The organism is Pseudarthrobacter sp. KH_020_B (genome assembly GCF_057840185.1).
Window position 1 is genome coordinate 3,885,970 of record NZ_CM174506.1, and the last position, 224,960, is coordinate 4,110,929.

General features: G+C 66.3%; 218 protein-coding genes, 1 tRNA gene and 3 pseudogenes (1 of these 222 running past the window's edge). 106 read left to right on the plus strand and 116 right to left on the minus strand.

What is annotated here, in order from left to right; genetic code table 11:
• Positions 1–303: 303 nt before the first annotated feature.
• Both AC3IT0_RS18070 and AC3IT0_RS18075 read left to right on the plus strand, forming a co-directional pair.
• Positions 304–708 (plus strand): YidH family protein, encoded by a 405-nt coding sequence (locus AC3IT0_RS18070; RefSeq protein ID WP_489321043.1) that lies wholly within the window; start codon positions 304–306, stop codon positions 706–708.
• Positions 709–781: 73 nt separating this feature from the next.
• Complete coding sequence (locus AC3IT0_RS18075) at positions 782–1,054, plus strand: DUF202 domain-containing protein (protein ID WP_489321044.1); 273 nt, start codon at positions 782–784, stop codon at positions 1,052–1,054.
• Between the two features lie 196 nt (positions 1,055–1,250).
• Here the strand turns inward: AC3IT0_RS18075 and AC3IT0_RS18080 are convergent, their stop codons facing one another.
• From AC3IT0_RS18080 to AC3IT0_RS18100, 5 genes are read right to left on the minus strand one after another with little or no spacing between them, the layout of a single operon-like run.
• Positions 1,251–2,702 (minus strand): aldehyde dehydrogenase (NADP(+)), encoded by a 1,452-nt coding sequence (locus AC3IT0_RS18080; protein ID WP_489321045.1) that lies wholly within the window; start codon positions 2,700–2,702, stop codon positions 1,251–1,253.
• A gap of 57 nt (positions 2,703–2,759) precedes the next feature.
• Positions 2,760–3,869, minus strand: a complete 1,110-nt coding sequence (locus AC3IT0_RS18085) for a mandelate racemase/muconate lactonizing enzyme family protein (protein ID WP_489321046.1) — start codon at positions 3,867–3,869, stop codon at positions 2,760–2,762.
• Entirely contained in the window at positions 3,869–4,774 is a 906-nt protein-coding gene (locus tag AC3IT0_RS18090) for a 5-dehydro-4-deoxyglucarate dehydratase (RefSeq protein ID WP_489321047.1), read from the minus strand. Before AC3IT0_RS18090 ends, AC3IT0_RS18085 begins: the two co-directional genes overlap by 1 nt.
• On the minus strand, positions 4,771–5,739 hold the full coding sequence (locus AC3IT0_RS18095; RefSeq protein ID WP_489321048.1) for an NAD-dependent epimerase/dehydratase family protein: 969 nt from the start codon (positions 5,737–5,739) through the stop codon (positions 4,771–4,773). Before AC3IT0_RS18095 ends, AC3IT0_RS18090 begins: the two co-directional genes overlap by 4 nt.
• A 30-nt stretch (positions 5,740–5,769) precedes the next feature.
• Entirely contained in the window at positions 5,770–7,194 is a 1,425-nt protein-coding gene (locus AC3IT0_RS18100) for a Gfo/Idh/MocA family protein (protein WP_489321049.1), read from the minus strand.
• 305 nt (positions 7,195–7,499) lie between these two features.
• Between AC3IT0_RS18100 and AC3IT0_RS18105 the strand changes: the two genes are divergently transcribed.
• Positions 7,500–8,534: a LacI family DNA-binding transcriptional regulator gene (locus AC3IT0_RS18105; protein ID WP_489321050.1), complete on the plus strand. Its 1,035-nt coding sequence runs from the start codon at positions 7,500–7,502 to the stop codon at positions 8,532–8,534.
• Positions 8,535–8,614: 80 nt separating this feature from the next.
• Here AC3IT0_RS18105 and AC3IT0_RS18110 read toward each other — a convergent pair whose 3' ends face one another.
• On the minus strand, positions 8,615–9,334 hold the full coding sequence (locus AC3IT0_RS18110; protein WP_489321051.1) for a FadR/GntR family transcriptional regulator: 720 nt from the start codon (positions 9,332–9,334) through the stop codon (positions 8,615–8,617).
• A gap of 97 nt (positions 9,335–9,431) precedes the next feature.
• Between AC3IT0_RS18110 and AC3IT0_RS18115 the strand changes: the two genes are divergently transcribed.
• Positions 9,432–10,769: an alpha-hydroxy acid oxidase gene (locus AC3IT0_RS18115; RefSeq protein ID WP_489321052.1), complete on the plus strand. Its 1,338-nt coding sequence runs from the start codon at positions 9,432–9,434 to the stop codon at positions 10,767–10,769.
• Positions 10,770–10,868: 99 nt separating this feature from the next.
• Here AC3IT0_RS18115 and AC3IT0_RS18120 read toward each other — a convergent pair whose 3' ends face one another.
• Positions 10,869–11,411 carry an ArsR/SmtB family transcription factor gene (locus AC3IT0_RS18120; RefSeq protein ID WP_489321053.1) on the minus strand — a complete coding sequence of 181 codons (543 nt, stop codon included), beginning with the start codon at positions 11,409–11,411 and terminating at the stop codon, positions 10,869–10,871.
• A gap of 89 nt (positions 11,412–11,500) precedes the next feature.
• The gene (locus tag AC3IT0_RS18125; protein ID WP_489321054.1) at positions 11,501–12,712 is read right to left on the minus strand and encodes an acetoin utilization protein AcuC; all 1,212 of its coding nucleotides are present in this window, start codon (positions 12,710–12,712) and stop codon (positions 11,501–11,503) included.
• 104 nt (positions 12,713–12,816) lie between these two features.
• Between AC3IT0_RS18125 and AC3IT0_RS18130 the strand changes: the two genes are divergently transcribed.
• Both AC3IT0_RS18130 and AC3IT0_RS18135 read left to right on the plus strand, forming a co-directional pair.
• Entirely contained in the window at positions 12,817–14,247 is a 1,431-nt protein-coding gene (locus tag AC3IT0_RS18130; RefSeq protein WP_489321055.1) for a TrkH family potassium uptake protein, read from the plus strand.
• 40 nt (positions 14,248–14,287) lie between these two features.
• A complete protein-coding gene (locus AC3IT0_RS18135; protein ID WP_489323839.1) occupies positions 14,288–14,926 on the plus strand; it encodes a potassium channel family protein in 639 nt (212 codons plus the stop codon).
• Positions 14,927–15,044: 118 nt separating this feature from the next.
• On the opposite strand, the gene proC is transcribed toward AC3IT0_RS18135, so the two are convergent.
• The 6 genes from proC to AC3IT0_RS18165 form a co-directional block, all read right to left on the minus strand.
• On the minus strand, positions 15,045–15,878 hold the full coding sequence (gene proC, locus AC3IT0_RS18140; protein WP_489321056.1) for a pyrroline-5-carboxylate reductase: 834 nt from the start codon (positions 15,876–15,878) through the stop codon (positions 15,045–15,047).
• A 315-nt stretch (positions 15,879–16,193) separates the two neighbouring features.
• On the minus strand, positions 16,194–17,174 hold the full coding sequence (locus AC3IT0_RS18145; RefSeq protein WP_489321057.1) for a Ppx/GppA phosphatase family protein: 981 nt from the start codon (positions 17,172–17,174) through the stop codon (positions 16,194–16,196).
• Between the two features lie 51 nt (positions 17,175–17,225).
• Positions 17,226–17,678, minus strand: a complete 453-nt coding sequence (locus tag AC3IT0_RS18150; RefSeq protein WP_489321058.1) for an SseB family protein — start codon at positions 17,676–17,678, stop codon at positions 17,226–17,228.
• 139 nt (positions 17,679–17,817) lie between these two features.
• Positions 17,818–20,547 carry a type I DNA topoisomerase gene (topA, locus tag AC3IT0_RS18155; protein WP_489321059.1) on the minus strand — a complete coding sequence of 910 codons (2,730 nt, stop codon included), beginning with the start codon at positions 20,545–20,547 and terminating at the stop codon, positions 17,818–17,820.
• 156 nt (positions 20,548–20,703) lie between these two features.
• Complete coding sequence (locus tag AC3IT0_RS18160; protein ID WP_489321060.1) at positions 20,704–22,389, minus strand: DUF7059 domain-containing protein; 1,686 nt, start codon at positions 22,387–22,389, stop codon at positions 20,704–20,706.
• A gap of 39 nt (positions 22,390–22,428) precedes the next feature.
• Positions 22,429–23,211, minus strand: coding sequence for a MerR family transcriptional regulator (locus tag AC3IT0_RS18165; protein WP_489321061.1), 783 nt, complete (start codon positions 23,209–23,211; stop codon positions 22,429–22,431).
• 103 nt (positions 23,212–23,314) lie between these two features.
• Here AC3IT0_RS18165 and AC3IT0_RS18170 point away from each other — a divergent pair, with 103 nt between their 5' ends.
• Both AC3IT0_RS18170 and AC3IT0_RS18175 read left to right on the plus strand, forming a co-directional pair.
• A complete protein-coding gene (locus AC3IT0_RS18170; protein WP_489321062.1) occupies positions 23,315–23,755 on the plus strand; it encodes a DUF6023 family protein in 441 nt (146 codons plus the stop codon).
• Positions 23,756–23,833: 78 nt separating this feature from the next.
• Entirely contained in the window at positions 23,834–24,430 is a 597-nt protein-coding gene (locus AC3IT0_RS18175; protein ID WP_489321063.1) for a DUF6023 family protein, read from the plus strand.
• A 37-nt stretch (positions 24,431–24,467) separates the two neighbouring features.
• On the opposite strand, the gene trhO is transcribed toward AC3IT0_RS18175, so the two are convergent.
• Entirely contained in the window at positions 24,468–25,361 is an 894-nt protein-coding gene (gene trhO, locus AC3IT0_RS18180; RefSeq protein WP_489321064.1) for an oxygen-dependent tRNA uridine(34) hydroxylase TrhO, read from the minus strand.
• A 378-nt stretch (positions 25,362–25,739) separates the two neighbouring features.
• On the opposite strand from trhO, the gene AC3IT0_RS18185 reads away from it, so the two are divergent.
• Positions 25,740–26,432: a GNAT family N-acetyltransferase gene (locus AC3IT0_RS18185; protein WP_489321065.1), complete on the plus strand. Its 693-nt coding sequence runs from the start codon at positions 25,740–25,742 to the stop codon at positions 26,430–26,432.
• A 27-nt stretch (positions 26,433–26,459) separates the two neighbouring features.
• Entirely contained in the window at positions 26,460–28,889 is a 2,430-nt protein-coding gene (locus AC3IT0_RS18190) for a DEAD/DEAH box helicase (RefSeq protein ID WP_489321066.1), read from the plus strand.
• On the opposite strand, the gene AC3IT0_RS18195 is transcribed toward AC3IT0_RS18190, so the two are convergent.
• The 8 genes from AC3IT0_RS18195 to AC3IT0_RS18230 form a co-directional block, all read right to left on the minus strand.
• The gene (locus AC3IT0_RS18195) at positions 28,862–29,221 is read right to left on the minus strand and encodes an Rv3654c family TadE-like protein (RefSeq protein WP_489321067.1); all 360 of its coding nucleotides are present in this window, start codon (positions 29,219–29,221) and stop codon (positions 28,862–28,864) included. The genes AC3IT0_RS18190 and AC3IT0_RS18195 overlap by 28 nt on opposite strands.
• Positions 29,218–29,733 carry a TadE family type IV pilus minor pilin gene (locus AC3IT0_RS18200; protein ID WP_489321068.1) on the minus strand — a complete coding sequence of 172 codons (516 nt, stop codon included), beginning with the start codon at positions 29,731–29,733 and terminating at the stop codon, positions 29,218–29,220. The genes AC3IT0_RS18195 and AC3IT0_RS18200 overlap by 4 nt, the downstream gene beginning before the upstream one ends.
• Positions 29,730–30,092 carry a DUF4244 domain-containing protein gene (locus tag AC3IT0_RS18205; RefSeq protein ID WP_489321069.1) on the minus strand — a complete coding sequence of 121 codons (363 nt, stop codon included), beginning with the start codon at positions 30,090–30,092 and terminating at the stop codon, positions 29,730–29,732. The genes AC3IT0_RS18200 and AC3IT0_RS18205 overlap by 4 nt, the downstream gene beginning before the upstream one ends.
• A 195-nt stretch (positions 30,093–30,287) precedes the next feature.
• A complete protein-coding gene (locus AC3IT0_RS18210; protein WP_489321070.1) occupies positions 30,288–30,896 on the minus strand; it encodes a type II secretion system F family protein in 609 nt (202 codons plus the stop codon).
• On the minus strand, positions 30,893–31,789 hold the full coding sequence (locus AC3IT0_RS18215; RefSeq protein ID WP_489321071.1) for a type II secretion system F family protein: 897 nt from the start codon (positions 31,787–31,789) through the stop codon (positions 30,893–30,895). The genes AC3IT0_RS18210 and AC3IT0_RS18215 overlap by 4 nt, the downstream gene beginning before the upstream one ends.
• Positions 31,786–33,039 carry a TadA family conjugal transfer-associated ATPase gene (locus AC3IT0_RS18220; protein ID WP_489321072.1) on the minus strand — a complete coding sequence of 418 codons (1,254 nt, stop codon included), beginning with the start codon at positions 33,037–33,039 and terminating at the stop codon, positions 31,786–31,788. Before AC3IT0_RS18220 ends, AC3IT0_RS18215 begins: the two co-directional genes overlap by 4 nt.
• Positions 33,036–34,103: a septum site-determining protein Ssd gene (gene ssd / locus AC3IT0_RS18225; RefSeq protein ID WP_489321073.1), complete on the minus strand. Its 1,068-nt coding sequence runs from the start codon at positions 34,101–34,103 to the stop codon at positions 33,036–33,038. The genes AC3IT0_RS18220 and ssd overlap by 4 nt, the downstream gene beginning before the upstream one ends.
• Before the next feature lie 290 nt (positions 34,104–34,393).
• The gene (locus AC3IT0_RS18230) at positions 34,394–34,609 is read right to left on the minus strand and encodes an AsnC family protein (RefSeq protein WP_141141581.1); all 216 of its coding nucleotides are present in this window, start codon (positions 34,607–34,609) and stop codon (positions 34,394–34,396) included.
• Between the two features lie 97 nt (positions 34,610–34,706).
• Here AC3IT0_RS18230 and AC3IT0_RS18235 point away from each other — a divergent pair, with 97 nt between their 5' ends.
• Positions 34,707–36,419: a bifunctional 3'-5' exonuclease/DNA polymerase gene (locus AC3IT0_RS18235; protein ID WP_489321074.1), complete on the plus strand. Its 1,713-nt coding sequence runs from the start codon at positions 34,707–34,709 to the stop codon at positions 36,417–36,419.
• 213 nt (positions 36,420–36,632) lie between these two features.
• Positions 36,633–36,752 carry a hypothetical protein gene (locus tag AC3IT0_RS18240; RefSeq protein ID WP_489321075.1) on the plus strand — a complete coding sequence of 40 codons (120 nt, stop codon included), beginning with the start codon at positions 36,633–36,635 and terminating at the stop codon, positions 36,750–36,752.
• A gap of 92 nt (positions 36,753–36,844) precedes the next feature.
• Here AC3IT0_RS18240 and AC3IT0_RS18245 read toward each other — a convergent pair whose 3' ends face one another.
• From AC3IT0_RS18245 to AC3IT0_RS18255, 3 genes are read right to left on the minus strand one after another with little or no spacing between them, the layout of a single operon-like run.
• Positions 36,845–37,522: an NUDIX hydrolase gene (locus tag AC3IT0_RS18245; protein ID WP_489321076.1), complete on the minus strand. Its 678-nt coding sequence runs from the start codon at positions 37,520–37,522 to the stop codon at positions 36,845–36,847.
• Positions 37,519–38,343 (minus strand): endonuclease III, encoded by an 825-nt coding sequence (gene nth, locus AC3IT0_RS18250; RefSeq protein WP_489321077.1) that lies wholly within the window; start codon positions 38,341–38,343, stop codon positions 37,519–37,521. The genes AC3IT0_RS18245 and nth overlap by 4 nt, the downstream gene beginning before the upstream one ends.
• 8 nt (positions 38,344–38,351) lie before the next feature.
• The gene (locus tag AC3IT0_RS18255) at positions 38,352–39,635 is read right to left on the minus strand and encodes a hypothetical protein (RefSeq protein WP_489321078.1); all 1,284 of its coding nucleotides are present in this window, start codon (positions 39,633–39,635) and stop codon (positions 38,352–38,354) included.
• 407 nt (positions 39,636–40,042) lie between these two features.
• On the opposite strand from AC3IT0_RS18255, the gene acs reads away from it, so the two are divergent.
• Positions 40,043–42,070, plus strand: coding sequence for an acetate--CoA ligase (gene acs, locus AC3IT0_RS18260; RefSeq protein ID WP_489321079.1), 2,028 nt, complete (start codon positions 40,043–40,045; stop codon positions 42,068–42,070).
• A 145-nt stretch (positions 42,071–42,215) separates the two neighbouring features.
• Positions 42,216–43,001 carry a DeoR/GlpR family DNA-binding transcription regulator gene (locus AC3IT0_RS18265; RefSeq protein WP_489321080.1) on the plus strand — a complete coding sequence of 262 codons (786 nt, stop codon included), beginning with the start codon at positions 42,216–42,218 and terminating at the stop codon, positions 42,999–43,001.
• 19 nt (positions 43,002–43,020) lie between these two features.
• On the opposite strand, the gene AC3IT0_RS18270 is transcribed toward AC3IT0_RS18265, so the two are convergent.
• Positions 43,021–44,040 (minus strand): LacI family DNA-binding transcriptional regulator, encoded by a 1,020-nt coding sequence (locus AC3IT0_RS18270; RefSeq protein ID WP_489321081.1) that lies wholly within the window; start codon positions 44,038–44,040, stop codon positions 43,021–43,023.
• 17 nt (positions 44,041–44,057) lie between these two features.
• Positions 44,058–45,257, minus strand: coding sequence for a Gfo/Idh/MocA family protein (locus AC3IT0_RS18275; protein ID WP_489321082.1), 1,200 nt, complete (start codon positions 45,255–45,257; stop codon positions 44,058–44,060).
• A 213-nt stretch (positions 45,258–45,470) separates the two neighbouring features.
• Here AC3IT0_RS18275 and AC3IT0_RS18280 point away from each other — a divergent pair, with 213 nt between their 5' ends.
• The 5 genes from AC3IT0_RS18280 (at position 45,471) to aroQ (ending at position 51,634) form a co-directional block, all read left to right on the plus strand.
• Positions 45,471–46,412, plus strand: a complete 942-nt coding sequence (locus AC3IT0_RS18280) for a carbohydrate ABC transporter permease (protein ID WP_489321083.1) — start codon at positions 45,471–45,473, stop codon at positions 46,410–46,412.
• 10 nt (positions 46,413–46,422) lie between these two features.
• Positions 46,423–47,349, plus strand: a complete 927-nt coding sequence (locus AC3IT0_RS18285) for a carbohydrate ABC transporter permease (RefSeq protein ID WP_489321084.1) — start codon at positions 46,423–46,425, stop codon at positions 47,347–47,349.
• A gap of 45 nt (positions 47,350–47,394) precedes the next feature.
• The gene (locus AC3IT0_RS18290) at positions 47,395–48,735 is read left to right on the plus strand and encodes an ABC transporter substrate-binding protein (protein ID WP_489321085.1); all 1,341 of its coding nucleotides are present in this window, start codon (positions 47,395–47,397) and stop codon (positions 48,733–48,735) included.
• 103 nt (positions 48,736–48,838) lie between these two features.
• The gene (locus AC3IT0_RS18295; RefSeq protein ID WP_489321086.1) at positions 48,839–51,037 is read left to right on the plus strand and encodes an alpha-galactosidase; all 2,199 of its coding nucleotides are present in this window, start codon (positions 48,839–48,841) and stop codon (positions 51,035–51,037) included.
• A gap of 117 nt (positions 51,038–51,154) precedes the next feature.
• The gene (gene aroQ / locus AC3IT0_RS18300) at positions 51,155–51,634 is read left to right on the plus strand and encodes a type II 3-dehydroquinate dehydratase (protein ID WP_489321087.1); all 480 of its coding nucleotides are present in this window, start codon (positions 51,155–51,157) and stop codon (positions 51,632–51,634) included.
• A gap of 42 nt (positions 51,635–51,676) precedes the next feature.
• Here the strand turns inward: aroQ and AC3IT0_RS18305 are convergent, their stop codons facing one another.
• On the minus strand, positions 51,677–52,861 hold the full coding sequence (locus AC3IT0_RS18305; RefSeq protein WP_489321088.1) for a MarP family serine protease: 1,185 nt from the start codon (positions 52,859–52,861) through the stop codon (positions 51,677–51,679).
• 264 nt (positions 52,862–53,125) lie between these two features.
• Between AC3IT0_RS18305 and AC3IT0_RS18310 the strand changes: the two genes are divergently transcribed.
• On the plus strand, positions 53,126–53,803 hold the full coding sequence (locus tag AC3IT0_RS18310; RefSeq protein ID WP_011693220.1) for a Crp/Fnr family transcriptional regulator: 678 nt from the start codon (positions 53,126–53,128) through the stop codon (positions 53,801–53,803).
• A gap of 544 nt (positions 53,804–54,347) precedes the next feature.
• Here AC3IT0_RS18310 and AC3IT0_RS18315 read toward each other — a convergent pair.
• The 3 genes from AC3IT0_RS18315 to sp36 are packed head-to-tail and all read right to left on the minus strand — an operon-like array spanning position 54,348 to position 55,992.
• A complete protein-coding gene (locus AC3IT0_RS18315) occupies positions 54,348–55,259 on the minus strand; it encodes an NUDIX hydrolase (RefSeq protein ID WP_489321089.1) in 912 nt (303 codons plus the stop codon).
• Between the two features lie 17 nt (positions 55,260–55,276).
• Positions 55,277–55,834, minus strand: a complete 558-nt coding sequence (locus tag AC3IT0_RS18320) for a RidA family protein (RefSeq protein ID WP_489321090.1) — start codon at positions 55,832–55,834, stop codon at positions 55,277–55,279.
• Between the two features lie 2 nt (positions 55,835–55,836).
• Entirely contained in the window at positions 55,837–55,992 is a 156-nt protein-coding gene (gene sp36 / locus AC3IT0_RS18325) for a Sp36 family protein (protein ID WP_099093395.1), read from the minus strand.
• Positions 55,993–56,029: 37 nt separating this feature from the next.
• On the opposite strand from sp36, the gene AC3IT0_RS18330 reads away from it, so the two are divergent.
• The 5 genes from AC3IT0_RS18330 (at position 56,030) to AC3IT0_RS18350 (ending at position 63,157) form a co-directional block, all read left to right on the plus strand.
• Positions 56,030–58,276 (plus strand): transglycosylase domain-containing protein, encoded by a 2,247-nt coding sequence (locus tag AC3IT0_RS18330; RefSeq protein WP_489321091.1) that lies wholly within the window; start codon positions 56,030–56,032, stop codon positions 58,274–58,276.
• Between the two features lie 5 nt (positions 58,277–58,281).
• A complete protein-coding gene (locus AC3IT0_RS18335; protein WP_489321092.1) occupies positions 58,282–59,229 on the plus strand; it encodes a metallophosphoesterase in 948 nt (315 codons plus the stop codon).
• 82 nt (positions 59,230–59,311) lie between these two features.
• Positions 59,312–61,120, plus strand: coding sequence for an ABC transporter ATP-binding protein (locus tag AC3IT0_RS18340; RefSeq protein WP_489321093.1), 1,809 nt, complete (start codon positions 59,312–59,314; stop codon positions 61,118–61,120).
• Positions 61,117–63,012, plus strand: a complete 1,896-nt coding sequence (locus tag AC3IT0_RS18345; protein ID WP_489321094.1) for an ABC transporter ATP-binding protein — start codon at positions 61,117–61,119, stop codon at positions 63,010–63,012. Before AC3IT0_RS18340 ends, AC3IT0_RS18345 begins: the two co-directional genes overlap by 4 nt.
• A 68-nt stretch (positions 63,013–63,080) precedes the next feature.
• Positions 63,081–63,157: transfer RNA gene (locus AC3IT0_RS18350), tRNA-Pro, on the plus strand.
• 162 nt (positions 63,158–63,319) lie between these two features.
• Here the strand turns inward: AC3IT0_RS18350 and AC3IT0_RS18355 are convergent.
• Entirely contained in the window at positions 63,320–63,529 is a 210-nt protein-coding gene (locus AC3IT0_RS18355) for a hypothetical protein (protein ID WP_489321095.1), read from the minus strand.
• A gap of 132 nt (positions 63,530–63,661) precedes the next feature.
• On the opposite strand from AC3IT0_RS18355, the gene AC3IT0_RS18360 reads away from it, so the two are divergent.
• Complete coding sequence (locus AC3IT0_RS18360) at positions 63,662–64,936, plus strand: helix-turn-helix domain-containing protein (protein WP_489321096.1); 1,275 nt, start codon at positions 63,662–63,664, stop codon at positions 64,934–64,936.
• Between the two features lie 42 nt (positions 64,937–64,978).
• On the opposite strand, the gene AC3IT0_RS18365 is transcribed toward AC3IT0_RS18360, so the two are convergent.
• Positions 64,979–65,932, minus strand: a complete 954-nt coding sequence (locus AC3IT0_RS18365) for a phosphoribosylaminoimidazolesuccinocarboxamide synthase (protein ID WP_489321097.1) — start codon at positions 65,930–65,932, stop codon at positions 64,979–64,981.
• 1 nt (position 65,933) lies between these two features.
• Complete coding sequence (gene purD, locus AC3IT0_RS18370) at positions 65,934–67,250, minus strand: phosphoribosylamine--glycine ligase (RefSeq protein ID WP_489323840.1); 1,317 nt, start codon at positions 67,248–67,250, stop codon at positions 65,934–65,936.
• 104 nt (positions 67,251–67,354) lie between these two features.
• On the opposite strand from purD, the gene AC3IT0_RS18375 reads away from it, so the two are divergent.
• From AC3IT0_RS18375 to AC3IT0_RS18385, 3 genes are read left to right on the plus strand one after another with little or no spacing between them, the layout of a single operon-like run.
• Positions 67,355–68,932 (plus strand): molybdopterin-dependent oxidoreductase, encoded by a 1,578-nt coding sequence (locus AC3IT0_RS18375; protein ID WP_489321098.1) that lies wholly within the window; start codon positions 67,355–67,357, stop codon positions 68,930–68,932.
• A 36-nt stretch (positions 68,933–68,968) separates the two neighbouring features.
• Positions 68,969–69,985 (plus strand): asparaginase, encoded by a 1,017-nt coding sequence (locus AC3IT0_RS18380; RefSeq protein ID WP_489321099.1) that lies wholly within the window; start codon positions 68,969–68,971, stop codon positions 69,983–69,985.
• A 1-nt stretch (position 69,986) separates the two neighbouring features.
• Complete coding sequence (locus tag AC3IT0_RS18385; protein ID WP_489321100.1) at positions 69,987–70,364, plus strand: sterol carrier family protein; 378 nt, start codon at positions 69,987–69,989, stop codon at positions 70,362–70,364.
• A gap of 172 nt (positions 70,365–70,536) precedes the next feature.
• Here the strand turns inward: AC3IT0_RS18385 and AC3IT0_RS18390 are convergent, their stop codons facing one another.
• From AC3IT0_RS18390 to AC3IT0_RS18400, 3 genes are all read right to left on the minus strand, one after another.
• A complete protein-coding gene (locus AC3IT0_RS18390) occupies positions 70,537–71,265 on the minus strand; it encodes an HAD family hydrolase (protein ID WP_489321101.1) in 729 nt (242 codons plus the stop codon).
• Positions 71,262–71,555, minus strand: a complete 294-nt coding sequence (locus AC3IT0_RS18395; protein WP_489321102.1) for a YegP family protein — start codon at positions 71,553–71,555, stop codon at positions 71,262–71,264. The genes AC3IT0_RS18390 and AC3IT0_RS18395 overlap by 4 nt, the downstream gene beginning before the upstream one ends.
• A 112-nt stretch (positions 71,556–71,667) precedes the next feature.
• Positions 71,668–73,479, minus strand: coding sequence for a glycoside hydrolase family 15 protein (locus AC3IT0_RS18400; protein WP_489321103.1), 1,812 nt, complete (start codon positions 73,477–73,479; stop codon positions 71,668–71,670).
• A 136-nt stretch (positions 73,480–73,615) separates the two neighbouring features.
• Here AC3IT0_RS18400 and AC3IT0_RS18405 point away from each other — a divergent pair, with 136 nt between their 5' ends.
• Positions 73,616–74,698: an App1 family protein phosphatidate phosphatase gene (locus AC3IT0_RS18405; protein ID WP_489321104.1), complete on the plus strand. Its 1,083-nt coding sequence runs from the start codon at positions 73,616–73,618 to the stop codon at positions 74,696–74,698.
• A gap of 39 nt (positions 74,699–74,737) precedes the next feature.
• Positions 74,738–75,589 carry a formate/nitrite transporter family protein gene (locus AC3IT0_RS18410; RefSeq protein WP_489321105.1) on the plus strand — a complete coding sequence of 284 codons (852 nt, stop codon included), beginning with the start codon at positions 74,738–74,740 and terminating at the stop codon, positions 75,587–75,589.
• On the opposite strand, the gene AC3IT0_RS18415 is transcribed toward AC3IT0_RS18410, so the two are convergent.
• Positions 75,586–77,127, minus strand: a complete 1,542-nt coding sequence (locus tag AC3IT0_RS18415) for a GH1 family beta-glucosidase (protein ID WP_489321106.1) — start codon at positions 77,125–77,127, stop codon at positions 75,586–75,588. The genes AC3IT0_RS18410 and AC3IT0_RS18415 overlap by 4 nt on opposite strands.
• A gap of 96 nt (positions 77,128–77,223) precedes the next feature.
• Here AC3IT0_RS18415 and AC3IT0_RS18420 point away from each other — a divergent pair, with 96 nt between their 5' ends.
• The gene (locus AC3IT0_RS18420; RefSeq protein ID WP_489321107.1) at positions 77,224–78,639 is read left to right on the plus strand and encodes an ATP-binding protein; all 1,416 of its coding nucleotides are present in this window, start codon (positions 77,224–77,226) and stop codon (positions 78,637–78,639) included.
• Here the strand turns inward: AC3IT0_RS18420 and AC3IT0_RS18425 are convergent.
• Together AC3IT0_RS18425 and AC3IT0_RS18430 are read right to left on the minus strand one after the other, a co-directional pair.
• Entirely contained in the window at positions 78,609–78,917 is a 309-nt protein-coding gene (locus AC3IT0_RS18425) for an MmcQ/YjbR family DNA-binding protein (protein WP_489321108.1), read from the minus strand. The two genes, AC3IT0_RS18420 and AC3IT0_RS18425, sit on opposite strands and share 31 nt — an antisense overlap.
• A 5-nt stretch (positions 78,918–78,922) precedes the next feature.
• The gene (locus AC3IT0_RS18430) at positions 78,923–79,702 is read right to left on the minus strand and encodes a phosphatase PAP2 family protein (RefSeq protein WP_489321109.1); all 780 of its coding nucleotides are present in this window, start codon (positions 79,700–79,702) and stop codon (positions 78,923–78,925) included.
• 132 nt (positions 79,703–79,834) lie between these two features.
• On the opposite strand from AC3IT0_RS18430, the gene AC3IT0_RS18435 reads away from it, so the two are divergent.
• The gene (locus tag AC3IT0_RS18435; RefSeq protein WP_489321110.1) at positions 79,835–80,956 is read left to right on the plus strand and encodes a DNA alkylation repair protein; all 1,122 of its coding nucleotides are present in this window, start codon (positions 79,835–79,837) and stop codon (positions 80,954–80,956) included.
• A 20-nt stretch (positions 80,957–80,976) separates the two neighbouring features.
• Here the strand turns inward: AC3IT0_RS18435 and AC3IT0_RS18440 are convergent, their stop codons facing one another.
• Together AC3IT0_RS18440 and AC3IT0_RS18445 are read right to left on the minus strand one after the other, a co-directional pair.
• Positions 80,977–81,135: a hypothetical protein gene (locus AC3IT0_RS18440; protein WP_489321111.1), complete on the minus strand. Its 159-nt coding sequence runs from the start codon at positions 81,133–81,135 to the stop codon at positions 80,977–80,979.
• The gene (locus AC3IT0_RS18445; RefSeq protein WP_489321112.1) at positions 81,132–81,842 is read right to left on the minus strand and encodes an NYN domain-containing protein; all 711 of its coding nucleotides are present in this window, start codon (positions 81,840–81,842) and stop codon (positions 81,132–81,134) included. Before AC3IT0_RS18445 ends, AC3IT0_RS18440 begins: the two co-directional genes overlap by 4 nt.
• A gap of 196 nt (positions 81,843–82,038) precedes the next feature.
• On the opposite strand from AC3IT0_RS18445, the gene AC3IT0_RS18450 reads away from it, so the two are divergent.
• Together AC3IT0_RS18450 and AC3IT0_RS18455 are read left to right on the plus strand one after the other, a co-directional pair.
• Positions 82,039–83,076, plus strand: a complete 1,038-nt coding sequence (locus tag AC3IT0_RS18450) for a zinc-dependent alcohol dehydrogenase family protein (RefSeq protein WP_489321113.1) — start codon at positions 82,039–82,041, stop codon at positions 83,074–83,076.
• Positions 83,077–83,100: 24 nt separating this feature from the next.
• On the plus strand, positions 83,101–83,718 hold the full coding sequence (locus tag AC3IT0_RS18455; protein WP_489321114.1) for an SDR family NAD(P)-dependent oxidoreductase: 618 nt from the start codon (positions 83,101–83,103) through the stop codon (positions 83,716–83,718).
• Here AC3IT0_RS18455 and AC3IT0_RS18460 read toward each other — a convergent pair.
• The 8 genes from AC3IT0_RS18460 to AC3IT0_RS18495 all read right to left on the minus strand — a co-directional run bounded on the left by AC3IT0_RS18460 (position 83,715) and on the right by AC3IT0_RS18495 (position 91,563).
• Complete coding sequence (locus AC3IT0_RS18460; RefSeq protein ID WP_489321115.1) at positions 83,715–84,446, minus strand: hypothetical protein; 732 nt, start codon at positions 84,444–84,446, stop codon at positions 83,715–83,717. The genes AC3IT0_RS18455 and AC3IT0_RS18460 overlap by 4 nt on opposite strands.
• A 14-nt stretch (positions 84,447–84,460) precedes the next feature.
• Complete coding sequence (locus tag AC3IT0_RS18465; RefSeq protein ID WP_489321116.1) at positions 84,461–85,351, minus strand: helix-turn-helix transcriptional regulator; 891 nt, start codon at positions 85,349–85,351, stop codon at positions 84,461–84,463.
• A 105-nt stretch (positions 85,352–85,456) separates the two neighbouring features.
• Positions 85,457–86,440 (minus strand): sugar kinase, encoded by a 984-nt coding sequence (locus AC3IT0_RS18470; protein WP_489321117.1) that lies wholly within the window; start codon positions 86,438–86,440, stop codon positions 85,457–85,459.
• Entirely contained in the window at positions 86,437–87,159 is a 723-nt protein-coding gene (locus AC3IT0_RS18475; RefSeq protein ID WP_489321118.1) for a bifunctional 4-hydroxy-2-oxoglutarate aldolase/2-dehydro-3-deoxy-phosphogluconate aldolase, read from the minus strand. The genes AC3IT0_RS18470 and AC3IT0_RS18475 overlap by 4 nt, the downstream gene beginning before the upstream one ends.
• Positions 87,160–87,164: 5 nt before the next feature.
• Positions 87,165–88,313, minus strand: coding sequence for a galactonate dehydratase (dgoD, locus tag AC3IT0_RS18480; protein WP_489321119.1), 1,149 nt, complete (start codon positions 88,311–88,313; stop codon positions 87,165–87,167).
• Between the two features lie 7 nt (positions 88,314–88,320).
• The gene (locus AC3IT0_RS18485; RefSeq protein ID WP_489321120.1) at positions 88,321–89,202 is read right to left on the minus strand and encodes a carbohydrate ABC transporter permease; all 882 of its coding nucleotides are present in this window, start codon (positions 89,200–89,202) and stop codon (positions 88,321–88,323) included.
• Positions 89,199–90,140 (minus strand): carbohydrate ABC transporter permease, encoded by a 942-nt coding sequence (locus AC3IT0_RS18490; RefSeq protein ID WP_489321121.1) that lies wholly within the window; start codon positions 90,138–90,140, stop codon positions 89,199–89,201. Before AC3IT0_RS18490 ends, AC3IT0_RS18485 begins: the two co-directional genes overlap by 4 nt.
• A 130-nt stretch (positions 90,141–90,270) precedes the next feature.
• The gene (locus AC3IT0_RS18495) at positions 90,271–91,563 is read right to left on the minus strand and encodes an ABC transporter substrate-binding protein (RefSeq protein WP_489321122.1); all 1,293 of its coding nucleotides are present in this window, start codon (positions 91,561–91,563) and stop codon (positions 90,271–90,273) included.
• 135 nt (positions 91,564–91,698) lie between these two features.
• Here AC3IT0_RS18495 and AC3IT0_RS18500 point away from each other — a divergent pair, with 135 nt between their 5' ends.
• Positions 91,699–92,517 carry a FadR/GntR family transcriptional regulator gene (locus AC3IT0_RS18500; protein ID WP_489321123.1) on the plus strand — a complete coding sequence of 273 codons (819 nt, stop codon included), beginning with the start codon at positions 91,699–91,701 and terminating at the stop codon, positions 92,515–92,517.
• Here AC3IT0_RS18500 and AC3IT0_RS18505 read toward each other — a convergent pair.
• From AC3IT0_RS18505 to AC3IT0_RS18515, 3 genes are all read right to left on the minus strand, one after another.
• On the minus strand, positions 92,514–94,358 hold the full coding sequence (locus AC3IT0_RS18505; RefSeq protein WP_489321124.1) for a S8 family serine peptidase: 1,845 nt from the start codon (positions 94,356–94,358) through the stop codon (positions 92,514–92,516). The two genes, AC3IT0_RS18500 and AC3IT0_RS18505, sit on opposite strands and share 4 nt — an antisense overlap.
• Positions 94,359–94,543: 185 nt before the next feature.
• Positions 94,544–95,416 (minus strand): NAD-dependent epimerase/dehydratase family protein, encoded by an 873-nt coding sequence (locus AC3IT0_RS18510; RefSeq protein ID WP_489321125.1) that lies wholly within the window; start codon positions 95,414–95,416, stop codon positions 94,544–94,546.
• Positions 95,413–96,003, minus strand: a complete 591-nt coding sequence (locus tag AC3IT0_RS18515; RefSeq protein ID WP_489321126.1) for an adenylate kinase — start codon at positions 96,001–96,003, stop codon at positions 95,413–95,415. The genes AC3IT0_RS18510 and AC3IT0_RS18515 overlap by 4 nt, the downstream gene beginning before the upstream one ends.
• A gap of 340 nt (positions 96,004–96,343) precedes the next feature.
• Here AC3IT0_RS18515 and AC3IT0_RS18520 point away from each other — a divergent pair, with 340 nt between their 5' ends.
• Positions 96,344–97,087 (plus strand): ANTAR domain-containing protein, encoded by a 744-nt coding sequence (locus AC3IT0_RS18520; RefSeq protein WP_489323841.1) that lies wholly within the window; start codon positions 96,344–96,346, stop codon positions 97,085–97,087.
• Between the two features lie 58 nt (positions 97,088–97,145).
• Positions 97,146–97,553 carry a response regulator transcription factor gene (locus AC3IT0_RS18525; RefSeq protein WP_489321127.1) on the plus strand — a complete coding sequence of 136 codons (408 nt, stop codon included), beginning with the start codon at positions 97,146–97,148 and terminating at the stop codon, positions 97,551–97,553.
• A gap of 80 nt (positions 97,554–97,633) precedes the next feature.
• On the opposite strand, the gene AC3IT0_RS18530 is transcribed toward AC3IT0_RS18525, so the two are convergent.
• From AC3IT0_RS18530 to AC3IT0_RS18540, 3 genes are read right to left on the minus strand one after another with little or no spacing between them, the layout of a single operon-like run.
• Positions 97,634–98,269 carry a LutC/YkgG family protein gene (locus tag AC3IT0_RS18530; protein ID WP_489321128.1) on the minus strand — a complete coding sequence of 212 codons (636 nt, stop codon included), beginning with the start codon at positions 98,267–98,269 and terminating at the stop codon, positions 97,634–97,636.
• Positions 98,266–99,792 (minus strand): LutB/LldF family L-lactate oxidation iron-sulfur protein, encoded by a 1,527-nt coding sequence (locus tag AC3IT0_RS18535; protein WP_489321129.1) that lies wholly within the window; start codon positions 99,790–99,792, stop codon positions 98,266–98,268. The genes AC3IT0_RS18530 and AC3IT0_RS18535 overlap by 4 nt, the downstream gene beginning before the upstream one ends.
• Positions 99,789–100,592 carry a (Fe-S)-binding protein gene (locus AC3IT0_RS18540; RefSeq protein ID WP_489321130.1) on the minus strand — a complete coding sequence of 268 codons (804 nt, stop codon included), beginning with the start codon at positions 100,590–100,592 and terminating at the stop codon, positions 99,789–99,791. The genes AC3IT0_RS18535 and AC3IT0_RS18540 overlap by 4 nt, the downstream gene beginning before the upstream one ends.
• A gap of 176 nt (positions 100,593–100,768) precedes the next feature.
• On the opposite strand from AC3IT0_RS18540, the gene AC3IT0_RS18545 reads away from it, so the two are divergent.
• The 5 genes and pseudogenes from AC3IT0_RS18545 to AC3IT0_RS18565 all read left to right on the plus strand — a co-directional run bounded on the left by AC3IT0_RS18545 (position 100,769) and on the right by AC3IT0_RS18565 (position 105,059).
• Positions 100,769–102,508 carry an L-lactate permease gene (locus AC3IT0_RS18545; RefSeq protein WP_489321131.1) on the plus strand — a complete coding sequence of 580 codons (1,740 nt, stop codon included), beginning with the start codon at positions 100,769–100,771 and terminating at the stop codon, positions 102,506–102,508.
• Between the two features lie 67 nt (positions 102,509–102,575).
• Positions 102,576–103,322 carry a FadR/GntR family transcriptional regulator gene (locus tag AC3IT0_RS18550; RefSeq protein WP_489321132.1) on the plus strand — a complete coding sequence of 249 codons (747 nt, stop codon included), beginning with the start codon at positions 102,576–102,578 and terminating at the stop codon, positions 103,320–103,322.
• A 67-nt stretch (positions 103,323–103,389) separates the two neighbouring features.
• A pseudogene (locus AC3IT0_RS18555) lies at positions 103,390–104,130 on the plus strand (phosphodiester glycosidase family protein); the annotation flags it as partial.
• A gap of 8 nt (positions 104,131–104,138) precedes the next feature.
• On the plus strand, positions 104,139–104,681 hold the full coding sequence (locus tag AC3IT0_RS18560) for a glycosyltransferase family 2 protein (RefSeq protein ID WP_489321133.1): 543 nt from the start codon (positions 104,139–104,141) through the stop codon (positions 104,679–104,681).
• A gap of 6 nt (positions 104,682–104,687) precedes the next feature.
• The gene (locus AC3IT0_RS18565; protein ID WP_489321134.1) at positions 104,688–105,059 is read left to right on the plus strand and encodes a GtrA family protein; all 372 of its coding nucleotides are present in this window, start codon (positions 104,688–104,690) and stop codon (positions 105,057–105,059) included.
• On the opposite strand, the gene AC3IT0_RS18570 is transcribed toward AC3IT0_RS18565, so the two are convergent.
• Positions 105,008–105,508, minus strand: coding sequence for a methyltransferase family protein (locus tag AC3IT0_RS18570; RefSeq protein ID WP_489321135.1), 501 nt, complete (start codon positions 105,506–105,508; stop codon positions 105,008–105,010). The genes AC3IT0_RS18565 and AC3IT0_RS18570 overlap by 52 nt on opposite strands.
• 50 nt (positions 105,509–105,558) lie before the next feature.
• Positions 105,559–106,311, minus strand: coding sequence for a lytic transglycosylase domain-containing protein (locus AC3IT0_RS18575; RefSeq protein ID WP_489321136.1), 753 nt, complete (start codon positions 106,309–106,311; stop codon positions 105,559–105,561).
• A gap of 765 nt (positions 106,312–107,076) precedes the next feature.
• Here AC3IT0_RS18575 and AC3IT0_RS18580 point away from each other — a divergent pair.
• The 4 genes from AC3IT0_RS18580 to AC3IT0_RS18595 are packed head-to-tail and all read left to right on the plus strand — an operon-like array spanning position 107,077 to position 109,328.
• Complete coding sequence (locus AC3IT0_RS18580) at positions 107,077–107,340, plus strand: hypothetical protein (RefSeq protein ID WP_489321137.1); 264 nt, start codon at positions 107,077–107,079, stop codon at positions 107,338–107,340.
• Complete coding sequence (locus tag AC3IT0_RS18585) at positions 107,289–107,777, plus strand: DUF4956 domain-containing protein (RefSeq protein WP_489323842.1); 489 nt, start codon at positions 107,289–107,291, stop codon at positions 107,775–107,777. Before AC3IT0_RS18580 ends, AC3IT0_RS18585 begins: the two co-directional genes overlap by 52 nt.
• Positions 107,774–108,562 carry a polyphosphate polymerase domain-containing protein gene (locus AC3IT0_RS18590; protein WP_489321138.1) on the plus strand — a complete coding sequence of 263 codons (789 nt, stop codon included), beginning with the start codon at positions 107,774–107,776 and terminating at the stop codon, positions 108,560–108,562. Before AC3IT0_RS18585 ends, AC3IT0_RS18590 begins: the two co-directional genes overlap by 4 nt.
• A 34-nt stretch (positions 108,563–108,596) precedes the next feature.
• A complete protein-coding gene (locus AC3IT0_RS18595; RefSeq protein ID WP_489321139.1) occupies positions 108,597–109,328 on the plus strand; it encodes a carbohydrate-binding domain-containing protein in 732 nt (243 codons plus the stop codon).
• Between the two features lie 117 nt (positions 109,329–109,445).
• Here the strand turns inward: AC3IT0_RS18595 and AC3IT0_RS18600 are convergent, their stop codons facing one another.
• From AC3IT0_RS18600 to AC3IT0_RS18615, 4 genes and pseudogenes are all read right to left on the minus strand, one after another.
• The gene (locus tag AC3IT0_RS18600) at positions 109,446–110,846 is read right to left on the minus strand and encodes an MBL fold metallo-hydrolase (protein WP_489321140.1); all 1,401 of its coding nucleotides are present in this window, start codon (positions 110,844–110,846) and stop codon (positions 109,446–109,448) included.
• A gap of 144 nt (positions 110,847–110,990) precedes the next feature.
• Positions 110,991–111,332, minus strand: a pseudogene (locus tag AC3IT0_RS18605) (rhodanese-like domain-containing protein).
• 29 nt (positions 111,333–111,361) lie between these two features.
• Positions 111,362–112,261, minus strand: coding sequence for a sulfite exporter TauE/SafE family protein (locus AC3IT0_RS18610; protein ID WP_489321141.1), 900 nt, complete (start codon positions 112,259–112,261; stop codon positions 111,362–111,364).
• Positions 112,258–112,890 carry a rhodanese-like domain-containing protein gene (locus AC3IT0_RS18615; protein ID WP_489321142.1) on the minus strand — a complete coding sequence of 211 codons (633 nt, stop codon included), beginning with the start codon at positions 112,888–112,890 and terminating at the stop codon, positions 112,258–112,260. The genes AC3IT0_RS18610 and AC3IT0_RS18615 overlap by 4 nt, the downstream gene beginning before the upstream one ends.
• A gap of 119 nt (positions 112,891–113,009) precedes the next feature.
• Here AC3IT0_RS18615 and AC3IT0_RS18620 point away from each other — a divergent pair, with 119 nt between their 5' ends.
• The 3 genes from AC3IT0_RS18620 to AC3IT0_RS18630 all read left to right on the plus strand — a co-directional run bounded on the left by AC3IT0_RS18620 (position 113,010) and on the right by AC3IT0_RS18630 (position 114,656).
• Positions 113,010–113,267 carry a metal-sensitive transcriptional regulator gene (locus AC3IT0_RS18620; RefSeq protein ID WP_017200146.1) on the plus strand — a complete coding sequence of 86 codons (258 nt, stop codon included), beginning with the start codon at positions 113,010–113,012 and terminating at the stop codon, positions 113,265–113,267.
• Between the two features lie 239 nt (positions 113,268–113,506).
• Positions 113,507–113,704 (plus strand): hypothetical protein, encoded by a 198-nt coding sequence (locus AC3IT0_RS18625; protein ID WP_489321143.1) that lies wholly within the window; start codon positions 113,507–113,509, stop codon positions 113,702–113,704.
• A 106-nt stretch (positions 113,705–113,810) separates the two neighbouring features.
• The gene (locus AC3IT0_RS18630) at positions 113,811–114,656 is read left to right on the plus strand and encodes an alpha/beta fold hydrolase (RefSeq protein WP_489321144.1); all 846 of its coding nucleotides are present in this window, start codon (positions 113,811–113,813) and stop codon (positions 114,654–114,656) included.
• A gap of 63 nt (positions 114,657–114,719) precedes the next feature.
• Here AC3IT0_RS18630 and AC3IT0_RS18635 read toward each other — a convergent pair whose 3' ends face one another.
• The 4 genes from AC3IT0_RS18635 to AC3IT0_RS18650 form a co-directional block, all read right to left on the minus strand.
• A complete protein-coding gene (locus tag AC3IT0_RS18635; protein ID WP_489321145.1) occupies positions 114,720–115,907 on the minus strand; it encodes a fatty acid desaturase family protein in 1,188 nt (395 codons plus the stop codon).
• 13 nt (positions 115,908–115,920) lie between these two features.
• On the minus strand, positions 115,921–117,018 hold the full coding sequence (locus AC3IT0_RS18640; RefSeq protein WP_489321146.1) for a ferredoxin reductase: 1,098 nt from the start codon (positions 117,016–117,018) through the stop codon (positions 115,921–115,923).
• Positions 117,019–117,162: 144 nt separating this feature from the next.
• Complete coding sequence (locus AC3IT0_RS18645; RefSeq protein ID WP_489321147.1) at positions 117,163–117,366, minus strand: hypothetical protein; 204 nt, start codon at positions 117,364–117,366, stop codon at positions 117,163–117,165.
• Between the two features lie 103 nt (positions 117,367–117,469).
• The gene (locus AC3IT0_RS18650; RefSeq protein ID WP_489323843.1) at positions 117,470–118,504 is read right to left on the minus strand and encodes an LLM class flavin-dependent oxidoreductase; all 1,035 of its coding nucleotides are present in this window, start codon (positions 118,502–118,504) and stop codon (positions 117,470–117,472) included.
• A 75-nt stretch (positions 118,505–118,579) separates the two neighbouring features.
• Here AC3IT0_RS18650 and AC3IT0_RS18655 point away from each other — a divergent pair, with 75 nt between their 5' ends.
• Positions 118,580–118,918 (plus strand): YnfA family protein, encoded by a 339-nt coding sequence (locus AC3IT0_RS18655; RefSeq protein WP_489323844.1) that lies wholly within the window; start codon positions 118,580–118,582, stop codon positions 118,916–118,918.
• Positions 118,919–119,025: 107 nt separating this feature from the next.
• A complete protein-coding gene (locus tag AC3IT0_RS18660; RefSeq protein ID WP_489321148.1) occupies positions 119,026–119,919 on the plus strand; it encodes a hypothetical protein in 894 nt (297 codons plus the stop codon).
• Between the two features lie 15 nt (positions 119,920–119,934).
• On the opposite strand, the gene AC3IT0_RS18665 is transcribed toward AC3IT0_RS18660, so the two are convergent.
• Positions 119,935–120,333 carry a hypothetical protein gene (locus AC3IT0_RS18665; RefSeq protein WP_489321149.1) on the minus strand — a complete coding sequence of 133 codons (399 nt, stop codon included), beginning with the start codon at positions 120,331–120,333 and terminating at the stop codon, positions 119,935–119,937.
• 52 nt (positions 120,334–120,385) lie between these two features.
• Complete coding sequence (locus AC3IT0_RS18670; RefSeq protein WP_489321150.1) at positions 120,386–121,072, minus strand: DUF2848 domain-containing protein; 687 nt, start codon at positions 121,070–121,072, stop codon at positions 120,386–120,388.
• Positions 121,073–121,221: 149 nt separating this feature from the next.
• Between AC3IT0_RS18670 and AC3IT0_RS18675 the strand changes: the two genes are divergently transcribed.
• Positions 121,222–122,613, plus strand: coding sequence for an MFS transporter (locus tag AC3IT0_RS18675; RefSeq protein ID WP_489323845.1), 1,392 nt, complete (start codon positions 121,222–121,224; stop codon positions 122,611–122,613).
• Between the two features lie 12 nt (positions 122,614–122,625).
• On the opposite strand, the gene AC3IT0_RS18680 is transcribed toward AC3IT0_RS18675, so the two are convergent.
• Positions 122,626–123,282, minus strand: a complete 657-nt coding sequence (locus tag AC3IT0_RS18680; protein ID WP_489321151.1) for a GntR family transcriptional regulator — start codon at positions 123,280–123,282, stop codon at positions 122,626–122,628.
• A gap of 32 nt (positions 123,283–123,314) precedes the next feature.
• On the opposite strand from AC3IT0_RS18680, the gene AC3IT0_RS18685 reads away from it, so the two are divergent.
• Complete coding sequence (locus AC3IT0_RS18685; protein WP_489321152.1) at positions 123,315–124,109, plus strand: carbon-nitrogen hydrolase family protein; 795 nt, start codon at positions 123,315–123,317, stop codon at positions 124,107–124,109.
• A 370-nt stretch (positions 124,110–124,479) separates the two neighbouring features.
• Positions 124,480–125,793 (plus strand): ammonium transporter, encoded by a 1,314-nt coding sequence (locus tag AC3IT0_RS18690; protein ID WP_489321153.1) that lies wholly within the window; start codon positions 124,480–124,482, stop codon positions 125,791–125,793.
• A gap of 6 nt (positions 125,794–125,799) precedes the next feature.
• Here AC3IT0_RS18690 and AC3IT0_RS18695 read toward each other — a convergent pair whose 3' ends face one another.
• The 5 genes from AC3IT0_RS18695 to AC3IT0_RS18715 form a co-directional block, all read right to left on the minus strand.
• Positions 125,800–126,414: a TetR/AcrR family transcriptional regulator gene (locus tag AC3IT0_RS18695; protein ID WP_489321154.1), complete on the minus strand. Its 615-nt coding sequence runs from the start codon at positions 126,412–126,414 to the stop codon at positions 125,800–125,802.
• Positions 126,415–126,517: 103 nt separating this feature from the next.
• On the minus strand, positions 126,518–127,729 hold the full coding sequence (locus tag AC3IT0_RS18700) for an NAD(P)/FAD-dependent oxidoreductase (RefSeq protein ID WP_489321155.1): 1,212 nt from the start codon (positions 127,727–127,729) through the stop codon (positions 126,518–126,520).
• Positions 127,726–127,920: a ferredoxin gene (locus AC3IT0_RS18705; protein ID WP_489321156.1), complete on the minus strand. Its 195-nt coding sequence runs from the start codon at positions 127,918–127,920 to the stop codon at positions 127,726–127,728. Before AC3IT0_RS18705 ends, AC3IT0_RS18700 begins: the two co-directional genes overlap by 4 nt.
• A complete protein-coding gene (locus AC3IT0_RS18710) occupies positions 127,917–129,089 on the minus strand; it encodes a cytochrome P450 (protein ID WP_489321157.1) in 1,173 nt (390 codons plus the stop codon). The genes AC3IT0_RS18705 and AC3IT0_RS18710 overlap by 4 nt, the downstream gene beginning before the upstream one ends.
• A 60-nt stretch (positions 129,090–129,149) precedes the next feature.
• Entirely contained in the window at positions 129,150–130,871 is a 1,722-nt protein-coding gene (locus tag AC3IT0_RS18715; protein WP_489321158.1) for an MFS transporter, read from the minus strand.
• 254 nt (positions 130,872–131,125) lie between these two features.
• Between AC3IT0_RS18715 and AC3IT0_RS18720 the strand changes: the two genes are divergently transcribed.
• The 6 genes from AC3IT0_RS18720 (at position 131,126) to AC3IT0_RS18745 (ending at position 137,949) form a co-directional block, all read left to right on the plus strand.
• The gene (locus AC3IT0_RS18720; RefSeq protein WP_489321159.1) at positions 131,126–132,136 is read left to right on the plus strand and encodes a phosphotriesterase family protein; all 1,011 of its coding nucleotides are present in this window, start codon (positions 131,126–131,128) and stop codon (positions 132,134–132,136) included.
• Between the two features lie 51 nt (positions 132,137–132,187).
• Positions 132,188–133,141 (plus strand): phosphotriesterase family protein, encoded by a 954-nt coding sequence (locus tag AC3IT0_RS18725; protein WP_489321160.1) that lies wholly within the window; start codon positions 132,188–132,190, stop codon positions 133,139–133,141.
• Between the two features lie 69 nt (positions 133,142–133,210).
• Positions 133,211–134,323 (plus strand): FAD-dependent monooxygenase, encoded by a 1,113-nt coding sequence (locus tag AC3IT0_RS18730; RefSeq protein WP_489321161.1) that lies wholly within the window; start codon positions 133,211–133,213, stop codon positions 134,321–134,323.
• A gap of 5 nt (positions 134,324–134,328) precedes the next feature.
• On the plus strand, positions 134,329–135,261 hold the full coding sequence (locus AC3IT0_RS18735) for an alpha/beta hydrolase (RefSeq protein WP_489321162.1): 933 nt from the start codon (positions 134,329–134,331) through the stop codon (positions 135,259–135,261).
• Positions 135,258–136,226: an MBL fold metallo-hydrolase gene (locus AC3IT0_RS18740; protein ID WP_489321163.1), complete on the plus strand. Its 969-nt coding sequence runs from the start codon at positions 135,258–135,260 to the stop codon at positions 136,224–136,226. Before AC3IT0_RS18735 ends, AC3IT0_RS18740 begins: the two co-directional genes overlap by 4 nt.
• Positions 136,219–137,949: a CocE/NonD family hydrolase gene (locus AC3IT0_RS18745; protein ID WP_489321164.1), complete on the plus strand. Its 1,731-nt coding sequence runs from the start codon at positions 136,219–136,221 to the stop codon at positions 137,947–137,949. The genes AC3IT0_RS18740 and AC3IT0_RS18745 overlap by 8 nt, the downstream gene beginning before the upstream one ends.
• 47 nt (positions 137,950–137,996) lie before the next feature.
• On the opposite strand, the gene AC3IT0_RS18750 is transcribed toward AC3IT0_RS18745, so the two are convergent.
• Positions 137,997–138,650, minus strand: coding sequence for a PadR family transcriptional regulator (locus AC3IT0_RS18750; protein WP_489321165.1), 654 nt, complete (start codon positions 138,648–138,650; stop codon positions 137,997–137,999).
• Positions 138,651–138,877: 227 nt separating this feature from the next.
• On the opposite strand from AC3IT0_RS18750, the gene AC3IT0_RS18755 reads away from it, so the two are divergent.
• Positions 138,878–141,223, plus strand: coding sequence for a transglycosylase domain-containing protein (locus tag AC3IT0_RS18755; RefSeq protein ID WP_489321166.1), 2,346 nt, complete (start codon positions 138,878–138,880; stop codon positions 141,221–141,223).
• Positions 141,224–141,276: 53 nt separating this feature from the next.
• Here AC3IT0_RS18755 and AC3IT0_RS18760 read toward each other — a convergent pair whose 3' ends face one another.
• Together AC3IT0_RS18760 and AC3IT0_RS18765 are read right to left on the minus strand one after the other, a co-directional pair.
• Entirely contained in the window at positions 141,277–141,873 is a 597-nt protein-coding gene (locus AC3IT0_RS18760; RefSeq protein WP_489321167.1) for a DnaJ family domain-containing protein, read from the minus strand.
• Positions 141,870–142,904: an Lrp/AsnC family transcriptional regulator gene (locus tag AC3IT0_RS18765; protein ID WP_489321168.1), complete on the minus strand. Its 1,035-nt coding sequence runs from the start codon at positions 142,902–142,904 to the stop codon at positions 141,870–141,872. The genes AC3IT0_RS18760 and AC3IT0_RS18765 overlap by 4 nt, the downstream gene beginning before the upstream one ends.
• Before the next feature lie 147 nt (positions 142,905–143,051).
• Here AC3IT0_RS18765 and AC3IT0_RS18770 point away from each other — a divergent pair, with 147 nt between their 5' ends.
• Both AC3IT0_RS18770 and AC3IT0_RS18775 read left to right on the plus strand, forming a co-directional pair.
• Positions 143,052–144,272 (plus strand): M20 metallopeptidase family protein, encoded by a 1,221-nt coding sequence (locus AC3IT0_RS18770; protein ID WP_489321169.1) that lies wholly within the window; start codon positions 143,052–143,054, stop codon positions 144,270–144,272.
• A gap of 26 nt (positions 144,273–144,298) precedes the next feature.
• Positions 144,299–145,591, plus strand: a complete 1,293-nt coding sequence (locus tag AC3IT0_RS18775) for an MFS transporter (RefSeq protein WP_489321170.1) — start codon at positions 144,299–144,301, stop codon at positions 145,589–145,591.
• An 84-nt stretch (positions 145,592–145,675) separates the two neighbouring features.
• On the opposite strand, the gene AC3IT0_RS18780 is transcribed toward AC3IT0_RS18775, so the two are convergent.
• Positions 145,676–146,530 carry a hypothetical protein gene (locus AC3IT0_RS18780; protein ID WP_489321171.1) on the minus strand — a complete coding sequence of 285 codons (855 nt, stop codon included), beginning with the start codon at positions 146,528–146,530 and terminating at the stop codon, positions 145,676–145,678.
• A gap of 138 nt (positions 146,531–146,668) precedes the next feature.
• Entirely contained in the window at positions 146,669–147,253 is a 585-nt protein-coding gene (locus AC3IT0_RS18785) for a TetR/AcrR family transcriptional regulator (RefSeq protein WP_489321172.1), read from the minus strand.
• Positions 147,254–147,408: 155 nt separating this feature from the next.
• Here AC3IT0_RS18785 and AC3IT0_RS18790 point away from each other — a divergent pair, with 155 nt between their 5' ends.
• Together AC3IT0_RS18790 and AC3IT0_RS18795 are read left to right on the plus strand one after the other, a co-directional pair.
• On the plus strand, positions 147,409–148,869 hold the full coding sequence (locus tag AC3IT0_RS18790) for an MDR family MFS transporter (protein WP_489321173.1): 1,461 nt from the start codon (positions 147,409–147,411) through the stop codon (positions 148,867–148,869).
• A gap of 221 nt (positions 148,870–149,090) precedes the next feature.
• Positions 149,091–149,801 carry a molybdate ABC transporter substrate-binding protein gene (locus AC3IT0_RS18795; protein WP_489321174.1) on the plus strand — a complete coding sequence of 237 codons (711 nt, stop codon included), beginning with the start codon at positions 149,091–149,093 and terminating at the stop codon, positions 149,799–149,801.
• Between the two features lie 88 nt (positions 149,802–149,889).
• Here the strand turns inward: AC3IT0_RS18795 and AC3IT0_RS18800 are convergent, their stop codons facing one another.
• The 3 genes from AC3IT0_RS18800 to AC3IT0_RS18810 form a co-directional block, all read right to left on the minus strand.
• Entirely contained in the window at positions 149,890–150,387 is a 498-nt protein-coding gene (locus tag AC3IT0_RS18800) for an SRPBCC family protein (RefSeq protein WP_489321175.1), read from the minus strand.
• Between the two features lie 13 nt (positions 150,388–150,400).
• Complete coding sequence (locus AC3IT0_RS18805) at positions 150,401–150,733, minus strand: ArsR/SmtB family transcription factor (RefSeq protein WP_489321176.1); 333 nt, start codon at positions 150,731–150,733, stop codon at positions 150,401–150,403.
• A 131-nt stretch (positions 150,734–150,864) separates the two neighbouring features.
• Positions 150,865–151,125, minus strand: coding sequence for a hypothetical protein (locus AC3IT0_RS18810; protein WP_489321177.1), 261 nt, complete (start codon positions 151,123–151,125; stop codon positions 150,865–150,867).
• A 431-nt stretch (positions 151,126–151,556) separates the two neighbouring features.
• On the opposite strand from AC3IT0_RS18810, the gene AC3IT0_RS18815 reads away from it, so the two are divergent.
• On the plus strand, positions 151,557–151,754 hold the full coding sequence (locus AC3IT0_RS18815; protein ID WP_489321178.1) for a hypothetical protein: 198 nt from the start codon (positions 151,557–151,559) through the stop codon (positions 151,752–151,754).
• Positions 151,755–151,839: 85 nt separating this feature from the next.
• Here AC3IT0_RS18815 and AC3IT0_RS18820 read toward each other — a convergent pair whose 3' ends face one another.
• The 11 genes from AC3IT0_RS18820 to AC3IT0_RS18870 all read right to left on the minus strand — a co-directional run bounded on the left by AC3IT0_RS18820 (position 151,840) and on the right by AC3IT0_RS18870 (position 161,735).
• Positions 151,840–152,523: a DNA alkylation repair protein gene (locus AC3IT0_RS18820; protein ID WP_489321179.1), complete on the minus strand. Its 684-nt coding sequence runs from the start codon at positions 152,521–152,523 to the stop codon at positions 151,840–151,842.
• 64 nt (positions 152,524–152,587) lie between these two features.
• Complete coding sequence (locus AC3IT0_RS18825) at positions 152,588–153,157, minus strand: GNAT family N-acetyltransferase (protein WP_489321180.1); 570 nt, start codon at positions 153,155–153,157, stop codon at positions 152,588–152,590.
• 62 nt (positions 153,158–153,219) lie between these two features.
• Positions 153,220–153,399 (minus strand): hypothetical protein, encoded by a 180-nt coding sequence (locus AC3IT0_RS18830; RefSeq protein ID WP_489321181.1) that lies wholly within the window; start codon positions 153,397–153,399, stop codon positions 153,220–153,222.
• 12 nt (positions 153,400–153,411) lie between these two features.
• Positions 153,412–154,446, minus strand: coding sequence for an LLM class flavin-dependent oxidoreductase (locus tag AC3IT0_RS18835; RefSeq protein WP_489321182.1), 1,035 nt, complete (start codon positions 154,444–154,446; stop codon positions 153,412–153,414).
• Positions 154,447–154,536: 90 nt separating this feature from the next.
• Positions 154,537–155,241: a hypothetical protein gene (locus AC3IT0_RS18840; protein ID WP_489321183.1), complete on the minus strand. Its 705-nt coding sequence runs from the start codon at positions 155,239–155,241 to the stop codon at positions 154,537–154,539.
• 285 nt (positions 155,242–155,526) lie between these two features.
• On the minus strand, positions 155,527–156,300 hold the full coding sequence (locus AC3IT0_RS18845) for an oxygenase MpaB family protein (RefSeq protein WP_489321184.1): 774 nt from the start codon (positions 156,298–156,300) through the stop codon (positions 155,527–155,529).
• Between the two features lie 119 nt (positions 156,301–156,419).
• Complete coding sequence (locus tag AC3IT0_RS18850) at positions 156,420–157,361, minus strand: carbohydrate kinase family protein (RefSeq protein ID WP_489323846.1); 942 nt, start codon at positions 157,359–157,361, stop codon at positions 156,420–156,422.
• 2 nt (positions 157,362–157,363) lie between these two features.
• Positions 157,364–158,425: an NAD(P)-dependent alcohol dehydrogenase gene (locus AC3IT0_RS18855; protein ID WP_489321185.1), complete on the minus strand. Its 1,062-nt coding sequence runs from the start codon at positions 158,423–158,425 to the stop codon at positions 157,364–157,366.
• A 54-nt stretch (positions 158,426–158,479) separates the two neighbouring features.
• Positions 158,480–159,397, minus strand: coding sequence for a carbohydrate ABC transporter permease (locus AC3IT0_RS18860; RefSeq protein ID WP_489321186.1), 918 nt, complete (start codon positions 159,395–159,397; stop codon positions 158,480–158,482).
• Positions 159,394–160,362, minus strand: a complete 969-nt coding sequence (locus tag AC3IT0_RS18865; protein ID WP_489321187.1) for a carbohydrate ABC transporter permease — start codon at positions 160,360–160,362, stop codon at positions 159,394–159,396. The genes AC3IT0_RS18860 and AC3IT0_RS18865 overlap by 4 nt, the downstream gene beginning before the upstream one ends.
• A 26-nt stretch (positions 160,363–160,388) precedes the next feature.
• On the minus strand, positions 160,389–161,735 hold the full coding sequence (locus tag AC3IT0_RS18870) for an ABC transporter substrate-binding protein (protein ID WP_489321188.1): 1,347 nt from the start codon (positions 161,733–161,735) through the stop codon (positions 160,389–160,391).
• A gap of 272 nt (positions 161,736–162,007) precedes the next feature.
• Here AC3IT0_RS18870 and AC3IT0_RS18875 point away from each other — a divergent pair, with 272 nt between their 5' ends.
• The 12 genes from AC3IT0_RS18875 (at position 162,008) to AC3IT0_RS18930 (ending at position 173,978) form a co-directional block, all read left to right on the plus strand.
• On the plus strand, positions 162,008–162,931 hold the full coding sequence (locus tag AC3IT0_RS18875) for an AraC family transcriptional regulator (protein WP_489321189.1): 924 nt from the start codon (positions 162,008–162,010) through the stop codon (positions 162,929–162,931).
• Between the two features lie 87 nt (positions 162,932–163,018).
• On the plus strand, positions 163,019–163,345 hold the full coding sequence (locus tag AC3IT0_RS18880; RefSeq protein ID WP_489321190.1) for a hypothetical protein: 327 nt from the start codon (positions 163,019–163,021) through the stop codon (positions 163,343–163,345).
• Positions 163,346–163,456: 111 nt separating this feature from the next.
• The gene (uraD, locus tag AC3IT0_RS18885) at positions 163,457–163,954 is read left to right on the plus strand and encodes a 2-oxo-4-hydroxy-4-carboxy-5-ureidoimidazoline decarboxylase (RefSeq protein WP_489321191.1); all 498 of its coding nucleotides are present in this window, start codon (positions 163,457–163,459) and stop codon (positions 163,952–163,954) included.
• The gene (uraH, locus tag AC3IT0_RS18890; RefSeq protein WP_489321192.1) at positions 163,951–164,292 is read left to right on the plus strand and encodes a hydroxyisourate hydrolase; all 342 of its coding nucleotides are present in this window, start codon (positions 163,951–163,953) and stop codon (positions 164,290–164,292) included. The genes uraD and uraH overlap by 4 nt, the downstream gene beginning before the upstream one ends.
• 339 nt (positions 164,293–164,631) lie before the next feature.
• Positions 164,632–165,972: an MFS transporter gene (locus AC3IT0_RS18895; RefSeq protein WP_489321193.1), complete on the plus strand. Its 1,341-nt coding sequence runs from the start codon at positions 164,632–164,634 to the stop codon at positions 165,970–165,972.
• A 103-nt stretch (positions 165,973–166,075) separates the two neighbouring features.
• Entirely contained in the window at positions 166,076–166,759 is a 684-nt protein-coding gene (locus tag AC3IT0_RS18900; protein WP_104060664.1) for a GntR family transcriptional regulator, read from the plus strand.
• A complete protein-coding gene (locus AC3IT0_RS18905; RefSeq protein ID WP_489321194.1) occupies positions 166,756–167,562 on the plus strand; it encodes an aspartate/glutamate racemase family protein in 807 nt (268 codons plus the stop codon). The genes AC3IT0_RS18900 and AC3IT0_RS18905 overlap by 4 nt, the downstream gene beginning before the upstream one ends.
• A gap of 10 nt (positions 167,563–167,572) precedes the next feature.
• Positions 167,573–169,015 carry an amidohydrolase family protein gene (locus AC3IT0_RS18910; protein WP_489321195.1) on the plus strand — a complete coding sequence of 481 codons (1,443 nt, stop codon included), beginning with the start codon at positions 167,573–167,575 and terminating at the stop codon, positions 169,013–169,015.
• 7 nt (positions 169,016–169,022) lie between these two features.
• A complete protein-coding gene (locus AC3IT0_RS18915) occupies positions 169,023–169,754 on the plus strand; it encodes a maleate cis-trans isomerase family protein (RefSeq protein WP_489321196.1) in 732 nt (243 codons plus the stop codon).
• A gap of 115 nt (positions 169,755–169,869) precedes the next feature.
• Positions 169,870–172,611, plus strand: a complete 2,742-nt coding sequence (gene aceE, locus AC3IT0_RS18920; protein ID WP_489321197.1) for a pyruvate dehydrogenase (acetyl-transferring), homodimeric type — start codon at positions 169,870–169,872, stop codon at positions 172,609–172,611.
• 83 nt (positions 172,612–172,694) lie between these two features.
• Positions 172,695–173,303, plus strand: a complete 609-nt coding sequence (gene nboR, locus AC3IT0_RS18925) for a nicotine blue oxidoreductase (RefSeq protein ID WP_489321198.1) — start codon at positions 172,695–172,697, stop codon at positions 173,301–173,303.
• Positions 173,304–173,474: 171 nt separating this feature from the next.
• On the plus strand, positions 173,475–173,978 hold the full coding sequence (locus tag AC3IT0_RS18930; protein ID WP_489321199.1) for an SRPBCC family protein: 504 nt from the start codon (positions 173,475–173,477) through the stop codon (positions 173,976–173,978).
• Between the two features lie 8 nt (positions 173,979–173,986).
• Here the strand turns inward: AC3IT0_RS18930 and AC3IT0_RS18935 are convergent, their stop codons facing one another.
• The 10 genes from AC3IT0_RS18935 to AC3IT0_RS18980 form a co-directional block, all read right to left on the minus strand.
• Positions 173,987–174,610 carry a Pr6Pr family membrane protein gene (locus tag AC3IT0_RS18935; RefSeq protein ID WP_489321200.1) on the minus strand — a complete coding sequence of 208 codons (624 nt, stop codon included), beginning with the start codon at positions 174,608–174,610 and terminating at the stop codon, positions 173,987–173,989.
• A 170-nt stretch (positions 174,611–174,780) separates the two neighbouring features.
• The gene (locus AC3IT0_RS18940) at positions 174,781–176,283 is read right to left on the minus strand and encodes a cation:dicarboxylate symporter family transporter (RefSeq protein ID WP_489323847.1); all 1,503 of its coding nucleotides are present in this window, start codon (positions 176,281–176,283) and stop codon (positions 174,781–174,783) included.
• A 225-nt stretch (positions 176,284–176,508) separates the two neighbouring features.
• A complete protein-coding gene (locus tag AC3IT0_RS18945; protein WP_489321201.1) occupies positions 176,509–177,288 on the minus strand; it encodes an SDR family oxidoreductase in 780 nt (259 codons plus the stop codon).
• Between the two features lie 28 nt (positions 177,289–177,316).
• Positions 177,317–178,060, minus strand: a complete 744-nt coding sequence (locus AC3IT0_RS18950) for an aspartate/glutamate racemase family protein (protein ID WP_489321202.1) — start codon at positions 178,058–178,060, stop codon at positions 177,317–177,319.
• A 40-nt stretch (positions 178,061–178,100) separates the two neighbouring features.
• Complete coding sequence (locus tag AC3IT0_RS18955) at positions 178,101–179,669, minus strand: NCS1 family nucleobase:cation symporter-1 (RefSeq protein WP_489321203.1); 1,569 nt, start codon at positions 179,667–179,669, stop codon at positions 178,101–178,103.
• Positions 179,670–179,866: 197 nt separating this feature from the next.
• Entirely contained in the window at positions 179,867–182,722 is a 2,856-nt protein-coding gene (locus tag AC3IT0_RS18960) for a molybdopterin-dependent oxidoreductase (protein ID WP_489321204.1), read from the minus strand.
• A 2-nt stretch (positions 182,723–182,724) separates the two neighbouring features.
• Positions 182,725–183,660 carry an FAD binding domain-containing protein gene (locus AC3IT0_RS18965; protein WP_489321205.1) on the minus strand — a complete coding sequence of 312 codons (936 nt, stop codon included), beginning with the start codon at positions 183,658–183,660 and terminating at the stop codon, positions 182,725–182,727.
• Positions 183,651–184,919, minus strand: coding sequence for an XdhC family protein (locus AC3IT0_RS18970; RefSeq protein WP_489321206.1), 1,269 nt, complete (start codon positions 184,917–184,919; stop codon positions 183,651–183,653). Before AC3IT0_RS18970 ends, AC3IT0_RS18965 begins: the two co-directional genes overlap by 10 nt.
• Before the next feature lie 223 nt (positions 184,920–185,142).
• On the minus strand, positions 185,143–186,669 hold the full coding sequence (locus tag AC3IT0_RS18975; protein WP_489323848.1) for an NCS2 family permease: 1,527 nt from the start codon (positions 186,667–186,669) through the stop codon (positions 185,143–185,145).
• Positions 186,670–186,684: 15 nt separating this feature from the next.
• Positions 186,685–187,179 carry a nucleoside deaminase gene (locus AC3IT0_RS18980; protein ID WP_489321207.1) on the minus strand — a complete coding sequence of 165 codons (495 nt, stop codon included), beginning with the start codon at positions 187,177–187,179 and terminating at the stop codon, positions 186,685–186,687.
• 362 nt (positions 187,180–187,541) lie between these two features.
• Here AC3IT0_RS18980 and AC3IT0_RS18985 point away from each other — a divergent pair, with 362 nt between their 5' ends.
• Positions 187,542–188,918 carry an 8-oxoguanine deaminase gene (locus tag AC3IT0_RS18985; RefSeq protein WP_489321208.1) on the plus strand — a complete coding sequence of 459 codons (1,377 nt, stop codon included), beginning with the start codon at positions 187,542–187,544 and terminating at the stop codon, positions 188,916–188,918.
• 126 nt (positions 188,919–189,044) lie between these two features.
• Here AC3IT0_RS18985 and AC3IT0_RS18990 read toward each other — a convergent pair whose 3' ends face one another.
• Positions 189,045–189,998, minus strand: a complete 954-nt coding sequence (locus AC3IT0_RS18990) for a type IV toxin-antitoxin system AbiEi family antitoxin domain-containing protein (protein ID WP_489321209.1) — start codon at positions 189,996–189,998, stop codon at positions 189,045–189,047.
• A gap of 192 nt (positions 189,999–190,190) precedes the next feature.
• Entirely contained in the window at positions 190,191–190,364 is a 174-nt protein-coding gene (locus tag AC3IT0_RS18995) for a hypothetical protein (protein WP_489321210.1), read from the minus strand.
• A gap of 372 nt (positions 190,365–190,736) precedes the next feature.
• Between AC3IT0_RS18995 and pucL the strand changes: the two genes are divergently transcribed.
• A complete protein-coding gene (pucL, locus tag AC3IT0_RS19000; RefSeq protein WP_489321211.1) occupies positions 190,737–191,651 on the plus strand; it encodes a factor-independent urate hydroxylase in 915 nt (304 codons plus the stop codon).
• A gap of 163 nt (positions 191,652–191,814) precedes the next feature.
• Positions 191,815–193,308 (plus strand): nucleobase:cation symporter-2 family protein, encoded by a 1,494-nt coding sequence (locus AC3IT0_RS19005; protein ID WP_489321212.1) that lies wholly within the window; start codon positions 191,815–191,817, stop codon positions 193,306–193,308.
• Between the two features lie 121 nt (positions 193,309–193,429).
• Here AC3IT0_RS19005 and AC3IT0_RS19010 read toward each other — a convergent pair whose 3' ends face one another.
• On the minus strand, positions 193,430–194,185 hold the full coding sequence (locus AC3IT0_RS19010; protein WP_489321213.1) for an IclR family transcriptional regulator: 756 nt from the start codon (positions 194,183–194,185) through the stop codon (positions 193,430–193,432).
• 221 nt (positions 194,186–194,406) lie between these two features.
• Between AC3IT0_RS19010 and AC3IT0_RS19015 the strand changes: the two genes are divergently transcribed.
• From AC3IT0_RS19015 to AC3IT0_RS19035, 5 genes are all read left to right on the plus strand, one after another.
• The gene (locus AC3IT0_RS19015) at positions 194,407–195,801 is read left to right on the plus strand and encodes an NAD-dependent malic enzyme (protein ID WP_489321214.1); all 1,395 of its coding nucleotides are present in this window, start codon (positions 194,407–194,409) and stop codon (positions 195,799–195,801) included.
• Positions 195,802–195,817: 16 nt separating this feature from the next.
• Positions 195,818–197,416, plus strand: coding sequence for a malate synthase A (gene aceB, locus AC3IT0_RS19020; protein ID WP_489321215.1), 1,599 nt, complete (start codon positions 195,818–195,820; stop codon positions 197,414–197,416).
• 3 nt (positions 197,417–197,419) lie between these two features.
• On the plus strand, positions 197,420–198,697 hold the full coding sequence (locus AC3IT0_RS19025) for a DUF6986 family protein (RefSeq protein WP_489321216.1): 1,278 nt from the start codon (positions 197,420–197,422) through the stop codon (positions 198,695–198,697).
• A gap of 10 nt (positions 198,698–198,707) precedes the next feature.
• Complete coding sequence (locus AC3IT0_RS19030) at positions 198,708–199,520, plus strand: bifunctional allantoicase/(S)-ureidoglycine aminohydrolase (protein ID WP_489321217.1); 813 nt, start codon at positions 198,708–198,710, stop codon at positions 199,518–199,520.
• Positions 199,521–199,799: 279 nt separating this feature from the next.
• Positions 199,800–201,803, plus strand: a complete 2,004-nt coding sequence (locus tag AC3IT0_RS19035) for an AfsR/SARP family transcriptional regulator (RefSeq protein WP_489321218.1) — start codon at positions 199,800–199,802, stop codon at positions 201,801–201,803.
• Between the two features lie 8 nt (positions 201,804–201,811).
• Here AC3IT0_RS19035 and AC3IT0_RS19040 read toward each other — a convergent pair whose 3' ends face one another.
• Positions 201,812–202,111 carry an antibiotic biosynthesis monooxygenase family protein gene (locus AC3IT0_RS19040; protein ID WP_058931198.1) on the minus strand — a complete coding sequence of 100 codons (300 nt, stop codon included), beginning with the start codon at positions 202,109–202,111 and terminating at the stop codon, positions 201,812–201,814.
• 101 nt (positions 202,112–202,212) lie between these two features.
• On the opposite strand from AC3IT0_RS19040, the pseudogene AC3IT0_RS19045 reads away from it, so the two are divergent.
• A pseudogene (locus AC3IT0_RS19045) lies at positions 202,213–202,434 on the plus strand (hypothetical protein); the annotation flags it as partial.
• A gap of 94 nt (positions 202,435–202,528) precedes the next feature.
• Positions 202,529–202,882 carry a hypothetical protein gene (locus AC3IT0_RS19050; RefSeq protein WP_489323899.1) on the plus strand — a complete coding sequence of 118 codons (354 nt, stop codon included), beginning with the start codon at positions 202,529–202,531 and terminating at the stop codon, positions 202,880–202,882.
• Between the two features lie 201 nt (positions 202,883–203,083).
• Here AC3IT0_RS19050 and AC3IT0_RS19055 read toward each other — a convergent pair whose 3' ends face one another.
• Genes AC3IT0_RS19055 through AC3IT0_RS19065 form a run of 3 tightly spaced genes read right to left on the minus strand, consistent with a single transcriptional unit; the run spans position 203,084 to position 205,763 of the window.
• Complete coding sequence (locus AC3IT0_RS19055; RefSeq protein ID WP_489321219.1) at positions 203,084–203,869, minus strand: amino acid ABC transporter ATP-binding protein; 786 nt, start codon at positions 203,867–203,869, stop codon at positions 203,084–203,086.
• Entirely contained in the window at positions 203,866–204,840 is a 975-nt protein-coding gene (locus tag AC3IT0_RS19060; RefSeq protein WP_489321220.1) for an amino acid ABC transporter permease, read from the minus strand. Before AC3IT0_RS19060 ends, AC3IT0_RS19055 begins: the two co-directional genes overlap by 4 nt.
• Complete coding sequence (locus AC3IT0_RS19065) at positions 204,837–205,763, minus strand: ABC transporter substrate-binding protein (protein ID WP_489321221.1); 927 nt, start codon at positions 205,761–205,763, stop codon at positions 204,837–204,839. The genes AC3IT0_RS19060 and AC3IT0_RS19065 overlap by 4 nt, the downstream gene beginning before the upstream one ends.
• Before the next feature lie 100 nt (positions 205,764–205,863).
• Between AC3IT0_RS19065 and AC3IT0_RS19070 the strand changes: the two genes are divergently transcribed.
• The 7 genes from AC3IT0_RS19070 to AC3IT0_RS19100 all read left to right on the plus strand — a co-directional run bounded on the left by AC3IT0_RS19070 (position 205,864) and on the right by AC3IT0_RS19100 (position 211,584).
• On the plus strand, positions 205,864–206,049 hold the full coding sequence (locus AC3IT0_RS19070) for a hypothetical protein (RefSeq protein ID WP_489321222.1): 186 nt from the start codon (positions 205,864–205,866) through the stop codon (positions 206,047–206,049).
• Positions 206,027–206,458, plus strand: a complete 432-nt coding sequence (locus tag AC3IT0_RS19075) for an Lrp/AsnC family transcriptional regulator (protein ID WP_489321223.1) — start codon at positions 206,027–206,029, stop codon at positions 206,456–206,458. The genes AC3IT0_RS19070 and AC3IT0_RS19075 overlap by 23 nt, the downstream gene beginning before the upstream one ends.
• Before the next feature lie 238 nt (positions 206,459–206,696).
• Positions 206,697–207,728: an ornithine cyclodeaminase gene (ocd, locus tag AC3IT0_RS19080; RefSeq protein WP_489321224.1), complete on the plus strand. Its 1,032-nt coding sequence runs from the start codon at positions 206,697–206,699 to the stop codon at positions 207,726–207,728.
• 8 nt (positions 207,729–207,736) lie between these two features.
• Positions 207,737–208,681, plus strand: coding sequence for a citrulline utilization hydrolase CtlX (ctlX, locus tag AC3IT0_RS19085; protein WP_489321225.1), 945 nt, complete (start codon positions 207,737–207,739; stop codon positions 208,679–208,681).
• Positions 208,682–208,921: 240 nt separating this feature from the next.
• Positions 208,922–209,677, plus strand: coding sequence for an IclR family transcriptional regulator (locus AC3IT0_RS19090; protein ID WP_489321226.1), 756 nt, complete (start codon positions 208,922–208,924; stop codon positions 209,675–209,677).
• The gene (gene hutG / locus AC3IT0_RS19095; RefSeq protein ID WP_489321227.1) at positions 209,674–210,624 is read left to right on the plus strand and encodes a formimidoylglutamase; all 951 of its coding nucleotides are present in this window, start codon (positions 209,674–209,676) and stop codon (positions 210,622–210,624) included. The genes AC3IT0_RS19090 and hutG overlap by 4 nt, the downstream gene beginning before the upstream one ends.
• Positions 210,625–210,774: 150 nt before the next feature.
• Positions 210,775–211,584, plus strand: coding sequence for a carbonic anhydrase (locus tag AC3IT0_RS19100; RefSeq protein ID WP_489321228.1), 810 nt, complete (start codon positions 210,775–210,777; stop codon positions 211,582–211,584).
• A gap of 109 nt (positions 211,585–211,693) precedes the next feature.
• Here the strand turns inward: AC3IT0_RS19100 and AC3IT0_RS19105 are convergent, their stop codons facing one another.
• Both AC3IT0_RS19105 and AC3IT0_RS19110 read right to left on the minus strand, forming a co-directional pair.
• The gene (locus AC3IT0_RS19105) at positions 211,694–212,626 is read right to left on the minus strand and encodes a threonine/serine dehydratase (protein ID WP_489321229.1); all 933 of its coding nucleotides are present in this window, start codon (positions 212,624–212,626) and stop codon (positions 211,694–211,696) included.
• A gap of 148 nt (positions 212,627–212,774) precedes the next feature.
• Positions 212,775–213,080, minus strand: a complete 306-nt coding sequence (locus tag AC3IT0_RS19110; protein ID WP_489321230.1) for a DUF1905 domain-containing protein — start codon at positions 213,078–213,080, stop codon at positions 212,775–212,777.
• 65 nt (positions 213,081–213,145) lie between these two features.
• On the opposite strand from AC3IT0_RS19110, the gene AC3IT0_RS19115 reads away from it, so the two are divergent.
• From AC3IT0_RS19115 to bcp, 10 genes are all read left to right on the plus strand, one after another.
• The gene (locus tag AC3IT0_RS19115) at positions 213,146–213,787 is read left to right on the plus strand and encodes an NADPH-dependent F420 reductase (protein ID WP_489321231.1); all 642 of its coding nucleotides are present in this window, start codon (positions 213,146–213,148) and stop codon (positions 213,785–213,787) included.
• A 119-nt stretch (positions 213,788–213,906) separates the two neighbouring features.
• Positions 213,907–214,851, plus strand: coding sequence for a hypothetical protein (locus tag AC3IT0_RS19120; RefSeq protein WP_489321232.1), 945 nt, complete (start codon positions 213,907–213,909; stop codon positions 214,849–214,851).
• Positions 214,852–215,017: 166 nt separating this feature from the next.
• Positions 215,018–215,194 (plus strand): CsbD family protein, encoded by a 177-nt coding sequence (locus AC3IT0_RS19125; RefSeq protein ID WP_056340807.1) that lies wholly within the window; start codon positions 215,018–215,020, stop codon positions 215,192–215,194.
• Between the two features lie 227 nt (positions 215,195–215,421).
• Positions 215,422–216,222: a hydroxypyruvate isomerase family protein gene (locus tag AC3IT0_RS19130; protein WP_489321233.1), complete on the plus strand. Its 801-nt coding sequence runs from the start codon at positions 215,422–215,424 to the stop codon at positions 216,220–216,222.
• 93 nt (positions 216,223–216,315) lie between these two features.
• Complete coding sequence (locus AC3IT0_RS19135) at positions 216,316–217,194, plus strand: 2-hydroxy-3-oxopropionate reductase (RefSeq protein ID WP_489321234.1); 879 nt, start codon at positions 216,316–216,318, stop codon at positions 217,192–217,194.
• A 183-nt stretch (positions 217,195–217,377) separates the two neighbouring features.
• Positions 217,378–219,156: a glyoxylate carboligase gene (gcl, locus tag AC3IT0_RS19140; protein ID WP_489321235.1), complete on the plus strand. Its 1,779-nt coding sequence runs from the start codon at positions 217,378–217,380 to the stop codon at positions 219,154–219,156.
• Positions 219,157–219,181: 25 nt separating this feature from the next.
• A complete protein-coding gene (locus tag AC3IT0_RS19145) occupies positions 219,182–220,369 on the plus strand; it encodes a glycerate kinase (protein WP_489321236.1) in 1,188 nt (395 codons plus the stop codon).
• Entirely contained in the window at positions 220,362–221,723 is a 1,362-nt protein-coding gene (allB, locus tag AC3IT0_RS19150) for an allantoinase AllB (RefSeq protein ID WP_489321237.1), read from the plus strand. The genes AC3IT0_RS19145 and allB overlap by 8 nt, the downstream gene beginning before the upstream one ends.
• An 11-nt stretch (positions 221,724–221,734) precedes the next feature.
• Positions 221,735–222,337, plus strand: coding sequence for a winged helix-turn-helix domain-containing protein (locus tag AC3IT0_RS19155; RefSeq protein WP_489321238.1), 603 nt, complete (start codon positions 221,735–221,737; stop codon positions 222,335–222,337).
• Between the two features lie 67 nt (positions 222,338–222,404).
• Entirely contained in the window at positions 222,405–222,872 is a 468-nt protein-coding gene (gene bcp / locus AC3IT0_RS19160; RefSeq protein ID WP_489321239.1) for a thioredoxin-dependent thiol peroxidase, read from the plus strand.
• Between the two features lie 90 nt (positions 222,873–222,962).
• Here the strand turns inward: bcp and AC3IT0_RS19165 are convergent, their stop codons facing one another.
• The 3 genes from AC3IT0_RS19165 to AC3IT0_RS19175 all read right to left on the minus strand — a co-directional run.
• Positions 222,963–224,060, minus strand: coding sequence for a D-TA family PLP-dependent enzyme (locus tag AC3IT0_RS19165; RefSeq protein ID WP_489321240.1), 1,098 nt, complete (start codon positions 224,058–224,060; stop codon positions 222,963–222,965).
• Positions 224,061–224,194: 134 nt separating this feature from the next.
• A complete protein-coding gene (locus AC3IT0_RS19170; RefSeq protein ID WP_489321241.1) occupies positions 224,195–224,695 on the minus strand; it encodes a hypothetical protein in 501 nt (166 codons plus the stop codon).
• A 123-nt stretch (positions 224,696–224,818) separates the two neighbouring features.
• Positions 224,819–224,960 carry the 3' portion of a hypothetical protein gene (locus AC3IT0_RS19175; protein WP_489321242.1) on the minus strand. 125 nt of this gene lie beyond the right edge of the window, so 142 of the gene's 267 nt are visible here — the last part of the coding sequence; its start codon lies off the right edge, out of view; the stop codon is at positions 224,819–224,821.

Sequence of the window (224,960 nt, forward strand, 5' to 3'; positions counted from 1 at the left end):
CCAGCCGAGAATCAAGCCGTTGCCTGGCGGCCAACCCGGCCCTCATGAAAAATTCGGGCTAAGAAATAGTGGCGTGGAATGCAAGCCAGATGAGCATAAACCTAGGGGTATTCTGGCTCAACTTCGCTACGCCTCACTCCGGTCCGGGGACTCGTGGCGGTACTTCACAGGAAGGAACGTTTGAGAATGGACATTGGCATGCCTACGCGCCACAAAAGTGGCACTTGAAAGGTCTGCCAGACCGCAAGAGTCCAAAGACCACCAGAGGACGGTCAGCCTCAGGGCCAACGGTAAACTTTTCCCGTGGTAAGCAATCGAAATCCTCCGAGCGAGCCCGGGCCACCGTCACGCGGGAAAATCGCCAAACGGCTATTGCCCGGCGGAACGGAGCCCGACCCGCGATTCACCCTGGCTAATGAACGTACCTTTCTAGCTTGGATCAGGACTTCCTTGGCGCTCCTGGCAGGCGGTATTGCCATCGAGGCGTTTACCTCCGACCTGTTCCCAGAACCGGTCCGTAAGAGCCTCGCGGCATTGCTCCTTCTCCTGGGTATGCTGCTAAGCGCGGGCGCTGCGGTGCGCTGGATCCGCGTCGAACGGAGCATGCGCAACAAAACTCCGCTCCCACTGCCGCTCATCGTGCCACTGCTGGCGGGCGCAGGGGCACTGGCGGCCGTGGCCGTCCTCGTCCTTATCCTCTGGCGTTAGTGTCGTGGTCCGCATAAAAGTGCCGTCCCCCGCACCGCACGGGGATTCCGGCCTTCAGCCCGAAAGGACCACGTTGGCTTGGGGGCGGACCATGATGGCGCTGGTGACGGTCAGTGCTATTTTCCTGCGCTGGCTGCCCCGCCACGGCTTGCCCATCTTGCTGCTGTTTGCGGTGTCCACTTTCGCCGCAGCGGCAATCTATTTCACCCAGCGCCGCCGTTACAGTACCAGTTCACACGGGATCACCCAGGAAACTCTCGACGCCGATACCTCCGGTGTGCTCTGGACCGCCTTCGCAGGGATTTCCTTGGGCGGCCTCGGAATCGTAGTGGTCCTGGCAAGCTGAAACCACCTAAAAATGAGTTGCTCACCCTGCCCGTCGTTCTTTTGGCAGCTTGGTGGTTTCTGTCGCAAAAGTCGACTTCGGTCTACTTTCCGCCGCTGCAGACGATGATTGATGCCTTGGTCGCTTGGATACCCGAGGGACTGACCCGCGATGTTGTGCCCAGTTGAGCTGCACCCCTATAGTGGCCCGCGAACAGTTACGGAAGAACCATCTCACCGTCCACGCGGCGCGGGATGCCCAGCGGGTTACTTTCGCGCAGTGCCGGGTGCAGGACCGTTTCGGGAGCATCCTGGTAGGCGACCGGGCGCTGGAAGCGGCGGACCGCCGTCGCGCCCACCGAGGTGAACAGGGACGTGGTGGCCGGGTACGGGCCGCCGTGCTGCTGCGCCCAGTTCACTGCGACGCCGGTGGGCCAGCCGTCGAACAGTACCCGCCCGGCAAGGCCGGATAGCTGCTCCACGAGGTCCCCGATGTCCTCGCCCGGCTGGGCGTGGACCGTGGCGGTCAGGCTGCCGGGGACCTTGGCCAGGACCGCTGAGAGCTCTTCCTGGTCCGAGTATTCGATCAGCATGGTGGTGGGGCCGAAGCACTCCTCCAGCAGCTCGTCCGGCCGCTCCAGGACATTGGCGGCGGAGGTGGCGAACACCACGGGCGCGGCACCGTCGAGCGTTGCGTCCTGGTCCGCCGTACCGCTGACGATGGTCATGTCGGGCAGCGAGGCCACGCTGCGCAGGCCCTCAGGGTATGCGTCCGAGATCCGGGAGGTGAGCATGGCCGCCGTCGGCTTGTCCTTGCTGGCGTCAGCCAACTGCGCGGCAAATCCAGTGCCCGCCGGGATGAAGACCAGGCCGGGCTTGGTGCAGAACTGGCCGGCGCCCATGGTGAATGATGCTGCAAGTCCCGCCGCGAGCTGGCCGGAACGCTCGGCCAGCGCGGCCGCGGTGATGACCACCGGGTTGAGGCTGCCCAGCTCGCCGTAGAACGGGATGGGATCGGGCCGCGAAACCGCGAGGTCAAACAGCGCCCGGCCGCCGGGGATGGACCCGGTGAAGCCCACGGCCTTGATGGCGGGATCCTGCACCAGCGCGGTGCCTACTTCGCGGCCTGCCACGAGCGCGAACAGTCCCTCCGGCGCTCCCGCCGAACGCAGGGCTTCAGTGACAACTTCGGCCGTCCGCTCGGACAGCTTCAGGTGGCCCGAGTGGGCCTTGACGATCACCGAGGAGCCCACAGCCAGGGCCGACGCGGTGTCGCCGCCGGCCACCGAAAACGCGAATGGGAAGTTGGAGGCCGAGAAGACGGCCACCGGGCCGATGGGCCGCAGCAGGCGGCGCAGGTCCGGCTTCGGCGGGGTGGCCGAAGGCTCCGCGTGGTCGATGATCGCTTCGAGGTAGGAACCCTCGGTGACCACCCGGGCGAACAGGCGAAGCTGCCCTGAGGTACGCGCCACCTCGCCGGTCAGCCGGACGGTGCCGAGGCTGGTCTCCGAGTCGGCGATCTCCACCAGTTCGGCCACGTTGGCGTCCAACGCGTCGGCGACGGCGTTGAGCCAGCCTGCGCGTTCGGCGTCCGACGCGGCCGCGGCGATGGAGGCCGCCCTAGTGGCGGCAGCCGTGAGCTCGGAAAGTGAAAGGGTTGCAGTTGTCACTGGGGCACCTGTATTTCGTCGGGAGTTGTCGTGTCTGCGGTCATCACGCTGTGCAGGTCAGCCCTGCGGGCTGTCCGTGAACCGGAAACCCAGTCCCGGCTGGTCCGTGAGCGTCACGCGGCTGTTGCTGAAGCGGACCGGCGACGGCCCCGCCAGGATGCCCAGCTGTTCGAAGGACGCGTCCTCCACGTCCTCCACCAGGGTGGGCTCCGCCAGGGTAAGGGCCAGCTGCCCGGACAGTTCCGGCAGCAGGTGCGGCATCACGCGGATGCTGTTGGTCCGGGCCAGCTCCACGATCCGCCGGAACGGCGTGATGCCGCCTACCCGGATGATGTTCGGCTGGATGATGTCCACCGCCTCCGCCTCAATAAAATCGCGGAAACGGTAGATCGTGTGCAGGTTTTCGCCCAGGGCGATGGGCACGGGCGAATGCTTCCGCAGCCTGCGGTAGGCCCAGAGGTCGTCCGCCCGGATGGGCTCCTCGAGCCATTCCAGGCCGTATTCCGCGAGGACGTCCAAGGCTTTGAAGGTGGTGGGCAGGTCCCACCGCTGGTTGGCGTCGATCATCAGCTTGCGGTCCGGGCCGAGGACGGACCGGACCGCCGCCACGCGCTCGGCGTCCTCGCGGATATCGGGCTTGCCCACCTTGATCTTGACCGCCCGGTGACCCGCGGCAATCCAGCGCTCGGCCTGGGCCACCAGCTCCTCCAGCGTGTAGTGGAGGTTCACCCCGGAGCCGTACACTTCGGCAGACTGCTGCCGCTGGCCCAGCAGGCCCGTCACTGAACTATCGGCGCGGCGTGCCTGGAGGTCCCAGAGGGCAAGGTCGACGCCGGCCATCGCGATGGTGGTCAGTCCCCCGCCGCCGGCCTCATGCAGCCGCTTCCACAACGCGTCCCAGACCGTCTCGGGATGGGCGGGCAGCCCTGTCACGAAGGGGGCGATGTCGTGGTCGAGGAGCGCTTTGACGGCCTGCGGGCCGATGGTGGGTGTCCACGAAAAACCGTGCCCCGCGCCGCCGTCGTCCGTCTGGATCTCCGTGACGATCACGTGGTTTTCCGGGGCTTCCACTCCCCAGCTGCGACGCAGCGGGACGGTTAGGAGCCGGGTGGACAGACCGGTGATAAGCGGTACGGTCCGGACGGAATCGAGCGCGGGCGCACTCATCAGCGGCCAGCCAGCTCGTAGCCCTTGGCCAGGATGGACTTCAGCTGGACGAGCTGGTCCTCGGTGGGGTCCACCAGCGGCGGCCGGACCGGACCAACAGGAAGTCCGCCCAGCCGCAGGCCTGCCTTGACCAGCGAGACACCGAAGCCGCGGGTCTGGTCCCGGAGCCGCACCAGCGGAGCGTAGAAACCCTCCAGCAGGGCGTTGCGGCGGTCCTCGTCACCGGAAATGTACGCGTCGTAGTACGCCGTGGCGATCTCCGGTGCCATGGCGAACGCCGCCGAAGAGTACAGCGGAATACCCAGGCCCCGGTAGGCGCCCTGGGTCAGTTCGGCGGTCAGGAGCCCGTTGAAGAACGCGAAGTCCGTCCGTCCCGTGGCGCGGACCGCGGACACAATCTCCTGGGCCAGGCCAACATCGCCCAGGCCGTCCTTGAAGCCGATCACCTTGGGGTTGGCGGCAAGCCTGACCATGGAGGCGGCAGTGAACCTGGCGTTGCCGCGGTGGTACACGATCACCGGGAGGCTGCTGGCGTCCGCCACTGCCTCGATATACGCCACCAGGCCGTCGGTGGGTCCGGTGACCAGGTACGGCGGGAGGACCAGCAGCGCATCGGCGCCGGCTTCCTCGGCAGCCCGAGCGGCAGCAAGGGCGTGCCCCAGCGGCCCGCCGGCTCCGGCGACCACCGGCACCTTGCCGACTACAACCTCGACGGCGGCGGTCACCACGGTGCGCACCTCGTCGATGCTCAGGGCATGGAACTCACCGGTGCCGCAGGCGGGAAACACGCCGCCGGGTCCGAACGGAAGCCGCGAGCCGATGTGCTCCTTGAGGAGCTCCACATCAACGGTGCCTTCCGGCGTGAACGGGGTGACGGGAAAGAACAGAACGCCGTCGAATTTCATGAGGTCTCCTTGGATCCGGCTCCGGCTGTGACCAGCGCGGCGGATGTCTCGTCGATGAGGTTGGGGTTTGTCTTCAGTTCGGTCCGCCAGCTGCGCTTGGGTTCCCAGCCCAGCAGTTCACGGGCCTTGTCGATGGAGAACGTGGGGCTGGTCCCGGTGAGGCCGGCGGCCAGGGCCTCGCTTCCGGGCAGGAAGCGGGGCATCAGCTCAGCCACGGGAGCGATGGCCAGGGCATCCGCCGCCCCCACAAAGAAGGTTTCCCCGTTCGGGATGGTGTCCATCTTCTGCAGGAGCACCTCCAGGAAGTCGGCCACATCGCGGGCGTCCACGTAGTTGAACAGCGCCGGCGCGGACAGGGCGGGATCGGCCAGCCGTTCGGCCAGGGTGTGGCCCTGCTGCGTGGGCGCGCCTTCCCATTCCTCCGGTGAGATGACGTAGCACGGGCGGAAGGCGGCGTACCGGATCTTCGGACCCTGCGCCGCGGCGAACATCTGGACGGTCTGCTCGGCAATCAGCTTGGACAGCGCGTAGGCGTTCCAGGGCTTCGGTGTGGTGCGCTCATCCAGCGGGAAGCTGTCCGGCAGCCAACCGGCCGGCGACCCGTAGCCCAGCACCGTGGGGCTGCTCGCGGTGACGATCTTGCCGATCCCCAGCTCCGTGGCCGTGCTGATGACAGCGTAGGCAAGGCGGGTGTTGGTGGCGAAGATGACGTCCTCCGGCGCGCTGAACGGAACGGCGATCGCGGCGAGGTGGATGACGGCGTCGGGCCTGGTTTCCCGGAGGAGGCGCAACGCCTCGCCCGGGGCCAGAAGGTCGCCGGTTACCTGCACAACACCGGCCGGCAGCTGGTCCGCCGGGATGGCGTCGCGGTCCACGGAGATGACCTCGTGGCCCGCTTCCGCGAGCCCCGCCACCACGCTGCGTCCCAGCCGGCCGGAGCCGCCGGTGACAAAGATCCTGCTCATGTTGGTTCCTTTGGGAATTCGGGCGGCGGACTAGGCGCCGCGGCGAAGGTCTACGCCGAGGTGGAGATCCTCGATGCGGACGGGAAGGGAGGACTCCAGCGACAGGTTGCCGGCGATGCCCACGGACACGGAGCGGAGGCCGTCGAGGTAGCCGGACGGCCGGCCCAGCGGATCCTCGCCGGGACCGTTGAAGAGGTCGGAGAGGAGCAGGTCGTCGCCACCTCCGTGGCCTCCCGCGCCGTTGACGATGGGAACCTCGTAGGCTGCTTCCCAGTGGCGCTGGACAACGAGGCGTTCGCCGTTGCGGCGGACGCCGTCCTCCTCCTCGATGGGGGTGGCACTGGGGTCCACCACGGTCTTTTTGTCCGTGCTGTTGAGGACGGCGGCGCGTTCCACCACTTCGAGTTCGGCCCGGCCCTCGGTGCCGTTGACGGCCACGCGGTAGCCCTCCCACGGGCTGTGGGCGTTCAGGGAGTAGCTCAGGCGCGGGCCGCCCTGGTACTCCACCACGAGTGCCAGGTTGTCCTCGATGGTGATGCCGCCGGTGAAGACGTCCTGGTCGCGGCGGTAGCCGTCGTAGTGCTCGTTGTCCAGGAACAGGGCCTTCAGGCGCTCATCCTCCCGCAGGTCCAGCGCGAACGGATCCTTTTCGACGGCGGCGGGAGTGCCGGCGTCGGGCGTTCCACGTTCCGGGCGGGGACCCAGGCCGCGCTCGGCGGCGTTCTCGTCGCCGTAGAACTTGAGGCCGCCGGAGGCGAACACGCGCTCCGGGACGTCGTTGATCCACCAGTTGACCAGGTCGAAGTGGTGGGATGCCTTGTGGATCAGCAGGCCGCCGGAGTTCTTCTTTTCGCGGTGCCAGCGGCGGAAGTAGTCGGCGCCGTGGACGGTGTCCAGGACCCAGCTGAAGTCGATGGAGGTGACCTTGCCAATCACGCCGCTCTGGATGATTTCCTTCAGGGCGCTGTTGCGCGGCGAGTAGCGGTAGTTGAAGGTGACCACCACGTTGCGGCCGGTTTCTGCCACGGCCTTGGTGATGCGGCGGCAGCCTTCGGCGTCGATGGTGAGGGGTTTTTCGACGACGACGTCGGCCCCCGCCTCGAGTGCCTCCACGATGTAGTCCGCGTGGGTGTAGTCCGGCGTGGTCACCACAACGCGGTCGATGTTATTGGCCTGGATGAAGGCGGTGAGGCCGGCGGGGACAAAGGACGCGACGGGTCCGGGCGCACCGAGTTCCTGGATGAGCTTCTGGTAGAACTCCACACGGCCGGGGTTGACGTCGGAGAAAGCCACCAGCTCCGCAGTATCAGCGTGCTTGCCGAAGATGGCCCGGATGTACATCTCGGAGCGGCCACCGGTGCCGATGAGGGCGATGCGGGCCTTGGTACGCGTGCCTGGCTCCGGTGCTGAAGTGGAGGCAGCGGTAGCAGAACTCGATTCGGCTGTGTTGACCATGAGGGTCCCTTTCGAAGGCTTCAATACTCGGCCGTGCTGCGGCCGCTGGTGGTGCGCTGGGCGGTGGTGCCGGCAAGCGAGAAAGCGTTTTCTCAGTGCCGCTACATGATTTCTATCAATAGACGCGCGGTCCCGTCAACCCTTATCCTCTCTAAGAGAAAGCGTTTTCTGGCTGAGGGGTTCGTTTCGGCGGCGGCACAGCCGTCATCCGGCGCGCCGAACAGATGGAAACCGGTTTCCGAGAGCGTTATATGCTGTCCCACGGGCGCCGGTAACGGGGACCGGGACTTTAGAAAGGCAGGGCCATGGCCAGGAAATCGGCAACCGGCAGGATCGGCATTGCGGACGTTGCCGTGAAGGCAGGGGTTTCGCACGCCACTGTTTCGCGCGTCATGAACGGCAACTTCACCGTGGACCCGGACATCGCGGCACGGGTGCGGGCGGCCGCCGTCGAGCTTAAATACCAGCCCAATCCCGTGGGGCGCAGCCTCGCGCTGGGCAAGACGGACACCATCGGCATTGTGGTGCCGGACCTCGCCAACCCCACGTTCCAGGCGATCCTGCGCGGCCTGAGCCGGGCCGCTGCGGAGGACGGCTACCGCGTCCTGATCGCCGATTCCTTCGAAGTCTCCAGCGAGGAAGCCATCCTGGCCGGCGAGGCACGCCGGCGTTGCGACGGCCTGGTGCTCTGCGCCCCGCGCATGAGCGATGCCGAGCTCGAGGAAATCGCGCCGTCGCTGCACCCGCTGGTCCTGATCAACCGGACGACGGCGGCTGCCGGGATTCCCAGCCTCGTGGTGGACTACGGGCAGGGGGTCCAGGACCTCGCCGAGCACCTGGTGGGCCTCGGCCATACGCGCCTGGCCTTCCTGTCCGGTCCGGCCGGCAGCGCCTCCAACGGCCTCCGGCTCGAGGGCCTGGAGGCGTTCAAGGCCCGGCACCCCCAGGTGAACGTCACCATGCTCGACGGCGGCTCGGACTTCGACACCGGCCACGGGGCAGTGGACTCGGTCCTGGCCTGCGGCGCCACCGGCATCCTGGCCTTCAACGACCTCGTGGCCATGGGCCTGATGAGCGGACTGCACGAACGCGGCGTGGACGTTCCGGGCGACATTTCCGTCACCGGCTTCGACGACATCCCGTTCGCCCGCTACACCACACCCACCCTGACCACCGCGGCGGTCCCCATTACCGAACTCGGCGGCCAGGCCTGGCGCGAACTGCGGGCACTCATCCGCAAGGAAGACCACGACGCCCCGGGCAGCCGGTACCAGCCGCGCCTGGAAATCAGGGCCAGCAGCGGCCCCGCCAAGGCGCCGCGTACTGCGGCCCACGGCTGAGCCGCCCCATCCCCCGAGTTTTTGTCCAGATAATGCGACTTAATCGCCCTCCAACTCACGATATCTGGACAAAAACTCGTCTACTGGGGCCCGGCCTCGGCGGCCGGGCGCCCAACCCCGGCTTCGCGGTAGTACCCCTCGATGTGGGCAGTCACCAGCATGGCCGCGCGCGCGCCGTCGTCGTTCCTGATTGCGGCCAGAATGTCACGGTGCTCCGCCTGCAGGCGCCACGCCGTGGCCTCCCAGTCCGGGAGATTGGCCGTAAACCGGGCGGTGTACCCCTGGATTGATTCGCGCAGCGAGCCCATCATGGCGCTGACCACGGCATTGCCGGCAGCGTCCGCGAGGGCAAGATGGAAGCGGATGTCGAGCGCCAGGAAGTCGTCCGCCGTCCGGGCAACGCGCTCGACGGCGTCCATCTCGCCCAGGAGCGTGGCGGCCAGGTCCAGCTCCGGAGCGTCAGGCCTTGCCCGGGCAGCCGCCCAGGTCTCCAGCAGGATGCGCGTTTCCACGATGTCGGACACGGGCAGATGCTGCGTGGCCACGTGGAGCCGCAGCGCCGAGCCGAGCGCGGCCGTCGGGTCCGAAATCACCACCGTCCCCGCTTCCGGGCCGGAACCCACGCCGGCCCGGACCACCCCCATAGCCTCCAGGATCCGGATGGCTTCACGCACCGAGGTTCGTGACACGCTTAGCTGCTCGGCGAGTGTCCGCTCCGCGGGCAGGCGTCCGCCCACGCTGAGCTGTCCGTCGGAGAGCTGCTTTTCGATCCACGTCAGGACAAGTTGGTGCGTACGCATATCGCCATGGTAGTTGATGTGGTTGGACCACATGGCCTAGAGTGTGGTTAGACCACAGCCCGAACCCCCTGTGCCAGGCCAACCAACGGAGGCAGCCATGACCCACACCATCCAGTCGAACAACCCCGAGGTCACCCCGGCCGCGGACGCCATGGAGATCCCGGTCCCTACCGCCACGGCGCCGAGGCCGGCCGCTTCAGCGGTGCCGGCCGCTCTCAAGCGCCGCATCCCCAAGTACTCGGACCTGGCCCCGCTGATGCAGTTCAAGAAGCCCGAGTTCAGCAAGGAAGCCCGGCTGAAGCGTGCCAGCACCATCTGGGACCTGCGGGACATGGCAAAGCGACGGACCCCGCAGGCCCCGTTCGACTACACCGACGGCGCCGCCGAGGGCGAGATCACCCTGCGCCGCGCCCGCGAAGCCTTCCTGGACATCGAGTTCCGGCCCGGCATCTTGCGCAACGTCTCCAGCATCGACCTCAGCACCGACATCCTGGGCAAGCCATCCCGGCTTCCCGTGGGCATCGCCCCCACCGGCTTCACCCGCATGATGCAGTCCGAGGGCGAATACGCCGGCTCGCAGGCAGCCGAAGCCGCCGGCATTCCGTACACCCTTTCCACCATGGGCACCGCCTCCATCGAGGATGTGGCCGCCGCCGCCCCGAACGGCCGCAACTGGTTCCAGCTGTACCTGTGGACGGACCGCGACCGCTCGCTGGAACTCATCGAGCGCGCCGCCAAGGCCGGCAACGATACCCTGATGGTCACGGTGGACACCGCCGTCGCCGGCGCCCGCCTCCGCGACGTCCGCAACGGCATGACCATCCCGCCGGCACTGACGGTCAAGACCGTCCTGGACGCGTCCTACCGCCCGGCGTGGTGGTTCAACTTCCTCACGCACGAGCCGCTGACCTTCGCCTCGCTCTCCCGCTACACCGGCACGGTGGCCGACCTCATCAACTCGATGTTCGACCCCTCCCTGACGTTCGAGGACCTGGACTGGCTGCGCGAGACCTGGAAGGGCAAGCTCGTGGTCAAGGGCATCCAGACCGTGGAGGACGCCCGCAAGGTGGTGGACCATGGCGCCGACGGCGTGGTGCTCTCCAACCACGGCGGCCGCCAGCTGGACCGCGCTCCCATCCCGTTCCACCTGCTGCCGGGCGTCAAGGAAGCCTTCACCAAGGACAACTCGGACGCGGCCATCATGCTGGACACCGGCATCATGAGCGGCGCGGACATCATCGCGGCCCTGGCACTGGGCGCCGACTTCACGCTGATCGGCCGCGCGTACCTGTACGGCCTGATGGCCGGCGGCCGGGCGGGCGTGGACCGAACGCTACAGATCCTCGAAAAGGACATGGCCCGCACCATGGCGCTGCTGGGCGTCAGCAAGATCTCCGAACTGACCCCGGACCACGTGCGCCTGCTGAACAAGTAGCCCCCGCCCGACTTCCACCCCACCAACCCAACTGACTCGCATTTAACGCACCCAAAACGCGTTTTCGCAGCGTTAACTGCGAGTCAGTTGGGTTAAGGGCTACTTCTTGCGGCCGAACTTGGGGAGGTTTGGGAGGTTGGCCAGCAGGTCCGCGGCCTTCGTGGCGGCGCGGCCCACGGTGCGGCCGATCTGCTGCGGCACGGTGCCGTCGCTGAGCGGGGCTACGGTGCCGCCGGGAATCACGACGGCGGGGCTCAGTTCGGCGCCCGGGCGCTCGAGGACGGCGGCGACAGCTTCGTTGTCCGGCAGCGGGGTAGCCACGGCTCCCTCGGGGTCAGCCTCCCCGGCAGCGCGAGGTGAATTGGCAGCGGCGGCTGCCGGGCCGACGTCGAACGTCTCCAGCCAGCTGACGATCCCCTCAAGCGGTTTGGGGTTCAGCGCGTAGTAGCGCTTCTGGCCCTGCGCCCGCATGCTGACCAGCTGCGCCTCGCGGAGGACTTTCAGGTGCTTGGAAATGGTGGGCTGGCTCGCGGAGAGTTCCTCCACCAGCTCGCCCACTGCCTTGTCCCCGGCGCGCAGGGATACCAAAATGTCGCGCCGGGTTGCTTCCGCAATGACGGCAAATACGTCGTCTGTCACCATGCCTCCCACCCTAGCGACATATACGCCGCCAGGCATCAACTATTTCGCCCACTGACCGCCCCGCGTCTTCCGCGCCGGACGGCCCGGGATCAGTCGAACCAGGGATCAAGGCCGTGCAGCGGGAAAACGGCTTTCCGGGTGGCCATAACGGTGCGGTCCACGGCGTCGTTGGGGTCGAACCCCACTTCCCAGGACCGCCACCAGAGCTCCACGTCGTCGCCCATCAGGCCCGGGGCGTCCATCCCGAACTTGTCCGCAACGTATGTGCGCCAATCCTCCGGCACCGCGGTCCGGAGCGGAACGGGGCGCCCGGCGGCGATGGCGATCAGGTGGCTCCAGGAGCGCGGCACAACGTCGGTGACGCTGTACCCCCCGCCGCCAGTGGCGATCCAGCGCCCCTCGCAGTGCCGGGCCGCGAGATTCCCGACGGCGGTGGACGCCTCACGCTGGCCGTCCACACTGATGTTCAGATGGGCCAGCGGATCACGGCGGTGCGAGTCGCAGCCGTGCTGGCTGACGATGACTTCGGGCTGGAACGCGCCCACGAGCTGCGGTACCACTGCGTGGAAGGCACGCAGCCAGCCGGCATCGCCGGTGCCCGAAGGCAGGGCAACATTGACCGCAGTTCCCTCAGCCTGCGGACCGCCGATCTCGTTCGCGAAGCCGGTCCCGGGGAAAAGCGTGAGTCCGCTTTCATGGAGGGAAATGGTCAGGACCCGGGGGTCGTCCCAGAAGATACTTTCCGTCCCGTCGCCGTGGTGCGCGTCGACGTCGATGTACGCCACACGGCGGATGCCGCCGTCGAGCAGTCTCTGGACCGCCAGCGCGGAGTCGTTGTAGATGCAGAAGCCGCTGGCGCGGTCGCGGGCCGCGTGGTGCAGGCCGCCGCCGAAGTTCACGGCGTGCAGCGCGGATCCGTCCAGGATGGCGGACGCGGCGACCAGCGATCCGCCCGCCAGCCTCGCGGCGGCCTCGTGCATACCGGCGAAGGCCGGATCGTCGTCGGTGCCCAGTCCGCGGGCTTCATCCGGGCAGGTGGGGTCGTCGCTGACCCGGCGTACCGCAGCCACAAACTCAGGCGAGTGCACGGTTTCCAGCTCGGCATCGGAGGCAACCTCGGGAGCCTCCACGGACACATGCGCAAGGTCCAGCAGGCCGAGGCTGCGGGAAAGCCGGGCCGTCAGGTCCAGCCGTGCCGGAGCCATGGGGTGGCCCGGGCCAAAATTGTAGGCTGTCATGGCCGAATTCCACACCACCATCGTTGGCGGCGCGGGCTGGCTGAGACCGGGCAGGAATGTCATCAATGACAGGCTACCGGAGGGCGCCACTGCGCCAGCCCGGTCATTACGGGCGCAATAATGGTTTACTACTGGAGGAAACAGTTTCTACCGAGGAAAAGCCACCCATGACGGAACGCCAGTCGAGGCCCCGGATCCCGGCCAGCTGGCACCCCGCCGCACCGGAGCGCGAAGGGCTCTGGATTTTCACCAGGCTGCGCGACTTTATTGACGACATCGCCAATACTTCGCCTGCCCGGCTTGCCCTGACGGCGTTCGGCGCGGTCTGCCTGGTGTTCACTTTCCTCCTCTCGCTCCCCGTTTCCTCCGCCACGGGCGCAACCACGCCGCTGCACCAGGCAATGTTCACCGCAGTTTCCGCCGTGTGTGTCACGGGCCTGACAGTGGTTTCGACGGCGGTGCACTGGTCCTTCTTCGGCCAGCTGGTCATCCTGGTTGGTGTCTTTGTGGGCGGCTTGGGAACCCTGACGCTCGCGTCGCTGCTGGCCCTCATGGTGAGCAAGAAGCTCGGTGTGCGCGGCAAGCTGATCGCCCAGGAAGCCATGAACGCTGGCCGGCTGGGTGAAGTGGGTACGCTGCTGCGGATCGTCATCACCACTTCCGTGGTGATCGAGGCCGTCCTGGCGCTGGCGCTGATTCCCCGCTTTATGACGCTGGGCGAAGGCTTCTGGCAGTCGGTATGGCACGGCATCTTTTACTCGATCTCGGCCTTCAACAATGCCGGCTTCACGCCGCATTCGGACGGCATTGTGCCCTACGAGACGGACCTGTGGATCCTGGTTCCCCTGATGCTGGGCGTGTTCCTGGGCAGCCTGGGTTTTCCCGTGGTGATGGTCCTGCAGCAGAACGGGCTCAACTGGAAGAAGTGGAACCTCCACACCAAGCTGACCATCCAGGTGTCCTTCATCCTGTTGGCGGCTGGGACGGTGCTGTGGGCGCTGATGGAGTGGGACAACGCCCGGACCATTGGGCCCATGGATCTTGGCGACAAGATCACCCATTCCCTGTTTGCCTCCGTCATGACCAGGTCCGGCGGCTTCAACCTTGTGGACCAGAACCATATGGAATCCACCACCATGCTGCTGACGGACGCCCTCATGTTCGCGGGCGGCGGCTCGGCGTCGACGGCGGGCGGCATCAAGGTCACCACCATCGCCGTGATGTTCCTGGCCATCGTGGCGGAAGCCCGGGGCGACACCGACGTCAAGGTCTACGGCCGGACCATCCCGGAGGGCACCATGCGGGTGGCCATCTCCGTGATTGTCGCAGGTGCCACGCTTGTCTCCGTCTGCGCCTTCGTGCTCCTGCAGATCAGCGGCGCTTCCCTGGACCGCGTACTGTTCGAGACCATTTCAGCCTTTGCCACCGTCGGACTGAGCACAAACCTCAGCGCTGAACTGCCGCCGTCGGGCGTTTATGTCCTCACAGCCCTGATGTTCGCGGGCCGCGTCGGCACCGTCACCCTTGCTGCTGCACTGGCACTGCGCCAACGCAGCCAGCTGTTCCACTACCCGGAAGAGAGGCCCATCATTGGCTAATTCCTCAGGCGCCCCCAACCGCCCCGCCCACAACGCCCCGGTGCTGGTGATCGGGCTGGGCCGCTTCGGCTCGTCCACCGCCGAGCAGCTCGTGAAACAGGGCCGCGAGGTGCTGGCGATCGAGCGCGACCGGTCCCTGGTCCAGAAGTGGGCGCCGCTCCTCACCCACGTCGTGGAGGCGGACGCCACCAACATTGATGCGCTGCGCCAGCTCGGCGCCCAAGAGTTCAGCTCCGCCGTTTGTGGCGTGGGCACCTCGATCGAGTCCTCCGTGCTGATCACCGTGAACCTGGTGGACCTCGGCATCGAGCACCTCTGGGTCAAGGCCATCACGCCCTCCCACGGCAAGATCCTCACCCGGATCGGCGCCAACCACGTGATCTACCCTGAGGCCGACGCCGGCGTCCGCGCCGCGCACCTGGTTTCCGGCCGCATGCTGGACTTCATCGAGTTCGACGACGACTTCGCCATCGTGAAAATGTATCCGCCGCGCGAGACGGTGGGCTTCACACTGGATGAGTCCAAGGTGCGTTCCAAGTACGGCGTGACGATCGTGGGCGTGAAGTCGCCCGGCGAGGACTTCACCTACGCCCGCCCGGAAACCAAGGTGTCCGCCCGCGACATGCTGATCGTGTCCGGGCACGTGGACCTGCTGGAACGCTTCGCCGCCCGGCCATAGCGTTCCGGTGGTTGAGCTTGGGGCCACGACCGCAGGGTTCCCTGGCCGAGCTTGCGAGGCTAGGGTGCGGGTGGGGACGAAACCCCGGCGGGCCCTGGATCTCGCTCCACCAGAAGTTCTAGCCCAGTTGCCTCGTGATCTCCGCCGAGCGGTCTGCTGCTGCACGGGCGCCGGCGGCGATGATGGCCGGAATGCCACGGTCGTCGAAGGTGGCGATGGCCCGTTCGGTGGTGCCGTTGGGGCTGGTCACTCCCTTGCGCAGGGCCGAGGGATCGGCGCCCGGCTCGGCGAGCATAAAGCCCGCGCCCGCGACTGTCTCCCGGGCCAGGAGCAGCGACAGTTCGGGAGCCAGGCCCAGCTCGACGCCGGCAGCTGCCATGGCCTCGGCCAGATAGAACGCGTAGGCGGGACCCGAGCCGCTGATGGCCGACAACGCATCCACCTGATCCTCGCGCACCTCCACCACGGTGCCAGTGGCCCGAAGGATGTCCTTGACGGTCTGGAGCTGTTCCGGCGTGCAGTTGGTTCCGGGTGAGACGGACACGACGCCGCGCCCCAGCTTGGCAGGGGTGTTCGGCATGGCGCGGATCACCGGCTGTCCGGGAGGCAGCGCAGCTTCCAGTTGCGCCAGCGATACGGCTGCCGCCACGCTGACAACGATGGAATTCGGGGACAGGGAGCCGCTGATCTCCCGCGCCAGGTCGGTGATGCCCACCGGTTTCACGCCAAGAATCACGACGGCGGACCCCTTGGCCGCCTGCCTGTTGTTGTCCGGTTCCTCGTCGCCTGCGATGGCAGTGATGCCGTGGTGGCGCAGAGCCAGCTCCTCGGCGCGTTCCGCACGCCTGACTGTGGCTATGACGTCGGCGGGGTCGGTCCCGGCGGACAGAAGGCCGGAGAGGATGGCTTCGTTCATGGATCCACAGCCCAGGAAGGCGATTCGGTTGCTCATGGTTCCATCATTGCAGTTCGGGTGGGCGGCTGCAGAAATGGAACGAATCGGAAAAAGCGGGAACCCGCCGAAACCGATTCACAGCGGACTCCCATGTTGGCTGCAGCTTGCACACAACTTCGCCGCCTAACGTAGTTATTACCTCATTGAGGGTGCGAGTGATGCGGCAAGCATGGGGATGTTTGCCCGAGGCGCCGGTGGTCTGCAGCAGGTTTTCCCCCATTTTCCTGCTGCGGACGCCGGCGCTTTCGCGTTAACGCTTCTTTCAGGCGGGTCTCAGGCGGGTGGGCCTCAGGCGGGCGACGCCTCGATCGCCTACCGTGCGGGGGCGGGCTCCACGATATGCGGTGCCGGATCCAGCGGACCTGCGAAGACCAGCTGATCGAGCCGGCGCAGGATGAGTCCTTCACGCAACGCCCACGGGCAGATCCTGATCTTCTTGAACTTGAACATTTCCAGGGCGGCCTCGGCCACCAGCGCCCCGGCCAGGAGCTGGTGTGCGCGGGCCTCGGACACGCCCGGCAGAAAGAGCCGGTCCTCGGACTTCATGGCTGAAATGCGCTGCGCCCACACGCCCAGGTCCGTGGCGTTAAGTGTGCGCTTCACGTAGGGGCCTGCTGCGCTTGGGGCTGCCCCGGCCACCCTGGCCAGCGACCGGAAGGTCTTGGAGGTTCCGGCCACAACGTTGGCGCGGCCCAGGCCGTCGAACTGCCTCACCGCGGGGGTCAGCGTGGCCCGGATGTACCGGCGCAGTTCCTTGACGCTCTTGGCGGAGGGCGGGTCCTCAGCCATCCAGTCGCGGGTCAGGCGGCTGGCGCCCAGGGGCACCGACGTGGCCACTTCGGGCAGTTCGTCCTGGCCGAAGGCCATTTCGAAGGAGCCGCCGCCGATGTCCAGGTTCAGGACGGGTCCCGCACCCCAGCCGTACCAGCGGCGGACGGCGAAGAAGGTCATGGAAGCTTCTTCGCTGCCGGTCAGTTCCTGCAGGGTGACAGTGGTTTCGTGCTTGACCCTGGCCAGCACGGCAGGGCCGTTGGTGGCTTCGCGGATGGCCGACGTACAGAAAGCCAGCAGGTCGTCCGCCTTGTGCCTGGCCGCAAACTCCCAGGCTTCAAGGACGAACTCGGTCAGCTCGTGCTGCCCTTCGCCCGTGATGTTGCCGTCGGCATCCAGGTATTGGACCAGGGATAAGGGCCGTTTGTGCGACGCGAAAGGCACCGGACGCGCGCCAGGGTGGGCATCCACCAGGAGAAGGTGGACAGTGTTTGACCCGATATCGAGGACGCCTAGCCGCATCCTGCCATTATTCCCCCGCCCGGGCCCTCATTCACAACCTGCACAAAGAAGTCAGTTTGCGGAAGGGTCCTCGGGTGCGCCGTCCGGAAGCTCATCCGCGCGCTTGAAGTCACGCTTGATGTTGGCGACGCCCTCCGGGTTGATCTCGAAACCGTAGGCGGCTCCGGGGTTGATCACCATGCCCAATTCCCCGCCAATGTTGGCGATGATGGCTGCACCCTGGGTCCCCAGGACGTTCGGGGCCGCCTCGAGGTACTGCTCGTCAACGCGGCTGGGGTGCGAAAACACCGCAAGGACGGGCTCGCCGTCGGCGTTCGCCAATACCAGCGGCTCCACCTGGGAATCTTCCCCTTCGATGCCGTCGGTGCTGATGACGTAGACCTCGCTGTTGAGGAAGGACAGGATGACGTCCACCGGGCTGCCCTCGGGCTGGCCGCCCAGGGCGAGCTTCTCTTCGAGTTCGTTGAGCGGCGTGAGATCGGCTGTGCCGGGCTGTTCAGTCATGTATCTACTCGACCACGTTTGTGCCCAGCACCGCAATTCCGAGGATGACATGCGGACCGGGATGGGAGGAATCCGGCAGCGTGCGTCTAAGCGAGGAACGAGCGAGCACGCCGAGGATTTCTGCCATCCCGGTCCTGTGTTACTTCTTGGCCGGGGCCTTCTTTTTGGCCGGGGCCTTGCGGGCCGTTGTGGTGCGCTTAACAGGACCCTTGGCCCGTTTCTCGGCGAGGAGTTCAACGGCCTGCTCCCGGGTCAGTTCCTCCAGGGACGTGGACCGCGGGACGGTGATGTTGGTGATGCCGTCGGTGATGTACGGGCCGAAGCGGCCTTCCTTGACCACGATGTTCTTCTCGGAAACGGGGTCCGGTCCGAACTCGGCCAGGGGTGCCACCGCGGCACGGGCGCCGCGCTGCTTTGGCTGGGAGTATATCTCCAGCGCCTGCTCCAGCGTGATGGTGAAGATTTCCTCTTCGGTGCCGATGGAGCGCGAGTCCGTACCCTTCTTCAGGTACGGGCCGAAGCGGCCGTTCTGCACGGTGATGAGGTTGCCTTCGGCGTCCTCGCCCAGGGCGCGGGGCAGGCTCATGAGCTGCAGCGCTTCGTCCAGGGTGACGGATTCCACGGTCATGGACGCGAACAGCGAACCGGTGCGCGGCTTGGCCTTGACGGGCTTTTTCGGCGGCTTCGGCTTGCCGTTCTTGTAGTACTCAACGGGCTGGTTGGCCAGCTGTTCCTCGGTCATCTCGGGGATGACTTCGGTGACGTAGGCGCCGTAGCGGCCGTTCTTGGCGACGACGCTGTGCCCGGTGTGCGGGTCGTCGCCCAGGACGCGTTCTTCCGGCGCAGCGGTTTCCATGAGCTCGATGGCCTTCGCGGCCGTCAGCTCATCCGGGGCCAGGTCCTCGGGAACGTTGGCGCGCGAGTTCTCCACGATTTCGCCGGTTTTCGGATCAACCGTGGCCGCGGAACTTTCCAGGTACGGGCCGAACTTACCCACACGCAGGGTGATCTCATCCGTGATGGGAATGGAGTTGATTTCCCGGGCATCGATCTCCCCGAGGTTGTTCACGATGCTGAGCAGTCCGGGGTCGGCGTCCTCACCGAAATAGAAATGGCGCAGCCAGGCGGAACCCACGGCCTGGCCGTTGGCGATCTTGTCCAGGTCGCCTTCCATGTCTGCCGTGAACTCGTAGTCCACGTAGTCCGTGAAGTGCTGCTCGAGCAGGCGGATCACGGAGAAGGCGATCCAGCTCGGCACCAGCGCGGAACCCTGCTTCCGCACGTAGCCGCGGTCCTGGATGGTGGAAATGGTGGAGGCGTAGGTGGACGGGCGGCCGATGCCCTTCTTCTCCAGCTCAGCCGTCAGCGATGCTTCGGTGAAGCGCGGCGGCGGCGAGGTCTCGTGGCCGACGGCCACAATGTCCGACGCCGTGAGGGCATCGTCCTTGGCCACGTTCGGCAGCCGCCGGGCTTCGTCGGAGTCGTCGTCCCCGCGGCTTTCGTCCTTGCCTTCTTCATAGGCGGCGAGGAAGCCGGGGAAGGTGATGACGGTACCGGAGGCGGAGAATTCGGCGTCCCGTCCATCGGTAGCAACGGCACCCAGGCGGATGGTCGCCGTCGAACCCTTGGCGTCGCCCATCTGGGAGGCGACGGTGCGCTTCCAGATCAGCTCGTACAGGCGGAATTCATCACCGGAAAGCAGCTTGGCCACCTGCGCCGGCGTGCGGAAGGAGTCACCGGCGGGGCGGATGGCCTCGTGGGCTTCCTGCGCGTTTGCGGCCTTGCTGGTGTAGACGCGGGGGGATGCGGGGATGTACTCCGGGCCGTACAGCTCGGAGGCCTGGCGGCGGGCGGCCGTGACGGCTTCGTCGCTCAGCGCCGAGGAGTCGGTACGCATATAGGTGATGTAACCGTTTTCGTACAGCCGCTGGGCCACCTGCATGGTGCTCTTGGAGGAGAAGCGGAGCTTGCGGCCGGCCTCCTGCTGCAGCGTGGATGTGGTGAACGGCGCTGCGGGACGCCGGGTGTACGGCTTGGTGTCCACGGAGCGGACGCGGAAGTCCGCATCCTGGAGGCCTGCGGCCAGCGACGTGGCGAGTTCCTCGTTGAGGTGCGCGGCATTGCGCGAGGTGAGGACGCCGTCGTCGTTGAAGTCCCGGCCCGAAGCGACCTTCAGCCCGTCAACCGCGGCGAGCTTCGCCTTGAACGAACCTGCACCGGCGCCGAACTGGCCCGTGAGGTCCCAGTACGAGGCGGCCTTGAAGGCCATCCGTTCGCGTTCACGGTCCACCACCATGCGCGTGACCACCGACTGGACGCGGCCGGCGGACAGGCCGCGGGCCACCTTGCGCCACAGCACCGGGGAAATCTCGTAGCCGTAAAGGCGGTCCAGGACGCGGCGGGTTTCCTGGGCGTCCACCAGGGCCGTATCAACATCGCGCAGGTTGTCCATGGCGCGGTGGATGGCTTCCTTGGTGATTTCGCCGAACGTCATCCGGTACACCGGGACCTTGGGCTTGAGCACTTCCAGCAGGTGCCACGCGATGGCCTCGCCCTCGCGGTCCCCATCGGTTGCGAGATAGAGAGCGTCGGCATCCTTGAGCGCGGCCTTCAGCTCGGTGACCTTTTTCCGCTTGTCCGCGGACACCACGTAATAGGGTTTGAAGTCGTTGTCGATGTCGACGGCGAACTTGCCCACCGAGGTTTTCTTCAGTTCTGCGGGGAGCTCAGACGGCTGCGGCAGGTCGCGGATGTGACCGATGGAGGCCTCTACGATGAAGCCCTCGCCGAGGTACTTGGCGATGGTCTTGCTCTTGGCCGGAGACTCCACAATCACGAGTTTCTTGCCTGTTTTGGCCTTGCTTGGCACGGTGCTCCTACAGAAAAAGGTTGCGTGGGCAGATGAGCCCATATTGGCCTAGTTCACCATATTTTGGACAATCGTGCGCATTCATGTGGAAAACCCGCTCGTTCATCAGGCACGTCCGGGGCCCCTTGTTGGGGTGTTCCGGAGCCCGCCAAACGGCTATTCAGCAGGCTCGGAAGGCACCAGGAAACCGTCGCTGACCAGGTTCGCGACGTCGTCGAGCAGTCCGTTCCGGAAGGCGTCGCCGTCGAACCCGTCCTCCCCCGCGAGGCTCCCGCCGAGCAGCGCCGCGAGGGCGCCGATGATCTGGCCGACGGAGAGGTCGCCGTCGCAGGCGGAGACAAATCCGGCGAGTTCGGTGCTGAGCAGATTGGTCCGGCGCAGGCCCGCTCCCTGGCGCAGCAGGATCACGCCGGGGTGCTCGGCACCGGGGCGCTGGTGGCGTTCCTCGGTGACGTCGTCCGCCACAAGCAGGTGCGCGTCCGCCAGGCTGTTGGCGGCCAGCCAGTCGGAACGCTCGACGGCGGCGCCCAGGTGGGGCCCGATGGGCTGCTCAATGGGGTACGTGATTTCCTCGAAACGGCTGATGGTGGCGGCGGCGGATTCCGCTGGCGGCCGGCGCAGCCAGATCATCCCGAAACCGATCCCCGCCACATTCCGGGACGCGAAGTCCGCCAGGTAGGCGGCGTAGGCGTCCCGGTAATGCTTCCGGTCGCGGGATTCGGACGCGTCCTGCAGCCAGGTTTCGGCGTACTGCTCCGGGCCCACCTGCTCGCGCTGGATGAACCAGGCATCCATGTCCGGACTAGCCCAGCTATGCGGCCGTTCGGCCCAAGCCGTGCCCGCCGCGACCTCCCAGTTGCCCAATAACTGGGCTGTTCCGGCTGGAGCCAGCACCGAGGGAAGGTCCCGGATGAGCGAGGACACAATGTCATCGCCGGGCAGCCCGCCGTCGCGGTACGTGAACTGCCCGGACGCATGCTCGCCCGACGTGCGCGGTGTGATGACAAACGGCGGGTTGGACACCACCAGCTCGAATTCCTCCCCGGTCACCGGCTCCAGGAGCGACCCCAGCCGCAGGCTCACCCGGTCTTCCAGGTGCCCCGGGTCCAGGTGCAGGGCCTCGGCATTAAGGAGAAGGTTAAACCGGGTGAAGGCCAGAGCCCGCTCCGAGATGTCCGTTGCCGTCACGTGCTCGGCATGGTGCAGGAGATGGAACGACTGGATACCGCAGCCCGTGCCAAGGTCCAGGGCTTTGGCGACGTGGCGGCGGATGGTGGTCTGCACTAGCGTGGTGGACGCCTGCCCGATCCCCAGGACGTGATCGTGCCGCAGCATGCCGGCCTGCTGGTGCGCGGCGAGGTCGCTGGCCACCCAGAGCTCGGCGCCGCCGCTGCCGTCCTCATTGGAGTCCCAGCCGTACGGCCGCAGGTCCGCCTTGGCCTGCAGCAGGTCCTGCCCCGCCTGATCAGCGCCGGGCACGGGCTCGAGCAGCCCCAGCTCCACCAGGCCGTCCGCCCGGATTCCCGGCAGGGCGGCGTCGAGCGTTTCCCGCGTTAGCGGTTCCGCCAGGAGCCAGAGACGTACGACGGCGGCGAGCGCCGCCGTCGTATCCTCACCGTTCGCTGTGTCAGCCGCTGTGGCGCTTTCGGTGGCGAGCAGTGCCGGGATGATCTGGTCCCGGTTCAGCGCCCGGAAGGCTGACTCGCCCAAGAGCCCGGCCACGCCGTCGAGCGTGTAATCCACCCGGCGCAGGTCCGCGGCGAGCGCCGTCAGCAGCCCGGGGAGGTCGCTGCGCGGGGCATCGGGGGTGTTGCCGGCCAGGAAAAGCGTGGAATCAGTCACCGCCCAAGTCTATTGGCGGGCAGGCTTCCTCCTGACGGGCTAGAGGTTCTCCGCCGCGTAGATCTTCAGGGCATCCCGGACGAAGGCGGCTCCCTCCACGCCACCGTAGTTCTTGGCGAACCGGGGGTCGGCAACGTACATTTCACCGAGGCCGGTGACGTATCCCTTGACGTCACCGTTGACTTTTCCGTCACCCTTGCCGCGGGCGTCCGACGCCGGTGTGCCCGGGATGCCGGTCAGCCAGGCGACGTGCCGCCTGGCGATGTCCTGGGCCGCCGCGCTGTCCGGTGCGATACCTGCTGTGGCGGCGGCGATCCAGTCCTCGCCCAGCTGCTGCGAGCGCTGCTTCCAGGCGGCCTTCTCGTCGGCGCTCATGCCACGCCACCACGAATCCCCCTTCGCATAGGCATCCTTGCCCCAGCGTTCCTCCACCTCGTCCTTGTACTGCGTGTGGTCGAAACCGTTGAACATGTCTTCTGCCATGATTTCGCCACCTCCTTTCACTGCTTCGATGGTTTGTGTGACCGACGCGATCTGCCGCGCCAGCCTGTCCTGTTCCTGCTTGAGCCATTCGAGATGCCCGGTAAGTGCCTTGGCGGCGTCCGTTTCGTCGTCAAGCACCTGGCTGATCACCGGCAGGCCCAGCCCCAGCCCGCGCAGGAGCAGGATGCGCTGGAGCTGCACCAGCGCCGCCTGGTTGTAGTAGCGGTACCCGTTGTGGCCAGTGCGGCTGGGCTTGAGCAGGCCGATCTCGTCGTAGTGCCGCAGCGTCCTGCTGGTGGTGCCGGCGATCCGGGCGATGTCCTGGATGGACCAGTCCATGTACTCCTCCTTCCTGCTGATGCTTCAACGATAAATGTTGACGTAACGTCAAGGTCAAGGGCATGAATCACGGAGGGCAGATGGGGCCGGGTAAGTTGGAAGCATGGTTCTATTCCCTTCCTCCATGCCGCGCGCCCTCGCCGCCGCGGCAGCAGCAGCTGTCCTCCTGGGCGCCTCCGGCTGCGCGCAGCAGCTTTCGGTGGAGAACGCCGATGTGCCAGCCTGGAAAGCCACGGCCATGCCGTCGGCCAGCGGCATTGTTGCCGAGGACGCGGGCAAGATTCTCAACGCCCAGCCCATCGACCACACGGAGACCGTCCCGGCAGGCAAGTACACGCTGACACTCGTCTGCGAAGGCGGCGGCAAGGCCTTCCTCGCGGTGCGGTCCGGCGGCCAGGAAATCGCCGACCTCGGGGCGGCCTGCCACGGCGCGCGGGAATCCATCAAGATCACGCTCCCGGAATCCGGACCGCTGGAGCTCAGCGCCTCCAGCGTCGACGCGCCGCTGATCTACGCCTACCAGCTGGCAAGCAGCAGCCCCTAACCCCCTCCCCCAGACCAGCGTTCCCCTCACTTCCTCGACGCTCTGGATTGGGGTCCGTACCGAGCATAGAGTCGGAGTATGCCCGCAACGCAGGAGGCGCCGCCGCCCCGCAGGGCGGTACCTCGTCCGGGCACTTACCCGTCCCGGTCAGTCTCCGTGCCCACCCGGGTGAGGGCCGCCGTCGTACTCTGGACAGCGGGCGCCGTGGTGGCCGGAACTGCGCTCGCCGGATGTGAATACACGTACGAGGAAGGGTGGCGGCCCGCCGAGAACGCCCCGGCCGTGCCGGAAGTGACCGACCCGGGGCCGCGCGCTGAGCTGTGGCGGAACGATCCCGTCAGCGAGGCCGAAATGGAGGCCTGGCTGACGGAGTCCCAAGTGGGGCCCGGCCTGCAGGTGGCGCACAGGACCTTCGGTCTGTTGCGCGCGGAGGAAAACCGTCCGGACGCCACAGAGCCCCTCCCCGCCGGAACCTACGTTCTGGTGCTGGTGTGCCGGAGCCAGCGGCGCGTCGACTTCAAAGTCCGCAATGACGAATTCACCATGGTGGACCTCAGCCTGCGCTGCGGATCGCGGCGCGAAAGCGTGATCTACCTGTCCAAGGAAACGGTGCTGCATTTCGAGGTTGAAGCGCCGTCCCCCGCCAATTTCGCTTACCGGCTGGCCCGGCTCTGAGCTGTTGTGCCTGCCGGCTTTGATCCGGCCGCACCGTTCAGGCCGCGCAGCCTTCCGGGCAGCGCAGCGTCTCCGGGCTGCTGGCACACTCGGCGCAGTACAAGGTCAGCGTGCGGCAACTCAGGTTGGAGCAATTCTCGAACTTGCTCGTGGGCGCGGCGCAGCGGACACACTCACCGATGGTCTTGGCGTCCTCGCTGAACTCCAGGTGCATGCGTTTGTCGAAAACGTAGAGCGAGCCTTCCCAGAGGCCCTTGTCCTTGAACGTTTCGCCGTAGCGGACGATGCCGCCGTCGAGCTGGTACACCTGCTTGAACCCGCGGTTCACCATCAGGCTGGAGAGCACCTCGCAGCGGATGCCGCCGGTGCAGTAGGTGACCACCGGTTTGTCCTTGAGTGCGTCGTACTTGCCGGAGTCGAGCTCCTTGATGAAGTCGTGGGTGGTGGCCACGTCGGGGACGATCGCGTCCTTGAACTTTCCGATCTGGGCTTCGAAGGCGTTGCGGCCATCGAAGAACACCACGTCCGCGCCGGCCTGTTTTGTGGCCTCCACGAGTTCGTGCAGTTCTTCGGGCTTGAGATGAGTTCCGCCGCCCACGACGCCGCGCTCATCCACCTTGAGTTCGCCGGGCGCGCCGAAGGAAACGATCTCGTCCCGGACCTTAACACTCAGCCGCGGGAAGTCCTCCGCGCCGCCGTCGGACCATTTCACGTCGATGCCCTGGAAGCCCTTGTATTCGCGCGTGGTCTTCACGTATTGCTTGACCGCGCCGATCTCGCCGCCCACCGTGGCGTTGATGCCGTCCTTGGAAATGAGGATGCGTCCGGTCAGCCCGAGTTTTTCGCACAGCGCACGCTGCCAGAGCCGCACCGCGTCGGGATCAGCGATGGGGGTAAAGCCGTAAAAGAGCACAATTCGGTTCAAAGCCACGTATTTAAGGGTACTGGGTCGCCGGGCACCGGGCCCGCCGGCAGCCCAGGCCTAGGGTTGCCGCGCGGCGGTTGCGGCGTCGCGCCTGTTCAGGGCGGTTTCCGCCGCCCGGTACCCCAGGACGACGACGGCGAAGGGCACCACGGTTGCCGTCACGGCGGCCGCCCACACCCGTGGCCGTCTCCCAATACCTGGCGCCACCCACCATGGCCACCATTGAAGCGAGACAGACCAGCAGTGGCAGCGGAAAGGTGTTCTTGGACGGATCCTTCGTGGCGGGCATGCCGCCAGTCTTGGCTGGTCACGATTGCATAATCAAGTCACATCGGGGGCAGCCTACCCCTGTTGCTTGTGTCGGGGCTGGAATACCCTCATGACATGAGTCCGGACGCCTTGGTTGAAGACATCACACACCTTCTTGAAGTCTGGGTAGCTGGCTGGGCCGGCTGCCGCGGTTACCAGACATCAGTTGAGGGCCGCTTCCCCGCTGCACTGCGGGCCGACACTACCGGGGAGTGGGAGTATTTCGCCCACGACCCCTCGGATAGCGAGTTCGCCGCCCTGGCTGCGAAGACCGCCGAGGCTCCGGCCAGGGTCCTGACTATCCTCACCAACAACGTCGCCCGTTTCACGGCGCTGGCCCAACAGCACGGACTGAACGTTACGTCCGCATCGCAGGCCATGATGATTGTGGACATGACCACCCAGGACACGGAGGATCCGTGGCTCTCCGACGACGACCTGAACGTGGTCACCTCCGAACTCGACCGCGTCCACCACGCGGTGGTCCGCGCGGGAGACACGGTGGCGGCGAGCGGCAGGGTCTTTGTGGTGGGCGAGACAGCCGTATTCGACAAGATTATCGTCCAACCCGCGTTCCAGCGCCGCGGCCTGGGCAGCTTCATCATGAAGGCCCTTGCGGCGCAGGCGATCGGGCCGGACGTGGAGAACGGCCTGCTGCTGGCCTCCATCGACGGCCAGAAGCTGTATTCGCACCTGGGCTGGTCCACTGTTTGCCGCGTGCTGATGTTGTCCACCTCCGATGAGGGTGCCGACCTTTCCGTGGGGTGATTTTTCCCCGGGTGAAAGAATGTTGGGGTGAACCCCCATGACTCCCTGATTCCTTTGCTGGGCCGAGGCCCGGACCCGGAACAGCTGCGTCATGTCCGCACCATCCCTGCCCGGCAGGCGGTCCACGAACCGTGGCCGGCGTGGGCGCATCCGGATCTCGTGACCGCTTATGGCTCCCTGGGCATCCACGAGCCCTACCGGCACCAGATCCATGCTGCCAACCTTGCCCACGGCGGCGAGCATGTGGTCATCGCCACCGGCACCGCCTCCGGAAAGTCCCTGGCCTACCAACTGCCGGCGCTGGACGCCGTCCACCGCTCCGAGCTACGCGTCCTGTCCGAACCGGGAAAGATCCACGACGACGGCGCCGTGACGCTTTATCTCTCCCCCACGAAAGCACTCGCTGCCGACCAGCTCACGGCCATCCGTTCCCTGAAGCTGCCCACCGTGCGGGCCGAGACGTACGACGGCGATACCGACCCCGCGTCCCGCCGGTGGATCCGGGACCACGCCAATTTCATCCTCGCCAATCCGGACATGCTCCACTTCGGCATCCTTCCCAATCACGCCTGGTGGGCCAGCTTCTTCCGGCGGCTGCGGTACGTGATCGTGGATGAGGCGCACAGCTACCGCGGGGTGTTCGGCTCGCACGTGGCCAACCTGATGCGCCGGCTGCGCCGCATCTGCGCGTACTACGGTGCCGGGACCACCCACCCCGGTCCGGTGTTCATCGCCGCCTCTGCCACCGCATCGGAACCAGGCACATCGTTCGGCCGCCTGATCGGGGCGCCGGTCCGGGCCGTTGCAGAAGACTGCTCGCCGCACGGTTCCACCACCGTTGCTTTCTGGGAACCTGCATTGACCGAGCTCAAGGGCGAGAACGGCGCAAGGGAACGCCGCACCGCCGTCGCTGAAACGGCCGATCTGCTGGCGAACCTGGTCTCGTCCCGGATCCGGACCATCGCTTTCATCAAGTCCCGCCGCGGTGCGGAGACGATCGCTTCGATCACCAGGCGCCTTCTGGACGAAGTGGATCCCAGTCTTCCCCAACGCGTGGCCGCCTACCGCTCCGGGTACCTGCCGGAAGAACGGCGGGCCCTGGAAAAGGCCCTCCGCTCCGGCGAGCTGCTGGGTGTCTCCAGCACGTCCGCCCTTGAACTGGGGATCGACATTTCGGGGCTGGATGCCGTCCTGGTGGCGGGCTGGCCAGGCACCCGGGCGTCGCTGTTCCAGCAGATCGGCCGGGCGGGGCGCGCGGGCCAGGATGCCATTGCCGCGTTTGTGGCCGGCGATGATCCGCTCGACACCTACCTGGTGAACCATCCCGAGGCGATTTTCGATGTGTCGGTGGAGGCCACCGTCTTTGATCCCTCCAATCCGTACGTACTGGGGCCGCATCTGTGTGCCGCCGCCGCGGAACTTCCGCTGGGCGTGGGTGAGCTGGGCCTGTTCGGCGGCACGGCAGAGAAGCTGCTGGGCCAACTCGTGGCGCAGGGCTATCTGCGCCGCCGGCCGGCGGGCTGGTTCTGGACGCACTCCCAGAGCGCCGCGGCCATGGTGAACCTTCGCGCCGACGGAGGCGGGCCGGTGAGCATCGTCGACGCCGACACCGGCTCCCTCCTTGGGACGATGGACTCGCCCCAGACGCACTACCAGGCGCACACGGGGGCCATCTACGTGCACCAGGGCGACAGCTATGTGGTGGAGGACCTGAACGAAGACGACCACTGTGTGGTGGTGCGGCGTGCCAACCCCGACTACTACACAACGGCCCGGGACGTGACCCAGATCGAAGTGCTCGAGACACTCCGGACTGAGCACTGGGGCGATATCGCCGTGCACTTCGGTGACGTGAAAGTGACAACACAGGTGGTTTCCTTTCAACGCAAGGCCTTGATTTCAAATGAAATCCTGGGTGAGGAGCCGCTGGAACTTGGCTCCCGGGATCTGTTCACGAAGGCCGTCTGGTTTGTCGTCGAGAACCGTTCGCTGACGGGCGCCGGCCTCATCGAGGCGCAGTTCCCGGGGGCCCTGCACGCCGCCGAGCACGCAGCGATCGGCCTGCTGCCGCTCGTCGCCTCCAGCGACCGTTGGGACATCGGCGGCGTGTCCACGGCCATCCACGCCGACACCGGCGTGCCCACCATCTTTGTGTATGACGGGCACCCCGGCGGTGCCGGCTTTGCCGAACGCGGCTTCGACAAGGCAAAGGTGTGGCTCTCCGCGACGCGCGACGCCATCAAGGCGTGTGAATGCGAGTCGGGCTGCCCGTCCTGCGTCCAGTCCCCCAAATGCGGGAACAAGAACAATCCGCTGGACAAGGCTGCCGCCGTCACTCTCATCGACGTCCTCCTCAAAGACGCCCGTGAAATGCCTCCCCGCAGTGCGGAATTCCTGGCCAGCACGGAGCCGTTCAGCACCACGGCCGCTCAGGGCGGCGGTCCGGCCCGCGCCTGACCGGTGGCGGCGCCAACCAGTGTCCGTGCATTCAGCTCGGTTCGGACCATCACGGTCTGGCCGGCCCCTTCGGTACAGCTGACGAGGGCTGCAGCGTGGCGGGCAGCCACCTCGGCGGCCACCGTGCAGGGGTCCCCGGACGTGATCCCACGCAGGGCATCGGCTGCGGCAAGGGCTGCGAGGTCCGCCGCGGCCGCCGCCCTGCTGGCCATCACCGCGGACTGCGCGAACAACAGCATCAGGGCCATCGCCATGATGACAACCATGGCCAGTCCTGCAGCCAGGACTGTTCCCGAACCGCGCTCCGTGTTGTCCTCGGGTTGCCTGTTCACGACGTCGCCTCTGCCGCGGCGCGGACCGGCTCGAACCGCCGAGTGTGTGCGGACGGCGTTTCGCTCCGCGTGGTGGCCTTGGCGGTGAGCGTCCAGGGCACAGTTGCCCCCAGCGGCCCGCCCACACCGTCAGCCACCGTTACGCTGAGCCACTCGCCCTCGGCCGCAACGGACGCCGTTGCCGACGTCCCCGCCAAGGTCCTGACGATCCCCTGCACCGCGGCCGGGTCCTCGCCGCGGGCCAGCGCCCTGGCGCCGGCGAGCGCCGCCTCCTCGAGCCTCAGTTGGGTGACGCCCGCTGAGGCTCCCGCCAAGAGCAGTGCGAGAAGCAACAGGACTACCGGCAGCGCTACCGCGAACTCCGCCGTCACGGCGCCGTGGGCATTCCCCGGCCCACGGCGCCAGCGACTGAACGAGACCGCCGGACCCGGCACCCAGCGGCTGTTCCCGCCTTGGTCCCGGCCGCTGCAACGGTCATTGGCCCGTTGCAGCGCTGCCGGCGGCAGACTCATGGCAAGGCCAGCGCCGTGCGGATGAGGGTCAACAGGAATCCGCGTACTTCGTCGCTGCGGAGAATGAAGACAAGGAGTCCGGCGAACCCCACGGCGGCCAGGGTGGCAATGGCATATTCGGCCGTTGCCATTCCAGCTTCGGAAGCAGTACCCCGGGCCCGGCGCTTCTTCGCCTCGCTGGCACCGGGGTACAGGTCCACAACGTTGCCTGCGAGCTCTGGGGACTCCTGCCGTTGGCAGGTGCACGCGCCCAATCCTGCATTGGAGCGTGTTCCCAAGTCCCGTGGCCTGGCGCCCTTTGCCGCGCTGCTGGGCTCCGGCGCAGGGGCGGCGGAAAGGCTGTTTTGGAAGATGGTCATGGTGACGGTTTCCCTTCTGTGCTCCGGCCCAGTTGCCGGCTGATTCGACTCTTCCCGGCTCCGCATATCTCGGTAAGGGCCAACATCCCGTAAGTGGATAAGCTCGGCTTTGAGCAGGTGTGGAGGACAGGACGGCGTGTGGAGGAAGGGACGGCGTGTGGAGGACTGGCCGGGGTGTGGAGGGCGGGACGGGAGTCAGGACCCGGACGGCACCAGTGCCAGCAGGACCGGGACAACGCCCAGGCAGATAAAGGCCGGGAGCGAGCACAGGCCCAGCGGAATGACCAGCTTCACCCCGAGCGAGGCCGCCCGTTTCTCCGCGGCGCGGAATCTTTCCCGGCGCAGCCTGGCTGCCTGCGCGTAAAGGATGGCCGACGACGGCGCTCCGGTCAGGGCGGCGAATCCCAGTGCGTCACGCAATTCCAGGATCTCTGGAAGCCGGACTTCGGAACTGCGCCAAGCTGTCTCCCAGTCGGCTCCGATGGCGAGCGCAGACACCACCGGACGCAGCGCCCTGCCGTAGTCCGTGGAGGCCGAGGCCGCCACAAGGTCGAGGGACCGTCCAATCCCTGAGCCTGCGTCAAGCATCGCGGCCACGAGCTCAAGCATCATGGCCGTGTCACGCAATCCGTGCAGACGGCCGCCTTCAGTGAGTGCTTCATCGGCCCCTCGCGACCGTGCACCTACGTCCCAGTGCAGTCTCCGCAGACGCTTTCGGACCCGGCTTGGATACGAAAAGGCAAGGCAGGCGGCAGCAGCCAGAACAACAGCCAAGGCAAGCCCCGGCACAAGGATGTCCGTCATGGCGCCCCGGCTCCGGCGGCAGCACCGACCAGGCGGGCGGACCAGATTCTTCCGGCGATGGTGAGGCCAACTCCCGCCGCGAGCGCCGCCATTCCCAGCGGGGTCCCGATCAGGATTGCCAGGGGATCCACGCCCAGCGCTATTCCCAGGCCCAGTCCCATCAGCGGGAGCCATGTCAGCAGACTGACCGTGGCCTTGGGTCCGGCGAGGGCTGTCTGCCGTGCGGCCTCAGCATCATCTTCCACCTCCAGTTGTGCCGCAAACCGCGCCAGGACATCAGCCAGCGGACAGCCGCTGGCTTCGGCAATGTCAAAGCACGCGGCCAACTCACACCAGATCCGTAACTCCCTGCTGTCGGCGCGCGAAGCCTCCGCTTGCACAGCCTTCCGGATCGCTTCAGACACCGGTGCGCCCCGGAACGCTGCCGCCCGGACAGCGCCAAGCATTACCAGGGAACGTGCGCTGAGGCTCGGACCGGTGCGCCCGGCCGCTGACCCACGGGACGGTCCAGCCCTGCCGGCAAGGTCCTGCGACGCGCGTGAACCTGCGTCCGTATTTGCGGAACCTGGCTCCGGGCGGCCACCGTGGACCAGCCACAGTTCATCCCACAGCCGTGCGGGAGTGCGGCCGCCCTTCAGAAGCGCAGCAAGCTGCTGCACCACAAGGGTCAGGGACAGGTCACTCCGTTCCGGTCCGGCACGGAGCACCTTGCGCCACGAGCCGCCCGTTCTGGTGCCGCCGGACCTGGCGCCGCTAAGTCCGACGCCAACGCGGCCGGCGAGGCCAGGTTCTGCCCTCCCCACGGCCCGCCGGAAACGGCCTGTGGCACCGCCGGGCGGGCTGAAGAGCAGCGCGACCGCCAGCCCGAGGACCACGGCAAGAACAAGTGTCATGCGGCGGCACCAGGCTCGAGGGACAGCCCCAGCCGCGAGCTCAGCGCCTCCCATGCCGGACCGGTGCAGGCCTGGCCTCGCCTGGTCTCCAACGCCGGAATCACGGTAAGCCCACCGGGACCGTCCTGCACCACGCCCACGCAGGCAACATGCCGGCCGTGGCTGGACCGCTCAACGTGGACCACCACGTCCAAGGCGCTGGCTGCCTGCAGCCGGACCGCGTCCTGGTCCATGCCTGCCAGTGCGCCCAAGGCTGTGAGGCGGGCCGGGACAGCGGTGGCAGCGTTTGCATGGATGGTCCCTCCCCCGCCGGTGTGGCCGGTGTTCATGGCAGTCAGGAGTTCCCGGACCTCGGCACCACGGCATTCGCCCACTACCAGGCGATCCGGCCGCATCCGAAGTGCCTGCCGGACGAGTTCGCCGAGGTCCACTTCGCCGCCGCCTTCGAGGTTTCCGTGGCGGGACTCGAGCGACACAATGTGCGGATGGACCGGGTTCAGTTCGGACGCGTCCTCGATCAGGACCAGCCGTTCTGCCGGGGAGCACAGCCCCAGCAGGGTGGAGAGCAGGGTGGTCTTCCCGGAACCCGTGGCCCCGCTGATCAGGAAACTCAGCCGCTGCTCAACAACGCGTTCAAGGACATCGTGGACCACACTGCCGAACATGCCGCCGGCACGGAGTTCGTCCATGGAGAAAACGTGCTCCCGCCTGATCCGGACGCTCAGCAGGGTGCCGGCTGTCGAAATGGGCGGCAGGACGGCGTGGACGCGGTAGCCGCCGTCGAGCCTGACATCAACGCACGGGGACCCGTCGTCCAGCCGCCTGCCGCCGGCAGCCACAAGCCGCGATGCCAGAGCCCGAACCTGCGCCTCGCCGGAAAACGAAACGCCTGCCGGTTCGATGCCCTGGCCCCGGTCGATCCACACCGAGTCCGGGGCGTTGACGAAGATATCGGTAACGTGGATGTCCCTGGTCAGTTCCTGGAGCGGGCCAAGCCCGTTCAGCTCGGCGCTGATCCGTTCAACGGCGGCGAGGGAGCCGGCCGTCCCCAGCAGCCGCCCCGTGGCCTGGACCGCGGCGGCAACCCGGGACGGGGTGACAGGTCCGGCGTCGGCCATGACTGATTCACGGACCGTTTCCAACAGCGCCGAATCCACGAGACGCGGATCCAGGACGCGGGCCTGCCGACGGCGTGCCCCGGTCCGCTGGTCCGGGGGCGACGGCGGCGGGACCGGCTGCCGCGCGCTCACGGCAGGTCTCCGACGGGGATGTCGCCGTCCAGCAGATCGAGCACCGAGGCGGCGAAATGCCTGACGCTCCGCCGTTTGCCCACGTCAAGGAGCCGTCCGTTTTCCCCGGCAGCAGCAACACCGCGCAGTTCCGGAAGCCTGCCCTGGACCGGCAGCCCGACGGCGTCCGCAATCAATCCGGCATCCAGCGCGGCACCGGCCTTGCCCCGGACCAGGAGGGCCGCCTCAACCGGCGGAAGCTCGTGAAGCAGCCGGGCCGTGGCCACCGCCGCCTTCAGTTGCGTCGGCACCACCACCAGGATGCGGTCACAGTCCCAGGCAAACATGCGCACGGGGTCGGCGCCCCGGCCGATGTCCACCACCACCAGTTCATAGCCCCGCCGGGCCGCATCCAGCACACCACCGGTGGTGGCGGCATCCACCGGTGCCTGACGGTCGCGGCTGCCGGGCCAGGACAGGAAGGAAAACCCGCCGGCGACCGGCAGTGAATCGGCCAGCTGCTCGGGATCGATGCTCCCGCTCGCGTCGGACAGGTCAGGCCAGCGCAGCCCCGGCGTCTCCTCAGCCGCCAGCGCCAGTTCCAGGCCACCACCCCAGGGGTCCCCGTCAACAAGCAACACGCGAACACCCAGCCCGGCGGCCGCCTGGGCGACCCAGATTGCGGCGGTGGTGGCACCGGCACCGCCGCAGCCGCCTGTTATCCCGAGGACCAGCCCTCCCGCTTCGGGCGACCGCGACCGGCTCAGGTACTCTGCCAGCCAGGCCGCGGCATCCGGAAGCACCGCCACCCGCTCCGCTCCGAGGGCTGTGGCCAGGTGCCAGAGGCTGTCCCCCTCCCCGTTCAGGCCCACCAGCACGGCAGGGCCGCGTCGTCGCGGCGGCAGCTCACGGACATCGCTCCCCACCAATACTGCGGCCGCGGCGTCCCAGTACTTGGCGGCATCTGCCACGTCCGCCACCACACGCAGCTGGCCGCCGGCGGCAGCCACAATCCGTTCCACTTCGCCCTGCAGAAAGTCGTAGCCGGTGACCAGGAGGACCTCGGCACCAGTGGGGTCCGGCAACCAAGCTCCTGCCGCTTGTCCCGAGGCAGACGCACGGGCCTGGGAAACACGGGACGCGGAACCACGGGCCTGGGAACCACCGGATTCAGATCCTTGGAGAGGGGAGGGCCGGGCACGGGACAGCTGGGCGGAAGGCCGCTCGGAAGGGGGTGGCGATAGCTGGTGCCTGCTCATGCAGCAACTCTCCACCGAACTCAAGGGGAGAAACAGGGCCATACCACCGTATGTGGACAACTCCCCCACGCGGCCGAAAGGCCGGACAGAAAGACGGGCCGAACGGCCCGCCCGGTTTACTGCTTCCCGTATTTGCGGTGGACGGCCTGCTTGCTGACCCCAAGGCAGAGGGCAATGGCCTCCCAAGACAGACCGGCCTGGCGCGCCTTGCGGACCAGGGCTGCTTCGGCGCGGCCGACCTCCTTCTGCAGTTCCGCCACCGCGTACAGCGCTTCAGCGGGGCCTTTCCCGTCCATTGATGCGACCAGCGTTTTCATCCGCTCTACCTCCATTCGTCAACTTTAGTTGACGAATGGAGGACCGTCAACACATGTTGACGGCGCGGGATTTGGGGCTTGAATGTCCCCGCCACAGGGCAGAATTGGACCTATGTATCTGCTGCTCGCCGCCCACGCCCACGGCGCAGCCCTCCAGCAGGTCACCCAGGCCGGCGATCCGCACCCCGACCGCCCCGAACCGCGCCTCATCAGCGCAGGCGAGCTGGCCGGCGTCGTACGCCAGCTGGAAAACCGGCCCCGCGAGGCGCCGCCCCGCTGGATCTGGCACCGGACCCAGGACTGGTACCCCGAGTTGCTTGCGGCGGGCGTGGAAGTGGACCGCTGCTATGACCTCAGCCTGTGCGGAAATATCCTGGCGTATTCGCAGTTCACCGCTCACACGGAGTACGCCAAGAACGCCGACAAGGAATCGCTGGACGATCCGCAGGAGCTGCCCCGTACCCTCCAGCCGCCGCCCCCGCCGGCGGACCAGGGCGCGCTCTTTGACGACGTTCGCCAGAGAACACCGCGTCACACCCTGGCGGAGCTCCGCGCAGAATATGCCGGGCAGCAGGCAGCCCTGGCCTCGGCAGCTCCGGAGGAAAACAAGCGGAAGCGGCTCCAGCTGCTGCTGGCCGCCGAATCCGCCGGCGCCATGATCGCCGCGGAGATGCAGCACACCGGCGTCCCTTGGCGCGAGGACCTGCATGAGCAGATCCTGGCCGACCACCTCGGGCCCCGCCCGCCGTCAGGTCACCGCCCCGCGAAGCTGGAGGCCCTGAACACTGAACTGCGGGGGCTGCTCAGCTCGCCCGGACTGAACCCGGACTCGCCGCAGGAACTGATGCGGGCCCTGCACCGGAACGGCATCGAGGTGAAAAGCACGCGGCAGTGGGAGCTGATGGAGTCCAGTCACCCCGCCATCGAACCGCTCCTCGCCTACAAGAAACTGTCCCGCCTGCACACCGCCAATGGCTGGGCCTGGCTGGACGCATGGGTAGCCAACGGCCGTTTCCAGCCCGAATATGTGGTGGGCGGTGTGGTGTCCGGCCGCTGGGCCTCACGGGGCGGCGGGGCCCTGCAGATCCCGCGCCAGATCCGCGGCGCCGTCCATGCGGATCCCGGCCACAAGCTCATCGTCGCGGACGCCTCCCAGCTGGAACCCCGGGTGCTGGTGGCGCTGGCGCAGGACTCCAAAATGGCTGAAGCCGCGCGCGACAAGGACCTGTACGCCGGCATCGCCGCCCAGGGTTTCGGCGGCGACCGCGCCAAGGCGAAGATCGCCCTCCTGGGCGCCATCTATGGCGCCACCACGGGCGAATCCGGGCGCCTGATGCCGCAGCTGGCACGGACCTACCCGCGCGCCGTCGGCTTTGTGGAGCAGGCGGCGCGCGACGGCGAGGCCGGCGGCACCGTGACCACCCGGCTTGGCCGGAGCAGCCCGCCGCCGTCCCAAGGGTGGTACCGGAGCCAGCAGTCGGCCACCGCAGAGGAGCAGCGCCGCGCAGAATCCATTGCCCGTTCCCGCGGCCGCTTCACCCGCAACTTTGTGGTGCAGGGATCCGCCGCTGACTGGGCAGCGTGCTGGCTGGCGGAATTACGACGGCGGCTGCGGGCCCTACGTGCCGACGGTACCGTTCAGGCGGAGCTGGCGTTCTTCCTGCACGACGAGGTGATGGTCCACGCCCCCGAGGCCGGCGTCCAGGCCTGCATCCGGGCCATCGAGGAGGCTGCCGCGGCCGCGAAGGAACTGCTTTTTGGCCCCATCCCGGTGGAATTCCCCGTCAGCGTGGCCGTGGTGGACTCCTACGACCACGCAAAATAGCAAATTCGGTTAGCCGGAAGAAACCTACCCGGGAGTAGCTGGCCGAACCGCTGTGACCATGGTTACATCGGAGCAGGACTGAAGCAGACGGTTCAGCTATTAGTGCAAAGACGCATATCAGGGGAGGTCCGGCATATGGCTGGCAGGTTTGAAATACATCGTGTAAGTGACGAGTGCTATCGGCTGAGGCTCACCGACTCAAACGGGAATATCGTGGCGGTTTCGCCCGACTTCAAGCATCTCGGTGCGTTGAAGGACGGCATCAATGCGCTGCGTGAAAACGCGGCCACCGGCGTTGTAGTTGACCTCCGGAAGCAGCCGGTCGCCAGCTAGTTCACGCCAGCTAAAGCCGGCGCACTCACATGGTGCACGCCCGGCGGGTCCAGTCCCGCCGGGCCACACCGGCGTCAGCAGACCCCGGTGCTTTAGAAGACCACCTCGTGCAGCCGGCTCCGGTCCCACGGCACGGCCCAGCCCAGCTGCTCAAAGAGTCCATCCAGAATGATCCCGGTGAAGCCCCAGACCAGCACGCCACTGACGGTAAAAGCGGGGCTGCTGAAGGTCCTGCCATCGCGGCTGACCGTGGCGGTCACCCTGTTGGCCGGGTCCAGCAGGTCCCGGACCGGGATCCGGAAAACCTGGGCGGATTCGGCGTAGTCCACCACGTGCACGGGCGACGGCGACGCCCACCACCCGAGCACCGGCGTCACCAGGAAGTTGCTGCGGGCCAGCCCAAGCTCCTGCAGCGAGCCGAGGACCTCCACACCGGCGGAGTCCAGCCCGGTCTCCTCTTCGGCTTCGCGCAGGGCGGCGGCAACCGGGGTTTCGTCCGCGTCGATGGAACCGCCCGGAAAGGCGACCTGGCCGGGATGGGAATCCAGGGTGTGCGCGCGTTCCAGCAGCAGGACGTCAAGATCCGCCGCAGCCAAGGGTTTGTCGGAGGCAGCCGGAACGTCGTCCAGCACACCAAAAAGCATAAGAACTGCGGCCTTGCGGGCTATGGTTTCGTCCACGGTCAGGGCCGCCCAGGCAGTGTTCGGAGCGGTCACGTCGCCGCTGTCCGATCTGCGCACCAGGTCGATCAGGTCCTGGCGTGCGCTCACGGGAGCCGCCTCTGGGATTCCATCCGGATTTCGGCGGCACGGTGCGTCTCGGCGAGCAACCGCTCCAACAAAGCCTCGCTCCCGGGTGCCAGCTCGTATTTGAGGAGCTTGGCGGCCTTGACGGGATCGGTCTCGCCCAACCCATAGCTGGGGCACCAGTTGGCTACCGGACACGCACCGCAGGCAGGCTTCCGTGAGTGGCACACCCGCCGCCCATGGAACACCACCCGGTGCGAGAGCATGGTCCAGTCCTTGGGCTCAAACAGCTCGGCGACGTCGAATTCGATCTGCACCGGGTCCTCGGACGCGGTCCAGCCGAAGCGCTGTGCGAGCCGGCCGAAGTGCGTATCCACAGTGATCCCGGGGACGCCGAAGGCATTGCCCAGCACCACGTTGGCGGTTTTGCGCCCCACTCCCGGCAGCGTCACCAGGTCTTCCAGCCGGCCGGGGACCACGCCGTCGTACTCGTCCACCAGGCGGGTGCTCAGTGCCAGCACGTTCTTCGTTTTGGCCCGGAAAAACCCGGTGGGCTGCAGGATCGCTTCCAGCTCGGCGGGATCGGCTTCGGACATGGCGCGGGCGTCCGGGTACCGCGCGAACAGGATTTTGGTGACCTGGTTGACCAGCACATCGGTGGTCTGGGCCGACAGGACCGTGGCCACGACCAGCTCGAACGGGTTCCGGAAATCCAGCTCCGCATGGGCGTACGGGTACTTCTCCGCCAGCGCCCTGTTGATCCGCCGCGCCCGGCGCTTCAATGCCAGCAAAGACTCCGGGGCTGTTGTGGCCGGGCCGGATCCGGGTCTACGGGACGGGGCCACGGGGCCGGCTAGCCGCGCTCGATGTTGCTGAGGTCGCGCAGCACGCCCACCCGCCCGTCGGTGTGCTGGACCAGGAATTCGTGGCCCCGGTCCTCCAGGGCCAGCACCCAGCCGCCCGGTTCAATCACAAAGGCGGGGGCACCGGTCTGGGGGTCCACCGCGGTCCGGTGCTGGGCCACGGCAAACCAGAACGCCTCATGCGCCGGCTCTTCGTACGATTCTTCCGGCCTGGATGCCGGATCCACGGTGGCGCCGATGGGCTCCGCGCTGCGCACCTGCTGGTGTACGGCCGTGGCCGCAGGTTCCTGGGCAGACTGGCGAGCCGAGGCAGCCACGCCCGTGCCGGCGTCGTGGTTTGTGGCTTCAGGAGCAGCGGCGGACGCCGCAGCGGCCGGCGCAGGGGCAGCCGCAGCCGCCGTCGGGGTGTCACCCGTCGTAGTCTCCGCAACGGCGGGAGTCGCGGAGGCGCCCGTCACCGAAGGGGAAGGCACGACGTCGGCCGCCTGGGTTGCGGGACTCGTGTCACCGGCAGGTGCCCACTCGCTGACCTCCGGGGCGGAGGAGACGGCTGCTGACGGAGCTGAGGCAGAGGCAGCCGGGGCGGGAAAGGCCCCAGCCGAAGCAGCGGGGGCGGCAGCATGCGCAGACGTGGCTGCAGGCGCGGAAGCTGCGGGGACGGCCGCAGGCTTGGGTTCCTTGGGCGTGTGCGGCTTGGGCAGCGGAACAGCCGAGTCGCGCGCCATTATGTGGGCCGGGGATTCGTCGCGCCCCAGGAAGTCGCCGGCGAAGTACGGGATGAACCGGCTCAGCACGGTCCCCGCGAACAGCACTACGGAACCCACCAGGCCCACCAACAGGCTGGGCACATAGCCCGCGGCCGTGGAAACGAAGAAGAACGCCAGTGCAAAGGAAGCCACGACAGACGCAAACTGGTCAACGGACAGCGAGCCGATGCGGACCTTCGTGGCGGGAGCGAGCCGGCGGGCAACAAAGAGTGCCGTGACAATCAGCGGCAACACAATGCCGAGGCCCAGGAAGAACAGGCTGCCGGCATTCCAGAGATTAAACCGGCCGAAGAACATCGGCAGCAGCGAGGCCACCAGCAGAATGAGGGTGGCGGCGAAAACCGTCAGATCCCGCAGTGTGAACGGACCCAGCACGGCCTGATTGGTGGTGCCGAGCTTGGCGCCGGCCGGCTTCTGTACGCCCTTCGCCGAGCCGCCCCCCGGGGTGGTGCCAGGCCCTGCCTCGGTTGCGCGGCCAAATTTCTGGCCGAAGCTTTGCTGGTTCATTCTGTACTCCTTAGCGTGGCGGCACCGGGACGGTTCCGTCCCAAAACTGTGCCGTCCGAAACGGCGGCAACGGCCAGGCCCGGCAGTGATACACCGGATCCGACAGCTCCGTAGAAAGTCACAATTCAATCTCAGCCTAGTCAACCGCATGGCCGATCACTAGCTGATCCGCAGCGGCAGGACGCCAGCGAGGAGGGTCCTTTAACCATTCACCGCTAAATAAATGCCGTTCGCGGGCGCCTTTGTGACAGCGAACACATCGCGGCCCCGGCACGTATTAGGCTTGATTCCGGAACAGCTCTTTGCGGAATGTCCGTGATCGGCCGCTGCCCAATGCCGCGCAAAGCGGCGGAGGACGGCCGGGCGACGGCAGCCGCTGAAAAGACCGATGAATGATGAGGTTCACCATGTCTCAGGACACTCCCGGCTCCACGGCCACCGCCCCCGCAGCTTCCGTGCAAAACAACCCGCAGGGTGACCAGCAGGGCGACGCCTTTGAAAACCTGCTGCACGAAAACCGTGCTTTTGCCCCCAGCTCAGAATTCATTGCCGACGCCGTGGTTACCGCCGCTGACTATGCAGAGGCCGACGCCGACCGCCCGGCTTTCTGGGCGAAGCAGGCGCGCGAGCTGCTCACGTGGAGCAAGGACTTCGACCAGGCGCTGGACTGGTCCAACCCGCCGTTCGCCAAGTGGTTCGTGGGCGGGGAAGTCAATGCCGCGTACAACGCACTGGACCGCCACGTGGAGAACGGGCTCGGGGACCGGGTGGCCATCTACTTCGAGGGCGAACCCGGTGACACCCGCACGTACACGTATGCCCAGCTCACCGAAGAGGTCAAGAAGGCAGCAAACGCCTTCGAATCCCTCGGCCTGGCCAAGGGTGACCGAGTAGCGGTCTACCTGCCCATGATCCCGGAAGCCGTCATCACGCTGCTGGCCTGCGCCCGGATCGGCGCCGTGCACTCGGTGGTGTTCGGTGGCTTCTCCGCGGACGCGCTCCGGTCCCGGATCGACGACGCCGAGGCCAAGCTCGTGGTCACCGCCGACGGCACGTACCGCCGGGGCAAGCCCAGCGCGCTGAAGGCCGCCGTGGACGATGCCCTGTCCCGCGAGGGCGACGCGCACACAGTACAGAACGTTGTGGTGGTCAAGCGCAACGGCCAGGACGTGGACTGGCACGAGGGCCGGGACCACTGGTGGGCGGACACCGTCGGGGTGGCCTCCGCAGACCACAAGGCCGTGGGGCACGACTCCGAGCACCCGCTGTTCATCCTGTACACCTCCGGCACCACGGGCAAGCCCAAGGGTATCCTGCACACCACCGGCGGCTACCTCACCCAGGGCGCCTACACCCACAAGGCCGTGTTCGATCTGCACCCCGCAACGGATGTGTACTGGTGCACGGCCGACGTCGGCTGGGTCACCGGCCACTCCTACGTCGCCTACGCCCCGCTCATCAACGGCGCCACCCAGGTCATGTACGAGGGCACCCCGGATTCCCCGCACCAGGGCCGGTGGTGGGAGATCATCGAGAAGTACAAGGTCTCCATCCTGTACACCGCCCCGACCGCCATCCGCACGTTCATGAAGTGGGGCCGGGACATCCCGGACAAGTACGATCTGACCTCCCTGCGGGTCCTCGGGTCCGTGGGCGAATCCATCAACCCCGAGGCCTGGATGTGGTACCGGGACGTCATCGGCGGCAACAAAACACCCATCGTGGACACTTGGTGGCAGACCGAAACCGGCGCCCAGATGATCGCCCCGCTGCCCGGCGTGACCGCCACGAAGCCCGGCTCGGCCCAGGTCCCGCTGCCCGGCATCGCCGTGGACGTCGTGGACGAGAACGGCGAATCCGTACCCGACGGCCATGGCGGCTTCCTGGTGATCCGGGAGCCCTGGCCCGCCATGCTCCGCGGTATCTGGGGCGACCCCGAGCGGTTCAAGGAGACGTACTGGTCCCGTTTCAATGGCATGTACTTCGCCGGCGACGGTGCCAAAAAGGACGAGGACGGCGACGTGTGGCTCCTGGGCCGCGTGGATGACGTTATGAACGTCTCCGGGCACCGGCTGTCCACCACCGAAATTGAATCCGCGCTGGTCTCCCACCCGTCCGTGGCCGAAGCCGCCGTAGTAGGCGCCGCGGACGAGACCACCGGCCAGGCCGTCGTCGCGTTCGTGATCCTGCGCGGCGACGCCGTCAACAATGGCGACGCCACCATCGCCGAACTCCGCAACCACGTGGGCAAGGAAATCGGGCCCATCGCCAAGCCAAAAACCATCCTCGTGGTCCCGGAACTGCCCAAAACGCGCTCCGGCAAGATCATGCGCCGCCTCCTCAAGGACGTCGCCGAAGGCCGCGAAGTCGGGGACGCCACCACCCTGGCCGACAACACCGTCATGGCCCAGATCGCGGCGTCCCTCCGGAAGTAGGTCTGTGGGTGGTGGGGACTGTCACTCATCCTCTGCGCGCTGCTCGTTCCTCGCTCTGACGCGCGCTGCCGGATAACTGCCAGTCCCCACCACAGGGCACCCTAGACTTGGGAGCAGCCCGTCAACTGACTAAAAGGATCCCCCGATGCTCCCCGCTGCACGACACCAAGCCATTGTGGATGCTGTCCAGCGGGAGCGGGTTGTTCGCGTGTCCGACTTGGCGCAGCAGTTGGGTGTTTCGCTGATGACGGTGCGCAGGGACATCGAACTGCTGGAGGAGGGCGGCCGGCTGGAGCGCATCCATGGCGGCGCCAAGGTTCCGGGTGATGTCAGCACGCACGAGCCTGGCTTCGAGCTCAAGTCCACCCAGCTGACGGCGGAGAAACGGGCCATTGCGCTGGAGGCCGCCGGCCTGGTGCATGAGGGCATGGCCGTGGGTCTCAGCGCCGGGACCACAACCTGGGCCCTCGCCAAGGAGCTCGTGAACGGCCCGCAGATCACTGTGGTCACCAATTCCGTGCGCATCGCGGATCTCTTCCACCACGCCGCGTCCGGCGGCTCGGCCCGCTTCGCGTCAACCGTGATCCTGATCGGCGGCGAGCGCACGCCGTCGGACGCTTTGGTGGGACCCATCGCAACGGCGGCACTCAAGCAGCTGCACCTGGACGTGCTGTTCCTGGGTGTGCACGGCATGGACGCGGACGCCGGCTTCACCACCCCCAACCTGTTGGAGGCCGAGACGGACCGGGCGTTCGTTGCCGCCGCCCGGAAAACTGTGGTCCTGGCCGACCACACCAAGTGGGGGCTGCTGGGCATCAGCACCATCGCCCCCTTGGACGCGGCCGATGAGGTCATCAGCGACGCCGGGCTGGGCCCCGAAGCCCAGCGCATCCTCGGCGAGCGCGTGGGCAAGATCAGGATCGCGGGCTAGGGACCCAACAGCTCTTGGTTCACGGGCAGCCGCAGGACTGGCGGATGTGGAGCTTCGTGGGGAACATCAGCTGCTGCGGTGCGGCCTTGCGCCGCGCACCCAGGATGCCTTCGACGGCGGCCTCGGCCATCTCCCGGACCGGCTGTTCCACGGTGGTCAACCCCGGCCACGTGTACTCCGCCTCGGCGGAGCCGTCGAAGGAGGTCAGCGCGATGTCTCCGGGCACGGCAACTCCCGCCTCATGGAGCGCGCGGAGGATGCCGACTGCCTGCATGTCCGAGCTCGCGAAGATCGCCGTGGGCCGATTGGCTGAGGCCAGGAGCCGTTTCCCTGCTTCGTAGCCGCCGGGCCGGGTGAAGTCGCTGCGGGCAATCGGCCCTTCGGGGAGCCCTGCCTCCTTCAGCGCTTTCAGCCAGCCCAGTTCACGGCCGTCGACGTCGTTGCCGACGTTGGTGCCCATGGCCAGGCCAATGTTGGTGTGCCCGTGCCCCAGGAGGTGCTCCACTGCGATCTGTGCCCCGGCTTCGAGGTCAACCCCGATGCTGTTGACGCCCGCCACCTCGCGGTCATGGTTAAGCAGCACCCAGGGGATGTCGGCCTTCTCCAGCTCCTCCAGGTCCGGCTGGAACAGGACGCTGGCCAGCACCACTCCGTCCACCTGCCGCGCCGCCAGGTTGCGGACGTTACGGCGCTCCTTGGCGAGGTTTCCGTCGGAGTTCGTCAGTACGAGCGCGTAGCCCCGCTCAGCGGCGGCGTCCTCCACGGCATGTGCCAGCATTGAGAAATACGGGTTTGAGTTGTCCGGCACAATGAGCCCCAGCGTCTCGCTGGATCCGAGTTTGAGGGCCCTCGCCGCCGCGTTGGGGCGATAGCCCAGGACGCGGATGGCGTCCTGGACCTTCGCTTCGGTGGCGGGAGCCACTTTCTTGGGCCCACCGTTGACCACATAGCTGACGACGGCGGTGCTGACGCCCGCGTACCGGGCAACGTCCTTGCGGGTTACCGGGCCGCGCGGGGCCTGCACTACGGGAGTCGTCATGGTGTACATGCTAGCTATCAGATCCCCGGGGCGTCGCCGAAGTCATGGATGGGCAGCCGCTCGCCGCCGCGGAGGGCGGACTGGTGCGCCACGATGCCGGGCAGCGTGAACCGGGCGGCAACCCAGGCGTTGACCGGCGGCAGTGTGCCGGTGTTGACCGCCGTCACGAAGTCATCCACCAGGAAGTGATGGCTTCCCTCGTGGCCGTTCGGTGCGCCGCGGAACTCCTCCGGAAGCCGGTCGGCATCATGGACCGGCGAGAGTCCGGAGACGAAGGCGTCCCTCAGTTCCGGTGCAACCTTGGCCAGCGACGGGTCATCCAGGGACATGCTGGGCCGGGTTTCGAACTGCCCGGAAATGTCGTGGACGTTTTCCTTGTCCTGCCAGACCGTGACATTTGCGAGTTGTTCAAAGCTGGCCTCCGTCCCGAAGAAGCGGAACCGGGACTCCCTGATGTGTGAGGGGTAGCCCACGCGGCGCATCTCATTGGTGCGCATCACGCCGCCGTCGTTGAGTTCAAAAAGGGCCGTGGCGTTGGAGAAGTCGTTGCCAAACATGCTGACTTCCTTGTCGAAGACGCCGTCGTTGCGGTCATCCTTGACGCCGACGCAGCTGACGCTGACGGCGTGGGCGGGGACGGCGCCGAGGACTCCACCCACCGCGTGGGTCGGGTACAGCATGGGCGGGTAGCTGGCGGTTTCCTTCCAGCGGTCACCGCCGCTGTACTGGTAGGCGTCGTAGAAGCCCAGGTCCATGTCGTGGACGTAGTCGCCCTCAGTGTAGAAGATCCGCCCGAAGCGACCGGCCGCATGCTGCTTGCGGGCATAGATGGTGGCCGGGTTGTAGTAGCTGGTCTCCCCCATCATGTAGACGAGGCCGGTTTCGCGGACAGCGCCGATGATCCTGGCGATTTCCTCCTCGGAAATGGCCATGGGGACAGCGGAATAGACGTGCTTGCCGGCGCGGAGCGCCTGCTCCACCAGCGGACCGTGCGTCCAGCGCTGCGTAAAGATGGCCACGGCGTCGACGTCGGAGGCAAGGAGGTCCTCGAAGCTCGCCTCCGACCCCGCCAGGTCGTACCGGTCCACCGCCTCGGCCGACCGCTCCGGCAGCTCATCCACCACATGGACGGCGCTGACGCCGGGGTGGAGATTGAAGAGGTGCGCGAACTGGCCGCCGAACTGGCCAACTCCTACTACGCCGATTGAAAACGTCATTGGTTGCCTTCCCTGGATGCGTTGGTGGCGCGCCGGGCAAGCGCTGTCCATCAGGATTCCCAGTGTTTCACTCCAATCTACTCGAGTCAATGCCCCAGTCACTGGATGAATCCCTGTGAATACAGCGAGAAAATTGGCGCTTGCCACCCCTGATCTACTCGTGTAGATTTCTCACCAGTTGTTATCCACATCACAGTCAGGAAAGGGTCGACGATGACCACCCTTGCCAAACCCGAGAGATCCGCCCCGCCCCAGCCGGGAACCCCCAAGCCGCGCGGCGGTTACCGCCGGCTCGGCGACCTCAAGATCGCCCTGTTCTTCATCGCCCCGGCCATGATCGGGTTCATCTTCTTCTACGTTGTCCCAACCATCCGCGGCGTGTACTTGAGCTTCACGGAGTACAACATCCTCGGAGACCCGACCTGGGTGGGGATGGACAACTACACGGCGATCGCCAAGGACCCTCTGTTCTGGAATTCTCTGGCCGTCACCGGCCAGTACGTCTTCCTCAATATCGTCCTCCAGACAGCCCTGGCAGTTGGCCTGGCCCTCCTGATGCACCAGGTCGCGAAGTCCACACTCATCCGCGGCGCCCTGCTCCTGCCCTACCTGATGTCCAACGTCATCGCTGCGCTGCTCTGGTTCTGGATGCTCGACTATCAGATCGGCGTGGTCAACCAGTTCATCGAATGGGCCGGACTCTCCCGTGTGGCGTTCTTCGGCAGCGAAGAGTGGGCCATCCCCACCCAGGCAGTCATCAACACCTGGCGCCACATGGGCTACACCGCCCTGCTGATCTTCGCCGGCCTGCAGGCCATCCCCGGCAACATCTATGAGGTCGCAAAACTCGACGGCGCCTCAGCGTTCCAGACCTTCCGCAAGATCACCATTCCGCTGCTCCGCCCGGTCCTGGTACTGGTCCTCGTGGTCACCGTGATCGGGTCCTTCCAGGTCTTCGACACCGTGGCCGTCACCACCCAGGGCGGACCGGTCAACGCCACCCGCGTGATCCAGTACTACATCTACCAGCGGGCATTCACCGAGTCGGACTTCGGCTACGGATCCGCCATCGCCGTCATTCTCTTCCTCATCCTCGCCCTGGTGGCCTTCATCCAGATGAAGTTCCTCAAGGGCAACGAGTCGGACCTGGACTAAGGAGTCCCCCATGACATCCACCACCAGCCGCGCACCGCTGCAGGCCCCGGCCCGCCGCCGTCGTCCGTTCAACACCCGCCGCGCCGGCGCCTGGGCCCTCCTGGTCCTGGCCATCGCAGTCTCCGTCCTCCCGTTCCTCTGGGTGCTGCGGACGGCACTGTCCACAAATTCGGCACTGGCCGCCCAGTCAGCCAGCCTGCTTCCCGCCGAGTTCACGTGGGGCGCCTTCATGCGGGTGTTCGGGCTGCAGAGCCCGGCGGACGCCATCGCCGAAGGGGGTTCCGGTGCCACCATCGATTTCTGGCTGTACCTGAAGAACTCCATCATCTTCTCGTCCATCACCACTGCCGGAGCCGTATTCTTCAGCGCCATGGCCGCCTACGCCTTTGCCCGGCTGCGCTGGCGGGGCCGGAACGCGGTGTTCAGCCTGTTCCTGGGCACCATGCTGGTCCCGCCGATCTTCACGGCCCTGCCCAACTTCCTGCTGATCAAGAACCTGGACCTGCTCAACACGATGCTCGGCATGGTCCTGCCCTACGTCTTTATGACTCCGTTCGCCATCTTCTTCCTCCGCCAGTTCTTCCTGAACATGTCCCGCGAGGTCGAGGAAGCAGCAATGCTCGACGGCGCCAAGCACCTGCGCATCTTCTTCCAGATCGTGCTCCCCAACGCCGCAGCACCCATCGCCACCCTGGCGCTGCTGACCTTCATCGGCCAGTGGAACGAATACTTCTGGCCGCTGCTCGTCGGCTCCCAGGACGACGTGCGCGTCCTGCAAGTGGGCCTCGGCGTCTTCAAATCACAGTCACCGCAGGGCTCCCCGGACTGGTCCGGCCTGATGGCCGCGACCCTGGTTTCGGCCCTGCCTGTCCTGATCCTCTTCGCCGCTTTCGGCAAGAAGATCGTCAACTCCATCGGCTTCTCCGGCATCAAGTAGTCCCCCCAAACCCCACTCCCCAACTCCCCAACGGAAAGTAGAACCATGAAGAAATCCCTCGGCGCCGTCGCCGTCGCCGCTGTTGTGGCGCTGTCCCTGTCCGCCTGTGGCGGCTCCTCCTCCTCGGCAGAGTCAGCCAAGGGCGAGATCAACTACTGGCTCTGGGACGCCAACCAGCTGCCCGCCTACCAGCAGTGCGCCGATGACTTCACGAAGGCCAACCCGGACATCTCGGTCAAGATCACCCAACGCGGGTGGGACGACTACTGGAGCACCCTGACCAACGGATTTGTGGGCGGCACCGCCCCGGACGTCTTCACCAACCACCTCGGACGCTACGGCGAGCTCGCCGAAAACAAGCAGCTGCTGGCCATCGACGACGCCGTCGAGAAGGACAACATCGATCTCTCCAAGTACAACGAGGGCCTCGCGGACCTCTGGGTTGGCCAGGACGGCAAGCGCTACGGCCTGCCCAAGGACTGGGACACCATCGGCCTGTTCTACAACGAGGCCATGCTCGCCAGCGGCGGCGTCACCGAAGACCAGATGAAGAACCTCACCTGGAACCCCCAGGACGGCGGCACGTACGAGCAGGTCATCGCCCACCTGACCGTGGACAAAAACGGCAAGCGCGGCGACGAGGCCGGCTTCGACAAGAACAACGTGGCCGTCTACGGCCTGGGCCTCAACGGCGGCGGCGACTCGTCCGGGCAGACGGAGTGGAGCTACCTCACCAACACCACCGGCTGGTCCCACACGGACAAGAACCCGTGGGGCACGCACTACAACTACGACGACCCCATGTTCCAGGAGAGCATGGACTGGTTCGCCGGGCTGGTGGAAAAGGGCTACATGCCCAAGCTGGAAACCACTGTCGGCGCCAGCATGGCCGACACCTTCGCGGCCGGTAAGTCGGCCATCAACGCGCACGGTTCGTGGATGACCGGCCAGTACACCGGCTACCAGGGCATCAAGGTGGGCATCGCCCCCACTCCGGTGGGCCCTGAAGGCACGCGTGCCTCGATGTTCAACGGCCTGGCCGACTCGATCTGGGCCGGAACCAAGAAGAAGGACGCCTCGATCAAGTGGGTTGAGTACCTCGCCTCGGCTGACTGCCAGGACGTCGTAGCGTCCAAGGCCGTCGTCTTCCCCGCGCTCAAGGCTTCCTCCGACAAGGCTGCCGCGGCCTTCGCCGCAAAGGATGTGGACGTCTCCGCGTTCACCGAGCACGTCAAGAACAAGAGCACCTTCCTGTACCCGATCACGGACAACACCGCCAAGGTCAAGGGCATCATGGAGCCCGCCATGGACGCCGTGGTGTCCGGCAAGGCCCCGGCCACTTCCCTGACCCAGGCCAACGAACAGGTCAACGCCCTCTTCAAGTAGGCCACCCGATTTACCGGCTGCGCGCCGCGGGCAATGAATTCCCGCGGCGCGCATCCTCACGCATTACCTTCCCACCCCGCACTCCGCAGAAGGACAACAGCTTATGGACCCCCTCCACCTCCGTTCCGCCGGCACCAGCCTGGTGATGAGCTTTGACAGCGGAGAGGCCGAGGTCATCCACTGGGGCGCCGATCTTGGCAGCACGCTGCCGGACCTCGCCATCCTCGGCGAACCGATCCCGCACTCGGCCATCGACGCCAACGTGCCCGCCGGGCTCCTGCCGCAGGCGTCCTCCAGCTGGCGCGGCCGTCCCGCCCTCCGTGGCCACCGCCTCGCCGACGGCGTCTCCGGCCTTGATTTTTCGGCCCGCCTCCGCGTCGTGACAGCGGGCGCCGAGGGCAACTCCGCCGTCGTCGTCCAGGCCGATTCCGACGCCGGCCTCACCGTCTCGTCCGACCTGACACTGCACGACGGCGGCCTGCTGGAGCTTCGGCACACCGTCACCAACGACGGCGCCACGCAATACCAGCTCGACGAACTGGCCACTGTCCTCCCGGTGGCGCCGGACGCCGTCGAACTCCTTGACCTGACCGGACGCTGGTGCCGGGAACGCCACCCGCAGCGCCGCCCCATCCAGCAGGGCACCTGGGTCCGCACCGGCCGGCACGGCCGCACCGGGCATGATTCCTCGCTGCTCTTCGCCGCAGGCACTGCCGGCTTCGGCAACCGCCACGGGAAGGTCTGGGCCACGCACCTGGCCTGGAGCGGCAACCACGAGCAGTTCGCGGACAGCATCGGCGATGGCCGCACCATGATCGGCGGCTCCGAGCTCCTGGGCCCGGCCGAGATCGTCCTGGAACCCGGCGCCAGCTACACCACGCCTGCCCTGTTCGCGGCATACTCGGACCGCGGCCTGGATGGCATCAGCGAGGCGTTCTACAGCTGGTTCCGGTCCCGCCAGCACCACGTGTTGCCGGCCGCTGCCCAACCCGGCAAGCCCCGCCCCGTGGTGCTCAACACCTGGGAAGCGGTCTACTTCGACCACAACCTGTCCACCCTGATCGAGCTGGCCGACTCCGCCGCCGAGCTGGGCGTGGAGCGTTTTGTGCTCGACGACGGCTGGTTCCGCGGCCGCCGCGACGACCACGCCGGACTGGGCGACTGGTACGTCGACGAGTCACTCTGGCCCGATGGCCTCACACCCCTGATCGATGCCGTGACCTCGCGCGGGATGGAATTCGGGCTTTGGGTGGAACCGGAAATGGTCAACCTGGACTCCGATATTGCCCGAGCGCACCCCGAATGGATCGTCGGTCCCTCCGCCGTCTCGCACAAGGACGGCGGCCGCCTGCCGATTGAATGGCGGAACCAGCATGTGATCGACCTCGTGAACCCCGAGGCATGGCAGTACATCTTCGACCGCGTGGACGCCCTGCTGCGGGAGAACAACATCAGTTACCTCAAATGGGACCAGAACCGGGACCAGCTGGAGCACGGCCATGCCGGCCGCTCCTCGGTCCACGAACAGACCCTGGCCGCCTACCGGCTCTTTGACGAACTCAAGAAGGCCCATCCCGGCGTCGAAATTGAAAGCTGCTCCTCCGGCGGCGCCCGGGTGGACCTGGGCATCCTGGAACGGACCGACCGCATCTGGGCCTCGGACTGCAACGACGCCCTGGAACGGCAGACCATCCAGCGCTGGACCGGGCTGGTGGTCCCGCCGGAACTCGTGGGCGGCCACGTCGGCCCCACCACCTCGCACACCACCGCCCGCACCCACGACCTGTCCTTCCGCGCCATCACCGCATTGTTTGGCCACTTCGGCATGGAGTGGGATGTCCGCGGGGTCCAGGGGGCCGAGCGCGAGGAACTCAAACGCTTCATCGCCCTCTACAAGGAGCACCGCGGCCTGATCCACTCCGGGCGCATGGTGCGTGCGGATGTCCCCGGCGATTCCCTGCTGCTGCACGGCGTCGTGGCCTCGGCAGGCGCCTCGGTGGGCACCGTTCTCCCAGGCACGACGGCGGCGCTGTTCGCCTTGGTCAGCACCGGCACCGCGTTCGCTGAACAGACCGGACGGATCACCGTCCCCGGTCTGGAACCGGAGCGGGACTACCGGGTGGAAGCCATCTTCCCGGCGCCCGGCGACGCCGACTACGCCCACACGTTCACCCAGGTCCAGCCACCGGCCTGGCTCGCGCACGGCGCCGTCGCGGGTGGCCGCTTTCTGGCCGAGGTAGGCCTGCCCATGCCCATCCTCAACCCGGAACACGCCCTGGTCCTGAGGTTCACGGCCCTCTAACATCGATTGCTCCAAGGGCGCCCTTTTGCCCGCTGAAAAGGGCGCCTACGGAGCAGTCGATGGGCTTGGGCGGAGTAAAATGAGCGGCAGTCCTTCCCAAGCGCTAGATTTGCATCCATGACTGAAGCCACCACCGCTGACTCCGCATCTGCCTCCACGGACGGGCGCGGCACCATCCTCGTGATCAACGGCCCAAACCTCAACCTGCTGGGCACCCGCGAACCCGAGAAGTACGGCACCTCCACCCTCGCGGACGTGGAGCAACTGGCCGCCACTACGGCGCAGGCCCACGGCTTCACGGTGGAATGCGTCCAGTCCAACCATGAGGGCGTGCTCCTGGACGTCATCCACGCAGCCCGCGGCACCGCCGTCGGGATTGTGCTGAACGCCGGCGCCTTCACCCACACTTCTGTGGCCCTGCGCGACGCCCTGGCAGCGGTGCAGCTTCCCGCCGTCGAGGTCCACATCACCAACGTGCACCAGCGTGAGGAATTCCGGCACCACTCGTTCCTGTCCCCGGTATGCGCCGCGGTGATCGTGGGCGCCGGGGTCTTCGGCTACAAGCTCGCCATCGACTACCTCGCCGAGACGCTGTAGCCCGGCGCCGAGCGGCTCAGGCCACCGGGTTAGTGCTGGAAACTACTTCTGGATGCACTGCCCGGAGGAGACGGGAGCGCTGAGGCCTGCGGCCTGGGACGCCACCGGGAACACGTCATCCATGGTGATGGCGAAGCCCATTTCGGTGTCCGAGGTTGCCTTGGCGAAAATGACGCCGGCCACCAGGCCCTCCATGGTCAGCAGCGGGCCGCCCGAGTTTCCTGGCTGGACGTCGCCGGCCAGGCGGTAGATCGCTTCCGGGGCCGGGTTTTCGCCGTAGATATCGGGGACCAGGACCGAGGTAATGTCCTGGACGGTGGCAGGGTTGGACTTGAACGGGCCACCATGGGGATACCCCGCGAAGGCGGCCGGGCTGCCGTTCGGAAGGTCGGACGTCAGCGTCAGCGGTTCGGATGGCAGCCCGTCAACGGCCAGGACGGCGAGGTCGTGCCTGGTGTCGAAGTACACCACCCGCCCGGGCATCGCGCCGCCGTCGGGAATTTCAACCACCGGCTGCGACACGCCCGCCACAACATGGGCGTTGGTCACAACCCGGCCCGGGGAAACCACGAAGCCCGTGCCGGTCTGGTTCTGCCCGCATTGGTAGGCGGTGCCGGCTATTTTCAGGACTGACTGCGCGGCCCGGTTCAGTGCCGGCGTATCGGTGCTCGCGTTGGGCACCGCCACTGGCTGCCCCTGGTCCAGGCCTTCAAGCAGCGTGGGGATGCCGTTGCCGATCACCGTGGACCGCAGCTGCGCCATGGTGGCCTTCAACGGGACAGGCGTCAGCCCATCGATGTACCGAATGACTTTGGACTCGGCCAGTTGCTGGGACACAAACGGAACGCCCAGGGCGCTGACGCTGAAAGCGAGCATGGACATCACCAGCGCCGAGACCACCACATTGACGGCCCCGCCCACCAGCCGGTCCACCGCCCGCAGCGGCTTGATCCGCACGGCGCCGCGGATTTTGCGCCCGATCATGGTGCCGATGCCATGGCCCAGGGCCATCAGTACGACGGCGGCGGCCACGATGGCGGTCAGCCTCCAGCCGGAGTCATCCACGAAGTCGCTGACCAGCGGAACGGCAAAGAATGCGGCCACGGCGCCCGCGGCAAAGCCGGCGATACCGCCGAGGGTGACCAGGAAGCCGTTGCGCAGGCCATAGATCAGGTAAGACAGCAGGGCCAGGATCAGCGCCAGGTCCAGAACAGTCAAGCCAAACACTGACGCTCCTCTAGTACGGTTGATTCCCAATTCTAGTGGCGCAACCTGACATTGTTCTGTGGGCGCCAGTCCCCCGCCCATTCGGGCCAGGTCCGCCTCACGTTCGGTTGCGAAAATCACACCCCGGGCGCGGCCGGGCGACGGATCGTGCCCGCATTACACACTGTCAGCGGCGTTTCCGCTGCCAAGTACGTCACAGAACCTTGAAAATTCTGAAACAATGGCAAAAGCGCCATAGCCGACACTTTTTATTCAGGAGATTTCATGGACATCGAGGTACTGCGCCGAGCACCCCTATTTGCCACGCTCGACGACGAAGCATTCCGACTGCTGACGGACGAGCTGACCGAGGTGGACCTCTCCCGCGGTGCATCGGTATTCCGCGAGGGCGATCAGGGCGACCAGCTCTACTTCATCGTCTCCGGCAAGGTGAAGCTGGGCCGCACGTCCCCTGATGGCAGGGAGTCCCTGCTCGCCATCCTGGGCCCGGGTGAACTGTTCGGCGAAATGGCACTCTTTGACCCCAGCCCCCGCACCGCCACGGCCACGGCTGTCTCCGAAACCCGCCTGGCGGGCTTGAAGAACGAAAGCCTCAACGCCCTGCTGCGGACGCGCCCCGAGGTTTCGGCGCAGCTGCTGCAGGCCCTGGCCCGTCGCCTGCGCCGCACCAACGATTCGCTCTCGGACCTGGTGTTCTCCGACGTCCCCGGCCGCGTGGCCAAGGCCCTGCTCGACCTGGCCGACCGCTTCGGCCGCCCGGCAACGGACGGCGTCCTGGTAGCCCACGAGCTCACGCAGGAAGAACTGGCCCAGCTGGTAGGCGCCTCCCGCGAGACGGTCAACAAAGCCCTGGCAGAGTTCGTCCAGCGCGGCTGGCTCCGCCTCGAAGCCCGTGCCGTAGTGATCCTGGACATGCAGCGCCTCCGCCAGCGCTCCCGCTAAGCACCAATCACTGAGGCCGCCTTCGGGCGGCCTTTTGTGTTTGCTCACCTACGGCGGAAGACGGCCCTTCGCCGTCGCTTAGACACGGTCGAAAGGCACCGCTCCGGTCGCTGGGCGACCTCCGCGCCGCGGTCGACCGCGATGCGCTCCTCCGCGAAGGCCCGCAATCCGCCTCAGGGGAAACGCTCTCTCACGTCCTGCACGTTTTCGGCAAACGCTCTCTCACATACTGCGGGAAAATACCGGATGCTCTCTTACCTGGCCATTCGTTTGGCGATGCCGACGGGGGGTATCAAGTGAGAGAGCGTTGCCCAAAAACCCGCATTAAGTGAGAGAGCGTTGCCGAAAAACCGACGTTAAGTGAGAGAGCGTTCGAGCCGGACGGCGGTCGTTCGCGTAGGAGCGCATCGCGGCGCTCCCCTATGCGTCGTAAGCGTCGTCCCGAGGGCCCCGGCGCGAGCTTGCGAGCGTTGGGAAGGGACCTACGCGCTAAGCGACGGCGAAGGGCCGCTGTCCGGCGGACTCAACCCGAACCGCGGGCCACCTAGCGTTCGCGCTGGGGGTCTCCGGCTACGGTTTTGGCGGCTTCGACTTCGAGCATCAGCGTGCCCTCTTCGTCGACGAGCCGCGCCTGGTACACGTGGGGTTTGCGCTTGTAGCTGAGGTAGGCGATGCAGCCGTTCGCTGCGGCCATCTTCTCCAGCATGATCTCCGAGCCCGGCACCAGGAGCTGGCTGAGGATGAGGCCCTCGGTGTTCTCCTGGCCCACTTCATCGCCTAGGGCAGTGGTGCTGCGGGCGGCGATGGCCTTGGTGGCGCACACCCAGCGGCCCCAGACGCCCTTGCTCTCCAGCAGGCTGGGCTGCTGGTTCATGGGGACTGTGGCGGCGAAATAGCGGGTGTCGAAGCGGCGGTGCGCGAAGTCGGGGCTGCGCCAGTTGACGAGCGGCTTCAGCAGGTCGGTCCGCAGCGAGAGTCCCCGCTTGGCGAGCATCTCCGTGAAGGTCTTCTCCTGGTCGGCAACGGCCACGCGGGCACGCATCCAGTCCTGCGTTGACGTGGCTTCCACGGTGGTGGACATGTCCGGCCCGGCCAGGAGCACGCCGGTTTCCTCAAACAGTTCGCGGATGGCGCCCACCACGTGGCGGCGCGCCAGCCCGACGTCGTCCGCCCCCATCTGCTCGGCCCAGTGCTGGGGTGAGGGGCCCAGCCAGCCGACGGCGTCGTCGTCGGACGCCTCCAGGGAACCTCCGGGGAACGCGAGGACGCCCAACGGCGAGGAGCCGGGCCGGTACCCCAGCCACGTCTCCAGGCCGGTGGGCGAGTCCCGCAGCAGCACCACGGACGAGGCATAGCGGGCGGCACGCGGGGTCCGCTCGCCGTGTTCGAGCCAGCTTTGGGCAGCCCCTTCAAGATCCGGAGGAAGGGCAAACAAGCGTCGGGCGAGCTGAGGCAATTGAGTGAACCGGGTCCTTAGCTGAATTCAGCGATCAGTTCGACCTCTACGGGAGAGTCGAGCGGCAGGACGGACACGCCGACGGCGGAGCGCGCGTGCTGGCCTGCTTCACCAAAGACCTGGCCAAGGAGCTCGGACGCACCGTTGATGACGCCGGGCTGTCCGGTGAAGGCCGGATCGGAGGACACGAAGCCCACCACCTTGACGATGCGGGTGATGCGGTCCAGATCGCCGATGACGCTCTTGATGGCCGCCAGCGCGTTGATGGCGCAGACGGCGGCGTAGGCCTTGGCGTCCTCCGGGGACACTGTGGGCTCGTCGGAAGCGCCCTCCGTGCCGGTGGAGACCTTGCCGGTTCCTTCGAGTTTGCCGTTAATAAACGGCAGCTGGCCGGAGGTGTAAACGTGGCTGCCGGTGATGATGGCCGGGACGTAGGCGGCGACGGGAGCGGCAACCTCGGGAAGGGTCAGGCCCAGCTCGGCGAGGCGCTTCTCGACGGCGGAAACCGGCGCTGACTCAGACGTGTTTTCCGGCGTGGATACAGGGCCGGGGGTGGTCTCTGCGGGGGTGCTCATCGCTACTGCTTCTCCCTCTTGAGGTAGGCAACCAGGCCGTTGCCGTCGGGTCCGGTGATTACCTGGACGAGCTCCCAGCCGTCCTCTCCCCACTGGTCCAGAATCTGCTTCGTGGCGTGAATAATGAGCGGAATCGTCGCGTACTCCCATTTGGTCATGAGCTAAAGACTAGTCGTTGCCGGTAAAGTGGAAAACATGGTGACTCGTAAGAACCCCATTTTCGACACGGCCACTACCCTCGGAAAGATATTTGGTTTCCTTGGCGTGAGCGCGATTTGTGGTGTCCTGGTGGCAGGCCTGCTTGTCCCGGCCGCAGCCGTTTCCGGCAGCGCGGCAAGCGGTTCTATCGAGTTCTTCGATACGCTCCCGGCAGAGCTGCAGGTGGACCCGCCGAGCCAGTCCACCCGGATCCTCGCCGCGGACGGCAGCCTGATCGCGAACCTCTACGAGGAAAACCGGACCAAGGTTGCCCTCGACCAGATCTCGCCGTTCATGAAGGAAGCCATCATCGCTGTCGAGGACAGCCGGTTCCACGACCATGGCGGGGTGGACACCACCGGCATCCTCCGCGCCATGGTCAGCACGGCCCGCGGCAACAAACAGGGTGCCTCCACCATCACCCAGCAGTACGTGAACAACGTGCTCAACGCCAACCTCGCTGCCGAGGGAAACACTGACGACATCAAGCTCAACGGTGTTAACAAGGGTGTGGGAGACAAGCTCCGCGAAATGAAGCTCGCGATCGCCCTGGAGAAGGAGTTCTCCAAGGAGCAGATCCTTGAGGGCTACCTCAACATCGTCTTCTTCAACCGCGACGCCTACGGCATCGAGGCCGCGTCCAAATTCTTCTTCAGTAGCACGGCCAAGGATCTGACCCTCCCGCAGGCGGCACTCCTTGCCGGGCTCGTCAACAGCCCGTCAGCGTTTGACCCCATCACCAACCCGGACAACGCTAAAAAGCGCCGCGACCTGGTGCTGGGCCTGATGCTGGACCAGGGAAAGATCACCCAGGCAGATCACGACGCCGCCGTGGCCACCCCGGTTGAGCCCAAAATCACTCAGTCGCGCCAGGGCTGCGCCTACGCCAGCACGGCACCTTACTTCTGCGACTATGTGCTGCACCTGCTGCTGAACAACCCGGCCTACGGTGCGGACGCAAAAGAGCGCGAACAGAAGATCTTCCGTGGCGGCCTGACCATCACCACCACACTGGACGTCAACGCCCAGAACGTCGCACAGGTCGAGTCTGATGCGGCGGCAGGCGTCAATCCGGACAACTGGGGCGCGTCCATCGTGTCCGTGCAGCCCAACACCGGCAAGATCCTGAACATGGCACAGAACACCTCGTTCCTGCCTACCGAAGGCAAGTTCAACCAGACGCAGAACTTCAACGTGGACAAGCTGGATAAGGACGGCAACGACCTCAACGGCCTGGGCGGATTCCAGCCCGGCTCCACCATGAAGCCCTTCACGTTCGCCCAGTGGGTGAACGAGGGCAAGTCCATGAACACCAACATCAACGGCGCCACACGCAAGTACCCGCAGAACTTCCCCTGGAAGAACACCTGCCCGAACCCCACCGTGGGCTGGTATGACGCCAGAATCCCCGGCAGCTTCGACCTGCAGAACTCCGACGAGGGCTACTACCGGAGCATGACGGTCCTGTACGGCCTGCAGAACTCGATCAACACGGCGACGTTCGCCTCGGCGGCGCAGGTTGACCTCTGTGGCATCCAAAAGATCGTGGATGCGGTCGGAATCCACGGTGGCCTGCCCACGCCTGAAGATCCCAACCCGCAGGTCAAGATGACCACGCTGGCCAACCTGATCGGCTCCACGCAGACCGCCCCGCTGACCATGGCCTCCGCGTTTGCCACGTTCGCTAACGACGGCAAGTACTGCGAACCCATCGCCATCACCTCTGTCACGGACCAGACCGGCGCACAGCTCCCGGCCCAGGCCACCAACTGCCGGGACGCCGTCAAACCGGAGGTCGCCCGGGGTGTTGCGTATGCCTTGCAGAAGGTCCTGGACGAGGGGTCCGGATCCCTCATCCAGCCGCGGCTCTCCACGAAGACCAACTTCCCGGTGGCTGCCAAGACCGGCACCAACGACACCAACGGCTCCACCTGGGTGGTCGGTTTCACCACCGGTGTGGCCACTGCGGCATGGTTCGGTGACCCGCTGGGTGACCAGCTCCGGCCCGGCCGGAACCTGACGATCAACGGAAAGCGCTACGCCGCGATCGACGGCTACATGATCGCCGGTCCCATGTTCTCCAAGTACATGGCCCAGGTCGCTCCGGCGTATGGCACCAACGCGTTCACGGCACCGCCCACCAACATGGTGAGCGGAACGCCTGCGCGGACCACACCGTCAACGCAGGCCACCGCGCCTGCCACGGCGCCGGCCGCGCCCGGCAACAGCGAGAAGAAGGACTAGCGTCCATGGCAGTTAGCCCTATATTGGCCAGCCGCGTCCGGAACATCGGGCGCGGCTTTGCCGTCACCGCTGGCGCGGGGACGGCAGCGGGTCTCGCCGCCTTCGGTTACGGGCTGTGGGAGAAGAACCAGTTTGTCCTGCGCGAGGAGACACTGCCCATCCTGCCGGCGGGCCACGCGCCGTTCCGCGTCCTGCACCTGAGCGACATCCACTTCGTCCCGGGCCAGGACACCAAAGCGCGTTGGCTCGAGTCGCTGGCGTCGCTGGAGCCGGACCTGGTGGTCAACACCGGGGACAATCTCAGCCATGTCAAGGCGGTGGAGCCCCTGCTGAAGGCCCTGCGCCCCCTATTGGAATTTCCGGGCGTGTTCGTCCCGGGGTCCAACGACTACTTCGGCCCGAGCCTCAAAAACCCCGCGTCCTACCTGCTGGGCCCGTCCAAGGCCAAGCCCAAAGCAACTGAGCTGGACTGGCCGCGGCTGCGGTCGGGCTTCGGCATGGGCGGCTGGGTGGACCTCACCAACCGGCACCAGTCGGTGGTGCTGAAAGGGATCCGCTTCGACTTCTCCGGCGTGGACGATCCACACCTGAACCGGGAGCGCTACGCGGGCTGGCCCCGCGGCACCCGTGACCAGGACCTGAACGCGCACCTCCGGGTTGCGGTCATCCACGCCCCCTACCAGCGGGTCCTGGACCACTTCACGCAGGACGGCGCGGACCTGCTGCTGGCGGGCCACACCCACGGCGGGCAGCTCTGCATCCCCGGCTACGGTGCCCTGGTGTCCAACTGTGACCTCCCCACGTGGCGGGCCAAGGGACTCAACAACTGGGAAAGCAACGGACGTACGACGCCGGTGAACGTCTCGGGCGGCATCGGCACCTCCCGGTTCGCTCCCATCCGCATCGCCTGCAAACCCGAGGCCGTCCTGCTGACGCTCACCTCACCCGAATAAAGTTCGCGTGAACCTGCTCACGCCATGGCATAGGGTAGTTGCTACGGGAAACTACATTCGATTTAGAGCTTGAGAAGCGGGCATGGCCAAGCAGACCTCATTTTTCAGATCCATCAGCCGTCTTTATCCTCACGTGAGGCCGATCATCCCCCGGCTGGTGATGGGGCTCCTCTGCGCGCTCCTGGCCAGCGTCGTGGCGCTGACCATCCCGCAGGTGCTGCGGGTCCTCGTCAATGAGTCCCTCAAACCCGGTGGCGCGTCGGACGCGGTCTGGACTGCCGCCGTCGTAATCCTGGTCCTGGGCATCGCCGAGGCGGGACTCGTGGCCCTCCGCCGGCAGTTTGTGATCAACCCGGCCACCACCGTGGAAACCCGGATGCGGGTTTCGCTGTACGGGCACCTGCAGGACCTGACGGTGTCCTTCCACGACCGCTGGGGATCCGGCCAACTGCTGTCGCGCGCCATGACGGACCTGAACTTCTTGCGGCGCTGGATGGCGTTCGGTGCCATTATGCTGGTGGTCACCACACTCACCGTGGTCATCGGCATTGTGGCCATGTTCTCCATGAGCTGGCAGCTGGCCCTGATCTTCCTGGCCGCCGCGGTGCCCATCATGGCCTACGGTTTCCGGTTCCGGACCCGCTTCAGCAAGGTGGCTCGGCGCAGCCAGGACCAGGCCGGCGACCTCGCCACCACGGTGGAGGAATCCGTCCACGGCATCCGCGTCCTGAAGGCCTTCGGCCGCAGCCGCGAGGCCCTGGAGAACTTCAACGGGCAGGCCGAGGAACTCCGCCAGACCGAGATCGTGAAGGCGAAGCACCAGGCCACGTTCACCCTGGTGGTCACCCTGCTGCCCGAACTCGCGCTCGGCGCCGGGCTGGTGGTGGGCGTGATGCTCTGCGCCAGCGGCCAGCTGAGCATCGGCGCCCTGGTGGCCTTCTTCGCCACCGCCGCCGTCATTGCGACGCCGGTGGAATTCTCCGGCATGCTGCTGGCCATGGCACTCACCGCCAAATCCGCCGTCGACCGCCATTTCGAGGTCATGGATTCGGTCAACACCATCACCAGTCCCCCGCAGCCGCGCACCCCGTCGCAGCTGAACGGCGCGCTCAGCTTCAACAAAGCCACGTTCGCGTTCGAGGACGCACCGGATAAGCCCATCCTCAACGAGATCTGCCTGGACGTCCGGCCGGGTGAAACCATGGCGCTGGTGGGCATCACGGGCAGCGGCAAGAGTGCGCTGATCCAGCTGGTCCCGCGCCTGTACGACGTCACCGACGGCTCCATCACCATCGACGGCGTGGACCTGCGCGAGTTCGACGTCGACGGGCTCCGGCGCGTGGTGGGCGTCGCGTTCGAGGACACCACACTGTTCTCCAATTCCGTCCGCGACAACGTGCTCCTCGGGGCGCCGGACCGGACCGAGGCAGCCCTGGACGAAGCTTTGGATGTGGCGCAGGCGCACTTCGCATACTCGCTGCCGGAGGGCGTGGACACCCTCATCGGCGAGGAGGGCCTGAGCCTGTCCGGCGGGCAGCGGCAGCGGATTGCCCTTGCCCGGGCCATCGCGGCGCGGCCCCGGGTCCTGGTGCTGGACGACCCGCTGTCCGCCCTGGACGTGCACACCGAGGAGCTCGTGGAGACCCGGCTCCGCGCGGTCCTGAAGGACACCACCACGCTGATCGTCGCGCACCGGCCGTCCACCGTGGCGCTGGCCGACCGCGTGGCGCTGCTCGAGGACGGCCGGATTGCCGCCGTCGGAACCCACACGGACCTGCTGGCGCACAACCCCCATTACCGCTATGTCATTGCCAGCCTGGACGAGGAACCACGGGACCTGGATTCGGAACTGTCGGAGCTTGAGGACGAGTCAGAGGACAGCATCCGATGAGTAACGCAACCTTCGGGACCGCCAATGAGGACAATGCCCACCTCAGTAAATCGGAAAGCAAAACCGTACGACGGCGGTCGCTCGCCCTTTTGGCCACGCTCATCCGTCCGGTGCGGCTCAGGTTCTGGCTGACCATCGCCACCGTGGTCCTGTCCCAGGCCGCGCGTGTGGCCGGGCCAGCACTGATCGCGTTCGGCATCGACCACGCGCTCCCGGCGCTGCAGGCGGGTGACAACCTCCCGCTGGTGTTCACCGGCGTCGCCTACCTGCTTGCGGCGGTCGCCACGGCGGGACTCACCGCCCTCTACGTCACCTCCACCGCGCGGCTCAGCCAGGCGATGCTGCTGGACCTGCGGGTCCGGGTCTTCCGGCACACCCAGCGCCTGAGCCTGGAGTTCCACGAGAAGTACACGTCCGGCCGGATCATCGCCCGGCAGACCTCGGACCTGGAAGCGCTGCGGGAACTCCTCGACTCCGGTGTCAGCTCCCTGGCCTCCGGGCTGTTGTTTATGGTCTTCACGGCTGTGACGGTGTTTGCCCTGGACTGGCGCAGCGGGCTGATCGTCCTGGCCGCGGGCGTCCCCATGTTCTTCCTGTCGCGCTGGTACCAGAAGCACTCGCAGATCGCGTTCCGTGAATCGCGGGTGGTCTCGGCCCGGCTGATTGTGCACTTCGTGGAGACCATGACCGGGATCCGCGCCGTCAAGGCTTTCCGCAAGGAAACCGAGAACGCCGGGACGTATGGCCAGCTGTCCGAGGACTACCGCCTGGTGACCGTTCGCTCCATCAACCTCAACGGCGTTTTCCAGCCCGGCCTGGTGCTGATCGGAAACGTCTGCGTGGCCGTGGTGCTCCTGTTCGGCGGGTTCCGTGTCCTTGGCGGGGACCTTGCCGTGGGTGTGCTGCTGGCGCTGATCCTGTCCACCAAGCGCTTCTTCCAGCCGGTGGACCAGATGGCCATGTTCTACAACTCCTTCCAGAGTGCCCAGGCGGCCCTGGAGAAGGTCTCCGGCCTGCTGGAGGAGGTACCCACGGTCCGCCCGCCCAAGAACCCTGTAGCACTCCGCGATGCCCGGGGCACCATCGATTTCACGGGTGTGGAGTTCCGCTACGGGGACGGCCCGGTGGTCATCCCCACCATGGACCTGCACATCCCCGCCGGCCAGACCGTGGCCCTGGTGGGGGAGACCGGCGCAGGCAAGTCGACGCTTGCCAAGCTGATCGCCCGCTTCTACGACGTCTCCTCCGGCTCCCTGACCCTGGACGGCGTGGACCTGCGCAGCCTGACCACCACGGACCTGCGCCGGAACATCGTGATGGTCACCCAGGAGGCGTTCCTGTTCAGCGGCTCCGTGGCGGACAACATTGCCCTCGGCCGGCCGGAGGCAACCCGCGCGGAAATCGAGGATGCAGCCCGGGCCGTGGGCGCCCACGAGTTCATTACCGAACTCCCCGAGGGCTATGACACCGACGTCAACAAGCGCGGCGGCCGGGTCTCCTCCGGGCAACGGCAGCTGATCAGCTTCGCCCGGGCGTTCCTGGCCCGGCCGGCGGTCCTGATCCTTGACGAGGCCACCTCATCGCTGGACATCCCCTCGGAGCGGCTCGTCCAGAGCGGCCTGGCGCGCCTACTGCGGGCAACGTCCGACGCCGGCACGTCAGCAGGTGCGCCTGGCGCTGCTGCTGTTGGGGCTGCTGCTGGCTCCGCTGCCGCGGGCAGCGGCCGGACGGCGCTGATCATTGCGCACCGTCTCTCCACCGTCGAGACCGCAGACCGCGTGCTGGTGGTCCACGATGGCCGCGTGGTGGAGGACGGAACGCCGGCGGAACTCATCGGCGGCGGCGGACGCTTCGCAGATCTCCACGGCGCCTGGAAGGACTCCCTGGTCTGACCGGCGGGGCCGATTTCGCATCCGGGCCCGGCGTCCGCTATTCTTGTAAAGTTGCTTTTGCAGCGGATCGGGATGTGGCGCAGCTTGGTAGCGCGCGTCGTTCGGGACGACGAGGTCGCAGGTTCAAATCCTGTCATCCCGACCAATTGAAAGAGGGTCTCCCCCAGGGGAGGCCCTCTTTTGTATTCTTCCGGCTGTCAAGTGACCAGGCAAGGAACGGACAAGTCCCTAGACAAGTCCCCGGACAAAGAAATAGCCCCGAGGCATGATAACCATGCCCCGGGGCCGCGCCTCCTGAGATTATTCCTTACATCGGGTCGGGCCAGTTGCCCACGTTGGTGGTGTAGGTCCTGTCCTTGTCCTTGACGGGCTTGGACATGGGATCGGGCCAGTTGCCAACGGCTACGGACACGCCGGTGGTGTCGGCGATGGAACCTGCCGACAGGACAGCCGGAGCCGTCGCAGAAAATGCCAAGGCAGCAGCGAGTACGCCAGCGGCCGCAATCTTCTTCAACATATAAGTTCCTCAATACGAGTCGGATTCGTTACAAAGTCAGCACTGTCCTTGTTGACATACATTGTAAAATGTTTTCCACAGGGACTGTCAAGCATTGAGTACAAAGACTGTCCAGAATTAGGAGGAAATCCCGTGGGCAACGGATTCGGGGAGAAGCTCCGTGCGGAGCGTCTCGAACGTGGGCTGACACAGGCTGAACTGGGCAAGGACCTGTACTCCCCCAGCTATATCTCCCTCCTCGAAACCGGCCGCCGGGAGCCGACGGCCGAGGTGATCGAGGAGCTCGCGCGCAGGCTGGAACTGGCGCCCAAGGCGCTGGAAGCCTGGAGCCAACCCATCTCAGTCAGCGACGCCGAATACGTCCTGGCCGGCCTCTACGCCCGCCAGGCCTGGGACCTCCGGGACTATCCGCTGGCCGCAAGCCACGCAGCCTCCGCGGCGCAGATCGCCCTGGAAGGCAAAAACACCAGCGCGTGGTGGAACATGACCTACATGCAGGCCGAATGCCTGATCAAGCAGGGCAACTGGCAGGAGTGCCAGAAGATCATGGAGCACCTCCTGGAGCACCCCATGGCCACGGAATCTGCCGGCCTCGCCGTCCGTGCCCGCCAGATGCTCGCCGCCATCTGCCAGGGCCAGGGCCAGCTGAGCACCGCCGTCGAACATGCACTGGAGGCCGTAAAGCTCTGCGCCCAGCTGCCCAACGGATCAACCCTGATCATCGGCGCCTACCGCGCGCTGATCGGCGCCTTGGCCGAAAGCGGCCGCCTGGACGAGGCCTGGACATACTGCCAGGCCATGAATGACCAGATGGACGAGCACTCCATGTCCCAGCTCGCCGGCGAGGTTGCCTGGGTGATCGGCAACGTGGCCTTCATGCGGCACGACTACCCCGAGGGCATCAAGTACCACGAGCGCGCTGCCAAGATGCTCTCGCCAGCCAACGACATCGACCTGTGGGCCCGGTTCAACAAGGCCTCGGCCGCCGTCCGGCTGTCCTCCGGAATCGTAGAACCGGAAACACTTTCCAGCATCGAACGCGCCGAACTGGCTCTGTCCATTGTGGGCGGCAACAAGAGCGACCACCTGGAAGTTGCATTCATCCGCGCCCGCTGGCTGTATCTCACGGGCGACATCGTGGCTGCCATCAACAAGCTCCGCGAGATCCATTCGGAATTGGGGGCTCTGGCCAAGCACACGGCAGGCGAAGTTTCACTCCTGCTGGGGAAGTCCCTGAAGGCCGCTGGCGAGTCCGACGAAGCCCTGGTCTATCTCGAGGAAGCGCAGAAGGCCTTTAGTGTCGCAGGAGCCTCGGACCGCGTCCAGCAGGCACTGGACGCGGTCCTTGAGATCAAGCTTGCCCAGCAGCGGGCGGCCGCAGCAGCAAAAGACATCAAAGCAAGCTAGGAGCGGGCCCGGCCGGAAGCCGGGCCCGCCGTCAACAACGACCTAGGCGAACGTCCTGCCCGTGATTTTCTCGTAGGCCTCGACGTAGCGGCTGCGCGTCCGGGTCACGACTTCTGCCGGCAGGGCGGGCGGTGCCACGTCGGAGTTCTTGTCCCAGCCGGATTCGGCCGACGTGAGCCAGTCACGCACATATTGCTTGTCGTAGGAAGGCTGCGCCTTGCCCGGCTCATACGTGGCCGCATCCCAGAAACGGGAGGAATCCGGCGTCAGGACCTCATCGCCCAGGGTGATGCCCCCGGACACCGCGTCGTAGCCGAACTCCACCTTGGTGTCGGCCAGGATGATGCCGCGTTCGCGGGCGATCTTCTCGGCACCGGTGTAGATCTTCAGGGTCAGCTCGCTCAGGCGTGCGGCGATGTCGTCCCCCACCATGGCCACAACATCGTTGTAGGAGATGTTCTCGTCATGTTCTCCCACCTCGGCCTTGGCGGACGGGGTGAAGATCGCCTGTTCCAACCGGGATCCGTCCACCAGTCCCGCCGGCAGCGGAATCTCGCAGACCGTCCCCCTGGCCTTGTACTCCAGCAGTCCGGTGCCGGTGAGGTAGCCGCGGGCGATGCATTCCACGGGGAACATGTCCAGCTTTTTGCAGATCATGGCGCGGCCTTCGACGGCCGCGGGCACGCCGTCTTCCACAGTGGATGCCAGCACGTGGTGGACCACATCAAGCTGGTCAAACCACCACAGGCTCAGCTGCGTGAGGATGCGGCCCTTGTCCGGGATTTCGCTGGCCAGCACGTGGTCGAACGCGCTGATGCGGTCGCTCGCCACCACCAGGACGCACTCCTGGCCCAGCCGCTCAATGATTGCGGCGTCCTCGGGTTCGTAGAGGTCACGGACCTTGCCGGAGTAAACGTGCTTCCAGCCCGGCAGGTCCAGGGTTTCGGTGCTGAAGCCGCGGGGCTGTTGTGGTTCCTGGGCGGAGTTCTCAGTCATGTTATGCCTTCGCCTCCGTGACGGGGAGCGCTCCGGTGGCGTTGGACGCAACCTTGATTTCGCCGCGGGCGGCCTTGCGGCCGATGTCCGTCCGGAACTGGGAGCCTTCCAGCTGAACCAGCTCCACGCCGTCGTACGCCCGTTCCCGGGCCTCCACCAGGTCGCTGCCGAGGGCAACGACGGCGAGTACGCGGCCGCCGGCGGAGATGACCTTGCCTTCGTCGTCGAACGCGGTGCCCGCGTGGATCACGTGCACGCCGTCCAGCTGGTCCACCTTCTTGAGTCCGCGGATGCGGTCACCGGTGCGCGGCGTGTCCGGGTAGTTGTGGGATGCGACGACGACGGCGACTGCCGTGTCCTTGGACCAGCGCAGCTCGTCTGCCTTGTCCAGTTCGCCCTTGGCGGCTGCCAGCAGCAGCGCACCGAGCGGGGTTTTGAGCCGGGCCAGCACGGCCTGCGTTTCGGGGTCGCCGAAGCGGACGTTGAATTCGATGACGCGGGTGCCGCGGGTTGTCAGCGCCAGGCCCACAAACAGCACGCCCACGAACGGGGTGCCGCGGTTCGCCATCTCGTTGACCGTGGGCTGGGCCACCCGGTCGATGACTTCCTGGACCAGCCCGGCTGGGGCCCATTCGAGCGGTGTATACGCACCCATGCCGCCGGTGTTGGGGCCTTCGTCGTTGTCGAAGATGCGCTTGAAGTCCTGCGCCGGGGACAGTGCCACGGTGTTGCGGCCGTCGCAGAGGACGAAGACGGACACCTCGGGGCCGTCGAGGAATTCCTCGATCACCACGGTGCCGCCGGCGTCAAAGCACGTCTGCGCGTGGGCCAGGGCTTCGTCGCGGTTGTTGGTGACCACCACGCCCTTGCCGGCTGCGAGGCCGTCATCCTTCACCACGTAGGGTGCGCCGAAGGTGTCCAGGGCCGCGGCTGCTTCCTCGGCGTTTGTGGCCACCATCGCCATGGCCGTGGGGACGCCCGCTTCGGCCATGACTTCCTTGGCGAACGCCTTGGAGGCTTCCAGCTGGGCTGCGGCCTTGCTGGGGCCAAAGACCGGAATGCCGGCCTCGCGGACGGCGTCGGACACGCCGGCAGCCAGCGGCGCCTCGGGGCCCACCACCACGAGGTCCACGCCGAGCTTGGTGGCCAGCGCCGCGACCGCGTCGGGATCATTCCCGTCAATCTTGTGGGTGGGAACCAGCTTGCTGATGCCGGCGTTGCCGGGAGCTGCATGGACCTCGGAAACGTTGGGGTCGGCGAGCAGGGAGCGGACAATGGCGTGTTCGCGGCCTCCAGGGCCAATGACGAGTACCTTCACAGTCTCCAAGCGTACTTTGTGCACCCTGCCGTTTCCTAAGGGGGTGTTCCTAAGCTGTGTCCTCACCCGGCCATCCCTGCGGCCCGCCGCAACGAATCCAAGGCATGAAGAAGCTTGTGAAGTGGCTCAAGGACCCCGCCGCAATGGCCGCGCTGGCAGGCGTGGCGGCTGCCGCCGTCGTACTTTCCGTTGCGGAACTGATCGGAGCGTTTTTTACCGCCCGGGCAACCCCGGTGATCGCGTTGGGGTCCACGTTCATCGACTTCACCCCGCCGTGGATGAAGGACTTCGCCATCGCCACGTTCGGCACCAATGACAAAGCCGCGCTGTTTGTGGGGATGGGCCTGACTATTTTCCTGCTGGCCTGCGTGCTGGGCGTGGTGGCCTACCGCAAGTGGGCGCTGGGCGTGGCCGGTGTGCTGCTTATGGGCGCGGTGATCGTGGCCAGCGTGGTGACACGGGCCAGCGTGAAGCCGCTAGATGCCATCCCCACCGTGCTGGGCACGATTGCCGGGCTGGTGGTGCTGCGGCTGCTGATCGCCCCGCTCTGGCGGCTGAAGTCCTGGCCCGAGGCACCTGCCGACACGGGCGCCGAGGAGCCTGACCGGCCCGCCACCAGCCGCCGGCGCTTCTTCGCCGCGGCCGGGATCACTGTGGCCGGCGCCGGGATCGCGGCCACGGGCGGACGCCTGCTCAGCGCCGCCCGCAGCAACATCACCAAGGCCCGCGAGGCCCTGCAGCTTCCCACTCCGGCAAAGGCCGCCGCCGCTGTGTCTGCCGGCGTCCAGTCCCCGGCCGCCGGCGTCGGCCCCTGGCTGACCCCTAACGATGTCTTCTACCGGATCGACACCGCCCTCAGCGTCCCCGAAATCAACGCCGAGGACTGGGAGCTCCGCGTGCACGGGCTGGTGGAGGAAGAGGTCCGCCTTACGTTCGCGGACCTGCTCGACGCCGACCTCATCGAATCGCACGTGACCCTCACCTGTGTCTCCAATCCCGTGGGCGGAAACCTCGCCGGGAACGCCCGCTGGCTCGGCCTGCCCATCCGCGAGGTCCTCAAACGGGCACGTCCCAAGGACGGCGCGGACATGGTGCTGTCGACGTCGATCGATGGCTTCAGCGCCTCCACGCCGCTGGAGGTCCTGCAGGATGACCGCGACGCCATGCTGGCGATCGGCATGAACGGCGAGCCCCTGCCGCTGGAGCACGGCTACCCGGTGCGCATGGTGGTGCCCGGGCTGTACGGCTTTGTCTCGGCCACCAAGTGGGTGGTGGACCTGGAGGTGACGCGGTTCGCGGACAGCCAGGCCTACTGGACCCAGCGCGGCTGGTCCGAGCGCGGCCCCATCAAGACCATGGCCCGGGTGGAAGTCCCGAAGTCCTTCGCCAAGGTGCCCGCCGGCCGCGTGGCGATCGGCGGCACGGCCTGGGCGCAGACCCGCGGCATCACCAAGGTGGAAGTCCAGATCGACAACAACCCCTGGGCCGAGGCCGTCCTGTCCACCGAGGCGTCCCTCATCACGTGGCGCCAGTGGTCCTTCGACTGGGAAGCGACACCCGGACCGCACTACATCAAGGTCCGTGCCACCGACAGAACAGGCGAGGTCCAGACCGAACAGCGGGCCGATCCGGTGCCCGACGGCGCCTCCGGCTGGCAGTCCGTCATGGTCACCGTGGAGTAGCCCGGCATTCGAGGAGTCCGCCCCTAGACTGGCAATATGCCGCACAACCCGCATGCCACGTTCACCGTGGACTCCGCCGTCGAACTCGCCGTTATTGAACGAAGCGGATTTGTGGAGTCCCGGCACATCGGCTCCGCCGTCGTCCTGTCCGGCGACGGGTCCATCGTCACTGAACTCGGCGACATCCGGACTCCCCTGTACCCACGCTCCGCGCTCAAACCGCTGCAGGCCCTGGCGTCCATGCAGTCCGGAGTCCCCCTGCGCGGCGCGCAGGTGGCGCTGGCCTGCGGCAGCCACGTCGGTTCCCTGGACCACATGGATGTGGTGGAGGGGATGCTCAAGGCCGCCGGCATCCGGGAGGACCAGCTCCAGTGCCCCGCCGCCTGGCCCCAGGACGAGACGGCCCGCAACTGGCTGATCCGTTCCGAAAAGGGCAAGTCAAAGCTCGCGTGCAACTGCTCCGGGAAGCACGCCGCCTTCCTGTGGGCCTGCACGGAAAACGGCTGGGACACCCACAGCTACCTCGAGCCGAACCATCCCCTGCAGCAGCGCGTCCGCAGTGTGATCGAGGAGTACAGCGGCGAGCGCATCGCCCATCTGGGCATTGACGGGTGCGGTGCCCCGGTTGCCGCCATTTCGCTGACCGGGCTGGCCCGGGCCTATTCGATGCTGGCCAAGGCCCCGGGGGACAAGAGCTCCAACGCCCGCGCCGCCACCATCACCACCTCCATGCTCGACTACCCGTGGGCCGTCCAGGGCCGCGGCGAGGCCAACACCATCGTGATGGACGAACTGGGCATCATCGCCAAGATCGGCGCCGAGGGTGTCCTGGCCATGGCCACACCCCAGGGCGTCTCAGTGGCTATCAAGATGCTGGACGGGAATCTGCGCGCCACCTCGCTGGTGGCCCTGACCCTCCTCGCCGCGGTTGGCGCCGTGGACATTCCGGGCGTCTCCAGCGTCCTCGACAAAGTAGTGGCCCCGGTGATGGGCGGCAGCCACGAGGTGGGCAAGATCCGCCTGGGCCCGGCCGTGTCCGCACTCCTGGACTGACATGGCTGTAGCGCGCCGCCGGATCGGCATTGAAGAAGGCACTGCGGCGCTGGCCGCGTGGCAGGAAGCCGCCGCGTCGCCGTCGGATGTTCCGCTCCCCCGCAACGTCACCGCCACGGCCGTGCGGTACACGCTGGAGGAGGTGACCGCGCGGGCGCCGGGGAATTCGGTGGAGGTGCGGGTGCCGCCGTTCGGCGTCACCCAGTGCGTGGAGGGGCCGCGGCACACCCGCGGGACCCCGCCCAACGTGATCGAGTGCGACGCCGCCACCTGGCTGGGCATGGTGACCGGCCAGTTGAGCTGGGCGGACGCTGTCGCCGCGCACAGGGTGTCCGCCTCCGGTCTGCGCGCGGACCTCTCAGCCCTGCTCCCCCTCTAACTCCCTCCCACCGAGCGCGAACGGACAGTTAAGCCCCACCAACGAGCGCGAACGGACAGTTAAGCCCCACCAACGAGCGCGAACGGACAGTTAAGCCCCTGTGGGAAGGGCCGCAAGTGTCCCCTCGCGCTACTGGGCGCGGAAGGGGAAGGGCCGCAAGTGTCCGCTCGCGCTACTGGGCGCGTGCGGGGTTCGATTCCAGTGTCAGCAGCCGGCCGATTGCGCTTGCCTGCAGGTTGTCCAGGAGGCCCCTGGGGCCGTCGTAGACCTCGGCCGCGCCCGCAGCAACGAGCTCGGCTGCGCTGGTGCCGCCGCACGTGACGCCGATGGCGGGGATGCCCAGCGCGGCAGCGGCCTGCATGTCCCACACCGCATCCCCCACGTAGACAGCGCTGGCCGCCGCCACGCCAACAGCTTCCAGCGCGGCAACCAGGATGTCCGGGGCCGGTTTGCTTGCCTTGGCATCGTCCGCGCTGGTGGCGGCATGGATGAAGGCGTCCGCGCCGAGGGCTTTGCGGGTGGCCGCCAGGTCCTGCGTTCGCGCCGATGATGCCAGGGCGACGGCGAGTCCCCCGGCGTGGCACTGGGCCAGTAACTCCTTGGCGCCGTCGAACGGACGCAGCGACGGCCAGCTCTGCGCGAAGACCGCCGCGTGGCTGGCGAGGATTCCGGCGTCGACGGAGCGGTCCCGCCCGGCAGGAAGGACCGTGTCCACCAAACGGGCTCCACCCATCCCGACGCACCGGTGAATGGTGGCCATAGGGACGTCATACTGGTGCTGGCGGAACGCCTGCCACCACGCGAGCGTATGGATATAGGCGGAATCCACCAGGGTCCCGTCAACGTCAAAAAGGACGCCGTACCGCCGCCCGCGGACCAGAGCGTGGCTCTGGGTGATCACCCTGCTACGGCGCGCGCGGACCCGGACATCTTCTTGCCGCGGGCGGCCGCATTTTCTTTCGGGGAGGACACGGGGCCGATCCGGTCCCGGATGACTGCCCCGGCACCGTTGTTGCTGAAGTCCCTGATCAGGCCCGTGCCGGCAATCTCGCGGGCCATCGCAATGCCGGCCACCGCTGCGCGCTTCGTTGGGAAGGTCACCGAGATAGCCATCAGGCTTCCTGAACCATCCAACATCCGTACCCTGTAGCCGCCGTCAGGCGCATCCACCAGCTCAAAATGTCCGGCCATTCCAACCACCCCTCGTTAGTCACGGCGCTGTCCTTATTAGGAGCGCTCCGCGAGTCTAGTAAGTATACTTATCTATCCCGCGGAGGTGAAGAGCGGGCCGGCCCTCGGGCCTTCATTGCCCTACACTTTCGGTCTCCGGTGGAATAGGTGTATCACTCCGGCGAACCATATCCTGATGCAGCTCCAGAGCGCTTGTCACAAGCGCGAAGTGGCTGAACGCCTGGGGCGTATTGCCCAGCTGCCGTCCTGCCCTGACGCCCCATTCCTCGCTCAGCAGACCCACATCGTTGCGGAGTTCCAGCAACCGTTCGAAGAGTTCGGTGGACTCCTCGGTCCGCCCCGCGCCCAGCAGAGCATCCACCAACCAGAAGGAGCAGGCCAGGAACACCCCTTCGTCCCCCGGGAGGCCGTCGTCGCTGTCGGCGGGACGGTAGCGCAGCACAAAACCGTCTTCGGTCAGCTCCCGCTGGATCGCGTCGATGGTCCCCAGCACGCGGGGATCATCCGGCGGCAGGAAGCCCACCCGCGGGATCAACAGCAGGCTGGCATCCAGTTCGGCCCGGCCGTACGCCTGCACAAAGGTGTTGCGGACGGGGTCGAAGCCGTTGGCCATGACGTCCCGGTGGATGGTGTCGCGCAGGGCCTCCCAGCGTTCCATGGGGCCGGGCAGGCCGAAATCGCGAACGCCCTTGACCATCCGGTCTGCGGCCACCCAGGCCATCACCTTGGAATGGGTGAAATGGCGCCGCGGCCCGCGCATCTCCCAGAGTCCGTTGTCCGGCTGGTCCCAGATGGTCTCCAGGTGCTGCATCAGGGCCACCTGGACGTCCCAGGACTCGTCCGTGTGTTTCAGCAGGGAGTTCCTGGTCAGCGCCAGGCAGTCCAGGACCTCGCCCCAGACGTCCAGCTGAAACTGATCGGCGGCACCGTTGCCGGTCCGTACCGGTTTTGAATTCTCGTATCCGGCAAGCCACGGGAGTTCCATTTCCGGAAGCCTGCGTTCGCCGTGGAGTCCGTACATGATCTGCAGGTCGGCCGGATCGCCTGCCACAGCGCGGAGCAGCCAGTCACGCCAGGCGGCAGCCTCGGTGGTGTAGCCGGCGGCCAGCAGTGCCTGCAGCGTCATGGTGGCGTCCCGCAGCCAGCAGAACCGGTAATCCCAGTTGCGGGGACCGCCCAGCTGTTCCGGCAGGGATGTTGTGACCGCGGCGACGATGCCGCCCGTGGGAGCGTAGGTCAACGCCTTCAGGGTCACCAGCGAACGGACCACGGCATCCTGGTACTTGCCCTGCACCGTGCACTGCGACGCCCAGCCGCGCCAGAAGGCCAGGGTTGTGCCCAGCACTACCTCGGCGTCCACTGTGTGCGGGCGGGGAAAGTGGCTGGGCGCCCAGGTCAGGACAAAGGGGATGCGCTCCCCCGCCTGGACTGTGAAGTCGCTGACGGAGTGCATGTTCTCGCCATGGAGCGGGGCATCGGTCACAAAGTAGACGGAGTCCGGGCCGGCGATGGCGTGCAGGCCGTGCTTGTCGCGCCGCACCCAGGGAACGATATGCCCGTAGTCGAACCTCAGCGCCAGTTCGCCGTGCATCCTGACGCTTCCGCTCACGCCCTCGACGATCCGCACGATGTCCGCCACCTCGTCACGTGGCGGCATGAAGTCAATGACCCTGACGGTACCCTCCCGTGTTTCCCATTCTGTTTCGAGGATCAGGGTCCCGTCCCGGTAGCCGCGTCTGGTGCAGGTGCCGCCGCTCGCGGGTGCCAGTAGCCAGCGTCCGGCCTCCGGCGTATCCAGCAGCGCGTTGAAACATGCCGGGGAGTCGAAGCGCGGCAGGCAAAGCCAGTCGATGGAGCCTTCAGTGCTGACCAGGGCGCCGGTGTGGAGGTCGCCAACAACTGCATAATCTTCAATCCGCGCCATGCAGATACCCTGCCACAAGGATGGCGGCTGCGGTTGGCTGGGAACTGCGCGTTCCTGATTAAGGGCTGACGTCACGCACGACGGCGGGACCGCCGCAGGTGCCCGGCGAGCGGTTGCGCTGTGGCAGAGTGGAGGCATGGACAGTGCTCCTCAGAATTCACCGCAGAACACTCCGCATCCCGCACCACTGTCCGGCACCCAGCTTTTCCGCCTGGCGCACCGGATCTCCGACGTCGTCAACGGCGTCCGCCTCCGGCTTGCCAAGCGCTGGAATTTCACGCCACAGACCATTGCGTACCAGGGCTACGGTTCAGGCGGCTGGGTACGGGTGCTTGGCCGCGTCGTGTTGACCAGGAAACCTGCCCCGGGCAGCCGGGCCGAGCATGCAGCCCGCAACGGCACGCAGAACATCCGCGGCTGGCGGGCCTTCACCAGCGTCCCCGTGCCGTTCACCGACGTGGAAATCACCATCGCCGGCGTCACCACCCGGGTCCGGGCGGACCGGGGCGGCCTGATCGACACCGTGGTGGACGTGCGGCTCCCGCCAGGCTGGCACACCGCAGTCCTGCGGGCTGACGGGACCGAGCCCGTGGAGACGCTGATCCAGGTGATCGATGCCGCTGCGAAGTTCGGCATCGTGTCCGACATCGACGACACCGTGATGGTCACCGCCCTGCCAAGGCCGTTCCTGGCCCTGTGGAACACGTTTGTCCTCAGCGAACGGGCACGGATGGCAACGCCGGGGATGGCGGTCCTGCTGGAAAGGCTCACCATTGAACACCCGGACGCGCCGGTCATCTACCTGTCCACGGGTCCGTGGAATGCCGCCCCCACCCTGGCGCGGTTCCTGGGCCGGAACATGTATCCCTCCGGCGCCCTCCTGCTCACCGACTGGGGCCTGACCCAGGACCGCTGGTTCCGCAGCGGGCAGGAGCACAAGCACCGCAACCTGGAGCGCCTCGCCAAGGAATTCCCGGACATGCGGTGGCTCCTGATCGGCGACAACGGCCAGCACGACGAACAGATCTACTCAGGCTTTGCCCAGGAAAACGCCGACAAGGTGGCCGCCATCGCCATCCGGCAGCTCTCCGTCAGCGAGTCCGTCTTCGCCGGCGGGCACTCCGAGGACGGCGACCACACCACCTCGGTGGTGCCCTGGATCTATTCGCCGGACGGCGCGGGGATGGCCAAACAGCTCAAGGTCCTGGACCTGCTTTAGATGAATCACCACACACTTTCAGGCGGATAGGCGGCACGCATGAGCGACACCGACGGCGATGCACGACGGCGGGAACTTGGCGACAATCCAGGCCCGGTTGAGGAGGAGGTGGAGGAATCCTTCGACCGCACGGTTGATGAAGGCGCGCAGCGGCTGAACCGCTCCTTTCGGGACGTGCTCATCACCGGCTTGTTCGGCGGGTTTGAGATAGGCATTGGCATTATGGCCTACCTCGGCGTTCTCCATGAGACCGGGAACCACCTTCTCGCGGGGCTGGCCTTCAGTGCAGGCCTCATCGCCCTCCTGCTGGCCAAGAGCGAACTGTTCACGGAAGGCTTCCTGGTACCCATTGCCGCCGTCGTCGCACGGGAGGCAAGCTACGCGCAGCTCGGGAAGCTCTGGGGCGGCACACTCATTGCCAACCTAGTGGGCGGTTGGCTTTTCATGGCATTGATCATGGCAGCGTTCCCGCAATGGAGCGAGATCATCACGAAGGAAGCCAACCACTATCTGGACGCCGGGTTTAACTGGAAAACCGTGTGTCTTGCCGTGTTGGCGGGGAGCACCATCACGTTAATGACCCGCATGCAGCACGGGACTGACAGTGTCACCGGCAAGATCGCGGCCGCCGTCGTTGGCGCTTTCCTGCTCTACGGGCTGCAGCTCTTCCACTCGATCCTGGACTCGCTGCTGATCTTCGGTGCCATCCACACAGGTGCTGACATCAGCTACCTTGAATGGCTCGCCTGGTTTTCCTATGTAGTGGTCTTTAACGTGCTTGGCGGGATCCTGCTGGTGACCGCGCTACGGCTGGTGAGCGCCAGCAAGCTGGTGAAGGAACGGCGGGATGACTCACCCGAGGACCCGGAGGACGTGCACCACTCCGGCTAGGCGGTGGCACCCGAGGTGGTCACACCGTCGTCGGGCGCGTCCGTCGCGTCAGGTTCCATGGCCTGCGCGACGGCGGCACTCGCCGCCGCGGCAAGGTTCCGCTCCTCGATGAGCTCCTGGAGCCAGAAATAGGACGCCTTCGGCGTACGCTCCTGGGTCTCGAAATCAACATGGAGCAACCCGAAGGGCTGGTTGTAGCCTGCCGACCATTCGAAGTTGTCCAGCAGCGACCACACGTAGTAGCCCCGCAGGTCAATTCCCTCGGCGTCACCGCCGGGAGCCGTGGCCTTCAGCGCGGACTCGATGTGGTCCGAGAGGTATTTCAGCCGCCGCTCGTCCGGGATGAAGGTGGTGTTGGTGGACTTGTCGCGGACGATGATGTCCTCAAAACTGGCCCCGCCCTCGGTGATGATCACCGGCGGCAGATGCGGGTACCGTTCCGCCATCTCCTTCAGCGCCACCCCCATGTACTCGGGTTTCACGGGCCAGCCGTAAGACGTGATGTCAGCCTCGGGCCAGGCCACCACATGGAAAGGTGTAGCGCCATTGCCCACCGCGCTCAGGTCACTGCCCATGGCCTCCGCCATGGTGGCCGGCACCGCCCCATCACCGGGGCCGACGGCCACCTTCGTGGGCATGTAGTAGTTCAGGCCGTAGAAATCCAGCGGCTGGGAGATGACCTCCATGTCCTCGTCCGGATGGTCAAAGGAGCCGAAGAACTTCGCGGCGCGGATGATGTCCGGATACTGGCCCGTGAGGACGGGGTCCGCGTACAGCCGGTTCTGTGCGATGTCCATCAGGCCCGCGCTCATCCAGTCCAGGGGGTTGACGGAGTTCGGGACCATGGGCGAATACACATTGGACATCCCGATCTCGCCGGGGACCCCCGCTGCCCGCAATGCCTGCATGGCGAGCCCGTGGCCCAGAAGCTGGTGGTGCACGGTGGGCAACGCGTTGAGCATCAGCGCTTCGCCCGGCGAGTGCAGGCCCATGGTGTAGCCGTTGGTGCTGACCGTAGCGGGCTCGTTGATGGTGACCCAGCGGGCAACGCGGTCGCCGTACGCAGCAGCGGCAATCGCGGCGAACTCCCCCAGACGGTAGGCGGTATCACGATTCATCCAGCCGCCGGCGTCGTCCAGTGCCAGCGGAGTGTCCCAGTGATAGAGGGTGACCATGGGCGAAATCCCGTTGGCCAGGAGCTCGTCCAGGAGCCGGTCGTAGAACGCCAGCCCGGCCGGGTTCACCGGCCCGCTGCCGTTGGGCTGGATCCGGGGCCAGGACAGTGAGAACCGGTACGAGTCGACGCCCAGCTGCTTCATGAGGGCAACGTCGTAGGGCATGCGGTGATAGTGGTCGCAGGCAACGGCCGGGCTGTGGCCGTCCACGATGGCACCTTCCTTGGCCGAAAACACGTCCCAGCCCGCCGGGCCCCTGCCGTCCTCGGTGAGCGCGCCTTCGATCTGGAAGGCTGCGGTGGCCACTCCCAGGGTGAAATCCGCAGGGATGAGGGCGGCCAGGTCCTTGGCGGAAATGTGCATCGAGTCAGCCCTTATGCCGGAGAAAGCGTGGAACGGATAGCACCCAGAATGGCACACGGCCGGGCCCTTGACGAGCGTCGCTGCTAGGGTCGGTGCATGGATGAAAAACTGGGGAAGTTCATCGACAATTTTTCCGAGCTGGTTCAGCTGGCGCAGGCCGGGAACCACCGGCAGCAGACCGGCAAGCAGCTGCTGGAGGCGTTAACAGAGCACTTGGGAGAGCCTGCTGAAGGCCTCTCCGTGGTGGTGGAGAACATTCCGCCGCACCGGTTCGTGGACGCGGACATTCTGATGGCCGAGTTCGCCGGTCAGGATCCGGACAGCAGGCTGGTGGGCATCGGCGGCGGCGGCCAGCGGCACCACCAGTCGCTCAGCGACATGGTGCAGCAGTCGCAGCTGTTTCCCCAGTTCCCCCTGTCCCAGCCGGAGTACACGAACCTTGCCGTGGGGCCCGACCAGCAGCGCCAGGCGGTGGCCATTGGGCTCTGGCTCTTCAGCCGCGAAGGGCACAGGCTGGCTGTATTGCAGCGCGACGCGGCCCCGCACACCGGGCGCCAGTCCGCCACCTTGGAACTGCTGGCCGCCCGGCCGGAAACAGCCACCGGATTCCTGGCCGAGTTCCGGATCCGGATGGACAACAACAGCGTCCTGAAGGGACAGGTCATCTCCCTGGTCATGTCCGAGTACGGGCCAAGCACGGCGGGGGTGACGTTCCACCACCGCCCCAGCCTCCCGGCGTCGGACGTCATTATGCCCGACGGCCTGCTGCGGAAGGTCGCGGACCACACCGTGGGCATCGCCACGCACCGGGTATCCCTCAAGGAGCACGGCCAGCACCTCAAACGCGGCATCCTGCTCTACGGCCGGCCCGGGACCGGCAAGACGCACACCGTGCGCCACCTGCTGAGCCAGAGTGAAGGCTCGACGGCGATTCTCCTCTCGGGCGGTTCACTCGCCAGGATCTCCGAGGCGGCACGCATGGCGCGGGCGCTGCAGCCCTCGATTGTGGTGCTGGAGGACTGCGACCTCATTGCCGAGGACCGGAGTTTCGGGCACGGGCCGCAGCCGCTGCTGTTTGAGGTGCTGGACGCGATGGACGGCCTGGACAACGACGCCGACGTCGCGTTCGTCCTCACCACCAACCGGCCCGACATGCTGGAACGCGCCCTGGCCCAGCGCCCCGGCAGGGTGGACCTGGCGGTGGAGATCCCGCTGCCTGCCCATGCCGAGCGGGTCCGGCTGCTGGAACTGTACGGCCGACTGGTCGCGTTCAGCCCGGCGGCACTGGCTGCCGCCGCGGAACGGACGGCGGGAACCACCGCATCCTTCGCCCGGGAACTGGTCCGGCGGGCCGTGGCGGCGGCGGCGCTGGAGGACGCACCGGTGTCCGATTCCCATCTGGCCGCCGCCGTGGAGGACCTGATGGCCGACGCCGAAACCCTCACCCGCAGCCTGCTGGGCAGCGGCACGGACGCGGCCGGTCAGGATCCCCGGCCACCTGCCAGCCGGTAGGAATCCTCCAGCAGTTCACCGAGTTCGTCCGTGCCGATGCGCGCCAGCCGGACCAGCACCAGCTGCGGCGATCGCTCATGGTGCGGAGTCCAGAAATAGGTCTCAGGTTCCGTGCCGGCCAGGGCCTCCCGCTCGGTGGTCTTCACCGTCAGCACGCCGTCTTCCCACATGCGCGCCATCAGGGTTTTCGCGAACCACGCGGGCTGGTCCCAGCTGCTGCGTTCGGTGACACCGGGCAACGCCAGGCACATCCTCCGCACGTCCTCCTCGGTTGCCATCCGCGCTAATCCCCCGGGGCGTCCGCTTTGGAGAGCTCGCCGGTGATCGGCTCGCCGGGGGTCCGGGCGGTCCGCCACGTATCCAGTGCCATCACGGCCCCAAGGATCACCAGGGACAGGGTGACGGAGGCCAATGCATCGCTGAGCCAGTGGTAACCCAGGTAGAGGCGGCTCAGCGAGGCAAGGATGATCCCGATGCCCGCGCCGATGAAGCCGAGGACTGCCGACCGCGGGTTTTCCCGCCGCGAAAAGACCAGGAAGGTTGTGACCAGCAGGAAGTCGCAGGCACCCAGGACGTGGCCAGACGGGAACGAGAACGTGTGGTCGGCGCCGAACAGCATCAGTTCCACCGGCGGCCGCGAGCGCTGGACGATCGCCAGGATGATCTGCGATGTCACGACGCCGGTGAGCATCGCGGCAGCGAGCACGATGGGCCGCCAGGCGTGCCTGGCCGCGAACCCCCAGGCCACCGTCACCACCAGCACGATGATGGGCAGGGCAACAGGGCCGAAGATCACCGCGAGGAAGATCATCACGGCAGTGAGGGTCTCTGACCGGAGCGAGAGCAGCCAGTCGCGGATGGATTCGTCGGGTCCCCAAGGGCCGTTGCTGCTCTGCAGGACGCCCACCAGGGTGGCGATGAACAGCAGGGCCCCCAGGCTGATGAGCACCACAGCCGTCCGGTACAGCGCCCTGCGCGCGGCCGGCTCCATAAAGCGTTCCTCCACCACGAATTTGTCATGGAAAGTCCGCCAAAGACTTTTCCTGCGTGCCTGCTCTGCCACTGTGTTTCCGTCCGTGCGCCGTTGAGGTGTGCCTACGGTGAAGAGTATCCCTTCTGCCCGTTGTTGGCCCTTCTCTGCGCAGGGTTGGCCCTGCCGCCGGGCATGTCAGCCCGCCGGGGGTAGCCTGACTCAATGGGCGCGATGAATGAGCTGATCAACCGGCAGGGCGTGGAAACACTGGCCCGGATCCTGGCTGACGCCGCTCCCACATCGGGCTGGCCGCACGTCGCTGCTGCCGCCGCACAGTTGGACGAGTTGAGCCTGCGCGGCCGGACGGACGCGGTGAGCAGTGCGCTGCTGGCGGACATGCGGCAGCTTCCGGATCCGGGATACCCGACGGCGGCGCGCATCTTCCGGAGCGCCCTTTCCGGCGCCGGTTTCACGGGGTGGGTCCTCTGGCCGGTGTCCGAGGCGGCCGTCACGCTGGCGCTTGAGTCTGACGCCGGCTCGGATCCCGGCCGCGACTTTGACGACTGCCTGGCCCTCCTGGCCGAGCTGACCCCGAGGCTGACCGGCGAGTTCGCCATCCGCCGGCTGCTGGCCACGGACCTGGAGCGTTCGCTCAAGATCATCCAGGGCTGGACCGCGCATCCGGACGAGCATGTCCGGCGGCTGGCCTCTGAAGGCACCCGCGCGTATCTCCCCTGGGCGGTGCGGGTTCCCGCCGTCGTGCTTCATCCGGAGGTGTCCATCCCGATTCTGGACGCCCTGTACCGTGATCCTTCGGAGTACGTGCGGCGCTCGGTGGCGAACCATCTGAACGATCTGGCCCGGCACTCGCCGGAGCTGGTGGTGGCGACGGCGGCCGGCTGGCTGGCCGCGCCGGACGCCAACACCGCATGGGTGGTCAGGCATGGCCTGCGGACCCTGATCAAGAAGGCGCATCCGGGTGCGCTCGCGCTCCAGGGGTTCGCGCCGGCGTCGGTGGCTGTCACGGGACCCACGCTGGACCGGAACTCGGTGGCCATACCGGGTGAACTGGCTTTCGACTTCGCGATCGCCAACACGGGGAACTACGATGCCAAGCTCGCCGTGGACTACGTGGTCCATTACGTCAAAGCCAACGGCACGCAATCGGCGAAGGTCTTCAAGATCGCGGCGCTCACTCTCGCCGCCGGTGAGACCCGCACCTTGTCCAAGCGCCATGCCTTCCGGCAGATGACCACCCGGGTGCACCACCCGGGGGTCCATGCCCTTGAGCTGCAAATCAACGGGATCCGGCACGGGCACACGGAGTTTGAGCTGCACCTCTGAGGTGGGAGGCACTGCGGGTTTTACGCCTCCTTGCCCGCTCCCAGGGTTGCCGCCGGTTTGGCGGTTTTCAGGCCGCAGCACTCCTCGACAAACCGCGTGAGAGTGGCGAAGCTGAAGGTCTTATAGGTGACGTCCGGCCAGCGCTGGCGCAGCAGTGTTCCCAGCCGCTGCGCGTTCACCTGTCCGTTGACCCACAGCGTGGATCGTCTTTCAAGAATGCCTGCACGCTTGCCCTGTACAGCTTGAACTCAGGGTGATCTGCCGGAGTGGTCTTTGCCGGCGTTTTCTTGGCTGGAGGGGCCTTCTTTGCGGGCGTATTCTTGGTGGGCGCGGCATTCTTGACCGACCGCGCCGTCATCGCTGGAGTGGTGTCGATTGCCGCGGGCGGCGGTATGTCGATCACGTGAAAGTGATCAGCCACCGACGGTAACAGCTTGTTGACGATGCCGGCTGCCGGCTGAGACGTGGTGGCCACAAAGGACCGTTTGCCCAAAGCGTGCAGGCGGCGGATCAGCGGCACAAAGTCACCGTCGCCGCTCACAATCACAAAGAGTTCAATCCAGGGCATGTCCGCCGCGACCTCCAGGACGTCCACCACCAGTTCAATGTCGGCAGCGTTCTTGGTGCTGTGGTCAAAGGAGAACACTTGGACGGGTTTGATGTTGCTGGCCAGCAACTGGGACTTGTAACCGGCCATATCCAGCCGGGACCAATTGGCGTACGCCCGGGCAAGGGCCGTCTGCCCGCCGAGTCCGCGGCTGGCCACCTCGGCTTCAATGTCCCGCACAACTTTGGCGAGGGGCACTACCGACACGTCGTTCCCGTATCCGCCGAACAGGTTCTCCATGTCGAGAAAGATGGCGACGTTCCGCTGCTGCACTGGCACTAGACCGTCCTCCCCCAAGCGAATAGTAAGCAGAGCCTATCCCGCGCCGGGCGCCTTTTCTTTGAACGCCACCACACAGCTGGGAGGCACTGCGGGTACCTGTATCAACAGCCACTCCCACACATGCGGAATGTGCGGTTGGCTAATAAAGGAACACCCGGGCTCCTGCCCCTGACGAAGCGATGAGGAAACGAAAATGCGAGCAACCATCATGTATGGCGCCGGCGACGTGCGCGTGGAGAATGTGCCCGATCCCGTCATCCAGAATCCAACCGACGCCATCGTGCGGATCGTCAATTCCTGTATCTGCGGCTCCGACCTGCACCCCTACCACGGCATGCCCTCGTCCCGGCTGGGCAGCCCCATGGGTCACGAGTTCATCGGCGTCGTCGAGGAAACGGGCAAGGATGTGTCCACCCTGAAGCAGGGCGACTTCGTCATCGCGCCGTTCGCCTGGTCCGACGGGACCTGCGATTTCTGCCGCGAAGGTCTGCAGACGTCCTGCCGCCACGGCGGATTCTGGGCCTCGAACGGAATCGGCGGCGCCCAGGCCGAGGCCATCCGCGTCCCGTTCGCCGACGGCACCCTGGTCAAGGTCCCGGTGGGTGAGGACAGCGAGCTGCTGCCGTCGCTGCTGACCCTCTCCGACGTCTACGGCACCGGCTACCACGCCGCCATCAAGGCCGGCGTGAACGCCCGGACCACTGTCACGGTCATCGGTGACGGCGCCGTCGGGCTGATGGCGGTGCTGTCCGCCAAGCAGCTCGGTGCCGAGCACATCATCCTGATGGGCCGGCACAAGGCCCGTACCGACCTGGGCCTCGAATACGGCGCCACCGACGTCGTCGCCGAGCGCGGTGAGGCCGGCATCGAGAAGGTGCGCGAACTCAGCGGCGGCGACGGAACGCACACCGTCCTGGAGTGCGTGGGGCACCGGCCGGCGTACGACCAGGCCCTCGGCGTCATCCGTCCCGGCGGCGTCATCAGCCGCGTGGGCGTGCCCCAATACGAGGACGCTCCGATCGGCTTCGGCTCCATGTTCGGCCCGAACATCACGCTCACCGGCGGCCCGGCCCCCGTGCGCGCCTACATCGAGACGCTGCTGCCCGGCGTCCTGGACGGCACCGTCAACCCCGGCAAGGTGTTCGACCGCACTATCAGCCTGAACGAGGTCCCCGACGGCTACCGCGCCATGGATTCCCGCGAAGCCCTGAAGGTCCTGGTCCGTCCGTAGCGACACATCGAAAGGAATCACACCATGACCACCTGGCTCATCACAGGCTGCTCCACCGGACTCGGCCGCGCACTTGCCCACGCCGCGCTCGCCAACGGCCACAACGCCGTCGTCACCGCCCGCAACGTCACCACCGTGGAAGACCTCGCGGCCGCCTACCCGGACACCGCCCTTCCCCTGCAGCTCGACGTCACCAACACCGCCGAGATCGGCGCGGTTGTCGAGCAGGCCAGGGCGCTCGTCGGCGGCATCGACGTGCTGGTCAACAACGCCGGCTACGGTTACCGCGCCGCGGTTGAAGAAGCGGACGACGCCGACATCCGGCAATTGTTCGACACCAACTTTTTCGGCGCCGTCAGCATGATCAAAGCAGTCCTCCCCGGCATGCGCGCCAGCAGGGCCGGGTCCATTTTGAACATCTCATCGATCGGAGCGACCCTGCCAAGGCGGCGGAAGCCATTTTGGCGGTCGTCGAAAGCCCCAATCCGCCGGCGCTGCTGGTGCTGGGCAGCGATGCCTTCAACGCGTTTGCCGCCGTCGCGCAGGCGGAGCGCTCCGAGCTGGACCAGTGGCGGGACGTCAGCCTCAGCACCGGCATCGGAGCAGACCAACCATGAGCACGCAGAAGCAAGGGCAAGCTAAGGCAGCTTTACAAGACTGTCGAGGCTCTCCCAGGCTTTGGTCTCATTGTTGAGAACGGTCGTCGCAGCACCGGAGCCTTTCACCTCTCTGAGCCCGAACTGAAACCCGTCTATGAAATATTCGTGGAGTTTTCCATCTGTGGAGGACTGCGGCCAGAGGAAGACGACATACTCCTTGCCGGCCTCGACGTCCACATCGTCCATGAACTTCTTTTGAATGTACTTCTTCGCAGCCGGAATCTGGCCGTTATTCAGACGGAGCCTCTTATCTCTCTGCTGCTGATTTAGGCTCTTCCAGTACTCATCAAAGGTTACGGTCCCTCCGAGCCGTGAATAGTTCAGTTGATCACCAGGCTTTACGCCACCCTTGTAGACCTCGCGGACCGTCATCTTCCCGATAGTCTGCGGGAACACGTATTGATTAGAGATTGGGCTGAAAGCCCGTCCGCCGTCGATTGAGTCGATGTGCACGCGGGCTACCACGGGAACCCTGTTGTATCCGTAGTAGGGGTCCTTCGCGTCCCAAATAAACTCAACCTCGGTTACAGCGTGCTGAATTTCTTCACTGGGGATGCTGGCGTACGCATCATTGGAAATCGCTGTTTCAGCCGGCCTGACCTGCTGATTTGACGCAGGATCGGCAGGCTTGGGGCCATCAGATGCGCAGGAAGATACCCCGGCAAGTAGCAACACGGCCGCAACCATGAAAGACACTTTCAGCTTGTTCATTCTGTTGACCTCCCCTACTGCGGGTGCTTGGCAGTTGATGCAGGTTCGGCGAACTCGTCATCGTGCGTGGCAGCCCAGGAGGCCAAAAGCTGCAAGGCATCAGCCGTCGGGGAGCCCGCAGGTGCGGTGTACACGTTCAACACCAGGCCCGGCTCACTGGGCAGCTCCATGGACTGGTAGTTCAAGTCGAGGTCACCCACCACCGGGTGATGCAACCGCTTGAGCCCGCTGCGGTGGAAGACCACATCCCGGGAAGCCCACCGGTCCCTGAACAGCTCGCTCTGAGTGGACAGCTCGCCGACGAGCCGGATCAGCTCGGGATCGTGCGGGTGCCGGCCTGCTTCGAGCCGGAGCATGGCCGCGGCATCGTGGGTGATCTGATCGTAATCGCGCCAGAACTCGCGGGCCGCCGGGTCAAGGTAGGTAAACCAGGTGGTGTTCACCGGCCGGTGCGCGCTTTGGAATACGGGCGAGTAGAGGGCCCGCCCCATCCGGTTGGCAGCCAGGATGTCGTGGCGGCCGTTGCGGACCCACGCCGGCGCGTCAGCCATCGCGTCGAGTACCTGCTGGACTTCAGGCCGGACAGTACCGGAAGGTTTGCTGCGGCTCCTGCGGACCGGCCCGGCGGCGCGGGCGAGGTCAAAGAGGTACTCCCGCTCGGCTTCGTCCAGCTTCAACGTGCGCGCGAGGGCATCCAGCACGCTTTCCGATGCCCCGGCGAGGTTGCCGCGCTCCAGCCGCACGTAGTAGTCCACGGACATGCCGGCCAGCATCGCCACTTCCTCACGCCGCAGGCCGGCGACCCGCCGATTCCCGCCGTACGCAGGCAACCCGGCTTGCTCCGGCGAAATCCGCGCCCGCCTGGAACTGAGAAACTCCCTTATGTCCGCGCGCACATCTCCCATACCCCTACGGTAAGCGCCCACGGTCCCCGGCGGCAGGCACTGTCAGTACCTGCCTGCCCCGCGCCCGGGGAACCCAGGCAAACAGGCCCGGCCACGGCCCAACTGCTACCGTTGCGTGGTTCCGCTGGCGGTGGCGCCCAGCATGGCGAGCTCCGCCCGGCTGGGCAGGCCCTCCCAGTCCCCGGCCGTGCTGACGGCGAAAGCCCCCATCACGGCACCGCGTTGAAGGCGGCCGGCAACGTCCTCGCCGTCGAGCAGGGCAGAGAGGTAGCCGGCGGTGAAGGCGTCCCCCGCGCCCACGGTATCGATGCTGGTCACTGGGACGGCGGGCGCCTCGAACCGTCCGGAGGCGGTGTGGACGCCGGCGCCGGCGGCTCCCCGCTTGACCACCACTTCCCCGACCCCGTGCTCCAGCAACGAGGCAGCGAGCGCGGTTTCGGCGTCGTCGTTCCCCAGCGATTCGGGGCCGTTCAAGGCGGCGGACGCAACGAGGTCCAGTTCGTCATCGGACGCTATCAGGATGTCCGCGTGCCGCGCGGTGGGGCCCAGCACGGCGCGGGCCTCGTCCCGGGACCAGAGCCGGCCGCGGTAGTTGACGTCGAGGGACACCACCACGCCGTCGGCCGCGGCACGCTCGGCGGCGTATTCAAACGCCTTCCGGGCTTCCGGGCTGAGGGCGGGGGTGATGCCGGTCAGGTGCAGCACGCGCGGACCGGCATCCAGGAAGCGGTCGACGTCGTCCCTGCTGACGGTGGAACCGGCCGAACCGGCGCGGTAGTAGTACGCCCGGGTTAAATCTGCGGTCCGCTGCTCGAGAAACATCACCCCGGTACTCCGCCCCGTGTCCACGCGGTGCTGAACCTGGATCCCCTCGGAGCGCAGCTGCCGCAGGATGTACTCGCCGTGCGGATCGGCGCCAACCGCACCGGCCCACGTGACGCTGTGGCCCAGCCGCGCAACCCCTACGGCGACGTTCGATTCGGCCCCGGCCACGTGCATGGCCAGGCTGCCGCCGGCGGACAGCGGCCCGGCGGACCGCAGCGACACCATGGATTCGCCGAACGTCAGAAGGTCGACGGCGGCACTCACCGCACGCCCGCGGCGGCAGTCGTTGCGGCAGGCTCTGCGGCGCTGCCGCGGGCAAAGGAGTCCGCCAGGTCCACAAATGCGCGGGCCCGCCCGCGCATCGGGGCGAGGGCGCCACCTGAGCCAGTGTCACCGAACAGCGGTCCGCCAAGCCCGACGGCGATCGCGCCGGCTTCCCAGTAGCCTACGGCTTCGTCCAGGCCCACGCCGCCCACCGCGATGAACGGGATCCCGGGGAAGGGATCGCGCAGCGCCTTAAGGTAGCCCGGGCCGCCGATGGAGGCGGGGAACAGCTTGATGGCTGTGGCCCCGCGGTTCATCGCCTCGTACGCCTCGCTCGGCGTCAGGGCCCCGGCCAGGACCGGGATTCCCTGCCGCGCCGATGCAGCGATGGACGCGGCCAGCGACGGTGTGACCATAAACTGGCCGCCGGCCTCGGCGACGTTGTCCACGTCCTGCTCGGTCAGGACGGTTCCGCCACCCACATAGCAGCGGACCGGCGCCGCAGCACGGACCGCGCGGATCGCCTCCAGCGCCCCCGGTGTGGTCAGGGCGATCTCGACGAAACGGAACCCTTCCGCCATCGCGGCGAGGGCGGCCTGCGCTGCGGCCGGCCCGTCCGTGCCGCGAACGATACCCACGAGCCGCGAGTCCCGGATGCCAGCCAGCAGGGCTTCGGGCGTGATGCCAGGGCTGTCAGAAACGTCCGTGCTGTCAGTCATGTTGTTTACCATTCTGCAAACGCTCCGTCCGGGTGGCGCCAGACCGGCCCGCGCCAGGCGTGGCCGCGTTTGTCCGCGGCGCGGACCACGGCCTCGTCGATTTCAATGCCGAGGCCGGGGCCGGTCAGCCGTTCAATGTGGCCGTCCACGAACTTCAGCGGGGACTTGTCCACCACGTAGTCCAGGACTTCGGCACCCTGGTTGTAGTGGATGCCGATGCTCTGTTCCTGGATCAGGAAGTTGGGCGTCGCGAAGCCCACCTGCAGGCACGCTGCCAGGGCGAGCGGCCCCAGCGGGCAGTGCGGGGCCAGCTGGACATCGTAGATTTCCGCCAGCGAGGCGATCTTGCGGACCTCGGTGATGCCGCCGGCGTGCGAAAGGTCCGGCTGGGCCACGGCAATGCCGGCCTGCAGCGCGGGCAGGAATTCCTGCCGGCTGTAGAGCCGCTCGCCGGTGGAAACCGGCGTCGTGGTGGAGGAGGTGAATTCGCGCAGCAGGTGCGTGTTTTCCGGAACCATGGGTTCCTCGAGGAAGAACGGCCGGTACGGTTCCAGCAGCGGCGCCACCCGGCGGGCGTTGGCCAGGCTGAAGCGGCCATGGAAGTCCACCGCGACGTCGCGGTGCTCCCCCAGCACCTCTCGGGCCGCGGCAACCCGGCGGACGACGCCGTCGAGCTCTGCCACCGAGGCGACCGGGCTCATCCGGCCGCTGGCGTTCATCTTGACGGCGGTGAGGCCTACCTCCAGCTGGGCGCTGATCTGGTCCGCCACCTCGTTGGGCTCGTCCCCGCCCACCCAGCCGTACATGCGGATCCTGTCGCGGACGTGGCCGCCCAGGAGCTGGTGCACGGGGGTGTTGAAGTGCTTGCCGGCGATGTCCCAGAGGGCCTGGTCCAGCCCGGAGACGGCGCTGGCCAGGATGGGTCCGCCGCGGTAGAACGAGCCTTTGGTCATCACCTGCCAGTGGTCTTCGATCCGGAGGGCGTCGTTGCCGATCAGCACTTCCGCGAGCTGGCCGACGGCGGTGCGGACCGTTTCGCTGCGCCCCTCGCAGGTCGCCTCGCCCCAGCCCACAATCCCGCTCTCGGTCTCGATGCGGACAAACAGCCACCGCGGCGCGACGAGGAAGGTTTCAATTCTGCTGATGAGTGTCATGCCGGACCTAGCCCTTGGTAGCTCCGGCGGTCATGCCGGAGACGATGTACTTCTGCGTGAAAAGCGCAATGATCATGATGGGGATGGTCACCACGGTGGCGGCCGCCATGAGTCCGCCCCAGTCGATGCTGGCGTAGGAGACGAAGTCGAAGATGGCCACGGGCAGCGTCTTGGTCTTGGACCCGGACAGCACCAGGGCGAACATGAAGTTGTTCCAGGAAAAGATGAAGGACAGGATGCCTGCGGTGGCCATGCCGGCCACGGACAGCGGCAGGGTGATGCGCTGGAACGCGCCGATGGGGGTGAGTCCGTCCACCTGCGCCGATTCCTCCAGTTCCAGCGGGAGCGAATCGAAGTAGCTCATCATGATGTAGACGATCAGCGGCAGGGCAACGAACATGTGGCTGAGGATCAGTACCTCGAACCCGCCCACCATTTTCAGGTTGGAGAACACGTAGTACCAGGGCACCAGGAGGGAGACACCCGGGATGACGCGGGCCATCAGCACCACCAGTGCCGAGCGGTGCATGGTGAACCGGCTCATGGCGTACGCGGCCGGGACGCCCAGCACCAGCGAGAGGGCCGTGGAGACAAAGGCCACCCAGAAGCTGTTGAAGATGAAGACGAAGTAGTTGTTGCGCTGCAGCACGTTGGCGTAGTTCTCGAACGTGGGGCTGAAGATGAACGATTTGGCGGTGTCGTAGATGTCCACGTTGGTCTTCAGCGACGCCAGCAGCATCCAGAACAGCGGGGCCACCAGGAACAGCACCACAGCGATCAGGGCGGCGACGCGGAAGACCTTGTAGGCGCGGGTGCCGAGGGGCTTCCGGGGGCGGCGGACCGGCAGGGGCGTCCCGGCGGTGGTCTTGTTTTCGGTCACTACGGTCATTTGCTTACCGCTTTCTTGCGCATGGTCAGCAGCCACATGGAGCCGATGATGATCATGAAGAACAGGATCAGCACCGCGGAGGACAGCCCGTACTGGTTGTAGTCGAAGCTCAGGCCGTAGGCGTAGACGTTCAGGGTCTCCACTTCGTGGAAGGACCCGCCGCCCTTGCCCTTGGTGGCGTAGAGGATGTCGAAGGTCTTCAGGGCGTCGATGCCCCGGAGCAGGATGGCCACGATCACGGTGGGCATCATGAGCGGCAGGGTGATGAAGAAGAAGCGCTGGAACGCGTTGGCGCCGTCCATGCGGGCCGCCTCGTCGGGCTCCTCGGAGAGGGAGGTCAGGCCGGCGAGCAGGATCAGCACCACCATGGGGGTCCACTGCCACACGTCCATGAAGATGGTGGTGCCGAGCGCGGTGTCCTGGCCGGACAGCCAGGGCTGGGCCGGGATGCCCACGGCGGCGAGCAGCTGGTTCGCGAACCCGATGTTGGGGTCGAAGATCAGCCGCCACATCATGCCGACAGCAACCGGAGTGGCCACGAGCGGCAGCAGGATGGCCACGCGGACCCACTTTTCGCCGCGGAAGGGACGCCACAGCAGCAGGGCGATGCCCATGCCGAGCACCACTTCGCAGACCAGGGCAACACCGGTGAAGCTGAGCGTGCGGCCCACCGCCGGCCAGAAACGTTCGACGTCGGACAGGACCGTCAGGTAGTTTTCCAGGCCGATGAACTCGGTGGCGGCCCGGACCGAGCCTTGTGAATCGGTGAGGCTCAGGTACAGGGTCCAGGCCAGCGGGAAGATGATGAGGACGCCGACGAAGGCCATCGCCGGGGCTGCGAACAGCCATTTGCGGTGCCGGTTGGCCCAGGCGGAGAAGTTCTCACGGGCCCCGGGGGTGCGGCCGGCGGTCCGGGACGCGCTGCGGGGAGGAGTCATTACAGACATGGTTCACCTAAGGAGTTGGGGGGTGAAGACTGGCCGGGCGGGACGGCAGCGTCACTGCCGTCCCGCCGGGGCTGTTGGGCGTACGGGGCCTCATTGACTGAGCCCCGGCACGCCGGGTGCGTTACTTCTTTTCGCTGTCCAGGAACTTCTGGAAGGCCACGTGGGCCGAGTCTGCTGCGGCGGAAGCGTCGGCGCCGGTGATGCTGGCAACGATCGGCTCGCCCACGATTTCGCGGGCCTTGCCAACGGTGACTACCTCGGGACGGTCGTGGCCCACACCGTTCTTGGCGCTGGCGGCAATGGCTTCGGCCAGGTCCTTCGGGTAGGTGGAGGTTCCCGCGGAGTCAGCCCAGACGGAGGCGCGGGGTCCGGGGACGCCGGCCTTCTGTGCGGCCAGGGTGCGTTCCTTGCTCGTGGCCCACTGGATGAACTTCCAGGCGTTGTCCTGGTTGCCCGAGGCCTCGTTCACGGCCAGGCCCCAGGACGGGATGTTGTACGGCTTGGAGCCGGCGGGACCGGCGGGCAGGGCGGCGAACCCGACGGTCTCGGCCACCTTGGACTTGGCCGGATCAGTGGCGTTCTTGTAGAGCGAGTCTGCCTCGGTGTAGAAGGCGGCCTTGCCCTGCGTGAAGATTGCCATCGCCTCGGGCCAGCTCATGTCCGTGCTGACGTTGGCGGGGCCGTGGTTCTTGATCAGGCCGCCGTAGAACGCGTAGGCCTCCTTGGCAGCGTCCGAGTTGACGGTGGACTTGCCGCTGGAATCGGTGAAGTCGCCGCCGAAGCTGTACAGGAAGCTGGAGAACTGGGTGACGGCGGCGGACTTGCCGGTGCGGGCCACAAAGCCGGCCGTGTCCGGGTTGGATGCCTTGATGGCCTTGGCGGCCGCTTCAAGCTCCTCCATGGTCTTGGGGACCTCAAGGCCGGCGGCCTTCAGCAGGTCCTTGCGGTAGTAGAGGACTTCGCGCTCGGTGATGATGGGGACGCCCACAACCTTGCCGTCAGCGGTGGTGGCCTTGACCGGGCCCTCCTGGTAATCCTTCCAGTCCCAGCTGGAATCCGAGGAGACCTTGCTGGTCAGGTCCGCGAGGTAGCCGTTCTTCGCGAACGCCTTGCCTTCCTGGAGCGGGCGGTACATCATCACGTCGATCTCGTCGCTGCCGGCGTTGAGCTTGACGTTGTACTGGTCCGAGAGCTGGTCTTCGCCGAGCTGGGTCAGTTCCACCTTGAGCCCGGATTCCTTTTCGAATTCGGGTATGGCGGCCTTGATTCCTTCGGTCCAGACGTGGTTTGCGAGAGTTACCCGGACGATGCCGGATTCCTTGGCGTCGCTGCTGGCGCTGCCGCCGCAGGCTGTCAGCCCCATGGAAAGTGCCGCAGCAACCGCCGCGTACTTCATTACTGAACGTCGCTTCATAACGACTCCCTTGCTTCCAGGCTGACGTCACTGTCCAGCCATCTACAAATGCATCTTTACATCTGCTCTGGAAGAGAGCATAGGTAAATAAGGCAGACTTAAACAACCCCTTTCGACAACCAGTATGATTTATCTATGAAAACCCCAATGGCGGAGTCTCCTACTGACCGGCATGCAGCGTTGGTCCAGAGTTTGGGACTCGCGATCGCCGAGGGGTCCCTGGCTCCGAACTCGGTGGTCCGGTTGGACGAGCTGGAGGCGCAGCACAAGGTGTCCCGCTCGGTGGTCCGGGAAGCCGCGCGGGTCCTGTCTTCCAAGGGCATGCTGGCGTCCCGCAGGCGGTTCGGCACCGTGGTGCAGCCCGAAGAGGCCTGGAACCTTTACGATCCTCAGGTGATCCGCTGGCGGCTGGCGTCGTCCAGGCGGCTGGAGCAGCTTCAGGCCCTGAACGAGCTCCGCGGCGCGATCGAACCGCAGGCCGCCCGGCTCGCCGCCGAACGGGCGTCCTGGGATGCCGGCAGCGATCTGGTCGCCCTCGCGGCGCGGCTCTGGGCGGCCGGCCAGCGCGGCGCCCAGGAGGAATTCCTCCGGCTGGACGTGGAGTTCCATGCCGCTGTGCTCAACGCATCAGGCAACGCCATGTTTGCCCAGCTCCAGAACCTTGTGGCCGAGCTCCTCACCGGCCGGACCGAACACGGCCTGATGCCGGACCTCCCGCACCACGAAGCGCTGCAGCTGCACGTTGACGTGGCCAGCGCCATCCAGCGCGGTGAGGCCGGCGCAGCGCATGCCGCCATGAGCAGGATCGTGGAACAGTTCGCCGAAGAGGTGGGCCATATCTGGTCCGAACACCACCAGGGCGAGGTGCCGGCCGCGTCCGCGCAGCACACAACAGAGGCCGACGGCGCCCCCCAAGTGCCGCCGTCGGCCTCCCCTTCCCGCGCGGAAAGCTAGAACGAACCCGTGGTGAACTGCCAGGTCTTGGTGGCCAGCTGATTGCCTGCGAGATCTCGGATGGCCGTCCCGCCGCCGGTGACGGTCACCGTGTATTTCGTCTTGGCTGCCAGGGTGTTCTGCGGGTCCAGGATCCACTGGTTGGTGGTGCCGTTGCGGAAGACGACGGCCGGGACCACGGCCCCGGTGGCGGCGTTTTTCACCGTGAACGTGGCCGTACCGACACCCTGGACCGGCTCGCTGAAGGTCACCGAAAGGTTGTTGTTCCGCCTCACGAGGACGGAATTGCTGCCCGGCGTGAACCCCGTGACCGTAGGCGCCGGGCCGGTGGTGAAGGTCCAGCTTGTGCCGGCCAGCGGGGTGCCGGCTGTGTCGCGGATGGCGGTGGCGCCGCCCACCAGCGTCGCGGTGTAGGTGCCGTCCGCGGCCAGGTTGGCGGACGGATCGAGGGTGGCCGTTTTGGTTGTGGCGTTGTAGCTGACCGTTGCGGGGATGGCGGTGCCGGCGGCGTTCCGGAGCACAAATGTTCCGCTGCCGACGCCTTGGACGGCCTTGCTGAACGTGGCCGTCACGTTGCTGGCCAGGGGCACCGCCGTCGACTGTGCTGCGGGTGACTTGGCTGTGACCGTGGGGGCAGGCGCCGGCGGGGTCGGTGCCGGAGCGGGCGCCGCGGCCGCGGCGTACAGCAGCCGGTTCGGCGTGCCGGTCCCAGCACCCGTGATGGCTCCGGCAGTGGCGTTCGAGGTCAGCGCCGAAGCAACCTGGGCCGGTGTGAGCGCCGGGTTCTGGGACAGCAGCAGCGCCGCCGCGCCTGCCGTGTGGGGCGCTGCCATGGAGGTGCCGGACATGGAGGCGGTTGCCGTGGTGGAGGTGTATGACGCGGACACAATGCCGACGCCGGGTGCGTACAGATCCACGCAGGAACCGAAGTTGGAGAATGAGGCCTGACGGTCGGCGGAATCGCTGGCCGCCACGGTGACCGCTGCCGGGAGCCGCGCCGGCGAGCTCCCGCAGGCGGCCGCGGTGGAGTTGCCGGCGGCAACCACGGCAGTGACGCCGTCGTTGATAACGCCCTGGAGCGCCGAATCCACGGCCGCGCTGGCCCCTCCGCCCAGGCTCAGGTTCACCACGGCGGGTGTTCCGGCGGCGTGGTTGGCGGCGATCCAGTCCAGGCCGGCCACCACGTCGGAGTTGAAGCCGGAGCCGGTGCAGTCCAGGACCCTGACGGGGACGATCGTCGCCGCCTTTGCCACGCCGTAGGTGGCTCCGGCCACCGTTCCGGCCACATGGGTGCCGTGGCCGTTGCAGTCGCTGGCGCCGCGGCCATCGGCCACGGCTGTCCAGCCTGCTGCCACGCGGCCTGCAAACTCTGTGTGGGAGGCGAGCACGCCGGTGTCCACCACGTAAGCGCTGACTCCGGCGCCGGCGGCGGTCCACGTGTAGGAACCCGAGAGAGGCAGCGGCCGCTGGTCCACGCGGTCCAACCCCCATGGCGCGGGCTGCTGCGTCGCGGAGAGTGTAATGGGCGCATCCACCTCAACCGAGGCGACGCGCGCCGAGCGCGACAATGCCGCGGCCTGCGCCGGCGTCGCCGTAACCACGGCGCCGCGCAGGGCGTGGGAAAAGGAACGGCCGACGCCGATGCCCTGGGACTTCAGCCGCGCCGCCTCGGCGGGGACGTCCGTTTCGGCGGCGTAGCGGACGAGGTAGCGGACGCTTGCGTCGTTGCCGGCCGGGGCAAGGGGCGGTGCAACGGCCGCCGCTGGCAGGCCTGAAGCTGTGAGGGCGACGGCGGCCAGCAGCGTTGCGGCAGCGGGCGGCACAAAACGGAACGTGCGCATTGAGGTCCTTGCGTGGCTGTCTGGACTGTTGTGGGTGGCGGAAATCCCGCATATCACCAGGTTAGGAGCCGGCAACCCGACGCGCCCGGGACTTGAGCCGATCTTGCGCCAACCCTTCGACTGCTGCGGAAATCCTGGGGGAGTGTGCTGTTCAGTTGCCGGTCTTGGGTTCAGTTCTCCGTGGTTCAGTCTTCCGTGGGCGTGGTCCTGTTCGAGTGGTAATTGCGCCACGTATGTTCCGGCTCGTAGCCCAACAGGCGCCGGGCCTTGTCGATGGACAGCATGGTCTCGTGTTCGCCCAGTTCCTTGGTCACGGTGACGCTGGGGAACACCTCCGCGGCCAGGCTCGCGCTGGAACGGGTCATGACGGTGTCCGCGTTCGCGATGATGAAGGCATCGAACCCGGGCTTGCCGTTTTCCAAGGCCCGCGCCACAGCCTGCGCGCCGTCCCGCCCGTCGATGTAGCCCCAGAGGTTGAACTTCCGTGCCCTGGCGTCGGCGTCGAATTGCGGGAACCGCTCGTAGTCTTCCGGGTCCATGACGTTGGAGAACCGCAGTCCCGTGATGCTCAGCTCCGGATCCCAGCGTGTGAACTGAATGGCCATCTGCTCTTCGAGGTGCTTCACGAGCGAATACGTGCTTTCGGGCCGGGCGGGGTATTCCTCGTCCACCGGGATGTAGGGAGGGTCGGTGTCGAACGGCAGTCCCAGCACCGTCTCGCTGGAGGCGTAAACCAGCTTCTTGATCCCGGCCCGCCGGGCAGCCTGGAAGACGTTGTAGGTGGAAAGCATGTTGTTCTCGAAGGTGGCGGCTTCGGGGGCCATGCCGGGCGCGGGAATGGCTCCCAGATGGACCACGGCGTCGAAGTCACGGAGCCTGTCATCAAGGCCAAGCAGGGCATCCATGACCTCGCCGTAGTTCCGCAGGTCCACATGGGTCACCCGGTGGCTCCGTTCTCCGGTGAGGTCCAGGGTCAACACCTGGTGGCCGTCATTGTTGAGTCTGCGGACCACGTGCCGTCCGAGTTTTCCGCTTCCGCCGGTCACCGCAATTCTCATGGGGACACCCGGGCGGCAAGGAACTTTTCGACGGCGGCAATGGCACGTGCGGTGATAGCGCCGAGGTCCCCGCTGCCGTCCACCGAAACCAGCATGCCCCGGCGGGCGTAGACCGCCACGACCTCGTGGGTTTCGCGGTGGTAGAGGTCCAGCCGGTGCCGGAACACTTCGATGGTGTCGTCCTTGCGGCCCTGTTCCTTGGCCCGCCGCAGCATCCGCTGCTCCAGTTCGGAATCCAGGGCGCGGAGTTCCACCACGGCGTCGAGGCGGTGGCCCTGGGAAGCCAGTATGTTATCCAGTTCCAGGATCTGGGGAGCTGTCCGCGGGTATCCGTCCAGCAGGAAACCGGGCTGCAGATCGGCGTCGAGGAGCCTGTCCTTAACCAGGGCGTTGGTGAGATGGTCCGGGACAAAAGCGCCGTCGTCGAGATACCTGGCGGCCTCCACGCCCAGCGGCGTTTCCTGGCTGACGTTTGTCCGGAAGATTTCGCCCGTGGAAACTGTCGGGATGCTGAAGTGCCTGGCGATGTGCACCGCTTGGGTGCCTTTCCCTGAGCCCGGCGGTCCGATGATGAGCAGTCTGGTCATGTTCCTGTCCCTCCGCGGCGTCCTTGCCGGCTGGTTTCGGGTCCACCGTCGGCAGCGCCAACGTGTGCTTCATTCTGCCCTTCCCGTAACCGCCACACAACGCCAGCCTCCGGGAGGGGATCCGGCGGCTGGCGCTGGACCGTATGCCGCGGACACCGCAGCAGGGCCGACTTGTGGCGCTTCCCAAGGCTCTGGCCTGTATATACTTCTGGTTATCGGTTTAGCAGCAGGCCGTTGGACAGTTCGTCGATCCAGCGACCGTCGCCACCTATTGCCACGACGGCAGGGTTGTGCGGAGGGTTGCCGGCTCGTTTTACCTGAGCGAATGGCACTAAGAACCGTGGCCAGCGAGTCAACAGAAAAAACAGCGACATCAATCACTGAGCACCTGCACGAAGAACTCCTCAACAGCTCCGACGTAGAGGAGTTCCTGGATGAGCTCGCCCGGGTGTCGGCCCGCAATCTTTCCGAACCCGGCGACGAAGTGCTGTGCGGTATTACTCTCCTGCGCCAGCGCAAGGCGGCCACTGTTGCCAGCAGCGGCGCCGCTGCCCGCGCTGTCAGCCAGATTGGATGTCAGTCCGAGCAAAGCCCGGGGATGGCTGCCTCGCTGGAGCAGGTGACGGTCCATGTCCCTGATGTGAAGGACGAAGAGCGCTGGCCCGAATACTGCGAAGCCGTCCTGGACCAAGGCATCCGTTCAGTCCTGGCCATCCCGTTCCGGCTGGAGGGGGAAACCAAGGCCACCCTCCTCCTCTACTCCCACCGGGCTTCCCGCTTCGAAGGCCGCGTCCTGAAGGCTGCGGAGGACTTCGTCCGCCAGACCTCCCTGGCCCTGCGGCTTGCGGTGCGTTTCGCGCATTTCAGCGAGACGGCGGCTCATCTGCGTGCCACCCTCGAATCGCGCACTGTGATCGACATGGCGGTGGGCATCATCATGGCCCAGAACCGGTGCAGCCAGCAGGACGCGTTCGAGCTCCTCAAAGCGGCGTCCAGCACCCGTAATTCCAAGCTGCATATCGTCGCCGCGGCCGTGGTGAATGCGCTGGGCCAGGGGCCGGCCCGGACCCACTACGACGGCTGAACCGGCCCCACGGCCGGCGGCCCCGTACACTGGTTGCAAAGCTGGCTGAGGGGCTTTCATGGAAACAAAACGCATCTGTCTTGTCATCGAGGACAACGATGACATCCGCGGTCTGATCACGGTGATCCTGACCCGCGCGGGCTTTTCCGTGCGTTCGGTTGCCAACGGCGCCGAAGGAATTGCCGCCGCCGCTGAACCTTCGGTTTCGCTGATCACCCTGGACCTTGGCCTGCCGGACATGGACGGGCACATCGTTGCCCGGGCAATCCGTGCCTTGAGCACCGCTCCCATGCTGTTCCTCACGGCCAGGTCCGAGGAGGACGACATCCTGGCCGGAATGGCCTCCGGCGCTGCCGCTTACCTGACCAAGCCGTTCCACCCCAAGGAACTGCAGGAGCTCGCACTGCGGCTCTGCCCGGCGGACGCCCCGGCCCGCCAGAAGTCGACGCCGCAACGGCAGCAGTAAGCCGCGCCGTCGCCCCTGCCCGCCTGCTTGCGGCGCGAAGTGGCTGGAGGCCTGGCCGCATCCAGAATGCGGAAACTGGCTTAGCGCACGATGATGACGTCGAGCTTCCGCGGGCCGTGCACGCCCTCGACGCGTTCGAGTTCGATGTCGCTGGTCGCGCTCGGTCCGCTGATCATGGTGAGCGGCCGCGTCCCGTCGATCCGGCGCAGTGCCTCCGGCAGGATGCCACTGATGTCGGTGGCTTTCACGACACAGATGTGGTGGTCCGGGACGAGGCTGATAGCCCGTCTGCCCTGGTCGGGGCTGCCGTCCAGGATGATGGTCCCGGTTTCGGCGACGGCGACCGCGCTGCCGGTGACGACGGCGTCAATGCTGTCGAGTTCGACAACGGTCAGCGGCGCTTCGGCGGAATCGAGCCGGCCGCGGCCGGCACCGGGTACGTCGTCGAGTTCGGTGAGCCACCCGGCGTCGAGCCCGGTGGGTACCACGTAGCTGTGCGCGGAGGCGAGGAGTTCTGCAATCCGTGCCGGCACGTCCGCGGCGTCCACTACGGTTACCTGCGCTTTGTAGTCGATCAGGCGGTCCACCAGCAGTTCGATCAGTTGCGGTTCGTCCATCCCGGATGCTGCCCGGTATTCGCGGGGGATCTGCGGACTCTCGGGGCTGTCTTTCAGGGCGGTGCGGATCCGACCGAGGATTTCCTCGCGTGCACTCATGGCTGGTCTTCCTTGTTGCGTGACGGGGCGGGGGTCCCGGCGGTGTCCGGTTCCTGGTGTTCCTTCGCCCACCAGCTGCGGAAGGACTGGGACGGGGGTGCGGGGATGTCCCGGCTTTGTGTCCAGCCGGCGGCGATGCCGGGCAGCCTGGTGATTTTCTGGTCCGGACCGGCCGCCAGGCGTCCCAGTGGCAACCCTTTTTCGATCAGGCTCAGCCGCTTGCCGGACGACAGTGCCCAGGAAGCGGCCTTCATGCCGATGTCCATCTGGGTGGGGATCTTCTTCTTCCCGCGCTTGCTGTCCACGTCAACGCCGCGGAGGTGGACCAGGATGTCCGGGATGTTGATCTTTACCGGGCAGGCGTCGTAGCAGGCCCCGCACAAAGAGGACGCGTAGGGCAGTGAGTCGTTCTCTTCTGCCTGGATGCCGGTCATCAGGGGTGAGAGGATCGCACCGATGGGGCCGGGGTAGGTGGAGCCGTAGGCGTGGCCGCCGGTGCGCTCATACACGGGGCAGACGTTCATGCAGGCGCTGCAGCGGATGCAATGGAGCGCGGAGCGGCCCATTTCGTCGGCCAGGGCGGCGCTGCGTCCGTTGTCGAGCAGCACCAGGTGCATGTTTTGCGGTCCGTCGCCGTCGGTGACGCCGGTCCAGAGCGAGGTGTAGGGGTTCATCCGTTCCCCGGTGGAGGAGCGCGGCAGCAGCTGCATGAACACCTCGAGGTCCTGCCAGCCCGGCAGGAGCTTCTCGATGCCCATCACTGTGATCAGCGTTTCGGGCAGCGTCAGGCACATGCGGCCGTTACCCTCGGATTCGACGACGGCGAGGGTGCCGGAATCGGCGAGGGCAAAGTTGGCGCCGGAGACGGCGACCTTGGCGGTGAGGAACTTGCGCCGGAGGTGGCTGCGGGCGGCCATGGCCAGTACCGCCGGTTCGCTCGTCAGGCCCGGATCAACATCCGACATCTCCCGGAGGAAGATGTCGCGAATTTCCGTGCGGTTCTTGTGGATGGCCGGGACGAGGATGTGGCTGGGCTTGTCGTGGTCCAGCTGGACAATGAGCTCCGCGAGGTCGGTTTCGAAGGCCGTGATCCCCTCCTCTGCGAGGTACTCGTTGAGTCCGATTTCCTGGGTTGCCATGGACTTGACCTTGACCACTTCGGTTTCCCCGGTCTCCCGGACCAGCCCGGCGACGATGGCGTTTGCTTCCTCGGCATCGCGGGCCCAGTGGATCACTCCGCCGCGGGCGGTGAAGTTCGCTTCGAACTGTTCGAGGAGCTCCGGGAGCCGGGCCATCACGGATTCTTTGATGGCGGATCCTGCGTCACGCAACTGTTCCCAGTCCGGCAGCTCGGCGACCATCTTCAGCCGCTTGTCGCGGATGGTGTGGGTGGCATGGCCGAGGTTGGCCCTGAGCTGGGCGTTGCCAAGCTCGCGGTGGGCCGCCTTCGGGAAGGACTCGGAGGCGTGCAGGTTCCCTGAGCCGAAGACGGGCAGGGAGGGCATTCCCAGGAACGTGCTCATCGTGCGGCCTTTCCGCTGGAGACGAGGACCGCACCGGTGATGGACGCCGGCTCCTCGATGGTGCTGGCCAGGATTTCTGCAAGGTGCAGCGTAGTGACCTCGCTGCCCTGGCGGGAGAGGCCGCCGCCGATATGCATCAAGCAGGAGGCGTCCCCGCCGGCGCACAGCCGGGCCCCGGTGGAGGTGATGTTTGCCGCCTTGTCCTCAAGCATCGCCGAGGAGACGTCAGCATTTTTCATCGAAAACGTGCCGCCGAAGCCGCAGCACTGGTCCGCTTCCGGGAGCTCCGCGAGGTCGATCCCCTGCACACTGCCCAGCAGCTGGGACTGGCGGTCCCCGAGGCGAAGCAGCCGCATCCCATGGCAGCTGGGATGGTAGGTGACGCGGTGCGGGAAATAGGAGCCGAGCTGCGCGCTGGCGTCGGTGACGCCGAGAACGTCGACCAGCAATTCGGAGAGTTCATAGGTTTTGGCGCCGACGGCGGTGGCGCGGGCTTCCAGCGCCGTGTCTCCGCAGGAGCGGGCCACCATCGGGTGCTGATGTTTGACGGAGGCGACGCAGGAACCGGACGGGGCGACGGCGACGTCGTAGTCCTCGGTGTCGAAAGCCGCCACATGGTTAGCGACCACGGGGACTGCTTCCTTGAGGTAGCCGCTGTTGACGTGCATCTGTCCGCAGCAGGCCTGACGTTTCGGGAACACGACCTCGTGTCCCAGCCGCTCCAGAATCTTTACAGTGGCCCGCGCTGTGGCCGGGTACATCGCATCCACGATGCATGTGGCGAACAAGGCAATTCTCATGACAGCCTTTCGAGTGGCCTGAGGTGGTGTGGTCTGACCATAGTACATCACGTGATCCACGCCACGGCCAACTCCAAAATTCCCGTGAAGGGGGTCACATCCCGGCGAAATTTACGCTACACTCGAGTGGTCCGACCACAGTGGTCTGACCTCATCCCTCGACGTGGAGGAACTCCGTGGACCACTTCACCCCCAGCACCGATCCGGTGCTCAACAGCATCGCCTGGTCGGCCATCGTCGCCCTGCTGCCGCTGCTGACCTTCTTCATCCTGCTTGCCGTCGTGAAGACCAGGGCCCATGTCGCCGGGGCGTTTGCGCTGCTGGCGGCCCTGCTCGTCGGCATAGTTGCGTTCCAGATGCCGGCCGGGCTGGCGCTGCTGTCTGCTACCCAGGGCGGGGTTTTCGGCGCCTTTCCCGTGCTGTGGATCGTGATCATGGCCGTGTGGCTCTACCAGGTCACGGTCCTCAGCGGACGCTTCGAGGACCTCCGCCGCGTCTTCGACGTGATCGGTAAAGGCGACGTGCGCCTGCAGGCGGTCCTGATCGCCTTCTGCTTCGGCGGCCTGCTCGAAGCCCTCGCAGGCTTTGGCGCACCTGTCGCGATCACTGCCACCATGCTGCTCGCCCTCGGCCTGCCGCCGCTGCGCGCCGCGGCAGCCGTGCTGGTGGCCAATACCGCCCCGGTCGCATTCGGCGCCATGGCCATCCCCATCACCACCGCCGCCGGGCTCACCGGACTGCAGGCAACGGACATTGCCTCGATCGTCGGGCGCCAGGCGCCGCTGCTGGCCACCATCGTGCCGCTGATCCTGCTCTTCATCCTTGACGGCCGCAAGGGCCTGAAGGAATGCTGGCCGGCCGCGCTCGTCGTCGGCTTCTCCTTCGCCATCGCGCAGTTCCTGTGCTCGAACTACTTCTCCTACGAGCTCACCGACATCGTCGCCTCCCTCGCAGGGCTCGGCGCGGCAGTGTTGTTCTTCCGCGTCTGGACCCCGAAGGGCAGCATCACCGCACGCGAACGTCTCGGCGTGCTCTCTGAGACAGCCGAGAAGGCAGCCTCCGCCACGGCAGGCGGCGGCTCACGCGGGGCAGCAGCTGTCGCCACCGCTGATACCGCTGCAGACCGTCTGACCCCCATGCGCACCTGGCTGGCCCTGTTCCCGTACTTCCTCGTGATCGTCGTCTTCGGTATCGCGAAGCTGTGGAAGCTGGGCGTGAACGTGCCTGCGTTCCTCGCCTCGACCGACGTCAAGATTCCCTGGCCGATCCTGCACGACGCGCTGGTCAACGCCGAGGGCAAGCCCGTCTCCTCCACCATCTATTCATTCCAGTGGCTTTCCACCCCCGGCACTCTGCTGCTGCTCACCGGCCTGATCGTCGCCGCTGTGTACTCGAAGTACAATGACGGCGGCCGCTACCGCATCACAGTCGCCGATGCGGTCAAGGAAATCTGGCACACCATCTATCGGATGCGCTGGGCCGGACTGACCATCATTACGGTGCTCGCACTGGCCTATGTCATGAATTTCTCCGGGCAGACGATCTCCATCGGAACCTGGCTGGCCGGCACCGGAACCTTCTTCGCGTTCCTCTCACCAGTCCTGGGCTGGATCGGCACGGCAGTCACCGGCTCCGACACCTCGGCCAACGCACTGTTCGGCAAGCTCCAGCAGACCGCCGGCCTTAAAGCAGGAATCGATCCCAACCTCCTCGTGGCCGGAAACACCTCCGGCGGCGTCGTCGGCAAGCTGATCAGCCCGCAGAACCTCGCCATCGCGGCGTCCGCAGTCGACCTTGAAGGTAAAGAGTCGGTGATCCTGCGTAAAGTAGTCGGATGGAGCGTGGCTCTGCTGCTGGTGCTTTGCACACTTTCCTATCTGCAGTCCACGCCCGTCCTGGGCTGGATGCTGCCTTAGCCTCCGGCTCTCCCCAAATATGGTGTGCGGGCCGTCCCTGGCCCGCACACCCCCGGAAGGAAAACCCGTGACAACCGCTGCAGCAGGAGCAACCCCACGCCGTCGCACCCATGACGCGCTCCTGAAGGACATCGAAGCGGATCTGCGCTCGGGCAAAATCAAAGTCGGGGACCGTCTCCCCGGCGAACGAACGCTAGCCGAAACCTACGGGATCTCCCGGGCCTCAGTACGTGAGGCCATCCGGGTCCTCGACGCCATGGGGGTGCTGCGCAGTTCTGTCGGATCCGGACCCACTTCCGGTGCGATCGTCATTTCTGACCCCTCCGCCGGTCTGTCGTCCGCACTGCGGCTCCACGTCGCAAGCAGCCGGCTGCCGGTCGAGGACATCGTCGAGACCCGCATCCTGCTCGAAACGTGGACAGCCCGGACGGGAGCTGACCGTACGGGAGGCGACGAAGATCTGGAGCAGGCAGCCCAGTTGCTGCATGCCATGGACGACCCGAAGATCGACCGGGCCACCTTCCATGAACTGGACGCCCGGTTCCACGTGGCACTGAGCTCGCTCGCCGGGAACGCCGTAGTCGCCACCGTCATGGAATCCCTCAGCGGCTCCATCGTGGGCTACGTCAAAGGTGCGATGGACGCGATGGAAGCGTGGCCGGATGTCCTATCCGCGCTGCGAACCCAGCACCACGGCATCTTTGACGCCGTCCAGGCGCACGATGGGGAACTGGCAGCACGCCTCCTGCGCGAGCACATCGAATGGTTCTACCAGCAGGCACAGAAAGCGACAGCCGCCCAGGCCTCATCTTGAACCAAACGTGAACGGCGCCTGCTGCCGCCCACCGTTTCACAGCCAGAGCACGACCGGCCCCGCGGTCACCACAGACGTGTCGGACAGCTCGAACATCAGCATCTCCACGGTGACCACCGGCAGCGGCGACAGCACCGTCACGTACTATGTCGCCGACGTCGTGCTTGATGACGCCACCACCCTCCAGTCCGCCTTCGCCAACGACAGCTTCGGCGAGAACATCACTGAGACCACCTCGGCCAGCGCCGAGGCCAACAACGCGATCTTCGCCGTCAACGGCGACTACTACGGCTTCCGCGACACCGGCATTGTGATCCGCAACGGCGTGGTGTTCCGCGACGACGGCGCCCGCCAGGGCCTGGCCTTCTACCGCGACGGCACCGTCAAGGTCTACGACGAAACCGCCACCACCGCCGAACAGCTCCTGGCCGACGGCGTCTGGAACACGCTCTCCTTCGGCCCATCCCTGCTGGACAACGGCGAAGTGGCCGAGGGCATCGAGGACGTGGAGGTGGACACCAACTTCGGCAACCACTCCATCCAGGGCGAGCAGCCGCGCACCGCCGTCGGCATCATCGACGAAAACCACCTGGTGTTCGTGGTGGTGGACGGCCGCAGCCCCGGCTACAGCGTCGGCGTCACCATGACCGGACTGGCGGAAATCATGCAGGGGCTCGGCGCCACCACCGCGTACAACCTCGACGGCGGCGGCTCGTCCACCATGTACTTCAACGGCGGACTGGTGAACAACCCGCTGGGCGAGAACAAGGAACGCGGCACCTCCGACATCCTCTACATCGCGGGGTAGGGCCGGCCATGATCATCCTGATCCCGGCCTACGAGCCGGACCAGCAGCTGCCTGCCCTGATCCGTTCCCTCCGCGACGCCGAGCCGTGGGCCACCGTGGTGGTGGTTGATGACGGCAGCGGGCCGGAGTACAAGGACGTGTTCGACGGCGTCAAGGCCCTTGGGTGCCACGTCATCGGGTACGCTCGCAACCGGGGAAAGGGCTTCGCGCTGAAGACCGGCTTCGGGTTCATCGCGGACCACCTGCCGGGCCGGAACGTGGTGTGTGCCGACAGCGACGGCCAGCACGCGATCGTGGACATCCTTCGCGTGGCGGAAGCGGTGCAGTCCGGCTCACCGGCCATGGTCCTGGGAACCCGGAACCTCACCGGCAACGTCCCGGCCCGCAGCAGATTCGGCAACAGCGCCACCCGGCTGCTGTTCAGGCTGGCCACCGGCGAACGCATTTCCGGCCGGTGGCGGATTCGGTCCGCATCTACGCGCCGCTGCTCAAGTTCCTGGCGTCCTCCTTCACCGCGTTTCTCGTGGATACCGTGGTGTTCCTGCTCCTGACGCCTGATGACCGACTCGCTGCTGCTGGCCGTGGTGGGAGCCCGGGCCCTGAGCTCGGCGGTGAACTTCCTGGTCAACCGCCGTGTGGTGTTCGAGCACGGCCGGGACAGGCCCGCCGCCGCTGCCGGGGTGCGGTACTTCGGCCTGGTTCTTGTTCTCCTCGCCGCCAACTACGGTCTCATCTCCGAACTGGACGCGCTCTCCGTGGCCGCCCTGCCGGCAAAGATCCTGGCTGAAATCGCGCTCCTGACCGTCAGCTACGTGGTGCAGCAGCGGTTTCTCTTTGCCCGGCACACGGCCAGGAGTGCCGGGCCGGAGGCTGAGAATCAGACGCGGGGCCTGAGCCGCGGCCACCACCCCGGGACGTTGAGCCGGTAATCGATGTACTGCTCGCCGTACCTACGAGTGAGTGTCGGCTCCTCGTAGCCCTTCACGAATGCGACCACCGCGACGAGGGCGATCACGGCGTAGAGCACGAGCCACCAACTGCCGAACAGCAACGCCTGGCCGAGGATGATGGTGAGCACCGCAAGGTACATCGGATTGCGCACGAATCGGTAGGCCCCGGTCACAACCAGCGTCTCGGTCGGAGCGACCGGAGCGGGCGTTCCGCGGTGGAGGGCGAAAAGCGCGAAGGCGTGCAGGAGGAAAGCCACGCCGACGGCGATCGCGGTCCAGGCGATCGGCACGACGGCCCAGCCGCCCCAGCGGTACCACCGCCAGCCGGAGATGAGCCACGGGATGAGGCCCGCCACGACACCGGGCGCGAGGAAGAGGAAGACGATCGTCCCGATCCATGCGCGTGCGGGCGAGGCTGCCGGTGCCATGCGCGTCAGACTAGTCCTAATCCTCGGACCGCGCGAGGGGCCGCGTTGACTTATCCGACGGTGCCCGTCTTCTCGGCGTAGGCGGTGGCCTGGCGGCGCACCTGATCCACGTAGGAATCGGACTGGTTGTAGGCGTAGATGGCCTGAGTCCATCCGATCGCACTGGTGAGGTCGCGGCCATGGGTGCATAAGTAACCGGCCGCGCTGAGGGCGGCGTCGTCGATGTTGAAGGGATCCGCGTTTCCGTCGCCGTTCCCGTCCCGTCCAGCCAACTCCCAGGTGGTGGGAATGAACTGCATGGGTCCGACGGCGCGGTCCCAGCGGGCATCGCCATCCAGGACGCCGGCATCCGTATCAGCGATGGCGGCAAATCCGCTGCCATCCAGGCTCGGGCCGACAATTGGTCCGCTCGTCTGTCCGGCGGGAGTAAGGCGTCCGCCGCCGTAAGCTCCGTGGGCGGATTCCACGAAGCCGACCGCCGCCACCGTATTCCAGCCGATCCCACACCCCGGAGCGGAATGATTGGCCGCGCCGGCCGCACCCACGTAAGCCCGAAGCGCACGGGCGGGTATACCGGTTTGCTCGGCAGCCTGGATAGGCCACTCGGCGTCCGCGTTCCGGGTGATATTCACGGCAGGGGTAATGCCGGTGGCGGGCGTTTCGAGTTTCGCCTCCGACCGTGGCGGAGGCGGCAGAGCCCCGCGGGCGTCCGCACCGGAATGTCCGAGTGCCCAGAATGACACCGCGGTGATGACGCAGATCGCGAACACGCAGAAAACCGCAAAGCGTTTTAGTCGGAGCACGGGTTAATCGCACTCTCCTGAGTCAGTGACCGGCTGATCCCAAGATCATCCAGGAAGAGTAGTCCTTTCCGTCGGAGCCCACCTTGAACTCTGTCATTGTTAGCCCCTTCGATCATCGTGGCTTCTCCGTAGTGGCAGCAGGCGGCGGCAAAGGCCCTCATGTAGAACAGGTTTGAGCGGGAGAACCCGCGCATGTGTGGAAAGGCCGATTTCAGGTCGGACGCAAGTCGCTGCAGAATCTTGGTCCCCCCAAGGCTGGGCCGCCTGGCGCTGCAGGATCGTGGAGCCGATCTCCCAGTACATTTCGACCATGGCGTTGCTCGCGGCCTGCTGTGCGCGCAGCTGCGCCGAGGTGACTGGCTCCTTGAGGGATCCGAGTATTCCGGCATAGCCGCCGGGCAGATTAGGTTCGATCTCTGGCACGCACCCACCTTAGCCGCTGCGTCCGACTCGACCTCAAGCCCACCAGGTGTACGCAATTGTCCAAAGCACTTTGGACGATTGAGAGCAGCCGCCCGTAGCCGGACCCCGTACTTGAGTTCGCCGAGGAGGTCGGTGTATCAAGCAGAGAGGGCGAGGTCGGGGGAGTCAGTCACGGGTTTGATCCTGTCGATCGAAGTCCGCCAGGAATGGCGGCCGCCCCGGAAAACAACAGATGAACGCCCGGCCAACACTCATATTCGGGCCTAGGTTCCGTCACAGCACCTGCACAGTATCGCCCGGGATCGTAGAGAAGAGCCCACCAACAGATTCCGGAGAATCCCGATGACTTCCCTCATTTTTATCGCCGCAGACCTCGCGGCCATCAGCATCCTCACGTTCGTCCTCCACCTCCGCCGCGACCTGGTGGTCTCGTACCTGGGCATGAACGTGGGCGTCCTGGCCGTGGCCACCGCGCTGTCCGGCTCCGCGGCCGGCCTGGCCTGGGACTTGGCCTCTTCGGCGTCCTGTCCATCATCCGGCTCCGCTCCACCGAGCTGGCCCAGCACGAGGTGGCCTACTACTTCTCGGCCCTGGCACTCGGACTGATCGCCGGCCTCGGCATCGAGCCCGTCTGGCTCACCGCCTCGCTGATGGGCCTGATCCTGCTGGTGATGTTCGTCGGCGACCACCCCCGTGTACTGCCCGCCCACCGGCACCAGACGGTCATCCTGGACCGGGCCCTGGCGGAGGACGGCGAACTGCACGCACGGCTCGAGGAAGTCCTGCACGGCAAGGTCCACTCCGCCACCGTCCAGGAACTTGACCTGGTCAACGACAAAACCATCGTGGACGTCCGCTACGCCTACAACCCCCGCATCGTCCAGCCGGCAGCCCACGCCACCATCTCAGCCATTACGACGGCGGCGCCCCGGCACGCAGTACCGGCACCTCCGGGGACGGTCCCGGCAGAGGCAACCGAGCCGGCGTCGTCCGCTCCCGTCCATGCGGCAGAACCCGTCCACGCCTCGGCAGGTGCGGCATGAACGCCCCCGCAGGCGCCGGCGTCGTCAGCAGCCTCAGCGGACTGCCCGCCGTGGGGCTGGACGAACTGAACGCCGAAGCCGCGCTGCAGACCCGCGTGGACCGCAAGTACGTGGTCCCCGAGGACCTGGCCCAGGAGCTCCTGGCCAACTTCGACGCCGAGGTCCGGGTCCTGGAGATGGACGGCTCCCGCTGCTTCGCCTACGACTCCGTGTACTTCGACACCGCGCAGCTGGACAGCTACCTGCTCGCTGCCCACCGCCGGCGGCGCCGCTACAAGGTCCGCACCAGAACCTACGTGGACAGCGCCATCAGCTTCCTGGAGGTCAAAACCGAAGGCGCCCGCGAAGCCACCGTCAAGGAACGTATCCCCTACGACCTCACCGACCGCGCCCGGCTGACCGCCGAAGGGCTGGACTACGTCCACGAAACCCTCGCCGCCGCGGTGGGCGGAGCGCTCGCCCGCCCCCTTGGGCCGGTCCTCGAAACCCGCTACCACCGCACCACGCTCTACCTGCCGGAATCCGGCAGCCGGGCCACCATCGATACCGGCGTCACCTGGCAGCGGCCCGGCGAGCAGGCCTGGGTCCTGGACGGCGCGGTGATCCTGGAAACCAAATCCGGCTCGGCGTCCGGCCCGCTGGACCGGCACCTCTGGGCCCACGGGATCCGGCCCTCCAGGATCTCCAAATTCGCCACCGGCATGGCGGCGCTCCGCCCCGACCTGCCGGCCAACCGCTGGAACCGCACCCTCCGCCGCACCATGAACCTCCGCCCCGCCGCCTGACCCGCCTCCCCCACTGATTTCGAAGGAACACACCATGAACCGCTTCCGCACCGCCCTGTCCGTCGCCGCCCTCTCCGTTGGGCTGGCCGGATGCGCCGCCGCCGGCACCACCACGGGGACGTCCATCACCGGGATCACCTCCTCCGGCGGCTCATCCACGTCCGGCACCGCCCAGGCCGCGGTTTCCTTGGACACCCTCGCCGCCGATACGCACTACGACGCCGACGACCTCACCTGGGATGCGGCCGCCGAAGTAGCCGTGACCCTGGCGGACGGCGCCAGCAGTGTGGCCTCCGGAACGTCGTCGTCCGCTGTAACGGTCGACGGCGACACCGTCACCATCAGCGCGGCCGGCACTTACCGCCTGAGCGGGTCGCTGTCCGACGGCCAGGTGGTGGTAGCTGCCGGCGAGGAGGACGTGGTGCGGATCATCCTGGACGGCGCCGACATCACCAGCTCCACCGGCTCGCCGTTTGTGGTGCAGAGCGCCAACGAGGCCATCGTCTACCTCGAGGACGGAACGTCCAACTCCCTGAGCGACGCCTCTACGTACACGGACACCGCCGAGGACGCCCCGAACGCGGCACTGTACTCCCAGACGGCCGGCGAGTACACCGCGGCCCAGGGCCCGGGCGGTGGAGGCGGCTTCGGCGCCCGCCCCTACCCCCTTCAGACGCTCTCTCACTTAATGCGGGTTTTTGACCGACGCTCTCTCACTTTTCTCAAGAAAGTGAGAGAGCATTTGGGAATTTCCCGCATTAAGTGAGAGAGCGTCCGGCGTGTGAGGGCCAAGGCAGTGCGGTGCGTTCATGGATTCGAGGTGCAGTCACGAAGGTGCCCGGGCAGGAGGGGGAACCGGCCCGGGCGGTCTAGGGATGCCCGGTTAGGCTGCGGGAACGGCGTTCCGCCAGTCGTTCCAACCGGCGTAGCTGCCGTCGAGCTCGACGACGTCGTACCCGGCCCGGCGCAGGGCGCTGGCTGCGACGGAGTTCCTTACGCCGGACTGGCAGTAGGTGACGATGGTGCCGTTGGCAAGGAGTTCGTCCAGGTGCCACATGACCCGGCCGCCGCTGAGCTGGTGGGAGCCGGGGATGTGCCCGGCGGTGTGCTCGGTTTGGTTGCGGACATCCAGGATCATGGCGGCGTCAAAGCCGTCGAGGTCCTCGGGCTGGATGAGCTTCGGGGTTGCTGTGGGGAGCCCCTCGATGCTGGTGACGTAGCCTGCGACGTTGTCGATGCCGACGCGTACCAGGTGATCCCACATGTCCTGGGCGGCTTCCTGGTCTGGTACCAGCAGCACCAGCGGGTTCCTGTCCGTCTCGGGGTTCACCACCCAGGCGCCGTAGCTGGCCACGGACTTGCCCGCCGGCACGTTCAGGGAACGGGCTACCGTGCCTTCGTGGACCTCGCTGTTGGAACGGGTGTCGATGAAGGTCAGGGTGTCCTCTGCCAGGCCAGCGGCAACAGTGCCGGGCGCGAGCTCGGGCAGCGGGGTGCGTTCGCCCATGATGGCCGGGCCTTCACGGTTTTCGCGCTTCATCCGGCCGAAGTAGGCGTGGGCGTCGGGCTGGCCGTCGAGGAGTTCGTCGATGAAGCCTTGCTCGTCGTTGGAAGCGAGGTAAGGGCCCCACCAGGCATAGAGGCGCTCATAGCCCACGGTGGAGGAGGGGATGGCGCCGAGGGCCTTGCCGCAGGCGCTGCCCGCACCGTGGGCGGGGTGGACCTGGACGTAGTCGGGAAGGGTCAGGAACTTGTCCCGCAGGCTGGCGAAGAGCTGCCTGGCGCCTTCGAAGCGGGTGTCGATGCCGCCGGCTGCCTCGTCCAGAAGGTCCGGTCGGCCCAAGTCGCCGGAGAAGACGAAGTCGCCGGAGAGCAGGTAGCCGGGCTGATCGCTGAAGGCGCCGTCAGTCACCAGAAAGGACAGGTGCTCCGGGGTGTGGCCCGGGGTGTGGAGGGCCTTGATGGTGATGTTGCCCAGGGTGATGTCGTCGCCGTCGTAGAGCCGTTCGCCGTCGAACCCGTACTGCCAGTCCGCTCCGCCCTCGCCCGAGACGTAGATCTTCGCGCCGGTGGCAGCTGCGAGTTCGCGGGTGCCGGAAAGGTAGTCGGCGTGGATGTGGGTCTCTGTGACGGCCACGATCTTCATGCCGTTCTTTGCGGCGAGGTCCTGGTATACCGCGATGTCGCGGCGGCCGTCCACCACAATGGCTTCACCCTTGGCCTGGCAGCCAATCAGGTAGCTGGCCTGGGCGAGGTCTTCGTCGTAAATGCGCTCGATAAGCATCTGGTGCTCTCCTTCGTGGAGTAGGTGTTATGGGGAATCCTGGTTTAAGTGTAATACCCCTGGGGGTATCCATCAAAGAGGGGAATGCGCCGGGCAATCCGTACGTGCGTCAGACCGGCCGACCTTCCAAGGGAGTGCGGCGGGTCAGGTGATGGGGAGGGCTGCGCGGGTCCAGGCGCTCATGCCGCCGCGCAGGGAGTAGGCCTCGTAACCCTGGGAAGCGAGGAGCCGGGCCGCTGAAGCGGAGCGGACCCCGGACTGGCACATGGCGATCACTGCCCGGTTCTTATGGATGCCGGCGGTGCCGGGCTGCAGCCGGTCTAGCGGGATGTGCTTCGCCTGGGGTGCCCGCCCGGAGCGTCATTCCTGGGCGGAGCGGACGTCGATCAGCGCGGCACCTGAGGACAGGAGGTCCCTGGCCTCAGCTACTGAGACCGTTTTGTAGGGCTTGCTGAAGGCTTTTTTCAGGGAGCTGATGAGGCCCATGGTGTTCTCCTTGGCTGGTGGTGGCGGGTTCAGGCGGGTGAGGGGACGTTGCTGCGGCGGCTGCTTCGGTTGCGCAGGGGGCACGAGCTGATGAAGAACCAGCAGATTCCGGCCGTGGCTGCCGTGAGGGTGGCGGCGCCGGCGGCGATGAACCACCGCAGGTCGGCCGGGGCCTGCTGAATGAGGACGAAGGTTCCCATAGCCAGGACGAACCAGCCGAAGGCCTTGCGCAGGGCAGCTTCCGGGATGCGGCCTGCGAGTTTGGACCCGGCGAGGGTGCCAACGATGGCGGCGGCCGTCACGCCGAGGGTGATGCCCCAGTCGAGCTGGACGGCAGTAAGGTATCCGGCAAGCCCGGCGAAGGACTTCATGGCGATGACCACCAGGGAGGTGCCCACGGCGACGGACATCGGCAGGCCGGCCAGGAGCGCCAGGGCCGGGACCACGAGGAAGCCGCCGCCCGCGCCGACCAAGCCGGTCACGAGCCCAACGACCGCCCCGTCCAGTAGCACCCTGCCAAGGGGCAGCTCATGCTTCACCGGTGCGCCGCCGTCGTCGGCCTTCCTCTTCCGGCCACGAAGCATTGCCACGGAAGTGGCCACCATCATCACGGCAAATGCGATGAGCAGGATCTGGCCGGGGATATGTCCGCCCAGGAGGCCGCCGATGAACGCGCCGGCCATGCCGGCCGCGCCGAAGATCAGGCCGGTCCGCCACATCACCCTGCCGCCGCGGGCGTGGCTGAGCACGCTGACCGCGGAGGTGACGCCGACGACAAACAGCGAGGCTGCGATGGCTTCCTTGGCCTCAAACCCGGCCCCGTATACCAGGATCGGGACCGTCAGGATTGATCCGCCGCCGCCCAGGACGCCGAGCGAGAGCCCGATGACCACCGACAGGGCAAGGACCAGGAGGAGGGTGGCGGTCATGAGGCTTTGGCCTCACCGTTTCCAGTGGCGCGGGCACCAACGGCGGGAAGGGTCAGGATGGCGCTTTCGCGGGTGGGTTCCTTGGCAGCCCTGTTCCACGGCATTGCCGAGAGGGCCTGGCCCATGGCGCAGGTGTTGGTGGCGGCCGAGAAGGTCAGTCCGGTCCCGATGGCGCCTGCGAGCAGGCGGATCTTCGGGGAGACGAACTTGCCGCCCGCCAGGCCCAGGACCACCAGGGATCCTGCGGCGAGGCGGACCTGGCGCTCCAGGTCCCAGCGGCTCTTGCCCCGGACGACGTCTCCGCCGGCGGCAGCGAAGCCGGGCGCCCCGCCGGTCAGGACGTAGGCACCGTCGATCCCGGACTTGCCCAGCCGCTGGCGCGCCTGCTCGGCGCGGGCCCCGGACTGGCAGACCAGGACCACCCGGGAGCCCAGACGGGTAGCGAGTTCATCGGCATGCTCGGACAGCAGCGGCAGCGGCACGTTGTAGGAGCCGCGGATATGCATGGACTCGAACTCGGCGGCGGAGCGCACGTCAATCACGACGAGGTCCTGATGCTGATCGATCCAGGTGCGCAGGGCCTCGGGAGCAAGGGCGGTAACGGCCGGTGCCGCGGAAGGGGAAGTCATGTGCTGGCCTCTCGATGGGAATGGTGGATACCCCACCGAGTATTACAGATACCCCAATGGGTATGTCAAACACCCTGGGGGGTATACACTGGTCGAAGTCACCGACAATGGAGAAACCCGTGGAACTCAATCCGTCAGAACTGACGCCCGTGATCAACCGGCTCAAGCGCGCCCAGGGCCAGCTCGCCGCTGTCACGCGCATGCTTGAAGAAGGCCGGGACTGCAAGGACGTCGTCACTCAGCTCGCGGCCGTGTCTAAAGCACTTGACCGGGCCGGATTCGCCATCATCGCCACAGGCCTGGAGCAGTGCATCGTCCAGAAGGACGCAACGATGGATAAAAAAGAGTTGGAAAAGCTCTTCCTTTCCCTCGCCTGACCAACGCCGTCATCGCGGCCAGGTTTGTTTGGCACCGAAGCCGCAGATGACACCCGGGAACGTTCTCTCACTTAATGCGGGAAAATCCCCAGGGCTCTCTCACTTTCTTGAGAAGAGTGAGAGAGCGTCGGTCAAAAACCCGCATTAAGTGAGAGAGCGTCCGGGGGTGGGGGAGCTGTCTGGAATCCGGATATCGGCGCATACTTGAGCACAGGCGGCCACGGCCATGGGAGGACACCATGAAGTTTCTCGGAGCACTGATTATCATCTGGCTGATCATCGGAGGAATCGCCGCCTGGCAGCGCGGCTACTTCGGCGGGGCTCCCGGGTCCTGTGCCCAAGCTGGAACGGTGGCCGTGACCATCGTCGCCGGGCCCTTGAACTACGTGGGCGTCAACCCGCAGATTGCCTGCGAACTGCCCCAGCCCTCCCCGTAGCCACATCCTTGGTGCCGCGGCGGGCGGTCCCTAGAGTAGGGAATGCCGGGTGCCAGCTTTTGCTTGCGCCCGAAACTGATTCCGAAGCTTCGAAAGGACCGCCGAGATGGCATTCGTCACCGTTGGAACCGAGAACAGCACCGATATCGACCTCTACTACGAAGACCACGGGAGCGGCCAGCCCGTTGTCCTGATCCACGGCTACCCGCTGGACGGATCCTCCTGGGAAAAGCAGACCGCCGCCCTTCTGGAGGCCGGCTACCGCGTGATCACCTACGACCGCCGCGGCTTCGGCAAGTCCAGCAAGGCCGCCAGCGGCTACGACTACGACACCTTCGCCGCGGACCTCAAAACCCTGCTGGAAACCCTGGACCTCAACAACACGGTGCTGGTGGGCTTTTCCATGGGCACCGGCGAGGTTGCCCGCTACCTGAGCACCTACGGCTCCGCCCGGGTTGCCCGCGCAGCGTTCTTCGGATCCCTGGAACCCTTCGTCCTGAAAACCGAAGACAACCCCGACGGCGTCCCGCAGGACGTCTTTGACGGGCTCACCGGAGCAGTCACCGCAGACCGGTACGCGTTCTTCACGGAATTCTTCAAGAACTTCTACAACGCGGACACGTACCTGGGCACGCCGCGGCTCAGCCAGGAAGTCCTGGACGCCAGCTGGAAACTGGCCGCCGGCGCAGGTGCCACCGCATCAGTCGCCGCGCAGCCCACCTGGCTGACCGATTTCCGCGGCGACATCCCCAAGATCGATGTCCCCGCGCTGATTATCCACGGCACCGAGGACAACATCCTCCCCATCGACGTCACTGGCCGACGGTTCGCCAAAGCCCTGCCGTCGGCGGAGTATGTGGAGATCGATGGCGCCCCGCACGGCCTGCTGTGGACACACGCCGCGGAAGTCAACGAAGCCCTGCTCGCCTTCCTGAGCAAGCAGACCGGATAACAAAAAGAGTGGAAGGGCCAGGCGTTTCGCCTGGCCCTTCCACTCTTTAGAGGCTTAGTCAGCTCAAGCCCTGGCAGCCTTGCCCGGCAGCGCCAGCTTGAAGACCTTCGCCCAGGACGATCCCACCTGCTTCAGCAGCGGACCTGTGGTGTACTTCAGGCCGTAGCGCTGGCAGATCTCGCGGACGCGCGGGGCAACCTCGGCGTACCGGTTGGACGGCAGGTCCGGGAAGAGGTGGTGCTCGATCTGGTGCGACAGGTTGCCGGTCATCAGGTGCATGAACTTGGACCCGGAGATGTTGGCGGAGCCGATCATCTGGCGGACGTACCAGTCACCGCGGGTTTCGCCTTCCACCATTTCCTCGGTGAAGGTGTCAGTGCCTTCCGGGAAGTGGCCGCAGAAGATCACGGCGTGCGCCCACACGTTGCGGACGGCGTTGGCGGTCAGGGTGCCGTAGAGCGCCTGCTTGCCGGAACCGGTGAGCATGGCGACGGCGGGAGTGGCGGCGTAGTCCTTGGTGAACTGGGTGACCACCTTGCGGCCCAGGGCCTTGAGGTCCTTGATGAGCGCTTCCTTGGACTTCTTGCCTGCCTGGTACTCGGCAAGCTCGAGGTCGTAGATGGCGATGCCCCATTCGAAGAGCGGGGAAAGGATGGCGTTGTAGAGCGGGTTGCCCAGGTTGTGGGGCTGCCACGGCTGGTCCTCGTCCATGCGCAGGAGGTTGTACCCGACGTCGTTGTCCTTGCCCACCACGTTGGTCCAGCGGTGGTGGAGGTCGTTGTGCGTGTGCTGCCAGGCGCGCGACGGGGTGACGAAGTCCCACTCCCAGGTGGTGGAGTGGATGTCCGGGTCCCGCATCCAGTCCCACTGCCCGTGCAGGATGTTGTGGCCGAGTTCCATGTTTTCCAGGATCTTGGCGAGGCTCAGCAGCGTGGTGCCGGTGACCCAGGCTGCCTTGTTCTTGCTGACCAGCAGTGCCGCGCGGCCGGAGATCTCCAGCCCGCGCTGGATCTTGATCATGCGGCGGATGTAGGCGGCGTCGGTGGCGCCGCGTTTGGCCAGGATTTCGTCGCGGATCGCGTCGAGTTCGCGGCCCAGCTCAGCTACCTGTTCGTCGGTAAGGTGCGCTGCGGCAGGCGGGCGGACCAGGGGGCTGCCGGACTCGGCCAGCGCTCCGGGGCGCCTCTTTGCCGCTCCGGTGGGGGCGGTGCTGCTTGCGGAGACTTTCTTGTTTTCTGAAACTACTGACATGCGGTATTGCTCCTCAGAGTTCGAGGTTGACGGGTCCGGCGGCTGCCGAGACACACGTTTGGATTAGTTGGCCGGGTTCGCCGTGGACCTCGTTGGTGCGAAGGTCACGGACCTGTCCGGCCAGGAGCGGAGTCAGGCAACTGTGGCAGATTCCCATCCGGCAGCCGCTGGGCATCAGCACCCCGGCGTCCTCGCCGACGTCGAGCAGCGGGGTGTCGCCGTCGGCGTCAACTTCCCGGTCCGACGCCTCAAAGGTGACCAGGCCGCCGTCGTGCCCCACACCCCCGGCGAAGGTGGTGTTGAACCGCTCAATCATCAGGTTGCCGGGATCGCCGGCGAGCGCAACATCGGTGCCGGGGGCGCCGGCGGTGAGGGACGCCTGCTTCCACAGGGCCTCGGCGTCGTCCAGGAAACTGTCCGGACCGCACGCGTAGGCGGCCCGTTCCTTCCAGTCCGGGCAGATCTCATCGAGCTCGGCCGTGTTGGTCAGGTCCATCCGGCCCTGTTCGCCGGTGTACCAGTGGGCCAGCCGGAAGTTGGGGAACTGGTCAGCCAGTTCGGCGAGTTCCTCGCGGAAGAGGCTGTCACCGGGCGTGCGGGCAGAATGCACCAGCACGACGTCGGCATCCGGGCGGCGGGGAACAAGGGTGCGGATCATGGACATCACGGGAGTGATGCCGCTGCCGGCGGTGACCATCAGGAGCGGCCTGGGGTGCTCGGGCAGGACGAAGTCGCCTTGCGGGGGTGCCAGGAAAAGCACGTCGCCCGGTTTGGTGGTCCGGACCAGGGTCCCGGAAACAGCGCCGACATCGGTGACGGTGATGGCGGGGTCCTTGCCGGCGGGGGCGCTCAGCGAGTAGGAGCGCCAGTGGCGGACGCCGTCCAGCTCAACGCCGATGCGCGCCCACTGGCCGGCCAGGTGCGAATGCCAGCCGCGGCCGGGACGGAAGAAGATGGTGGCCGACTGCGCCGTTTCCTGGACCACACGGGTCACCACTCCACGCAGCTGGCGCGCGGAGAAGACAGGGTTGAAGAGCGCCAGAATATCTTCCGGTGCCAATGGCGTGGTCAGTACGGAAGCCGCCTGTGCCAGCTGACGTAGCCGGATCATGCAGTAAAACCTAAAGCGGCGCGAGCCATATTTCTCTCTCCTGACCGTTCCGCAGTCACGCAGTCACGCAGTATTAATGGGACACTCAGCCCCCCAAAGCCCGCTACAAGCCTAACGGCTCCGGCTTGTGGATGGTTCCCGGGTTCAGCGGACGTCGCGTTCCTGGAATTCCTCGTCCAGGTCCTCGTGCCTGAACTCCGTCTCCGGGTTCGGTTCGCCCTCGGCCACGTACTCATAGTCCAGTTGACGCTGCACCTGGCTGTCCAGAACCTGGAGGTCCCGGTCCGCAACGGTGGAAAGATCTTCCGGGAACTCGTCTTCCGGGGTCAGGTGTAGCTTTTCGGACATGGTGAGCCTCTCTAGGCCGTGACGAATAGCCGGGCCTTCATGGCCCGCACCTTCTCAAGGATATTCCCTTCCGGGCGGATCACCCAGCGGATTTTGCGCCCGATCAGGAACGGGCCGGGGTCCAGCCGACGGCGGGCGCAATGTACCGGGCGATGTTTCCCAGCATTTTGGCATTGAAGTCAACGCCCAGCTGGTTGGGCACTGTCACCAGCAGCGTGTCCGCGGCCTGGACAGCGGCGTCGGCCGCCAGCTGTTCGGCCAGGGCATCCGGCGCGCCGGCATAGGTTTTGCCGAAGCGTGCCGTCAGGCCGTCGATGACGCCCACCTGGTCCCGGCTGTCCCGCAGCGCGCTGCCCGCGAAATACCCACTGTCCTCGTCGTCCACGATCGGCAGGATGCTCCGGCTGACGGAGACACGCGGCTGGTGGCTGTGCCCTGCCGCGGCCCAGGCCTCCCGGAAAAGTTGGATTTGCTCCGCCTGCAGCTGGTCGAAGGGCACGCCGGTGTCTTCGGTCAGCAGGGTAGAGCTCATCAGGTTCATGCCCAGTCCGGCCGCCCACACGGCGGTGTTACGGCTTCCGGCGCCCCACCAGATCCGCTCCGTGAGGCCGGGCGACTGCGGCTGGACCGGCAACAGGCCGATGGCTCCGCCAGCGTAGCGCGGGTCCGCCTCGGCCACTCCGGCGCCGCTAATGGCGTGCCGGAACTGGGCTGTGTGCCGGCGGGCCATGTCTGCGTCGGTCTCATCTTCTACCGGTTTGTGGCCGAAGGCGGCGGCTCCGTTCCGGGCGGGCTCGGGTGAACCACGGCTGATGCCCAGCTGCAGCCTGCCGCCGCTGATCAGGTCCGTGGCCGCGGCTTCCTCGGCCATATACAGCGGATTTTCGTAGCGCATGTCGATCACGCCGGTGCCGATCTCAATGCGGCTGGTCCGGGCGGCGATGGCTGCCAGCAGCGGGAAGGGGGACGCCTGCTGGCGGGCGAAGTGGTGCACACGGAAGAAAGCGCCGTCGATGCCGAGTTCCTCGGCCGCCACCGCCAGCTCAATGCCCTGGCGCAGGGCCTCGCCGGCGGTTCTGGTGCGGGAGCCCTGGCCGGGGCCCCAGTGGCCGAAGGAAAGGAATCCGATGCGTCGCATGTTTGGCCCAACCACCCCGCGGCCGGCCGCATTCCCGGCTGGCATGATGGGTCTGTGAGTATTCCTGCTGAAACCGTGGCCATCGGCAAAACGACTGTGCTGTTCGTCCTGGCCGCTGCCGCCGAGATCGGCGGCGCGTGGCTCGTGTGGCAGTCCGTCCGCGAGGGCAAGGACTGGTGGTGGGCGGGGTTGGGTGTCATCGCCCTGGGCCTCTACGGTTTTGTGGCCACCCTCCAGCCCGATGCCCATTTCGGCCGGATCCTGGCCGCCTACGGCGGGGTGTTTGTGGCCGGCTCGCTGGCGTGGGGAATGATCTTCGACGGTTTCCGGCCGGACCGGTGGGACATCGCGGGCTCCGTCATCTGCCTGGTGGGGGTGGCTGTGATCATGTTTGCGCCGAGGAACGCGGGCTGAGGCGGGGTATCTCACAGCGCTCGGAAACGCCCAATACCGGTAGCCAGCGCCCCCAATCAAGAGCACAATTGATCCATCGTTTGGATGGATGTGGATGGTGATCAGCGATGGCCATGACAATCGTGGTGGGGTCCACCCTTCTTCTGCTCCTTGGCTTGCTGGTGGTGCTGCTGTGGGGAGGCCGGAGCATCCGCGAGCCGTCCAGCGCACGGCCCCACCGTTCCATGGGTACCACGGAGCAGGACTTCAGGACTGACATCAAGCTGCACGCGCTGCGCCGGTTTCTCTGGTGGGCCAACGTCATAACCTTTTCCGCCCTGGTTTCAGCGTTGCTTGCCGCCTGGCCGGGCGGCCGGCTGGTCATGCGCATCTTGGCGGACACATCCCCTGCTTTGGCGCAGGGCCGGCTGACCGAAGCCCAGGCCATCGTGGGGTTTCCGAGCCTTGGGGGGACCATTGCCCTGCTGTTCTTTGGAGCCCTGCCCGCCGGCTTCTTGGCGGCGATCCTGTTTCCCCTCGTGCGCCGCTGGCTCCCACGCGGACGCCTCGCCGGACCGCTGTTCGGTTTGCTCCTCCTCGTGTGGGTGGGGTCCTTGATGGATCCCCTGCGCCCGGACAACATCGATTTCAACATCGTTGGGCCCGGCTGGCTGTCGGTGGCACTGTATGCCGGACTTGCCCTCCTTCACGGCGCCGTAGTCGCTGCCGCGGCGGGTTGGTGGAGTGGGCGCCTTCCGCTGTGGCGCAATGGAGCACTCAAATACTATGTTCCGTTGCTGGCCGGCGCCGTCCTGTTTCCGCCGTTCGCAGTCCTCGTCGTCGTTGGGTCCCTCCTCTTGTTCCTCTGGCTCAGCGTCATTCCGGTTTCCCAGCTGAGGTCCGAGCGACCCCGCCGGACAATGCCGGCTTGGTTGGGTGCCGGGGCGATAGTGCTGATCAGCGCCGCTGCGCTTCCCGTCTTCATCAGCGCGGTGGTTTCCATCTCGTCCCGGGTGGGCTGATTCAGCCGCGGAGGCTCAGAACATGGGCAGCAGGAAGCCGGCAATGAACGCCGCGGCACCGATCCCGGTGAGCACCCGGCCAAGCACGACGGCGGTCCGCCCCACCGCTTCGGGCGCTGCGGTCTGCCACTGTGTGGGGCGCTTGGGGTGGTAGTAGATCGGCAGGGTTTCGCCGACGGCCAGGTCCTTGATGTCGTGGGGTGACATCGGGGCGTGGTGGACCTGGTACTTGCGGTCAAACCAGCGGAAGCCCGTTCCGGTCGCGTCCGCATAGACCACCGCTTCCGCAACGTTCCAGGGGTGCACAAACCGCCGGAGGATGCCCGAGTAGAACAGCAGGGCAAGCCCCGGCGGAAGGCACAGCCAGGTCATCACTTCCAGGATGGGACCTGCCATTTCAAGCGCAGTGGGCATAGTCAAGATGCTACCGGGAGTTGCGCCCCCAACGCGCCCCCGCCCGGCGGAATCAGCCGATGGGCTCGGCCATCTGCTCCACCACGTACCGGGCATCCACGGTGGACCCGGTTACGGGGTCTGCCATCTCCACTTTCCAGCTGCGGGCGAACTGGTTCACGCCGCTGGTCATGGCCACCGTGCCGGAAATGAGGACCGTCCCCGGCTCATTCAGGCCGCGCCCGGTCAGCACCTCCAGCCAGTAGTCCGGGGTGAGCAGGGCTTCCAGCGAGCTGTCCTGGATCAGCGTGTCCGCGGTATCACCCTGGCCCACCCAGCCCTTCAGCGTGATCTGGTCCAGGTGGTCTCGCACGTCGTCCAGCCGCCACGCCTTGCGGCCCAGGACATCCGGGCTGGCATTCTTGCTCCAGGCCACCCCATGGACCTCAAGCTCGCGGTCCGTGTGGTCGCACGCGACCGTCAGCAGCACGCCGTCGTCCGTGATGACCAGCGCCCATTCGGCTTCACCGGAGGTCCGGGCATGCTGCACGCGGACTTCGGAAACCTGCTGCGCCAGGTACGGCGAGACCGGGTAGAGCGCCGGCGTGGTGGTGGGGCCCGGAACGCCCAGTTCAGCCAGTTCGGCAATGTGGGCCTGCACTTCCTCCTGCTCCCGCCCTGCATAACCGGCGTTCAGGAGGTGCTTGACCTGGACTGTCCGGGTGCTGCCGTCGGGAAGTTCGAAGCTCAGAGTCGTCATGTTCTGTCCATCCTTTGCGTGTCCTGCTGGAGAAATTTACAAACTGGAAACCGGAAACGGTGGCCAACGTACATCCAGTATGCGTAATGTATACATTTAACGCCAGCGTGACAGGCGTCACCCGTAAACATCTCGTGGAGGACAACACCATGGCCAACGTCCCAGTTCCGGCTTCCGGCGCAGCGCCGCGCCCGGACAAGCCGATTCACCCCAAGGGCCTGTACAAGGCCTTTGCCGCCAGCCTCACCGGCACCGCCCTCGAGTGGTACGACTTCGCCGTCTACTCGGCCGCGGCCGCCGTCGTATTTCCCCTCGTCTTCTTCCCGTCATCCGATCCCCTGACCGGCACCATACTGGCCTTCTCCACGTACGCGGTGGGCTATGTGTCCCGGCCTGTCGGCGGCATCATCTTCGGCCGGCTCGGTGACCGGATCGGCCGCAAGAAGGTGCTGGTGACCACCCTGATGATCATCGGCGTGGCCACCGTTCTGATCGGCGTGCTCCCCGGCTACGACAGCATCGGCATCAGCGCGCCGATCATCCTGGTGCTGCTGCGCTTCGCCCAGGGCGTGGGAGTCGGCGGCGAATGGGGCGGCGCCGTGCTGCTCTCCAGCGAATACGGCGATCCCCACCGGCGCGGGTTCTGGGCCTCTGCGGCCCAAGTGGGCCCGCCCGCCGGCAACCTGATGGCCAATGGCGCCCTGGCTGTCCTGACCCTCGCCCTGACCGAGGAACAGTTCATCGGTTTCGGCTGGCGCATCGCGTTCCTGGTCTCGGCCGTGCTGGTCGGTTTCGGCCTCTGGATCCGCCTGAAGCTGGAAGATACCCCCATCTTCAAGGCCATCGAAGCCCACGGCGAACAGCCCAACGCCCCCGTCCGCGAGGTCTTCAGCAAGGAGCTCCGGCCTCTCATTGCCGCCACGCTGTGCCGGGTGGGCCCGGACGTGCTGTACGCCCTGTTCACCGTTTTCACCCTCACCTACGGCATCCAGTCCCTCGGCTACGACCGCAGCCAGGTGCTCACGGCGGTCCTGATCGGCTCCGCGTTCCAGCTCTTCATGATTCCGCTGGCCGGCGCCGTGTCCGACCGCTTCAACCGCCGTCTGGTCTACGGCACCGCGGCTGTGGTGGGCGCCGTGTGGACGTTCGTCTTCTTCGGCGTCCTGGGCGCCGACAACGAGCCGATGCTCATTGCCGGCATTGTGCTGGGCCTCATGGCGCACTCGTTTATGTACGGCCCGCAGGCTGCCTTCATCGTGGAGCAGTTCTCACCGCGGCTCCGGTCCACCGGCAGCTCTTTGGCCTACACCTTCGCCGGTGTGATCGGCGGCGCCATCGCCCCGCTGATGTTCACGTTGCTGCTGGCGCAGTTCGGCACGTGGATTCCGGTGGCCATCTACGTGGCAGTCGCTGCAGGCGTCACCGCCGTAGGCTTGGCCCTCGGCCGCGATTCCAACACTGTGGAGGACGAGGACTACCGCCTGCTGCTGGAAGGATCCGCACTGGAGCGCCAGCAGGCGGTCACCGGCAAAGGCCACTGACGGACTGGAGCTTTAGGAGCGGAGCAGGATATCCCGGGTGACAGCCAGGTGATGGTCAATGGCCTCCTGCGCCTTCGCGGAGTCGCCGGACACCAGGGCATCGAGGATGTCCTGGTGTTCGGCGCACACCTGTCCGCGCCGGTCTCCGGTGCGGAACAGGGCAGCAACGCCCACCAGGATCTGCCGGACGTGGAGCTTGCTGTACGTTCGGGAGATGAGCTCATTGCCCGCGGCGTCGATCAGAAGCTGATGGAAGAGGGTGTCCAGCCGGATGAACTCCTGCGCAGCCTCCGCATTCAGCTCCTCGGGAAGCTGGGCCTGCTGGTCCAGGGTGTCCTGCATCGTCTTCGCAGGAACGCGGCGCTGTTCGATAACCAGGCGGGCGGCATAGCTTTCCAGCACACCCCGGAGTTCCATCAGCTCCGACATTTCGCGGCCCGTCACAGGCGGAACATAGGCCCCGCGCTGCGGAATCAGTTCCACCAGGCCGTCGGAGACGAGCAGCAGGAGCGCCTCCCGGACCGGAGTTCGCGAGACGCCGATCTCGGCGGCCAGTTCCTGCTCGTTCAGGAACTTCCCCTGCACCTCCGGGTCAACCAGGATGTTTTCGCGCAGATACGCGTACGCCTTCTCGCGGCCGGACGCCGCCGTCCCCGAACTTTTTCGCATACATTATGTATACAACAGACTGGAGTAATTTCATGCGTTTAGCAGTGGCCCAAATCATCACCGGTGCCGATCTGGCCGCCAACCTGGAGCTCATCCGAGACTACTCCACGCGGGCCAAAGCCGCCGGAGCGGAGCTCGTGGTGTTCCCGGAAGCCGCGATGCGCGCCTTCGGCAACAGCCTGAAGGACATTGCCGAGCCGCTGGACGGGCCATGGGCCGCCGCCGTCCGCAGCATTGCCCAAGAGCTGGACATCACGGTCGTGGCGGGCATGTTCACCCCGGGCGACGGCGGCCGCGTGCGGAACACCCTGCTGGTCACCGGCCCCGGCGTCGAGACCTCCTACGACAAAATCCACCTCTTTGATGCATTCGGTTTCGCCGAGTCCGACACCGTGGACGCCGGAACAGCCCCCGTGACCTTCGAAGTGAATGGCACCACCTTCGGCCTGGCCACCTGCTACGACGTCCGGTTCCCGGCACTGTTCACGGCCAATGCCAAAGCCGGCGCCGAAGTCAACATCATTTGCGCCTCGTGGGGTGCCGGCGAGGGTAAGACTGAACAGTGGGACCTCCTGGTCCGTGCCCGCGCGCTGGACAGCACCACCTTCGTGGTGGCCTGCGGACAGGGCGATCCGGTCAGCGTCGGTATCACCTCCGCGGGCAAAGCTCCCACCGGCGTCGGCCACAGCGCCGTCATCTCTCCCCTAGGTTCTGCCCTGGTGGCCCTGGGCGGCGAACCGGAACTCGCCGTCGTCGACATTGACCCGGCCGTCGTTTCCGAGGTCCGCGGCAAACTTCCCGTGCTGGCCAACGCCCGGACCTTCTGACCACGACTGGAGGCCCTCGCCGAGCGGCCCCTCCCGCGGGGGCCGCCAGCGGTGAGGCGCCGTTCACTTTCAGGAAACGTTGCCGTTTTCAGCGTCCGACGGCGGCTTCTCACCACGTGCGCGGACCGGCGCCCGCCGTTGCTGGCATCAGAGCCACCGGGCTTCCCGTCCCGGCGCCGGTCAACAGGTCCCGTTTACATGCCGGAAACATCACGGTCATCCGATCTTCACGAACGAGGCTTTGCCGTAACGTGTCCGCAACTTAGCGAAGCACAAACGGAAACACTCGGCGACAACTATTGATCGGGGGAATTGCGCGGGCCACGTAGGAAAAGTCCCCGTATTCAGGATCAATGAAAGGGACCCACCGGTGGAGATCAGTGCACAACACGTCTGGATGATGATCGCGGCGGCAATGGTGCTGCTTATGACACCCGGACTCGGCCTCTTCTACGGCGGCATGACGCGCGCCAAGGCAGCACTGAACATGATCATGATGAGCTTCATCTCCGCCGGCATCGTGGGAGTGGTGTGGGTCCTGTGGGGCTACTCCATGACCACCGGCGAAGGAATCCTGGGCATCTTCGGCAACCCGTTCGCCAACTTCGGGCTGCAGAACCTCATGGGCTCCCCCGACCTCATCAAAGCAGGCTTCAGCGCCACCTTCGCCATCATCACGGTGGCCCTCATCAGCGGGGCCATCGCGGACCGCGCCAAGTTCAGCGCCTGGGCAGTGTTTGTGCCGCTGTGGATCACGCTGGTCTATTGCCCCCTCGCCTACATGATCTGGGGCGGCGGGCTGATGAGCGCCGGCGGGGCCATCACCGAGACCTTCGGCCAGGTCATCGACTTCGCTGGCGGCGCAGTGGTGGAAATCAGCTCCGGCACGGCGGCCCTGGTCCTGGCCCTGGTGGTTGGCCAGCGCCACGGCTTCGCCAAGGATCCCAGCCACCGCCCGCACAACGTCCCCTTCATCATGCTCGGCGCGGCCATCCTGTGGTTCGGCTGGTTCGGGTTCAACGGCGGCGCCGCCACCACCGCGGAGCAGGCCGGCCTGATCTGGATCAACACCCTGGTGGCCCCGGCCGCGGCCATGCTCAGCTGGCTGCTGACGGAGAAGATCCGCCACGGCCACCCCACGTCCCTGGGCGCAGCCTCCGGTGTGGTTGCCGGCCTGGTGGCCATCACACCGTCCTGCGCCAACATCAGCCCAGTGGCCGCCATCGGCCTGGGCCTGGTGGCCGGTGCGGCCTGCTGTGTGTTTGTTGACCTGAAGTACCGGTTCGGGCTGGACGACTCCCTGGACGTGGTGGGCGTCCACCTCGGCGCCGGGCTCATCGGCACACTCGCCCTGGGCTTCGTCGCCCTCCCCTTGGACGGCCAGGGCGGCGGCCTCTTCTACGGCGGCGGATTCCAGCAGCTGACGGCCCAGGCCGTCGCGGTAGTGATCACCGTGGTTCTCTCCGGCGGCGTGACCCTGGTGATCGGCCGGGCCATCAACAGGACCATCGGATTCCGGGTGAGCCACGAGGCCGAGATGGCCGGGGTGGATCTCTCCGAGCATGCCGAGACGGCCTACGCCTTCGGCGGGCTGGGGAGCCAGTTCAACCCGATGGGCCACCGGCCGCCGGCACCTGCCGCCTCTGCTGCTCCCGCCCCCGCCAAGGAAGACACGTTCGCCTAGGAGCGCTCAGCCTTCATCGCACAGCAGGTGATACCAGTTGTCGGCAAGGACCTCGAGCGCATGGTCGCGGTTTGGTTCATACTTGCGGCGCGTCCAGAGCGTGGCAACGTAGTCGAGCGCGGTGAAGGCGAGGGTTCCCCGGATGTGGTGTGTCTCGGCCGGGAAACGGCCTGCCAGCTGCATGCCCCGCACGAGGTCGGAGATGACCTCCTCATGCCAGCCCTCCAGCATGGCCCGCACCTCACGGTCGACCGCTGCGGCCTCGTCGAGGACGTCCAGGTAGGGCCGGAAGACCGGCCAAAGAACCGCGCGCGACTCAAGCCAGGCGAGGATGCCGGACAGCTCGCCTTCACGCACGACGTCGACCAGCTCGGCCGCGGTGGTGCCTTGGCCGGGGGCGTCCGCGCGCTCCAGCACGCCGTTCACGCGCGCCATGAAGTCGCGCATCAGGCCGCTGCGCGACGGGTAATACGCATAAAAGGTTGCCCGGGTGGTTCCGGCCGCCGCGGCAACCTCATCGATCGTCGTAGCGGCGTAGCCCTTCTCGGTGAACAGCTCAAGCGCCCGCTCGACAATCACGTCGCGGGTCAGCTGTTTTTGGGCTTCTCGCAGCGACGACATAACACCATCCTAACGGTGGCGTGTGGCGGTTTGGCGCGCGCGGCGCAAAGCTGCGCGGGAACCGGCGGCCTGGGATGCCACCGCGAAAAGCGCGCCGGACACATCAGACGCTCGCCGGCGCGGTCCGCTGGAGGGCGCCCGGACCGGCGTTGGCCAGACGGCGCAGTTTGGGGATCGGGATCCGGTAGTTGATCGCCGCGGCGGTGCCGGAACCGTCCCGGTTGTCCCAGCGCAGCAGCACCGCGTCCGCCCCTTCGCCCGGCTCGCAGTAGTCGGGAGTCCCGACGACTGGAGTGAAACCCACCGATTTGAGCGACAGGCCGAAGCCCTCCGTCCAGAAGTACGGCTGGAAGTCGAGTTCGGGCGCCGCGTCCCCCGTGAGCAGGCCGACGGAAGCGATCTTGGCCTGGTCGATGGCGCTCGTCCACAGGGGCACACGTTCCACCCCGCGGCGGGTGGGGAAAGAGGCCACGTCGCCGGCGGCGACGATGTCCGGCCGGACGCGTCCGCGCGAGTCGACACGCAACTGCCCATCGACGAGGAGGTTCGAGCCGGCCAGCCAGCCGGTGTTCGGCTCGTCGCCGATGGCGGTGACCACGAGGTCCGCCCCCAGCTCGGTGCCGTCGGCCAGGACCACTGTTGCCCGGTCGCCGTGATCGACAAGGCGGGCCTTCCCGCCGCCAACCACGCGCAGCCCGCGCCCGATGGCGGCGGAAGTGAAGATGCCGGCCAGATGCCCGCCAAGCTGGCGCGAAAGGGGCTGAACGTCGGAGACGAGGGTGACCTCGCAACCCACGTGCAGGCAACCGGACGCGACCTCCATGCCCAGCGGACCGCCACCGATCACGATGACCGAGGGGCGCGATGCGACGCGCTGTTTCAGCGCAATTGCGTCCTCGATCGTGCGGAGGGTGAGCTCCACGGGGGAACCGTCGCGAGGCTCCATGGCGAGGCGTTTCGCCCGGGACCCGGAGGCGATGACCAGGCCGTCGTACGGAAGGTCCCCGCCGTCGTCGAGCCTTACCACCCGGGCTTCGATGTCCAGGCCCACGGCGCCGACGCCGAGCAGCTCGCTCGCCTCGTGCGTCGGCGCCGGCAGCTGGTGGGCTGTCAGTCCCGCGTCGCTGGTCCCGTCCTTGCCGTTCCCGTCGACGCCGTGCAGCAGCGCCTTGGACAGGGCGGGGCGGCTGTAGGGGTGGTGGCGCTCGGCGCCCACCACCGTCAGCTCGCCGTCGAACCCGGCAGAGCGCAGCGAGTCGCAGGCCGTGAGCCCGGCGATGCCGTTGCCGACGACGACAATCCGGCGCATTGTCATGCCGCCTCCAGCCGCAGCGCGGCGACCGGGCACACCCGGACCGCTGCCTTCGCGGCCTCAAGTGCGGCACCGTCCACCTCCGGGACATCGATCACCAGTTCGCCGTCGTCATCCAGGTGCATCAGCGAAGGTGCGGCCTCCTCGCACAGGCCGTGCCCTTCGCAGCGCGGCCGGTCCAGTCCGATCCTCATGCTGCCACCACCTTGGCGACCAGGAGCCTCTCGTGGCTGCGGGTGATGTTGCTGGGCTCGCGAACCTCGTCGGAGATCGTCAGGGTCTGTACCCTGCGGGCAAGCGCCTCGATGATCGCATGGGCTTCAAGTTTCGCGAGGCCCTGGCCGGCGCAGCCGTGCGGACCGTAGCCGAAGGAGAGGTGGTCCACCGGGTTGCGCGTGATGTCGAACGTGTCGGGGTACTCGTAATGCCTCGGGTCCCGGTTGCCGGCCCCAAAGAGGATGCCCACCTGGGCGCCTGCAGGAATCGTCACTCCGTCGATTTCGACGTCGCGCGTTGCCTTGCGGCCCCAGATGTGGACCGGTGCGTAATAACGCAGCACTTCGGCGAAAGCTGCGGGGACGAGCTCCGGGTTCTCCCGCACCAGCTGGAACTGCTCGGGGTGGTGGCCGAACAGCGCAATGATGTTCCCGATCGAGGCAATGGTCGTGTCGACGCCGGCTCCGAGGTACTGGTGGATGATGTGCCCGGCGGAGCCCTTGGGAATGTCTCCCCGGGTCTCGGCGTCGAAGATTCCGCGGCCGATTGAGCCAGGGGTGAGGTCTTCGGCAGTGACCGAGGAGCACCAGCCGTAGAGCTCGCCGGCGATCGGGAAGCTCTCCTGCGTGCGCTGGTTCAGCGGGCCGATGACCTGCATGGCGGCCTGGCCCCAGCGCAGCATGTTGTCCTTGACGTGTCCCTCGAACCCAATGAGGTCAGCGACGATCTCGATCGGGAAGGCCCGGGCGAGGGAATCGATGGCCTCGAAGCTGCCGCTGGCGGCGAGCTCGGCGACGAGCTTGTCGGCCTTTTCGTCAATGGTGACCTTCAGGCCGCGGAGCGCGCGGGGGGTGAGGTTCTGCGACAGCGTGGCGCGCAGCTGCGTGTGGACCGGCGGGTCGGAGGCAAGGGACGTGCCCTGCAGCGCCTCGTTCACCATGGGGTTGAAGCCGATGCTCGTGGACGAGAAGGCCTCCGGATCACCGAGGGCGTCGCGGATGGCGTCGTAGCGGGTCAGGACGTACAGGTCGTTCTTGGGAAGGTGGACGACGGCGGCTTGCTCGCGGAGCGCTGCGTACGTGGGGTAGGGGTCGACGAGGATGTCGTCATCCCAGATGTCGATGTCTGATTCGACGGGTGCAGTCACGGTGTTCTCCTTGCGGCTTGAAAATGGTTCGGTGAAGTTTGGTGGAAGGAGGGCCGCAGCCTAGACAACAGCCCCGGCGTTTTCTTCAGTGGTTTCGGCGACGGCATCGGTCATGGGCGCCGAGGAACGTGCGGAGATGAAGAGGGTAAGAATGGCGGAGAGGATCGCCGCGATACCCGCGGTGAGGTACACCGCCTGGAATCCCTGGCCCAGCGAGGTCCCGGCCACGCCCTGGATCTGCGGCTGTGCGGCGCTGAGGGCCTGGACCATGCCGTCGACCGCAGGGGCGGGTGCGCCGCCGGCTACTGCCTGGCCGGAGAGCTGGGCGATGATCCCGTCCCAGCCGGCGAGGAAGCCCAGCGGCGGCACGTTGGCCAGCCCGTTGACGGCTTCAGCGGGCAGTCCCGCTCCGCCGAGGATGCCGGCCAGGGGACCCGCGAAGGCCGTGGCTCCGATGCCGAAGGCGATGGCTGAGCCGATCACGGGGCCGAGGGCGAAGCCGAGGTCGCGCAGGAGGTTCGTCGTGGCCGAGGCCATGCCGATCTGCTGGGGCGGGACGGTGTTGATGGCAACAGCGGTGACGGAGCCGACGGTGAGGGCGAAGCCGATACCCAGCACCAGGAGCGGCGGGATGAAGGCCGTCCACGGGGTGCCGCCGAAGGCCTCCGGGGTGCCGAGGGCGAAGGTTGAGAGCCAGAAACCAGAGACGGCCATGAGCGCGAAGCCTGCGGTGAGTACCCAGCGCGGAGCCACGTGGTGAATGAGCCATCCGACAACCGGGATGAAGGCGAAGGCGGGACCCTGGATGAAGACGAAGAGCACACCGACCTTCCAGGTCTCGGCAAGGGCGAGCCCGCTGACGGCGACGCTGGTGCTAAAGCAGATCGCGAGGAAGGCGAACATGCCCGTGACCGCCACGATGCCGGTGATCGAGTAGGCGCTGTTCTTGAATAGCGACAGGTGGATCAGTGGCTCCGCGGTGCGTGACTCGATGATGACGAAGGCAACAAGCAGGATGACACCGATGACGTAGCTGGCAATCACCTGGGCGCTGCCGAAGCCGGCATCCACCGCTGTCACCGTGGCGTAGAGAACGGCGATAAGGCCGAGGGCGAGCGTAATCTGGCCGGGCATGTCCAGCTTGCGCCCCTCGGCCGCCGCCGAGTCCTTGGCCCGGAGCGCGACGATGAGAACGAGCACGGCAATGGCGGCCGCAACCAGGTAGGCCGCCCGCCAGCCGCTAAACGCGTTCGGTGCGCCGGGAGCTACGCCCGGCACCGTAAAGAACTGCGCCGTGAAGCCGGCGAGCACTGGGGAGATCACGGCGCCGAGGGACAGGAATCCTGCCCACGTGGCGATGACCTTCGCCCGTGCGCGGTGGTCCGGGGTGATCGCCGCGATCATGGACAGCGAGATGGGGAACAGGATGCCCGCCCCGATGCCGCCGACCGCCTGCGCGAAGATCATCATTTCGGTGGTCTGCGCCAGCGCGGCCAGCACGGAACCGACAACACTGACTGCAGCGCCGGCATAGAGCAGCTTCTTGCGTCCGAACATGTCACCCAGGAGGCCCCAGCTGAGCTCGAACACCACGATGCCCATCAGGAACATGCCCGCAATCCAGGTCAGGCCAGCACCCGAGGTGTGGAATTCCACCGCAAACGTGCCGCTGAGGGCACCTGGCAGGGCGTTGGTGATCTGGGCCAAAGTGACCGCGCTGTAGGCGGCCACGAATGTGGCTCGTACCGAGCCGCGGCTCGGTACCGAAATGGTCTGACTCATCGATGAAACTCCTTCGTTTCTGCGTAGATGTGGCGCTCCCCACAGTCTGATGCCAATCTTTGCATGATGTCAAGAGTTCTGACTGCGAGATGTTTTCATAAACGTTTCGATGGCTAATAGCCATACATGCAGATTATTTCCTTGACACCATGTAAAGAAACATGTGATGCTGGCTACACCGCAAGGGGGCGACGGAGCAGTCAAACTCTGCGGCGCCCCCGCATCAGCACCCGATCTTCATAGGGAGAAGCCAAGTGAGCCACACCACACCCGTCGCTACCGGTGACGCGTTCCATGCCCCGGCCGGGCAAACCGTCAACACGGTCCTGGGTCCCGTCCCTGCTTCTGAACTGGGCGTTGTCGCGGTCCATGAGGCATTGTTGTCGGTGCTCCCGGGCGCCCAGTACGCACCCGACATCTCCATGGACCGGGCGGAGATCTTCGAGGCCCTGGCCGCGAAGCTCACGGACTTCCGCGAGCACGGCGGCCAGACGATCGTCGACAGCACCGGTATGTTCCACGGCCGCGACCTCAAGCTCTACGAGGCACTGTCCCGCTCCACCGGCGTCCACATCGTCGCCTCAACAGGCCTCGGCCCGGAGGAAGAACTCGGCGGGTACTTCCTGACGCCGCAGACCAACCCGCCCACGCCGTGGCCGGCCGAAAAGTTCGGCGATCTCTTCGGCAAAGAGATCACTGAGGGGATGGTGGTCCCCCGCGTCGAGCGCCGCGCCGCCGCTGGCATCGTCGCCACCATGGCCGACCGCGCCGGTATGACTCCGACCGAGGAAAGCCTGTTCCGCGGCTCCGCCCGCGCCGCCAAGAACACCGGCGTTCCGGTCTCCATCCGCTTCGGCGCGGACGCATTGCATGACCTGGACATCGTCCTGGACGAGCAGATCGGGGCCGACCGGGTGCTCGTCGGCGACCTCGACCGCCGGGACGCCAAGGACTCCGCCGTCGAGGTGGCCGGCCGCGGGGCCTTCGTAGGCATCGACCATGTGGGACTCAACGACCACGCCGACTACGTCACCGACCAGGAGCGCGCCGACCTGGTGCTGGAGCTGGTCAAGGCCGGACACGCCGACAAGATCATCCTGTCGGGCAACTCGATCGGCGTGGCAAAGGGTCTGCCGGAGTACCACCTGCCCTACAGCCACGTCCTGACCACGTTTGTGCCTTTCCTCAAGTCCCGCGGCCTGAGCGAAGAAGACGCCCGGCGCATCCTCGTGGACAACCCCCGCAACCTGCTGACCGTGCGCTAAGTACGCGTACCGCCCACATACATCAAGCTTTCGAAACCCTGAGGTGAACGAATGACCAAGGTCAACACCGTGCTGGGAACCATCCCGGCCGAAGAACTGGAAATCGTGGCGGTCCACGAACACATCGGCTACGGCATGCCCGGGTCCGAACTGGACACCAAATGGTGGAAGACGCCGGAACAGGCGTACGAGGAAACCGTGCCGAAACTGCGGAAGTTCCGCGAATACGGCGGCGGCACCTTCGTTGATGCCACAGGCATCTGCAACGGCCGGGATGTTGACTACTACAAATCCCTGTCCCAGAAGACGGGCGTGCACATCGTGGCCTGCACCGGCTTCGTCGGCGGCGACACCGCACTTCCGCATTTCTCCCGCGCCACCGTGGACTACCTCGCGAAGGTCTTCATCCACGAAATCACGGTTGGCATCGGCAACACCGGCGCCAAGGCCGGCGTTATCAAGGTCGGCGTAAGCCGCGGCGGACGCATGACGGACTTGGACAAGCGTATCTACCGCGCCGCGGCCCGCGCCGCCGTCGTTACCGGTGCGCCGATCCTGACCCACCTCGCCATCGATCCCGAACCGGCAGTGACGATCTTCAACGAAGAGGGCCTGTCGCTGGACCGCGTGCTTTTCGGCCACGCCGACGACGGCCTGAACGCTCCGATCACCCCGCACGACTGGATCTACGAGCAGGGCGGCCGGATCGGCTTCGACACCTTCGGCTACGACCTTGAGCTGCCGGATCCGCCGTTCTGGGGGCGCAAGCGCGCCGAACGCATGGAGCACTTCGTCAACCTGGTGAACAAAGGCTACGCGGACAAGCTCCTCGTCTCGGCCGACGCAAACTGCAGCCCGCTGGGCTGGCCGGGTGTGAAGGGCCACACCATCAACTACATCTTCGAGGACATGATCCCCGACATGCGCGCGGCCGGCATCGACGACGCCACACTCAAACTCCTGCTCGAGGACAACCCGGCCGACTTCCTGTCGCTGACCGCCTGACCCCGGATAGACCACCACAACTTGCCCGTCTCCCAGGCGCGTCCTGGGCTCCAGAAAGAGACTTATTCAATGAAGGCTGAAGACATCAAGAACCTCAACATCGCCATCGTCGGCGCGGGGTACGGCGGCGCAGCGGCGGCCAAGGCCCTGAGCCTGCTCGGCGCGACCGTCAACGTGTACGAGCAGGCATCCCAGATGCGGGAGGTCGGCGCCGGCATCGGGCTGCGTCCTGCCACGATGGACCGGTTCAGCAAGTGGGGAATCTTCGACGCGATCGCGAAAGTAAGCTCACCCAGCGACTACTTCGAGATCCTCACGGCCACCGGTGAGCCGATCATGAAGGACAGCTGGCCGGAGTTCGGCGACGAGAAGCAGACCTACCTCATCCACCGCGGCGACTTCATCGAGGCGCTGCTGGGCGTGCTTCCCGAGGGCATGGTGCACCTCGGCCACAAGCTGGAGACGATTGAGGACAAGGGCGGCCGCTCCGTGCTGACCTTCACCAACGGCAAAACGGTCGAGGCCGACCTCGTAGTGGGTGCCGACGGCATCAAGTCGGCGGTGCGCGAGCAGCTCTTCAGTGACAAGGGCCCCGTATTCTCCGGCGAGCACGCCTACCGCGTGGTGATCTCCGCGGACGATGCCCACGGCATGGTGGTGGATGACAACCTGCGGATGTACATGGGCAGGGGCACGAAGGTCTACCTGCTGCCGCTGCGCCACCGCAACCAGATGTCCTTCGATATCACAGCCCTGAACCCGGACGGCACCTGGGCGCCCATCGTCTCGAAGGAAGACCTCGTGGACACCGTGGAGGGCTTCGACGAGCGGATCATCAACATCGCCCGCGGCCTCGACATGGATGCGGTTAACATCCGCGCTGTCTACGACATCGACCCCGTTGACACCTGGCACACAGACTCCGTGGTCCTCATGGGCGATGCGGCGCACTCGATGCTGCACCACCAGGGCCAGGGCGCCAACTCGGCCATCGAGGACGCCGGCGCCCTCGCCGATGCCCTCGCCCAGGCCGGCTCCGTCAAGGAGGCATTGGCACTGTTCCAGGCAACCCGCAAGCCGGTCACTGACGAGCTGCAGCGCATCTCGCGCCAAGGCTGGACAGAGGACGAGGTCAATGACGTCTTCCCCGGCCAGAAGCCCGCGGCCGCGGCGAAGGCCTGAACGCCATGACCATCCATCCTGAAATTGCCAAAATCCTGGCGACCCTGCCGGCACCCGACGGTTCGCCCCTCGACCCCGCAGCAATGCGGGCGGGCGAGGCCGCACACGTAGCCCCGCCCGCGGAGCGGCTGCCGCTGCACGCCGTCGAAGACGTCACGGCCGCGACCAAATCCGGTGAGGTGCCCGTCCGCATCTACACACCGTCCGAGGCCGATGCGTACGGCGTGCTGGTGTACTTCCACGGCGGAGCGTTCTTCCTGGGCAGCCTGGACACCCATGACCACGTGGCCCGCGCCCTGGCCAAGGAGACCGGTTACAAGGTCATTTCGGTGGGCTACCGGCTGGCCCCCGAGGCCGCTTTCCCGGCGGGACTCGAGGACTGCTACGCGGTGGTCCGCTGGGCCGCCGAACAGGGCAATACCCTGGGCTGGGACGGACAGAACCTGGCTATTGCGGGCGACAGTTCCGGTGGCAACTTTGTGGCAGCCGTGGCGGCCAAGGCCTACGATGACGGGTTCGACGGCGTCACGCACCAGATTCTGTTCTACCCGTCCGTGGACCTGGATTTCGACGTCGACCGCTACCCCTCGATGCGGGAGAACGCCGAAGGCTACGGACTGGAAACGGCGGCCCTGTTGCCCTTCAACGCCTTCTACCTGGACGGCGGTGCGGATCCGGCAGATCCCCTGGTCTCCCCCATCAAGCGTGAAGATCTGACCGGCCTGCCGCCGGCCCTCATCATCACGGCCGAGCACGACCCCCTGCGGGACGAAGGCGAGCTCTACGCCCAGCATCTTCGGGATGCCGGAGTGGAAGCCACTGTCAGCCGGTACGCCGGAGCCAACCACGGCTTCGTCCAGAACTTCTCCTGGATCCCGGAGTTCTACCGGCCCTTCCTTGAAACAGCCGGCTTCCTGAACGCGAGGACCGGGCAGTGACCGAATCAGTCGCCGTCCATCCCCTGGTCTCCCCGTGGGGCCGCTTCGGTCTCTACAGCTTCTTCATCGATGCGCCGGAGCCTGCCATCGTGGACACGGGGATCGCATCCTCGCCCGCCGAAGGCATGGTGCCGGCGCTGGAGGCGATCGGCCGCCGGATCGAGGACGTCCGCTGGATCTTCCTGACCCACGGACACATCGACCACATCGGTGGCGCCTACGCGCTGTGGGAGCTCACGGGACGTCGCGCCCAAGTGGTGATCCACGAGGCCGACGCACCGATGCTCCGCTCGCGCCGGGCCCACGTGGAGGAATACCTGGCCGGACGGGCGCAGTATCTGAACGACGCCGACGGCGAGGCGAAGCTGACGGCCGCCACAAACGCGGTCATCTCCGGTGAAATGGAGCCCACGATGCTGGTGCGGGGCGGTGAGACCATCTCCCTCGGCGGTGATGTTACTGTCTCCGTCCATTCCATCCCGGGCCACACGCCGGGGTCGGTGGCCTACGTCATCGACGGACAAAACGACGTGTTCGTGGGCGACGCCGTGCAGGTCCATGGCGCAGCCAACGGCTTCCCCGGTTTCGTGGATCCGGCCGGCTACCGCTCAAGCCTTCAGTACCTGAGCGATGAAATCCGTCCCCGGCACCTCTACCTGGGACACCCGTACCGGCGTGCAGACGGCACGCCCTACGGCGTCGAACTTAATGCTGCCCAGGCGCGACGCGCTCTTCAGGAGAGTATCGACGTCGAAGCCCGCGTCAGTGACGCGGCCTGCCGCTGCCTGGAGGCAGGGCTGGAGGATACGACGTCGGCCTACTCGCCATTCGCTCCGGTTGCCGGCGAGCTCGGCTACGAAGGGGACCCCACCCTGGAGCCGTCCCCGTTCTTCACAACGATGCACGGCTACCGCACCACATTCGACCATTCGACCGAAGATGAGGAGATCAGCACTCATGGATGACTTCCAGCTACTTAATGCCGGCGGGGAGAAGATTGCTGTCCGCAAGGACCTCCGGGTCCCCATGCGCGACGGCGTCAAACTCGCCGCCGACGCCTACCAGGGCACCGAGGACAAGCCGCGCCCGGCCCTGGTGGCACTGAGCCCCTACGGCAAAGAACTGCAGGCCCTCGCCCTGACCACTCCGCCGCAACGGCGTCCCAGCCCCATGTGGGACGGCTGCATCGAAGCCGGCGACATCGCCCGCATCGTCAAGGAAGACTACGTCCACGTCATCGGCGACCTGCGCGGCTCCGGCCACTCCGAGGGTGAGCACATCGGCAACTACAACGCCGGCGGCGTGTCCCTGGGCCAGGACGCCTGCGACTTCATCGAGTGGGTGGCCGAGCAGCCGTGGTGCGACGGCAACGTGGGCATGGTGGGCATCTCCTACTTCGGCTCCATGCAGATCCTGGCCGCCGCCGAACGTCCGCCGAGCCTGAAGGCGATCTTCGTCTCCGGCGGCCACTACGACTTCTACGAAACCACCTACCACGGCGGCATCATGTGGTTCATGCCGCGTGCCGCCCGCGAAGGCCGCGGCGGCGACTCCGGCTGGGCATTCACCGACGGCGTGAAGTCCCGCATGATCGAAAAGTACTCCCCAGAGGAGCTGAAGAAGCTCGTCGACGAGCGCCTGCAGGACCCGGACGTCGCCGCCTGGCCCAACCTGGTGCACGTGCTGAACTACCCGAAGAACCACGAGGCCTGGTTCGACATCGTCATGAACGACCTCGACGGCGACTGGTACGAAGAACGCAACCCCATCACCCTCGCCCCGAACATCGACATCCCCGTCTGGCTGCAGCTGGACCAGGGCCGCGGCTGGACCCTTGATGGCACCATCGACCTGTTCAACGAGCTCAAGGGCCCCAAGAAACTGGACATCGGCCCCTACCCGCCCATGCAGTCCCGGCCCTTCATCGAGGAACACGACAAGATGTTCCGGTGGTACGACTACTGGATCAAGGGCATCGACAACGGCGTGATGGATGAGCCTGCCGTGAGCGTCTTTGTGGAGGGCTCCCGCGAAACGGTGACCGCCGAGGCTTGGCCGCCGAAGGAGATCGAATACAGGAACCTCTACCTGCGCCCGCGCCACAGGCTCTCCACCGAACCGGAAACCATGGGCGCCGAGTATGCGGCCCCGGACGGCTTCTACCAGGCACCGCTGACGGTGACGGACAAGGTCGAGATCATCACGTGGGAAACCCCGGTCTTCGAGAAAGCCACCGAGATGATCGGTACCGGCGCCGCGCACATCTTCGCGGAAATCGACGCGGTGGACACCAACTTCATCCTGCGTCTGTGGGACTATGCCCCCACCGGCAAGCGCCAGCTGATCACCACCGGCTACCTCAAGGCCTCGCACCGCGAGCTCGACGAGCGCTCCACCGAGGGCAGCCCGCGCCACCCGCACACCCGTTCCGTGCCGGTGGAACCCGGGAAGATCGAGGAGTATGTGCTGCGCCTCTTCCCGTTCGCGAACACGTTCACGCCGGGCCACAAATTGGTGGTGGAGCTCTCGAACAATGAGCCGCTGGCCGACGAGCACAACGCGCTGCTTCCGCCGGACGCCTTCCACCTGCCGGTGGGCCGGCCCGTCACCCACAAGATCTACCGCGACGCCGCCCACCAGTCCCGGCTGGTCCTACCGTTCACCACGCGCAGGACGGCCGGGAGCTAAGCACCAGCAACCTCCGGCTGGGCCCGTTCAGTCTGACCTGAGCGGGCTCAGTCGGCCAGGATCTGGTAGAGCGCGCGGCGGGTTTCGTCCAGCTTTTCCACCGCGGCATTGCGCTGTTCTTCCGTGGCGGCCGTGCGGAACTGATGAATGACCCCCATCAGCTTGCCCACACTCTCGTAGAACGCCGGCCCGGATCCTTCCGCATCGCTATTCCACGCGTTCTCCAGCTCCTCCGCATGGTCGGCCACGTAGGCCCTGCCCGCATCGGTGAGGGTGAAATCGGTCCGCCGGCCCTCGCTGAGGGGCGCAATGAGGTCCTCGTCCACCAACTGCTGGAGCGTCGGGTAGATCGACCCCGGGCTGGGCCGCCATGCGCCCGACGTTTTCTCCGCAATGGTCTTGATCAGGCCATAACCGTTGGACGGAGCCTCTGCCAGCAGGGAGAGGATGGCCCACCGGACGTCCCCCCTGCTTGCCCGCCGGGGTCCGACTCCAAAGCCGGGACCAAACCCTCCGCCCGGTCCAAACCCGGGACCAAACCCGGGACCGAATCCGCCCCGTGGCCCAAAGCCCGGGCCGAATCCTCCCCCGCGGTGCCCGTGCGGTCCACGGCGCCCCCTGCCGCGCTCAAACCGTCCCCGCTCAAACTGTCCCCGCTCGAAATGCGGTTCCAAAAACTTGTCGTCGTGAATGCCTTTCATGGTGGCATCGTCCCTTCTCTGTCTTCCTGAATGCTCTGCCTTTGTTGAATGGTTATCGGTCAACTACTCACCGACACTTAACGATATATCGGTATGTATCGCATAATAAGACCCAGAACAAGACTTGGGGGCGGCAAATTTCGGCTTGGCATCAGTTCGTCCAGAATCTGGATGCTGCAGGTGCAGCGGCGTATTCTGATCACACGTCGCGAGCTTGGGGCTGAACAATGGCGCAGCAAAAGAAACGCAGGCACCGGTTGGCCGCCACATTGGCAAGGGTCATCGGATTCTTTGCGGCGAGTGCCGCGTGCGGCGTCCTGGCCGCGAGCCTGGTGGTCCCCGCTGTTGCCACGGTCGGTTACGGAGTCAGCACCTCCATCGGCTACTTTGAAAAGCTGCCCTCGGAACTGATCGTTGCGCCGCCGTCGCAATCCACCAAAGTCCTCACCTCCGACGGCCAGCCGATCGCCACGTTTTATACCGAGAACCGGATCAAGATCCCCCTGGACCGGATATCGCCCTTTGTCCGGGATGCCATCGTGGCCATCGAGGACAGCCGCTTCTATGACCACCCGGGCATCGACCCGCAGGGGATCGTCCGGGCTGCCATCTTCAACCTGACGAACAAGGGCAGGCAGGGCGCCTCCACTATTACCCAGCAGTACGTCACCAACGTGATCAACGAGTCCTTCGTGTCCCAGGACAAAACCGACGAGGTCATTCTCAGCGGGCAGAAGAGCATTGGGGACAAGCTCCGGGAGATGAAGCTGGCCATCGCGCTGGAGAAGAAGTTCAGCAAGGACCAGATCCTCGAGGGCTACCTGAACATTGTGTTCTTCAACCGCGAAGCGTACGGAATCGAGGCGGCGGCGCGGTATTTTTTCAGCACCACGGCCGCGGATCTCAACCTGCCACAGGCAGCCCTGTTGGCCGGGCTGGTCAACAGCCCCAGCTACTACAACCCCTCGGTCAATCCGGAGCAGGCCACAAACCGCCGGAACCAGGTGCTTTCCGAGATGCTGGCCACGGGCAAAATCACCCAGGCGGACCACGACGCCGCCGTAGCAGCACCCATCGAGCTCACGCTCAGTCCGGGGAAGCAGGGCTGCGCCCACGCCCAGATGGCACCCTACTTCTGCGACTACATTTCGCATCTGATCCTGAACAACCCGGCCTACGGCACCACTTTGATCGAGCGCGAGCGGAAGCTGTACCGGGGCGGGCTCACCATCGTCACCACGCTGGACAGCCGGCTCCAGGCGGCGGCCCAGACGCAGGTGGACGCCACCGCCGGGGCGAATCCTGACCGCTGGGGCGCGTCCTTGGTGACGGTCCAGCCGGGCACCGGGAAAATCCTGGCCATGGCGCAGAACACGGTGTTCCTGCCTGCCGAGGGCAGGTTCGATACGCAGCTGAACTTCAATGTGGACTCCCGCGATCCGCAAGGCAATGACCTGAACGGGGCGGGCGGCTTCCAGCCAGGCTCCACCATGAAGCCCTTCACGTTCGCCGAATGGCTGAACGAGGGCAAGTCGCTGACACAGACGGTGGACGCTTCCCGCCGGGTGTATCCGCTGGGTTTCCCGTGGCGGTCCAGCTGCGGCAAGGTGCTGGGCGCCTACAGCACGGCCCAGAACAACCCTGAGCTGGGCGCCGCCGATGACCTGCAGAATGCTGATCTTGGCTACTACCGCCCCATGCCCGTGAACTACGGGCTGTACAACTCGATCAACACGGCCACCTTCGCCTCGGCCACCCAGCTCGATTTCTGCGGCATCCAGAAGATGGTGGACGCCGTGGGGCTGCACAGCGGACTCGATGGCGCCCAGATCAACATGCACCAGCTGGGCAATCTTCTCGGCGCCATCGGCGTGGCCCCTGTCCACCTGGCGAATGGTTTCGCCACCTTCGCCAACGACGGCCGGTACTGTGCCCCCATTGCCGTGCTTGAGGTGACGGACGTGTCGGGCGGGAAACTCGCGGGCCAGACCAGCGAGTGCCGCGACGCCGTTAAACCGGAGGTTGCCCGGGGCGTCAACGCAGTGCTCCAGGACGTGCTGAAGGTCGGCTCCGGCGTGTGGATCAACCCAAAAATCCACACCCGCATGCCCGTTGCCGCCAAAACCGGCACGTCCAACAACAACGGCTCCACCTGGGTGGTGGGCTATACCTCGGGCCTGGCCACAGCGTCCTTCTTCGGCGATGCACTGGAAGGCCAAAACCGCCCCGGCCAGAACGTCACCATCAACGGCCAGTTCTACCCGCGCCTTGACGGCTACATGATCGCCGGGCCGCAGTGGGTCAACTACATGCTCCAGGCCGCCCCACTCTACCCGGCCAACCCCTTCCCGCCGCCACCCGCTTCCATGGTGGCCCCGCCGAAACCGACTCCCGCCCCGGCCGCGCCGAGGCCTATTCCGGCCCCTGCGCCCGCTCCAGCCCCGGCACCGGCCCCACCGCCGGCTCCCGCGCCCGAGCCGCCGCCTGCTCCTGCGCCCGCGCCTGTAGTCCCGCCAATGCCGGAGATTCCGGGCGTTCCGCCTCAGAACGGCTTCCCGGGCGGAAGACGCTAGGAGCCGACGACGGCGGGAGGCACCGCCGTCGTCCGTTGCCCCTCGCCTGTTCCCTATGGAGTGGTGCCGCGCCAGAGCCGCTGCCACCAGGAGCGCTTCGGCTCCGATTCCAGCGGGGCGGCCGGTGCCCGGGCGGCGCGGCGTTCGCGCCAGCGCGCTACTTCCGCTTCGATGTCGCGCGTCTTGGTGATGACGGGAGGGCCGCCCTGGAGCTGGCGCCGGGCGTCGATCACCCGGGCGTTGAAGTCAGCCACGATGTCCCGGACCTGATTTTCGGTGAACTGGGCATCAAGCCGGCCGTCGAGTTGGGCATCTTCGGTGCGGAGCAGGATGGCTGCGGGACCCAGGCCGCTGATGTTCTCACGCTGAATCAGGCCTTTGACCCACCAGTCCGGATCGTAGGCCTCGCCGAGCCCGGGGATGGGCTTCCCGGCGTATTTGAGGTTGTCGAATTTGCCCTGGGCCATGGCGTCCCGGATCAGATACTCCGCCCGCCGGGCATCGTCCACCTTCTGGCGTTTGTCCCGTTCCTTGGCCTCGGCGCCCTCAAGCTCGGCCTCCTCTTCGGCGCTGATCCCCGCCGCGCGGTAGGACCGCAGCTCAGCAGCCCGCTCCAGGCGCCGTTTGAAGTATCCCGACCCGCCGCTCATGGCGCCAGGGGCGGCATCTTCGCGCCCGAGACGACGACGGCGCCGCTGGCCGTCGAATCCGGGTTCAGCATCCAGCCCATCCGCTTGGCGTTGCTCAGGATCACGACGCTCTCCACGAGATCGATCTGCGGGATGCGTTGCTGGAGGGCCAGTTCGGCGTTCATCACATCGGCCAGCGAATTCAGCCACATGAGGATCACAAAATTTGTGCCTCCGGTTGTGGATGCGCTGAACCTGACGGTGCGGAGGCCGCGGAGTTCGGCGGCCGCGGCCTCATGCTGGCCAGGCGGCACGTTGGCGAACCACTGGCAGCTCACCGGGTAGCCGGAGAGCTTCTGGGCAATTTCACAACGGAAAGTCAGCAGCCCGCTGGTCATCACCCTGTTGAGCTGCCGCTGGACCGTCGCCTGGCTCCGGCCCAGGCTCCTGGCTATCTCCGCGGCACCTGCGCGCCCGTCCCGGGCCAGGAACGGGATGACGTCCAGGTGGCTCGGCGGCAGCGGGGCTCCGAGCTGGAGTGCTGCCGAACCGGTGGCCGCGGGACCGGCAACGGCCTGGAGCGCCTGCAGCTTGGCCTTGTCGAGGGTATTGAGCCGCCACAAATGGCCAGCGGCATGCAGGCGCGTACCCAGCGAGGTCCGGTACTTCAACAGTCCGCGGATCTCCTTGAACCGCGGAAGCACATGATCCGTGAACCGGGCCAGGGTGGGCGCGATGACTGTCAGCATGAGGTCCCTGTTACTGGCAGCTTCCTCCACCGTTACCACTTCCGGGATGGCGGCGAGCGCCGCGGTCACCTCGGCCCGCAACCGCATTTCGCAATCCACGCTCACCAGAGCCAAGCACGTCTGCTTGGGATCGCCGATCAGATGGGCCGTTGTCCAGGCCGCGCCCGACAATCTCAGCCTGTCCCAACGCGCGGCCAGCGTTGTGGCGTGCACTTCCAGCACCTCGGCTGCATCCGACCAGCTGATCCGCGGTGCAACCTGCAGCACGTTGATCAGGGCAAGGTCTTCCTCGCTGAGTACCACTTCGCAGCCCTCTATCGTTCGTGTGAATAAATCCTGCCGTTTCAATCATAGTTTTGATTTTTTCCTGCCATTTCGCAGTTTGTGAACCATATCACCACACAATGGACAGCAGGCCGTCACCGGACGGGTTGTTGAAAGGGAGAGCAGATGTCAATCACCACCGACGCGAAAGAGCTTCAGGCGGACCTTGTCCAGCTGCGCCATGCTCTTCACCAGGAGCCGGAGATCGGCCTCGAACTGCCCCGCACCCAGGAAAAGGTCCTCAAAGCGCTCGACGGCCTGCCATTCGAAATCACCCTGGGCAAGAGCACGACGTCGGTCACTGCGGTGCTGCGCGGCACCGCACCCCACGCATCGGCAACGAAGCCTGCGGTCCTCCTGCGCGCCGACATGGACGGCCTCCCCGTCCAGGAGCGGACCGGCGCCCGGTTCTCGTCAAAGATCGACGGCGCCATGCACGCCTGCGGCCACGACCTCCACACCGCCATGCTCGCGGGCGCGGCCACCCTGCTGGCCGAGCGCCGGCACCAGTTGGCCGGCGACGTCGTGCTGATGTTCCAGCCGGGTGAAGAAGGCTGGGACGGGGCATCCCACATGATCCGCGAGGGCGTGCTGGACGCGGCCGGGCGCCGGGTTGATGCCGCTTATGGGATGCACGTCTTTTCTTCCCTGGCGCCGCACGGCCGGTTCTGCACCAAGCCTGGGGTGATGCTCAGCGCCTCGGATGCACTCACTGTCACGGTCCTTGGCGCCGGCGGCCACGGCTCGGCCCCGCACGCGGCCAAGGACCCGGTCACGGCGGCCGCCGAAATGGTGACCGCCTTGCAGGTCATGATCACCCGCCAGTTCAGCGTGTTTGATCCGGTGGTCCTCACAGTGGGCGTCCTCCAGGCGGGCACGAAGCGCAACATCATTCCGGAAACGGCCCGCATCGAAGCCACCATCCGGACCTTCTCAGACGCCGCCAGGGAACGGATGATGTCCGCCGTTCCCGCCCTGCTGAAGGGCATCGCCTCTGCCCACGGCCTCGACGTGGACGTCGACTACCGCCACGAATACCCGCTCACCGTCAACAACGACGACGAAACACACACCGCGGAGAAGACCATCGAGGACCTCTTTGGAACGTCGCGGCTCACCCGCTGGGCCACGCCGCTCAGTGGCTCTGAGGACTTTTCGAGGGTGCTCGCGGAAGTACCCGGGACGTTCATCGGCCTGAGCGCCGTCGCCCCCGGTGCCGACCACACCGCAACCGCCTTCAACCACTCCCCCTACGCCGCTTTTGACGACGGCGTGCTGTCCGACGGAACCGCGCTTTACGCAGAACTGGCCGTCTCCCGCATCGCTGCCCTCGCCTCGACCCGCTGAATTTCCCTCACCTCCTGGAGCACAAAATGACCACAACTGCAGGCGTCCCAGCCGACGTCCAGGTCCACAAGTCCCACCTGCGAACGCTCATCGGGACCGGCATCGGCAACGCCGTTGAATGGTACGACTGGGCCATCTATGCCACCTTCTCGCCGTTCATTGCCGCTGCGCTGTTCAGCAAGGCGGATCCGACGTCGGCCTTCCTGGCCACCCTGGCGATCTTCGCCGTCGGCTTTGTGGCCCGTCCGTTCGGCGGCTTTGTGTTCGGCTGGATCGGTGACCGGATCGGCCGCAAGACGTCCATGACGTTCGCGGTGGGGCTCGCTGCCCTGGGCAGCCTGCTGATCGGCATCGCCCCCACGTTCGAAGCCGTCGGGGCCTTTGCCTCGGTCCTGCTCCTGGTGGCCCGCCTGATCCAGGGCCTTGCCCACGGCGGCGAGCTGCCGTCGTCGCAGACCTACCTCTCCGAAATGGCGCCCAAGGAAAAGCGCGGCTTCTGGGCAACGCTCATTTACACCTCCGGCACGGCCGGCATCCTCGCCGGCACCATGCTCGGCGCCACCCTGTCCAACGTGCTGAGCACGGCCGACATGAACGCCTGGGGCTGGCGGGTGCCATTCCTGATCGGCGGCGTCATGGGCCTCTACGCCCTGTTCATGCGGGCACGCATGAAGGAAACGGCGGCGTTCGAGGCAGAATCCCCCAAGGAAAAGCACGAGCCCATGTGGCCGCAGATCTACAAGCACCGCAAGCAGGCCCTGCAGGTGATCGGCCTGACCGTGGGCCTGACCGTGAGCTACTACATCTGGGGCGTCGTGACCCCCAGCTACGCCTCCTCGGTCCTGAAGATGGACCGCGGCGAAGCCCTCTGGGCCAGCGTGATCGCCAACGTCCTGTTCATCGCCGCGCTGCCGTTCTGGGGCAAGCTGTCGGACCGCATCGGCCGCAAGCCCGTCATGATCATGAGCGCCGCGGGCGCCGCGCTGTTCCACTTCCCCATGACGTGGCTGCTCAAGGACTCGCCCTGGCAGCTGGCAGTCACCATGTCCGTGATGCTGTTCTTCATCGCCGGCAGCGCAGCGATCGTCCCGGCCGTTTACGCGGAGCTCTTCCCCACCAAGATCCGCACGGTGGGCGTGGGCGTCCCGTACTCCATCTGCGTGGCCCTCTTCGGCGGCACCGCACCGTACCTGCAGGCCTGGCTTGCGTCCATCGGGCAGCCCAGCCTGTTCAACGTCTACGCGGTGGTCCTGCTGGCCATCAGCATCGCGTTTGTCTTCACCATCCCTGAAACGAAGGGCAAGGACCTGACCCACTAGGCAGCAACGCCGCCGGGAGATCCGGCAAACCGAAAGACGCCGACGGCGGGGATTCCCCGCCGTCGGCGGCATGCCTGGCGAGGGTCAGTTCAACTCGGGCAGCCGGGCCTTAAGCCAGTCGATGACCCACCGCTCGAGGCGCTCGGCGTCCCAGTCCGGGGCGGTCACCAGCACCACCTCGCGGTCCTCCCGGTACACGGAGTCAATACCAGGCTGGGCGGCGAGGTCTTTGACCATTCGGTCCACCTTCCGCGAGTGCTCGTGGGCTATCTCCTCGTGCAGCCCGACGTCGAAGACCCCGTCCTCCTCGCCGACTTCCACGAGTGGTTCTTCCACCACCGGGACCTTCTCGACCTCACCGCGCAGCTCGGCGATGAATCCGGTCGCGTAGACGGTAAACCGGTCCTCGCGTAGCGGGTCCATGCGATTCCGCAACCGGTTGGCGGTGACGGCGACCATGTCCGGCAGGTAGAGCTGGCCGTCATTGTCGGTGGCCGGGCTGGCGAGCACCGGATGGTGGTAATGGACGTAGGCTTTGATCCGGTGCTGGCCGACCTGCCACACCGCTTCCGGGGCGGCGGCCGTGACGACGTCTCCGAGGTAGGAGATGAACCCGTCCAGCAGGGTCACCACCTCGTCCGGTGTGCCCTGGCGAAGGCACGAGGAGTACCGGGCCCACGACGGCCACCAGGTAGGGGCCAGCGCATCCGGGTCGAAGGGGATGGGATTGTCCTCCATCGTCATGGTCCGGGTGGCGACCCACCGCCACAGCGGCGTGAGCGACTCGGGAGTGCCGTCGAGCAGAGTTTCCGGATCCCGGTCGTCGGCGGCGAGCTCGTCCCGCAGCCGCTGCAGGGCAACGGGGCGTTCGGCCAGGTACTCGGCCAGGGCGGTAGCAGCCTGACGTTTTGTCATCTTGCGGAAGTAGGTCATCGCCATGAGGTGAACTATACGGTGGCGCGTTCGGCCTGGCAGATGGCCCCTGTGACATAGGAGCGACCACCACCATGCGCGAAAGGACACTTGAGGCCCCGGATCCTGGGGCCTCAAGTGTCCTTTCGCGCGAGGATTCGTGCCTCACGTGCGCCGAAAGAGGTTCCCCAACTCGCGTACGGTTTCATCGAAGAGGTCCACCGGATCGGAGTCCACGCCGTCGAATTCCTGCCGGGCGAAAGTCTGCCAGGCCACGCGCCAGGCGGCCGTCACCACCTCGGCAACCAGGAGCGCCTGGATCGGCCCCAGCGGGCCCCGTTGGACCAGCGCCGCACTAAGTGCATCGACCAGGTTCCGCTCCTGCCGCGTGACAACCCGCAGCATCTCCGGCTCCTGGACCATTAGGCGGGAAATCCTGCGGAAATCGCTCTGTTCGACCTCCAGGGCAAAGAGCTTGCGGCACACGGCCAGCAGGTCCCCCAGGATCCCGGAGGCGCTGGCGTGCGCGCTCTCGCTTGCGACCAGCGTGTCGATCAAGCCCTGCTGGCCCGGCATGAGCGCGTGCTCCTTGGAGGCGTAGTAGCGAAAGACCGTGCGCTCGGAAATACCCACGCGCGCGGCAATATCGCCGATCGTCGTGGCATCCAGGCCCTGTTCCTCGACCAGGTCCAGCGTGGCGCCCTGGATCTCGCGCTGCATCTGGGCGCGGCGCTCTTCACGGATACCCAAGGCTCGGCTCTTTTCTTGAATGGGGGCCACCCCGGCAGGGGCCGGGGCGCGTCAAACTATATTTTGTGTCACACTCTGACAGATTTAGCTTAGCAAAGCTGTCAGACCGTGACATAATTTCGTTGGTTCAAAACTTACAGAAGAGGCAGCTTACGATGACCCTGACCGCAGAAGACACGATTTCCCCGCCAGCAGCCCCAGCTCAGCAGTCCCCGCCCGAGTTGTCAAAGAAACAGCTCACCGGAATCATCGGCGCATTGGCGCTTGCCGCGTTCCTGATGATCCTGAACGAGACGGTGCTCAGTGTTGCACTGCCTGCGATCATGGTGGACCTTTCCGTCTCCGCGGCTGCCGGGCAGTGGCTGACCACCGGGTTCCTGCTGACCATGTCGGTGGTCATCCCGACCACCGGTTACCTGTTGCAGCGCTTCAGCTCGCGCAGCCTGTTCATTTTCGCGCTGTCCAGCTTCATTGTCGGCACCGCGCTGGCAATCTTCGCGCCGAGCTTCGCCGTCCTGCTGGTCGCCCGCATCGTCCAGGCGGTCGGCACCGCCATCGTGCTGCCGTTGCTGATGACCACGACCCTGTCCCTGGTCCCCAGGCACAAGCGCGGGGCCATCATGGGCCTGAACTCGATCGTGATCTCCATGGGCCCGGCCATTGGCCCGACCGTTTCCGGTGCCATCGTCAACGCCTTCACCTGGCAGTACATCTTCATCCTGATGGCGCCGTTGGCCGTGATCATCCTGGTCCTCGGAATCATCTTCATCAAGCTCCCGTCCCACGCCCGCAAGATCCCCCTCGATGTCTTCTCGGTCGTGCTCTCCGCGTTGGCCTTCGGCTTCCTGGTCTACGGTATCTCCAGCCTCGAGCATGCCAGTGACAACCTCGTCCTGACCGTCGCCTGCTTCGCCAGCGGCCTGGTTGCCCTCGCCCTGTTCATCAAACGCCAGGTAAGCCTGACCCGCGTCGGCAAGGAACTGCTGAACCTGACGCCGTTCAAGACCCGCACCTTCACCTTCTCGGTGCTGATGATCATGATCGCCATGGGCACCCTGCTCGGCACCATCGTGATGGTGCCGATCATTCTCGAATCCGGTGCCGGCATCAGCACCCTGTCCATTGGCATGATGCTGCTGCCCGGAGGCCTGGCCCAGGCCGTCGTCGCACCGATCTTCGGACGCATCTACGACCGCTTCGGCCCCCGACCGGTCCTGGTTCCGGGTGCAGCCATGCTCGCCCTGGGCCAGTGGATGTACGTCACCGTGGATTCCGACACCGCGCTGTGGATGTTCATGATCAACCACATCGTCTTCTCCATCGGCCTGGCCCTGCTGATGACCGGCCTGATGTCCTCGGCACTGGCCACCGTCGAGCCTCGCCTGTACGGCCACGGTTCGGCCATCTTCACCACCGGCCAGCAGCTCGGCGGCGCCATCGGCACCACCATCTTCGTCACCGTTATGTCCCTGCTCTCCGGCGCGAAGCTCGAAAAGGGCTCGGATTTGGCCGATGCCCTGTTCTCCGGTGCGCACGTAGCCTTCATCGTCGGTGCCATCCTGGCGACCATCGGCTTGGCCATCTCGCCTTTCGTCAAGGTGGACAGGCAGCACTAACCTCAATTGTTCATCGGGCACGGTGTCCGCGACACCCACCCGGATGACGAAGTATTTGTGGATCCGGCACTCGAGGGTGCCGGCCACACGCAGACGCCCTGACCAGCAGGTACTGCCTCCACCGGCAGCCCGGGCTTAATAATCGCGCAGTGCGCGCTTCCACAGGTAAGAGTTGTGGGAGCTCGCACTGCTCTAAGGAATGCACCCACTTTAGGACGAAGATGAACACGCCCACCGCCAACGAAAACACCCGGCCACTCACGTTTTTCTGTGCTTTTGCGCTGAAGCAGGCCGTGCAGGACATCATCCTTCCGGCGTACCTCAAGGCCGGCGGGGTCCCCGTGGAGGCGGTCTTCGAGCCCACGTTCCGCCTACTCACGCGGATCGAATCCGGAGCCCGGCCGGACGTCATGGCAGGCATCACCGGCGCACTGGCGGACCTGGTGGCAGCAAGCATCCTGGCGGATCCCAGGCCGGTCGCGCGGACCGGGGTAGGCGTAGCAGTTCCGCCGGGCACCCCGATCCCCGACATCAGCACCGTGGACGCGTTCATCAGCGCGGTAACAAATGCCCGCTCAGTGGCCTATTCGCGCAGCGGCCCCAGCGGCATCTATTTCGCCGGCCTGCTGGAACGGCTGGGGATTGCGGAGCAGGTCAAGGCCCGGGCAACAGTGATCGACTCCGGACCCACGGCCGTGGCACTGTTGGACGGCCGGGCCGACATCGCGATCCACCAGGTCAGTGAACTGGTCCTCGTTCCGGAGGCCAAGATCGTCGGCCCCCTGCCCGAGGCTGTCCAGGAGTACACGGACTTCTCCACCGCGCTCTCCGGCGAAGCGTCGCGCACTCCAGGCGCCGCGGCCCTCCGCGACTTCCTGCACAGCCCCGAGGCCCTCGCGGCCTACACGGCCAACGGGCTGGAACCCGCATAGGGCATCAGTACCCAATACAAAAGGGGAGGGTACGACGGCGGGACGTCCCGCCGTCGTACCCTCCCCTTTTGCGCTCGAACAGCCCCGGTCAGGCGCGGGCGTGTTCAGCGAGCAGGGCGTCGATCTGGCCTGCAGCCTCGCGCATGCCCTCTTCCATGCCCATCTGGACCATCTGCTCCATCTGCTCTTCGGATTCGAAGGTGGAGTGAACGGTCATCCGCGTCCGGCCGCCGAGGTCCTCAAGGTCAACGGCGGCATGCGTGGTTCCCATGGCCTCGTTCGGGGCGCCGTCGTCATCAGCGAAGCCGTCATCGAACTCAAGCTTGCGCGGCGCCTCGATGGCGGTGAAGCGCCACCAGCCTCCAGCCTTCTCCCCCTCGGGGCCGGTCATGAAGTAGCCGGCCTTCCCGCCGGGCTGGAAGTCGAACGCCTCAAACGTGGCCGGCCAGGTGGGCGGACCCCACCACCGCTCAAGCTGGCGCGGGTCTTCCCAGATCTGCCAGACCTGCTCGACGCCGGCGTCGAACTCGGCCACCAGGGTGAAGCTGAGCGCTTCGAGATTCTTGGTGGAACTGATAACAGGCATTTGCAAAACCTTCCTATCCTTCAGCCAGAATGTCTTCGATCCGCCCGGCACGCTGCCGCCAGATCGCCTCATACTCATCAAGCAGCCGGCGGGCCCTCTTCAGTCCTTCGTGGTCACCCCGCACGATCTGCTCCCTTCCGCGCTTCTCCTTCGTTACCAGGGAAGCCCGTTCCAACACCGCCACATGCTTCTGGACGGCGGCGAAACTCATGGCATAGAGGGCCGCGAGGCCGGACACGGAATACTCCGCCGCCGTCACCCGCCGGACAATGTCCCGCCGGGTGGCGTCCGCGAGCGCCTGGAACAGGCGGTCCACGTCCGCGTCTCTAAGCTGATCTACAACCATTTGGTTGTACGATACGCCCGGGGCGGCAGGGTGTCAAGGCCTTAAACGCGGTCCGCGAGATGGCATTTCACGGCAGTGGCGCCGACGGCACACCGCCGTGAAATGCCATCTCAAGGCGTTGGTGCGGAAGGTTACGGGAGGCATGCCTCGAATGAGCCTTCATGCAGCCGCGCTCCGACGGCGACGAACTCTCCGAACGTGCGCGCCCCGACGCTCTCCGCAAGCGCCTTGTAAGTGCCTACGTCAAACTCCCCGGCGGGAGCCTCAGTGGAGACAATGATTCCCACACAGCTGGCGCGCGGGTTGGCAGCCTGAGCGGCCGGCAGCCCGGCGGTGAAGACGAACAGCGCCGCCACGACCAACAAAAAGAATCGACGAACATGAGTTTTCATTGCTTGACCTCTTGGGACGACGATGGGATTTCCATCAAAGGATGAATGGCATCGGTGCTCGGCCGGAGCCGGCGATGCGGCCGGCTGCGGCTCAATAAGGCCTCTTGGTTGCCCCAGTGCGTGGACCCGAACGCGGCGCCGAAGAAGCGGTGGAGGCGCCTTCACTCAAAGGCACACGGCCTGCTTGTGCCCGCTTGAAAGGTTACCGCTGCCGAAATAGCGCGTCCACCACTTTGTGACAGGACCTTTCGGCGCGAGCGTGTAATCGCTCACATTTTCGGCTTTTCTGTTGCAAATTCCGGCGGCCACCATGAACCATGAGATCGGGACCCCGTTCCCGCACTACCAAGATCAGCAATCCTCACCGACGAGGATGCGGCACCCTCAAGGACGACGCGGAGCCGTTAACTGCATGAGCGAAAGTACTGACAATGACGTTTGATAACACTGACTCCATCACGCTGAAAATCTGGGACCGGTCTGCGGTTGAGCACACCCTTGAGAGCGTTGTGCACGACCTCTCGGTCAAGGCGAACACCACCAAATGCCGCATCGCGGTCCAGTGCAGCGGCCCCAACACTTTCACGGTCAGCGTCCGTGGCCAGGAACGCCAGCTCGCCACCGTCTGATCGGTTCCCGGCGCAAAACGGAAGCGGACGACGGCGGGAGGTTCCCGGCGTCGTCCGCTTTTGTTTTTGCTCTGGGGCCAGCAGCCTATGCCCCGGCCTGGCGTCTGACCATCTCGTTGATCCAGCTCGGCGCGAACGGCGAGGTGCAGTTCGGCGGCGTGGGGTAGTCCTTGAGGACCTCGAGCCGTTCGCCGATATCGAGCGCCCGGGCCCGGTGCTCGGCGTGTTCGATCCCAATGAAGGCCAGCGTGTGGTTCATGGCCCACTGCAGCCGGTCCGGGGCGTCCTTCATCTCCGCCTCGATGGTGTCCAGCAGCCCCGGGAGGTCAAGCCCCACGGGCTTCTTCGCCACCCGCTCGCTGGTCAGGGCCCAGCCGGCGCTGGCGACCACCGGATCCGGGTCCGCCATCCAGGCCACGCGCAGGTCCTCCGCGTGCGGGCTCTTTTTCACCACGTAGTTCACGAGCCAGTCGTGCACCTTGGGGGCGCGCGCCTCGCGGAGCATAGTGTCCAGTGCGTCGCGTTCGAAGGCCTTGGGCCGGCAGATCAGCAGTGCCACCAGCCTGGCCGGAGTGTCGTCCGTGGCCCAGAGTTCGCGCGCGAGTTCCTGCTGGGTCTTCAGCCCCTTGGCCACGGCGCGGAGCTTGCTCTGGTTCACCCCGTGGTCGTCCCCGCGCTTCTCGTTCGCCTCGCGCATCTTCGGGTCCTCAAGCACGGCCAGCTCGGCCATCACTTCGCCCAGCAGCCCGGCCGTCATCGTCTCGGACATCGCCACCCTTCCGGTCACCCTCTTGTCGGTTCCAGCCTACGGCCGCCAGCTGGTTTGCAGCAGATTATCGGCCGCCGGTGGCCGCCCAGGAACCCAGCGGCTCGTCCGCCACTTCCGTGTCCTCTTCCTCGGTCCCGCAAGGCACGAAGCCGCGTGCCTGGTAGTTCGCCAGGGCCGCGGGACCGTCCAGGGTGCAGGTGTGGACCCAGACACGGGACACCTGCGGAAGGTCGAAGCGTTGTGTCAGCGACCACGCCGCGGTGATGCCATGTTCCAGCAGCCGGCCGCCGAGGCCCCTGCCGATCGCCTGCTCTGAAAGGCCGAAGTACCTGATCTCGACGTGCGTTCCATCCTCGGCGACGACGGGTTGAAGGTGGACATAGCCCCACGGCACACCCTCACCATAGAGGACCCAGAATTCCGTCCCCGGCACCGCAAGCTCCTCGGCCCACTGCTGCCGTGTCCACCCGAGCCGATCCGTCCAGTGCCACGGCCCGCCGACCAGGCCATAGAGGAAGCGGGCGAACTCCGGCGATACCCCAGCAGCCCGCTCCAACCGTGCATCATCGGGCAGCGGGCGCGCCACCCAAGCGGGCGGCTGGAGCATCTGGAGCGTTGTGGTGGTGACCTTCATGGACAGCTCAAACCTTTCGATCTCAATCGTCCGTCAATCCTATGAGACCGAAAGCATGGGTCCTACTCTTCGCCGGTGTCCCGCGCTTCCAGGTGTTTCGCCATGGCTTCGCAGGCCTGGTTCCAGCGCGCCGTGAGGGTCTGCCGGTTCAGCGGTTCAAACATGCTGCTGAGGACTTTCTCGACTGCGTCGTAGGCGGCGTCACGAACCCGTTCCTGCGCCGCTGGGCTGTAATAGTTCATGACAGGGATTCGTTACGGGGACGCCGAAAGATGGCGGTTCACGGCTGGCATGATTTCGGTGGCCAGCAGCTCGATGGAACGGGCCGTTTCAGCGAACGGCAGGCCGCCGAGGCCGATCTGGGCCATGTAACGGCTGTTCCCCAGGGTTTCGTGGATTTCGAGGAGCTTCTCGGTGACCTGCTGCGGGCTCCCCACCAGCAGTCCGCCACCCGGCTCGGCCCAGTCGTCAAACGTGGAGCGCGGAAAGTGGTCCACGGCTCGCGGCATGTTCTGCTCAAAGTAGGCCCGGTAATGCGGATAGAAGGTGTCCCGTGCCTGCTGTGATGTGCTCGCCGCGTAGAAGTGCCCGCCCACGCCGACGGGCAGGCTTGCGGCATCATGGCCTGCCTCGTCGGCGCTGTGGCGGTAGAGCTCCGCAAGCCGGCGGAACCGCTGAGGCCCGGACAACAGTGCGATGAACAGCGGCAGTCCGAGCTTTCCTGCCCGGGCAAAGCTGGCCGGCGTCCCGCCCACGCCCACCCAGACGGGGAGCTTTTCCTGTACGGGGCGGGGCGCAATGTCCATGCCCGGAATGCTCTGCGTCAGGTGTCCCGTCCAGTCCAGGACGGAGTTGTCCCGCAGCTCCAGGAGCATCCGCAGCTTCTCGTCGAACAGGCCGTCGTACTCCTCCGTGTTGTGGCCGAACAGCGGGTAGGACTCGATGAACGCCCCGCGGCCGGCGATGATTTCGGCACGGCCATCGCTGATCAGGTCAAGCGTGGCGAACTGCTCGAACAGCCGCACCGGGTCCCGCGTGGACAGCACCGTGACGGCGGTGCTGAGCCGGAGGTTGGTGGTTTCCCGGGCGATCGCGGCGAGGACGATTTCAGGCGCGGACAGGGCGAAGTCCCGCCGGTGGTGCTCGCCCAGGCCCAGGAAGCCCAGGCCCGCCTGGTCCGCCAATTTGGCCAGCTCGATAATCTCCCTGAGCCGCTGCTGGGGTGACTGAGCGTGGCCGGTGCTGATGCTGCGGGAAAGCTCGCCGAAAGTGAAGATGCCAAAGTCCATACTTGGTTGAACATTCAATCTTCCGGAATCATTCCGGAGGTGGACGGACGACGGCGGGAGGTGCCGCCGTCGTCCGCCCACCTTTGGGTGTTAGCCGCTGAAGGCGACCTTTTCCCAGGACAGGATGTCAGCGCCCTTGTCGCCGTTTCCGGCCACCGTGAACCTGACGTAGTTGGTGGCGTTGTTGGACCCGTCCACGGTGATGCGCTGCAGGTGGTCCGCGGGAGCCTGGCCGTAAACCGCCAGCCACGGTGAGCCATCGGCAAGGGGCTGGTTCTCGGCGTAGACGTGGCTGTCACCGTTGAGGAGGTAGACCGGGCCGTCAAAGCGGTTGGTTTCCTCGACGATGGCCTGGACGATTTCCCGGAAACCGGAAACCATATCCGGGTTTGCCAGGGCGGCGTCGAGCAGGGCGGGGTCGAACATGTCAGCCTGGGTCATGAGGACAACTGCCCGGTCGTTGCGACGCGTGGCGTCGCTAAAGGTCTCGCGCAGCTGCGCCAGGACGGCCTGCGTGCGGTGCTCCACTTCAGCCAGCTGCTCGGGCGTTGCAGCAATTTCGCCGAGGCCGGTCCACGGCTGGAGCGAGTTGTTGCTGCCCTGGACGTTGACCACGGAGAAGGCCACGCGGTTCTGCGTGAAGCGGACGTCTTCGGGCAGGCCCAGCTTCTCCTGGGTCTTGACGGGCATCGTGGCACCCAGGGTCTTGCCAGGTTCGTTGAAGAAGACCTCGCGCAGCTTGTCCAGGCGCTCCAACGGGTTGTAGGCGCCATTGTTGGTCCGGTGGCAGTCCACCCATTCGTTGTCGCCGGGCGTGAAAATCAGCGGGTGCTCGAAGGTGTCGAACTCGGCGCGGATCTGCTGGAAATACTCGTCCGAACAGACGGAGGACCCGTTATTTTCCTAACTCGGGTTTCTGCGGTGATTCCGCCCGCGAAGCGCGCAAGCGGGTGCGTGAAAAAGACTTCCCGGCACGGAATAACGCGCAGCAGCGCTGCGGTTTCGGCGCAATGAACAGCGAGTGTGGCCTACCAAGCAAAACGGACGACGGCGGGAGGTCCCCGCCGTCGTCCGCTTGCGTTAAGCCGTGCGGAGCCGGCCCAGGCAGTAGTCCTTGACAAAGTGCCGGACCGGCCGCGGCAGCCGTGGATACACCAGTGCGGACAACCGGGTGGTGCGGTCGAACAGGCGGCTGTGGCGGTCGCTCCATGTCAGGCCGAAGCCGGCCCGCAAGTGGTCCGGCAGCAGACCGGCGGTGATGAACCGGATCAGCGGCATGCTCATCCGCAGCCACAGCGGCCCGCCCGGCGGATACAGGAGGTCACGGCCGACGCCGGCGGTGACGGCGTCCAGCTCCAGCGCAAGCACGCGCGCGTCCCAGTAAGTCCTGAAGGCTGCGCGGTCGGCCGGCCACAGGTCCGCCGGCAGTTGCAGGACGGTGCCGATTCTTGCGTAGTCGATGTACATAAGGTCGGCCGTCTCGTCATCGAGCGGGCCGTAGATCTTTTCATAGACGGTGATGGCGGTGTCGTACAGGGTTGCCACCACCCATAATTGCGCCTGGGCATCGAACGCGCTGTACCCGTGGGAGCCGGCGTCGGGCTTGCGGCGGACCGCGGAGTGGGCCCGGTTCACGCTGCGGCGGACGGCCGCGACCTGGGCCTCGGTTCCGTACACCACGGCGTAGACGTAGGTGACGGTGGAACGGAAGCGGTCCAGCGGCCTGGCAATAAAGTCACTGTGCTCCGCGACGCCATGGCCCACCGCGGGGTTCGCGATCTGCAGCAGGATGGCGCGGCCTGCCCCGGCGAGCAATACGCTTTCAGCGCCGATATCGGCCAGGTTCCGCACCATGGACCCACGATACCGGAGAAGGCCCCTGCGCCCGGATACGGCGACCGGGGTTGAGCTCCCAGCTGCCCGGTGGTTGAGCTTGTCGAAACCCAGGTTTCGACAAGCTCAACCACCGCCCGTCAGGTCCGCAACGGAACAATCAGCGGACCGAGTTCTGCCGTCCGGGGCGGGTTGGCTCCGTGCCGGGAGCAGGTGATCGCCGCGGCGCGGTTGGCGTAGGCGGCGAGCGCGTGCAGTTCATCGTGGGAGAGGCTTTGGACCCGTTGCCGGCCCCCGGCCCCCAGCGCCGCGAGCTGGTGCAGACCGGAGAGGAGGCCGGCCATAAACGAGTCGCCGGCACCCACGGTGTCTGCTAACGTGACCGGTTCGGCTGCCATTTCCACGCGACCTTGGCCGGTCAAGATGACCGGACCGGACGCGCCGCGAGTCAGGGCTCCGAGGGCAGGTCCGAGCTCCAGCCAGGCCGCCAGGCTATCCTCCGGGGTCCGATGCGGGTACAGCCAGGCGAGGTCCTCGTCGCTGGCTTTGACGATGTCGCTGGCGCCCACGAAGCGTTCCGCCTGCGCGCGGGCCGCAGCCACATCCGGGCTGATCACCGGCCGGCAATTGGGGTCGAAACTGACTGTCGCGTGCTCCCGGGCCGCCGCCAGGAGGGCCAAAGTGGCCTGGTCACCCGGCGCAAACACGGCAGCGATGGAACCCGTGTGGACATGGTTGGAACCCTGCACGGCTGCCAGTGCTGGAAGGGCCGCCCCGTTAATATCCCAGCTGATGTCGAACGCGTAGGAGGCGGCGCCGTCGGGCCCCAGCATTGCGGTTGCCGTCGACGTCGGGGCACTGCCGCCTCTGATCGCCGTGACGCCGTTGGCGTTGAGGTGTCCTTGGATCATCTCCCCACAGGGGTCGCCGGCATAGTGCGTCACGAGTATCGTTGCCATGCCCAGCCGGGCAGCGCCCACTGCCACGTTGAGGGGACTCCCGCCCGGGTGCGCCACGGTAGGAGCGTCCCGGCGCGGATCACTGATGATGTCCACGAGCGATTCGCCGATGACGGTGATCATGGTCAACGGCCCGGGTAGACGACGGCTTTGAGCTGGCCGGGCTGCTTGCCCGCTTTCAGGGCTTCTTCGGACTCGGCGAGCGTGAATTTGCCGGTGACGAGGATGTCCAGGTCCACCTTCCCGTCGGCGATCAGCTGGATCGCCAGCGGCCAGGTGTTGGTGTAGCGGAAGACGCCGGTGAGCCAGATCTCCCGGTTCTGGATAAACGAAACGGGAAGTTCGACGTCGTCCGCCCCGAGCCCCACGAGGATGACCCTGCCTGCCGGTCCAACGGCCTTGATCCCGGAACGGACGGCCTGTGGCGCCCCGGAAGCGTCGATGAACGCGTCGACGTCGAGCCCTTCCACACTGTCGGTTTTCGCGTTCAGTGCGTGCGTTGCCCCGTGCTTGAGGGCGAAATCGAGCCGGTCCTCGGCGATGTCGGTGATGTAAATTTCCGTGGCGCCGAAGGCACGGGCCGCCTGTGCGGCAATGATGCCGATGGGGCCGGCGCCGGCGATCAGTACCCGGCTGCCGGGCTTGATTTCCGCCCGCTCGCAGGCCCAGAGTCCCACGGAGAGCGGTTCGATGAGGGCGGCCGCCTCGTCGCTGACACTGTCCGGGATGTCATAGGCAAAGTCGGACTGGATGGTCACGTATTCGGCGAAGGCGCCGTCGACAGGCGGGGTGGCGTAGAACTCGATGTCCGGGCACAGGTTGTAGCGGCCGGCCTTGCACTGCTTGCAGGTGCGGCAGGGGCGCTGCGGTTCGACGGCCACGCGCTGGCCGATGCGGGCAGGGTCCACGGCGCTTCCGACGGCGGCGATCCGGCCGGAGAGTTCGTGGCCGAGGATCAGTGGGTGGTCCACCACGTAAGGGCCGATCCGGCCGTGCTCGTAGTAGTGGACGTCGCTGCCGCAGACGCCGACGGCCGCCACCTGCACCAGGACCTGGTCGGCGTCGAGCTGCGGAACGGGCAGCGTTTCCATCGTCATGTCGCCCTGGCGCTTCAGGACGGCGGCGCGCATGGTGGCAGGCAGGTCGGGGTCTGCGTGGGTGCGGGACTGCGTTGTTGGTGTTGTCATCGAAGTTGTCCTTTGCAGAAAATCGGAAGAGAGGGTGCCGGTTACGTTGCGGCGCTATTTCACGGCGCCCAGGGAGAGGCCCTGGACGAGCTTGTCCTGGGCGGCGAAACCGGCGAACAGCACCGGGAGGGAAATCACGACGGCGGCCGCGCAGACCTTCGCGAGGAAAAGTCCCTGGCCGGAGACGAAGCCGGTGAGGAATACAGGCGCAGTTCCTGCCACCACCCCGGTGAGAACCCGGGCAAGGAGAAGTTCGTTCCAGCTGAAGATAAAGCAGATCAGGGCGGTCGCCGCGATGCCGGGCATGGCCACTGGGGCGATGATCTTGCGGAGCGTCAGGAACAGGTTGGCGCCGTCGATCTGGGCGGCTTCGAGCATTTCCACCGGGACTTCTGCGAGGAACGACCGCATCATCCAGACCGCGATAGGGAGGTTCATGGACGTGTACATCAGGATCAGGAACCAGATGTTGTCCAAGGCTCCGACGGTTCTCGCAAACAGGTAGAGCGGCAGGATCGCCGCCACCACCGGCATCATTTTTGTGGAGAGGAAGAAGAACATCACGTCGGTCCACTTCTTCACCGGCCGGATGGACAGTGCATACGCCGCCGGGATGGCAAGGACCAGGACAATGACCGTCGACAGGATCGAGGCGGTGGCGGAGTTGATCAGCGGCGGCCAGGGGCTCACCCCGGAACTTGCGCCAAAGAACTCCGCGTAGGCATCCAGCGTCAGGTTCGCCGCGAGGGACGGCGGATTGGTGGCGGCGTCCGTTTCGGAGTGGAAGGAGGTCAGGATCATCCACGCCACCGGGGCGGCAAAGAGCAGGGCGAGCAGCCAGGCCGCGAGGCCGGCGGCGGTGTTGTTGCGGGTGGGGTCCATGCGTGACTTGCCGCGCTTGCGGGTACCGGCGTTCAGGGCGGCGGGACCGGCGGCGGCGTTGCGGGGTGCGGCGGGAGTGAGGGTGCTCATCGTGCGGCCTCCTTCTTGAAGAGTGAAAAGACTGTGCGGAGTGCGAACGTGGCCACGACGATGGTGCCGATGACCACCACGACGCCGGCGGCTGATGCCAGGCCGTATTCATTGGCGAAGTAGAACGTCTGGTAAATGGCGTAGGGCAGGTTGGCTGTGCCCAGTCCGCCTGCGGTGAGGGTGAAGACGGCGTCGAAGTTCTGGACGATGTAGATGGCTCCGAGAAGTCCGCCCAGCTCAAGATATTGCCGCAGGTGCGGCAGCGTGAGGTGCCGGAAGATTGCCCAAGGTGTGGCGCCGTCCATCTGGGCAGCTTCCACCGTGTCCATGGGCCGGGACTGCAGGCCTGCGAGCAGGATGAGCATCATGAAGGGGGTCCATTGCCACACAAGCGACACGATGACGGCCATCATCGGTGCCTGGGACAGCAGGTCCAGCTGCGGCGCCGTGCTGCTGGCGAAGAGCGACCAGATCCAGGTCAGGATGCCGTTGATCAGCCCGTAGGTGGGGTTGAGCAGGGCGTGCTTCCAGATCAACGCAGCTGCCACGGGCACCACGAGAAACGGTGCGATCAGCAGGGTCCGCGCCAATCCGCGCCCGATGAATTTCTTGTCCAGCAGCAGCGCCAATCCCAGGCCGATGACCAGGCTAAGAAGGACCACGGAGACGGTGAGGAGGACGGTGGTGAAGATCGCCTGGCGCAGGTCCGGATCCGTGAGGACCGTGACGTAGTTCTCGAAGCCGGCGAAGGCAGTCTTGTCAGGGCTAAGGCTGTTCCAGTTCAGGAACGAGATGATCAGCGTCACCACGAACGGAAGCTGGGTGACGACTATGAGGAAGATCAGGGCCGGCAGCAGCGGCGCACGCCGTGCCCAGTTCAGGGCGCGTTCCCGCGTCCGGCTGTCTCGTGAAGGTTTGGCTGCAGTGCGTCCCGGGCGGGAGATGCGCGCCGTTGCGGTAGTCATGGTGTTCTCCTGCGGTTCGGTCGTTGCTACTTGTACTTATTGCCGACTTTTTGTGCGGCTTCCTGGCCCTTGGCCAGCGCGTCGGCCACGGTGCCCTGGCCCGCGATGGCGGAGCTGACGCCCTGGGAGACGTTGGTGCCCAGGGCAGCGAACTCGGGGATGCCGACAAACTGGATGCCGACGGCGGGGCGTTCCTGCGCGCCGGGGTTCTTCGGGTCGGCGTTCTCGATGGCGAAGCGTTCGGCTTTGAAGAACGGAGCCGCGTTCTGGAAGTCGGCGTTCTCGTAGGTGGAGATGCGCTTTCCGGAGGGAACCTTCGCCCAGCCGAGCTTGGATGCCACGAGTTCTTCGTAGTCCTTCGAGCTGGCCCAGGCGATGAACTTCCCGGCAGCGTCTTGCTTCTTTGAAGCTGCCTGCACGGCCCAGGACCAGGTCCACAGCCAGCCGGAGGACTTGGTTTCCTTGACCGGCGCCTGGGCGTAGCCGATCTTCCCCTTCACCGGGGATCCCTCGGCTTCCAGGGCGCCTGCGGCCGACGTAGCGTCGTACCACATGGCAACTTTGCTTTGGCTCATGTTGTTCAGGCACTCGGTGAAGCCGGCCTGGGCGGCGCCTGCTTCACCGTGCTCGCGGACCAGCTTGGTGTAGAACTCAACAGCGGCAGTGAATTCCGGGGAGTTGACCTGCGCGTTCCAGTCCTTGTCGAACCATGTGCCACCGAAGGTGTTCACCACGGTGGTCAGCGGCGCGAAGACCTGGCCCCAGCCCGGCTGGCCGCGGAGGCAGATGCCCTTCATCCCCGGGGCTGCGCCGTCCGCCTGTGCCGCGATCTCAGCCACCTCATCCCACGTGGGCTTCTCCGGCATCGTCAGGCCCTTGGCCTCCAGGATGTCCTTCCGGTACATCAGGAAGGAGGATTCGCCGTAAAACGGTTCGCCATAGAGCTTGCCGTCCGTGCCGGTGAGGGAGGCCGTGTAGGCCGGCAGGATGTCGTCCTGGTCGAACTCCGCGTCGTTGGCCACGCTGTCAAGCGGCGCGAGCCACTTGTTCGCGGAGTAGAACGGGATCTCGTAGTTGGACAGGGATGCGACGTCGTACTGGCCGGCCTGGCTGGAGAACTCCTGGCTGATCTTGGCGCGGACATCGTTCTCAGGCAGGATCGTGTAGTTGACCTTTATGCCGGTGTCCTTGGTGAAATTATCCGCCGTGAGCCGCTGCAGGTCCTCCATCTGGGGGTTGTTCACCATCAGGACGTTGATGCTGTTCGGGTCTCCTGCGGAATTGGCTCCGCCGGCACCGGCGCAGGCCGATGCGCTAAGGGCCACACACAGGGCGCCGGCGGCAATCGCGGCAGCGCGCGTTTTCGGGCGCATTGAGGACTCCTTTGTTCTTCAGGGGTGCACAGCCGGCTCGCGTCGACTGCGGTATCGACGTACTCGGCTGGGGCGGTCCGGTCATCGGGATTTCGATGTGCCGGGCTGGTATTCCTCAACTTTAGGCGTGTGGGGTAGGGCACAACTAGCGCCCTGAATGCCAGTTTCTGATACTAATTTTCCCTACCGCCCTCCCGGGCGCAGGCGCTACTGTGGGAAGGCGCCAACGGCGCTGTCCATATTTCATGAACCCGGATGTCTGGAAAACCACTATGAGCGCTGCAGATCCCAGCGATGGGGCATCGGCCAGGCTCGCCGAAAGGCTGCTGGGCATGCGTGCCAGCAGGGAGGTCATCCCGCCGGACCCGAACCATTCTGTCCGGTGGCACCAGCACGACTATCCCACCGCGGCCGCCCGGTGGAACTACCATCCCGAGTACGAGATCCACCTCATCCGCAAAGGCACCGGCAAGTTCATTGTCGGGGACCACATCGGCACGTTCGAGGCCGGGCACGTGTCCTTGGTGGGATCAGGTCTGCCCCACGACTGGGTCAGCGACCTCGAGCCCGGCGAGGTCATTGCCGGCAGGGACGCCCTGATCCAGTTCGACGGAAAGTGGGTGGAGCAGACCGCGGCCCTTGTCCCGGAGCTGGCCGAGATCGAACCCCTGCTGGAACAGTCCGCACGCGGGATCGAGTTTCTCGGGAGCACGGCCCTGGCTGCGGCCGCATCCATCGAAGCGATGGGCGCATCCACCGGGCTGGCGCGCCTGCAGCACCTACTCGAACTGTTTGCGATTCTTGCGCATTCACCGCAGGAGGACCGGCGCTACCTTGCGGACGAATGGTTCAGGCCGCAGCTGGACGGCCAGGCCGCGGCGGTGGTGGACATCGTCCTGGAGTACGTGTTCAGCAGCCACGCCGGCAACGTCAGGATGTCCGAGGCGGCAGCCCTGGTGGGAATGTCCGAGCCGACGTTCTCGAAATACTTCAAGCGCGCAACCGGCCAAAACTTCAGCGATCTGGTCCGCAAACTCCGGTTGGCCCATGCACGGCGGCTGCTCGAACGCAGCGGCAAACCCATCTCGGACATCTGCTACGAAGTCGGGTTTTCCAACCTGTCCAACTTCAACCGGCATTTCCTCAACGACGCCGGCGAAACGCCCCGGAGCTATCGCCAACGGATGCAGGGCTGACACTGCCACGCGTCAAACGGAGCGGACGACGGCGGGATCTCCCGCCGTCGCCCGCTTCCTCATTTAACGCAACAGTTTGGTGAACGGATGGGCGATGGCCTGTTCCCGTCAGCCCACAACCGCCGGGACGCCTACGTCCTGCCGGCCTTCGACATCAACGGCCAGTGGGTCTACCCGTCCCGGTACAACACATACCTGTCACCGCAACTCCCCATCTATGTGCTCGAAGACGAGTTCCTCGTGTCCACGGGGCACGGACCGGAGGATCCCGGTCCCGCGGCCGCAACCACCGAGGTAACCACAGCGAAGCAGCTGACCGTTTTACCCGTCCGCGGACGACGGCGGGACCTCCGTCGTCGTCCGCTTTCTGTTTGGGTTATCCCAGCCGTGTCCCGGAAGTTGACACCCGCCTGAGCGTACGGTTGACTTTTTGCATATGCTGAAATAACAGTTCCATGATGCGGAATAAAGTATCCGCATAGCCCTACACCGTGGATGCCAGCATCGAATGCAAGGATCCGCTTCATGCACCTTGAACAGTTCAACACGGCCGGCCGCCCGGAGGCTGCCCGCTTCCTGCGCCCCTGCCTGGACATCCAACGCTGGATCGACGGGCTCGCCGACGCGCGACCCTATTCCAGTCTCGACGCGCTCCTGGCGGCGGGCCGTGGCGCAGCCAACCCGTTCACTACGGCGGAGATCGAAGCAGCCCTCGCCCACCATCCACGGATCGGCGAGCAGGCAAAGGGCAACAGCGCGGAAGCGAAGCTGTCCCAGGCGGAACAGGCCGGACTGGGCGTGGCCGACGCCGCCATCGCCGAGGCCCTCGCGGAAGGCAACCGGGCCTACGAGGAGAAGTTCGGGCAGGTGTTCCTGATCCGCGCCGCCGGCCGCAGCCGCGAGGAGATCCTGGCCGCCCTCAACACCAGGCTCACCCACACGCCCGAAGCAGAACAATCAATCATTGGCCAGCAGTTGCGGGAAATCGCAGTGCTCCGACTCGAAGGACTGATGGGCAGATGAGCACTTCCCACGTCACCACCCATGTACTCGATACCGGCTCCGGGAAACCGGCGGCCGAGGTCCCCGTAACCCTCCACGTGCTCGACGGCGAGCGCTGGGTCCGGATCGCCGACGGCGCCACCGATGCGGACGGACGCATCAAACAGCTGGGACCGGACCGGCTACCCTCGGGGACCTACCGCCTGGCATTCGACACGGGCAAGTACTACGCCGCCAGCGGCACCGAGACGTTCTTCCCGGAGGTGACCCTCACGTTTGGCGTGGTGGAGTCGGAGGCCCACTACCACGTGCCGCTCCTGCTGAGCCCGTTCGCCTATTCCACCTACCGGGGCAGCTGAGTCCACCGGCCCCTGACGGAACTGCGATGACAGGAGGGTCCGCGGCGATGCTGCGGGCCCTTTCGCGCGCCCGCCGGAACGCTGGCAGCAGTCACAATCGGTTATTTGGCCCGGGTGGGCCACAACGGAAGAAATTCCTTGACAGTGTCATGGGTCACTCCTATTCTGAATTTTGGGATCCCAACATGGGATCCCAAAAGATCGCGATACGGATCCCGAGCCGCAGTTCATTTCGCGGCTTCCGGATTGGATTCAGGACGCCCCACCAGCCGGCGTCCTGCCCCGCGAACACCCAGGTCTTTCCCCGTCTGCAATCTTCCTCTCTGCAAAGGAGAAGTTGTGTCTCATCAAAATACTGAAACCGCTGTACCGCTCCCCGACGCCCAAACCGGCAAGGACGGCGTGCAACGCCGCACCAACGTCCGCTGGAAAATGTTCCTGCTCCTGCTGGTCCTCGTCGCCGTCAACTACATCGACAGGGGCTCCATTTCGGTGGCCCTGCCCATCATCCAGAAGGAATTCAATCTCGCCCCCGAGCTCGTGGGCCTCCTGCTTTCGGCCTTCTTCTGGACCTACGCGCTCATGCAGATCCCGGTCGGCTGGCTGATCGACAAGTTCGGTCCGCGCAAGGTCATGACGGCCTCCTGCGTGGGCTGGGGTGCGGCAACCGCCGCATCCGGCCTGGCCGGCGGCTTCCTGAGTATGTTCATCGCCCGGCTCGGCATCGGCGTCACCGAAGCCGGCGTGATGCCGGCCGGCGGCAAACTCAACGCCATCTGGATGCACAAGTCGGAACGCGGCCGCGGCGCCACCATCCTGGACGCCGGCGCGCCCCTGGGTGCCGGCCTGGGCGGCATCATCATTGCCGGCCTGATCGCCTCCACCGGCAGCTGGCGCCTCGCGTTCATCATCGCCGGCGCCGCAACGGTCCTCATGGGTCTGGCCGTCTGGTGGTACATCCGGGACAACCCTCGCCAGCACCGCGGCGTCAACGCCGCCGAGGCCGAATACATTGAGGCCTCGCACGCCGGGGAAGATGCCGAAGCCGCGAAGGAAGGTGCCTCGGGCAAGCGCGCCCTGCTCCCGTACCTGAAGTTCCGTTCCTTCTGGGCCATGTGCTTCGGCTGGCTGGGCTTCAACGGCGTGTTCTACGGCCTGCTCACCTGGGGCCCGCTCTACCTCGCCCAGGCCAAGGGCTTCGACCTGAAGACCATCGGCTGGTCCACCTTCGTGATCTTCGGAGCCGGCTTCGTCGGTGAAATCCTGGGCGGCCACATCGCCGACAAGTGGCGCAACTCCGGCGCCTCGGCCAACTTGGTCATGCGTACCCTGCTGGGCATCTCCAGCGTTGTGGTCATCGGCGGCCTGGTAGGCGTCACCATCGTGGCGGATTCGACGACGGCGGTAGTCCTGCTGTCCGTGGTCATGTTCTTCCTCCGCTGGGTGGGCCTCTTCTGGAGCATCCCCTCCATCCTGGGCGGCCGGACCAATGCCGGCGTCCTGGGCGGCGCCATGAACTTCAGCGGCAACATCGCGGGCTTCGTCACCCCGATTGTGGTAGGCCTGATTGTCGGGGCCACTGGCTCCTACACCTGGGCACTGCTGTACTTTGTAGGATCCGCGGTCATCATGGGCGTCTCCGTGCTGACACTGAACTACAACAAGCGCCTCCCGGTCTAACTCGCCTGACCGGGCCGGCCCGACGGCCTGTACCGCCGAAAGGCCGGACACCGGCCGGGAACGCCGGGCGCACTGCCTGAAAGAACCACGAATGGAGCCAGAATTGCTTATCGCAGAAGACACGAACAACACGGACCGCCCCCTCCGGGAGACCGTGCGTGACACGCTCCGTACGAGGATTTTCGAAGGCCACTATGCGCCCGGCACCCGGCTGGTGGAGCGGGACCTCGCCGCCGAATTCAACGTCTCGCGCCTTCCCGTCCGCGAGGCCCTCCGGATGCTCCGCCAGGAAGGCCTGATCCGGGACCGAGCTTCCCGCGGCATGGAGGTCAGCGGACTGAGCGCCAAGGATGTGGAAGACCTCTTTGACGTCCGCCAGTCCCTTGAGGTCCTCGCCTGCCGGCTGGCCGCGGCCCGCGCCACGGCCCAGGACCTCGAACAACTCCAGGGCCTGCTGGACGAGGCCGACCGCTGCCTCGCCAAGGGATCCATCCTGGAAGCCCACCGCGCCAACAGCGAATTCCACGACGCCATCACCCGCATCGCCAACAACGACTTTCTCCGCTCAGCGCTGGAACCCCTTCAGGGCCGCATGCACTGGCTCTTCCGCCACGTCAGCGACCTCCCGGAACTGATCCAGGAACACCGCGACCTGTACGCCGCCATCGCCAGCGGCGACCCGGAACGCGCCGCCGCCCAATCGGCGTCGCACATCGGCAAGTACCGCGAGCAGTTCCCCGAAGACTCCACCGCCGCCGAGCCCAAGCTGCATCGGAAAAAACCATGAAACTCCTGGTCATCAACCCCAACACCAGTGCCGACGTCACGGCGCTGATCGAAGCCGAGGCCGTGCGTTCGGCCGGGCCGGACACCGAGCTGCTCGTGCGGACCGCCGGGCACGGGGTCGAGTACATCGAAACCCGCTTCGAATCCCTCATCGCCGCCGGCGCCGTCGCCGAAATCATCGCCGAGTATCACGGCCAGGTGGATGGCGTCGTGGTGGCGGCGTTCGGCGATCCCGGCATGCCGGCCCTCAAGGAACTGGTGGATGTGCCGGTCATCGGCATCACCGAGGCCGCCCTCTGCGCAGCCGCCCTCCAGGGCCAGCGCTTCTCCATCATCGCCATCTCGGACCGCATCACCGCCTGGTACCGGGACTGCGTTGAGCACTTCGGGCTCGGCGGCCGCTTGGCCTCGATCCGTTCCATCAACCAGAGCCTCAACTCGATCGGCTCCGTCCAGACCGACTTCAGGGACACGCTCCTGGCACTCAGCCGGCAGGCTGTCGCGGAGGACGGGGCCGACGTCGTGATCCTGGCAGGTGCCCCGCTCGCCGGGCTCGCCCGCGACCTTAAGGGACAGATCCCCGTTCCCGTGGTGGACGGCATCTCCGCCGGCATCCGGATGACCGAAGCCGTGGTTGCCCTGCAGTCCGGCTTCCACCGGCAGGGCGCCTTTGCTCCGCCGCCCGTCAAGCGCCGCAGCGGACTGTCCGAAAACCTCGACGCCGCCCTGGCCGCCGCGCAGAACGCCGCCGCCCGGTCGAACGCCGCCGTTGCCTCGGCCGCCCAGCCCGCCACCCAGAAGTAGGAGGACAACGATGTCCCACACCCCAGATCTCGTCATCGCCCACGGCACCGTGGTCAACAGCTTCGGCCGCCAACAGGCCCATATTGTGGTCCGGGACGGCCGCATCGTGCAGCTGCTCGACGCCTCCGAGCCCGTGCCCGCAGCAACACGCACCGTGGACGCAAGCGGCCAGCTGGTGATTCCCGGCGGCGTGGACGGCCACTGCCACGTGGCCCAGGTGACCGGCCGCTTCCGCACGCTGGACGACTACCGCACCACTTCCACGGCAGCGCTGTGGGGCGGCACCACCACCATCATCGATTTCGGCATCCCGCGCGATGCCCAGGAAACCCCGCTCGACGCCGTGCTTTCCAAGAAAGCGCTGGCCGCCGAATCGCGCTGCGACGTGGCGCTGCACGGCTCCGTGGTCAGCTGGGACGAGACCGTGCCGTGGCAGCTGGAGCAGCTCGCCGCGGAGGGTGTGCGCTCCGTGAAGATGTACACCACCAACCGCGGCTCCACCATGGCCGACGGCGACACCATCCTCAAGGTCATGCGCGAAATGGTCCGCCTGGACGGCCTCACCTACATCCATGCCGAGCACGACCCCATCATTGCCGACTGCACCGAGCAGCACGCCGCGGACGGACGCATCGCCATCGAGCACCTGCACCGGACGCGCCCCGAGCTGGCGGAGGAAATCTCTGTCAAGGAAACCCTCGCCATGGCCGAATACACCGGGGCGCCGGTCTACTTCGTGCACCAGTCGACTCCCGGAGCCGTGGACCTGGTCACCGAGGCCCGCAGCCGCGGCCAGGAAGCCTACTCCGAGACCTGCCCGCACTACCTGAGCCTGGATGACACCGTCTACGGCAGCACGTTCCCCGAGTGGTACGCCTGCTGCCCGCCCATGCGCAGCGCCGAAACCGTGGCCGCCCTCAAGGAACGCCTCGCAGCCGGGGCCATCCACACCGTAGCCTCGGACCACTCCTGCTACGACCTCTCGCAGAAACGCGAGCGCACGGACGACGTCCGCTTCATGCCGCACGGCCTGCCCGGCGTCGAGACCCGCATGCCGGTGACCTTCACGGCGCTGGCCTCGGCCGGCGGCTTTGTGGAGGACTTCGTAGAGGTCTTCTCCGCGGGTCCGGCCCGGATCAATGCCCTGCCGCGCAAGGGCGCCATCGTGGAAGGGTTCGACGCCGATCTGGTCGTCTTCGATCCCGCTACGGAGCGCGTCGTCGACGGCGGTGCACTGCACATGGGCACTGACTTCTCGCCGTTCGAAGGGAAGACGCTGACCGGCTGGCCCGCCGTCGTCGTCTCCGCCGGGCACGTGGTGGTGGACGACGCCGGGTTCCAGGATCCCGGCCCCGTGGGCCGCTTCGTGGCCCGCAACGGCTTCACCGAACACCGCGATGCCCTGTCCCCGCTGACACCCGCAGCGCCCGCCACCGTCACGATTTCTGCCTAGGAGCCCCATGCCTTCCGCCAACCGCCCCATCCGCATCGGCATGATCGTGCCGTCCTCCAACACGTGCCTGGAGCCTCAGAGCTACCGCATCCTGGGTGACCGCCGAGACGTCACGCTGCACTTCACCCGCATCAATGTCACCCGCATCGCGCTGGATGATTCCTCGGACAAGCAGTTCGACGCCGCCGGGATGCACGCCGCCGCAGAACTGCTCGCAACGTCGGACGTGGACGTCATCGCCTGGAACGGCACCTCCGGATCCTGGCTCGGCGCCGACCATGACCGCCGGCTCGTGCAGGGAATCACGGACGCCACGGGCATCCCGGCCACCACGTCCACCCTTGCGTACATGGAGGCGTTCAAGTCCTTCGGCACCGAACGCATCGGGCTCTTCACTCCATACACCGAGGACGTCAACGAGGCCGTGATCGGGTCCTACGCGCAGGCCGGCATCAAGACCATCGACCACCGGCACCTGGACCTGAGCGACAACGAGTCCTTCGCCTCGGTCACCGATGCCGAGATGCTGCCGGGCTCGCTGGAACTCGCAGCCTCGAATCCGGATGCTCTGGTCTACCTGTGCACCAACCTGTACGGCGCCAACATCGCGGCCGAGATCGAGGCCCGCACCGGCGTACCGGTGCTGGATTCGGTGGCCGTCACCCTGTGGCACTGCCTCAAGATGGCGGGCGTACCAGGGCTGGACCCGCGCTGGGGCAGGCTCCTCAGCCGATTGTGACCGTCCGCCCGCCTTGACGCGCGGATCGCGGCTCAGATAATCTCGAGATGCAATAAAGTTTTCTCACACAATGAAAACTTGAGCCCAACTATTCAACGATGAAAAGAGGCTGGACGTGGCTGCAGGAGAAGAGACCTCCCATATCCTCAGCGGGTTGACAAACCAGCTGCCTGATCGTGATCCGGAAGAGACCGCCGAATGGCTGGAGTCCCTGGATAGCCTGATTCAGGAACAGGGCACGGAACGTGCCCAATACATCATGCGGAGCCTGCTGCAGCGTGCCGGCGCGCAGAGCGTGGGCGTGCCGATGGTGACCACCACGGACTACGTGAACACCATCCCGGTGGACCAGGAGACGGCGTTCCCGGGGGACGAAGAGATCGAGCAGAAGTACCGGGCGTACATGCGCTGGAACGCGGCCATCATGGTGCACCGGGCGCAGCGGGCCGATATCGGCGTGGGCGGGCACATCTCCACCTATGCCGGTGCCGCCACCCTGTACGAGGTGGGCTTCAACCACTTCTTCCGCGGCAAGGACCACCCCGGCGGCGGTGACCAGGTCTTCTTCCAGGGCCACGCCTCCCCCGGCATGTACGCCCGCGCCTTTATGGAAGGCCGGCTCGGCGAGGAGGACCTGGACGGGTTCCGGCAGGAAAAGTCCAAGGAAGGCCACGCGCTCTCCTCCTACCCGCACCCGCGCCTCATGCCCAAGTTCTGGGAATTCCCCACGGTCTCGATGGGCATCGGCCCGATGAACGCGATCTACCAGGCCCAGTCCAACCGGTACCTGCACAACCGCGGCCTGAAAGACACCAGCGACCAGCAGGTCTGGGCGTTCCTGGGCGACGGCGAAATGGACGAGCCCGAGTCCCGCGGCCTGCTCCAGCTCGCCGCGAACGACAAGCTCGACAACCTGAACTTCGTCATCAACTGCAACCTCCAGCGCCTCGACGGACCCGTCCGCGGCAACGGCAAGATCATGCAGGAACTCGAGGCGTTCTTCCGCGGCGCGGGCTGGAACGTCATCAAGGTCGTCTGGGGCCGGGAGTGGGATGACCTGCTCACCCAGGACACCGACGGCTCGCTCGTGAAAATCATGAACGAGACCCCGGACGGTGACTACCAGACCTACAAGGCAGAATCCGGCGGGTTCGTCCGCGAGCACTTCTTCGGCAAGACCCCGCAGACCAAGGACATGGTCGCGGACCTGAACGATGACCAGATCTGGAACCTCAAGCGCGGCGGCCACGACTACAACAAGGTCTACGCCGCCTACAAGGCAGCCACCGAGTTCAAGGGCAAACCCACCGTGATCCTGGCCAAAACGGTCAAGGGCTACGGACTCGGACCCCACTTCGAGGGCCGCAACGCGACCCACCAGATGAAAAAGCTCACCCTCGATGACCTGAAGAAGTTCCGCGACCACCTCCGCATCCCCATCACGGACGAACAACTCGATGCGGACCTCTACCGGCCCCCGTACTACCACCCCGGCATGGACTCCCCCGAGATCCAGTACCTCATGGAACGCCGCCGCGCCCTGGGCGGCTTCGTCCCCGAACGCCGGCCGGACCACGCGCCGGTGGAACTGCCGGACGCCAAAACCTACGAGGTTGCCAAGCGCGGGTCCGGCAAGCAGCAGGCCGCCACCACCATGACCTTCGTGCGCCTGCTCAAGGACCTGCTCCGGGACAAGAAGTTCGGACACCGCATTGTTCCCATCGTTCCGGATGAGTCCCGGACCTTCGGCATGGATGCATTCTTCCCCACGGCCAAGATCTACAACCCGGACGGCCAGGCCTACCTCTCCGTGGACCGGGACCTGGTCCTGGCCTACAAGGAATCGGCCCAGGGCCAGCTGATCCACCCCGGCATCAACGAAGCCGGGGCCGTGGCCGCTTTCACGGCCGCCGGAACCGCCTACGCCACGCACGGCGAACCGCTGATCCCGATCTACGTGTTCTACTCCATGTTCGGGTTCCAGCGCACCGGCGACGCCTTCTGGGCCGCCGCGGACCAGATGACCCGCGGCTTCATCATCGGCGCCACCGCAGGACGGACCACCCTGACCGGCGAAGGCCTCCAGCACGCCGACGGCCACTCCCCGCTCCTCGCCTCCACCAACCCGGCGGTCCTCACCTACGACCCCGCCTACGGGTACGAGATGGGCCACATCATCAGGGACGGCATCGAGCGGATGTACGGGCCCGATTCGGCTGACCGGAACCTCATGTACTACCTCACGGTCTACAACGAGCCCATCTCCCAGCCGGCCGAGCCTGAGAACCTCGACGTCAACGGTGTGCTGAAGGGCATTTACCGGGTGTCGGCGTCAGAGCTTGAAGGGCCCAAGAGCCAGATCCTGGCCTCAGGCGTTTCCGTCCCTTGGGCCCTGGATGCCCAGCGGATCCTCGCCGAGGACTGGGGTGTCTCCGCCGACGTCTGGTCCGTCACGTCCTGGAACGAACTGCGCCGCGACGGGCTCGCCGCCGAGGAAGAAGCGTTCCTGAACCCGGGCCAGCCGGCCCGCCTACCGTTTGTCACCCAGCAGCTCGCCGGCGCAGCCGGTCCGATCGTTGCGGTCACCGACTACATGAAGGCCGTGCCGGACCAGATCCGCCAGTTCCTTCCGCACCAGTTCGCCACGCTCGGTGCGGATGGCTTCGGATTCTCCGACACCCGCGCAGCAGCGCGCCGCTTCTTCAAGAACGACACCCACTCGATTGTGGTGAAGACCCTGCAGCTGCTGGCCTCACGAGGCGAGGTGGACGGCGGCGTGCCCGCCTACGCGCTGGACCGCTACAAGCTCCTGGACGTCAATGCCGGGACCACCGGCGGCGCCGGAGGCGACGCCTGACCCCTTCATCGATACAACAGTTGACGGCAGTGTTCCCCCGGAACACTGCCGTCATCTGTCATGCGGCTGGATAGGCTGGGGCGATGGCTGACGTGGACAAACAAGGCACAACGGCGGTGCTGCTTGCCGCCGGTGCCGGGACGCGGCTGGGGCTCGGGCCCAAGGCGTTGCTCCCGTTCCAGGGCCGCACGCTCGTTGAAGTCCTGGCAGACGTGCTGCTCGCAGGCGGCTGCCGGGAAGTCGTGACAGTGCTCGGCGCGGACGCGGTGACGGTCCGCGCCGCCACCGATCTCAGCCGGCACCGGGTCATCGACAACCCGGACTGGGCCAGCGGAATGGGAAGCTCGTTCCGCGCGGGAGTCGCGGCAGCAGCGCCGGGGGACCATACGCTCATCGCGCTCGTGGACCAGCCCGGCCTGACCGTCGAAACTGTCGCCCGGTTGCTTGCATCCCACCGGCTTGGCCGGGTCACCGCGGCCGCCTACCGTGGCAACGACGGAAAACTCAAGCGGGGACATCCGCTGCTCCTGGATTCCAGCCTCCGCGTTGAGGCCGCGGAAACGGCCACGGGCGACGCCGGGGCACGCTATTTCCTTCAGGCCCACCCGGAACTGATCGACCTCGTGGACTGCAGCGACCTCTCCGGCGGCGAAGACCTCGACTTCCCGGACCAGCTGCACCTCACTGACTAATGAGCGAGATGACTGTGACTGACGCCCGGAGCCGGCTCTCCGAGGCGGTCGATACCGCGCGAGTGAGCCATGAACCGTGGTGTGCTTCGTGCGCGTCCGATCTCTTGACGCAGTGGGCGATTCGTCGCTACCATCCATCTTCGCCGGCTATCGCAACTGAAGGGGATTCGCATGTCCGACACCTATGACGTCGATGTGGTCAGAGAGTTCAACGCTCCGCTGAGCCGGGTCTGGGCCGCGTGGACGGAGCCCGGCGACCTGCGCCAGTGGTGGGGACCAACAGGTTTCACATGCCCGCGCGCGGACGCCGACGTTCGACCCGGCGGCCGAATCCTCGTGACGATGCGCGCGCCCGTGGAGTGGGGCGGGTTCGAGCAGCACAGCACATGGAATATCACCGAGTTGGAACCATTGCGTCACATCCGCTATGTGTTCAACTTCGCTGATGCCGATGGCAACCGCATCACGCCGACAGAGGCGGGCATTCCCGCCGACGGCGTTCCCTCCGACGGTGAACACGAGGTCGTGCTGACCGACCTCGGCGACGGGCGCACGATGCTACACATGACCGAGCGCGGGTACGGTACCCAGGAGGCACGGGACATGTCGCAAAGCGGCCTTGAGCAGTGCCTCGACAAAATGGCCGCGCTCGTGGAGGGCGTGGCGGATCGGTGAATCACGGCTTAGTAATCCACCTGCCGCTTGAGCTTGTTGCCTAGCCACAGCATCGCCAGGCTCACTACTAGGAAGCCGACGGAAATGGCGAGGGAAAACACCACCACCCCGCCCCAGCCACCTGCCCGTGCGGGGTCGACGAACCAGTACGGGTACCAGTTCACCAAGGCCCCGCGGACCAGGCTGTAGACCAGGTAGCCGACGGGGTAGAGCAGCCAGTACCAGATGTGCTTGACCGTGAGCGTGGCCCGCGGCGGTTGGAAGAGCCAGTCCACCACCATGACCACCGGGATCAGGTAGTGCACCACGACGTTGACCCACGGCAGCAGCGAGCCGAGATCTTCGCCGGCCAGTAAAGCGCCGAACACGAGTCCCACCACGGCCATGGCGATGGTTGCCGTGCCGCGCGTGACGTCGTCGATTTCGCTGGGGCGTTTGCGGATCAGCACCCTGTAGCCGCTGATGAGGAGCACCAACGCCGCGAAGATGTTAGACAGATTGGTGAAGTAGCTGAAGAAGTTCCAGACGTCATAGCCCATGCCCAAGTGAACTGTCAGCTGTGTTCCCACCGCCACCAACGTCAAAAGGCCAAAGAAAAAGCGTCCCCCGATAAGCAGAGTTCTCTTGGTCATAACCCCAATCCTTGCCGAATCCCCAGCTCAGGCGCGGTTCGACACTCCGAAGTTGAATGGGCGCTACGTGATCGGCAGCCTCCGTGATGCATTCCAGACACAAGGAACCCCGCCCCAATCAGGGGCAGGGTTCCTTGCGTTGCGGACTGTGATCAGCCGGGATCCGGAAGCTACTTCCCGCCACCCGCGTCGGACGAACCGTCAGGCCCGGCAGCGGCGTGGGTGGGCCGCCTCATGTGGAACTCGCGGATCTCGTCCGGGTTCGGCCCGCCCCGGAACTTGGGGGACGGCGCCTGGCCGCCGCTGATCCGCTCCAGCTCCTGGTCTTCGAACTCTTCCTCGACGCCAAGCATGACGGCGGAATCGTGGTTGGTGATTTCGTCCTTGAACGCCCTGACCATAACGCTCCGGTCGAACTGGCCATCCCATTTGGAGACCACGAACGTGGCGACGCAGTTGCCCAGGAGGTTGACCACCACCCGCATGGAGTCCATGAGGCGGTCGGCACCGAGCAGCAGGGCCACGCCGGCAACCGGGAAGATCCCCAATGCCGCAGCGGTGGCGGAGAGAGCCAGGAACGATGAACCGGGGACGCCGGCCATGCCCTTGGAGGTCAGCAGCAGGACGCCGAGCGCGGCCAGCTGCTGGCCGAGGTCCAGGTTGTGGCCGAAGGCCTGTGCCAGGAAGAGCAGGGAGATCGAAAGGTAGATCGCGGCGCCGTCGAGGTTGAACGAATAGCCGGTGGGCACTACCAGGCCCGTGGTGGCGCGTGAGCAGCCGGCATTGGTCAGCTTGGTCATGATGCGCGGCATCACAGCCTCGGTGGAGGCGGTGCCGAGTGCAAGCAGGAACTCCTCGCGGGTGTACTTCAGGAAGTGCCAGAGCGGGACGCGGGCAAAGCCCCAGGCCACGAGGAACAGCAGGCCGATGAAGACGATGGCCGCGCCATAGCAGGCGGCAATGAGCAGCGCGTACGTGCTGAGCGTGTCGAGCCCGTACTGGCCGATGATGAAGGCCATGGCACCGAAAGCACCGATCGGTGCAACCTTCATGACCCAGGACATGATCTTGAAGATGAGCTCCAGGACCGTCTCCATGAGGCTGACGACCGGCATGCAGCGCTCGCGTCCGATGACGACGATTGCCGCGCCGAAGAACACCGAGAAGAACAGAACCTGCAGGAGGCTGTTGCTCGCGAAGGCGCCGATGACGCTGGTGGGGATGACGTCCAGGATGAAGGCCGCGGCGTCCTTGGGCGCGGCATTGCCGGTCTTGGCGGCCAGCGCTTCCTGGGAGAGTGTGTTGGGATCAATGTTCAGCCCGGCACCGGGCTGAACGATGTTGCCTACGATCAGGCCGAAGACCAGCGCGAAGAGCGTGGCCGCGGTGAAGTAGAGAAGGGCTTTGACCCCGACCCTTCCGACCGCCTTGACGTCGCCTACGGCCGAAATGCCGGTGACGATCACCAGGAAAATCAGCGGCGCGATGATCATTTTGATGAGCTGGATAAAACCATCACCGAGCGGCCTTAGCTGCGAGCCAAGGTTCGGCCAGAAATGTCCGATAAGAACACCTGCCACGACGGCGATCAGAATTTGGAAGAAGAGCAACCTATACAGGGGCTTCTTCTTCTGCGGGGCCGAACTCGCCTTCAGCGCCGCGGAATCTGGGATCTACATTGATCTGTACCTATCAATAGGGAACAGCCCCGGACATCGGGGTCTGATTCCAAAGTAACCCCGGTCACACGATTCCGCAAGGGGGAAATGATTTTTCACAATGTGGAATCATGGAGATCCTTCGGGCAGAAGAAATCCGCCACCGAAACGGACGCCCGCCCGGGGAAACCCCGGGCGGACGTCCGCTTCCGTAACGGAAAGGTGTGGATTCTTCTTTTGTCAGCCCCTGCCGATGAACGGCATCCCGGCGGCCGTGATGACCACCGAGCCCACACTGGCCGACGGCGGCATGCCTGCCATCAGGAGCACGGCGCGCGCGGCGTCCTGCACCGGGAACGTGGGCTCCACCCTGCGACTGCCGTCAGCCTGCAGGGCACCGGAGTCCACACCGATGGTGGACATGATGTCCGTGGCTGTGTTGCCGATGTCGATCTGGCCGCATGTGATGCCGAAGTCCCTGCCGTCCAGCTCGATGCTTTTGGTCAGACCCGTCATGGCGTGCTTGGTGACCGTGTAGGCCACCGTCCGCGGCCGCGGCGAATGGGCCGCAATGGATCCGTTGTTGATGATGCGGCCACCCTGCGGATCCTGGGATTTCATGGCCCGCACGGCCGCGGCGGCGCACAGCAGGGAGCCGGTGAGGTTCACCGCCACCACCGCGTCCCAGTCAGCCACGCTGATTTCATCCACCGACGCGGCCGGGCCGAACACGCCGGCGTTGTTGAACAGGACGTCAACCCTCCCCCACGCCCCGAGGGCTGCGGCGAAAAGGCGCTCGACGTCGTCGGGCACGGTCACGTCGCAGGTCACCGTCAACGCCTGGCGGTGGCCGGCCGCGGACTCCAGCAGTGGAGCCTCTCGGCGGCCGGCCAACACCACGCGGTACCCGTCGGCCAACATCAGCCGCGCCACCGCCCTGCCAATCCCGGAGCCCGCACCCGTCACGACGGCGACCGGTCCCGGCCGGTGGGGATGTGCGGGCCGGTGGGTTGCAGTCATGGGGTCGCTCCTGGTGTTGATGGCCGGGCTAAGGTGCAGCGGGCACTTCCGCCGCCGTTATGGGCCAGCCTATGACTTTCTTGGGCCGCGGCGTGGCATAGGTCCTGACTTTTGAGGTGCTCAGCCGCAGCCGGACCAGCGATTCGGCAATGGTGACGGCAGCCGCCACACCGTCCACCACGGGGACGCCCGCACGCCTGCGGATCTCCTCGTCCAGACCGGCCATGCCGCCGCACCCGAGGACAATGACTTCCGCCTTGTCTTCGCGCACGGCCAACAGCGCCTGTTCGATGATGGCTTCCACCGCCCGCTCCGGCTCCTCCTCCAGTTCCAGGACGGCCATGCCGCTGGCCCGCACCGACGCACACCGCGCGTCGAGGCCGGCCAGCTTCAGCCGGTCCTCGATCAGCGGCACCGCCCGGTCCAGGGTGGTGACCACGGAGTACTTGTGCCCCAGGAACATCGCGGTGCTCGCGGCCGCCTCGGTGATGTCCACCACCGGAACGTCCAGGAGTTCCTGGAGCCCTTCGCGGCCGTGCTCGCCGTAGCCGGCCTGGATGACGGCGTCGAACGGCTCCGGGTAGTTGACCACGGCGTCCATGACGGCGATCGCCGCGAGGTAACTCTCGAAGTTTCCCTCGCAGGAGTCCGCGCCGAAGCGTGGAGTGATGCCCACGATCTCCGTATCGGGAAGCGCCGCCTGCCGTGCCTGCGCGGCGATGGAATCTGTCATGGACTGCGTGGTGTTGACGTTGGCCACCAGGATGCGCATGGTGCTTTCCTCTTTCAGGACGGGTTTTTTGACGGTGGGATCAGTGGGTGCTGGCGACGGCGATTGACTCGCCGTCGACGTCGTCGAGCCGCTGCCTGCGGTCCGAGATGACGTAGTAGACCACCGCGGCGATGCCGGCCGCGACGAACCACGCGAACGGGGCGGCCGATTCCAGTGCCGGAACAAAGGCGATCAGGAGTGCAATGGCCGCAGCAGGCACCATGGCGATTATGGCCCGGGGGTTGTAACCCTTTTTGTAGTAGTAGGCACCTGCCGGGTCCTCGGAGTAGAGCTCAAGGACATTAACCTTGCCGCGGCGCAGCAGCCAGTAGTCGGCCATCACCACGCCGAACAGCGGGCCGAGCAGTGCACCAAGTCCGCCCAGGAAGTACACGATCACCAGCGGGTTGTTGTACAGGTTCCACGGCAGTATGATCAGGCCGATGGTGCCGCTGACCCAGGCCGCCTTGCGGAAGTTCAGGTGCTTCGGGAAGAGGTTGGTCAGGGCATAGACCGGGGCCACAAAGTTGGCCATCAGGTTCACGGCGATGGTCAGGATCAGCAGTGCAAGGCAGGCCAGGACAAGGAACAGGGTGTTCGGGATGGTCTGGACGATGTCCGACGGGCTCTGGATAACTGTGCCGTTGATCTTGAACTGTCCACCGGCCATGACCACCACGATTGCGCCGAAGAGGAGCATGTTGATGGGGATGCCCCAGAAGTTGCCGCGCACTACGGCCTGCTTGGAGACGGCGGACCGGGTGAAGTCGCAGAAGTTCAGGACGAACGTTCCGTAGATGGCCACCCACAGGGCACCGCCAGCAAAGATGGTGCGCCACATGTCGCCGCCTTCGAGGGCGTTGTCCCCGGCCCAGGCGATGGAGCCACCGGCTTCGACGAAGATCCAGACTGCGATGGCCGCCATGGTGACCAGGATGATGGGGCCGGCGAAGGCCTCATACTTGCGGATCATCTCCATGCCGAAACTGACGATGACCAGCTGGACGATCCAGAGGGACACAAACGAAACCCAGCCCAGCGTGGACAGGCCGAGGATGGAGTTGGTGTCCAGCTCCCGCAGCGACGGAACCATGGCCACAAGCATGACCCTGAGCACCACGGACGCGAGGTAGGTCTGGATGCCGAACCAGGCCACGGCCACCGCCCCGCGCAGGAGGCTGGCGATCTGGGCGCCCCTGATGCCGAAGCTGATCCGGCTCATGACAGGGAACGGGACGCCGGTCTTGACGCCCATAAAGCCGGACAGGCTAAGGAGCGCAAACAGCAGGACGGCGCCGACTCCCAGGGCGAGAAGGATCTGCCAGCCTCCCAGCCCGAGGGCGAAGAGCCCGATGGCAAAGGCGTAGTTGCCAAGGCTGTGGACGTCATTGGCCCACAGGGTGAAAATGCTGTAGCCGGTCCAGCGGCGACCTTCCCGCTTCGTCGGGGCAAGGTCGATGTTGTAGAGGGTGGGGCTGATGGTGCGGCCGGAGGCGACGCTGGCTGCATCGCACAGCGCGTCGACACCCACGGAGGGGTGGGCTGCTTTGCCCAGGTCAACTGCTGTCTCGGGTTCCGAGTCGACGTCGGTCAACGGTGGTGTTTGCATCGTTATCTCACTTCTTGAAGATGTCTTCCATGTGTTCCGCAGTGGGATTGCCGGAAGCCACCGGCAGGAGCGCCATTGCTTCATTTCCATAATGCGGAATATGGGTATCGAGTAGTGGAATAACGGTATGACCTGGATCACGCATCAGTCAAGGGGGTCGCCGGAACACGGCCGGTCACAAACGGTCAGCAACGGTTTTAGCGGGAGAGGACCGGACCTCCTTCCTTCAGACCCAGGTAGATCTTGTCCCGCGAGATCGGCAGCTCAGCGAACCGGACCCCCGTGGCGTTTCGGATGGCATTGGCCAGAGCCGGGGCCACCGGGTTGAACGGGCTTTCGCTCATGGATTTCGCCCCGAGCGGGCCCATCTGGTCGTTGGTGGAGGCGAAATAGACCTCGCTGCGCGGCACGTCCGCGAAGGACGGGATGTGGTACTGCCGCAGGATGTCCGTGGTGACCCGGCCGGCGTCGTCCACGCGGACCTCCTCATACAGTGCGGCGCCCAGCGCCTGCGCGATTCCTCCTTCGATCTGGCCGCGGCACTGCCGCGGATTAACTACCACGCCGGCGTCGGCTGCCTGCACGCTCTGCAGGATCCGCAGCTCCCCCGTGCCGGTGTTGACCGCTACCCGGAAGCCGTGGACGTTGAACGCCACCGATCGCGGGGTCCCGTCCCAGTTGCCCTCGACGGCGAGCTGCACGCCCTGGTGCCGTGCGGCGTCGTGGATTTCCGCCAGCGGAACCCGCCGCCCGGCGCAGTCCACGCCGCCGTCGTCGAGCAAGCATTCGGTCTCCGGAACGCCGGTCAGCGCCGCCGCGACGGTGATGATCCGGGAGGCGAGCCCGGTGGCCGCCAGCAGCGTGGCCTTGCCGGCAACCACCGTGCCGGCCGAGCCGAACGCGCCGGTATCATGCTGCACGAGGTCGGTATCGGACTGCCGGACGGCAACCTTGCCCGCCGTCGTGGAGAGCGCCGTCGCGGCGAGCTGCGCGTGCACCGTAGTGGTGCCGTTGCCGAACTCGGCGGTCCCGACGTCGGCCGCGAACGTGCCGTCCGGAAGCAGGCTCACGCGGGTGTGGGCGAAGTGGCCGCGGGGCGGGACGGTGTCGATCATGGACAGCGCGGCGCCTTGGCCGGTGACCCAGCCCGGGCCGAGGTCATCGAGGCCGGCGTCGCGGTAGCGCTGCTTGCCACGGTCCAGGGCATCGCGCACCAGGGAGATGCACTGGTCCAGGCCGTAGCTGCCGTAGTGCACGTCCTCCTCGGGTTCGGGCGTGGTGGAGAGCATGTCATCACCTTCGCGCACCATGTTCCGGCGCCGGAATTCCAGCGGATCCATGCCGATGCCGACGGCCAGCTCATCAATAGCCGACTCGATCGCGAAGATCATCTGGCTCAGCCCGTAGCCGCGGAACGCCCCGGCCGGAACGGTGTTGGTGTAGACCGCGTGCGCGTCCACCTTCTTGTTGGCGCACTTGTACACGGCCAGCGATTCGCCGCAGCCGTGGAACATAACACCGGGCGCGTGGTTGCCGTACGCGCCCGTGTTGGTGACCACGTCCAGCTGGAGCGCGGTGAGGAGCCCGTCCTTGCTGGCGCCCGCCCTGAGGTTGATGGTGAAGGGATGCCGGGTGGTGGTGGCTGTGAACTGCTCCGTGCGGGTGAACTCCACCTGCACGGGCCGGCGCAGCGTGAGCGTGGCGAGGGCCACGAGGTCCTCGGTGAGCACTTCCTGCTTGCCGCCGAAGCCGCCGCCCACGCGTCCGGCCACCACGCGGATGCGCTCCTCCGGCAGGTCGAACACCCGGCCCAGCGTACGCCGGGCCAGGAACGGGACCTGGCTGGAGGTGCGGACCACGAGGCGGTCTTCCTCGTCGAGCCACGCAATGGCGGCGTGCGTTTCCATGGCGACGTGCTGGACGCGCTGGGTCCGGTACGTGTGCTCGTGGATGAAGTCGGCGGCGGCGAAACCATCCGCCACGCTGCCAAGCTCCGAGTGCAGTTCGGCCACCACGTTCTGCCGCGGGCGCGAGATCCTGGCCTTCACGGCGTCCTTGTCCCCGTGCAGGGCCGGGGCACCGGGGAGCATGGCGACCTGCGGGCTGAAGACAGTGTCCAGCAGCTCGTATTCCACCTGCAGGGCGCGGGCCCCGGCCTCGGCGGCTCCCACCGATTCGGCCACGACCGCGGCGACCCGCTGGCCGATGAACCGCACCACGTCGTCCAGCACGCGGGTGTCGTCGGGATCGTCCGTGTAGAGCTCGTGCTGGGCGGTGGAGAAGTGCTGCGCCGGGGCGTCCTCATGCGTGAAGACCGCGACGACGCCGGGCACCTGCAGCGCGGCCGTCTTGTCGATGGAGACAATCCGCGCGTGGGCGTGGGGTGAGTGGAGCAGCTTCAGGTGCAGCAGGCCCTCCAGCTCTTCGGCCGGGACATCGAGGGTGTAGCGGGCAGTGCCGGTGACGACGGCGAGGCCCGCCGGGGCGGGCACGTTGTCGCCAAGCTGCCCGGCCCGGGACGCCGTGGTGCCGGCGGCGGTGTTGCTCGCGGCGGTGGTGCCGGCCGCCGTGGTCCCGGCTGCGGAAGCCGGACGGACCGCGCTACCTGGCGCGCCGCCGTCGTGCGTGTGGTTCCCGCACACGGCGTCGGCGATGGAACGGTAGCCGGTGCAGCGGCAGAGGTTGCCCTTGAGGCTGCGGGGCAGGTTGGCCTTCTGTTCGTCGTCGAAGGTGGCTGCGGTCATCATCATGCCGGCCGTGCAGAAGCCGCATTGGAAGCCCTGTTCGGCCAGGAACTGCTCCTGCACGGGGTGCAGCGCACCGCCCTGCGCGAGCCCTTCGATGGTGGTGACTGCCTTGCCCTCGGCGCGGACGGCCGGGTAGATGCAGCTGTGCACGGGGGTGCCATCCACGTGGACGGTGCAGGCACCGCAGTCGCCGCCGTCGCAGCCCTTCTTGACGCCGAAGTTGCCCTGTTCGCGCAGGAACGTCCGCAGGCACTGGCCGGGGCGGGGGGTGGCCGGGGTGGCGGTGCCGTTGATTTCGATTGCCATGCTCAGGCCTCCTTCTGCTGCTGGTTCTGTGTGGTTTGGGGTTGCGCGCTCGGCTGCGGCGACAAAGCGTGCGGCCGGCCGGCCCAGAAATCGCCCGACACCGTGAGCCGTTCCTCCAGCAGTTCCGCCCGGATTTCTTCCGCGAGCCGGAGGGTCATGTCCTGGCGCCACTCGGGCAGCCCGTGGATGTCGTCGTGGTACAGCTCCGCAGGGATGGCCTTTCCGACGGCGGCCGCAAGGGCCGCGGGGCCAGGCATCTTGGCGGCGGTGAACCGCAGCTGCACGGGGCGTTTGGTGGCGGCGGTGACAGTGATGACCAGGCCGCCGTCGGCCTCCCGCCTGCCGATCAGCAGCACCCCGGACCGGCCGAGGTTGCTGAGCGAGAGCCGCCGGAAGGCCACCTTGGACGACAATGACGACGCCGGCAAGTGGATGCTGCGCAGGAGCTCGCCGGGTGCCAGGCTGTTTTGCCCGTCCCCGGTGATGAACATGGCCACCGGGACCGTGCGGCTGCTGCCGCCGGGGCCGAGGATGGTGGCGGTGGCGTCCAGTCCTGCGCAGAGCGAAATCATGGGCCCGGCCGGGAGCGAGGTGCACAGGTTGCCGCCCACGGTGGACATGTTCCAGACCTTGAAGGATGCCACGAAGGAGTCGCAGCATGGACGGAACAAGTCCAGGCCCGGCCACTCCCTGCCGGCAACTTCTTCGGCGGCGGGCAGGGCGTAGAGCTCCGCGACGGTGCACGTAGCGGCCAGTTCAATCCCGGCGTCGCTCACGGCCACGGCGGGCCAGCCGGCCTGGCCCAGGTCCAGAAGCCGCTTCAGAACAGTACTGCCGTAGGAGAACAGGACCGTGCCGCCGGCCAGCCAGGCATCGCCGTCGCGCCAGTCGGCGGGGTCCGTGGTGGGGACGACGGCCTCGATGGTGTTCATGTCCATGGGTCCTCCTGGCGGGGATCGTGCGTGCGTGGTTCGTGCGTGGGGCGGGGTTCGTGGTGGTGGATGGGGCCGCTGCCGTCCTTGAGCGAGGATGCCCTGAGCGGAGACAGCGTGGCCTGGCTGTGTCCGGCCCGGCCGCGAGAGGCGAGGATCTCGGCGGTGATCGATACGGCCACTTCGGCGGGAGTCACGGCCCCCAGATCCAGCCCGATCGGCGAATGCAGCCGTCCCAGCGCTTCGGCCGGCGTGCCGTCCGCGAGCAGCGCGTCGATCCGCTGGCGGTGGCTGCGGCGGGAACCCATCGCACCCACATAGGCGAGGCCCAGGCCAAGCGCGGTCTCCAGCAGCGGGATGTCGAACTTGGGGTCATGGGTCAGCACGCACACCACGGTTCGTCCGTCCACGCGGCCCGCCGCTGCCTCGGTTTCGAGGTAGCGGTGCGGCCAGTCAGTGACCACCTGGTCCGCCCCGGCGAAGCGGCCTTGGGTGGCGAACGCCGGCCGGGCGTCGCACAGGGTGACGTTGTAGCCCAGCAGTTGTCCGGCCGGGAGCAGGGCGGCGCCAAAGTCGTTGGCACCGAAGATCAGCATCCGGGCGGCCGGGAGCCGGCTTTCCACCAACAGCGTGATGGGCTCGGGCTGCGTTTCCGCCTGCGGGGGCAAAGCCAACCGCTCAGTAGTGACCCAGCCGTCGATGCATCCCTCGGGCGGTGCCAGGCGAACCAAGCCGGCGCGGCCACCTTGGAGCAGCGGCTCTACTTGGGCCGCGGCGGCGAAGAGCGTGGAAGGGTGGTCGCCCACCAGCTTGGCCAGTTCCTCCGATTCCATGGCGCGGAAACGGACAGGATCATTGACCACCATGACTCCTCCGCCGGCATCGAGCCGGCGGATCAGGGCCGCAGGGCGTTGAGTTTCAGCAAACACAGAAAGTTCGGGCGCACCAACCCCGAGCGGCTGGATGTGGACTTCCAGCTCTCCCCCGCAGGTGAGTCCGACGGCGAACGCGTCCTCGGCGCTGTAGCCAAAAGACTCAAGGCGCGGACCGCCGTCGCGCATTGCTTCCAGTGCCGCCTCCACAACGGCGCCCTCAACGCAGCCTCCGGACAAGCTGCCCAGAATCTCGCCATGTTCGGAGACCATCATGGAGGTCCCCATAGGCCGCGGCACGGAGCCGCCGGTTCCCACGATCGTGGCCACAGCGCAGCGGTGGCCAGAGACCGCAGGCCGCCAACTGCCCAGTGAAGGCATCAGATCCAGCATGGCAACACGTCCTTATTCCAGGTGTCCCGGCCAGATGGCCCGGCCGGAGCAGTGCGCGATCTTGCCCCCATGTTCTCATTTTCCTGAGGATGCGGAGGGAGTCGCGGCAAATCAATCAGTAGGTTCATACAGCGGGGCAACACCCCCGGGCGGCCGCCCGCCGTCGTACTTCTCGTAAGAGGACCACGACGGCGGACGCCTGTTCGTGCGGTGAGGCTTCGGGCTACGCGCCCATCAGGGCGTTAATGGGTCCCCGGGCGAAGTAGATGATGAAGCCCGCGGTGACCACCCACATGAGCGGATGGACCTTCCTGGCCCGGCCGGATGCCGCACTGATGACCGCGAAGGAGATGAATCCGACGCCGATGCCGTTGGCGATCGAGTAGGTCAGCGGCATGGTGACGATGGTCAGGAAGGCCGGGAGTGCGATCGAGAACCTGCTGAACTTGATCTCGCGGATCTGTGCCATCATCATGGCGCCCACCACCACCAGGGCGGAGGCTGCAACCTCGAGCGGTACCACGGACGTGAGCGGCGTAAAGAACATCGAGCCCAGGAACAGCACGCCGGTGACCACGGAGGCCAGGCCGGTGCGGGCGCCTTCGCCAATGCCGGCCGCGGAATCGATGTAGACGGTGTTGGACGAGCCGGACGTTCCGCCGCCCACCACTGCGCCCATGCCTTCGACGATGAAGGCGGACTTCAGCCTGGGGAACGTGCCGTCCTTGTGCGCCACACCGGCGCTCTTGGCGAGGCCGGTCATGGTGCCCATGGCGTCGAAGAAGTTGGTGAACACGAGGGTGAACACCAGCATGGTGGCCGCCAGACCGCCGATCCTCGAGAACGAGCCGAAGAGATCGAACTGGCCCACCAGGCTGAAGTCCGGGGCGGACACCAGCTGGCCGGAGAGCACCGGCGTGTTGAGATGCCAGCCGCCGGGGTTGTCGGCGCTGCCGGGACCGATATGCATAACGGCCTCGACGACGGCGGCGAGGACGGTGGTGGCGACGATTCCGATCAGGAGGCCACCTTGGATCTTGCGGGCCACGAGGATGCCCATGACCAGCAGCCCGACGATGAAGACGAGCGTGGGGATGGAGGTGATGGAGCCGTCATTGCCGAGCTGGACCGGCGGGCCGCCCTTGGTGGCGCGGACGAACCCGGAATCCACAAAGCCGATGAAGGCGATGAACAGGCCGATGCCAACGGTGATGGCGGCCTTGAGTTCCTTGGGGACTGCCTTGAAGATCGCTGTCCGGGCACCCGTGGCGCCGAAGAGGACAATCAGGACGCCGTTGATGACCACCAGGCCCATGGCTTCGGGCCACGTGACGTCCTGGATAACGGCGACGGCCAGGAACGAGTTGATGCCCAGGCCGGCGGCGAGCCCGAACGGCAGGTTCGCGACGAGGCCGAACACGATGGTCATGACGCCGGCGGTGAGCCCGGTAACGGCCCCCACCTGCGCTGCCGGGAGCCAGCCGCCTGCGACGTCCGTGGGGGCGTTCTCGGCCGAGAAGCCGCCCAGGATCAGGGGGTTGAGGATCACGATGTAGGCCATCGTGAAGAACGTGACGATGCCGCCGCGGAATTCGCGGGCCAGCGTGGAGCCACGCTTGGTGATCTGGAAGAAGCTATCCAGGAAGGATTTCGACGCCGGGGGCCGGGGTGCCGCCGTGTGCTCTGCGCCTTCGGGCGCAGCCTGCTTTTCAGCTGCGGTTCGCATTTCTGCGGGGTCCAGGATTGTCATGTCAGTCACCGGATCCTAGTAGTCAATCCTGGAATCGAGCGTGTTCCAGGTGTTGAACGGTTCCAGGATGGCGGGCGCCTGGGGGTCGCCCAGTTCCAGCTTGGTGACCGGCATCAGTGCATCCCGGTCCTCGTTCTCGAAGAACTCGTAGAAGACCGCGTCGTCGAAGCCCACGGAGGCGGCGTCGTGCCGGTCGGCGGCGAAGACCACGTTGCCGATCCGTGCCCACAGGGCCGAGGCCAGGCACATGGGGCAGGGCTCGCAGCTGGTGAAGAGGGTGGCTCCGCTGAGATCGAACGTGCCGAGTTCGCGGCAGGCATTGCGGATGGCGGTGACCTCGGCGTGGGCCGTGGGGTCGTTCGTGGCGGTGACGCGGTTGACGCCCTCGAAGGCTTGTCCGTCCGCGGTGACGATGACGGCGCCGAACGGGCCGCCGCTGTTCAGGACGTTGGCTGTTGCCAGTTTTATGGATGCGGCCAGAAAATGTTCGGCCGTGACGGTTGTACTCATTTTTGCGACTTCCTTAGTGGCAAGGAAGCCCAGTAACCCGACGGGGACGCGCCAGTGATACGGCTACCAGGCTTCAGCATGTGCTTTTGAAGGTTCGCCTGGTAGATAGCTTCCCGGAGTCCGGGTGCCCGCCTTTGGCAAGATCGAGATTAGCACCGGACCTGTGATCAGCGCCATAGTTTCTGGAAACTTAATTTCGTGATGTGAAATCCGCGTTCTCGGATCGGTCACATTGACGCGCTTCCGCGTGCGTCCTACGCTGAATCCCAACGGCCGCCCCTGGGGAGGCCGGCAACCTGGATCAGCAGACAGGGCCTAACTGAGCTGTAACGCATCTGTTGCCGACCAGAAGAGGAACCCTCATGGCCCACCCGCAAATCCCGCCCCTGTCCCCGTCCAGGCTCTGGATCAAGAACCCGCTCGCCGCTTTCACCGCCAATGCGCTCGACGCCGGCGGCGGCATCGTGGTCAGCGGCGGCATCATCGCCGAGCTGGTTCCGACCGGCGGGCAGCCGTCCGCTCCCTGTTCCTCCGTCTTCGATGCTTCCGCGCACGTCCTGCTGCCGGGCCTGATCAACACGCACCACCACTTCTACCAAACCCTCACGCGCGCCTGGGGTCCTGTGGCCAACGCCCCGCTGTTCCCGTGGCTGCAGAACCTCTACCCGGTGTGGGCGCGCCTGACTCCCGGCAGCCTGGAACTCGCGGTCAAAGTGGCCCTCGCCGAACTGCTGCTCTCCGGCTGCACCACGGCAGCCGACCACCACTACCTGTTCCCCGCGGGTCTTGAGGACGCGATCGACGTGGAGGTCGGCGTCGTACGCGAACTGGGCATGCGGGCCACCCTCACGCGCGGCTCCATGACCTTGGGAACGGACGACGGCGGCCTGCCGCCGCAGTCCACCGTCCAGCGGCCGGAGGTCATCCTGGCGGACAGCGAACGCCTCATTTCGAAGTACCACGAGCGCGGCGACGGCGCCGTCATCCAGATTGCCCTGGCCCCGTGTTCGCCGTTCTCGGTGACCAAGGAAATCATGGCCGAGAGCGCCTTGATGGCAGAGCGGCTCGACGTTCGGCTGCACACGCACCTCGCCGAATCCATTGACGAGGAAGACTTCTGCCAGTCGATGTTCGGCCTGCGCACCGTGGACTACCTGGACAGCGTCGGCTGGCTGGGCAACCGGACCTGGCTGGGCCACGGCATCCACTTCGACGACGACGAGATCGCCCGGCTGGGAGCCGCGGGCACCGCCGTCGCGCACTGCCCGACGTCGAACATGCGGCTCGCGTCCGGCACCGCGCGAGTGCTGGAACTCGAGGCCGCCGGGGTGCCGGTGGGGCTGGGCGTGGACGGATCGGCGTCGAACGATGCCTCCAACATGATCCTGGAAGCCCGGCAGGCGCTGTATCTGCAGCGGCTGCGTTACGGCGCTTCCGTTCCCGTGGAGCGCGCGCTTGGCTGGGCGACCCGGGGATCCGCCGCGGTCCTGGGGCGCACCGACATTGGCCAGCTGGCGCCGGGAATGCAGGCCGACCTGGCCCTCTTCCGCCTCGACGAGCTGCGCTTCTCCGGCAGCCACGATCCGGTGGCGGCACTGCTGCTGTGCGGGGCGGACCGCGCGGACCGGGTGATGGTTGGCGGGCAGTGGCGCGTGGTGGACGGGGCCATTGTGGGCTTGGACGTCGCCGGGCTCGTCGCGGCCCACTCGGCTGCGGCACGGAAGCTGGTGAACGGCTAGGCCGTCCGCCCCGTCGCCCTCTCCCTCCCGGCCACCGCCTCCCCACCCCCCCCGTTTCGATGGTTCCCTGCCGACTCGATGGTTCGAACCATCGCGTGCGCCGGGAACCATCGAAACGGCCGCTGGCTAGCCTGCATTTCGGAGGGCCCGCAGGACGCGCATCTTGAACTCGTGCTCCTGGAACAGGTGTTGCCACTTGATCCGGATGAATGTCCACCCCTCCTCGGTCAGCGCCTTTTCACGTTGCCGCTCCTTGTAGATGACCTCGTCGGTGGGCTCGTAATCGAAGTACTTCACCTTTCCGTCGAATTCCAGTGCCACCTTCTTCTCCCGCCAAGCGAAGTCCAGCCGGTACTGGCCTTCCGGCCACCAGGCGACCACCTGGAGCTCGGGCGGTTCAATGCAGAGTCGGTGAATCAGCTCCCGCGTCAACGTCTCGCCGGGTGACTCCGACCGCGCGTCGGCGTTCTCAACGGCTCGACGCAACGTCCGAACGCCGTTGCGTCCCGTCAACGAAGCACTCATCCGACGGATTTTCTCCAGGTCAGCACCCATCCTGAGGGCATGATCCATCAACACCAAGGCCTGCCTGTAGGTCAGCATGAGGCAGCAATCCACCACGGTGCGCTCCAGCGAGGTGCAGGGCATGCCGTCCACGAAGACAATGTCCGCTGTCTGCAGCGCCCTGGTATGGGCAACTACGTCGCGACCATGGGAAGTGCGCGACGGAGCCGACTCCTGGGTGACGTGCACACAATCGTCAACGTCCCACAGGTACAACCGGTGGAGGCGGGCAGCCGAGGTGTGGCTGTAGACGAAGCCGCCGCCCGACGTCGTGAGCGTTCCGTGGGCGTGCGCGGCGATCAGTTGCCGGCTGCGCACCCACGGTTTTTGCGCCGCCCACGTGCTGCCGCGGATGTAACAACCTCGGCGGAGCCGGACCAAGTCGCCGGCCCGCACTAGGGACGCTACCTTGCGGGCATTGATCCCGGATTCCTGCAGCTCTCCGGTTCGCCACAGGTCCATTCCGGTGGGCAGCCTGCGGTCAGGCGTCTTCGTCAACGGCGCGTTGTTCGTCATGGGACAAGCCTCGGACGGCGCCACCAGCCGACGACAGACCGAGTTCGTCCTATGTGGATAACGCCGGAATCGCTGGTTCCCTGCGCACTCGATGGTTCCAACCACCGAGTGCGCAGGGAACCATCGAATCGGCATCAGCCCAAGGTTCCCTGTCCGAGCTTGCGAGGAGAGGGGGCTGCTGGGGATGGACTCTTAGGGACGCAGCCGGCCGAATACCGGGAGCGCGCGCATCCAGCGGGAGAACCCGCCTGCACGGTCACAGTCGGCCGGAATGTAGAAGTCGGGATCCGTGGCGCCGAACGGCAGGTACAGCTCCTGGCCGGGGGCCGGGAAATCCACGACGTTGTTCTTATCCTTCGAGTCCATCTGTTCCTCCTCGTTCTTGCTGCTTGGCTTTTCCGCACTTCGGAAAACTTTTATTGTTATGTGGAAATACTATGGGGTCCCCGAAGTGGACGTCAAGACCCCGCGGCAGGGACTCACGCGCTGCCGGTCACAATCGGAAAGTACATAACAATTCCCGGGAAGTGATGTACACCACCGGCCTGAGTGGGCTACGCTTTTTTCACTTCGTGGCGCAGGTCACGTAACCTGGGAGCAGCAGGCAGGGTCGTAATGAGCTGGCATCAATGGATGCCGGCTCTTTTTTGTTGGGTCGGCTCCACCAGAAACGCGTTGGAAATACGCGCTTAATTTCGTTGGTGGACCTTAGAGGTTCCACCTCGTAGAAGTTGGGATATGACCATGAGCAACAAAATCGTCCTCGGCGACAACCAGTACGGCAAGGCAGAAGTCCGCGTCGTCAAAGTCACCCGCGACACCGACCGCCACCAGATCGAAGACCTGAACGTCACCTCGCAGCTGCGCGGCGATTTCGAGGCTGCGCACCTGCAGGGCGACAACGCCCACGTCGTCGCCACGGACACCCAGAAGAACACCATCTACGCCTTCGCCCGTGAGGGTATCGGCTCCCCCGAGGCCTTCCTACTTCGCCTCAGCGAGCACTTCACGTCAGGCTTCGAGTGGGTTACGGGCGGCCGCTGGGAAGCCGAGTCCTACACCTGGGACCGCATTCAGGCGCACGGCTCCGAACACGACCACAGCTTTGTCCGCAACGGGCAGGAAGTCCGCACCGCCGTCGTGGTCCGGGACGGCAGCACGACGCACGTGATCTCCGGGCTCAAGGACCTGACCGTCCTGAAGACCACCCAGTCCGGCTTTGTGGGCTACCCGCGCGATAAGTACACCACCCTGCCGGAGACCACGGACCGCATCCTGGCCACGGATGTTTCCGCCCGCTGGCGCTACAGCACGGGCCTGGACCACACGGCCACGGACTTCAACAAGAGCTACGAGGACATCAAGGCGCTGCTCCTGGAGGGCTTCACGGAGGACTACTCGCACGCCCTGCAGCAGACCCTGTTCGACATGGGCAAGAAGGTCCTGGAGGCACACGGCGAAGTGGACGAGATCAAGTTCTCGATGCCCAACAAGCACCACTTCCTGGTTGACCTCAGCCCGTTCGGGCTCGACAACCCCAACGAGGTCTTCTACGCCGCGGACCGCCCCTACGGCCTGATCGAGGCCACGGTCCAGCGCGAAAACTCAGGCAAGGCCCCCGCCGCCTGGAACGGCATCGCCGGCTTCTGCTAACCCCTCAGGTTCCCGCCCAACTGGCTCGCAGTAAGTGTCGTTTTGGAGCGTCAAAACGACATCAAATGCGAGTCAGTTGGGCACCCGCGCCCCAAAGCCCCAATTGTTAGCCAGACATTGTTAGCCAGACGAAGGCGTCTGCCATGAACCAAGAAAGTCTGCCATGAACAGCAAGAAGAATTCCCGCCCCGCGTCGACCAGTTCCGCGGCCCGCCCCGAGGACAAGCGCCTCCCCATCGGAAGCACGTTCGCGTACGGCTTCCAGCACGTTTTGACCATGTATGGCGGCATCATCGCCCCGCCGCTTATCATCGGAGCCGCGGCCGGCATGTCCGCCTCGGACATCGGCCTGCTCATTGCGGCCTGCCTGTTTGTCGGCGGCCTCGCCACCATCCTGCAGACCGTGGGCATCCCGTTCTTTGGATCGCAACTGCCGCTGGTGCAGGGCGTCTCGTTCGCTGGCGTCTCCACGATGGTGGCGATCGTGCAGGGCGGGGGCGGCATCCAGGCCGTCTTCGGCTCGGTCATTGTGGCGTCCCTGATCGGCCTTGCCATCACGCCGCTCTTCTCCAAAATCATCAAGTTCTTCCCGCCCGTGGTCACCGGCACGGTCATCACCACGATTGGCCTGACCCTCATGCCGGTCGCCGCGAACTGGGCCATGGGCGGCAACGCCAAGGCCGAGAACTACGGGAGCGTTGCCAACATCGGCCTCGCCGCGGCCACCATGGGCGTTGTCCTGCTGCTGAGCAAGGTGGGCAACGCCGCCATCTCCCGCCTGTCCATCCTGCTCGCCATGGTGATCGGCACCTTGATCGCATTGTTCACCGGCATGGCGGATTTCTCCAAAGTGGGCCAGGGCGACGTCGTCGCCTTCCCCACCCCGTTCGCCTTTGGCCTCCCGACCTTTGAGATTGCGGCCATCATTTCGATGCTGATTGTCATCCTGGTGACGCTCACCGAGACCTCGGCGGACATCATCGCCGTCGGCGAGATCGTGGACACCAAGGTGGACTCACGCCGCATCGGCGACGGCCTGCGTGCAGACATGCTCTCAAGCGCCATCTCGCCGCTGTTCAATTCGTTCACCCAGAGCGCCTTCGCCCAGAACGTGGGCCTCGTGGCCATCACGGGTATCAAGAGCCGCTTCGTGGTGAGCGCCGGCGGGCTCATCCTGGTGATCCTGGGGCTGCTGCCCATCCTCGGCCGAGTGGTCGCAGCGGTTCCGACCCCCGTCCTGGGCGGCGCCGGCGTCGTACTCTTTGGCACGGTGGCCGCCAGCGGCATCCGCACGCTCGCCAAGGTGGAGTACAAAAACAACATGAACCTGGTCATCGTGGCCGCATCGATCGGCTTTGGCATGATCCCGATTGCGGCCCCGAAGTTCTACGACCAGTTCCCGTCCTGGTTCTCCACCATCTTCCACTCGGGCATCAGCTCGGCCGCCATCATGGCCATCCTGCTGAACATGCTCTTCAACCACCTCAAGGCCGGCAACTCGGAGAACCAGTCAGTGTTCGTGGCCGGCACGGGCCGTGTGGTCGCCGAGGCTGACCTGAAGTGCCTTGCCGACGGCGACCACTTCGAGGGCGGCAAGCTGATCGACGCCGAGGGCAAGGAAGTCCCGGTGGAGTCGTCGTCGAAGCCTGACCACTAGCATCACCACCCCCTCGTCCCGGCCGAACGAACACTTGAGGCCCCGGAATCCGCAGATTCCGGGGCCTCAAGTGTCCGTTCGCGCTAGGAGCGTGCAGAGGGAAGGACGACGGCGGGACGCGTCAGTTCTGGTTGAGCTCCGCCGAGATGGCCATCGCGGCCTTGCGCAGCAGCGGCACGGCACGGTCGGCGAAGCTCTGGTCCACGCGGCTGATCGGCCCCGACACCGAGATGGCGGCCGGGGTGGGCGCGTTGGGCACGGCCATCGCGAAGCAGCGCACGCCGAGCTCCTGCTCTTCCTCGTCGATGGAGTAGCCGCGTTCGCGGATCAGCTTGAGGTCGGCCAGGAGGGAATCGATGTCGCCGATGCTCTTGGCCGTGGGGGTGGGCATGCCGGTGCGGGAGACGATGCCGCGGACCACGTCGTCGTCCAGCTGGGCCAGGATCGCCTTGCCGACGCCGGTGTCGTGCGTGTGGGCGCGGCGGCCCACCTCTGTGAACATGCGCATGGAGTGCATGGACGGCACCTGGGCCACGTAGATGACCATGTCCGAATCCAGCACGGCCATGTTGGAGGTTTCGCCGAGGCGCTCCACGAGGTTCTTCAGCTGCGGGCGGGCCACGGCGCCCAGCTGCTTGCTGGCACCTTCGCCGAGCCGGATCAGCCGGGGGCCGAGTGCGTAGCGGCGATTGGGCAGCTGGCGGATGTAGCCAAGCGAGACCAAGGTGCGCAGCAGGCGGTGGATGGTGGGCAGTGGCAGGTCCGTGGAGGACGAGAGCTCGCTGAGCGTCACGTCTCCGCCCGCGTCTGTGATGAGTTCCAGCAGTTCGAAGACGCGCTCGACGGACTGCACGCCTCCGGAGGCTTTTTCAGCCATTCCGTTGTCTCCTAGTGGCTCAGATTCTGACAACTCTTATCCACATCGTGAAAAGAGTTGCTTAGAACACTCAACATACAGCACAACCGCGCCCTAAGCGATGCCCCCAAACATGACTGTCAGGGGGTTGCATTTCCACTTCGCAGATAATAATATCCATAATACGAAAACATTTGGTTGCATAAGCGGTCCGGAAACGGACCCCACGAGGAGGAAATTCAATGGCGAACCCGAGCCCCGGAAATTCGATCACCCTGCGCGTCGCAGCGCCGTCGAGCTTCACCGCCACCAGCGAACTGGCAGCTGCCGTCGCAGCGGCCGGCGCAGCCGTCACCGCCCTGGATGTGACCGAGTCCCATCACGACACCTTGGTTGTGGACGTCACCTGCAACACCACCGACGACGAGCACGCTGTCCGCGTCAAGGACGCCCTGAACGCGCTCGACGGCGTCACGGTTCAGCACGTCTCGGACCGCACCTTCCTCATGCACCTCGGCGGCAAGCTCGAGGTGGTCCCCAAGGTAGCCCTGCGCAACCGCGACGACCTCTCCCGCGCCTACACACCCGGCGTCGCCCGCGTCTGCCTCGCCATCGCGGAGGACCCGGCAGCAGCCCGCAACCTGACCGTCAAGCGCAACACCATCGCCGTCCTCACCGACGGTTCGGCTGTCCTGGGCCTGGGCAACATCGGCCCGGCCGCGGCCCTGCCCGTGATGGAAGGCAAGGCCGCGCTGTTCAAGCAGTTCGCCAACGTCGACGCCTGGCCGGTCTGCCTGGACACCCAGGACACCGAGGAGATCATCATGATCGCCAAGGCCATGGCCCCCGTCTACGGCGGCATCAACCTCGAGGACATTGCAGCGCCGCGCTGCTTCGAAATTGAGAAGCGCCTGCGCGATGAACTCGACATCCCCGTCTTCCACGACGACCAGCACGGCACCGCGATCGTCACCCTGGCAGCCCTCGTCAACGCCCTGCGCGTGGTGGACAAGAAGCTCTCCGAGGTCAAGATTGTTGTCTCGGGCGTGGGCGCCGCAGGCTCGGCCATCATCCAGCTCCTCAAGGCCCAGGGCGCGCAGCACATCGTTGCCGCCGGCCGCGCCGGCGCCATCCACTCGGGCGAGCAGTACGACGACGAGCACCGCGCCTGGATTGCCGCGAACACCAACGAGGAGGGCTTCTCCGGAACCCTGCACGACGCGCTCAAGGGTGCCGACGTCTTCATCGGCGTCAGCGCCCCGCACGTGATCGGCGAAGAGCAGGTCGCCGCCATGGCCGAGAACGCGATCGTGTTCGCCATGGCCAACCCGACGCCGGAGATCGACCCCGTCATCGCGGCCAAGCACGCCGCCGTGGTGGCCACGGGCCGCAGCGATTTCCCCAACCAGATCAACAACGTCCTGGCCTTCCCGGGCTTCTTCCGCGGCCTGCTCGACGCCGGCGCGAGCGACATCACGCCGGAGATGCTGGTGGCCGCCGCAGACGCGATTGCCAACCGGGTAGCTGACGACGAGCTCAACGCGAGCTACATTATCCCCAGCGTCTTCGATCCTCATGTCGCCGCCGATGTGGCTGCCGCAGTGGCAGGCGCAGCTCACGCCGCCCGCGCTCTCTAGAAAAGGACTTACGAATATGGCTATCACCGTTACTGACCGCCAGCCGGTCGCCCGCGCCGAAGAGATCCTCACCCCCAAAGCCCTGGCCTTCCTGGAGGAGCTGCACAAGCGCTTCGCCGGCACGCGCAACGAGCTGCTCGAGGCCCGCCAGGCCAAGCGCGACGGCGTCGCCCGCACCAGCCGCCTGGACTTCCTCCCGGAGACCCAGGAAATCCGCGACGGCGACTGGAAGGTCGCCGAGGCGCCCGCCGCGCTGCGGGACCGCCGGGTCGAGATGACCGGCCCCGCCACCCCGGCCAAAATGGCCGTCAACGCCCTGAACTCCGGCGCCAAGGTGTGGCTGGCGGACCTCGAGGATGCCAGCACGCCCACGTGGGCCAACGTCATCGACGCCATCCTGAACCTGCGCGACGCCGCAACCGGAACCCTGGCCTACACCTCGCCCGAAGGCAAGGAATACACGCTCCGCACCGACGCGCCGCTGGCTGTTGTGGTGGCCCGCCCCCGCGGCTGGCACATGCCGGAAAAGCACCTGCTGATCGACGGCGAACCCGCGGTGGGTGCGCTGGTGGACTTCGGCCTGCACTTCTTCCACACCGCCAAGCAGCTGCTGCTCAACGGCCACGGCCCGTACTACTACCTGCCCAAGATGGAATCGCACCTTGAGGCGCGCCTCTGGAACGAGGTCTTTGTGTTCGCGCAGGATTTCCTCGGCATCCCGCAGGGCAGCGTCCGCGCCACGATGCTGATCGAAACCATCCCGGCCGCGTTCGAAATGGACGAGTTCCTGTACGAACTGCGGGACCACGCCTCGGGCCTGAACGCCGGCCGCTGGGACTACCTGTTCAGCATCATCAAGTACTTCCGCGACGCCGGCGAGGAGTTTGTGCTCCCGGACCGCGCCTCGGTGGTCATGACGGCTCCGTTTATGCGCGCCTACACCGAGCTGCTGGTGCAGACGTGCCACAAGCGCGGCGCCTTCGCCATGGGCGGCATGGCCGCCGTCATCCCCAACCGCCGCCACCCCGAGGTCACCGAGGCGGCCTTCGCCAAGGTCCGCGCGGACAAGACCCGTGAGGCCAACGATGGGTTCGACGGCTCCTGGGTGGCCCACCCGGACCTCGTCTCCACCTGCCGCGAGGTGTTCGACGCCGCGCTCGGCGAGCGCCCCAACCAGCTGGACAAGCAGCGCCCCGAGGTTTCGGTCACCGCGGACCAGCTGATCGACATCGCCTCCGCTGATGGCCAGGTCACCGAAGGCGGGCTGCGGCTGAACCTGTATGTCGCCGTCGCGTACACCGCCGTCTGGCTCTCCGGCAACGGGGCCGTGGCCATCCACAACCTCATGGAGGACGCCGCTACCGCCGAGATCTCCCGCTCGCAGGTATGGCAGCAGATCCGCAACAAGTCCGTGCTGGCAGACACCGGAAACACGGTCACCCGCGAACTCGTCGAAAAGATCCTGGGCGAGGAAACGGAACGGCTCCGGACCGAATTCGGAGACGAGGCATTCCGCCTGTACTACCAGCCGGCCAGCAATCTGATCGGTGAGATCTGCCTGTCCGAGGACTACACGGACTTCCTCACCACGCCGGCCTACGAACTGGTGGGCTGAGTCATGGCGGTCTCCCCCACGCCGTCGCTCTCCGCGGCGGACCGCGCCGCCATCGACGCACAGCTGGCCGCCACCGACCAGCTGCTGGAACGCAATTACCCGGGCGACGACGGCACCCGCCAGCCCGTGCACACCGTGTATGTTCCGGCGGACCGTTTCACGCCGTCGTTCACTGCCGAGTGGGGCGCCCAGGCGCTCACGACGGCGGAGGCTCACGGCGGGCTCGAAAAGCTCGGCGCGCTGCTGGGCCAGGAGCCGGAGCTGGCTGCCGCCGTCGCCGTACAGGTCGCCGCCAAGTTGCGCACGGAACCGATCGAGGACCTGCGCCTCGATTTCGAGGACGGCTTCGGCGACCGCGGCGATGAGGCAGAGGACGTGGCAGCGGTCGCGGCGGCCAACGCTGTGGCCGCGGCAGTTGCCGCCGGCACCGCGCCGCCGTTCATCGGCATCCGCTTCAAGTGCTTCGAGGCCCCCACCCGGGCCCGCGGCCTGAAGACCCTTGACCTGTTTGTCTCCACGCTCGCGCAGGCCGGCGAACTTCCTGCCGGGCTCATCCTGACGCTGCCCAAGGTCACCACCGTGGCCCAGGTCCAGTCCATGGACTTCGCAGTGTCCCGGCTGGAGGAAATCCACGGGCTTCCCGCCGGCCGGCTCCGCTTCGAGGTCCAGGTGGAAACGCCGCAGCTGATCCTCGGACCGGACGGCACCTCCCCCGTGGCGCAGTTGCCGCACGTGGTTCCGGGACGCATCAGCGCCCTGCACTACGGCACCTACGACTACTCCGCCTCGCTGCAGATCTCGGCCGAATACCAGTCCATGGAGCACCCGGTGGCGGACTTCGCCAAGGAAGTCATGCAGCTGGCCGTCGCCGGCACGGGCATCCGCCTCTCCGACGGTTCCACCAACATCATCCCGGTGGGCGACGCCGTCGAGGACGCCTGGAAGCTGCACGGACGCCTCGTCCGCCGCTCGCTGGAGCGCGGCTACTACCAGGGCTGGGACCTGCACGCCGCCCAGCTGCCCAGCCGATTCGCCGCCACGTACGCGTTCTACCGCGAGGGGCTCCCGGCCGCAGCGGCACGCCTGCGCAACTACGTGAACCGCACCGAAGGCGGGGTCATGGACGAACCCGCCACCGCCCGGGCCCTGGCCGCCTTCGTCCTGCGCGGCGTCCAGTGCGGCGCCGTGGGGACCGACGAGGTCCAGGCGCTGGCCGGCGTCGAACTTTCCCAGCTGACCGCACTGGCGCACCCGCGGCTGGCACACTCCACTTCGAAGTAAGGATCCCATGATGGGCAAGTACTACTACCCCCAAGGCGGCCTGCCGCCGCAGACCCACCTCACCACGGAACGGGCCATCGTCACGGAGGCCTACACGGTCATCCCCAAGGGCGTTATGACCGACATCGTGACCAGCACCCTGCCGGGATTCTCCAACACCCGCTCCTGGATCCTGGCCCGCCCGATATCCGGGTTTGCCACCACGTTCTCCCAGCTGATCGTGGAGATCGGCCCCGGCGGCGGCGCCCCGAAGGCCGAGTTTGAGCCCGGCGTTGAAGGCGTTGTCTTTGTCACAAAGGGCAAGGTCAACCTGACGCTCGACGGCGAACTGCACACGCTCGAAGAAGGCGGCTACGCCTACCTGGCCGCCGGTGCCACCTGGGGCCTGGAGAACGTCTCGGACGACATCGTCTCCTTCCAATGGATCCGCAAGGCGTACGAGCGGCTCGAGGGTTACGAGGCAAAGTCCTTCGTCACCAGCGATGCCGAGGTGGAACCCACCGCGATGCCGGATACCAACGGCGCCTGGAAGACCACCCGCTTCACGGATTCCAGCGACCTGGCCCACGACATGCAGGTGAACATCGTGACGTTCCAGCCGGGCGGGGTCATCCCGTTCCCGGAGACCCACGTTATGGAGCACGGCCTGTACGTCCTGGAGGGCAAGGCCATGTACCTGCTCAACAACGACTGGGTCGAGGTGGAGGCAGGCGACTTCATGTGGCTGCGTGCCTTCTGCCCGCAGGCCTGCTACGCCGGCGGCCCCGGCGAGTTCCGTTACCTGCTGTACAAGGACATGAACCGCCAGATCAAGCTGACCTAGGCTGTCTCGGGCGGGCTTAAACACAACGTACGACGGCGGCGCTTCAGTGCCGCCGTCGTCGTTCGTACCAGCGGCTCGGCAGCTTGGCGGATCCTTTCCCGATCCGCCGCCGTGGGCTCGCAGCAAGCCCTGTCATTGAGCGCGTGGTGGTGGGATTCTGGAAGCGTGACGGCGTTGGTCGAGGGCGAGGTTCGAATTCGGTTGCTTGGCGGCTTCCGGGTGTCGGTGGGTTCGCGGGACATCCCGGATGGCGAGTGGCGTTTGCGTAAGGCCAAGGCCGTGGTCAAACTTCTGGCGTTGGCACCGGGTCACCGGTTGCAGCGGGAGCAGGTCCTGGATTATCTGTGGCCCGGGTTGGACCCGGATGCGGCCGGCGGTCAGCTTCGCAAGGTGGTCCACGAGGCCCGCCTCGTCTTGGATCCGAGCCTGTCGGCATTGGACCGGTACCTCATCTCGGGTGAGCAGCTCCGGTTGGACCGCGAGTCGACGTGGGTGGATGTTGAGGCGTTCGAGGCTGCGGCTTTGCGGGCACGCCGGACCGGCGACCCGGCCGCGTATGCGGCTGCGATCCGACTGTACGACGGGGATCTCCTGCCAGAGGACCGATATGAGGACTGGGCAATAACCAGGGAGGGGGCGCTCCGATCGGATTTCCTCGCTCTGCTGGTCGAACAGGCACGATTGTTGGAGGCCCGTGCGAACTTCGACGGTGCCGTATCGGCACTGCGGCGGGTCATTGCAGCTGACCCCGTCCACGAGGAGGCAGGTGTCGCGTTGATGCGGGTGCACGCTCTGGCGGGCCGGCGACACGAGGCGATGCAGGAACATGAGCGCCTCCGCGCAGCGCTGGACCGGGAACTGGGCATCGAGCCAGACCCTGCCACGGAACGGCTGTTCGAGCAGATCCGCTCAGGCCTGTCGTCGGAGCCTGAGCTGGCCAGCGAGTTGTTGGAGCAGGTCGGTGGCCTGCGGCTGGTGTCGGGCGATTTTCAGGGTGCGGTCGCAGCGTTCGTTGCGGCGGTTGCGCGCCTGCGCGGTTCCAGCGCCAATCACCGGTTGGCCCGGCTGCACCGCAAAGCCGCGCAGGCCCACCTTATGATGCAGGACGCGGCTGCCGCGGAGAGCCACTTACGGGCGGCCGAGGGACTGTTGGCGGGCAGGAAGGACGAGGCCGAGAAGGCGCGGGTCCTGGAGGCGCGCGCGAACTGGCTGTGGTCCGTGGGGCGCTACGACGAAGCACAATCCGCAGCGGAGGCTAGCCTGGCGGCGGCCGAGGTCCACGGAACGGGCGAGGACGTCGCCGCGGTGCAGGAAACACTCGCCATCATCTGTCATATGCGCGGAGCATGGCGGCCTGGTCTTCAGGCCGAGATCGAGCGGCTGGGTGATGTGGGCGGCGAGGATCCGCGGCTGGGAAGGATCTTCGAATTCCATTGCTGCATTGGTGAATACCATCTGTATGGGGACGGGCTGTGCGAGACGGTTGAAGACTATGCCCGCGGCACGCTGGCGCTGGCCACCGGCCGGGGTGCGCGCCACGCCCAGGCGTTCGCCTGGTGCCTGCTCGGGGAATCACTCCTGTTGCAGGGGCGCTGGGATGAGGCTGCGGGGTGCCTGGAGCGCAGCACGGAATTGTACGCTGAGCTCGATGCCCGCGCCGGTGCGCTGCCTTGGCAGCGGCTTGCCGAACTCGCGGTAATGCGAGGCGATAGCATCGCCGCGGCAGCGTACCTTCGTCACGGGATGGCGATCGCCGTGGTGTCGCCCTTGGCCCGGCACGCCTGGGGCCGGCTCTATGCGACAGCGGCGTTGGACGCGCTGGAGCGCCGCGATCCGGCCGAGGCAGTCCGCGTAGTCCGGTCCGCGGCGGCGACAGCGGCGCGCTACGGCGAATGTCCGACGTGCACCGCCCTGCTGTATCCGATGGCGGCCGAAGCGTTCGCTGCGCTCGGCGACAGGGCGGGCGCAACCGTATTCGCCCAGGCGGCCGAGCGGGTTGGGCACTCCTTCCAAAGTTCGGCGTGGACTGCCATGGCCGAGTCCGCCCGCGGTTCGCTGGCGCTGACCGACGCGGACGCGGGCGGGGCACGCGAACGATTCCTATCCGCGGCGCGCCTCTACGAAAGGGCCCATCAGCCTTTCTGGTCCGCCCGCTGCCGGCTGCAGGCCGCTTTGGCCGGCGCGGGCGGTCTGGCTGACCGGCACCTGCTGGACGACGCGGCCATTGCGTTCGAGCAACTCGGCGCACTGCGGGCGCTCGCGGCCGCGCGCCGGGCAACCTGACTCAGAACTTACACGGTCACTACCCGGTCGAAATCAGCACCGCTCATATGCTCGCACAGCGCAACGCAGGCATCGAAGTGGGTCATGAACCCCGGGTTCTGCTTCCACGCGTCCCGGGACGCCTCGTCGGTCCACTCCGCGAACGAAACATAATGACCGGGAACACGTCGGTCACGAATGAGGTTCGCCACCAGGATCGACGGGTAGTTCGCCCGGGACCACTGAAGGAACTCGGTCCAGCGGTCTATGAATTCCTGCTCGCTGCCCTGCTTCACCTGCCAGGTTCCTGAGGCATAGTGGTCTGCCATTGTTCTCACCTCCTTTCAGATTTTTCACCTAACGGTAGGTCGCGACCGTTCCCCAAGCGTTCCCCGGTTCGCGTTGGCAGCAGGTGGAACCGGGCGGTGGGATGGCAAGGTCCCCGCCCGGCTATTTCTTCGCCGGACCCCAGCTATCCGGTAGGACTCCTGTAGCAGCTCGTCCAGTTCCTCGACGTCGATCCGGTCCAGGCGCACCAGCACCAGGCGGATGTCCTGAGGACGCATGGACAGCACCTCAAGCGCGCGGCCTGCTGCTATACGGTCCGCCGGGGACGGGCAAGACGCACACCGTCCGGTACCTGCTGAGCCAAAGTGAGGGCACGACGGCGGTGCTGCTCTCCGGCGGTTCGCTCGCCAGGGCTGGAACGGGCGCTCGCACAGCGGCCCGGGCGGGTGGATTTGGCTGTGGAAATCCGGCTCCCCTCCAAGCACGAACGCACAGAACTGCTGCGGCTCTACTCACGGGGCCTGGACTTCTCGGTGCCCGGGCTGGAAGGCGCGGCTGCCCGGATTGCCGGTACAACGGCGTCGTTCGCCAAAGAACTGATCCGGCGCTCGGTTGTCGCCGCCGCCCTGGCAGGCGAGGTTCCTGGAGACTCCCACGTGGACGCCGCGGTGGTCCAGCTCATGGCGGACGGTGAGGCCCTGACGCGGAGTCTTCTCGGCAGCAACGGCGACGCAGCCGGCAACGTCCCGGCGGGCTTCCCGGGGCCGTATCGCTCAGCGGTGCGGTTCACGGCGACCCACGAACGCCCGTAAGCGGCGCCCGCGAGCTTGAAGCCCGCCAACAGCTGAACAAAGGCCCGACGGCGGCACTCCGGCGCCGCCGTCGGGCCCCAAGACCGTCCGCCCGCCTGGTGGCTACTTGCCCATGCCCAGGTGAGTCCCTCGGTCAGCCGGCGGCCCAGCCAGGACCAACATCAGAACGACAGGCCCAACAAAACCACCGGGGGTCGAGGCTTAGAGGACCCTGGAGAGGAATTCCCTGGTTCGGGCGTGCTGGGGGTCGGTGATGATACGGCGCGGGTCGCCGCTTTCGACGACGACGCCGCCGTCCATGAAGGTCAGGGTGTCGCCGACTTCGCGGGCGAAGCCGATCTCGTGGGTCACGACGATCATGGTCATGCCGGATTTGGCGAGGTCCTTCATGACGTTCAGGACGTCACCGACCAGTTCAGGGTCCAGGGCGGAGGTGGGTTCATCGAAGAGCATCAGTTCCGGTTCCATGGCCAGCGCGCGGGCGATGGCCACGCGTTGCTGCTGGCCGCCGGAGAGTTGGGCCGGATAGTGGTCGGCGCGGCTGGCCAGGCCTACGCGGTCCAGCAGTTCCATGGCCCGGGCCCTGGCGCTGGTCTTGGACTGCCGTTTGACCTGGGTGGGTGCCTCAATGATGTTCTGCAGCGCCGTGCGGTGCGGGAAGAGGTTGAATCGCTGGAAGACCATGCCTATCTCTCGGCGCTGGGCGGCGATCTCCTTGGTGGTGAGGTCGTGCAGGCGGCCGCGCGTTTCGCGGTAGCCGATCAGGTCCTCGCGGACGTGGATCCGGCCCGCGCTGATGGTTTCGAGCATGTTGATGCAGCGCAGCAGCGTGGATTTGCCGGAACCGGACGGGCCGATGAGGACTGCGACCTCGCCCTGTTTGACCGTCATGTCGATCCCGCGGAGCACGTGGTGTTCACCGAAGTACTTATGGACCCCGTCTATGCGGACGAGGGTTTCCTTTGTCGTGGCTTCGCAGATGGTCACGGTGACTCATCCCCTTCCGTGGATGCGTGGGCTGCCGGGACAGGCTGGGGTGATGGGGCGGCCGCCGGTGCCTTGACGGGGGCCGGGACGAGGTTGTCCACGCCCTTTCCGAAGTGGCGTTCAATGTAGAACTGGCCCACCATCAGGACGCTGGTGATCACCAGGTACCAGAGCGCTGCGACGATCAGCAGCGGTATGGGCAGGTAGCTGCGGTTGGCGATGCCGTTGGTTGCAAAGGTCAGGTCCAGGGTGAACGGCACGGCCAGGACCAGGGACGTGGTCTTGAGCATCCCGATGGTCTCGTTGCCGGTAGGGGGGACGATGACGCGCATGGCCTGGGGGAGAATGATCCGCCACATGATTTTGGACTTGCGCATTCCCAGGGCCTCAGCCGCCTCCATCTGGCCCGGATCAACGGATTTCAGGCCGGCGCGGAAGATTTCGGCCAGATAGGCTGATTCGTTCAGGCCCAGCCCCAGGACCGCGGCCACGAAGGCCGTGATCACGTCCTGGGTGCTGAAGCTGAACAGTTCCGGTCCGAACGGAACGCCGACGGCGATTTTGGGATAGAGCACGGAGATCAGGCCCCAGAAGACCAGTTGCGTATAGACCGGTGTGCCGCGAAAGAACCAGACCCAGGCCCAGCTGACTCCGCGGAACAGGGGATTGTCCGACTGGCGCATGAAGGCCAGAAGGATTGCCAGCATGATGGCGATCGCCATCGAGAGTACGGTCAGCAGCAGCGTCCAGCCGATGCCCTGGATCACGAGCACATCCATGACGTAGGTGCCCACCACGTCCCAGCGGAAGTTGGTGTTGGTGACCAGGCTCTGGGCGAGCAGCGCGGCGAATGTAACGATGAGGACGCCGCCGGCCCAGCGGCCGGGATGGCGCACCGGGACCGCGTCGATGAGTTCCGGTACCCGGCCGTCGGTCCTTCGGGCGGCGCCAGTGGGTGTGAGCGTGCTCAACCGCCCACCACCGGGTTCACTTCAGCCTTCGTGATGGCGCCCTCGGTGTTGTTCCAGGTGTCCAGGATTTTGGCGTAGGTTCCGTCGCTGATCAGTTTGTTCATGACCTTTGCAACCAGTTCGGTCAGTTCCGCGTCGGCCTTGGCGATCGCGATTCCCTGCGGCGCGGCATCATAGACCTCGCCCAGGATCTCGAGCTTGTCGCCGGTCTGGGACAAGGCGTAGCCGATGACGGGCGAATCGGCCGCCATCGCGTCGATGCTCCCGTTGACCAGGCGGGTGGTGACGTCCGTCTGGGTTTTCAGGGAGACGATCTCGATGGCAGGTTTGCCTTCATCCACGCATTTCCTGGACCGGACCGAGACGTCCGGGTCCTCCTGCACCGTGCCCGTCTGCACGCCCACTTTCTTCCCGCAGACGTCCGCCAGGGAAAAACTGCCGGGGTTGCCCTTCTGCACGGCCCACAGCACCCCGGCGTTGAAGTAGCTGACGAAGTTCACCGTCTTCGCCCGTTCCGGGTTGATGGTGAACGATGACATGCCCAGATCATATTTGGGGCCCAGCGCTGGCAGGATGCCGGTGAATTCCGAGGTCTGCACTCTGGTGGTCAGGCCCAGGGTGGCGCCGATCGCCTTGGCAATGTCGATGTCGTAGCCCTGCGGGGTCTGCCCGTCGGCGCCAAGGAACTCGGCCGGGGCGTAGGAGGTGTCCGAGCCCACGGTGAGGGTTCCCTTGGCCTTCAGCGCCGGAGGAACCAAGGCGGCAAGGGTGTCATCTTTGACGACCGTTGCGGGATCAAAACCCGCCGGGCCTGCCGGGGCGGCAGTGCCGGCCTGCGAAGCCGACGTGCAGCCGGTCAGCGCCAGCGCGGCGGCGGCGACGAGGCCGGCGAGCCGGAGCTGCAGCGTGGAGGAATATGGCATCTTTTTACCCTTTGTGTTGAAAGCTAGAGGCAGCCGGGAAGGTCGCGGAGGTGGTGGAGACGGGGTGGAGCCGACCCTGCGGCAGGATGGCTCCCGGACTGTGGACGTCGACGTCGGCGGCGCGTCCTTGCGCCCCGATGTTGTGGTGACCATCACTTGTGTATCCACCCTAGGCGCCGGTGATGTGCACCATCAATTGCCGAAAAGCCTTCTTTTCATTGATAAAATGATCAAACTGCTGATCACCGGGGTACATTATGTACATGACCACGCTTACCGACCTTGACCGGCAGCTTCTCTCCGCGCTCCGGGAGGACGGCAGGGCCTCGGTGGCCAGCCTTGCCCGCCGGCTGGGTGTCGCACGGGCAACGGTGAACAGCCGGCTCGAGCGGCTTCTCACCTCGGGAACCATCGTGGGCTTCACGGCCAGGGTGCGCGACGAACTCGACCCCCTGGCCATTCACGCCATCGCCTTCATCGCCGTCGAGGGCAGATCGACGGACAAGGTCATCCGGGAACTGAGGGGATTTCCCGAAATCCGGGCGCTGCACACCACCAACGGCGGCTGGGACCTCGTCGCCGAACTGCGCACCGAAAGCCTCGGCGGCTTCGACAATGTACTGGGCAGGATCCGCAGCGTCGAAGGCATCGTCAACAGTGAGACGAGCCTGCTGCTCAGCTCCGTACTGAGATAGCCTCTGGCCCAGCCATCTCCGGTCTGGACAATATCCCTCCCAATTCCAGGTACTGGTTCCGGACGGCAGCAGGCCACTGCATCGGAACCGGATCAACCGACCTGAACAGAATGCCCAGACCGAGCCAACATTCTGTTCAGGTTTCCAACGAAAAGGAAGCTTTTCGGTAATTGCGGGCGCATATCGCAGGCGCATAGCGTGGAGGCACCAACTGATCCAACAATAAGAGGGGGCGCAAATGACGCGCTTTATCGATGTCCACAACATGGTGCGCTGGGCGGCCGGCCGCGGACCCGAGACGATCATCTCCGAGATGATGGACTACCTCGAGGATGACTTCCGCCGCTGGGAGTCCTTTGACAAAACCCCCCGCGTCGCCAGCCACACCCCCTTCGGCGTGATCGAATTGATGCCCACGAGTGATCACGAAACCTATGGTTTCAAGTACGTCAACGGGCACCCGTCAAATCCCGCCCGCGGCTACCAGACGGTAACCGCCTTCGGCGTCCTCGCCGACGTCCACAACGGATACCCGACGTTCCTGACCGAGATGACCGTGCTGACAGCCCTGCGGACGGCGGCGACCTCCGGCATGGTCGCGAAAAAACTTGCCCGCCCCGGTTCTGCCGTCATGGCGATGATCGGAACCGGCAGCCAGTCCGAATTCCAGGCCCTGGCATTCCGGGCCGCCCTGGGAATCACCACACTCAGAGTCTGGGACACCGACCCGTCCGCGACGGAGAAGTTCATCCGCAACATGGTTCCGCTGGGCTTCGACATCACCACCGCGTCCTCGGCGGCCGACGCCGTGCACAGCGCCGACGTCATCACCACCTGCACCGCTGACAAAGCCAACGCCACCATCCTCACCGCGGACCTCATCGCCCCCGGCGTCCACATCAACGCCATCGGCGGAGATTGCCCCGGAAAGACCGAACTCGACGCCGCCATCCTCGAACTCGGCGACGTTTTCGTCGAATACACCCCCCAGACACGGATCGAAGGCGAAATCCAGCAGATGCCCGCAGACTTCGCCGTCACCGAATTCTGGCAAGTCCTGACCAACCAGACACCAGGGCGCACAACCCCCGAACAGATCACTATATTCGACTCCGTCGGCTTCGCCGTCGAGGACTTCTCCGCCCTGCGCTACGTCCGTGACGCCGTCGACGGAACGGACTTCTTTGAAGACATCGATCTCGTAGCCAGCCCCGAAGACCCCAAGGACCTCTTCGGCCTCGTCGGCACGCTCTCACCGATCGGATCCTGAGCCACACCATGGCCGTCCAAGCCCCCTCCGCAGTCATCCTCATCCGTCCCCACCGGTTCACCCCAAACCCGGCAACCGCAGCGGACAACGCCTTCCAGGTCCCGGGAGAGAACCTGGACCCGGACATGATCGCCGCTGCCGCCCATGACGAGGTGACCCGCCTGGCCACGGCACTGGAGGCCGCCGGCATCACGGTGCACTTGTTCGAAGACCACGAGCACACACGCCCGGACAGCGTCTTTCCCAACAACTGGCTCTCTACCCATACCGGAGGACATGTCGCCGTCTTCCCGATGTACGCCCCGAACCGCAGGAACGAACGCCGGACCGATATCCTTGACCTCCTCAAAACCCGCTACCGGGTCCAGGACGTCATCGATTACTCCGGGATGGAACTGGACGACGTGTTCCTGGAAGGCACCGGAGCCATGGTCCTGGACCACCAGGACCGTGTCGCCTACACAGCGAGGTCCCACCGAGCCGACCCGGTCGCCCTGGAACGTTTCTGCACGAACTTCGGCTATGAGCCCATGCTGTTCGACGCGGCGGACTCCAACGGCACCGCCGTCTACCACACCAACGTCATGATGTGCGTCGCGACGGAGTTCGCGATGGTCGGACTGGACCTGATCAGTTCCCCTGCCCGCCGCAGCCACCTCGTCGACCGCCTGGCCGCGGGAGGGCGCACCATCATCAACCTGGCACCCCAGCAGATTCGGGAATTCGCCGGGAACGCGATCGAGCTGCAAGGCCCGCACGGCCGCGTCCTGGTCCTGTCCCGCCGGGCCTTCCGCAGCCTCACCCAAGACCAAAAGGACATCATCCAACGCAGTTGCACCCTGCTCCCCATCGACGTGCCCACCATTGAACTCGCCGGCGGCTCCGTGCGCTGCATGATCGCCGGAATCCACCTCAGCCCCCGGGCCCTCACCGACCACAAGACCCGGCACTGACGCCAGCCCCCGAAGGGGTCAAAAAGGTTGGACACGATCCGGCCCGAGGCTTCATCGGGGCTCACACCTCCCACCCCCGGCGCCGTCGGGCAAGGTCCGCCCGATCGGTGGAACGGCGCCGGGCAGGGGCCCGGGTTTCGCCGTCTGGCGCCACCTCATTCCCACCAGCCGAAAAGTAAATTCCCATCCTGCGGGAACTTCTTAACGCTGTCTGTGGTTCCAGCCACTAACGTCGGTGTCATGCACACAGATCCGAGCCCTTCCGTGATCACGGAAGGCAACGCCTCGCGGTCCGTCGACATCCTGCTCGAATTCGCGCGGCACCGGACCCTGACTGCAGCCCAGATCAGCAAAACAACGGGCATCCCCGCCAGCGCCGTGTACCGGCACCTGGCACTGCTGGTGCAGTCCGGACTGGTGGCGCAGACCAGGCGCCGCGGCCAGTACAGCGCCGGCCCGGAAACCCTGCGCCTCGCCGCCAACTTCCGCCAGGAGGCCGTGGTCAAGGGCCGCATCTCGGAACAACTGCAGCTGCTCTCGGATGAAACCAAGGAACTGGCCGCCTATCTGGTGGTCCGCGGCGCCGAGGCACTGTGCGTGGATGCCATCGAAGGCCCGCAGATGCTGCGCTGCAGCTACTCGCCGGGCCGTTCGCTCCCTTTGCTCAAGGGCGCCAGCGCACTGGCCTTGCTCGCCCACCTGGACCCTCAGGAGCAGAGCAGGATCGTTGCCGGGCTCGGCCTGAGCGCGGAGGACGCAGACACCCTGAACCACGAGCTCCAGCTCGTCCAGGACCGCGGCTTCGGCCTCAGCTACGGGGCGGTGGATGCCGGCGTCTGGGGCGTCAGTTTCCCGGTGTTCGACGACGGCGGCCGGCTTTTGGGTGCCGTCAGCACCATGGCTCCGGCGGACCGGGCGGTCCGGCGCGAAAAGCAACTCATAGCAAGTACCCGAGATGCCGCATTGGCGCTAGGACACGGAGAAGGATCCCGATGACCAACCCCACCATCCAGCACACGTGGACGGGCCGCGACGACGGCCCCGGCCCCGAACACCGGCGCTGGCACCACGCAGTCAACACGGCCCAGGCCGGCACCATGGGGATCGCACTCCTGGGGTTCCGCAGCGATGAAGGTGTCCGCCGGAACAAAGGCCGGGTCGGCGCCGTCGACGGTCCCGCAAGCATCCGCTCGGCGCTTGCACCCATGGCGGCACCGGCGGAACTCCTGGTCCATGACCTTGGCGACACCAGCGTTGTGGACGGCGATCTCGAGGGCGGACAGGAGCGCCTCGGCGCGGCCGTCCGCCAGGCCCTGGACGCGGGCCACTTGCCCGTCATCCTGGGCGGCGGCCACGAAACCGCCTTCGGCACGTATACGGGCCTCCGCGCCAGCCAGGTCGCCGATGGACGCCGCATCGGCATCATCAACCTGGACGCGCACTTCGACCTCCGGGCGGAGGCAGTCCCGTCGTCGGGCACCCCGTTCCGGCAGGTGGCCGAGGCCGAGCGCGCCCTGGGCCACGGGTTCAGCTACACGGTGGTGGGCATCAGCCAGCCCGGCAACACCGAGGCCCTGTTCCAGACAGCGCGGGAGCTCGGCGTCAAGTACCTCCTGGACGAGGAATGCACAGAGTCCAGGACTGAGCAGGTCCGGCAGTTCACACAGGATTTCATCGAGTCCGTGGACGTCGTCTACCTGACGATCGACCTCGACGTCCTCCCCGCGTACGTCGCTCCCGGTGTCAGCGCACCGGCGTCGTACGGGGTTCCGCTCTCCGTGGTGCTGGAAGTGTGCCGCCAGCTGGCCCGCTCCCCCAAGCTCGCCGTCGTCGACGTCGTCGAACTGAACCCCAGGTTCGACGTCGACTCCCGCACGGCACGGACGGCCGCACGCCTCATCCACACGATCGCCACAGGGCGATCCGGGCACCGGCATGCGTAGCCAGCTGTAACCCAGGACCCCTTTCGGGGTATCGCCGGTCACATCCTGCGGCGGGCGTCTGTGACAAGACATGCCACCGGCACCCGTGTCATCGTCGTAGGTCCGCACGGGGCTCTCCGGTGCGGACCTACGTCGACCCGAAGGATGGAAATGCGCAGCGCCACAATGATGACCAGGAAGTCTTTGATAGTTGGATCCGGCCTGGGGCTGCTGGCACTCGTCACCGGCTGCAGCAGGTCCGCTGCCGGAGCCGCCGCACCCTCGCCGTCCGCCTCCGCAGCGCCCCACGCCTGGTCCTACGACGGCGCCGAGGGCCCCGAACACTGGGACACTTTGAGCTCCGATTTCGGCTCCTGCTCTTCCGGCACTGCCCAGTCCCCCATCGACGTCGGAGGCGGTTCCGGCCTTCCCCCGGCGCCGCTCGCCATGGCCTATGCCGCCTCAGAGTGCGAGATCACCGATAACGGCCACACCACCGAACTGCGGTCCTTCGCCCCCCAGTGCATCACGGTTGGCGGCAAGCAGTACGCCTTCAAGCAGATGCACTTCCACGCCCCGTCCGAGCACACGCTGGGCGGCGTCCGGTACGACGCCGAGTTCCACTTCGTCCACCAGGCCGACGACGGCGGGCTGGCCGCCGTCGGGATCCTCGCCACGGTGGGGGCTGCCAATGCGGCGTGGGCGCCGTTCACCGACGGCGTTCATGCCGCAGCGGGCGGGCAGAAGGTGGCGGCCGGCGTCGTGGACTTCCCGGCACTGTTCCCGGCGTCGCTGGATCATTTCGCGTACGACGGCGGACTGACCACTCCGCCCTGTTCGGAAGGCGTGCGCTGGCTGCTCCTCGAAACCCCCATCGAGCTGGGAGCCGGACAGCTCGCCACCCTGCGTGCGGCGCACTCGGGCAACAGCCGGCCGGTCCAGCCGCTCAACGGAAGGGACGTCGTCGCAGTCGATCAGTAGGTCGGCCCCGCGAAACTGCACCCATTCCGGACAAATGCACCCGTCAGACCGGGCGCGCTGGTCCTTGGCGGGTGCAGTTTTCGCGTGCGGGCCTCGCGCGTCGCGGGGGTCAGACCGTGGCGGGGTCCGTGTTGGCGCCGCAGAGGATCACGGCCACGCGTTCCCCGTCCGCCGGGACGTAGGCGCCGGAGTGCAGGGCGGCGAAGGCTGTGGCCGCGCCGTGCTCCACGATGATGCGGTACTGCTCCCACAGCAGGGAGCGGGCGGCCACGATGTCCTCGTCGGAGACCAGCACGGAACGGACGCCGGCGCGCACCGCCACGTCGAAGCCGATCCGGCCGATCCGCCGGGCCCCCAGGGAGTCGGCGGCGATCCCGGAGACGGCCACGTCCACAGGGGCCCCGGCCGCGAGCGCGGTGTGCAGGGTGGGCGTGTTTTCGGACTCGACGCCCACTACGTTGGCCCGGCCCTCGACGGCGGCCGCGACTCCCGCCATGAGCCCGCCGCCGCCCACGGCCACCACCACGGTGTCCACCTCGCCCAGCTGTTCCAGCAGCTCCGTTCCGATGGTGCCCGCGCCGGCGGCGATCTCGGGCTGGTCGTAGGCATGGCAGTAGACGGCGCCGGTCTCGGCGGCGTAGGCGATGGCGGCGTCGTAGGCGTCGGAGTACTCGCTTCCGCGCTGGACCACGTTGGCGCCGACGGCCCAGAGCTTCTTGACCTTCACAGCAGGTGCGGACCCGGGCACGAACACGGTGGCGGGCACGCCGACGTGGGCGGCGGCGTAGGCGTTGGCGAGGCCCGCGTTGCCGCCGGAGGCCACCACGATGCCGACGTCGTCCTTGAGTTCGCCACGCTCCCGGCAGGCCAGGACCCGGTTGATCGCGCCCCGGGCCTTGAAGGTGCCGGTGTGCTGCATGAACTCGCACTTGAGCCACACCTCGCCGGGAATGGTCCCCTTGTCGGCTTCCAGCACGGGCGTGATGCGGACCCTCCCGGCGATCCTGGCAGCCGCTTCGTCGACGTCGGTGCGTGTGATCATGGGGAAGTCCTCGTTCCGGATGGCTTGGCGTTCATCGTTCAGGCTATCGCCCGTGTGGGTCTTCCTGGGGCTGCAGTCCTGCCGCGGCAGTCGGTTACAGCGCCATGGTGGTTCTTGTGAATTTGACCCTGCCCGAATGGGGAGCGGTTCACGCGCTCTCGGGCACCGCGAGGTGAACGTGGACCTGATCGCCCACATCAATGCCGGCCCCGGTCCTGATGGCCTTTTTGACGGGCAGCACGTAGGAGCCGCTCTTGCTGTCCGGGAAGAGTGACGTGGACCAGCCGACCCCGGAGATGACTGCCGTGACCTTGACTGAGCCGAAGCCCCGACGAAACGGTGCCGTGTCCTCCCGGATCTCCGCGGCAAGCTTCTCCGGAAGCGTGAGGAAGTACCACCCTGCTTCTCCGGGATAGAGCCACAGCCTGGCCGTGAACGAATACTCCAGCGCCACGGTTCGAGTATGGCACGCGGCTGTTGGGGCGAAATATCCCCACGGGCGCCGCTGTTGCCCCCGATATGACAACCATCGGAATCATCGGAGCAGGACACATCGGCAGCCAGGTTGCCCGCAAAGCGGTGGAAGTCGGCTACGACGTGGTGATCAGCAATTCCCGCGGCCCGGAAACGCTGGCCGCGCTTGTGGCGGAACTGGGACCGCGTGCCCGGGCCGCGACGCCGGCCGAGGCGGCAGCGGCGGGCGATTTCGCCGTCGTGACCGTTCCTTTCAGGAGCCTCGGCAGCGTCCCCGTGGAGCCGCTCGCGGGGAAGATCGTGATTGATACCGGCAACTACTACTGGGAGCGCGACGGCCATGTTCCGGCTCTCGACGCCGGCCAGGCCACCTCCTCCGAGCTGGTGCAGCAACATCTGCCCGCGTCCAAAGTGGCGAAAGCCTTCAACCACATCCGGTACAGCGAGATCACCACGGACGGTACCCCTGCCGGAACACCCAACCGCCGTGCCCTGGCTACCGCGAGCGACTACCCCGAGGGCAGCGACCTTGTGACGAAGCTGTATGACGAGTTCGGCTTCGACACGGTGAACATCGGCCCGCTCTCCGAGAGCTGGCGCGCGGAGCGGGACCGTCCGGCGTATGTGGTGCGGCAGAACGCTGCTGAACTCAGCGAGAACCTGGCCAAGGCGCAGCGGACCATCTGACGGTTGGCGGACGGTGCCGGGCTGCGGCAATTAATCCATTCGGTGTATTATTCAGGGTGAATCCACGTTCTCGTGGCCCCGACGCGGCCCAAACTGTTCCCTGACACCGAAGGATTTCCGTGAGCCACCTCAACCCCAACCATGCGCCGCTGCCTGCCTCCGGCACCAAAATGCCACCCCGCGCCCACGGCAGCGACGTAGCCCTCGCCGTGATGATCGGGCTTGTGGCGGGCTTGCTTGGGCTAGCCCCGTGGCTGGTCACCGGTGCGCGGCTTCCACTGCAGAACCTTTGGGGCACGGAGGTGCTGCCGCAGCGGATGCCCCTGTCGCTCCTGCCGCTCAGCCAGTACGAACTCACCACACTCGTTGCGCTGATGACTGCGGGCGGGGCGGCCGCCGGCCTGGCAGTTCGGCTCTGGTCCCCTGCCCGACGGCGGCTGGTTAAGTGGTGCGCGGCGGCTGGCGTCCTCGCGGTGCAGGCTACTGCGGCGGTCCAGGCGTTCACGGTGCTCGCCGGCGGGTTGGCTGGCGGAACGACGTCGGGCGTCTATTTCGCCGGGTTGCTCGCCGGGGTCATCGCAGCCGTCGTCGCGAGCCTGGTGGCGCTCCTGCTGATCTCGGCAAAGTCCAAGGCCGTGGCAGCCCTGGGTATCGGGCTCGTCGCCGTGCCTTTTGGCTCGTGGGTCGGCGAGTGGGTGGGGAATTTGGCCGGAGCGGGGAACGTATCGCCCGCGGTATTGACGCTGCTGCGCTGGCTGCCAGCGGTACCGGTCGGCGTGGCGCTGGCATGGTGTGGCCTCCGGCCCGCCCGCCGCGCAGTGGTGTGGCTGGTGAACATTGGTCTGCTCTGGGTGGTTCCGGCGTTGTTCATCTCCGTCAATTACGTCCTGGGCACTCGATTCCCGGAGCGGGACCCGCAGGAATTGGCCCTGATGATCCGACAGATCCTGACGGCCACCCTGGGACCCGCCGGAGGGGCTGCGCCCACGGTGCTTCTGGCACTAACCATCGCCCTGGCGGGTCAAGGCGTGCGGGAATTGGTCCGCCGGCGTCAGCGCAGCTGAAGGCCCGGACTCAGACGCAGGGCCGGTACCAGAACTAACTGAGTCCCCACATTCCCGCAGATCATTTGGGCTGCGCACCGGTCCGTGGGGGCCATTCCTTTCTACAATTTAAGTGGCGGCATAGGCGGCAATCAGTCGAACCGGCCGCACCACAAGGAGGACCGCAATGGGTTTAGGTGACAGGATCCACAACGCCGCGGAGAGGCTTCACGGCAAGGGAAAGAAGGCCGCCGGTGAGGTCAGCGGAAATGACCGCATGAGGGCAGAAGGCAAGGCCCGCGCAGTCCGAGCCGACCTCAAGCAAGCCGGCGAAAAGATCAGGCACGCCTTCAAGCGGCACTAAAGTTCGATCAATCGAGCGGGCGGCCCTGCCAGGAGCCGCCCGTTTCTTATGCCCGGACGGGAAGAGTTTGCCGTCCCAACCCTCCACGCCCCCACACCCCCTTGACTCGCGCCCCCACCTTCTCTAAACTTTTCATAAAGCAGAATCTAAATTCCACAAAGCGGAAACTCGAGAAGAGCCAGGCAAGCCGGAAGATAGATCAAAGCCCCTCCCCGGAAGGACCTACGATGACGTACACAGTGAACTGCTCCATCCTCTTGACGGAGCTTCCCTTGCTCGAGCGCCCCGCAGCCGCAAAGGCAGCCGGCTTTGACGCCGTCGAGTTCTGGTGGCCCTTCGCGAGCTCCGTTCCCACGGACAAAGAAACCACCGAGTTTGAGAACGCCATCAAGGACGCCGGCGTCCAGCTCACGGGCCTGAACTTCAACGCCGGCAACATGCCCGGCGGCGACCGCGGCCTGGTCTCCTGGCCCGCACGTTCCACCGAATTCCTGGACAACATCGACGTCGTTGCCAGCATCGGCGAGCGTCTCGGCTGCAAGGCCTTCAACGCCCTCTACGGCAACCGCGTCGACGGCGAATCGGCCGAGAAGCAGGACGCTATCGGCGCCGAAAACCTCGCCGCGGCAGCTGCCGGCGTCGCCCGCATCGGCGGCACCGTCCTCCTCGAACCCGTCAGCGGCGCCCCAAAGTACCCGCTCCTCACGGCTGAAGACGCACTCAAGGTCATTGCCCGCGTCAGGGCTGAATCCGGCGCAGAGAACATCAAGCTCCTCGCGGACTTCTACCACCTGGCAGTCAACGGGGACGACGTCGCCGCCGTCATCGAAAAGCACGCCAAGGACTTCGGCCACATCCAGATTGCCGACAACCCCGGCCGCGGGGCTCCCGGAACCGGTGAGCTTCCCCTCGGCGAATGGATCGCCCGCAGCCGCGAACTCGGCTACGACGGCTACATCGGCCTTGAATACAAGGAACCGGCGGAAACCGCATTCAGCTGGGCCATCCGCCAGCGCGCCAGCCGCTAGCCGGTGATCGAGCCTGTCGAGATCCAGGGTCTCGACAGGCTCGACCACCGAGACCGCCAGCACCACCAACAGACTTTCAGTAAAGGAACCATCATGAGCAACGTTGCAGTCATCGGACTCGGAATCATGGGCCTGCCCATGGCCATCAACCTCGTCAAGGCCGGCCACACGGTCACCGGTTTCAACCGCAGCCAGGACAAGATCGACAAGCTCGTCTCCGAAGGCGGGCAGGGTGCTACCAGCATCGCGGACGCCGTCAAGGACGCCGACGTCGTCATCACCATGGTGCCGGACTCCCCCGACGTCGAAGGCGTAGTCAGCGGCAAGGACGGCGTCTTCGCCAACGCGAAGAAGGGCACCCTCTGGATCGACGCATCCAGCATCCGCCCCGATGTCGCCAAGCGCCTCGCCGAAGAAGCAACCGCGGCCGGCATCCGCCCCCTCGACGCCCCGGTCTCCGGCGGCGAACAGGGCGCCATCAACGCCGTTCTCTCCATCATGGTCGGTGGTGCGGCAGCCGACTTCGAGGCAGCACAGCCGGTCCTCACCGCCGTCGGCAAGACCATCGTCCATGTTGGCCCCTCGGGTTCAGGCCAGACCGTCAAGGCAGCCAACCAGCTGATCGTGGCCGTCAACATCGAGGTCCTCGGCGAAGCAATCGCCTTCCTCGAGGCCTACGGCGTGGACACCGACGCAGCCCTCAAGGTCCTCGGCGGCGGCCTGGCCGGCTCCAAGGTCCTCGACCAGAAAGGCCAGAAGATGCTCGACCGCAACTTCGACCCCGGCTTCCGACTGGCCCTCCACCACAAGGACCTCGGCATCGTCACCTCCGCAGCCCGCGAAGCCAACGTCGCCGTCCCCCTCGGCGCCGTCGTCGCACAGCTCGTCGCCGCAACCGTCAACCAGGGCGACGGCGGCCTCGACCACTCCGGCCTCTTCAAGCAGGTCCTGCAGCTCTCCGGCCGCAAGTAGGAGCCGCCCCGAAACGGGGCACTTCGACACGGACACGCCGGCCGCCGTCGTAATTTACGACGGCGGCCCCACCCAAAGTGCCCCGCGACGGTTCGCCGGGCTACTTCAACACACCAAATTTCGGGTCTCGGGTTTCGACAAGCTCAACCACCGAAGACCACCACAGATTTCAAGGAGTACACAATGACTAAGATGCGCACCGTTGACGCTGCCGTCGCGATCCTGGTAAAGGAAGGCGCCATTGAGGCGTTCGGCCTGCCAGGCGCGGCAATCAACCCGTTCTACTCGGCAATGCGGAAGAATGGCGGCGTCCGCCACACGCTGGCCCGCCACGTTGAAGGCGCCAGCCACATGGCCGACGGCTACAGCCGCGCGAAGGATGGCAACATCGGCATCTGTATCGGCACCTCGGGCCCTGCCGGCACGGACATGATCACCGGCCTGTACGCGGCCTGGGCGGATTCCATTCCCATGCTCTGCATCACCGGCCAGGCCCCCGTGGCCAAGCTGCACAAGGAAGACTTCCAGGCCGTCGACATCCAGACCATCGCCGCCCCCGTCACCAAGATGGCCATGACCATCATGGAGCCGGGCCAGGTTCCGGGCGCCTTCCAGAAGGCCTTCCAGCTGATGCGCTCCGGCCGGCCGGGCCCGGTCCTGCTGGACCTGCCGTTCGACGTGCAGATGGCCGAGATCGAGTTCGACATCGACACCTACGAGCCCATCGCCGTCGAGAAGCCGAAGGCCAGCCGAAAGCAGCTGGAAAAGGCCCTGGACATGCTGACGGCGGCCGAGCGCCCGCTGATCGTGGCCGGTGGCGGCATCATCAACGCCGGCGCCTCCGCGCAGCTGGTTGAACTGGCCGAACTGCTGAACGTTCCGGTCATCCCCACCCTGATGGGCTGGGGCACCATCCCGGACGACCACGTGCTGATGGCCGGCATGGTGGGCCTGCAGACCAGCCACCGCTACGGCAACGAGACCATGCTGGCCTCCGACTTCGTGATCGGCATCGGCAACCGCTGGGCCAACCGCCACACCGGCGGCCTGGACACCTACACGGCCGGCCGCAAGTTCGTACATATCGACATCGAGCCCACCCAGATCGGCCGCGTGTTCTCGCCGGACCTGGGCATCGCGTCCGACGCCGGTGCGGCGCTGGACGGGCTGATCGAGCTGGCACGCGAGCGCCAGGCGGCTAAGTCCCTGCCGGACTACGCCGGCTGGGTTGCCGAGTGCACCGCACGCAAGGGTGCCCTGCAGCGCAAGACGCACTTCGAGAACGTGCCGATCAAGCCGCAGCGTGTGTACGAAGAGATGAACAAGGCGTTCGGCAAGGACACCACCTACGTCTCCACCATCGGCCTGTCGCAGATCGCCGGCGCGCAACTGCTGCACGTCTTCGGCCCGCGCAAGTGGATCAACGCCGGCCAGGCGGGTCCCCTGGGCTGGACCGCCCCGGCCGCCCTCGGCGTCGTTCGCGGCAAGCCGGATGAGACCGTTGTTGCCCTGTCCGGTGACTACGACTTCCAGTTCATGATCGAAGAGCTGGCCGTGGGCGCGCAGTTCAACCTGCCGTACATCCACGTGGTGGTGAACAACTCGTACCTGGGCCTGATCCGCCAGTCGCAGCGCGGCTTCGAGATGGAACAGAACGTGTCCCTGGCGTTCGAGAACATCAACTCCCCGGAGACCAACGGCTACGGCGTGGACCACGTCAAGGTGGCCGAGGGCCTGGGCTGCAAGGCCATCCGCGTGGAAAACCCGTCCGATCTGCCGGCGGCCTTCGACAAGGCCAAGGCGCTCATGGGCGAATTCAGGGTTCCCGTGGTGGTGGAAGTGATCCTGGAAAAGGTCACCAACATCTCCATGGGCGTTGAAATCAACGGCGTGAACGAGTTCGAAGAGCTGGCCGAGCGCGGCGCGGACGCCCCCACCGCGATCATCGCCCTGCTGGACTAGTAAGAAACTGAGAGGAGGTACCGGAATGCGTGTGGTCATCGCCCCGGACAAGTTCAAGGGCTCGCTGTCCGCCCCCGACGTCGCCAGCCGCCTGAGCGCGGGACTGCAGTCAGCTGTGGCGGGCCTTGAGACCACCCTCATTCCGGTGGCCGATGGCGGCGAGGGCACCCTCGACGCCGCCGTCGGCTCCGGTTTCACCCGCCGGACCGCCACCGTCACCGGCCCCACGGGCCAGCCGGTCCGGGCCGACTTCGCGGTCCGCGGCCGGGAGGCCGTGATCGAAATGGCCGCAGCCTCCGGGCTCGCGCTGCTGCCTTCCGTCATCGAAGGCGGCGGCCCGGACTCCGAATCCGCCACCACGGCCACGAGCCTGGGCACCGGCGAACTGATCCGCGCCGCCCTGGACCTGGGCTGCCGGCGGATCATCCTCGGCGTGGGCGGCAGTGCCAACACCGACGGCGGCGCCGGGGTCCTGCAGGGCCTCGGCGCCGTGTTCCTCGACAAAGAAGGCAACGAACTCCCCGGCGGCGGGGCCGCCCTGGCCCGCCTGGACCGGATCGATTTCTCCGGCTTCGACGTCCGGCTGGAGGACGCCCGCTTCACCCTGGCGTCCGACGTCGACAATCCCCTCCTGGGGCCCAGCGGCGCCGCCGCGATCTTCGGACCGCAGAAAGGCGCGACGCCGAGTGACGTCATCGCCCTCGACGCCGCCCTGACGAACTTCCTCTCGGTCCTCGCGGGCGAGATCGGGGTCCGTGCCGAGCACGCCGCCTTCGCACCCGGCGCAGGAGCAGCCGGCGGCGTCGGCTACATTGCCATCGCGGCGCTGGCCGCGGCACGCAGGCCGGGCATCGACGTCGTACTCGAATTCACTGACCTGGAGAAGCGGCTGGCCGGCGCGGACCTGGTGATCACCGGGGAAGGCAGCCTGGACGAGCAGAGCCTGCTCGGCAAGACGCCCATGGGCGTGGCAAGGGCAGCCCAGCGGGCCGGCATCCCGGTGATTGCCGTCTGCGGCCGCAGTACGCTGAGCCCGGAACAACTCACCGAGGCCGGGTTCACGGCGGTTCACGCCCTGACCGACTTTGAGCCCGATGTACAAAAATGTATGGCCGAAGCAGGCCCGCTGCTAGAAGAATTAGGTAAGCACATCGGCGTGCACCTGCCTGCGAGTGCAGCGCGTACCGACACAAAGGAGAACGTCCATGTCTGAAGAAACCACCCCGGCGGCCGGCACGTTTGACCTGGTCATCCGCGGCCAGCGCATTCTCACCACCGCCGGCATCACCGCCCGCGAAGTGGGCATCCGCGGCGGCGTGATCGTCGCCATCGAGCCGTTCGGCAACGGCCTCACCGGCACGCAGGTCATTGAGCTGGCCGACGACGAAACCCTCATCCCCGGCCTCGTGGACACCCATGTCCACGTCAACGAGCCCGGCCGCACCGAGTGGGAGGGCTTCGCGTCCGCCACCCGTGCAGCCGCCGCCGGCGGTGTCACCACCATCATCGACATGCCGCTGAACTCCATCCCGCCCACCACCACGGTGGAAAACCTCAAACTCAAGCGCGAGGTGGCCGAGGACCAGGCGTTTGTGGACGTCGGATTCTGGGGCGGTGCCGTACCGGGCAACAAGAAGGACCTCCGCGGCCTGCATGACGAAGGCGTCTTCGGCTTCAAGTGCTTCCTCCTGCACTCCGGCGTGGACGAGTTCCCGCACCTCGAAGCGGACGAGATGGAGGAGGACATGGCCGAACTCAAGTCCTTCGACTCCCTCATGATCGTCCACGCCGAGGACTCCCACGCGATCGACCGCGCCCCGCACCCCGGCGGCGACCACTACGAAACGTTCCTGGCGTCCCGTCCGCGCGGCGCCGAGAACAAGGCCATCGCCGAGGTCATCGAACGGGCCCGCTGGACCGGCGCCCGCGCCCACATCCTGCACCTGTCCTCCTCTGACGCGCTGCCCATGATCGCCAGTGCAAAGCGCGACGGCGTCCACCTCACCGTGGAGACCTGCCCGCACTACCTGACCCTGATGGCCGAGGAAATCCCCGACGGCGCCACAGCGTACAAGTGCTGCCCGCCGATCCGTGAGGCCTCCAACCGCGAGCTGCTCTGGAAGGGCCTGCAGGACGGCACCATCGACTGCATCGTCTCGGACCACTCCCCGTCCACCCTGGACCTGAAGGACCTGGAAAACGGCGACTTCGCCGTGGCCTGGGGCGGCGTCTCCTCGCTGCAGCTGGGGCTGTCCCTGATCTGGACCGAGGCCCGGCACCGCGGCATCACGCTGGAGCAGGTGGTGTCCTGGATGGCTGAGAAGCCCGCCGCCTTGGCCCGCCTGCACAACAAGGGCCAGCTGGCCCTCGGCTACGACGCGGACTTCTCCATCTTCGCGCCGGACGACGCGTTCGTCGTCGACGTCACCAAGCTCAAGCACAAGAACCCCATCACGCCCTACGACGGCAAAGCGCTCTCCGGCGTCGTCCGCAAAACGTACCTTCGCGGCAACGAGATCGACGGCCGCACGCCCAGCGGCAAGCTGATCCGCCGCGGCGGCGTCTGAGGCGCAGCGCGATGGCCGTCAACGTCCATGCCCCGTACCCGCGGCCGCGGCTTCAGCCGCGCGGCCTGGCGGTATGGCTCCAGCCCTGTGAAGGCGACGACATCGACCCGGCGGTCTGGGCCGAAGCCGCCAAGGCGGTCCTGGCACGTGCCCGCCGGCTTGCTCCGGAAGCCGAATTCCACATGTGGAGTGCGGCCGGAACGGCCGGCGCTGATGTTCCGGAAACGGCGTCCGACGCCGGAAACGGCACCGCCGCCGTCGTCGCCCCGCCCGTCTCCCTGGCCGGGCGGCGGAGCATCGTGGCCGTGGATCTTGCCGCGGACACCGTCCTTCTGGACGGTGTCCCGGTCAGCTTCACCCACATGGAATTCAGCCTCCTGAGGTACCTCGTGGAAAACCAGTCGCGGACGATTCAACGTGAAGAACTGCAACGCGTTCTGGAATCGCTGGACTGCCCCGGCGCGGCATTCCGCTCCATCGACGTGTATGTTGGACGCGTCCGGCGCAAGCTGGGCTCGGCCCGCCACGCCATCGCCACGGTGCGCGGCGGCGGCTACCAGTTTGTGCCCGGACCGGGCAGCACTGTCCGCGGACCCGCGGAATACTGCATCTAGGCAGCCCGTTGCACCCATAGATTGATCGCCGGCCACGGCGGTTGCCCCACAAGTCAAGGATCGTTACATGACCCAGAAACTCATCGCCGGAACCCAGGCCCCCGATTTCGCACTGCTCAACGCCGACGGCCAGAAGGTCTCCCTCTCGGATTACCGCGGACGCAACGTCATTGTGTACTTTTACCCCGAAGCCGCCACTCCGGGCTGCACCACGGAAGCCTGCGACTTCCGCGACAACCTGGCCAGCCTGCAGTCCGCCGGCTACGAAGTTCTGGGCATCTCCCCGGACGCCCCGGAGAAGCTGGCGGCCTTCACCGGTGACTTCGCACTGACGTTCCCGCTGCTCTCCGACGAAGACCACGCCGTGGCGCTGGCCTACGGCGCCTGGGGCGAAAAGCTCGTGAACGGCGAAGTGGTTGACGGCCTGGTCCGTTCCACCGTGGTTCTCGACGCCGAAGGCCACGTCACGCTCACCCAGTACCAGATCAAGGCCCAGGGCCACGTCGGAGCGCTTAGGGCAGAGCTCGGCATCTAAGGATCCCCTGCGCGAACGGACACTTGGGGCCCTGGCCGAGCGGACGCACGACGGCGGAACCTCCCGCCGTCGTAGCTGCTTCTTGGGGGACTATTTGTTTCGTCCGCGTGCAGCCACGCGCCAATGGTCCACAACTTCGCCGCCGCTGACCACGGTGACTTCGTCGACGAGGTTCATGGCCACGCAGACGTGATTGGGGACGACCCGCAGCCGCTCTCCGAGTGCCGGCAGCGTGGCCTCCGCCGGCCACACGACGGTGGCGTGGTGTTCTGATAGTGCGGTAATCCGGGCTTCCGGGTGGTCCAGGAGCCGCCCGAAGCCGGTGGCCCAGCCGGGCCGGTCCCCGCCGAGGATTTTGCTGCCGGAGTCCAGGATGACCCTTCGCGGTATAAGGTCGGTGCCTTCATGGCGGCTGACGACTGTGGCCGCAATGGTCAGTGCGATGTCTTCGGCCGCACAGCGTTCCAGTTCCAGTTGTTGGGCATCGCCGAAGACGTACACGCCGGGCCGGACTTCCGTCGCTCCGGACGTGCCGGTGAGGGCTGCGGTGGGTGTGGACCCGCCGCTGCGGTGGGTGATGGGGAACCCTGCCTCGGTGAGCAGGTCGGCGGTTGTGCCGAGGGCCACCCGCTCCTCGTCCGCGGCCTTCAGCGGCATGCCGGGGGCATAGCTGTGCCCTGGAAACGTGAAAATTCCCGTTACACGCAGCCCGGCCCGCGCTGCGGCCTGGGCGACGTCGACAGCGGAGTCCGGCGCTATCCCGCTGCGGTGATGGCCGCTGTCGATCTCCAGCAGGACCTCAATCTCACCGACGGCGTCGCCCAGCGACGCGGCCATGGTTTCGGCTGCTTCCCGGGAGTCCAGACCCACGGCGATCCTGGCCTTTGCTGCAAGGCGTCGGAGCCGTTCAGCCTGCCGGGGACCGACCCAGAGCGGATAGGCGATGAAGATGTCTTTGGCTCCGTGCTCCGCAAAGACTTCGGCCTCTCCGAGGGTCGCCACTGTCAGTCCGGCGGCTCCAGCTGCCAGCTGCATTTCAGCGATTTCGGGCACTTTGTGCGTCTTGACATGTGGCCGAAGGTCCAGGCCCTTGGCCCGGACGGCAGCCGCCATGCGGTCGATATTTCGCCGGAGCACGTCCCGGTCGATGATGATCTCAGGTGTGTCGATTTCCTCTGGGATGGTCATCCCTACACTCTATGCGGAATTTGCCATCGCATACTCTATGTATACCGACCCTTTCCCCGGAACCCGGCGCGAACGGACAGTTGCGGCCCTAGCCCAGAGGACGCACGACGGCGGGACCTCCCGCCGTCGCCAGCTCACGCCGGAACGCGTTTGGTCGCCTTGGCGTAGGACAAGATTGTCCCGGTCATCAACCCCAGCATGATGATTCCGAGGATGCCGTGGTACCACTGCCACCCCGCGCCGAAAACGCCTGTGAAACCGTCCACGATCAGGATCATTGCCCCGGCCCCCAGGCCGATAAACGCGGCCGCGAGCATCATCAGCATCAGCCTGCGCGGCACCCGGCGTCCCACGGCGGTAACAGTCGCCATGACGAGCACCACGCCCAGCAGCCCGGTGGCAACCCCCAACCATTGCGTCGTGGCGACGTCCATAACATCGCGGACATAACGCTCGTGCTCAAGCGCGGATACCACCGGGCCGCCCGGGAAACCCATCCTGCCCTGTGCGGCAAAGACGGCCTTGCCCACGGCATACCCGAGGAAAACGGCCGCCATCGCATACGCCGGCCAGCGTACTTGGCGCCCGGCCAGGCTGACATCGTTCGCATGCGCTGCCGGTTCCCCAATATCCATAGAACGAGTCTTGCCGACCGAGGCCGCCGCCACATCCCCCGCACGGGTGAACCGGGCGCCTCCCCTCAGGGATGCGGAAGTGTCATCGGACGACGGCGGGACCTCCCGCCGTCGTCCGCTTCTTCAGGCGTCCGCCCGGGTGATGCCTTCCGGACTCGCGGGCGCCCAGATCGCGGCGGCGACGTCGTCGCGGAGGAAATACTGCCGGGCTTCCAAGGGCGTGAGGTTCCCACGGACGATGTAATAGCCCCGGCCTTCACCGGGT

Coding starts and splice junctions, on each gene's coding strand:
- AC3IT0_RS18490 (WP_489321121.1), bottom strand. CDS start 90,140: ATGACTCCTCCCCGCAGCGCGTCCCGGACCGCCGGCCGCACCCCCGGG.
- AC3IT0_RS18685 (WP_489321152.1), top strand. CDS start 123,315: ATGCGTTTAGCAGTGGCCCAAATCATCACCGGTGCCGATCTGGCCGCC.
- pucL (WP_489321211.1), top strand. CDS start 190,737: ATGACCATGAGCAACAAAATCGTCCTCGGCGACAACCAGTACGGCAAG.
- AC3IT0_RS18450 (WP_489321113.1), top strand. CDS start 82,039: ATGCGAGCAACCATCATGTATGGCGCCGGCGACGTGCGCGTGGAGAAT.
- AC3IT0_RS18400 (WP_489321103.1), bottom strand. CDS start 73,479: ATGGCGCGGATTGAAGATTATGCAGTTGTTGGCGACCTCCACACCGGC.
- AC3IT0_RS18425 (WP_489321108.1), bottom strand. CDS start 78,917: ATGGCAACCGAGGAGGACGTGCGGAGGATGTGCCTGGCGTTGCCCGGT.
- AC3IT0_RS18950 (WP_489321202.1), bottom strand. CDS start 178,060: ATGCGCATCCTGGTGGCCAACGTCAACACCACGCAGTCCATGACAGAT.
- AC3IT0_RS19105 (WP_489321229.1), bottom strand. CDS start 212,626: ATGATCACACGCACCGACGTCGACGAAGCGGCTGCCAGGATCGCCGGG.
- AC3IT0_RS18715 (WP_489321158.1), bottom strand. CDS start 130,871: ATGAGTCAGACCATTTCGGTACCGAGCCGCGGCTCGGTACGAGCCACA.
- AC3IT0_RS18625 (WP_489321143.1), top strand. CDS start 113,507: ATGAAGTTTCTCGGAGCACTGATTATCATCTGGCTGATCATCGGAGGA.
- AC3IT0_RS18760 (WP_489321167.1), bottom strand. CDS start 141,873: ATGAGCGGCGGGTCGGGATACTTCAAACGGCGCCTGGAGCGGGCTGCT.
- hutG (WP_489321227.1), top strand. CDS start 209,674: ATGACCAACCCCACCATCCAGCACACGTGGACGGGCCGCGACGACGGC.
- AC3IT0_RS18995 (WP_489321210.1), bottom strand. CDS start 190,364: ATGGACTCGAAGGATAAGAACAACGTCGTGGATTTCCCGGCCCCCGGC.
- AC3IT0_RS18600 (WP_489321140.1), bottom strand. CDS start 110,846: ATGCTTATCGAGCGCATTTACGACGAAGACCTCGCCCAGGCCAGCTAC.
- AC3IT0_RS19075 (WP_489321223.1), top strand. CDS start 206,027: ATGACCACGCTTACCGACCTTGACCGGCAGCTTCTCTCCGCGCTCCGG.
- AC3IT0_RS18985 (WP_489321208.1), top strand. CDS start 187,542: ATGGCCCACCCGCAAATCCCGCCCCTGTCCCCGTCCAGGCTCTGGATC.
- AC3IT0_RS18775 (WP_489321170.1), top strand. CDS start 144,299: ATGACCACAACTGCAGGCGTCCCAGCCGACGTCCAGGTCCACAAGTCC.
- AC3IT0_RS18990 (WP_489321209.1), bottom strand. CDS start 189,998: ATGACGAACAACGCGCCGTTGACGAAGACGCCTGACCGCAGGCTGCCC.
- AC3IT0_RS19170 (WP_489321241.1), bottom strand. CDS start 224,695: ATGGATATTGGGGAACCGGCAGCGCATGCGAACGATGTCAGCCTGGCC.
- AC3IT0_RS18385 (WP_489321100.1), top strand. CDS start 69,987: ATGGCTGTAGCGCGCCGCCGGATCGGCATTGAAGAAGGCACTGCGGCG.
- AC3IT0_RS18770 (WP_489321169.1), top strand. CDS start 143,052: ATGTCAATCACCACCGACGCGAAAGAGCTTCAGGCGGACCTTGTCCAG.
- AC3IT0_RS18910 (WP_489321195.1), top strand. CDS start 167,573: ATGTCCCACACCCCAGATCTCGTCATCGCCCACGGCACCGTGGTCAAC.
- AC3IT0_RS18515 (WP_489321126.1), bottom strand. CDS start 96,003: ATGACCAGACTGCTCATCATCGGACCGCCGGGCTCAGGGAAAGGCACC.
- AC3IT0_RS18855 (WP_489321185.1), bottom strand. CDS start 158,425: ATGACAACACCAACAACGCAGTCCCGCACCCACGCAGACCCCGACCTG.
- AC3IT0_RS18670 (WP_489321150.1), bottom strand. CDS start 121,072: ATGACGACTCTGAGCTTCGAACTTCCCGACGGCAGCACCCGGACAGTC.
- AC3IT0_RS18120 (WP_489321053.1), bottom strand. CDS start 11,411: ATGGTGACAGACGACGTATTTGCCGTCATTGCGGAAGCAACCCGGCGC.
- AC3IT0_RS18475 (WP_489321118.1), bottom strand. CDS start 87,159: ATGACTGACAGCACGGACGTTTCTGACAGCCCTGGCATCACGCCCGAA.
- AC3IT0_RS18340 (WP_489321093.1), top strand. CDS start 59,312: ATGGCCAAGCAGACCTCATTTTTCAGATCCATCAGCCGTCTTTATCCT.
- AC3IT0_RS19065 (WP_489321221.1), bottom strand. CDS start 205,763: ATGCCATATTCCTCCACGCTGCAGCTCCGGCTCGCCGGCCTCGTCGCC.
- AC3IT0_RS18705 (WP_489321156.1), bottom strand. CDS start 127,920: ATGAGGATCGGACTGGACCGGCCGCGCTGCGAAGGGCACGGCCTGTGC.
- AC3IT0_RS18125 (WP_489321054.1), bottom strand. CDS start 12,712: ATGACATTCCTGCCCGGTCTCAGCCAGCCCGCGCCGCCAACGATGGTG.
- AC3IT0_RS18530 (WP_489321128.1), bottom strand. CDS start 98,269: ATGAGTGCACGCGAGGAAATCCTCGGTCGGATCCGCACCGCCCTGAAA.
- AC3IT0_RS18405 (WP_489321104.1), top strand. CDS start 73,616: ATGGACAGTGCTCCTCAGAATTCACCGCAGAACACTCCGCATCCCGCA.
- AC3IT0_RS18420 (WP_489321107.1), top strand. CDS start 77,224: ATGGATGAAAAACTGGGGAAGTTCATCGACAATTTTTCCGAGCTGGTT.
- AC3IT0_RS18850 (WP_489323846.1), bottom strand. CDS start 157,361: ATGATCACCGTCATCGGCGAATCGCTCGTGGACATCATCAGTGATCCG.
- AC3IT0_RS18455 (WP_489321114.1), top strand. CDS start 83,101: ATGACCACCTGGCTCATCACAGGCTGCTCCACCGGACTCGGCCGCGCA.
- aceB (WP_489321215.1), top strand. CDS start 195,818: ATGGCTATCACCGTTACTGACCGCCAGCCGGTCGCCCGCGCCGAAGAG.
- AC3IT0_RS19030 (WP_489321217.1), top strand. CDS start 198,708: ATGGGCAAGTACTACTACCCCCAAGGCGGCCTGCCGCCGCAGACCCAC.
- AC3IT0_RS18675 (WP_489323845.1), top strand. CDS start 121,222: ATGGCCAACGTCCCAGTTCCGGCTTCCGGCGCAGCGCCGCGCCCGGAC.
- uraD (WP_489321191.1), top strand. CDS start 163,457: ATGCACCTTGAACAGTTCAACACGGCCGGCCGCCCGGAGGCTGCCCGC.
- AC3IT0_RS18230 (WP_141141581.1), bottom strand. CDS start 34,609: ATGGAGGTAGAGCGGATGAAAACGCTGGTCGCATCAATGGACGGGAAA.
- ctlX (WP_489321225.1), top strand. CDS start 207,737: ATGGCCGTCCAAGCCCCCTCCGCAGTCATCCTCATCCGTCCCCACCGG.
- AC3IT0_RS18945 (WP_489321201.1), bottom strand. CDS start 177,288: ATGACTGCAACCCACCGGCCCGCACATCCCCACCGGCCGGGACCGGTC.
- AC3IT0_RS18630 (WP_489321144.1), top strand. CDS start 113,811: ATGGCATTCGTCACCGTTGGAACCGAGAACAGCACCGATATCGACCTC.
- AC3IT0_RS18215 (WP_489321071.1), bottom strand. CDS start 31,789: ATGACACTTGTTCTTGCCGTGGTCCTCGGGCTGGCGGTCGCGCTGCTC.
- AC3IT0_RS18085 (WP_489321046.1), bottom strand. CDS start 3,869: ATGAGTGCGCCCGCGCTCGATTCCGTCCGGACCGTACCGCTTATCACC.
- AC3IT0_RS18435 (WP_489321110.1), top strand. CDS start 79,835: ATGGGCGCGATGAATGAGCTGATCAACCGGCAGGGCGTGGAAACACTG.
- AC3IT0_RS18935 (WP_489321200.1), bottom strand. CDS start 174,610: ATGACCAAGAGAACTCTGCTTATCGGGGGACGCTTTTTCTTTGGCCTT.
- AC3IT0_RS18870 (WP_489321188.1), bottom strand. CDS start 161,735: ATGCGCCCGAAAACGCGCGCTGCCGCGATTGCCGCCGGCGCCCTGTGT.
- gcl (WP_489321235.1), top strand. CDS start 217,378: ATGACTAAGATGCGCACCGTTGACGCTGCCGTCGCGATCCTGGTAAAG.
- AC3IT0_RS18580 (WP_489321137.1), top strand. CDS start 107,077: ATGACTTCCCTCATTTTTATCGCCGCAGACCTCGCGGCCATCAGCATC.
- AC3IT0_RS18505 (WP_489321124.1), bottom strand. CDS start 94,358: ATGCGCACGTTCCGTTTTGTGCCGCCCGCTGCCGCAACGCTGCTGGCC.
- AC3IT0_RS18660 (WP_489321148.1), top strand. CDS start 119,026: ATGGCCATGACAATCGTGGTGGGGTCCACCCTTCTTCTGCTCCTTGGC.
- AC3IT0_RS19135 (WP_489321234.1), top strand. CDS start 216,316: ATGAGCAACGTTGCAGTCATCGGACTCGGAATCATGGGCCTGCCCATG.
- AC3IT0_RS18650 (WP_489323843.1), bottom strand. CDS start 118,504: ATGCGACGCATCGGATTCCTTTCCTTCGGCCACTGGGGCCCCGGCCAG.
- AC3IT0_RS18560 (WP_489321133.1), top strand. CDS start 104,139: ATGATCATCCTGATCCCGGCCTACGAGCCGGACCAGCAGCTGCCTGCC.
- AC3IT0_RS18165 (WP_489321061.1), bottom strand. CDS start 23,211: ATGGACTGGTCCATCCAGGACATCGCCCGGATCGCCGGCACCACCAGC.
- AC3IT0_RS18105 (WP_489321050.1), top strand. CDS start 7,500: ATGGCCAGGAAATCGGCAACCGGCAGGATCGGCATTGCGGACGTTGCC.
- AC3IT0_RS18150 (WP_489321058.1), bottom strand. CDS start 17,678: ATGACTGAACAGCCCGGCACAGCCGATCTCACGCCGCTCAACGAACTC.
- AC3IT0_RS19005 (WP_489321212.1), top strand. CDS start 191,815: ATGAACAGCAAGAAGAATTCCCGCCCCGCGTCGACCAGTTCCGCGGCC.
- AC3IT0_RS19145 (WP_489321236.1), top strand. CDS start 219,182: ATGCGTGTGGTCATCGCCCCGGACAAGTTCAAGGGCTCGCTGTCCGCC.
- AC3IT0_RS18185 (WP_489321065.1), top strand. CDS start 25,740: ATGAGTCCGGACGCCTTGGTTGAAGACATCACACACCTTCTTGAAGTC.
- dgoD (WP_489321119.1), bottom strand. CDS start 88,313: ATGACACTCATCAGCAGAATTGAAACCTTCCTCGTCGCGCCGCGGTGG.
- AC3IT0_RS18295 (WP_489321086.1), top strand. CDS start 48,839: ATGGACCCCCTCCACCTCCGTTCCGCCGGCACCAGCCTGGTGATGAGC.
- AC3IT0_RS18465 (WP_489321116.1), bottom strand. CDS start 85,351: ATGGGAGATGTGCGCGCGGACATAAGGGAGTTTCTCAGTTCCAGGCGG.
- AC3IT0_RS19155 (WP_489321238.1), top strand. CDS start 221,735: ATGGCCGTCAACGTCCATGCCCCGTACCCGCGGCCGCGGCTTCAGCCG.
- AC3IT0_RS18235 (WP_489321074.1), top strand. CDS start 34,707: ATGTATCTGCTGCTCGCCGCCCACGCCCACGGCGCAGCCCTCCAGCAG.
- AC3IT0_RS19165 (WP_489321240.1), bottom strand. CDS start 224,060: ATGACCATCCCAGAGGAAATCGACACACCTGAGATCATCATCGACCGG.
- sp36 (WP_099093395.1), bottom strand. CDS start 55,992: ATGACCAAATGGGAGTACGCGACGATTCCGCTCATTATTCACGCCACG.
- AC3IT0_RS19125 (WP_056340807.1), top strand. CDS start 215,018: ATGGGTTTAGGTGACAGGATCCACAACGCCGCGGAGAGGCTTCACGGC.
- AC3IT0_RS18285 (WP_489321084.1), top strand. CDS start 46,423: ATGACATCCACCACCAGCCGCGCACCGCTGCAGGCCCCGGCCCGCCGC.
- AC3IT0_RS18375 (WP_489321098.1), top strand. CDS start 67,355: ATGAAGAAGCTTGTGAAGTGGCTCAAGGACCCCGCCGCAATGGCCGCG.
- AC3IT0_RS18330 (WP_489321091.1), top strand. CDS start 56,030: ATGGTGACTCGTAAGAACCCCATTTTCGACACGGCCACTACCCTCGGA.
- uraH (WP_489321192.1), top strand. CDS start 163,951: ATGAGCACTTCCCACGTCACCACCCATGTACTCGATACCGGCTCCGGG.
- AC3IT0_RS18860 (WP_489321186.1), bottom strand. CDS start 159,397: ATGAGCACCCTCACTCCCGCCGCACCCCGCAACGCCGCCGCCGGTCCC.
- AC3IT0_RS18410 (WP_489321105.1), top strand. CDS start 74,738: ATGAGCGACACCGACGGCGATGCACGACGGCGGGAACTTGGCGACAAT.
- AC3IT0_RS19130 (WP_489321233.1), top strand. CDS start 215,422: ATGACGTACACAGTGAACTGCTCCATCCTCTTGACGGAGCTTCCCTTG.
- AC3IT0_RS18680 (WP_489321151.1), bottom strand. CDS start 123,282: ATGCGAAAAAGTTCGGGGACGGCGGCGTCCGGCCGCGAGAAGGCGTAC.
- AC3IT0_RS19040 (WP_058931198.1), bottom strand. CDS start 202,111: ATGGCAGACCACTATGCCTCAGGAACCTGGCAGGTGAAGCAGGGCAGC.
- AC3IT0_RS18745 (WP_489321164.1), top strand. CDS start 136,219: ATGGATGACTTCCAGCTACTTAATGCCGGCGGGGAGAAGATTGCTGTC.
- AC3IT0_RS18210 (WP_489321070.1), bottom strand. CDS start 30,896: ATGACGGACATCCTTGTGCCGGGGCTTGCCTTGGCTGTTGTTCTGGCT.
- AC3IT0_RS18865 (WP_489321187.1), bottom strand. CDS start 160,362: ATGACTACCGCAACGGCGCGCATCTCCCGCCCGGGACGCACTGCAGCC.
- AC3IT0_RS18845 (WP_489321184.1), bottom strand. CDS start 156,300: ATGGTGCGGAACCTGGCCGATATCGGCGCTGAAAGCGTATTGCTCGCC.
- AC3IT0_RS18570 (WP_489321135.1), bottom strand. CDS start 105,508: ATGGCACCGGCAGCCTCGCCCGCACGCGCATGGATCGGGACGATCGTC.
- AC3IT0_RS18830 (WP_489321181.1), bottom strand. CDS start 153,399: ATGAACTATTACAGCCCAGCGGCGCAGGAACGGGTTCGTGACGCCGCC.
- allB (WP_489321237.1), top strand. CDS start 220,362: ATGTCTGAAGAAACCACCCCGGCGGCCGGCACGTTTGACCTGGTCATC.
- AC3IT0_RS18975 (WP_489323848.1), bottom strand. CDS start 186,669: ATGACAATCCTGGACCCCGCAGAAATGCGAACCGCAGCTGAAAAGCAG.
- ocd (WP_489321224.1), top strand. CDS start 206,697: ATGACGCGCTTTATCGATGTCCACAACATGGTGCGCTGGGCGGCCGGC.
- AC3IT0_RS18915 (WP_489321196.1), top strand. CDS start 169,023: ATGCCTTCCGCCAACCGCCCCATCCGCATCGGCATGATCGTGCCGTCC.
- AC3IT0_RS18415 (WP_489321106.1), bottom strand. CDS start 77,127: ATGCACATTTCCGCCAAGGACCTGGCCGCCCTCATCCCTGCGGATTTC.
- AC3IT0_RS18460 (WP_489321115.1), bottom strand. CDS start 84,446: ATGAACAAGCTGAAAGTGTCTTTCATGGTTGCGGCCGTGTTGCTACTT.
- AC3IT0_RS19010 (WP_489321213.1), bottom strand. CDS start 194,185: ATGGCTGAAAAAGCCTCCGGAGGCGTGCAGTCCGTCGAGCGCGTCTTC.
- AC3IT0_RS19015 (WP_489321214.1), top strand. CDS start 194,407: ATGGCGAACCCGAGCCCCGGAAATTCGATCACCCTGCGCGTCGCAGCG.
- AC3IT0_RS18335 (WP_489321092.1), top strand. CDS start 58,282: ATGGCAGTTAGCCCTATATTGGCCAGCCGCGTCCGGAACATCGGGCGC.
- AC3IT0_RS18540 (WP_489321130.1), bottom strand. CDS start 100,592: ATGAGAATTGCCTTGTTCGCCACATGCATCGTGGATGCGATGTACCCG.
- AC3IT0_RS18395 (WP_489321102.1), bottom strand. CDS start 71,555: ATGGCCGGACATTTTGAGCTGGTGGATGCGCCTGACGGCGGCTACAGG.
- AC3IT0_RS18500 (WP_489321123.1), top strand. CDS start 91,699: ATGAAAACCCCAATGGCGGAGTCTCCTACTGACCGGCATGCAGCGTTG.
- AC3IT0_RS18270 (WP_489321081.1), bottom strand. CDS start 44,040: ATGACGACTCCCGTAGTGCAGGCCCCGCGCGGCCCGGTAACCCGCAAG.
- AC3IT0_RS18700 (WP_489321155.1), bottom strand. CDS start 127,729: ATGACAATGCGCCGGATTGTCGTCGTCGGCAACGGCATCGCCGGGCTC.
- AC3IT0_RS18790 (WP_489321173.1), top strand. CDS start 147,409: ATGACCCTGACCGCAGAAGACACGATTTCCCCGCCAGCAGCCCCAGCT.
- AC3IT0_RS18100 (WP_489321049.1), bottom strand. CDS start 7,194: ATGGTCAACACAGCCGAATCGAGTTCTGCTACCGCTGCCTCCACTTCA.
- AC3IT0_RS18565 (WP_489321134.1), top strand. CDS start 104,688: ATGACCGACTCGCTGCTGCTGGCCGTGGTGGGAGCCCGGGCCCTGAGC.
- aroQ (WP_489321087.1), top strand. CDS start 51,155: ATGACTGAAGCCACCACCGCTGACTCCGCATCTGCCTCCACGGACGGG.
- AC3IT0_RS18615 (WP_489321142.1), bottom strand. CDS start 112,890: ATGACTTCCCCTTCCGCGGCACCGGCCGTTACCGCCCTTGCTCCCGAG.
- AC3IT0_RS18280 (WP_489321083.1), top strand. CDS start 45,471: ATGACCACCCTTGCCAAACCCGAGAGATCCGCCCCGCCCCAGCCGGGA.
- AC3IT0_RS18825 (WP_489321180.1), bottom strand. CDS start 153,157: ATGAAGGTCACCACCACAACGCTCCAGATGCTCCAGCCGCCCGCTTGG.
- AC3IT0_RS18795 (WP_489321174.1), top strand. CDS start 149,091: ATGAACACGCCCACCGCCAACGAAAACACCCGGCCACTCACGTTTTTC.
- AC3IT0_RS18495 (WP_489321122.1), bottom strand. CDS start 91,563: ATGAAGCGACGTTCAGTAATGAAGTACGCGGCGGTTGCTGCGGCACTT.
- AC3IT0_RS18780 (WP_489321171.1), bottom strand. CDS start 146,530: ATGGCGATGACCTACTTCCGCAAGATGACAAAACGTCAGGCTGCTACC.
- AC3IT0_RS18535 (WP_489321129.1), bottom strand. CDS start 99,792: ATGAGCACGTTCCTGGGAATGCCCTCCCTGCCCGTCTTCGGCTCAGGG.
- AC3IT0_RS18755 (WP_489321166.1), top strand. CDS start 138,878: ATGGCGCAGCAAAAGAAACGCAGGCACCGGTTGGCCGCCACATTGGCA.
- AC3IT0_RS18090 (WP_489321047.1), bottom strand. CDS start 4,774: ATGAAATTCGACGGCGTTCTGTTCTTTCCCGTCACCCCGTTCACGCCG.
- AC3IT0_RS19090 (WP_489321226.1), top strand. CDS start 208,922: ATGCACACAGATCCGAGCCCTTCCGTGATCACGGAAGGCAACGCCTCG.
- AC3IT0_RS18320 (WP_489321090.1), bottom strand. CDS start 55,834: ATGAGCACCCCCGCAGAGACCACCCCCGGCCCTGTATCCACGCCGGAA.
- AC3IT0_RS18145 (WP_489321057.1), bottom strand. CDS start 17,174: ATGCGGCTAGGCGTCCTCGATATCGGGTCAAACACTGTCCACCTTCTC.
- AC3IT0_RS18200 (WP_489321068.1), bottom strand. CDS start 29,733: ATGAGTCTGCCGCCGGCAGCGCTGCAACGGGCCAATGACCGTTGCAGC.
- AC3IT0_RS18805 (WP_489321176.1), bottom strand. CDS start 150,733: ATGGTTGTAGATCAGCTTAGAGACGCGGACGTGGACCGCCTGTTCCAG.
- AC3IT0_RS18800 (WP_489321175.1), bottom strand. CDS start 150,387: ATGCCTGTTATCAGTTCCACCAAGAATCTCGAAGCGCTCAGCTTCACC.
- AC3IT0_RS18525 (WP_489321127.1), top strand. CDS start 97,146: ATGGAAACAAAACGCATCTGTCTTGTCATCGAGGACAACGATGACATC.
- AC3IT0_RS18095 (WP_489321048.1), bottom strand. CDS start 5,739: ATGAGCAGGATCTTTGTCACCGGCGGCTCCGGCCGGCTGGGACGCAGC.
- acs (WP_489321079.1), top strand. CDS start 40,043: ATGTCTCAGGACACTCCCGGCTCCACGGCCACCGCCCCCGCAGCTTCC.
- AC3IT0_RS18955 (WP_489321203.1), bottom strand. CDS start 179,669: ATGCAAACACCACCGTTGACCGACGTCGACTCGGAACCCGAGACAGCA.
- AC3IT0_RS18275 (WP_489321082.1), bottom strand. CDS start 45,257: ATGACGTTTTCAATCGGCGTAGTAGGAGTTGGCCAGTTCGGCGGCCAG.
- AC3IT0_RS18170 (WP_489321062.1), top strand. CDS start 23,315: ATGGTTCTATTCCCTTCCTCCATGCCGCGCGCCCTCGCCGCCGCGGCA.
- AC3IT0_RS19025 (WP_489321216.1), top strand. CDS start 197,420: ATGGCGGTCTCCCCCACGCCGTCGCTCTCCGCGGCGGACCGCGCCGCC.
- AC3IT0_RS18205 (WP_489321069.1), bottom strand. CDS start 30,092: ATGACCATCTTCCAAAACAGCCTTTCCGCCGCCCCTGCGCCGGAGCCC.
- AC3IT0_RS18380 (WP_489321099.1), top strand. CDS start 68,969: ATGCCGCACAACCCGCATGCCACGTTCACCGTGGACTCCGCCGTCGAA.
- AC3IT0_RS18815 (WP_489321178.1), top strand. CDS start 151,557: ATGACGTTTGATAACACTGACTCCATCACGCTGAAAATCTGGGACCGG.
- AC3IT0_RS18875 (WP_489321189.1), top strand. CDS start 162,008: ATGAGCGCTGCAGATCCCAGCGATGGGGCATCGGCCAGGCTCGCCGAA.
- AC3IT0_RS18365 (WP_489321097.1), bottom strand. CDS start 65,932: ATGACTGAGAACTCCGCCCAGGAACCACAACAGCCCCGCGGCTTCAGC.
- AC3IT0_RS18485 (WP_489321120.1), bottom strand. CDS start 89,202: ATGACCGTAGTGACCGAAAACAAGACCACCGCCGGGACGCCCCTGCCG.
- AC3IT0_RS18310 (WP_011693220.1), top strand. CDS start 53,126: ATGGACATCGAGGTACTGCGCCGAGCACCCCTATTTGCCACGCTCGAC.
- AC3IT0_RS18645 (WP_489321147.1), bottom strand. CDS start 117,366: ATGTCCGAAAAGCTACACCTGACCCCGGAAGACGAGTTCCCGGAAGAT.
- AC3IT0_RS18175 (WP_489321063.1), top strand. CDS start 23,834: ATGCCCGCAACGCAGGAGGCGCCGCCGCCCCGCAGGGCGGTACCTCGT.
- AC3IT0_RS18610 (WP_489321141.1), bottom strand. CDS start 112,261: ATGACCGCCACCCTCCTCCTGGTCCTTGCCCTGTCGGTGGTCATCGGG.
- AC3IT0_RS18510 (WP_489321125.1), bottom strand. CDS start 95,416: ATGAGAATTGCGGTGACCGGCGGAAGCGGAAAACTCGGACGGCACGTG.
- AC3IT0_RS18595 (WP_489321139.1), top strand. CDS start 108,597: ATGAACCGCTTCCGCACCGCCCTGTCCGTCGCCGCCCTCTCCGTTGGG.
- AC3IT0_RS18725 (WP_489321160.1), top strand. CDS start 132,188: ATGACCAAGGTCAACACCGTGCTGGGAACCATCCCGGCCGAAGAACTG.
- AC3IT0_RS18345 (WP_489321094.1), top strand. CDS start 61,117: ATGAGTAACGCAACCTTCGGGACCGCCAATGAGGACAATGCCCACCTC.
- AC3IT0_RS18115 (WP_489321052.1), top strand. CDS start 9,432: ATGACCCACACCATCCAGTCGAACAACCCCGAGGTCACCCCGGCCGCG.
- AC3IT0_RS18930 (WP_489321199.1), top strand. CDS start 173,475: ATGTCCGACACCTATGACGTCGATGTGGTCAGAGAGTTCAACGCTCCG.
- AC3IT0_RS18810 (WP_489321177.1), bottom strand. CDS start 151,125: ATGAAAACTCATGTTCGTCGATTCTTTTTGTTGGTCGTGGCGGCGCTG.
- nboR (WP_489321198.1), top strand. CDS start 172,695: ATGGCTGACGTGGACAAACAAGGCACAACGGCGGTGCTGCTTGCCGCC.
- AC3IT0_RS18960 (WP_489321204.1), bottom strand. CDS start 182,722: ATGGCAATCGAAATCAACGGCACCGCCACCCCGGCCACCCCCCGCCCC.
- AC3IT0_RS18265 (WP_489321080.1), top strand. CDS start 42,216: ATGCTCCCCGCTGCACGACACCAAGCCATTGTGGATGCTGTCCAGCGG.
- AC3IT0_RS18835 (WP_489321182.1), bottom strand. CDS start 154,446: ATGGACTTTGGCATCTTCACTTTCGGCGAGCTTTCCCGCAGCATCAGC.
- AC3IT0_RS18110 (WP_489321051.1), bottom strand. CDS start 9,334: ATGCGTACGCACCAACTTGTCCTGACGTGGATCGAAAAGCAGCTCTCC.
- AC3IT0_RS18695 (WP_489321154.1), bottom strand. CDS start 126,414: ATGTCGTCGCTGCGAGAAGCCCAAAAACAGCTGACCCGCGACGTGATT.
- AC3IT0_RS18665 (WP_489321149.1), bottom strand. CDS start 120,333: ATGCCCACTGCGCTTGAAATGGCAGGTCCCATCCTGGAAGTGATGACC.
- AC3IT0_RS19115 (WP_489321231.1), top strand. CDS start 213,146: ATGACAACCATCGGAATCATCGGAGCAGGACACATCGGCAGCCAGGTT.
- AC3IT0_RS18255 (WP_489321078.1), bottom strand. CDS start 39,635: ATGAACCAGCAAAGCTTCGGCCAGAAATTTGGCCGCGCAACCGAGGCA.
- bcp (WP_489321239.1), top strand. CDS start 222,405: ATGACCCAGAAACTCATCGCCGGAACCCAGGCCCCCGATTTCGCACTG.
- AC3IT0_RS18970 (WP_489321206.1), bottom strand. CDS start 184,919: ATGCTGGATCTGATGCCTTCACTGGGCAGTTGGCGGCCTGCGGTCTCT.
- AC3IT0_RS18730 (WP_489321161.1), top strand. CDS start 133,211: ATGAAGGCTGAAGACATCAAGAACCTCAACATCGCCATCGTCGGCGCG.
- AC3IT0_RS18965 (WP_489321205.1), bottom strand. CDS start 183,660: ATGGACATGAACACCATCGAGGCCGTCGTCCCCACCACGGACCCCGCC.
- AC3IT0_RS18735 (WP_489321162.1), top strand. CDS start 134,329: ATGACCATCCATCCTGAAATTGCCAAAATCCTGGCGACCCTGCCGGCA.
- AC3IT0_RS18905 (WP_489321194.1), top strand. CDS start 166,756: ATGAAACTCCTGGTCATCAACCCCAACACCAGTGCCGACGTCACGGCG.
- AC3IT0_RS18640 (WP_489321146.1), bottom strand. CDS start 117,018: ATGATCCGGCTACGTCAGCTGGCACAGGCGGCTTCCGTACTGACCACG.
- AC3IT0_RS18635 (WP_489321145.1), bottom strand. CDS start 115,907: ATGTCAGTAGTTTCAGAAAACAAGAAAGTCTCCGCAAGCAGCACCGCC.
- AC3IT0_RS19100 (WP_489321228.1), top strand. CDS start 210,775: ATGCGCAGCGCCACAATGATGACCAGGAAGTCTTTGATAGTTGGATCC.
- proC (WP_489321056.1), bottom strand. CDS start 15,878: ATGAGCAACCGAATCGCCTTCCTGGGCTGTGGATCCATGAACGAAGCC.
- AC3IT0_RS18290 (WP_489321085.1), top strand. CDS start 47,395: ATGAAGAAATCCCTCGGCGCCGTCGCCGTCGCCGCTGTTGTGGCGCTG.
- AC3IT0_RS18820 (WP_489321179.1), bottom strand. CDS start 152,523: ATGTCCGAGACGATGACGGCCGGGCTGCTGGGCGAAGTGATGGCCGAG.
- AC3IT0_RS18590 (WP_489321138.1), top strand. CDS start 107,774: ATGAACGCCCCCGCAGGCGCCGGCGTCGTCAGCAGCCTCAGCGGACTG.
- AC3IT0_RS18980 (WP_489321207.1), bottom strand. CDS start 187,179: ATGAGTACAACCGTCACGGCCGAACATTTTCTGGCCGCATCCATAAAA.
- AC3IT0_RS18355 (WP_489321095.1), bottom strand. CDS start 63,529: ATGTTGAAGAAGATTGCGGCCGCTGGCGTACTCGCTGCTGCCTTGGCA.
- AC3IT0_RS18130 (WP_489321055.1), top strand. CDS start 12,817: ATGACGGAACGCCAGTCGAGGCCCCGGATCCCGGCCAGCTGGCACCCC.
- AC3IT0_RS18880 (WP_489321190.1), top strand. CDS start 163,019: ATGGGCGATGGCCTGTTCCCGTCAGCCCACAACCGCCGGGACGCCTAC.
- AC3IT0_RS18750 (WP_489321165.1), bottom strand. CDS start 138,650: ATGAAAGGCATTCACGACGACAAGTTTTTGGAACCGCATTTCGAGCGG.